Annotated in this window: 206 protein-coding genes and 1 riboswitch (2 of these 207 cut by a window edge); of the genes, 128 read left to right on the top strand and 78 right to left on the bottom strand. The window is 67.3% G+C overall.

The window, feature by feature from the left end:
• Positions 1-940: the 3' portion of an AraC-like transcriptional regulator QhpR gene (qhpR, locus tag JQX08_RS19825; protein ID WP_205350148.1), read on the top strand. 71 nt of this gene lie to the left of the window's left edge; 940 of the gene's 1,011 nt are visible here — the last part of the coding sequence; its start codon lies beyond the left edge, outside the window; the stop codon is at positions 938-940.
• A gap of 41 nt (positions 941-981) precedes the next feature.
• Here the strand turns inward: qhpR and JQX08_RS19820 are convergent, their stop codons facing one another.
• Both JQX08_RS19820 and JQX08_RS19815 read right to left on the bottom strand, forming a co-directional pair.
• Positions 982-2,442 (bottom strand): flavin monoamine oxidase family protein, encoded by a 1,461-nt coding sequence (locus JQX08_RS19820; protein WP_205350147.1) that lies wholly within the window; start codon positions 2,440-2,442, stop codon positions 982-984.
• 141 nt (positions 2,443-2,583) lie between these two features.
• A complete protein-coding gene (locus tag JQX08_RS19815) occupies positions 2,584-3,231 on the bottom strand; it encodes a TetR/AcrR family transcriptional regulator (protein WP_205350146.1) in 648 nt (215 codons plus the stop codon).
• A 190-nt stretch (positions 3,232-3,421) separates the two neighbouring features.
• On the opposite strand from JQX08_RS19815, the gene JQX08_RS19810 reads away from it, so the two are divergent.
• From JQX08_RS19810 to yghX, 6 genes are all read left to right on the top strand, one after another.
• Complete coding sequence (locus tag JQX08_RS19810) at positions 3,422-4,615, top strand: acyl-CoA dehydrogenase family protein (protein WP_205350145.1); 1,194 nt, start codon at positions 3,422-3,424, stop codon at positions 4,613-4,615.
• 14 nt (positions 4,616-4,629) lie between these two features.
• Positions 4,630-5,580 carry an NAD(P)H-dependent flavin oxidoreductase gene (locus JQX08_RS19805; protein WP_205350144.1) on the top strand — a complete coding sequence of 317 codons (951 nt, stop codon included), beginning with the start codon at positions 4,630-4,632 and terminating at the stop codon, positions 5,578-5,580.
• 1 nt (position 5,581) lies between these two features.
• Positions 5,582-6,145, top strand: coding sequence for an NADPH-dependent FMN reductase (locus JQX08_RS19800; protein ID WP_205350143.1), 564 nt, complete (start codon positions 5,582-5,584; stop codon positions 6,143-6,145).
• 116 nt (positions 6,146-6,261) lie between these two features.
• Positions 6,262-6,900, top strand: a complete 639-nt coding sequence (locus JQX08_RS19795; protein WP_205350142.1) for a glutathione S-transferase family protein — start codon at positions 6,262-6,264, stop codon at positions 6,898-6,900.
• Between the two features lie 127 nt (positions 6,901-7,027).
• Positions 7,028-8,251 (top strand): OmpP1/FadL family transporter, encoded by a 1,224-nt coding sequence (locus JQX08_RS19790; protein ID WP_205350141.1) that lies wholly within the window; start codon positions 7,028-7,030, stop codon positions 8,249-8,251.
• Positions 8,252-8,293: 42 nt separating this feature from the next.
• On the top strand, positions 8,294-9,181 hold the full coding sequence (gene yghX, locus JQX08_RS19785) for a YghX family hydrolase (protein ID WP_205350140.1): 888 nt from the start codon (positions 8,294-8,296) through the stop codon (positions 9,179-9,181).
• Positions 9,182-9,249: 68 nt separating this feature from the next.
• Here the strand turns inward: yghX and JQX08_RS19780 are convergent, their stop codons facing one another.
• The 4 genes from JQX08_RS19780 to JQX08_RS19765 form a co-directional block, all read right to left on the bottom strand.
• Positions 9,250-10,629, bottom strand: coding sequence for a putative bifunctional diguanylate cyclase/phosphodiesterase (locus JQX08_RS19780; protein WP_205350139.1), 1,380 nt, complete (start codon positions 10,627-10,629; stop codon positions 9,250-9,252).
• A gap of 78 nt (positions 10,630-10,707) precedes the next feature.
• Positions 10,708-11,052 carry a hypothetical protein gene (locus tag JQX08_RS19775; RefSeq protein ID WP_205350138.1) on the bottom strand — a complete coding sequence of 115 codons (345 nt, stop codon included), beginning with the start codon at positions 11,050-11,052 and terminating at the stop codon, positions 10,708-10,710.
• A 31-nt stretch (positions 11,053-11,083) separates the two neighbouring features.
• On the bottom strand, positions 11,084-12,043 hold the full coding sequence (locus tag JQX08_RS19770; RefSeq protein ID WP_205350137.1) for an HlyD family secretion protein: 960 nt from the start codon (positions 12,041-12,043) through the stop codon (positions 11,084-11,086).
• A 3-nt stretch (positions 12,044-12,046) separates the two neighbouring features.
• The gene (locus tag JQX08_RS19765) at positions 12,047-12,445 is read right to left on the bottom strand and encodes a DUF3302 domain-containing protein (RefSeq protein WP_205350136.1); all 399 of its coding nucleotides are present in this window, start codon (positions 12,443-12,445) and stop codon (positions 12,047-12,049) included.
• A 154-nt stretch (positions 12,446-12,599) separates the two neighbouring features.
• On the opposite strand from JQX08_RS19765, the gene JQX08_RS19760 reads away from it, so the two are divergent.
• From JQX08_RS19760 to JQX08_RS19675, 18 genes are all read left to right on the top strand, one after another.
• Entirely contained in the window at positions 12,600-15,239 is a 2,640-nt protein-coding gene (locus tag JQX08_RS19760; protein WP_205350135.1) for a winged helix-turn-helix domain-containing protein, read from the top strand.
• A 307-nt stretch (positions 15,240-15,546) separates the two neighbouring features.
• On the top strand, positions 15,547-17,349 hold the full coding sequence (locus JQX08_RS19755; protein WP_205350134.1) for an acyl-CoA dehydrogenase: 1,803 nt from the start codon (positions 15,547-15,549) through the stop codon (positions 17,347-17,349).
• A 103-nt stretch (positions 17,350-17,452) separates the two neighbouring features.
• Complete coding sequence (locus JQX08_RS19750) at positions 17,453-19,567, top strand: 3-hydroxyacyl-CoA dehydrogenase NAD-binding domain-containing protein (protein ID WP_205350133.1); 2,115 nt, start codon at positions 17,453-17,455, stop codon at positions 19,565-19,567.
• A gap of 123 nt (positions 19,568-19,690) precedes the next feature.
• Positions 19,691-20,875, top strand: coding sequence for an acetyl-CoA C-acyltransferase (locus tag JQX08_RS19745; protein ID WP_205350132.1), 1,185 nt, complete (start codon positions 19,691-19,693; stop codon positions 20,873-20,875).
• Positions 20,875-21,651 (top strand): SDR family NAD(P)-dependent oxidoreductase, encoded by a 777-nt coding sequence (locus JQX08_RS19740; protein WP_205350131.1) that lies wholly within the window; start codon positions 20,875-20,877, stop codon positions 21,649-21,651. The genes JQX08_RS19745 and JQX08_RS19740 overlap by 1 nt, the downstream gene beginning before the upstream one ends.
• 249 nt (positions 21,652-21,900) lie before the next feature.
• Positions 21,901-22,923 (top strand): LacI family DNA-binding transcriptional regulator, encoded by a 1,023-nt coding sequence (locus tag JQX08_RS19735; protein ID WP_205350130.1) that lies wholly within the window; start codon positions 21,901-21,903, stop codon positions 22,921-22,923.
• A gap of 47 nt (positions 22,924-22,970) precedes the next feature.
• Positions 22,971-24,275, top strand: coding sequence for an MFS transporter (locus JQX08_RS19730; protein WP_205350129.1), 1,305 nt, complete (start codon positions 22,971-22,973; stop codon positions 24,273-24,275).
• Between the two features lie 29 nt (positions 24,276-24,304).
• The gene (gene hisD / locus JQX08_RS19725; protein WP_205350128.1) at positions 24,305-25,588 is read left to right on the top strand and encodes a histidinol dehydrogenase; all 1,284 of its coding nucleotides are present in this window, start codon (positions 24,305-24,307) and stop codon (positions 25,586-25,588) included.
• A 3-nt stretch (positions 25,589-25,591) separates the two neighbouring features.
• On the top strand, positions 25,592-26,032 hold the full coding sequence (locus JQX08_RS19720; RefSeq protein ID WP_205350127.1) for an acyl-CoA thioesterase: 441 nt from the start codon (positions 25,592-25,594) through the stop codon (positions 26,030-26,032).
• On the top strand, positions 26,029-26,931 hold the full coding sequence (locus JQX08_RS19715) for an SDR family oxidoreductase (RefSeq protein ID WP_205350126.1): 903 nt from the start codon (positions 26,029-26,031) through the stop codon (positions 26,929-26,931). Before JQX08_RS19720 ends, JQX08_RS19715 begins: the two co-directional genes overlap by 4 nt.
• A gap of 46 nt (positions 26,932-26,977) precedes the next feature.
• Positions 26,978-28,561 carry an arylsulfatase gene (locus JQX08_RS19710; protein WP_205350125.1) on the top strand — a complete coding sequence of 528 codons (1,584 nt, stop codon included), beginning with the start codon at positions 26,978-26,980 and terminating at the stop codon, positions 28,559-28,561.
• Between the two features lie 198 nt (positions 28,562-28,759).
• Entirely contained in the window at positions 28,760-30,100 is a 1,341-nt protein-coding gene (locus JQX08_RS19705; RefSeq protein WP_205350124.1) for an alginate export family protein, read from the top strand.
• 264 nt (positions 30,101-30,364) lie between these two features.
• Positions 30,365-32,509, top strand: coding sequence for a methyl-accepting chemotaxis protein (locus JQX08_RS19700; protein ID WP_205350123.1), 2,145 nt, complete (start codon positions 30,365-30,367; stop codon positions 32,507-32,509).
• A 461-nt stretch (positions 32,510-32,970) separates the two neighbouring features.
• The gene (locus tag JQX08_RS19695; protein WP_205350122.1) at positions 32,971-34,125 is read left to right on the top strand and encodes an amine dehydrogenase large subunit; all 1,155 of its coding nucleotides are present in this window, start codon (positions 32,971-32,973) and stop codon (positions 34,123-34,125) included.
• A 13-nt stretch (positions 34,126-34,138) separates the two neighbouring features.
• Positions 34,139-34,678: a MauE/DoxX family redox-associated membrane protein gene (locus JQX08_RS19690; protein ID WP_205350121.1), complete on the top strand. Its 540-nt coding sequence runs from the start codon at positions 34,139-34,141 to the stop codon at positions 34,676-34,678.
• A gap of 3 nt (positions 34,679-34,681) precedes the next feature.
• The gene (gene mauD / locus JQX08_RS19685; RefSeq protein ID WP_205350120.1) at positions 34,682-35,317 is read left to right on the top strand and encodes a methylamine dehydrogenase accessory protein MauD; all 636 of its coding nucleotides are present in this window, start codon (positions 34,682-34,684) and stop codon (positions 35,315-35,317) included.
• 21 nt (positions 35,318-35,338) lie between these two features.
• Complete coding sequence (locus tag JQX08_RS19680; RefSeq protein ID WP_205350119.1) at positions 35,339-35,860, top strand: methylamine dehydrogenase light chain; 522 nt, start codon at positions 35,339-35,341, stop codon at positions 35,858-35,860.
• A gap of 10 nt (positions 35,861-35,870) precedes the next feature.
• Positions 35,871-36,392 carry a cytochrome C gene (locus JQX08_RS19675; RefSeq protein ID WP_205350118.1) on the top strand — a complete coding sequence of 174 codons (522 nt, stop codon included), beginning with the start codon at positions 35,871-35,873 and terminating at the stop codon, positions 36,390-36,392.
• Between the two features lie 316 nt (positions 36,393-36,708).
• Here JQX08_RS19675 and JQX08_RS19670 read toward each other — a convergent pair whose 3' ends face one another.
• From JQX08_RS19670 to paaN, 7 genes are all read right to left on the bottom strand, one after another.
• Positions 36,709-36,897 (bottom strand): hypothetical protein, encoded by a 189-nt coding sequence (locus JQX08_RS19670; RefSeq protein ID WP_205350117.1) that lies wholly within the window; start codon positions 36,895-36,897, stop codon positions 36,709-36,711.
• A gap of 146 nt (positions 36,898-37,043) precedes the next feature.
• A complete protein-coding gene (locus JQX08_RS19665; RefSeq protein WP_205350116.1) occupies positions 37,044-38,531 on the bottom strand; it encodes an aldehyde dehydrogenase family protein in 1,488 nt (495 codons plus the stop codon).
• Positions 38,532-38,609: 78 nt separating this feature from the next.
• Positions 38,610-39,002 carry a c-type cytochrome gene (locus JQX08_RS19660; protein WP_205350115.1) on the bottom strand — a complete coding sequence of 131 codons (393 nt, stop codon included), beginning with the start codon at positions 39,000-39,002 and terminating at the stop codon, positions 38,610-38,612.
• Positions 39,003-39,480: 478 nt separating this feature from the next.
• Positions 39,481-40,398, bottom strand: coding sequence for a transcriptional regulator FeaR (gene feaR, locus JQX08_RS19655; RefSeq protein ID WP_205350114.1), 918 nt, complete (start codon positions 40,396-40,398; stop codon positions 39,481-39,483).
• A gap of 162 nt (positions 40,399-40,560) precedes the next feature.
• Complete coding sequence (gene paaX, locus JQX08_RS19650; RefSeq protein WP_205350113.1) at positions 40,561-41,484, bottom strand: phenylacetic acid degradation operon negative regulatory protein PaaX; 924 nt, start codon at positions 41,482-41,484, stop codon at positions 40,561-40,563.
• 91 nt (positions 41,485-41,575) lie between these two features.
• On the bottom strand, positions 41,576-42,172 hold the full coding sequence (paaY, locus tag JQX08_RS19645; protein ID WP_205350112.1) for a phenylacetic acid degradation protein PaaY: 597 nt from the start codon (positions 42,170-42,172) through the stop codon (positions 41,576-41,578).
• A 10-nt stretch (positions 42,173-42,182) separates the two neighbouring features.
• Complete coding sequence (gene paaN, locus JQX08_RS19640; RefSeq protein ID WP_205350111.1) at positions 42,183-43,868, bottom strand: phenylacetic acid degradation protein PaaN; 1,686 nt, start codon at positions 43,866-43,868, stop codon at positions 42,183-42,185.
• Positions 43,869-44,262: 394 nt separating this feature from the next.
• On the opposite strand from paaN, the gene paaF reads away from it, so the two are divergent.
• From paaF to JQX08_RS19550, 18 genes are all read left to right on the top strand, one after another.
• Entirely contained in the window at positions 44,263-45,036 is a 774-nt protein-coding gene (gene paaF, locus JQX08_RS19635; protein WP_205350110.1) for a 2,3-dehydroadipyl-CoA hydratase PaaF, read from the top strand.
• Between the two features lie 42 nt (positions 45,037-45,078).
• Positions 45,079-45,870: a 2-(1,2-epoxy-1,2-dihydrophenyl)acetyl-CoA isomerase PaaG gene (gene paaG, locus JQX08_RS19630; RefSeq protein WP_205350109.1), complete on the top strand. Its 792-nt coding sequence runs from the start codon at positions 45,079-45,081 to the stop codon at positions 45,868-45,870.
• 3 nt (positions 45,871-45,873) lie between these two features.
• On the top strand, positions 45,874-47,391 hold the full coding sequence (gene paaH, locus JQX08_RS19625; protein WP_205350108.1) for a 3-hydroxyacyl-CoA dehydrogenase PaaH: 1,518 nt from the start codon (positions 45,874-45,876) through the stop codon (positions 47,389-47,391).
• A complete protein-coding gene (paaI, locus tag JQX08_RS19620) occupies positions 47,384-47,827 on the top strand; it encodes a hydroxyphenylacetyl-CoA thioesterase PaaI (RefSeq protein WP_205350107.1) in 444 nt (147 codons plus the stop codon). The genes paaH and paaI overlap by 8 nt, the downstream gene beginning before the upstream one ends.
• Entirely contained in the window at positions 47,820-49,025 is a 1,206-nt protein-coding gene (pcaF, locus tag JQX08_RS19615) for a 3-oxoadipyl-CoA thiolase (protein ID WP_205350106.1), read from the top strand. The genes paaI and pcaF overlap by 8 nt, the downstream gene beginning before the upstream one ends.
• Positions 49,026-49,102: 77 nt before the next feature.
• Positions 49,103-50,416 (top strand): phenylacetate--CoA ligase PaaK, encoded by a 1,314-nt coding sequence (gene paaK, locus JQX08_RS19610; protein ID WP_205350105.1) that lies wholly within the window; start codon positions 49,103-49,105, stop codon positions 50,414-50,416.
• A gap of 155 nt (positions 50,417-50,571) precedes the next feature.
• Complete coding sequence (locus JQX08_RS19605) at positions 50,572-50,928, top strand: DUF1428 domain-containing protein (protein WP_205350104.1); 357 nt, start codon at positions 50,572-50,574, stop codon at positions 50,926-50,928.
• 460 nt (positions 50,929-51,388) lie between these two features.
• Positions 51,389-52,381 carry a 1,2-phenylacetyl-CoA epoxidase subunit PaaA gene (gene paaA / locus JQX08_RS19600; protein WP_205350103.1) on the top strand — a complete coding sequence of 331 codons (993 nt, stop codon included), beginning with the start codon at positions 51,389-51,391 and terminating at the stop codon, positions 52,379-52,381.
• Between the two features lie 27 nt (positions 52,382-52,408).
• Positions 52,409-52,690 carry a 1,2-phenylacetyl-CoA epoxidase subunit PaaB gene (gene paaB / locus JQX08_RS19595; RefSeq protein ID WP_205350102.1) on the top strand — a complete coding sequence of 94 codons (282 nt, stop codon included), beginning with the start codon at positions 52,409-52,411 and terminating at the stop codon, positions 52,688-52,690.
• Between the two features lie 8 nt (positions 52,691-52,698).
• On the top strand, positions 52,699-53,460 hold the full coding sequence (gene paaC, locus JQX08_RS19590; RefSeq protein WP_205350101.1) for a 1,2-phenylacetyl-CoA epoxidase subunit PaaC: 762 nt from the start codon (positions 52,699-52,701) through the stop codon (positions 53,458-53,460).
• A complete protein-coding gene (paaD, locus tag JQX08_RS19585) occupies positions 53,447-53,980 on the top strand; it encodes a 1,2-phenylacetyl-CoA epoxidase subunit PaaD (RefSeq protein ID WP_205350100.1) in 534 nt (177 codons plus the stop codon). Before paaC ends, paaD begins: the two co-directional genes overlap by 14 nt.
• Positions 53,981-54,148: 168 nt before the next feature.
• Positions 54,149-55,225: a 1,2-phenylacetyl-CoA epoxidase subunit PaaE gene (gene paaE / locus JQX08_RS19580; protein ID WP_205350099.1), complete on the top strand. Its 1,077-nt coding sequence runs from the start codon at positions 54,149-54,151 to the stop codon at positions 55,223-55,225.
• Between the two features lie 306 nt (positions 55,226-55,531).
• Complete coding sequence (gene paaZ, locus JQX08_RS19575) at positions 55,532-57,583, top strand: phenylacetic acid degradation bifunctional protein PaaZ (protein WP_205350098.1); 2,052 nt, start codon at positions 55,532-55,534, stop codon at positions 57,581-57,583.
• Between the two features lie 413 nt (positions 57,584-57,996).
• Entirely contained in the window at positions 57,997-59,319 is a 1,323-nt protein-coding gene (locus tag JQX08_RS19570) for an amino acid permease (protein ID WP_205350097.1), read from the top strand.
• Entirely contained in the window at positions 59,312-60,592 is a 1,281-nt protein-coding gene (locus tag JQX08_RS19565; protein WP_205350096.1) for an aspartate aminotransferase family protein, read from the top strand. Before JQX08_RS19570 ends, JQX08_RS19565 begins: the two co-directional genes overlap by 8 nt.
• 9 nt (positions 60,593-60,601) lie before the next feature.
• Entirely contained in the window at positions 60,602-61,624 is a 1,023-nt protein-coding gene (locus JQX08_RS19560; protein ID WP_205350095.1) for a phosphotransferase enzyme family protein, read from the top strand.
• A 356-nt stretch (positions 61,625-61,980) separates the two neighbouring features.
• Positions 61,981-65,919 carry a trifunctional transcriptional regulator/proline dehydrogenase/L-glutamate gamma-semialdehyde dehydrogenase gene (putA, locus tag JQX08_RS19555; RefSeq protein WP_205350094.1) on the top strand — a complete coding sequence of 1,313 codons (3,939 nt, stop codon included), beginning with the start codon at positions 61,981-61,983 and terminating at the stop codon, positions 65,917-65,919.
• Between the two features lie 368 nt (positions 65,920-66,287).
• Complete coding sequence (locus tag JQX08_RS19550) at positions 66,288-67,226, top strand: class I SAM-dependent methyltransferase (RefSeq protein WP_205350093.1); 939 nt, start codon at positions 66,288-66,290, stop codon at positions 67,224-67,226.
• 3 nt (positions 67,227-67,229) lie between these two features.
• Here JQX08_RS19550 and JQX08_RS19545 read toward each other — a convergent pair whose 3' ends face one another.
• A complete protein-coding gene (locus tag JQX08_RS19545) occupies positions 67,230-67,955 on the bottom strand; it encodes a dienelactone hydrolase family protein (protein ID WP_205350092.1) in 726 nt (241 codons plus the stop codon).
• Between the two features lie 240 nt (positions 67,956-68,195).
• Between JQX08_RS19545 and tauA the strand changes: the two genes are divergently transcribed.
• The 4 genes from tauA (at position 68,196) to tauD (ending at position 72,189) form a co-directional block, all read left to right on the top strand.
• Positions 68,196-69,176, top strand: a complete 981-nt coding sequence (gene tauA, locus JQX08_RS19540) for a taurine ABC transporter substrate-binding protein (protein WP_205350091.1) — start codon at positions 68,196-68,198, stop codon at positions 69,174-69,176.
• Between the two features lie 373 nt (positions 69,177-69,549).
• Positions 69,550-70,332 (top strand): taurine ABC transporter ATP-binding subunit, encoded by a 783-nt coding sequence (gene tauB, locus JQX08_RS19535; protein ID WP_205350090.1) that lies wholly within the window; start codon positions 69,550-69,552, stop codon positions 70,330-70,332.
• Positions 70,329-71,156 (top strand): taurine ABC transporter permease TauC, encoded by an 828-nt coding sequence (gene tauC, locus JQX08_RS19530; protein ID WP_205350089.1) that lies wholly within the window; start codon positions 70,329-70,331, stop codon positions 71,154-71,156. Before tauB ends, tauC begins: the two co-directional genes overlap by 4 nt.
• Before the next feature lie 199 nt (positions 71,157-71,355).
• A complete protein-coding gene (gene tauD, locus JQX08_RS19525) occupies positions 71,356-72,189 on the top strand; it encodes a taurine dioxygenase (RefSeq protein WP_205350088.1) in 834 nt (277 codons plus the stop codon).
• Between the two features lie 164 nt (positions 72,190-72,353).
• On the opposite strand, the gene ycaC is transcribed toward tauD, so the two are convergent.
• On the bottom strand, positions 72,354-72,977 hold the full coding sequence (gene ycaC, locus JQX08_RS19520) for an isochorismate family cysteine hydrolase YcaC (protein WP_205350087.1): 624 nt from the start codon (positions 72,975-72,977) through the stop codon (positions 72,354-72,356).
• Positions 72,978-73,181: 204 nt separating this feature from the next.
• On the bottom strand, positions 73,182-74,048 hold the full coding sequence (locus tag JQX08_RS19515) for a pirin family protein (RefSeq protein ID WP_205350086.1): 867 nt from the start codon (positions 74,046-74,048) through the stop codon (positions 73,182-73,184).
• A 96-nt stretch (positions 74,049-74,144) separates the two neighbouring features.
• Between JQX08_RS19515 and JQX08_RS19510 the strand changes: the two genes are divergently transcribed.
• The 3 genes from JQX08_RS19510 to JQX08_RS19500 all read left to right on the top strand — a co-directional run bounded on the left by JQX08_RS19510 (position 74,145) and on the right by JQX08_RS19500 (position 76,478).
• Positions 74,145-75,053 carry a LysR family transcriptional regulator gene (locus tag JQX08_RS19510; RefSeq protein ID WP_205350326.1) on the top strand — a complete coding sequence of 303 codons (909 nt, stop codon included), beginning with the start codon at positions 74,145-74,147 and terminating at the stop codon, positions 75,051-75,053.
• Positions 75,054-75,150: 97 nt separating this feature from the next.
• On the top strand, positions 75,151-76,215 hold the full coding sequence (gene ada, locus JQX08_RS19505) for a bifunctional DNA-binding transcriptional regulator/O6-methylguanine-DNA methyltransferase Ada (protein ID WP_205350085.1): 1,065 nt from the start codon (positions 75,151-75,153) through the stop codon (positions 76,213-76,215).
• Positions 76,212-76,478 carry an Ada metal-binding domain-containing protein gene (locus JQX08_RS19500; RefSeq protein WP_205350084.1) on the top strand — a complete coding sequence of 89 codons (267 nt, stop codon included), beginning with the start codon at positions 76,212-76,214 and terminating at the stop codon, positions 76,476-76,478. Before ada ends, JQX08_RS19500 begins: the two co-directional genes overlap by 4 nt.
• Positions 76,479-76,711: 233 nt before the next feature.
• On the opposite strand, the gene JQX08_RS19495 is transcribed toward JQX08_RS19500, so the two are convergent.
• From JQX08_RS19495 to JQX08_RS19480, 4 genes are all read right to left on the bottom strand, one after another.
• Positions 76,712-77,779 (bottom strand): NAD(P)H-dependent flavin oxidoreductase, encoded by a 1,068-nt coding sequence (locus JQX08_RS19495; RefSeq protein WP_205350083.1) that lies wholly within the window; start codon positions 77,777-77,779, stop codon positions 76,712-76,714.
• A gap of 75 nt (positions 77,780-77,854) precedes the next feature.
• Complete coding sequence (locus tag JQX08_RS19490; RefSeq protein WP_205350082.1) at positions 77,855-78,670, bottom strand: crotonase/enoyl-CoA hydratase family protein; 816 nt, start codon at positions 78,668-78,670, stop codon at positions 77,855-77,857.
• 112 nt (positions 78,671-78,782) lie between these two features.
• A complete protein-coding gene (locus JQX08_RS19485) occupies positions 78,783-80,219 on the bottom strand; it encodes a mechanosensitive ion channel domain-containing protein (RefSeq protein ID WP_205350081.1) in 1,437 nt (478 codons plus the stop codon).
• 74 nt (positions 80,220-80,293) lie between these two features.
• Positions 80,294-81,697 carry a sodium:proton antiporter gene (locus tag JQX08_RS19480; RefSeq protein ID WP_205350080.1) on the bottom strand — a complete coding sequence of 468 codons (1,404 nt, stop codon included), beginning with the start codon at positions 81,695-81,697 and terminating at the stop codon, positions 80,294-80,296.
• Positions 81,698-82,080: 383 nt separating this feature from the next.
• Here JQX08_RS19480 and JQX08_RS19475 point away from each other — a divergent pair, with 383 nt between their 5' ends.
• Positions 82,081-82,878: an outer membrane protein OmpK gene (locus JQX08_RS19475; protein ID WP_205350079.1), complete on the top strand. Its 798-nt coding sequence runs from the start codon at positions 82,081-82,083 to the stop codon at positions 82,876-82,878.
• Positions 82,879-83,119: 241 nt separating this feature from the next.
• Here the strand turns inward: JQX08_RS19475 and JQX08_RS19470 are convergent, their stop codons facing one another.
• Entirely contained in the window at positions 83,120-84,568 is a 1,449-nt protein-coding gene (locus JQX08_RS19470; RefSeq protein ID WP_205350078.1) for a high affinity choline transporter 1, read from the bottom strand.
• Positions 84,569-85,016: 448 nt separating this feature from the next.
• Between JQX08_RS19470 and JQX08_RS19465 the strand changes: the two genes are divergently transcribed.
• The 5 genes from JQX08_RS19465 to JQX08_RS19445 all read left to right on the top strand — a co-directional run bounded on the left by JQX08_RS19465 (position 85,017) and on the right by JQX08_RS19445 (position 88,108).
• Positions 85,017-85,574 (top strand): hypothetical protein, encoded by a 558-nt coding sequence (locus JQX08_RS19465; RefSeq protein WP_205350077.1) that lies wholly within the window; start codon positions 85,017-85,019, stop codon positions 85,572-85,574.
• 104 nt (positions 85,575-85,678) lie between these two features.
• Positions 85,679-86,440, top strand: a complete 762-nt coding sequence (locus JQX08_RS19460; RefSeq protein ID WP_205350076.1) for a phytanoyl-CoA dioxygenase family protein — start codon at positions 85,679-85,681, stop codon at positions 86,438-86,440.
• Positions 86,441-86,504: 64 nt separating this feature from the next.
• Entirely contained in the window at positions 86,505-86,984 is a 480-nt protein-coding gene (locus JQX08_RS19455; RefSeq protein ID WP_205350075.1) for an LEA/WHy family protein, read from the top strand.
• Between the two features lie 68 nt (positions 86,985-87,052).
• On the top strand, positions 87,053-87,664 hold the full coding sequence (gene gstA / locus JQX08_RS19450; protein WP_205350074.1) for a glutathione transferase GstA: 612 nt from the start codon (positions 87,053-87,055) through the stop codon (positions 87,662-87,664).
• 102 nt (positions 87,665-87,766) lie between these two features.
• Entirely contained in the window at positions 87,767-88,108 is a 342-nt protein-coding gene (locus tag JQX08_RS19445; RefSeq protein ID WP_205350073.1) for a zinc ribbon domain-containing protein YjdM, read from the top strand.
• A gap of 60 nt (positions 88,109-88,168) precedes the next feature.
• On the opposite strand, the gene JQX08_RS19440 is transcribed toward JQX08_RS19445, so the two are convergent.
• Positions 88,169-88,984, bottom strand: coding sequence for a gamma-glutamyl-gamma-aminobutyrate hydrolase family protein (locus tag JQX08_RS19440; RefSeq protein ID WP_205350072.1), 816 nt, complete (start codon positions 88,982-88,984; stop codon positions 88,169-88,171).
• Between the two features lie 463 nt (positions 88,985-89,447).
• On the opposite strand from JQX08_RS19440, the gene JQX08_RS19435 reads away from it, so the two are divergent.
• The 6 genes from JQX08_RS19435 to JQX08_RS19410 all read left to right on the top strand — a co-directional run bounded on the left by JQX08_RS19435 (position 89,448) and on the right by JQX08_RS19410 (position 94,561).
• Positions 89,448-89,813 (top strand): nuclear transport factor 2 family protein, encoded by a 366-nt coding sequence (locus JQX08_RS19435; protein ID WP_205350071.1) that lies wholly within the window; start codon positions 89,448-89,450, stop codon positions 89,811-89,813.
• A 182-nt stretch (positions 89,814-89,995) separates the two neighbouring features.
• On the top strand, positions 89,996-90,982 hold the full coding sequence (locus JQX08_RS19430; RefSeq protein ID WP_239482268.1) for a hypothetical protein: 987 nt from the start codon (positions 89,996-89,998) through the stop codon (positions 90,980-90,982).
• A 201-nt stretch (positions 90,983-91,183) separates the two neighbouring features.
• Complete coding sequence (locus tag JQX08_RS19425; RefSeq protein WP_205350070.1) at positions 91,184-91,996, top strand: NYN domain-containing protein; 813 nt, start codon at positions 91,184-91,186, stop codon at positions 91,994-91,996.
• A 217-nt stretch (positions 91,997-92,213) separates the two neighbouring features.
• Positions 92,214-93,428, top strand: coding sequence for an enoyl-ACP reductase FabV (gene fabV / locus JQX08_RS19420; protein WP_239482267.1), 1,215 nt, complete (start codon positions 92,214-92,216; stop codon positions 93,426-93,428).
• Between the two features lie 188 nt (positions 93,429-93,616).
• Positions 93,617-94,057 carry a hypothetical protein gene (locus JQX08_RS19415; RefSeq protein WP_205350068.1) on the top strand — a complete coding sequence of 147 codons (441 nt, stop codon included), beginning with the start codon at positions 93,617-93,619 and terminating at the stop codon, positions 94,055-94,057.
• Positions 94,058-94,252: 195 nt separating this feature from the next.
• On the top strand, positions 94,253-94,561 hold the full coding sequence (locus JQX08_RS19410) for a DUF2845 domain-containing protein (protein ID WP_205350067.1): 309 nt from the start codon (positions 94,253-94,255) through the stop codon (positions 94,559-94,561).
• Positions 94,562-94,680: 119 nt separating this feature from the next.
• Here JQX08_RS19410 and JQX08_RS19405 read toward each other — a convergent pair whose 3' ends face one another.
• Positions 94,681-96,177, bottom strand: coding sequence for a CoA-acylating methylmalonate-semialdehyde dehydrogenase (locus JQX08_RS19405; protein ID WP_205350066.1), 1,497 nt, complete (start codon positions 96,175-96,177; stop codon positions 94,681-94,683).
• A 154-nt stretch (positions 96,178-96,331) separates the two neighbouring features.
• Positions 96,332-97,678, bottom strand: a complete 1,347-nt coding sequence (gene aptA / locus JQX08_RS19400; protein ID WP_205350065.1) for an omega-aminotransferase AptA — start codon at positions 97,676-97,678, stop codon at positions 96,332-96,334.
• Positions 97,679-97,852: 174 nt separating this feature from the next.
• On the opposite strand from aptA, the gene JQX08_RS19395 reads away from it, so the two are divergent.
• The 14 genes from JQX08_RS19395 to JQX08_RS19330 all read left to right on the top strand — a co-directional run bounded on the left by JQX08_RS19395 (position 97,853) and on the right by JQX08_RS19330 (position 113,268).
• A complete protein-coding gene (locus JQX08_RS19395) occupies positions 97,853-98,773 on the top strand; it encodes a LysR family transcriptional regulator (RefSeq protein WP_205350064.1) in 921 nt (306 codons plus the stop codon).
• Positions 98,774-99,034: 261 nt separating this feature from the next.
• Complete coding sequence (locus tag JQX08_RS19390) at positions 99,035-99,955, top strand: aldo/keto reductase (RefSeq protein WP_205350063.1); 921 nt, start codon at positions 99,035-99,037, stop codon at positions 99,953-99,955.
• Positions 99,956-100,066: 111 nt separating this feature from the next.
• Positions 100,067-101,371, top strand: coding sequence for an NTP/NDP exchange transporter (locus JQX08_RS19385; protein ID WP_430472557.1), 1,305 nt, complete (start codon positions 100,067-100,069; stop codon positions 101,369-101,371).
• A 151-nt stretch (positions 101,372-101,522) separates the two neighbouring features.
• Positions 101,523-102,191 (top strand): TetR/AcrR family transcriptional regulator, encoded by a 669-nt coding sequence (locus JQX08_RS19380; RefSeq protein WP_205350061.1) that lies wholly within the window; start codon positions 101,523-101,525, stop codon positions 102,189-102,191.
• Entirely contained in the window at positions 102,191-102,790 is a 600-nt protein-coding gene (locus tag JQX08_RS19375) for an IMPACT family protein (RefSeq protein WP_205350060.1), read from the top strand. Before JQX08_RS19380 ends, JQX08_RS19375 begins: the two co-directional genes overlap by 1 nt.
• Positions 102,787-103,725: a LysR family transcriptional regulator gene (locus JQX08_RS19370; protein ID WP_205350059.1), complete on the top strand. Its 939-nt coding sequence runs from the start codon at positions 102,787-102,789 to the stop codon at positions 103,723-103,725. Before JQX08_RS19375 ends, JQX08_RS19370 begins: the two co-directional genes overlap by 4 nt.
• Positions 103,726-103,980: 255 nt before the next feature.
• Entirely contained in the window at positions 103,981-104,814 is an 834-nt protein-coding gene (locus JQX08_RS19365) for a nucleoside-binding protein (protein ID WP_205350058.1), read from the top strand.
• Positions 104,815-105,133: 319 nt separating this feature from the next.
• The gene (locus JQX08_RS19360) at positions 105,134-106,693 is read left to right on the top strand and encodes an ABC transporter ATP-binding protein (protein ID WP_205350057.1); all 1,560 of its coding nucleotides are present in this window, start codon (positions 105,134-105,136) and stop codon (positions 106,691-106,693) included.
• Between the two features lie 11 nt (positions 106,694-106,704).
• Positions 106,705-107,808 (top strand): ABC transporter permease, encoded by a 1,104-nt coding sequence (locus JQX08_RS19355; protein WP_205350056.1) that lies wholly within the window; start codon positions 106,705-106,707, stop codon positions 107,806-107,808.
• Positions 107,808-108,734: an ABC transporter permease gene (locus tag JQX08_RS19350; RefSeq protein WP_205350055.1), complete on the top strand. Its 927-nt coding sequence runs from the start codon at positions 107,808-107,810 to the stop codon at positions 108,732-108,734. The genes JQX08_RS19355 and JQX08_RS19350 overlap by 1 nt, the downstream gene beginning before the upstream one ends.
• Positions 108,735-108,891: 157 nt before the next feature.
• Complete coding sequence (locus tag JQX08_RS19345; RefSeq protein WP_205350054.1) at positions 108,892-109,569, top strand: SDR family oxidoreductase; 678 nt, start codon at positions 108,892-108,894, stop codon at positions 109,567-109,569.
• A gap of 336 nt (positions 109,570-109,905) precedes the next feature.
• On the top strand, positions 109,906-110,988 hold the full coding sequence (locus JQX08_RS19340) for a BMP family ABC transporter substrate-binding protein (protein ID WP_205350053.1): 1,083 nt from the start codon (positions 109,906-109,908) through the stop codon (positions 110,986-110,988).
• A gap of 165 nt (positions 110,989-111,153) precedes the next feature.
• Positions 111,154-112,119 carry a 2-oxoglutarate and iron-dependent oxygenase domain-containing protein gene (locus tag JQX08_RS19335; protein ID WP_205350052.1) on the top strand — a complete coding sequence of 322 codons (966 nt, stop codon included), beginning with the start codon at positions 111,154-111,156 and terminating at the stop codon, positions 112,117-112,119.
• A gap of 198 nt (positions 112,120-112,317) precedes the next feature.
• Positions 112,318-113,268 (top strand): adenosine deaminase, encoded by a 951-nt coding sequence (locus JQX08_RS19330; protein WP_205350051.1) that lies wholly within the window; start codon positions 112,318-112,320, stop codon positions 113,266-113,268.
• A gap of 67 nt (positions 113,269-113,335) precedes the next feature.
• Here the strand turns inward: JQX08_RS19330 and JQX08_RS19325 are convergent, their stop codons facing one another.
• The 9 genes from JQX08_RS19325 to JQX08_RS19285 form a co-directional block, all read right to left on the bottom strand.
• A complete protein-coding gene (locus JQX08_RS19325) occupies positions 113,336-113,791 on the bottom strand; it encodes an REP-associated tyrosine transposase (RefSeq protein ID WP_205350050.1) in 456 nt (151 codons plus the stop codon).
• A 90-nt stretch (positions 113,792-113,881) separates the two neighbouring features.
• Complete coding sequence (locus JQX08_RS19320) at positions 113,882-114,421, bottom strand: cytochrome b/b6 domain-containing protein (protein ID WP_205350049.1); 540 nt, start codon at positions 114,419-114,421, stop codon at positions 113,882-113,884.
• Positions 114,422-114,691 carry a PepSY domain-containing protein gene (locus JQX08_RS19315; protein ID WP_205350048.1) on the bottom strand — a complete coding sequence of 90 codons (270 nt, stop codon included), beginning with the start codon at positions 114,689-114,691 and terminating at the stop codon, positions 114,422-114,424.
• A 76-nt stretch (positions 114,692-114,767) separates the two neighbouring features.
• Positions 114,768-116,147 carry a PepSY-associated TM helix domain-containing protein gene (locus JQX08_RS19310; RefSeq protein ID WP_205350047.1) on the bottom strand — a complete coding sequence of 460 codons (1,380 nt, stop codon included), beginning with the start codon at positions 116,145-116,147 and terminating at the stop codon, positions 114,768-114,770.
• 63 nt (positions 116,148-116,210) lie between these two features.
• A complete protein-coding gene (locus tag JQX08_RS19305; RefSeq protein ID WP_205350046.1) occupies positions 116,211-116,705 on the bottom strand; it encodes a copper chaperone PCu(A)C in 495 nt (164 codons plus the stop codon).
• A gap of 62 nt (positions 116,706-116,767) precedes the next feature.
• Entirely contained in the window at positions 116,768-118,807 is a 2,040-nt protein-coding gene (locus JQX08_RS19300; RefSeq protein ID WP_205350045.1) for a TonB-dependent receptor family protein, read from the bottom strand.
• Between the two features lie 109 nt (positions 118,808-118,916).
• Entirely contained in the window at positions 118,917-119,312 is a 396-nt protein-coding gene (locus JQX08_RS19295; protein WP_205350044.1) for a DUF2946 domain-containing protein, read from the bottom strand.
• 69 nt (positions 119,313-119,381) lie between these two features.
• Positions 119,382-121,559: a putative bifunctional diguanylate cyclase/phosphodiesterase gene (locus tag JQX08_RS19290; protein WP_205350043.1), complete on the bottom strand. Its 2,178-nt coding sequence runs from the start codon at positions 121,557-121,559 to the stop codon at positions 119,382-119,384.
• Positions 121,560-121,653: 94 nt separating this feature from the next.
• Positions 121,654-122,568, bottom strand: coding sequence for a LysR family transcriptional regulator (locus JQX08_RS19285; protein ID WP_205350042.1), 915 nt, complete (start codon positions 122,566-122,568; stop codon positions 121,654-121,656).
• Positions 122,569-122,788: 220 nt separating this feature from the next.
• Here JQX08_RS19285 and JQX08_RS19280 point away from each other — a divergent pair, with 220 nt between their 5' ends.
• Both JQX08_RS19280 and JQX08_RS19275 read left to right on the top strand, forming a co-directional pair.
• Positions 122,789-123,805 (top strand): zinc-binding alcohol dehydrogenase family protein, encoded by a 1,017-nt coding sequence (locus JQX08_RS19280; RefSeq protein WP_205350041.1) that lies wholly within the window; start codon positions 122,789-122,791, stop codon positions 123,803-123,805.
• 145 nt (positions 123,806-123,950) lie between these two features.
• Positions 123,951-124,130 carry a hypothetical protein gene (locus tag JQX08_RS19275; RefSeq protein ID WP_205350040.1) on the top strand — a complete coding sequence of 60 codons (180 nt, stop codon included), beginning with the start codon at positions 123,951-123,953 and terminating at the stop codon, positions 124,128-124,130.
• Here the strand turns inward: JQX08_RS19275 and JQX08_RS19270 are convergent.
• From JQX08_RS19270 to JQX08_RS19260, 3 genes are all read right to left on the bottom strand, one after another.
• Positions 124,115-125,299 carry a multidrug effflux MFS transporter gene (locus tag JQX08_RS19270; RefSeq protein ID WP_205350039.1) on the bottom strand — a complete coding sequence of 395 codons (1,185 nt, stop codon included), beginning with the start codon at positions 125,297-125,299 and terminating at the stop codon, positions 124,115-124,117. The two genes, JQX08_RS19275 and JQX08_RS19270, sit on opposite strands and share 16 nt — an antisense overlap.
• 158 nt (positions 125,300-125,457) lie before the next feature.
• Positions 125,458-128,604, bottom strand: a complete 3,147-nt coding sequence (locus JQX08_RS19265; RefSeq protein ID WP_346727611.1) for an efflux RND transporter permease subunit — start codon at positions 128,602-128,604, stop codon at positions 125,458-125,460.
• Between the two features lie 11 nt (positions 128,605-128,615).
• Positions 128,616-129,794 carry an efflux RND transporter periplasmic adaptor subunit gene (locus JQX08_RS19260; protein ID WP_205350038.1) on the bottom strand — a complete coding sequence of 393 codons (1,179 nt, stop codon included), beginning with the start codon at positions 129,792-129,794 and terminating at the stop codon, positions 128,616-128,618.
• Positions 129,795-129,942: 148 nt separating this feature from the next.
• Between JQX08_RS19260 and JQX08_RS19255 the strand changes: the two genes are divergently transcribed.
• A complete protein-coding gene (locus tag JQX08_RS19255) occupies positions 129,943-130,572 on the top strand; it encodes a TetR family transcriptional regulator (protein WP_205350037.1) in 630 nt (209 codons plus the stop codon).
• Position 130,573: 1 nt separating this feature from the next.
• Here the strand turns inward: JQX08_RS19255 and JQX08_RS19250 are convergent, their stop codons facing one another.
• Positions 130,574-130,771, bottom strand: a complete 198-nt coding sequence (locus tag JQX08_RS19250; RefSeq protein WP_205350036.1) for a heavy-metal-associated domain-containing protein — start codon at positions 130,769-130,771, stop codon at positions 130,574-130,576.
• Between the two features lie 128 nt (positions 130,772-130,899).
• Between JQX08_RS19250 and JQX08_RS19245 the strand changes: the two genes are divergently transcribed.
• From JQX08_RS19245 to JQX08_RS19215, 7 genes are all read left to right on the top strand, one after another.
• Positions 130,900-131,286 (top strand): hypothetical protein, encoded by a 387-nt coding sequence (locus JQX08_RS19245; RefSeq protein WP_205350035.1) that lies wholly within the window; start codon positions 130,900-130,902, stop codon positions 131,284-131,286.
• Positions 131,287-131,355: 69 nt separating this feature from the next.
• On the top strand, positions 131,356-133,773 hold the full coding sequence (locus JQX08_RS19240; protein WP_205350034.1) for a heavy metal translocating P-type ATPase: 2,418 nt from the start codon (positions 131,356-131,358) through the stop codon (positions 133,771-133,773).
• On the top strand, positions 133,773-134,195 hold the full coding sequence (gene cueR / locus JQX08_RS19235; protein ID WP_205350033.1) for a Cu(I)-responsive transcriptional regulator: 423 nt from the start codon (positions 133,773-133,775) through the stop codon (positions 134,193-134,195). The genes JQX08_RS19240 and cueR overlap by 1 nt, the downstream gene beginning before the upstream one ends.
• A 169-nt stretch (positions 134,196-134,364) precedes the next feature.
• On the top strand, positions 134,365-136,545 hold the full coding sequence (locus JQX08_RS19230) for a TonB-dependent siderophore receptor (protein WP_205350032.1): 2,181 nt from the start codon (positions 134,365-134,367) through the stop codon (positions 136,543-136,545).
• Positions 136,546-136,593: 48 nt separating this feature from the next.
• Complete coding sequence (locus JQX08_RS19225; RefSeq protein ID WP_205350031.1) at positions 136,594-137,091, top strand: RNA polymerase sigma factor; 498 nt, start codon at positions 136,594-136,596, stop codon at positions 137,089-137,091.
• Complete coding sequence (locus JQX08_RS19220) at positions 137,088-138,047, top strand: FecR family protein (protein WP_205350030.1); 960 nt, start codon at positions 137,088-137,090, stop codon at positions 138,045-138,047. The genes JQX08_RS19225 and JQX08_RS19220 overlap by 4 nt, the downstream gene beginning before the upstream one ends.
• Before the next feature lie 81 nt (positions 138,048-138,128).
• Complete coding sequence (locus JQX08_RS19215) at positions 138,129-140,534, top strand: TonB-dependent siderophore receptor (RefSeq protein WP_205350029.1); 2,406 nt, start codon at positions 138,129-138,131, stop codon at positions 140,532-140,534.
• On the opposite strand, the gene JQX08_RS19210 is transcribed toward JQX08_RS19215, so the two are convergent.
• Both JQX08_RS19210 and JQX08_RS19205 read right to left on the bottom strand, forming a co-directional pair.
• Positions 140,531-141,451 carry an EamA family transporter gene (locus tag JQX08_RS19210; RefSeq protein WP_205350028.1) on the bottom strand — a complete coding sequence of 307 codons (921 nt, stop codon included), beginning with the start codon at positions 141,449-141,451 and terminating at the stop codon, positions 140,531-140,533. The two genes, JQX08_RS19215 and JQX08_RS19210, sit on opposite strands and share 4 nt — an antisense overlap.
• Before the next feature lie 84 nt (positions 141,452-141,535).
• Entirely contained in the window at positions 141,536-142,294 is a 759-nt protein-coding gene (locus JQX08_RS19205; protein WP_205350027.1) for an SDR family NAD(P)-dependent oxidoreductase, read from the bottom strand.
• A 114-nt stretch (positions 142,295-142,408) separates the two neighbouring features.
• On the opposite strand from JQX08_RS19205, the gene JQX08_RS19200 reads away from it, so the two are divergent.
• Entirely contained in the window at positions 142,409-143,308 is a 900-nt protein-coding gene (locus JQX08_RS19200) for a LysR family transcriptional regulator (protein ID WP_205350026.1), read from the top strand.
• Here the strand turns inward: JQX08_RS19200 and JQX08_RS19195 are convergent.
• A complete protein-coding gene (locus JQX08_RS19195) occupies positions 143,305-144,198 on the bottom strand; it encodes a LysR family transcriptional regulator (protein ID WP_205350025.1) in 894 nt (297 codons plus the stop codon). The two genes, JQX08_RS19200 and JQX08_RS19195, sit on opposite strands and share 4 nt — an antisense overlap.
• Positions 144,199-144,297: 99 nt before the next feature.
• On the opposite strand from JQX08_RS19195, the gene JQX08_RS19190 reads away from it, so the two are divergent.
• Positions 144,298-144,939 (top strand): NAD(P)-dependent oxidoreductase, encoded by a 642-nt coding sequence (locus tag JQX08_RS19190; protein ID WP_205350024.1) that lies wholly within the window; start codon positions 144,298-144,300, stop codon positions 144,937-144,939.
• 50 nt (positions 144,940-144,989) lie between these two features.
• A complete protein-coding gene (locus tag JQX08_RS19185) occupies positions 144,990-145,271 on the top strand; it encodes a DUF2218 domain-containing protein (protein ID WP_205350023.1) in 282 nt (93 codons plus the stop codon).
• A 124-nt stretch (positions 145,272-145,395) separates the two neighbouring features.
• Here the strand turns inward: JQX08_RS19185 and JQX08_RS19180 are convergent, their stop codons facing one another.
• The 3 genes from JQX08_RS19180 to JQX08_RS19170 all read right to left on the bottom strand — a co-directional run bounded on the left by JQX08_RS19180 (position 145,396) and on the right by JQX08_RS19170 (position 150,699).
• Positions 145,396-146,286: a PA4780 family RIO1-like protein kinase gene (locus tag JQX08_RS19180; protein WP_205350022.1), complete on the bottom strand. Its 891-nt coding sequence runs from the start codon at positions 146,284-146,286 to the stop codon at positions 145,396-145,398.
• An 89-nt stretch (positions 146,287-146,375) separates the two neighbouring features.
• The gene (locus JQX08_RS19175) at positions 146,376-147,569 is read right to left on the bottom strand and encodes a response regulator (protein WP_205350021.1); all 1,194 of its coding nucleotides are present in this window, start codon (positions 147,567-147,569) and stop codon (positions 146,376-146,378) included.
• Between the two features lie 67 nt (positions 147,570-147,636).
• Entirely contained in the window at positions 147,637-150,699 is a 3,063-nt protein-coding gene (locus tag JQX08_RS19170) for an ATP-binding protein (protein ID WP_205350020.1), read from the bottom strand.
• A 132-nt stretch (positions 150,700-150,831) separates the two neighbouring features.
• Here JQX08_RS19170 and JQX08_RS19165 point away from each other — a divergent pair, with 132 nt between their 5' ends.
• Positions 150,832-153,501 (top strand): bifunctional diguanylate cyclase/phosphodiesterase, encoded by a 2,670-nt coding sequence (locus JQX08_RS19165; RefSeq protein WP_205350019.1) that lies wholly within the window; start codon positions 150,832-150,834, stop codon positions 153,499-153,501.
• Between the two features lie 126 nt (positions 153,502-153,627).
• A complete protein-coding gene (locus JQX08_RS19160) occupies positions 153,628-154,086 on the top strand; it encodes a GNAT family N-acetyltransferase (RefSeq protein ID WP_205350018.1) in 459 nt (152 codons plus the stop codon).
• 9 nt (positions 154,087-154,095) lie between these two features.
• On the opposite strand, the gene JQX08_RS19155 is transcribed toward JQX08_RS19160, so the two are convergent.
• Complete coding sequence (locus JQX08_RS19155) at positions 154,096-155,646, bottom strand: protein kinase family protein (RefSeq protein WP_205350017.1); 1,551 nt, start codon at positions 155,644-155,646, stop codon at positions 154,096-154,098.
• Positions 155,647-155,844: 198 nt separating this feature from the next.
• Between JQX08_RS19155 and JQX08_RS19150 the strand changes: the two genes are divergently transcribed.
• The 8 genes from JQX08_RS19150 to JQX08_RS19115 all read left to right on the top strand — a co-directional run bounded on the left by JQX08_RS19150 (position 155,845) and on the right by JQX08_RS19115 (position 166,036).
• The gene (locus JQX08_RS19150) at positions 155,845-156,504 is read left to right on the top strand and encodes a DedA family protein (protein ID WP_205350016.1); all 660 of its coding nucleotides are present in this window, start codon (positions 155,845-155,847) and stop codon (positions 156,502-156,504) included.
• A gap of 6 nt (positions 156,505-156,510) precedes the next feature.
• Positions 156,511-157,329: a M90 family metallopeptidase gene (locus JQX08_RS19145; RefSeq protein WP_205350015.1), complete on the top strand. Its 819-nt coding sequence runs from the start codon at positions 156,511-156,513 to the stop codon at positions 157,327-157,329.
• Between the two features lie 76 nt (positions 157,330-157,405).
• A complete protein-coding gene (gene ppa, locus JQX08_RS19140; protein WP_205350014.1) occupies positions 157,406-157,933 on the top strand; it encodes an inorganic diphosphatase in 528 nt (175 codons plus the stop codon).
• Positions 157,934-158,463: 530 nt separating this feature from the next.
• On the top strand, positions 158,464-158,838 hold the full coding sequence (locus JQX08_RS19135) for a hypothetical protein (RefSeq protein WP_205350013.1): 375 nt from the start codon (positions 158,464-158,466) through the stop codon (positions 158,836-158,838).
• Entirely contained in the window at positions 158,835-161,327 is a 2,493-nt protein-coding gene (locus tag JQX08_RS19130; RefSeq protein WP_205350012.1) for an Hsp70 family protein, read from the top strand. Before JQX08_RS19135 ends, JQX08_RS19130 begins: the two co-directional genes overlap by 4 nt.
• A gap of 3 nt (positions 161,328-161,330) precedes the next feature.
• Complete coding sequence (locus tag JQX08_RS19125; protein WP_205350011.1) at positions 161,331-162,770, top strand: ATP-binding protein; 1,440 nt, start codon at positions 161,331-161,333, stop codon at positions 162,768-162,770.
• A gap of 9 nt (positions 162,771-162,779) precedes the next feature.
• Positions 162,780-164,345 carry a peptidoglycan-binding protein gene (locus JQX08_RS19120; RefSeq protein WP_205350010.1) on the top strand — a complete coding sequence of 522 codons (1,566 nt, stop codon included), beginning with the start codon at positions 162,780-162,782 and terminating at the stop codon, positions 164,343-164,345.
• A gap of 224 nt (positions 164,346-164,569) precedes the next feature.
• Positions 164,570-166,036, top strand: coding sequence for a hypothetical protein (locus JQX08_RS19115; protein ID WP_239482266.1), 1,467 nt, complete (start codon positions 164,570-164,572; stop codon positions 166,034-166,036).
• Positions 166,037-166,185: 149 nt separating this feature from the next.
• Here JQX08_RS19115 and JQX08_RS22265 read toward each other — a convergent pair whose 3' ends face one another.
• From JQX08_RS22265 to JQX08_RS19080, 7 genes are all read right to left on the bottom strand, one after another.
• On the bottom strand, positions 166,186-166,782 hold the full coding sequence (locus JQX08_RS22265) for a hypothetical protein (RefSeq protein ID WP_239482265.1): 597 nt from the start codon (positions 166,780-166,782) through the stop codon (positions 166,186-166,188).
• Entirely contained in the window at positions 166,779-168,524 is a 1,746-nt protein-coding gene (locus JQX08_RS19105) for an AAA family ATPase (protein WP_205350009.1), read from the bottom strand. The genes JQX08_RS22265 and JQX08_RS19105 overlap by 4 nt, the downstream gene beginning before the upstream one ends.
• Positions 168,525-168,671: 147 nt before the next feature.
• The gene (locus tag JQX08_RS19100; protein WP_205350008.1) at positions 168,672-169,019 is read right to left on the bottom strand and encodes a hypothetical protein; all 348 of its coding nucleotides are present in this window, start codon (positions 169,017-169,019) and stop codon (positions 168,672-168,674) included.
• Complete coding sequence (locus JQX08_RS19095; protein WP_205350007.1) at positions 169,016-169,225, bottom strand: AlpA family phage regulatory protein; 210 nt, start codon at positions 169,223-169,225, stop codon at positions 169,016-169,018. Before JQX08_RS19095 ends, JQX08_RS19100 begins: the two co-directional genes overlap by 4 nt.
• A 95-nt stretch (positions 169,226-169,320) precedes the next feature.
• Positions 169,321-169,872 (bottom strand): hypothetical protein, encoded by a 552-nt coding sequence (locus tag JQX08_RS19090; RefSeq protein ID WP_205350006.1) that lies wholly within the window; start codon positions 169,870-169,872, stop codon positions 169,321-169,323.
• A 15-nt stretch (positions 169,873-169,887) separates the two neighbouring features.
• On the bottom strand, positions 169,888-171,123 hold the full coding sequence (locus JQX08_RS19085; protein ID WP_205350005.1) for a phage integrase central domain-containing protein: 1,236 nt from the start codon (positions 171,121-171,123) through the stop codon (positions 169,888-169,890).
• Between the two features lie 212 nt (positions 171,124-171,335).
• Positions 171,336-172,235, bottom strand: coding sequence for a LysR family transcriptional regulator (locus tag JQX08_RS19080; RefSeq protein ID WP_205350004.1), 900 nt, complete (start codon positions 172,233-172,235; stop codon positions 171,336-171,338).
• Positions 172,236-172,382: 147 nt separating this feature from the next.
• On the opposite strand from JQX08_RS19080, the gene JQX08_RS19075 reads away from it, so the two are divergent.
• From JQX08_RS19075 to JQX08_RS19055, 5 genes are all read left to right on the top strand, one after another.
• Positions 172,383-173,894, top strand: coding sequence for a CoA-acylating methylmalonate-semialdehyde dehydrogenase (locus JQX08_RS19075; protein ID WP_205350003.1), 1,512 nt, complete (start codon positions 172,383-172,385; stop codon positions 173,892-173,894).
• A 75-nt stretch (positions 173,895-173,969) separates the two neighbouring features.
• Positions 173,970-174,743: an enoyl-CoA hydratase gene (locus tag JQX08_RS19070; RefSeq protein ID WP_205350002.1), complete on the top strand. Its 774-nt coding sequence runs from the start codon at positions 173,970-173,972 to the stop codon at positions 174,741-174,743.
• An 86-nt stretch (positions 174,744-174,829) separates the two neighbouring features.
• On the top strand, positions 174,830-175,723 hold the full coding sequence (mmsB, locus tag JQX08_RS19065) for a 3-hydroxyisobutyrate dehydrogenase (RefSeq protein ID WP_205350001.1): 894 nt from the start codon (positions 174,830-174,832) through the stop codon (positions 175,721-175,723).
• Positions 175,723-176,814, top strand: coding sequence for an enoyl-CoA hydratase/isomerase family protein (locus JQX08_RS19060; RefSeq protein ID WP_205350000.1), 1,092 nt, complete (start codon positions 175,723-175,725; stop codon positions 176,812-176,814). Before mmsB ends, JQX08_RS19060 begins: the two co-directional genes overlap by 1 nt.
• A 12-nt stretch (positions 176,815-176,826) precedes the next feature.
• A complete protein-coding gene (locus tag JQX08_RS19055) occupies positions 176,827-177,978 on the top strand; it encodes an acyl-CoA dehydrogenase family protein (RefSeq protein WP_205349999.1) in 1,152 nt (383 codons plus the stop codon).
• 179 nt (positions 177,979-178,157) lie between these two features.
• Here the strand turns inward: JQX08_RS19055 and JQX08_RS19050 are convergent, their stop codons facing one another.
• On the bottom strand, positions 178,158-178,571 hold the full coding sequence (locus tag JQX08_RS19050; RefSeq protein ID WP_205349998.1) for a hotdog domain-containing protein: 414 nt from the start codon (positions 178,569-178,571) through the stop codon (positions 178,158-178,160).
• Positions 178,572-178,742: 171 nt separating this feature from the next.
• Here JQX08_RS19050 and JQX08_RS19045 point away from each other — a divergent pair, with 171 nt between their 5' ends.
• On the top strand, positions 178,743-179,066 hold the full coding sequence (locus JQX08_RS19045; protein WP_205349997.1) for a hypothetical protein: 324 nt from the start codon (positions 178,743-178,745) through the stop codon (positions 179,064-179,066).
• A 257-nt stretch (positions 179,067-179,323) separates the two neighbouring features.
• Here the strand turns inward: JQX08_RS19045 and JQX08_RS19040 are convergent, their stop codons facing one another.
• Together JQX08_RS19040 and JQX08_RS19035 are read right to left on the bottom strand one after the other, a co-directional pair.
• Positions 179,324-180,448 carry a DUF1615 domain-containing protein gene (locus JQX08_RS19040; protein ID WP_430472552.1) on the bottom strand — a complete coding sequence of 375 codons (1,125 nt, stop codon included), beginning with the start codon at positions 180,446-180,448 and terminating at the stop codon, positions 179,324-179,326.
• Positions 180,449-180,566: 118 nt separating this feature from the next.
• Positions 180,567-181,115 carry a cysteine hydrolase family protein gene (locus JQX08_RS19035; RefSeq protein WP_205349996.1) on the bottom strand — a complete coding sequence of 183 codons (549 nt, stop codon included), beginning with the start codon at positions 181,113-181,115 and terminating at the stop codon, positions 180,567-180,569.
• A gap of 93 nt (positions 181,116-181,208) precedes the next feature.
• Here JQX08_RS19035 and JQX08_RS19030 point away from each other — a divergent pair, with 93 nt between their 5' ends.
• Together JQX08_RS19030 and JQX08_RS19025 are read left to right on the top strand one after the other, a co-directional pair.
• The gene (locus JQX08_RS19030) at positions 181,209-182,210 is read left to right on the top strand and encodes a GlxA family transcriptional regulator (protein ID WP_205349995.1); all 1,002 of its coding nucleotides are present in this window, start codon (positions 181,209-181,211) and stop codon (positions 182,208-182,210) included.
• A 185-nt stretch (positions 182,211-182,395) separates the two neighbouring features.
• Positions 182,396-183,403, top strand: a complete 1,008-nt coding sequence (locus JQX08_RS19025; protein WP_205349994.1) for an alpha/beta hydrolase — start codon at positions 182,396-182,398, stop codon at positions 183,401-183,403.
• Positions 183,404-183,433: 30 nt separating this feature from the next.
• Here JQX08_RS19025 and JQX08_RS19020 read toward each other — a convergent pair whose 3' ends face one another.
• Complete coding sequence (locus JQX08_RS19020; protein ID WP_205349993.1) at positions 183,434-184,216, bottom strand: IclR family transcriptional regulator; 783 nt, start codon at positions 184,214-184,216, stop codon at positions 183,434-183,436.
• Between the two features lie 106 nt (positions 184,217-184,322).
• On the opposite strand from JQX08_RS19020, the gene hmgA reads away from it, so the two are divergent.
• Both hmgA and fahA read left to right on the top strand, forming a co-directional pair.
• The gene (hmgA, locus tag JQX08_RS19015; RefSeq protein WP_205349992.1) at positions 184,323-185,618 is read left to right on the top strand and encodes a homogentisate 1,2-dioxygenase; all 1,296 of its coding nucleotides are present in this window, start codon (positions 184,323-184,325) and stop codon (positions 185,616-185,618) included.
• A complete protein-coding gene (fahA, locus tag JQX08_RS19010) occupies positions 185,615-186,925 on the top strand; it encodes a fumarylacetoacetase (RefSeq protein ID WP_205349991.1) in 1,311 nt (436 codons plus the stop codon). Before hmgA ends, fahA begins: the two co-directional genes overlap by 4 nt.
• A 171-nt stretch (positions 186,926-187,096) precedes the next feature.
• Here the strand turns inward: fahA and catA are convergent, their stop codons facing one another.
• The 4 genes from catA to hpaC all read right to left on the bottom strand — a co-directional run bounded on the left by catA (position 187,097) and on the right by hpaC (position 190,106).
• A complete protein-coding gene (gene catA / locus JQX08_RS19005) occupies positions 187,097-188,026 on the bottom strand; it encodes a catechol 1,2-dioxygenase (RefSeq protein WP_205349990.1) in 930 nt (309 codons plus the stop codon).
• A gap of 48 nt (positions 188,027-188,074) precedes the next feature.
• Entirely contained in the window at positions 188,075-188,365 is a 291-nt protein-coding gene (gene catC, locus JQX08_RS19000) for a muconolactone Delta-isomerase (RefSeq protein WP_205349989.1), read from the bottom strand.
• Positions 188,366-188,389: 24 nt separating this feature from the next.
• Complete coding sequence (locus JQX08_RS18995) at positions 188,390-189,511, bottom strand: muconate cycloisomerase family protein (RefSeq protein WP_205349988.1); 1,122 nt, start codon at positions 189,509-189,511, stop codon at positions 188,390-188,392.
• 73 nt (positions 189,512-189,584) lie between these two features.
• On the bottom strand, positions 189,585-190,106 hold the full coding sequence (gene hpaC, locus JQX08_RS18990; protein ID WP_205349987.1) for a 4-hydroxyphenylacetate 3-monooxygenase, reductase component: 522 nt from the start codon (positions 190,104-190,106) through the stop codon (positions 189,585-189,587).
• A gap of 286 nt (positions 190,107-190,392) precedes the next feature.
• On the opposite strand from hpaC, the gene JQX08_RS18985 reads away from it, so the two are divergent.
• Both JQX08_RS18985 and JQX08_RS18980 read left to right on the top strand, forming a co-directional pair.
• Complete coding sequence (locus tag JQX08_RS18985) at positions 190,393-191,049, top strand: response regulator transcription factor (protein WP_346727610.1); 657 nt, start codon at positions 190,393-190,395, stop codon at positions 191,047-191,049.
• Positions 191,050-191,145: 96 nt separating this feature from the next.
• Positions 191,146-191,493, top strand: coding sequence for a NirD/YgiW/YdeI family stress tolerance protein (locus tag JQX08_RS18980; RefSeq protein ID WP_205349986.1), 348 nt, complete (start codon positions 191,146-191,148; stop codon positions 191,491-191,493).
• A 59-nt stretch (positions 191,494-191,552) separates the two neighbouring features.
• On the opposite strand, the gene JQX08_RS18975 is transcribed toward JQX08_RS18980, so the two are convergent.
• From JQX08_RS18975 to JQX08_RS18930, 10 genes are all read right to left on the bottom strand, one after another.
• Positions 191,553-191,936 carry a cytochrome c3 family protein gene (locus JQX08_RS18975; RefSeq protein ID WP_205349985.1) on the bottom strand — a complete coding sequence of 128 codons (384 nt, stop codon included), beginning with the start codon at positions 191,934-191,936 and terminating at the stop codon, positions 191,553-191,555.
• Positions 191,933-192,643 (bottom strand): ferric reductase-like transmembrane domain-containing protein, encoded by a 711-nt coding sequence (locus JQX08_RS18970; RefSeq protein WP_205349984.1) that lies wholly within the window; start codon positions 192,641-192,643, stop codon positions 191,933-191,935. Before JQX08_RS18970 ends, JQX08_RS18975 begins: the two co-directional genes overlap by 4 nt.
• 115 nt (positions 192,644-192,758) lie before the next feature.
• Positions 192,759-193,712, bottom strand: coding sequence for a PDR/VanB family oxidoreductase (locus JQX08_RS18965; RefSeq protein ID WP_205349983.1), 954 nt, complete (start codon positions 193,710-193,712; stop codon positions 192,759-192,761).
• 167 nt (positions 193,713-193,879) lie between these two features.
• A complete protein-coding gene (locus JQX08_RS18960) occupies positions 193,880-194,620 on the bottom strand; it encodes an SDR family NAD(P)-dependent oxidoreductase (protein ID WP_205349982.1) in 741 nt (246 codons plus the stop codon).
• Positions 194,621-194,630: 10 nt separating this feature from the next.
• Positions 194,631-195,131 carry an aromatic-ring-hydroxylating dioxygenase subunit beta gene (locus JQX08_RS18955; protein WP_205349981.1) on the bottom strand — a complete coding sequence of 167 codons (501 nt, stop codon included), beginning with the start codon at positions 195,129-195,131 and terminating at the stop codon, positions 194,631-194,633.
• Positions 195,128-196,411, bottom strand: a complete 1,284-nt coding sequence (locus JQX08_RS18950; RefSeq protein WP_205349980.1) for an aromatic ring-hydroxylating oxygenase subunit alpha — start codon at positions 196,409-196,411, stop codon at positions 195,128-195,130. Before JQX08_RS18950 ends, JQX08_RS18955 begins: the two co-directional genes overlap by 4 nt.
• 10 nt (positions 196,412-196,421) lie before the next feature.
• The gene (locus tag JQX08_RS18945; protein WP_205349979.1) at positions 196,422-197,570 is read right to left on the bottom strand and encodes an amidase; all 1,149 of its coding nucleotides are present in this window, start codon (positions 197,568-197,570) and stop codon (positions 196,422-196,424) included.
• Positions 197,567-198,055 (bottom strand): nuclear transport factor 2 family protein, encoded by a 489-nt coding sequence (locus tag JQX08_RS18940; RefSeq protein ID WP_205349978.1) that lies wholly within the window; start codon positions 198,053-198,055, stop codon positions 197,567-197,569. The genes JQX08_RS18945 and JQX08_RS18940 overlap by 4 nt, the downstream gene beginning before the upstream one ends.
• 3 nt (positions 198,056-198,058) lie before the next feature.
• Positions 198,059-198,424: a hypothetical protein gene (locus JQX08_RS18935; RefSeq protein ID WP_205349977.1), complete on the bottom strand. Its 366-nt coding sequence runs from the start codon at positions 198,422-198,424 to the stop codon at positions 198,059-198,061.
• Between the two features lie 64 nt (positions 198,425-198,488).
• A complete protein-coding gene (locus JQX08_RS18930) occupies positions 198,489-199,664 on the bottom strand; it encodes an acyl-CoA dehydrogenase family protein (RefSeq protein ID WP_205349976.1) in 1,176 nt (391 codons plus the stop codon).
• 253 nt (positions 199,665-199,917) lie between these two features.
• Between JQX08_RS18930 and JQX08_RS18925 the strand changes: the two genes are divergently transcribed.
• Positions 199,918-201,408: an ATP-binding protein gene (locus JQX08_RS18925; RefSeq protein ID WP_205349975.1), complete on the top strand. Its 1,491-nt coding sequence runs from the start codon at positions 199,918-199,920 to the stop codon at positions 201,406-201,408.
• A gap of 9 nt (positions 201,409-201,417) precedes the next feature.
• On the opposite strand, the gene JQX08_RS18920 is transcribed toward JQX08_RS18925, so the two are convergent.
• Positions 201,418-202,365, bottom strand: a complete 948-nt coding sequence (locus JQX08_RS18920; RefSeq protein ID WP_205349974.1) for a LysR family transcriptional regulator — start codon at positions 202,363-202,365, stop codon at positions 201,418-201,420.
• Between the two features lie 154 nt (positions 202,366-202,519).
• On the opposite strand from JQX08_RS18920, the gene JQX08_RS18915 reads away from it, so the two are divergent.
• The 5 genes from JQX08_RS18915 to JQX08_RS18895 all read left to right on the top strand — a co-directional run bounded on the left by JQX08_RS18915 (position 202,520) and on the right by JQX08_RS18895 (position 207,743).
• The gene (locus JQX08_RS18915) at positions 202,520-204,016 is read left to right on the top strand and encodes an efflux transporter outer membrane subunit (protein WP_205349973.1); all 1,497 of its coding nucleotides are present in this window, start codon (positions 202,520-202,522) and stop codon (positions 204,014-204,016) included.
• 8 nt (positions 204,017-204,024) lie between these two features.
• Positions 204,025-206,187 (top strand): FUSC family protein, encoded by a 2,163-nt coding sequence (locus tag JQX08_RS18910; RefSeq protein WP_205349972.1) that lies wholly within the window; start codon positions 204,025-204,027, stop codon positions 206,185-206,187.
• Entirely contained in the window at positions 206,177-206,377 is a 201-nt protein-coding gene (locus JQX08_RS18905) for a DUF1656 domain-containing protein (RefSeq protein WP_205349971.1), read from the top strand. The genes JQX08_RS18910 and JQX08_RS18905 overlap by 11 nt, the downstream gene beginning before the upstream one ends.
• A gap of 8 nt (positions 206,378-206,385) precedes the next feature.
• Positions 206,386-207,297, top strand: a complete 912-nt coding sequence (locus tag JQX08_RS18900; RefSeq protein WP_205349970.1) for an efflux RND transporter periplasmic adaptor subunit — start codon at positions 206,386-206,388, stop codon at positions 207,295-207,297.
• Positions 207,298-207,476: 179 nt separating this feature from the next.
• Positions 207,477-207,743 (top strand): DUF2790 domain-containing protein, encoded by a 267-nt coding sequence (locus JQX08_RS18895; protein ID WP_205349969.1) that lies wholly within the window; start codon positions 207,477-207,479, stop codon positions 207,741-207,743.
• A 143-nt stretch (positions 207,744-207,886) separates the two neighbouring features.
• On the opposite strand, the gene JQX08_RS18890 is transcribed toward JQX08_RS18895, so the two are convergent.
• Positions 207,887-208,075, bottom strand: coding sequence for a hypothetical protein (locus JQX08_RS18890; protein ID WP_205349968.1), 189 nt, complete (start codon positions 208,073-208,075; stop codon positions 207,887-207,889).
• Between the two features lie 174 nt (positions 208,076-208,249).
• Here JQX08_RS18890 and JQX08_RS18885 point away from each other — a divergent pair, with 174 nt between their 5' ends.
• Both JQX08_RS18885 and ispA read left to right on the top strand, forming a co-directional pair.
• Positions 208,250-208,492 (top strand): exodeoxyribonuclease VII small subunit, encoded by a 243-nt coding sequence (locus JQX08_RS18885; RefSeq protein WP_205349967.1) that lies wholly within the window; start codon positions 208,250-208,252, stop codon positions 208,490-208,492.
• Entirely contained in the window at positions 208,489-209,376 is an 888-nt protein-coding gene (gene ispA / locus JQX08_RS18880; RefSeq protein ID WP_205349966.1) for a (2E,6E)-farnesyl diphosphate synthase, read from the top strand. The genes JQX08_RS18885 and ispA overlap by 4 nt, the downstream gene beginning before the upstream one ends.
• A 67-nt stretch (positions 209,377-209,443) precedes the next feature.
• On the opposite strand, the gene JQX08_RS18875 is transcribed toward ispA, so the two are convergent.
• Positions 209,444-210,358 (bottom strand): phosphatase PAP2 family protein, encoded by a 915-nt coding sequence (locus tag JQX08_RS18875; protein WP_205349965.1) that lies wholly within the window; start codon positions 210,356-210,358, stop codon positions 209,444-209,446.
• 233 nt (positions 210,359-210,591) lie between these two features.
• Between JQX08_RS18875 and JQX08_RS18870 the strand changes: the two genes are divergently transcribed.
• The 4 genes from JQX08_RS18870 to JQX08_RS18855 all read left to right on the top strand — a co-directional run bounded on the left by JQX08_RS18870 (position 210,592) and on the right by JQX08_RS18855 (position 219,165).
• On the top strand, positions 210,592-213,870 hold the full coding sequence (locus tag JQX08_RS18870; protein ID WP_205349964.1) for a carboxyl transferase domain-containing protein: 3,279 nt from the start codon (positions 210,592-210,594) through the stop codon (positions 213,868-213,870).
• Positions 213,871-213,882: 12 nt separating this feature from the next.
• Entirely contained in the window at positions 213,883-214,833 is a 951-nt protein-coding gene (locus JQX08_RS18865) for an alpha/beta fold hydrolase (RefSeq protein ID WP_205349963.1), read from the top strand.
• A 97-nt stretch (positions 214,834-214,930) separates the two neighbouring features.
• Positions 214,931-216,838 carry a 1-deoxy-D-xylulose-5-phosphate synthase gene (gene dxs / locus JQX08_RS18860; RefSeq protein WP_205349962.1) on the top strand — a complete coding sequence of 636 codons (1,908 nt, stop codon included), beginning with the start codon at positions 214,931-214,933 and terminating at the stop codon, positions 216,836-216,838.
• Between the two features lie 142 nt (positions 216,839-216,980).
• Positions 216,981-217,179: riboswitch (cobalamin riboswitch) on the top strand.
• A gap of 102 nt (positions 217,180-217,281) precedes the next feature.
• Positions 217,282-219,165: a TonB-dependent receptor plug domain-containing protein gene (locus JQX08_RS18855; RefSeq protein ID WP_205349961.1), complete on the top strand. Its 1,884-nt coding sequence runs from the start codon at positions 217,282-217,284 to the stop codon at positions 219,163-219,165.
• 10 nt (positions 219,166-219,175) lie between these two features.
• Here the strand turns inward: JQX08_RS18855 and JQX08_RS18850 are convergent, their stop codons facing one another.
• Genes JQX08_RS18850 through ribA form a run of 3 tightly spaced genes read right to left on the bottom strand, consistent with a single transcriptional unit; the run spans position 219,176 to position 221,009 of the window.
• Positions 219,176-219,976 carry a cobalamin-binding protein gene (locus tag JQX08_RS18850; protein WP_205349960.1) on the bottom strand — a complete coding sequence of 267 codons (801 nt, stop codon included), beginning with the start codon at positions 219,974-219,976 and terminating at the stop codon, positions 219,176-219,178.
• Positions 219,976-220,392, bottom strand: coding sequence for an MFS transporter (locus tag JQX08_RS18845; protein WP_205349959.1), 417 nt, complete (start codon positions 220,390-220,392; stop codon positions 219,976-219,978). Before JQX08_RS18845 ends, JQX08_RS18850 begins: the two co-directional genes overlap by 1 nt.
• The gene (ribA, locus tag JQX08_RS18840; RefSeq protein ID WP_205349958.1) at positions 220,389-221,009 is read right to left on the bottom strand and encodes a GTP cyclohydrolase II; all 621 of its coding nucleotides are present in this window, start codon (positions 221,007-221,009) and stop codon (positions 220,389-220,391) included. The genes JQX08_RS18845 and ribA overlap by 4 nt, the downstream gene beginning before the upstream one ends.
• Before the next feature lie 286 nt (positions 221,010-221,295).
• Here ribA and JQX08_RS18835 point away from each other — a divergent pair, with 286 nt between their 5' ends.
• The 5 genes from JQX08_RS18835 to JQX08_RS18815 are packed head-to-tail and all read left to right on the top strand — an operon-like array spanning position 221,296 to position 225,287.
• Positions 221,296-221,721 (top strand): type IV pilin protein, encoded by a 426-nt coding sequence (locus JQX08_RS18835; protein WP_205349957.1) that lies wholly within the window; start codon positions 221,296-221,298, stop codon positions 221,719-221,721.
• Entirely contained in the window at positions 221,718-222,185 is a 468-nt protein-coding gene (locus JQX08_RS18830; RefSeq protein ID WP_205349956.1) for a pilus assembly FimT family protein, read from the top strand. Before JQX08_RS18835 ends, JQX08_RS18830 begins: the two co-directional genes overlap by 4 nt.
• Positions 222,163-222,576, top strand: a complete 414-nt coding sequence (locus JQX08_RS18825) for a type IV pilus modification PilV family protein (RefSeq protein WP_205349955.1) — start codon at positions 222,163-222,165, stop codon at positions 222,574-222,576. The genes JQX08_RS18830 and JQX08_RS18825 overlap by 23 nt, the downstream gene beginning before the upstream one ends.
• On the top strand, positions 222,573-223,232 hold the full coding sequence (locus tag JQX08_RS18820; protein WP_205349954.1) for a PilW family protein: 660 nt from the start codon (positions 222,573-222,575) through the stop codon (positions 223,230-223,232). The genes JQX08_RS18825 and JQX08_RS18820 overlap by 4 nt, the downstream gene beginning before the upstream one ends.
• A gap of 6 nt (positions 223,233-223,238) precedes the next feature.
• Positions 223,239-225,287: a hypothetical protein gene (locus tag JQX08_RS18815; protein WP_205349953.1), complete on the top strand. Its 2,049-nt coding sequence runs from the start codon at positions 223,239-223,241 to the stop codon at positions 225,285-225,287.
• A gap of 49 nt (positions 225,288-225,336) precedes the next feature.
• Here the strand turns inward: JQX08_RS18815 and JQX08_RS18810 are convergent, their stop codons facing one another.
• The 3 genes in view from JQX08_RS18810 to JQX08_RS18800 are tightly spaced (at most 25 nt apart) and all read right to left on the bottom strand, a layout consistent with a single transcriptional unit that may run on beyond the window.
• Complete coding sequence (locus JQX08_RS18810) at positions 225,337-225,990, bottom strand: retropepsin-like aspartic protease family protein (protein ID WP_205349952.1); 654 nt, start codon at positions 225,988-225,990, stop codon at positions 225,337-225,339.
• Entirely contained in the window at positions 225,974-226,729 is a 756-nt protein-coding gene (locus tag JQX08_RS18805; protein ID WP_205349951.1) for a substrate-binding periplasmic protein, read from the bottom strand. The genes JQX08_RS18810 and JQX08_RS18805 overlap by 17 nt, the downstream gene beginning before the upstream one ends.
• Positions 226,730-226,754: 25 nt before the next feature.
• Positions 226,755-227,259 carry the 3' portion of a phosphatidylglycerophosphatase A family protein gene (locus JQX08_RS18800; RefSeq protein WP_205349950.1) on the bottom strand. The gene runs 14 nt beyond the window's last position, so the window shows 505 of its 519 coding nt (coding positions 15-519); the start codon falls outside the window, past its right edge — the gene reads right to left on this strand; its stop codon occupies positions 226,755-226,757.

Here is a 227,259-nt window from a genome sequence, read left to right as displayed (position 1 = left end):
CCTCGCTGCGGTCGGTCTCGACGAGAGCGTGCTCGAGCGTGCGGACACCAAGATCCCGCTGAGCCAGTACACCGCCCTGCTGGAGACTGCCGCCGCGCACAACGACCCCAGCCTTGGCCTGCGCATGGGCCTCGGCCTGCTCGGCGCGCGCGCCCAGAACAGCCTGATGGGCGGCATCGGCCATGTCGCGCGCAGCGCCCCGGACGTGCGCGCCCTGCTCGACTGCGCCGGCCGTTACATCGTGGTGCACGCGCAGGCCAACGAACTGAGCTGGCGCCTGCAGGCCGGCCGCCTGGAGATCAGTTACCGGATCACCGACCCGAGCGTCGGTCAGTGTCGCCAGGACGCCGAGTTCGCGCTCGGCAACCTGTACGCCCTGCTTCGCGAAGTCACCGGCGAACGCTTCGCGCCGCTGCGCGTGGATTTCGCCCACCCGCAGCCGGCCGACATCAGCCTGCACCGCGAGGTGTTCCAGTGTCCGCTGCGCTTCGATCAGCCGGCCAACAGCATGGCCTGGCCCACCGAGATGCTCGACGCGCCGCTGCTGAGCGCCGACCCGCGGCTGCACCAGGCGCTGCTACCGGGCCTCGAAGAAGAACGCCGGCGACGCCTGGCCGATACCGACCTGACCACCCGCATCGGCCTGGTCATCGAAGCCAACCTGAGCAACGGCAAGGTCGGCATCGACGAGGTGGCCCGTCACCTGTGCATGAGCAAGCGCACCCTGCAACGGCGGTTGCAGGAGCTCGAGTTGGAATTCGCCGAATTGGTCGAGGAGATACGCCAGGCCCTGGCCATCGATCTGGTGCGCCAGTCGTCGCACAGCCTGACCGAGATCGCCCAGCAGCTGGGCTACAACGAGGCCAGCTCGTTCACCCGCGCGTTCCGCCGCTGGACCGGGGTGACGCCGCGCGAGTATCGCCAGCAGAAGCAGGCGTAAAAAAGCCGGCAGGCACCCAAGGTGCCGCCGGCAAGGAGCAATCAGCCCAGCAGCTTCCGCGTGCGCAGTGCAGCCTGGCTGCCAGCGCTAATCGCGCCGTCGATGAAGCCGCGCCAGCCTTCGCCGTGGTCGCCCTGGCCGAACACCACGCGGCCACGGTCCTTCTGGAAGTGGTCGTAGTACTTGCCCAGCCAGTTCGGCTTGTAGCTGCAGTAGGTGCCCTTGGCATACGGATCGAGGGTCCACTCGTAGCCGTAGCACTCCTCGACCTCGAGATCCGGGTAGAAGGAACGGACCACCGCCTGCACGGCGTCACGGTCCTGGATGTCGAGCTTGTCCGGATCGGCGCCGAAGCCGACAAAGATGGTGTGATCCTCGGCCTTGGCGTAGGTCACCAGCAGGTTGAGCGGATGGCTGGAACCGGCCACGCCGAGACGCTTGCCACCACCCGGCAGCTTGCCCTTGGTGCGCATGAATACCTTGATGCCGCTGCCGCTGTGCTTTTCCTTGGCCGCTTCGACCAGCGCCGGGTCCAGCGCCGGAGTGAAGGCGATGCGCGGCAGCACGTTCATCGGCACCGCAACGATCACCGCGGCGGCGCGGATGGTTTCGCCGCCCTGGGTGGTGATCAGCACCCGATTGCCCTGCTCCTCGACCTTGGCCACCGGGGTGGACAGGCGCACTTCCGGCTTGCCTTCGTCGAGCATCGCATTGATCAGGCTGATGGTGCCGTCCTTGAAGCTGTAGCGGCCGGCGGCGTCGACGAACGCGGTCATGTTCCAGCCCGGCAGCGACCACCAGCGCGCCACGTCGGCGTAGGAGGCACGGTCGCTGGTGGTGTGCGCGACACCGGCGACGTAGGCATCGACGAAGGAGCGCTGCAGCGGCGTTAGCTTCAGCTGGTTGAGGCGATCGGCACCGCTCATGCTGTCGACGGCGAGCAGCTCGTTCCAGGTGTGCTTGGCGTCATAGGGACGTTCCCAGAGTTTTGGGGCGTCGCCGAAGTACTCTTTGACCGCCTTGGAGATGCCGATCAGGTCCTCGAGCTGGGGCTCGATGGACTGGCCTTCGTGGACGATGCGGACGGTCTGCTGCTCTTCCACGAACGGCTCGGGGGTCTCTTTCAGCTTCAGCCCGTAGCGCTGCACTTCGGCCCACACGAAGGGCTGCGTCCAGTGAATCCAGGTGCCGCCGAGTTCGACCTTGTGGCCGGCGAACTCGCTGCTGAAGGTGCGCCCGCCAAGGCGGTTGCGCGCCTCGAGAACCAGCGTCTTGTAGCCGTTCTTCATGCTGTCGCGCGCCGCGGTCACGCCGGCGAAGCCGCCGCCGATGACCACCACGTCGTAGTCGCAATCGACGTTCTTGGCACCGCGCTTCTCACCAGCCACCGCCGTGCCGAGCGACACCGCTCCAGCGGCTACCGCCGCACCTGCCGCGCCGACCACGCCGGCGCTCTGGATAAATTTGCGGCGGCTGACGCCGTCACTCTGCTGGTTGTTCATGCCCACACCTTTCAACGTTGTCTGATGCCTTCCGGCAGTTACCGGAAACATGCCAGAACGTGGGCAGGGGCAATTGTCAGGGGGTGCCAACGATTTGCCATTGAACGCCAGGCTTGCTCAGCGGCCGGGCCGCCTGCGGGCTCAGCGGCGTGGCGGCAGGCCGGCAACGCTGAAGATCAGGCGCTCGATGGCGGGCAGGAACACGCGCTGCTCGAAGTCCTTGCGCGGCAGCGACAGCTGGGCGATGACCAGGCCGCCGATGGCGTGCAGCACGAAGGCGAAGTCGGCGTCCGGGTCTTGCGAGCCAAGCTTGAGGAAGGCTTCGCGGCAGATGCCGGCGTGGATGCGCCCCCACTTCGACAGTGCGGGACGCAGCGAGGCGTCGTGGGCGCCGGCCAGGTTCAGTTCGTAGACGGCGATACCCATGCTGCGGTCGTCGATCAGCAGACGGGTGTTGTACTGGGCGATAAGCGCGGCGAACTGCAGCGGATCGCCGGCGCTGGCCTCGAGGTCCGGGGCGATCGCGCTGAAGCTGCTGGCGATCTGCTCGCAGGCATGGTCGATAGCCGCCGACATCAGCGCGCCCTTCGAGCCGAAGTAGTAGGCCACCGAGCCGTGACTGCACTCGGCTTCCTTGGCCACGCTGCGCAGGCTGAGGCTGTGATGGCCGTCGCGCACGATCAGGCGCAGCGCCGCGGCGATCAGCGACTGGCGACGCTGCTCGCCCTTGGCGGAGAGGCCTTCGTCAGCACGCGGGGCAAGGGTTTTCTTCGATTGCGGTTCGCTCATGGCGCGACCTTAGAGACAACCTCCCGAGCCTGTCAATTTGCCCGGCGCGCGCAACCATGCGCGATGACGGGCTTGGCAGCGCTGCGTTGACAAAATTATCCATGTGGATAAAAGTTAAATTACTCCACTCGGAGTACTTTATCGGCGAGCCCGTTTCGCCAGCCCTTTGCCAGGACGCAGGAGAACAACAATGCATACCGTCGCTGTCCCCGATCCCCAGCGCGAAGCGCTGCTCGCCGCCGCCGACGAGCTCGGTCGCCGTTTCGCCGGCCGTCTGCCCGAGATCGAGGCCAACCGCTGCCTGCCCCAGGACATGGCCGAGGAACTGGCCGGCGCCGGGCTCTATCGCATGCTCACGCCGCAGGCCTACGGCGGCCTGGAAGTCAGCGTGGCGACCTTCGTCGAAGTGGTCGAACGCCTGGCCCGCCACGAGGCCTCCGCGGCCTGGTGCACCTTCATCACCTGCACCGCCTCGATCCTCGCCGCCTATCTGCCCGAAGACGGCGCGCGCAGCCTGTTCGCGGACCCGCAGCTCAAGGCGGCCGGCGTGTTCGCCCCGCGCGGCAAGGCGGTGCGGGCGGTGCAGGACGGCGTCGCCGGCTATCGCGTCAGCGGCCGCTGGGCCTGGGGCTCGGCGAGCAAGAACGCCGACGTCATCCTCGGCGGCTGCGTGATCCTCACCGACCAGGGCAAGCCGGAAACCCTGGCCGACGGCTCGGTGCGCATCCAGGCCATGGTGTTCCGCCGCGACCAGGTGCGCTGGCTGGACAACTGGGACACCTTCGGCCTGCTCGGCAGTGGCAGTGGCGAGTTCGAGGTGCAGGAGGTGTTCGTCGCCGCGCAGCACAGCGCCTCGCTGATCGCCGACCAGCCGCTGCCGCGCACGCTGTACCGTTTCCCGGCCTTCGGCCTGCTCGGCATCGGCGTCGGCGCGGTGGCGCTGGGCATCGCCCGGCATGCGCTGGACAGCCTGGTCGAGTTGGCGCAGGTGCGCACCCCGCAGTTCAGCGGCAAGACCCTCGACCAGCGCCCGGCCGCCCAGCAAGCCGTGGCCAGGGCCGAGGCCGACCTGCGCGCGGCGCGCGCTTTCGTCATGGAGGCGGTCGCGCAGGCCTGGCAGGAAGCCGAGCAGCGCGGCGTGATCCCGGTGGCGCAGCGCCGCGATATCCGTCTGGCGACCACCCATGCCGTGGACGTCGCCCGCGAGATCGTCGGCAGCATGTACCAGATGGGCGGCGGCGCGGCGCTGTTCGCCAACTCGCCGCTGCAGCAATGCCTGCGCGACATCCATGTGGTCAGCCAGCACTTCATGGTCAGCGAATCCACCTACGAGTTGGTCGGGCGCCTGTTCCTCGGCCTCGACACCAACGTCTCCATGCTCTGACCCGAGGAACTTCCATGAGCCTCCCTGCTGAATGGCGTGCGCGCCTGAAACTGCCGCTGATCGCGGCGCCGATGTTCCTGATTTCCGGCCCGCAGATGGTCATCGAATGCTGCCGCAACGGCGTGATCGGCAGCTTCCCGGCGCCCAACGCGCGCACCCCGGCGATCCTCGAGGAGTGGCTGCAGCAGATCAGCCAGTCGCTCACCGACGCGGACGCGCCCTGGGCGGTCAACCTGGTGGTGCACCGCACCAATGACCGCCTGCCACTGGACCTGGAACTGGTGGAAAAGTACCGCCCGCCGCTGGTGATCACCGCACTGGGCAGCCCCAAGGCGGTGATCGAGCGCGTGCAGGCCTACGGCGGCCGGGTGCTGGCCGACGTCAACTCGCTGAAGTACGCCCGCGAGGCGGCCAAGGCCGGCGTCGACGGGCTGATCCTGGTCAGCGCCGGCGCCGGCGGGCATACCGGGCAGATGAACGGCTTCGCCATGGTCAGCGCGGTGCGCGAGTTCTTCGACGGCACCCTGGTGCTCGGCGGCGGCTTGATGAGCGGTGCGTCGATCCGCTCCGCCGAGCTGCTCGGCGCCGACCTGGCGTCGATGGGCACGCGCTTCATCCCCTGCCTGGAAAGCCAGGCCGATGCGCGCTACCGCGAGATGCTGGTGACCTCGGGCTTCGAGGACCTGGTGCTGAGCAACCGCATCACCGGCGTGCCGGCCAACTGGCTGCGACCGAGCCTGGAACTGGCCGGCATCGGCGCCGAGGACCTCGCCCAGGAAACCCCCATCGACTTCACCGACCCGAAAGGCGCGGCGCGGCGCTGGACCCAGGTGTGGTCGGCGGGCCACGGCGTCGGTGCGATCCAGCGTTCGGAGCCGGCGCGCGAACTGATCGCCGGGCTCGCCGAGGACTACTGGCGGGCAGTGCGCCGGCCGGCGTTCAACAGTGCGCCGGAGGCCGATTGAGATGGCCACCCGACCGCCCTACATCCTCGCCATCGGCGGCACCACCCGCCCCGGCTCGATGACCGAACGGGTGCTGCGCAACGCCCTCGGCCATGCCCGGGCGCGTGGCGCGCAGGTCCAACTGCTCGGCGGCGACAGCCTACAGCTGCCGCTGTACGGCACCGCCGCGCCCGACCATCCGCTGGTGCAGACGCTGCTCAGCGAGGTGCGCCGTGCCGACGGGGTGATTCTCGCCTCGCCGGGCTACCACGGCGCGCTGTCGGGGCTGATGAAGAACGCCCTCGACTACCTGGAGGAAGCCCGCAGCGACGCGCAGCCCTACCTGAGTCGCCGTGCGGTCGGCTGCGTCGGCCTGGCCGCCGGCTGGCAGGCCGGCGCGGCCACTCTCGGCGGCTTGCGCGGCATCGTGCATGCCTTGCGCGGTTGGCCGACGCCGATGGGCGTGGTGATCAACTCGACACACACCCGCTTCGATGCCGACGGCGCGTGTGACGACGCGCAGGTCGATCAGCAGCTGCAGACCATGGCCCATCAGGTGCTGGAGTTCTGCCAACTGCACCACTAAGGCCGGCGCCGCTGACGGTGGGCACCGGCAAGTGGCCGCAGTCAGCCGGTCGGGCAATGCGTGGCCCACCTATCCAGAGGCCTATAGTTAGCCGAGCCGACGACTGGAGGCGCGCCATGACCGACCTGGTACTCACCACCTTCGACTGGGTTCCCGAGCTGCCGCGCGGCTATGTCCGCGATCTGCGCGTGCGTTGGGCACTGGAGGAAGCGGCATTGCCCTATCGCGTGGCGAGCGTGCCGTTTCGCAATCGGGGTGCCGAGCACTTCCGGCATCAGCCGTTCGGGCAGGTGCCCTGGCTGACCGATGGCGACCTCTCGATCTTCGAGACCGGCGCGATCCTGCTGCATCTCGGCGAGCGTAGCGAGGGGCTGCTACCCAGCGCGCCCGAGGCTCGCTCAGCAGCGATCCAGTGGCTGTTCGCGGCGCTCAATTCCGTCGAGATGGCGACCCTGCCCTGGGCGCTGTTCCTGTTCGCCGGGGACAGCGCCGAAACACCGGGGCGCAAACACCTCGACAGCTTCGTCGAGGCGCGGCTGCGGCACATGGACGGGCTGTTGGCCGGCCGCGAATGGCTGGCCGGGTCGTTCTCGGTGGCCGACATCCTCATGGCGGACGTGCTGCGCCTGGTCGATCGCTTCGACGGGCTGACGCCGTTTGCCGCCTGTCGCGACTACATGGCGCGCGCCACCGCCCGCCCCGCCTTCGTCAAGGCGCACGCCGACCAGCTCGCGCACTTTGCGGCGGCGGACTGAGCGCGCCTGGGCCCCAGTCTTGCGCAAAGCGGCCTGCGCCTGGCACGCCGGGTTCAGCGTCTATGATCAGTCTGGACATCACGCATTGGGCGGAGCGCCGCGGCGTGGCCCGCCAGGGGGAGTTTCCATGCGAATCACAGCGCTAGGGGTAGTGGCTGGCGTACTGGCCTGCCTGGACACGCCAGCCGTGCTGGCCGGCTCGGCGGGCTTCTCGGGGATTGCCGCCAGCGCCGACAGCGCGGAAACCGCCAGCGACAATCCGGCCGGCATGTCCCGGCTGCCGGAGGCGACCTCGACCGTCAGCGTGATGGCGGCGGCCGGCTTTGGCAGTTTCGAGGTCGACCAGGGGCAAACCACCACCAGCGGCGGCGACCCGGATAACGACTTCAGCCCGGTGCTGGTGCCGCAGGCCTACTACGTCCAGCCGCTTAGCGACTCTCTTCATGCCGGCATCTCGCTGACCATTCCCTCGGGGTTTGGCTCGGAGTACGGCTCCGACTGGGCCGGTCGCTACTACACCGACAGCTACTCGCTGGTCTATGTCGCCCTCACGCCGGCGCTGTCCTGGCGCCTCAACGAGCAGTGGTCGTTTGGTGTCGCGGTGGGCATCAACTACATCGCTTCCGAGTCGGAAGCGGCGATCAACACCCTGGTGCCGGGCACCCCGGACGGCCGCCTGGAGGCCGATCTGGATGGCGTCGGGACCAATTTCAGCCTGTCGCTGCTATGGGAGATGACCGCGAAAACCCGCTTCGGCCTGGTCTACACCAGCGAGTCCAGAACCGATATCGACGGCAAGCTCAAGTTCCGCAACGCGGGCCCGGTGCTCGGCGAGTTGCTGGAGCGCGGCGTCATCGGCGACAAGATCGAAGTCGAGCAGGTCATGCCGCAACGCATCATCGGCGGCGTGTACCACGAACTGGACTCCGGGGCCTTCGTCACCGCCGACCTCGCCTGGGTGGAATTCTCCAAATTCGGCGCGGCCTCGGTATCGCTGGACCGCGAGACGATCGACGTGGACGACGGCACCTACAACAACCTGTGGGCCGGCACCCTGGGTTACGGCTTCCCGGCCAGCAACGGCCTGCGCTACACGCTCGACGCCTTCTACGTGCAGGCCCCGGTGGATGACAGCAAACGCACGCTGGCGTTGACCCTCGACCGCATGTGGGGGATCGGCGGCGGTGTGCAGATCGACCACGGCAACGGCAAATCCGTCGACCTCAACCTGCACCTGGTCGACTTCGGCGAGGCGCCGGTGGATACCGGACCGTCCATCGAGCGCGGTCGGGTGGTCGGCGAAACCGAACATCCCTATGCCCTGATTCTGTCCGGGGCTTACCACTTCTAACCCGCCGTCGCCGCGGCGGCGCTGATTCGGAGGGAGATGCCCATGCACCGCCTGAGCGCGAAAGACTTCGCCCCTGAACTGCTCGAACTCTACGACTTCTATGCCCACGGCAGGATCAGCCGCCGCGAGTTTCTCGATGGCGCGGCGGCGTTCGCGGTCTGCGGGCTGACCGGCAGCGCGCTGCTGACGGCGCTGAGCCCGAACTACGCGCTGGCCCAACAGGTCGAGTTCACCGATCCGGAAATTGTCCCCGAGTACATCACCTACCCCTCGCCGAAGGGCCACGGCAGCGTGCGCGCCTACCGGGTGCGCCCGGCCAAGGCCGGCGCCAAGACGCCCGCGGTGGTAGTGGTCCACGAGAACCGCGGCCTCAACCCCTATATCGAGGATGTCGCGCGGCGGGTGGCGAAGGCCGGATTCCTCGCCCTGGCGCCGGACGGCCTGAGCTCAGTGGGCGGCTACCCGGGCAACGACGACAAGGGCCGCGAGCTGCAGCAGCAGGTCAACCCGGAGAAGCTGATGAACGACTTCTTCGCCGCCGTCGAGTGGCTGATGAGCCATCCGAGCAGCACCGGCAAGGTCGGCATCACCGGCTTCTGCTACGGCGGCGGGGTGGCTAACGCCGCGGCGGTGGCCTTTCCCGACCTGGCGGCGGCGGCGCCGTTCTACGGTCGCCAAGCGGCCGCGGCCGACGTGCCGAAGATCCGCGCGCCGCTGCTGCTTCACTACGGCGAACTGGACACCCGCATCAACGAGGGCTGGCCCGCCTATGAACAGGCGCTGAAGGCGGCCGGCAAGGTCTACGAGGCGTACATCTACCCGGGCGCCAACCACGGTTTCCACAACGACTCCACGCCGCGCTACGACAAGGCCGCCGCCGAGCTGGCCTGGCAACGGACCCTGGACTGGTTCCGGCGCTATCTGGTGTAGCTGGCCACCAGCGGTTCGCCGAGCTGCGCACTACGCCGCGCGCCAATTGCCGGTGGCCACATCCGGGGTCAGGCGACGGCGCCGCGGGCCTGCACGGTGTTGCCGATAAAGGTCATGAACGCCGGCAACGGCAGGGGTTTGCTGAACAGGTAGCCCTGGAATTGCGTGCAGCCATGGTCGACCAGGAAACGGTGCTGCGCCTCGGTCTCGACGCCCTCGGCGATCACCGTCATGCCCATGCTCTGGCCCAGCGCGATCACCGTGCGCACGATGGTTTCGCTGCTGCTGTCCGCCGGCAGGTCGCAGATGAACGAGCGGTCGATCTTCAGCGTGCTGAGCGGCAGGCGCTTGAGGTGGCTGAGCGAGGAGAAGCCAGTGCCGAAGTCGTCGAGGGAGAAGCTCACCCCGCGCTCGACCAGCTTGGCCATCTTGCGCGTCAGGTCATCGACGTCCTGCACGATCAGGGTTTCGGTCAGCTCCAGCTCCAGGCACCGCGCATCGATGCCGTACTCCTCGATCATCGCCAGCACCTCGGGCACGAAGCTGCTCTGGCGCAACTGGTTCTGGCTGATGTTCACCGCCAGGCGCAGGTCGCGGCAGGCCGGGTGATCCTGCCAGGCGCGCAACTGCGCGCAGGTCTGGCGCAGCACCCAGCGGCCGATGGGGATGATCAGCCCGGTCTTTTCCGCCCGGCCGATGAACTCCGCGGGCGACACCAGGCCGCGCTGCGGGTGCTGCCAACGGATCAGCACCTCGGCGCCCACCACTTGGCCGTTGCTGTCCAGTTGCGGCTGGTAATGCAGGGCGAACTGCTCCTCGCGCAGGGCGCTGCGCAGGTCGCTGTCCAGCTCCGAGCGCTCGGCGGCATCGGTCTGCAGGATGTGCAGCAGCATGAACATCATCGCCACGGCCGCCACGCCCTGCAGCCAGGAGCCGATGATCCGCACCTCGTCCGGCAGTCCGTAGCCGCTGACCGGCGCCCAGTTCGACGCCGCCAGGCCGGTGAACAGCAGCAGGCACAGCGAGGCCACGCCGTAGCGCAGCCACAGGCGTTCGTCGCGAAACGCCATCAGCGCGGCGACGGCCAGCGGTAGCAGGTACAGGTGGGTGGCGCGCGGCGCGGCCACGCTGGGGACATCCAGCACCAGCGTGGTGGCGACGATGATGACGATCAGCGTGCCGAACAGCAGCAGGTTGGCGCGGCGGCTCTCGCCCCGCAGGGTCAGGACGAACACCCCGAGCCCGCAGAGGATCAGCGCCGCATCCATCAGCACGATGCCCCACGCACCGCGCAGCGCAAAGAAGCATCCCCACGCAGCGCCCAGGACTAGCATGAGCAGGCTGGCCAACAGGCGCATGCGCCGCTCGCGGCGCTGACTGACCAAGGCCAGCTCGGACGATTGCCACAGCTGGCGAACACGCTTGAGGAACATTGCGGATGTGATCATGGCTGTTTCCCTACCAACAACTTGACTCCAGAGGCAGAGTGCCATCATACAGCCTTGTATAGCCGGTCAGCGCCACCGTTAGGCGGCCCGGTAGCTCCAGACGATCTCCACCACGCGCAACGCAACGATCAGATAGAGCAGAAACAGCAGGACCTGCAGCGCCGTGTGGTAGCGCAGCTTGGCCAGCCGGTGCAGGCCATCGCTCATGTTCAACGCCAGCAGCAATGCCGACACGGCGATCACCCCCCACCCGGTCAGGTTGGAAACGAACAGGCCGAGGAAGATCCGGTGATCGCCGTGCAGCGATTCGGCGCCGGCGGCGAACAGCAGGGCGATCACCAGCAGGTTCTTCAGGTTGTCGAATATCTTCGCGCTCAGTTCAGCGTCCAGCAGCTCCAGGTATTTCCGCCATAGCTTGAGCATGATTGGCACCTGCGCTCGTCACCGCGTGGACTCAGTGGAACGGGAAGATGTAGTTCATCCAGGCCGCCATGCGCAGGAGGATCTTGCGCATTATCGCTACGTGGTGGAAATGCTTGCTGTACAGCGCCGCCTGGCCGTAGGCCCCGCCCGGCATGCGCTTGCTGTAGGCCTCATAGGCCGGGTCGGTGATCTGGATGATCACCGGCACCCGCCCGGCCGGCGGCGAGCCGGTGAAGCTGAGCAGCGTGCCGGACGGTTGAATCTGGCCTTCGCCGATCACCGCGATCACCTGGTGCACCTTACCAGCAAACACCTTGCCGGGAATGCCGTCGAAGGCCACCTCGGCCTCGTCGCCGACTTCCAGGCGCAGCTGGCTGTTCTGCCGCATCCAGGCGGCGAAGTAGTGGCCCTCGTCGGGGATGAACACCATCGACGGGCGCAGCGGCAGCTTGGTCGCCATCATCCCCGGGCGCAGCGAGACGTGGGTGACGAAGCCCTTGCTCGGCGCACGCACCACAGTGTGGTCCAGTTCGTACTGGGCGATGTTGAGTTGCGCCTGCAGATCGTCGACCCGCGCCGTGGCGACATCCAGGTCGCGCTTGGTGCCGAAATTGCGCTTGAGCAGTTCGCTGATCCGGCCGAGGTCGCCACGCGCCTGGGTGAGCTGGGCGTTGAGCGATTTCACGCGGTTCTCGAACGGCGTCGGGTCGATGCGAAACAGCACGTCGCCCTTCTCCAGCAGCTCGTTGCCGGTCACCGGCACTTCGATCACCTGGCCGGTGACCACCGGGATCACCGGGGTCGAGACGAAATAGCTGCGCGCCACCTCGGAATACGGGTGGTTGTAGTTCATCAGGAAGATCAGCGTGCCGATCAGCACCACCCCGCCGAGGGCGGCGGTCGGCACCGTCCACTTGTTCAGCGGGATACGGAAGATCTTGAAGATGGCAATGCAGATCGCGGTGTAGGTGAGGATCAGTAGCAGGTCCATGGCTTAGATCCCCTCTCCAGGTGCTGGCGTGCTGGGCGGCTGCGGCGCTGGCACCGGCTCCGGTGAGGCTTGCGGCAGCGTGCGCGGCGCCTCCAGGCGCTCCAGGCGCTGCTGCAGTTCGGCGATCTGCTGTTCCAGGTGCTGCACATGGTTGCGCGGCGACTTGCCGTCGCTAAAGCCCCAGCCGCGGTCCTCGCGGTACAACATCGCCCAGATCCACAGGAACGGCCACAGCGCATGCAGGGTGAACAGACTGACCCAGCCAGTGGCATGGATCGCATCCTGATGCGGATGGTTGCGGTGCACGGCAATCTCGTAGGGGATGTCATGCATCACGATGATCCCGTAGAACAACACCAAGCCAACGAAGATCAGTATGCCGAGAGCAAAATAATCGAGCATGGAGTCCCTACCCTTCTCAATCAGTGGAGTGCCTTGCTGAAATCTAGTCCAGTTACCCCGGGCTCGCTGCCGGCGCCGACGCGCTAGCCTTGGCAGGGCGCCTCGCTATAGCATCCGCGCCACGGCTGTTCACGCCGGCGTACCGGAAACCGAGATGAGCCAACCGCCGATCAACCCGAGCAAACTGCGCCCGCCGATGCCGCCGGTGGCTGCCATCGCCCGCCCTGCGCTGCTGCAGCGCTTGCACGACGGCGCGGCGCGTGGCTGCCTGCTGAGCCTGCTCAGCGCGCCGCTCGGCTACGGCAAGAGCACCCTGCTCGCCCAGTACGCCGCCAGCCTGGGCAGCCCCTGGGCCTGGCTACGCTGCGACGCCGGCGACAACCAGCCGCTGCGCCTACTCACTCATCTGCTGCAGGCCCTGCAGCTGCCGATCCCGGACCGCAAGTTAAGCCCAGCTGACGAACCGCAACTGTGGGCGCGCATCCTCGCCGACCTGGAGCAGCACCGTGACGGCCTGACCCTGTTCCTCGACGACCTGCACCTGCTGCGCGCCCGCCCGGCGTGTCGCTACCTCGACGAACTGCTGCACTTCGCCCCGCCCGGCCTGCACCTGGTCGCCGCCGGCCGTGGTCTGCCGGCGCTGGCCTTCAGTCACCTGCGCCGCGACCAGCGCCTGCAACTGCTGGAAGCCGCCGACCTGGCCCTGGACAACGCGCAGATCAACGAACTGGCCGCCGCCCGCGGCCTGAGCCTGGACAGCGACACCGTCTACCTGCTGCGCGCCGGCAGCGAGGGCTGGATCAGCGGCGTGCTGTTCGGGCTGGCCGCCTACGCCGAACAGCAGCCCAACCTGCGCGCCATCGCGCGACAGGCCTCCACCTACATCGCCGACTTCCTCACCGAGGAAGTGCTGCGCGGCCTGTCGCCGGCGCTGCTGACCTTCCTCGAACGCACGTCGGTGGTGCGCTCCTTCGCCCCCGAGCTGGCCGCGCTGCTTGGCGGCCAGGGCGAGACCCTGGAGCTGCTGCGCCGCCTGCAGCGCGACGACCTGTTCCTCCAGCACAGCGGCGATCAGCGCCTCGGCTACCGCTATCACCCGGCGCTGCGCCGCGCCTGCTACCACCGCCTGCGCCAGCGCGACCCGGACGGCCTGCTGCGCCTGCACCGCCAGGCCGCCGACTGGCTGCTGGAGCAGCGCTGCTACTCGGAAGCGATCTACCAGCTCGGCCGCGCGCGCGACTACAACGCGCTGCTGGCAGCGGTCGACCAGCACAGCTTCGACCTGCTGCGCGAGGGCCGGGTCGATGCGCTGGTGGAGTTCCTCGGCGACATCCCCGGACAGAGCGCCGACCACTTCACCCTGGCGATCACCGAAGCCAGCACGGTGATAGCCACCAACGACATCCAGAGCGCCCGCGCCTGCCTGTTGCGCCTGCAGCGCCTGCTGCGCCAGCAGGAAGCGCCGCTGCACCGCCCGGAGCGCGCGCACCAGACCCTGGCCTTCCTGCGCAGCCGCCTGGCGGTGCTGGGCGGCAACCTCGGCCACGGCATCCAGCTGGTCGGCAACGCGCTGCAGCGCTTCCCGCAACGCAACGCGGCGAGCGCCGTGCTGCTGTTCAACCGGGCCAGCTGCCAGTTCGCCCTCGGCCGCCTGGGCGAGGCCTGGCACGACGCCAATTTGGCCCTCGGTGAGCTGGAAGCCCTGAACTTTCGCGGCTACACCAACAGCGTGCATCTGCTGCTCGGGCAGATCGAGCTGGCCCGCGGCCAGGCGCCACAGGCGGCGCAGCGCTTCCTGGCGCTCGACCAGGCGCTGCCGTCGAACGCGCCGCGCAGCTTCTACGACCTCTACCAGCACCTCGGCATCGGCCTCGCCCTGCAGCAGCAGAATCGCCTCGAGCAGGCCGCGCAGCGCTTCGGCCAGGCCGAGGTGATCGCCCTCGACGTGATCCACTGCGCCGCCCTGCCCTGGGTGTTCCACCACCAGGCCTGCCTGCTCGCCGCGCGCGACGAACTGCCCGCGGCGCGCGCCGCCTGGGACGAGGCGCGCCGCCTCGCGCGGCAGTTCCAGCTGTTCGCCCTGTATCGCCTGGCCGGCGCCTGGCGCGCCCGTCTGGCGGTGCGCGAGCACGACGAGGACTTCATCCTCGCCTGGCTGCAGGAATGGCACTGGTGCCGCCGGCACTACGGCGTCGAGCTGCAGCCGGAAGAGTGGCTGGCCTACGCCTGGGTACAGCGCCACCTCGGCCAGCACGCCATCGCCGCGCGCATCGTCGCCAACCTGCACGGCCTAGCCGACAGCGAGGACAACCACCTGCTGCAGCTCGACCTGCACCTGCTCGACGCCACCCTGCAGCAGGACCAGGGCGCCCGCGACGGCCTGCGCGACAGCCTCGAGCAGGCGCTGCAGCTGGCCATCGCCCACGGCCTCAGCCAGCTACTGCACCACGAGGGCCGCGCCCTGCACGAGGCGCTGCGCCAGCTGGTCGACCCGCAGCAGCGCCGCCAGCACAACCTGCCGCCGCTGCCGCCGCGCGAACAACTGCAACCGCTGCTGCGCGAGCTGTTCGGCGCGGCCGGCGAACCGCAGCCGCTGCTCGAAGCGCTGACCCGCCGCGAGCAGGACGTACTGCGCCGCATGGCCCGCGGGCAAAGCAACCAGCAGATCGCCGAGGGTCTGTTCATCAGCCTGAGCACGGTGAAGACGCACATCAACAACCTGTTCCGCAAGCTCGACGTCAGCGACCGCGAGGCCGCCCTGCAAGCCGCGCGCGCCCTCAAGCTGCTGGACTGATCACAACGCCCTCTGCGGCGAACGGCGAGCGCGAGCCGCGCAGGTCGAGCCACGCGATACCCATCAGGCGGCGATGGGTATCGCTGCGCTCGACCCATCCTACGGGCTCCCCCTCTCCCTCCGGGAGAGGGCTGGGGTGAGGGACTGAGCCAATGCAACGGCCCCTCCACCCCCCTCCACCCGCGTTTCCACCTGCAAATCCACCCGCGGTTGGACGCGCGCGTTCGGCGCGCTTGCTACAACGTCGTTCTGCCAGGACCCGGCACCGCCCGGGCCCGCCCGCGAATTCAGAACCGACGAGACCGCCATGACCGACAAGCTGCTCAACGAACGCGAACTGAGCTTCCAGCTCTACGAGATGCTCGACACCGAAGCCCTGCTCGAGCGTCCACGCTACGCCGAGCACGACCGCGCCGTGTTCGATGCGACCCTGGAGACCGCGCGTGCCATTGCCGTCGAGTACCTGGCGCCGCACAACCAGAAGGCCGATGCCAACGAGCCGACCTTCGACGGTGAGAAGGTCAGCCTGATCCCGGAAACCAAGGCCGCCTGGGACGCCCTCGCCGCCGCCGGCTTCCACGCCGCCCACCACGACGCCGAAGACGGCGGCCTGCAGCTGCCGGAAGTGGTGCTGCGCGCCTGCATGGCCTATTTCAATGCCGCCAACATCGCCACCGCCGCCTACTCGTTCCTGACCATCGGTTCCGCCAACCTGGTCAAGAGCTTCGCCAGCGAGACCCTGCGCCAGCGCTACCTGCCGTCGATGCTCGACGGCCGCTACAGCGGCACCATGGCGCTCACCGAACCGGGCCAGGGCTCGGCGCTCGGCGACATCCGCACCACCGCGCGCCCGGCCGCCGACGGCACCTACCGGGTGTTCGGCCAGAAGATGTTCATCTCCGGCGGCGACCATGAGCTGACCGACAACATCGTGCACATGGTGCTGGCGCGCATCGACGGCGCACCGGCCGGGGTCAAGGGCATTTCGCTGTTCCTCGTGCCGAAGTTCGTGGTTAACGAGGACGGCAGCCTCGGCGCGCGCAACGACGTGGCGCTGGCCGGCCTACTGCACAAGTTCGGCTACCGCAACACCACCTCCACCGTGCTCAGCTTCGGCGAGAAGGACGGCGCGCTCGGTTACCTGGTCGGCGAGGCCAACAAGGGCCTCTCCTACATGTTCCAGATGATGAACGAGGCGCGCATCGGCGTGGCCCTCGGCGCTTCGGCGCTGGCCTACCAGAGCTACATCCACGCCCTTGACTACGCCCGCGAACGCCCGCAAGGCCGCCTGCCGGGCAGCAAGGACCCGCTGGCGCCGCAGGTGCGCATCGTCGAGCACGCCGACGTGCGACGCATGCTGCTGCAGCAGAAGGCCTACGCCGAGGGCAGCCTGTCGCTGTGCCTGTACGGCAGCCAGCTGTTCGAGGACGCGCACACCGCGCCCGAGCAGGCCGACCGCGAGAATGCCGCGGAACTGCTCGATCTGCTGATCCCGATGATCAAGTCCTACCCGTCGAAATACGGGGTGATCGCGTCCGACATCGGCATCCAGGTCCTCGGCGGCTCCGGCTACATCCGCGAGTACCCGCTGGAGCAGTTCTACCGCGACAACCGCCTCAACCCGATCCACGAAGGCACCGAGGGCATCCACGGCCTCGACCTGCTCGGCCGCAAGGTCGGTCAGCGCGGTGGCAAGGGCTACCAGCTGTTCCTCGCCGAAGTCCGCGCCAGCCTGACCCAGGCCGCTGCCGACAGCGCCTGCGCGCCAATGGCCGCCGCGCTGGCCGATGCGCTGGGCATCCTCGACAAGGTCACCGCCGAGCTGCAGGCGCAGGTCGCCGCCGACGCCAACCTCGGCCTGTCCAACGCCACCGCCTACCTCGACCTGTTCGGTCGGGTGGTGGTCGGCTGGATCTGGCTGCGCCAGGCACTGGTCGCCAATCACGCGCTGAACGCCGGCGCCAACGGCAGCGAAGCCGACTTCTACCAGGGCAAGCTGCACGCCGCGCGCTACTTCATGGACTGGGAGCTGGCCGGCCTGGAAGCCCAGGCGCGCCTGCTCGGCGCCGGCAATCGCCTGAGCTACGACATGCAGGACAACTGGTTCTAACGCCGCTGTTTTCCCCCTCCAGGCGGGGTGGGTGATGCGCAGCGTCGTTGTCGATACTGCACACCCCGCCCCGGCCCCTTATCTGCCTCAGAAGGACACCGCCATGAGCGACCTGATCCACTACCGCCTCGAAGACGGCCTGGCCCTGATCGGCCTGGCTCGCCCGCCGGTCAACTCCCTCGGCCAGCCGCTGCGCGCCGCGATTCTCGACGCCTGCGAACGCGCCGCCGCCGACGCCAGCGTGAAAGCCATCATCCTGCACGGCGAGAGCGGCGTGTTCTGCGCCGGCGCCGACATCACCGAATTCGGCAGCAGCGCCTCGCACGCCACGCCGTCGCTGCCCGAGGTGCTGCTGCGTCTGACCAGCATCGACAAGCCGCTGATCGCCGCGATCGGCACCTTCGCCCTCGGCGGCGGCCTGGAGCTGGCGCTGGCCTGCGGTTACCGCGTCGGCGAGCCGAAAGCACGCCTCGGCCTGCCGGAAATCAACCTCGGCCTGCTGCCGGGCGCCGGCGGCACCCAGCGCCTGCCACGCCTGATCGGCGTCGAGCCGGCGCTGGACCTGATGATCTCCGGTCAGCCGCTGAACGCCGCGCGTGCCCTCGAAGTGGGCCTGCTCGACCGCCTGGCCGGCAGCCCCGAGGCACTGCTCGACAGCGCCCGTGAACTGGCCCGCGAGCTGATCGCGCAGAACGCCCCGGCACGCCGCAGCACGCCGTTCGCCAACCCGGGCGAGAGCATCGCCGCAGACTTCTTCAGCCAGTTCCTCGCCGCCAACGCCTCGCGCTGGAAGAGCCGCCAGGCGCCGCGGCGCGTGGTCGCCGCGGTCGAGGCCAGCTGCCGCCTGCCGCTCACTGAAGGGCTCGCCGAAGAGCGCGCGCTGTTCAAGCAGGCCGAAGCCTCCGCCGAGTCGCGCGCGCTGCGCCACGTGTTCTTCGCCGAGCGCGAAGCCGGGCGGATTCCGGGCATCGGCAGTGACACCCCGCTGCGCAAGATCGACAAGGTTGCGGTGATCGGCGCCGGCACCATGGGCGGCGGCATCGCCATGAACTTCGCCAACGCCGGCATCGCGGTGAAGCTGCTGGAGGTCAAGGGCGAAGCGCTGGATCGCGGCCTGGCGCAGATCCGCAAGAACTACGAGATCAGCGTCAAGCGCGGCAAGCTCAGCGACGCCCAGCTGGAACAGCGCATGGCGCTGCTGCAGGGCACCCTCGACTACGCCGACCTGGCCGACGCCGACCTGGTGATCGAGGCGGTGTTCGAGAAGATGGAGATCAAGGAAGCGGTGTTCCGCCGTCTCGACGAAGTGTGCAAGCCGGGCGCGATCCTCGCCTCCAACACCTCGTCGCTGGACGTCGACGTCATCGCCTCGTTCACCAAGCGCCCGCAGGACGTGATCGGCCTGCACTTCTTCAGCCCGGCCAACGTCATGCGCCTGCTGGAAGTGGTACGCGGCCGCGAGACCGCGCCGGACGTGCTGGCCACCACCATGAAAGTCGCCAAGCAGATCGGCAAGCTGGCGGTGGTCTCCGGGGTGTGCTTCGGCTTCATCGGCAATCGCATGCTCGAACCCTACTCGCGCGAGGCGCACCGACTGGTCCTCGAAGGCGCCACCCCGGCGCAGGTGGACAACGTGCTCACCGGCCTCGACCTGAACATGGGCGTGCTGACCATGCTCGACCTGGCCGGCGTCGACGTGAACTTCCTGGTGCGCCAATCCAACCTGGCCGCCAGCAGCCACGACGCGAGCTACCACATCGTCGGCGACGAGCTGTACAAGCTCGGCCGCTACGGCCAGAAAACCGGCCGTGGCTTCTATGTGTACGAAGGCCGTGACCGCAAGGACGACCCGGAAGTCCCGGAAATCGCCGCACGCGTCGCCGCCGAGCTGGGCGTTGCTCGTCGTGACAATATCTCCAACGAAGAAATCCACGACCGCTGCCTGTTCATGCTGATCAACGAAGGCATCCAGCTGCTCGACGAGGGCATCGCCCTGCGCGCCAGCGACATCGACCTGGTGTGGATCAACGGCTACGGCTTCCCAGCGCACGTCGGCGGCCCGATGCACTACGCGGAAACCGTTGGCCTGGACAAGGTACTGGCCGGCATCCAGCGCTACCGCAAGGAACTCGGCGCCTACGGCGAAATGTGGTTCCAGCCGGCGTCGCTGCTGGAGCGCCTGGTCGCCGCCGGCAAGACCCGCATCGAGAAGATCTGAGCTGAGCCAACCCAGCCTTCTCCCCTGACGACTCCCCTCTCCCTCTGGGAGAGGGGATAAAAAGCACACCGAGGACTCCGCCACACCGCAGCGCGGAGCACACCCCAACAAGGAACCACTTCAATGAAAGACGCCGTCATCCTCTCCACCGCTCGCACGCCGATCGCCAAAGCCTTCCGCGGCGCGTTCAACAACCTCAAGTCGCCGAGCATGGCCAGCTACGCGATCCGCGCCGCAGTCGAGCGCGCCGGCATCGAAGCTGGCGAAATCGAAGACCTGGTGATGGGCACCGCGATGCCCGGCGGCACCGCTGGCTGGAACCTCGGGCGCATGGCCGCGCTGGCCTCCGGCCTGCCGCTGTCGGTCAGTGGCCAGACCCTCGACCGCCAGTGCGCGTCGGGCCTGATGGCGATCGCCACCGCCGCCAAGCAGATCATGATCGACGGCATGGCCGTGACCATCGGCGCCGGCCAGGAACACATCAGCCTGGTGCAGAACAAGAACATGGAATGGGCGATGGCCGAGCGCGACGAACTGGTGATGCGCAACGCCGAACACGCCTACATGCCGATGCTGCAGACCGCCGAGCTGGTCGCCAAGCGCTACGGCATCAGCCGCGAGGCGCAGGACGCCTACTCGCTGCAGTCGCAGCAGCGCACCGCCGCCGCCCAGGCCGCCGGCCTGTTCGCCAATGAAATCGTGCCGGTCACCGCCACCAAGCAGGTGGTCGACAAGGCCACTGGCGCGGTGAGCTTCGAGGAAGTCACGCTCAGCCTCGACGAAGGCAACCGTCCGCAGACCGTGCTGGAAGACCTGAGCAAGCTCAAGCCGGTGATCGACGGTGGCTGCATCACCGCCGGCAACGCCAGCCAGCTGTCCGACGGCGCCAGCGCCTGCGTGCTGATGGATGGCAGCCTGGCTGCGCAGCGCAACCTGCAACCGCTGGGTCTGTATCGCGGCATCGCGGTGGCCGGCCTGGCCCCGGAAGAGATGGGCATCGGCCCGGTGCTGGCGGTGCCGAAACTGCTCAAGCAGCACGGCCTGAGCGTCGACGACATCGGCCTGTGGGAGCTCAACGAAGCGTTCGCCTGCCAGGTGCTGTACTGCGCCGAGAAGCTCGGGATCGACCCGGCCAAGCTGAACGTCAACGGTGGCGCCATCGCCATCGGCCACCCGTACGGCATGAGCGGTGCGCGGATGGTCGGCCATGCGCTACTGGAAGGTAAGCGCCGCGGCGTGAAGTACGTGGTGATCACCATGTGCGTCGGCGGTGGCATGGGCGCCGCCGGCCTGTTCGAGGTGCTCTGATGAGCGCCTTCGATAGCTTCGCCCTGAACGGCAAGGTGGTGCTGGTCACCGGCGCCTCCAGCGGCATCGGTGCGCACCTGGCACGCGTCGCCGCACGGGCCGGCGCCCGCGTGGTGCTCGCCGCACGGCGCGTCGAGCGCCTCGCCGAAGTGCAGCGCGACATCGAGTTCGAGAACGGCGAAGCGCTCAGCGTGGCGCTCGACGTCACCGACCGCGCCAGCGTCGAGGCGGCGTTCGACGCCGCCGAGGCACGCTTCGGCGTGGTCGACGTGGTGCTCAACAACGCCGGCATCGGCAACGGTCAGCGCGTGCTGGAGATCAGCGAGGAAGACTGGCGCGCCATGCTGTCGACCAACCTGGATGGCGTCTGGCGCGTCGCCCAGGTGGCCGCCCAGCGCCTGAGCACAGCCAAGCGGCCGGGCAGCATCGTCAACATCGCCTCGATCCTCGGCCTGCGCGTCGGTACCGGCTACAGCCACTACTGCGCGGCCAAGGCCGGCGTGGTGCAGCTGACCAAGTCGCTGGCGCTGGAGCTGGCGCGCTACAACATTCGCGTCAACGGCATCGCGCCGGGCTACTTCAAGACCGAGATGAACGACGCCTACTTCGACAGCGAGAAAGGCCAGGCTTACATCCGTGACATCGTGCCGATGCGCCGCCTGGGCAACCTGCAGGAGCTGGAAGGTCCGTTCCTGCTGCTCGCCAGCGACGCCGGTGCGTTCATGACCGGCAGCGTGCTGGCGGTCGACGGCGGCCACCTGGTCGGCAGCCTGTAAGCCTCTGAGCCCTGGCGCCAGCCAGGGCCCTGCGTTACCCGCCCCAACGACGGTCTGGCCCCGCGCCAGGCCGTCGCCCCTCCCTGCTTGCCTCCTCCGCCGGCCGCCACTCAGCGCGCCGCGCCCTCGCGCTCACCCGCCCGCCTACCCACGCAGCCCCCTCTCCACGAGTGGGTAACCAAACGCACGCAACTCGGCACCATGTAGCGCATCTGTGCAAACGATTGCACAACCCTCGAGAGCTTCGGCATGGTGCGCAATCTTTCCCCCTCCGAGACACCCCAGCGGATCACCGCCAAGGCGCTCGCCGAACGTCTCGGCGTGGCGACTTCGACCGTCACCCGGGCGTTCGACAAGCAGTCGCGCATCTCCGCCGAGGTGCGTCAGCGCATCCTCGCCATGGCCGACGAGGTGGGCTACCGGCCCAATGCGATCGCCCGCTCGCTGAACCGTCGGCGTACCGGCATCGTCGCGCTGGTGGTCGGCGACATGGCCAACCCCTTCTACGCCGCCGCCATCGAAGAGTTCTCCCTGCGCCTGCAGCGCACCGGCCGCCAGCTGCTGCTGTTCGTGGTGCCGCCGGGTGGCGACGCCGACGAACTGATGCCGCAACTGCTGCAGTACCAGGTCGATGCCATCGTGGTCACCGCGGCCAAGCTGTCGTCGCACATGTCCGACCTGTGCGGCCGCCAGGGTGTGCCGGTGGTGTTCATGAACCGCCGCGTCGAGGACCCGACGGTCTGGTCGGTGTGCTGCGACAACGAGCGCATGGGCGCGGCGGTGGCCGAGTACCTGGTGAGCCAGGGGCGGCGCGCCTGCGCCTTCGTCTCCGGCGACCCGCACATCTCGACCACCGCGGACCGTCTGCGCGGCTTCGAGCACGGCCTGGCGGTGCACGGCCAGCGCCTGGTGGCCTGCGCGCAAGGTAACTACAGCTACGACGGCGCGCGCGACGCCGCGGCCCAGTTGTTTGCTGCCGGCCAGCCGGCCATCGACGCCGTGTTCTGCGCCAACGACGTGATGGCCCTCGGCGTACTCAGCCACCTGCGCCAGCACACCACCCTGCGCGTGCCCGAGGACGTGGCGGTGGTCGGCTTCGACGACATCCGCGCCGCCGCCTACGCGGAGCACGCGCTGACCACCGTGCAGCAGCCGCTCAACGAGATGATCGATTGCGTCATGCACCTGCTCGACCAGGGCCGGCCGAACGGCAGCGTGGCCGAAGCGCTGCGCGAAGTACCCGGGCGCCTGGTGATTCGCGCCTCCGCCTAGCCGCGCAGCGGTCAACCCAACACAACAACAAGAACCAGGAGACAGGCATGAACCCGACCGAATCCGCGGATGACCGCGCGATGTATCGCAAGATCAGCTGGCGCATCATGCCGCTGCTGATGGTCGCCTACGTGGTGGCGTTCCTCGACCGCATCAACGTCGGCTACGCGCAGCTGCAGATGAAGGAGACGCTGGCCTTCAGCGACGCCGTGTATGCCCTCGGCGCCGGGATCTTCTTCATCGGCTACCTGCTGTTCGAGGTGCCGAGCAACCTGATGCTGGAGAAAATCGGCGTGCGCAAGACGCTGCTGCGCATCATGGTCTGCTGGGGCGTGGTCGCCATGGCCATGATGTTCGTGCAGACACCGACGCAGTTCTACGTGCTGCGCTTCCTGCTCGGCGTGTTCGAAGCCGGCTTCGCCCCCGGCGCCCTGCTCTACCTGACCTACTGGTACCCGCCGGCACGCCGCGCGCGGATGATCGCCGTGTTCCTGCTCGGCGCCATCATCGCCAGCCTGATCGCCGGGCCGCTGTCGGGCGCCATCATGAAGTTCCTCGACGGCCTGAACGGCTGGCACGGTTGGCAATGGCTGTTCCTGGTACAGGGCCTGCCCGCCCCGCTGCTCGGCGTGCTGGCCTGGTTCGTGCTGGTCGATCGCCCCGAGCAGGCACCCTGGCTGAGTGCCGAAGAGAAGGCCCGCCTGCGCCAGCAGTTCGACGCCGAGAGCCAGTCGACCGGCAAGGCCAGCCACGGCTCGCTGCGCGACCTGCTGGGCGACCCCAAGGTCTGGGCGCTGTCGCTGGTCTATGTGCTGATGGTCGCCGGCACCTACTTCATCGCGTTCTCGACGCCGACCCTGATCAAGAGCTGGGGCGTCGCCGACGTGCTGCAGATCGGCCTCTACGCCACCGTGCCGCAGCTGTTCGCCATCGCCGGGGTGCTCCTGCTCGGGCGCAGCTCCGACCGCCACGGCGAGCGCCGCTGGCATTTCACCGCCGGCGCGCTGACCGCCGCCAGCGGCATGGCGCTGATCGCCCTGGCCGAGGGTCAGCTGGGTCTCTCGCTGGCTGGCCTGTGCCTGGCGGTGCTCGGCCTCACCTCGATCACCCCGGTGTTCTTCGCCCTGACCTCCGACTACCTGCCGCGCGCCTCGGTGGCGGCCGGCATCGCCCTGGTCAGCAGCCTCGGCAACCTGGGTGGCGCGATCAGCCCGTCGCTGACCAGCGCCCTCAACGCCGCCAGCGGCGGTACCAGTTACAGCCTGTACCTGGTGATGAGCCTGTACCTGCTGGCCGCCTTCATCATTCTGACGGTCGCCCGGCCGCCAGCCCCCGTTCTCCAAGCCGCCTGATGCGGCGTTTCCATCCGTAGGTAATAGCCATGATCCAACAGCTGAAGAAGGGCCAGTCGGCCCAGGCCAAGGCCAGCAACCAGGCGCAGGTACGCGCCACCGTCGAAGGCATCCTCGCCGACATCGAAGCGCGCGGCGACGCCGCGGTGCGTGAGTATTCGGCGAAGTTCGACAACTGGGCGCCGGAAACCTTCCGCCTCAGCCCGGCGCAGATCGACGCCTGCATCGCCAGTCTGTCGCAGCAGACCCTCGACGACATCCGCTTCGCCCAGACGCAGATCCGCCGCTTCGCGCAGATCCAGAAGGACTCGATGCACGACGTCGAAGTCGAAACCCTGCCGGGCGTGGTGCTCGGCCACCGCAACATCCCGGTCAACTCGGTGGGCTGCTACATCCCCGGCGGCAAGTACCCGCTGATCGCCAGCGCGCACATGAGCGTGCTCACCGCCAAGGTCGCCGGGGTCAAGCGGGTGATCGCCGCCGCGCCGCCGTTCGACGGCCAGCCCTGCCCGGAAATCGTCGCCGCCATGCACCTGGCCGGCGCCGATGAAATCTACTGCCTCGGCGGCGTGCAGGCGGTGGCGGCGATGGCCATCGGTACCGAGAGCATCGCCGGCGTCGACATGATCGTCGGCCCGGGCAACGCCTTCGTCGCCGAAGCCAAGCGCCAGCTGTATGGCCGCGTCGGCATCGACCTGTTCGCCGGCCCGACCGAGACCATGGTGATCTGCGATGACACGGTGGACGCCGAACTGGTCGCCGTCGACCTGCTCGGTCAGGCCGAACACGGCCCGACCTCGCCGGCCTATTGCGTGACCACCAGCAAGAAGATCGCCGAGGAGCTGCCGGCCGCCATCGAACTGGTGCTCTCGCGCCTGGACACCGCGCCGGTGGCCAGCGTCGCCTGGCGCGACTTCGGCGAAATCTACCTGTGCGACAGCGACGAGGAAGCCCTGGAGGTCTCCGAGCGCCTGTGCTCCGAGCACGTGCAGGTGATGACCCAGGACCCGGATTGGTACCTGCAGCGCATGACCAGCTACGGCGGCCTGTTCCTCGGCCACCGCACCAACGTCAGTTACGGCGACAAAGTGATCGGCACCAACCACACCCTGCCAACCATGGGCGCCGGGCGTTACACCGGCGGGCTGTGGGTCGGCAAGTTCATCAAGACCCACACCTACCAGCGTGTGCTGACCGACGCCGCCAGCGTGATGGTCGGCGAGTACTGCTCGCGCCTGTGCGGCTACGAGCATATGTCCGGACACAAAGAGCAGGCGGATATCCGCGTGCGTCGCCTGAAGCAGGAGGCCTGAGCCATGAGCAAACCCGTAGCGCATAACCGCAGCGAATACCGCTACTTCCGCGACATCACCACCCGCTGGATGGACAACGACGTGTATGCCCACGTCAACAACGTCATCTACTACAGCTGGTTCGACACCGTGGTAAACGGCTGGCTGCTGGAGCAGAACGTCCTGGACTTCACCGACAGCCCGGCCGTCGGCCTGGTGGTGGAAACCCACTGCAGCTACTTCTCGTCGATCGCCTTCCCCGACCTGGTGCGCGCCGGCCTGCGCGTCACCCGTCTGGGCACCTCGAGCGTGCGCTACGAGGTGGGCCTGTACGCCAACGACAATACCGAAGCCTCGGCGCAGGGCCACTTCGTGCACGTCTACGTCGACCGCGTGACGCGTCGCCCGGTGCCGCTGCCAGACGATCTGCGCCGCGCGCTGGAGACTATCGAGGTGGCCGAATGAAGGACTTCCATGGTCGCGTAGCGGTGATCACGGGCGCCGCCTCCGGCTTCGGCAAGGCCTTTGCCGAACAGGCCGCCGGCCTTGGCATGCAGCTGGTACTGGCCGATATCCAGGCCGAGGCGCTCGAGGCCACCGTGGCGGAACTGCGCGCCCGTGGCGCGGCGGTGATCGGCCTACGCACCGACGTCTCGCAGGCCGAGCAGATCCAGGCGCTGGCCGATGCGGCCATCGCCGAATTCGGCGCGGTGCACCTGCTGTTCAACAACGCCGGCGTGCTCGCCGGCGGCCTGGTCTGGGAGAACAGCGAGAAGGACTGGGACTGGGTGCTGGGCGTCAACGTGCGCAGCGTGATCCACGGGGTGCGCATCTTCACCCCGCTGATGCTCGCCGCCGCCGCGGCCGATCCGGAGTACGAGGGGCACATCGTCAGCACCGCGTCGATGGCCGGCCTGCTCAACGCGCCGACCCTGGGCGCCTACAGCCTCAGCAAGCAGGCCGTGGTGTCGCTCAGCGAGTCGCTGTACCACGACCTCGCCCTGGTTTCCGCGCAGGTGCATTGCTCGGTGCTCTGCCCGTACTTCGTACCCACCGGCATCAGCCAGTCGGCGCGCAATCGTCCAGAGCAGCTGGCCAATGCCGCGGGCCTGACCCGCTCACAAGCGATGGCTCTGGCGCAAAACCAGAAGGCCACCGGTTCGGCCAAGGTCAGCGCCGAGCAAATCGCCGAGCAGACCTTCGCGGCGATCCGCCAGGGCACGTTCTACATCTACTCGCATCCCCACGCCATGGGCTCGGTGCGCGAGCGCTTCGAGGCGATCGTCGAGCAGCGCAACCCGCCCGATCCCTATGCCGAACGACCAGAGCTACGCGAGCAGCTGGTTCAGGCGCTGCGTAGCTAAACCTCCCAGCTATAGGCATTCACGTTCAACGATGAGGAAAGCGTTCATGCTCAAACACATCAAGCGTCTGGCCCTGGCCGGCGCCTTGCTCGCCGCGCCGCTGGCACAAGCCGCGGACCAACCCAACATCCTGGTGATCTGGGGCGACGACATCGGCTGGCAGAACGTGAGTGCCTACGGCATGGGCACCATGGGCTACACCACGCCGAACATCGACAGCATCGGCATGCAGGGCATCCGCTTCACCGACCACTACGGCCAGCCCTCCTGCACCGCCGGGCGCGCGGCGTTCATCACCGGCCAGTACCCGATCCGCTCGGGGCTGACCACCGTCGGCCAGCCGGGCGACAAGCTCGGCCTGCAGGCCGCCTCGCCAAGCCTCGCCGAAGTGCTCAAGCAGGCCGGCTACCGCACCGGCCAGTTCGGCAAGAACCACCTGGGCGACAACAACCCCAACCTGCCAACGGTGCACGGTTTCGACGAGTTCTACGGCAACCTCTACCACCTCAACACCGAAGAGCAGAACGAGTACGCCGACTATCAGAGCTACGCGAAGAACTACCCGGGCGGCCCTGAGGCGTTCGCCAAGAAGTTCGCCACCCGCGGCGTGCTGCACAGCTTCGCCAGTGATAAGGACGATCCGACCGTCGACCCACGCTTCGGCCGCGTCGGCAAGCAGACCATCGAGGACACCGGCCCGCTGACCACCCAGCGCATGGAAGACTTCGACGGCGCCGAAGTGATTCCGCATGCGCTGGACTTCATGCGCGCCGCGAAGAAGCAGGACAAGCCGTTCTTCGTCTGGCTCAACACCAGTCGCATGCACCTCTACACCCACCTCAACAAGAAGTGGGAGCACGCCGCCGCGCCCTACACCCACGAGGACGACATGCAGGGCAGCGGCATGCTGCAGCACGACCACGACATCGGCCAGGTGCTGGATTTTCTCAAGGCCAACGGCCTGGATGACAACACCATCGTCTGGTACTCCACCGACAACGGCCCGGAACATTCCTCCTGGCCGCACGGCGCGACCACGCCGTTCCGTGGCGAGAAGATGACCACCTACGAAGGCGGCGTGCGCGTGCCGTCGATGCTGCGCTGGCCGGGCAAAGTGCAGCCGGGACAGATCAAGAACGGCATCCAGGCGCACCAGGACATGTTCACCACCCTGGCCGCCGCGGCCGGTGTGCCGGACGTCGTCGAGCGCATGAAGAGCGAGAAGAAGCAGTACATCGACGGCATCAACAACCTCGACTACTGGACCGGCAAGGCGCCGGAGAGCGCGCGCAGCAGCCTGCTCTACTACATCGAGGGCAAGCTCACCGCGGTGCGCATGGGCCCGTGGAAGATGCACTTCTCGACCAAGGAGGACTACTACGCCGCCATCCAGCCGCGCTTCGCGCCGCTGATGTTCAACCTGCGCAGCGACCCGTTCGAGAGCTACGACAGCAACGACGCCTACGGCCACCTGATCCAGAAGAACTCGTGGATCTCCGGGCCGATGGGCGAGCTGATCGGCGCACACCTGAAAACCCTGGCCGAGTACCCACCGGTGCAGGCGGCCAAGTCGTTCGACCGCTCGAACCTGGTGCAGGATTTCCTGCAGGGCCAGAAGAAGGCGCCCTGACACCCCACTGAACACCCAGCCCGCGCCGTTCGGGCTGGGTGTTTTTGCTGTGTGCTTCCTGTCAGGTACGGGGCAAATCTGGCAGGCATACGCAAACGGATGGCAAGCAGGCAAAAAGCCAGCGCCGGGCGGCGACTTAGTATCGGGTCAACCTCCATCGAGTTACTTGTCGACACCTATAACAACGGAATCCCCTCCATGAACAAGTCGCCCCTTCGTCTTTCCCTCCTTGCGCTGCTGGTCGGTGCCGCCAGCCAGGTCGGCGCCTACGAGCTGTACGCCGATGACGACACGCACCTGAACGCCAACCTGGAAGCGGTGTTCGGCTTCTTCCACAGCCAGGAGAACTACGCGCCGTCGGGTCGCCTGGAAGAGGGCTCGTCGTCCTGGCGCGAGGGTTATGCTAAGTACGGCATCAGCGCCGACCAGGGTCTGGGCGGTGTCGGCACTGCCTACGGGGCGTTCTCCCTGCTCAGCTCCGGCAGCTGGGGTGATGGCGACGCGGCCGGTTTCAGCGACGGTTCCGAGCGCACCACCAAGATCGAAGACGCCTACGCCGGCTGGCGTTCGGGCAACCTGTTTGAAGCACTCGGCGAAGACGGCGTGGACGTCTCCTTCGGCCGGCAGAACATTACCGTGGGCGATGGCTTCCTGATTCAGGGCGATGCCCTCAACCTCGGCAAGGGCGTGGCCGACGGCGAGTTCAACCGTGGCGGCGCCTACTACTTGGCGGCACGCAAGAACTTCGACAAGACCGCGGTGCTGCGCCTGGGCGGCAAGGAAGGCTGGCGCAGCGACCTGATGTGGCTGGAATCCGACAACCGCGCGCAGGCCAAGACCGAGATGTACGTGGCCACCCTGGAGCACGTCGCCGAAGCCGGCACCGTCGGCCTGACCTACATCGACACCACTGACGTCGACGAGCAGTACGCCTCGCCGTTCCAGCTCGAGCGCGACGGCATGAAGACTTACAGCGTGCGCGCCGCCGGCAACGCCGGGGTGGAGAACCTGTTCCTCTCCGGCGAATACGCCACCCAGGACAAGCAGGACACCGAGTTCAACGAGGACGCCGGCAACGAAGACGCCTGGTACCTGGAAGCCGGCTGGACCTTCTCCGACGTGGCCTGGACGCCGAGCGCCAGCTACCGCTACAGCCGCTTCTCGGAAGGCTACGACACGCTGTTCTACGGCTTCAGCCGCGGCTACGGCACCTGGTTCCAGGGTGAAGTGGCGGGCAACTACGCCGGCCCGTTCAACAGCAACTCGCGCATCCAGCAGGTCAGCTTCAAGGTCAGCCCGCTAGAGAACCTCAACTTCGGCGCGATGTACTTCAACTTCGACACCATCGACCGCGACCTCGGCAACACCGACGGCCACGAGATCGACCTGTACGCCGAGTGGGGTGCTACCGAGAACCTGATGATCATGCCGGTGATCGGCATCTACGAACCGAAGAAGAGCGCCGAGGAAGGCGGTACCCAACTGGGCAACAACGACCGCAACGTCTACACCCAGCTGGTGTTCGCCACCATGTTCTAAGCCCCTGCCTACGCTCTCGCGGGCCAGCGCCAAACCGGGCGAAAGCGCAGTTTGGCCGACGCGCGGCAGATCGTAGACAGGTTCTTAGTCGTCGCACCCACGCCGCCTACATCCTTTCGGAGCCAGGCGGCGTTCGTGTGTCAGCAGCACCCTCAGCTTGCACAGACCGGAGCCGGCCGGAAGCGCCGGCGGGCGAGGCCTCCGCCTCGCCACCGTCCTTCGCCACCCGCGAAGGCCCTTCAGCCCGCGAACCAAGGCCCTGCCATGCACAGCCGACTCCTCACCATCCAAAGCAAGATCACCCTGCTGGCCAGCGGTTGCCTGATCCTGGTCGTCGCCCTGCTGATCGGTCTGTCGCTGTACCAGACCCGCGAGAGCACCGAACAGGTCAAGCAGTCCAGCAGCCGCATGCTGGCCAGCGCCGCCGAAGCGCACATGCAGGCGCTCGGCAAGGTGCAGGCGCTGGAGGTGCAGCGCACCTTCATGCAGACCCACGAGTACGGCCAGGGGCTGTCGCGCTACCTGATGTACCTGCGCCAGCGCGCCAGCCACGGCGAACTCAGCGCCCAGGCGCTGCGCCAGGCGCTCACCGAACAACTGCGCCAGGCGCTGGCCGACAAGCCGGAACTGCTCGGCCTCTACGTGATCTTCGAGAGCAACGCGCTGGACGGCGCCGACGCCAGCTTCGCCAACCAGGCCGAGCTGGGCAGCAACGAAGCCGGGCGCTTCGCGCTTTACTGGGTGCAGGGCAAACCCGGCGAACTGCAGCCGGTGATCGGCGACGAGAAGCTGCTTGCCGACACCTCGCCCGGCCCCAGCGGCAGCCCCTACAACGCCTTCTACACCTGCGCCCGCGACAGCCGTCAGGCCTGCGTGCTGGAGCCGTATTTCGACGATGCCTCGGGCACCCGCCGACTGGTCACCAGCGTGGCCTTCCCACTGCTGGAAGACGGCAAGGTGATCGCCGTGATCGGCCTCGACCTCAACCTCAACGCCCTGCAGCAGAACAGCCAGGGCAGCGCCCGCGCGCTGTTCGACGGCAACGGCCGGGTGAGCATCGTCAGCCCGCGCGGCGTGCTCGCCGCGCACAGCCAGGACGCCGCGCAACTCGGCCAGCGCCTCGACCAGGCGCTGCCGGACGACGCCGGCGCGGTGCTCGCCAGCCTCGGCCAGGCGCAGCCCAAGGTGTTCGTCGACGCCGAGCAGATCAAGGTGCTCGAACCCTTCGCACCGATCGCTGGCGCCGCGCCCTGGGGCGTGCTGGTCGGCGTGCCGCAGCAGGTCCTGCTGGCCCCGGCCGAAGCGTTGCAGCAGGAGCTGGACGCCGCGCGGGTGCGCAGCTCGTGGCTGGAGTTCATCCTCGGTGGCGGCGCCGCGCTGCTCGGCGTGCTGCTGATCTGGCTGGCCGCGCTGGGCATCACCCGCCCGCTGCAGAGCTTGACGCAGATGCTCGAGGACATCGCCGAGGGCGAAGGCGACCTGACTCGCCGCCTGCAGGTGCAGTCGCGCGACGAGCTCGGCCAGCTGGCCAGCGCCTTCAACCGCTTCGTCGAACGCATCCACGGCTCGATCCGCGAAGTGGCCTCGGCGAGCCGCCAGGTCAACCAGGTCGCCAAGCAGGTGCTCAGCGCGTCGAACTCGTCGATGAGCAACTCCGGCGAACAGGCCAATCGCACCAACAGCGTCGCCGCGGCGATCAACGAACTCGGCGCCGCCGCCCAGGAGATCGCCCGCAACGCCGCCGACGCTTCGCACCAGGCCTCCGACGCGCGCCAGCAGTCCGGCGACGGCCGTCAGGTGGTCGAGCGCACCATCCAGGCGATGAGCGAGCTGTCGACCAAGATCAGCGCCTCGTGCGCCAACATCGAGGTGCTCAACAGCAAGACGGTGAACATCGGCCAGATCCTCGAAGTGATCAAAGGCATCTCCGAGCAGACCAACCTGCTGGCCCTCAACGCGGCGATCGAGGCGGCGCGCGCCGGCGAGGCCGGACGTGGCTTCGCGGTGGTCGCCGACGAGGTGCGCAGCCTGGCGCACCGCACCCAGCAGTCGACCCAGGAAATCCAGCAGATGATCGAGGAGCTGCAACGCGGCGCGCGCGAGGCGGTCAGCACCATGACCGAGAGCCAGCGGCACAGCGAGGACAGCGTGGCGATCGCCAACCTGGCCGGCGAACGGCTGAGCAGCGTGACCCACCGGATCGGCGAGATCGATGGCATGAACCAGTCGGTGGCCACCGCCACCGAGGAACAGACCGCGGTGGTCGAGGCGCTCAACGTCGACATCATCGAGATCAACACGCTCAACCAGGAAGGCGTGGAAAACCTGCAGGCCACCCTGCGCGCCTGCGCCGAACTGGAACAGCAGGCCGGACGGCTGGAGCAGTTGGTCGGCAGTTTCCGGATTTGAAACGCTGAAGACTGCGGGCTGCCGCCGGTAGCCCGCAGCCTGACGAAACACCGCCCCTCACCCTACGCGGGCCGCCCCTACCCCTCTCCCGGAGGGCGAGGGGTGCAGAGCAGTCCGCGGCGCGGCCCTCAGCACACGGCGCCTGTCGCCGCTCAGAGCAATCCCCTCTCCCTCCGGGAGAGGGCTAGGGAGAGGGACGGACTTTCGGAGCTCACGCTGCTCCCACCCCCACCTCACAAACAGCAGCGCCACGCCATCCCGCCGCCCCACCCACTACACTCAACCGAGCCCGCCGCGCGCCCGCCGCGCCTGGCAGGCCCGGCAATCGGGGCTGGCACAGGCAGACAACGGGTTGGCAGCCAGAACAATTCGCCTGCCGCGACCGCAGGGCAGACTTGGGCTGCAGAATACTGCCAATGCCTTCGCGATCCGCCAGTCCAATAATTAAGGGAGACCCCCTGATGCGAATAACCAGGATCATTGCCCAAACCACGCTGGCTCTTGGCGTGTCGCTCGCCGGCGTGCACCCAGCCCTCGCCGACCTGCCCGCCGACACGGGCATCGGCCAGACCGTCTTGCCATCGCCGCCGTCGCCGCACCGCGCCTACATGATCGATGTCGAGTTCGACAGCTTCGTCGCCGGTCGCGTGCTGGTCCTCGACCCGGACCAGAAGAAACTGCTCGGCATGGTCAGCACCGGCTTCGCCGCGCCCTCGACCCTGAGCCGCGATGGCAAGTACCTGTTCAGCGCCGACCTGTTCTATTCGCGCGGCACCCGCGGCACCCGCACCGACGTGCTGACCGCCTGGAACACCTCGACCCTGTCGCCGGACTGGGAAGTGGTAATCCCGTCCAAGCGCGCCGAGTCGCTGACCCAGCGCTTCGGCCTGAGCACCAGCGCCGACGACCGCTTCGTCTACGTCTACAACTTCACCCCGTCCACCTCGATCACCGTGGTCGACGTGCAGGCCAAGGCCGTGGCCGGCGAGATCGCCATCCCCGGTTGCGTGCTCAGCTACCCGGTCGGCAAGCGCCGCATCGCCTCGCTGTGCGGTGACGGCAGCATCCAGCTGCTGACCATCGGCGACGACGGCAAGGAAACCGCGCGCAGCCAGACCAAGTTCTTCGAGCCGAACGCGGAGAAACTGGTCGAGCGTGCAGTGAACGTCGGCGATACCTTCTACTTCACCACCACCACCGGCACCGTGCGCGCCCTCGACCTGTCCGGCAAGGAACCGAAAATCCTGCCGAGCTGGGAACTGGTCAGCGCCGAAGAGAAGAAAGCCGGCTGGGCCCCGGGTGGTTGGCAGCTGATGGCCGTGGCGCCGAAGCTCAACCGTCTGTACGTGCTGATGCACGACGCCCACGAAGCGATGAAGTGGGAAGACCCGAGCAACACCATCTGGGCATTCGACCTGAAGACCCAGAAGAAGATCGGCACCATGAGCACCGAAGGCGCGCCGATCTGGAGCCTGCAGGCCACCAGCGACGACAACCCGCTGCTGCTCGGCATCAACGTTGGCGGCGGCATGGACATCTTCGACCTGAAGGCCGGCAAGTACACCGGCACCATGGAAAAGCTGCATAAAACCGCCACGCAGATTCTCAGCCACTGAGCGAGGTGAGCCCATGCACACCGATCCGATCCTCATCATTGCCAGCGCGATCACCATTGCGGTGATCCTGGCCAGCGCCGCGACCCACAAGGTTCGCGCGCCGGCCCGCTTCGCCAAGCAGCTGGAGGATTATCAGCTGCTACCGCAGGCGCTGCTCAAGCTGGTCGCCCGCGGTCTGCCGCTGCTGGAAATCGGCGTGGCCTTCGCCCTGCTGGTCCCGGCCAGCCGGCCGACCGCGGCGCTCGCCGCCGCGGCGCTGCTGGCGCTGTACGCGGCCGCCATCGGCATCAACCTGTGGCGCGGCCGCGCCGACATCGACTGCGGCTGCTCCGGCCCCGACCAGGCGCAACCGCTGCGCCCGGTGCTGCTGGCCCGCAACGGCGTGCTGGTGGCGCTGGCGCTGGCCGCCGGCATCGCCCCGCAGGCCCGCGACCTCGGCTTCTTCGACGGCTTCGTGGTGATCGCCGCAAGCGCCGTCGCCCTGCTCGTCTACGCCGCTGCCGAGGGCCTGCTGGCCAACGGCCCTCGTCTGTTCAAACTTATTGGAAGGTGAAATATGGAAGGCTTAATCGTCTCCAACATCCTGCTCTGGGCGCTGCTGATCGCCCTGTCCTTCGCCGTCATGGGTCTGGTTCGTCAGATCGGCGTGCTGCACTCGCGTCTGGCCCCGGCCGGTGCGCTGATGGTCGACAAGGGCGTCGCGGTCAACGAGCCGGCGCCGCAAGTCACCGCCGCCGACCGTAACGGCCGTCCGGTCAACTTCGGCTACGCCGGTGAGAAAGCCCAGCTGCTGTTCTTCCTCTCGCCGACCTGCCCGATCTGCAAATCGCTGCTGCCGGCGATCAAGTCGATCGCCAAGGACCAGGCCAACCGCCTCGACGTGGTGTTCGTCAGCGACGGCGACATGGACGCGCAAGCCAAGCTGATCGCCGAACACAAGCTGGAAGACGCCACCTACGTGGTCGGCCCGGAAGTCGGCATGACCTACCAGATCGGCAAGCTGCCCTACGCGGCGCTGATCGACAACGCCGGCGTGCTGCGCGCCAAGGGCCTGGTCAACTCGCGCGAACACCTCGACAGCCTGTTCGAGGCCGAGCACCTGGGCAGCGCCACCCTGCAGCAGTACCTGCACGGCAACGCCCATGCGCATGACCACGCGCACGACCACAACACGCCGCACTCCCACGCATAACGATAACGAAAGGAGATCCCCATGAAATTCCTCGACCTCCTGTTCGAGCGCTCCACCCGCCACGTCGCCGACACCACCTCGCGACGCAAACTGCTCGGCCGCATCGGTTCGCTGATGGTTGCCGGCGCCGCGCTGCCGGTGCTGCTGCCGATCGACCGCACCAGCAAGGCGCTGGCCGCCGACAAGCCGATGGCCGGCGACCCGGGTGACCCGAACAGCTGCGACTACTGGCGCTACTGCTCGGTGGACGGCTTTCTGTGCTCCTGCTGCGGCGGTAGCGTCAACTCCTGCCCGCCCGGCACCGAAGCCTCCCAGGTGACCTGGATCGGCACCTGCCGCAACCCGGCGGACGGCAAGGACTACATCATTTCCTACAACGACTGCTGCGGTAAGCACAGCTGCAACCAGTGCGCCTGTACCCGCAACGACAGCGAGGAACCGGCCTACCGTCCGTTCAACAACAACGACGTCAACTGGTGCCTGGCGGCCAAGTCGCACATCTACCACTGCACCGTGTCGATCATCCGCGGCGTCGCGGTCTGAGGCGGCGATCATGCGCTCTCTGCTGATCGCCGGTCTGGCGTGTGCCCTGGCAGCTCCGGCTGCCCTGGCCCGCGCCATCCCCAACCCGAACCAGACGCACGCCCCGGGCAACGAGTCGCCGCAAACGCCGATCGCCCAGGCCGGCTACAGCACCGCGGTGAACTACCAGCTGCAGTGCGCCGGCTGCCACCTCGGCGACGGCGTCGGCTCGAAAGCCAACGACGTGCCGCGCATGAAGGATTTCGTCGGTAACTTCCTCAAGGTCGACGGCGGCCGGCAGTTCCTCGTGCGCGTACCGGGCATGGCCCAGTCCGCGCTCAACGACGCGCAACTGGCCGACCTGCTCAACTGGCTGATGCGCGAAGACGGCATGGCCGGCAAGAGCGTGCCCGCGCACTACCAGCCGTACACCGCCGAAGAGATCAGCGCGACCCGCCACGACACCCTGCTCAACCTCCCCGGCACCCGCGCCGAACTCATCGCCAAGATGCGTGCGCAAGGGATCAAGATCGAGGATGGGATGGATTACTGAGTGGTCCACGCACTCAACGAGCCCGCCGATTGGCGGGCTTTTTTTCGGCCATCGCCCAGCCATAGATTCCCAGACGAAGATTCCCAGACGAGAAACCTATCCGTAGCCCTCTGGCCTGCTGGCTTGCCCAGCACCCTGCTGGATTCCCGCCTGCGCGGGAATGACGAGAAATGGGCCGCTGCAACGAGCCGCTACAGACTCGACCTGTAAGACCCGTCATTCCCGCGCAGGCGGGAATCCAGACGCATTTGTCAGCGCGAAAGGGGCTGATCAGACAACGACAGAACGGAACAGCTCTGCGCGATCCCGACCAAGGTCAGCCAGTATTACCCGGCATCTCCTGGCCACCGCCGGGGATCGACGGTGGGTGATTGCGCGTGTCGGGGTCGTCTGGGGGCAGGCGGGAGTCTTTTGGCGACTCCTTGGGGCCCTGGGGTAGCGGTTTCTGTTCGAGACCCTGCTCTTCCGGGGTGCTCGGTTCGCTGTCGTGGGAATCGCTGTTCATGCCGTGCTCCGCTCAATCGGTGGTGCCTAGAGCTTGGAGCGGTGCGACGCCGGCGGCGTTCGGCGCATTTCGTCAGCCCGGTCGCCGGGCAAATCGCGGGCAAAAAAATGGCAGGCTTGCGCCTGCCCCAAAGGAACGAGAAACGGTCAGTGAGCGATGCACACCGATTTGATTTCGGTGTAGGCCTCGACCACCGCACGGCCGAACTCGCGGCCCATGCCGGATTGCTTGACCCCGCCAAACGGCATGTTCGGGTCGAGCAGCACGTGGGCGTTGACCCAAACGGTGCCGGCTTCGATGCGCGGCACCAGGTTCATCGCCTTGGTCAGGTCGTTGGTCCACAGGCTGGCGGCCAGGCCGTATTCGCTGTCGTTGGCCATGGCGATGGCCTGCTCTTCGTCGTCGAACGGAATCACCGAGAGCACCGGGCCGAATACTTCGGCACGGGATACGGCCATGTCGTGGGTCACGTCGGCCAGCACGGTCGGTTTGACGTAGAAGCCGGCGCTGTCGACCAGCTCGCCGCCGGTGACCACCCGAGCGCCTTCCTGCTTGGCGGTTTCGATGTGCTTGAGCACGCTCTGCTGCTGCTTGCGCGAGACCAGCGGGTTGATCGCGGCCTCGGTGTCCATGCCCTCGCCGAGCGGCATGCCGGACACCGCCGCGGCCAGGCCGGCAACGAAGTCGTCATAGCGCGAGCGGTGCACGTAGAAGCGCGAGGCGGCGGCGCAGACCTGGCCGTTGTTCAGCAGGCCGCCGAGCAGAGCGCCCTGCACGGCTTTGTCGATGTCGGCATCGGCGAGGATGATCATCGGGTTCTTGCCGCCCAGTTCGAGGGCAAAACGGGTCATGTTCTGCACGGCCACGCCGCCGACGATCTTGCCCACCGCGGTGGAGCCGGTGAACGAGACCTTGTCGATTTTCGGGCTCGACGCCAGTGCCTGACCGACGTTGCCGCCGCCGGTGACCAGGTTGAACACGCCGGCCGGGATGCCCGCCTCGATGGCCAGCTCGACCAGGCGCAGGGCGGTCAGCGGGGTTTCCGGCGACGGCTTGATCACCACGGTGCAGCCGCAGGCCAGCGCCGGCATCAGTTTCCAGGTGGTGATCATCAGCGGGAAGTTCCACGGCACGATGCCGGCGACCACGCCGACCGGCTCGCGACGGGCGAAGGCGGTGTAGCGCGCGCCTTCGGGCATCGGGATCGACACGTCGAGGGCCTGGCCTTCGATCTTGGTCGCCCAGCCGGACATGTAGCGCATGAACTCGACCGTGGCGTTGACGTCGAGCATCCGCGCCATGTTGATCGACTTGCCCTGGCACAGGGTTTCCAGCTGCGCCAGCTCATCGCCGTGCTCTTCGACCAGGGCGGTGAAGCGCATCAGGATGCGTTCGCGGTCGGCCGGACGCAGGCCGGACCAGACCCGCGACTCGTGCGCCTTGCGCGACGACGCGATGGCGCGCTCGACCAGCTCCGGGCTGGCGTCGGCGACCTGGGCGATGGTATCGCCGGTGGCCGGGTTGAGCACCGGCGACGCGGCGCCCTCGCCGACCACCCACTGACCATCGATAAAGCTGCCGTGGCGACGCTGGAGGAATGCCGCGACCTGCGGCAGCACATCAACCTTGCTCATGGTGACACCTCGTATTCGTTGAACCGGCGACTGCCGATACGGCAGCCGCGTGAGAATTGGCGGCGCGTAATGCGCGGCTTACTGCTGGCTGAGGAAGCAGGCCACCGCATCGCGGCTGGCGGCGTCGGCCATACCGGCGTAAGGCATGTAGGTGCCGGGCACAGCGGCCTGCGGCTGTTCGATGAAGGCGGCGATGCTCTGCGCATCCCAGGCCTGCGCCTTGCTCTTCATCGCCTGCGAGTAGCTGAAGCCCGGCAGGCTGCCGGAGGTGCGGCCGATCACGCCGCCGAGGCTCGGGCCCATCATGCCGGGGGTGTCTTTGACCGCGTGGCACACCGCGCAATCGCTGGCGAACGCGGCCGAACCTTTTTCCACGGCGGCCGGGGCGCAGGCCGGGGCGGCCTGCAGGGCCTGGCTCAGCAGCAGCACGGCGAGGCCGGCGAAGCTCAGGCGGAGATTCTTGTTATGCATGGATCGAAAACCTTCTGACCTGGGCGTCCCGCTGCCCGGCATCGCTCCCTGGTGGGGAAAACACCTCCGCCCGCGGCCCCTGCACGGGAGGCTCGACGCGGTACGGAGACGACTGTCAGTTGGATTCTTGCCATTCGCGCTTGGCCAGGTATTTCCCTGCATGCCAGTTATGTTGGCAGCGCTGCCAAGCTGGGCGGACGGTCGCTGGCCGCGTAGGCGCGAATTCATTCGCGATCAGGTGCGGGCATCGCGACGCATCCCTGCCTACCCAGAGTTATAGGCCAAAAGCACGCCGGCCCGCGCAAGGCGGACCGGTGGTGTGGATACGCCCGCGCGACTCAGCCCGTAGGATGGGTTGAGCCTGCGATACCCATCGCAGCGGATTGATGGGTATTGCTGCGCTCGACCCATCCTACGCATGACCCCGCCCGAAACGACCGAGCCCGCGCAATGGCGGGCCCGGAGCGTGGAGCGCGACTCAGTGCTGGTAGCGCTTGCGGTACTCGCCCGGCGACACGCCGAAGCGCGCCTTGAACGCGGTGGAGAAGTAGCTGGAGTCGGAGAAGCCCCAGGAGTAGCCGAGCGCGGAGAGCTTCTGCTCGGCGCTGTTGAGGCGCAGCGATTCGGCGCAGAAGTCCAGGCGGCGGTTCTTGATGTACTGCGCGACCACCAGACCCTTCTTGGAGAACATCCGGTACAGGCCGCGCACCGACACGCCGACTTCGCGGGCCAGCAGTTCCGGGCACAGCTCTTCCGAGCGGATGTGCTCGTCGATGAACGACAGGGTCTTGCGGAACAGCCGCTCGTGCACGTCGACGTCGCCGTCGCAGTTGCTGATCGCCGGGCGCAGCAGGCTGACGATGGCCTCCAGGGTGGCTTCGCTTTCGTGCTGGCTGAGGCTGTTCTGCCGCGTCGCCTCGAGGATCAGGCGATTGGTCAGCACGGCGATCGGCGAGCTGGCGGAGATCTTCTGCGCGCAGCGCACGTGGCCGTAGCGTTGGCTCTGCTCGACCAGGTGGCGCGGCAGGATCAGCGACAGCTGGCGCGAGTTGTCGCTGTAGGTGAAATCGCTGGGCAGCGTGGCATCGATCAAGGTGATGTCGCCGGGCGCCAGGCTGACGCGATTGCCGGCCTGTTCCATGCTGGCGTGGCCCTGCAACTGGAAGGCCGCGAAGAAGTGCTTGCCCTCGCTCTGCTCGACCTCGCGGCCGGTGCGGTACAGGCGCGCCTGAGCGACGTCGACGAAGCTCAGCTTGATCGCGCCGGACTTGTGCTCGCGCACCGCGCCGGAAAACTCGGAGCCGAGGGTGGAGGCGCAGAAGCGCCCGCAGACTTGATTGATCCGCTGCAGCCATTCGTCGAAACGATCGGCGCGCAGTGCATTTGCAGTGGCCATGGCTTTGTGAGCCTCACGCATCTTTTTATTGTGGTTATGGCCGACGGTTGGCGGCCACCCGGTCACTCTCTTCCTCCAGCGCCATCCTTGCAACCCGCCTCCGACGGGCAATCTCCGCGTTCAAGCCGACGCTTCTGGGTGGAAGCGCGCGGCGCAGACGCTCTAGTTGAGCCCGCCGAACCTTCGGTAGTAGCTCTCGCCGACTTCCGGCAACGGACCGTCGGCGGTCTCCAGCGAGCGGTTCAGCCATTCCTCGGCTTTGGCATGGATCAGGCGATAGATATTGCGGCACAGCTGCCGCGCCGCACGCCCTTCCCAATCACCGGGCAGCAACTCGTCAGGGAGTTGCGGGTCGCGCAGCAACAGCTTGCGGTATTCGTGAATTAGCAGGGTTCGTGCCAGGAAACAGTCGGCCGGCTGCAGGTTGTCCTGCTCGCGCAGTACCTGCCACAGCGGGCGGAACAGCTGGATGAATTCGCTGTAGTGGGCGGCCAGTTCTTCGATGTTCCAGCTCTCGCGCACCTGCATGCGCAGGGCCTTGGAGGCCAGCACGTCCTGCGCGGAGGTGTCGAAGAGGATGGTGTCCTCGAGCACCTCGAGGTCCTGCAGGGTGGCGGTGACATCGACCCGCTCACAGCGCGGGCAGGCCAGCACCACCGGCGAAATCGCACCAAAACCTTGCCACTCGAGTTCCTCGCGCACCTGTTTGCGCTTGTCCTGCGGCAGCTGGGTGAGCAGCGCCAGGGTCCAGGAACCGTCCCAGGCCGGCAGCGCGGAGCTGTACACACGCTTGAAGGCCTTCTCGAAACGCCGCCGGCCGGTGCCGGTCAGGCTGTAATAGCTGCGGCGGCCGACCTTCTCGGCGGTCAGCCAGCCTTCCTTGGTCAGGCGGAAGATCGAGGTGCGGATCAGCCGCTCGTTGATGCCGATCGGCTCGAGCAACTGGATCAGGCTACCCAGCCAGACCGTGCCGCCGTGCGGCTCGATGGCATCGCCATAGAGGGTGATGATCAGCGAACTGGCGCGGACCGGGGTCTGCTGCTGGAAGCGGGTGATCAACTGGCTGAGGGGGGCGAGGGACGTCATGGGCGTTCCGGGCATGAAAGTGCAGCGGAATATACCCGCCGGGCGCCAGGCCTGGCCATTGGGGAAACCTTCAGACCACCCGTCGGCCGGCTCATTGCGCCTCGCCCTTCGGTCGGAAGCTGCTTGCGCTGATCCGCGGACGCCCGGCCTCGACTGCGCTAAGCGGCTCGCAGGCGACCAGGCTCTGGGCGCAGCGCTGGGCGAGCAACTGGTACTCGCGAGTACCGGCCTGCTTCCAGGCGATCTCCTCGTCGCTCATGCGGCGCTTGACCGCCGCCGGCGAGCCGAGCACCAGCGATTGCTCGTCGCACTGGAAGCCGGCCTTGACGAAGGTTGTGGCGGCGACGAACGAGCGCGCGCCGATCTGCGCCTTGTCCATCACCACCGCATTCATGCCGACCAGCACGTCGTCGCCAATGCGGCAGCCGTGCAGCACCGCGCCATGACCGATGTGGCCGTTGCGGCCGACCACCGTGTCGCTGTCCGGGAAGCCGTGCATCACGCAGGTGTCCTGAATATTGGCGCCCTCCTCCAGCACGATGCGCCCGAAGTCGCCGCGCAGGCTGGCCAGCGGGCCGACGTAGCAACCGGCGCCGATGATCACGTCACCGATCAACACCGCCGTGGGGTGCACGTAGGCGGTGGGATGCACCACCGGGGTCAGGCCGTCGAGGCTGTAGCAGGTCATGGCCGGTTGCTCACTGCGCCGCGTGCCGGCGGCTCTGCACGGTGACGAAACGCCGGCTGACGAACGCGCCGTCGCTGATCGAGGCATTCGCCGCCGGGTTGCCGCCGGTGGCGTGGAAGTCGCTGAAGGCTGCCGACTGGTTGACGAACACGCCGCCGTCGAGGTTCACCGACAGCGCCACCGCGACGTCCTGGGCCAGCGCTTCGGCCTGGTCGAGGAAGGCTTCGTCGGTGGAATACACGCCGAGGGTCATCGCGCCCTTGGCGGCGATTACCTCGCGGGCCACCTGCAGGCTGTGTGCGCTGTCGTCGGTGGCGATCAGAAAAGCGATCGGGCCGAAACGCTCTTCCGCGTAGGCGGCGCGCTCGCTGGCGTCGACCTTGAGCAGCAGCGGCGTGCGCACCCGCGCGCCGGGGAATTGCGGGTGCTCGCGCACCTCGCTGTCGAGCAGCACTTCGCCGAGCGCGCGGCAGGCGTCGATGCGCGCCGCGGTGGCCTCGGACTGGATGGCGCCGAGCACCGCGCAGGCACGCTCGTTTTCGGCGAGGAAACCTTTGACCGCCCCTGCGAGGGTCTCAGCGACCTGTTCAAAGCTGAGCTGTTCGTCACCGTTGCGAATGCCGCCGCGCGGCACATAGATGGCCTGGGTGGTGGTGCACATCTGCCCGGAATACAGGCTGAGGGAGAACGCCAGGTTCTTCGCCACCGCCTTGAGGTCCGCGGTGCTGTCGATGATCACCGTGTTGATGCCGGCCTTCTCGGTGAACACCTGGGCCTGCAGCGCGTGCTGCTCCAGCCATTCGCCGAAGGCGTTGGAGCCGGTGAAGTCGACCAGTTTGACGCGCGGATCGAGGGCCAGCTGCTGGGCCACCGGCGACTCGGGGGTGTCGACCACCAGGCTGACCAGCGCCGGGTCGAAGCCCAACTCGGCGAGCACGTCCTGGGCGACCTTGACGCTCATCGCCACCGGCAGGATCGCTCCCGGATGCGCCTTGACCAGCACCGGGTTGCCGGTGGCCAGGCTGGCGAACAGGCCCGGGTAGGTGTTCCAGGTCGGGAAGGTCGAGCAGGCGACCACCAGCGACAGGCCGCGCGGCACGATGTGCCAGCGCTTGTCGAGTTGCAGCGGCTCGCCCTTGCCCTGCGGCTTGACCCAGCGCGCCGCCTGCGGCACTTCGGCCATCGCTCGCCAGGCGTAGGCCACGGCTTCCAGGCCGCGGTCCTGGGCATGCGCGCCGCCGGCCTGGAAGGCCATCATGAAAGCCTGGCCGGTGGTGTGCATCACCGCGTGGGCCAGCGTCGGGCTCAGCGCATTGAGGCGCTGGAGGATTTCCAGGCAGGCGCCGACCCGCGCCTGCGGACCGGCATCGCGCCAGGCCGGCAGCGCCTGCTGCTGGCGGGCGAGCAACTGCTCGGCGTCGTACTGGTCGTAGCTGACCCCGAGGTCGAAGCCATACGGCGAACGCTCGGCGCCAGCGCGGCCGACCGGCGCCGGACCGTGCAGTTTGAAATGCTGATTGAGCAGCGCCTCGAAGACCGCCTGCGCGCCCTGCACCGCCGCTTCCGGATACTGCTTGAGCTGCTCGCTGTAGGGCGACCAGTAGCCACGCTCGGCGATGGCCTGCACTGCGCGGTCGAGCGTGGCGCGGTGGTGGTCGAACAGTTCCAGGGCGGCGCGAGTGGCGGCGGACGGCATAGCGGGATTCCTCGAAAACACGGCGAACGGGACAAAGCTGCAGAAAGCGATGCACCGAAGTGGATTTTCTGTATCACAACGCTTTTTTATCGAGAAGTAAAGCAGTGCGTATCGGAATAGCTAGCCAGATGAGCGCTACAGCATGGCTAACACCGCGCACAATCCGCTCAAGCACGCACCCTGCAAGGCCTGAGAACACTATTAGGCAGAGCCATAGCGCACCCTTCGAGCGAATTATAGGACACATAAATTACAATTTAATCTTGTTGTTCTGTATCGCTTTGTGGCTATACTCGAAAAAACACGGCCTGACACCCACTCTAAACGGGTGCCCTGCCGCGACGACCCATAATGAGCCGGCCACCCAAGCCGCGTGCAGCCTGAGGAGCGTTCGATGCCTCGCACCCTTACCGTTCTTGCCCCCGAAGCGGGCGTGCGCCTGATCACCCTGCAGCGACCGGAAGCGCTGAACGCCCTGACCAGCGAACTGCTCGGCGAGCTGGCGGCCGAACTGGAGCTCGCCGAACGCGACCCGGAGACCCGCGCCGTGGTGCTCACCGGCAGCCGCAAGGCGTTCGCCGCCGGCGCCGACATCAAGGAGATGGCCGAGCGCGACCTGGTCGGCATCCTCAATGACCCGCGCGTCGTCCACTGGCAGCGCATCGCCGCCTTCTCCAAGCCGCTGATCGCCGCAGTCAACGGCTTCTGCCTGGGCGGTGGCTGCGAGCTGGCAATGCACGCCGACATCCTTATTGCCGGTGAAGACGCGCGCTTCGGCCAGCCGGAAATCAACCTCGGCATCATGCCCGGCGCCGGCGGCACGCAACGCCTGCTGCGCGCGGTCGGCAAGTCGCTGGCCATGCAGATGGTGCTCACCGGCGAGGCCATCGACGCGCGCTTCGCCCAGCGCGCCGGACTGGTCAGCGAAGTCACCCAACCGGAATTCACCGTCGAGCGCGCCACCGCGATCGCCCGCCTGATCGCCCAGAAGGCGCCGCTGGCGGTGCGCCTGGCCAAGGAAGCGCTGCTCAAGGCGCAGGACACCGACCTGGCCAGCGGCCTGCGCTTCGAGCGCCACGCGTTCACCGTGTTGGCCGGCACCGCCGACCGCCAGGAGGGCATCGCCGCCTTCCAGGCCAAGCGCCGCCCCGTATTCACCGGCCAGTAAGCCTGGCCACCTATTCCGTCGTTATCCATAGAGCGCCCTGCCATGAATTACGAGCACATCCTGTTTGTCATCGAGGACGGCGTCGCCACCCTCAGCCTCAACCGCCCCGAGCAACTCAACAGCTTCAACGCCGCGATGCACGGCGAAGTGCGCGACGCGCTCAAGCAGGTACGCCAGAACCCCGAGGTGCGCGTGCTGTTGCTCACCGGCGAGGGCCGCGGCTTCTGCGCCGGCCAGGACCTCGGTGACCGCAACGTCGCTCCGGGCGCCGCCGCACCGGACCTCGGCGAGTCCATCGAACAGTTCTACAACCCGCTGATCCGCGCCCTGCGCGACCTGCCGCTGCCGGTGATCTGCGCGGTCAACGGCGTCGCCGCCGGCGCCGGGGCGAACATCCCGCTGGCCTGCGACCTGGTCCTCGCCGCGCGTTCGGCGAGCTTCATCCAGGCGTTCTGCAAGCTCGGCCTGATCCCCGATTCCGGCGGCACCTGGACCCTGCCACGCCTGGTCGGCAGCGCCCGCGCCAAGGCGCTGATGCTGCTCGGCGAGCGCCTGAGCGCCGAACAGGCCGAACAGTGGGGCCTGATCTACCGGGTGGTCGACGACGCCGAGTTGCGCAACGAAGCGCTCAAGCTGGCCCGTCACCTGGCCACCCAGCCGACCTACGGCCTGGCACTGATCAAGCGCAGCCTGAACGCCAGCCTGAGCAACAGCTTCGACGAGCAACTCGACCTCGAGCGCGACCTGCAGCGCCTGGCCGGGCGCAGCGAGGACTACCGCGAGGGCGTCAGCGCCTTCATGGAAAAACGCACCCCGACCTACAAGGGACGCTGAGCGATGAGCGCACTCGACCGCAGCACCGTCGTCGCCGTGATCGGCGCTGGCGCCATGGGCGCCGGCATCGCCCAGGTGGCGGCGCAGGCCGGCCATCCGGTGAAGCTGCACGACACCCGCCCGGGCGCCGCCGCCCAGGCCATCGACGGTATCGACCGGCAGCTCGGCAAGCTGGTGGAAAAGGGCAAGCTCAGCGCCGAGGCGCGTGCTGCCACGGTCGCGCGCCTGCAGCCGGCCGACGCCATCGAGGCACTGGCCGATGCCGGCCTGGTAATCGAGGCGATCGTCGAGAACCTCGAGGTCAAGCGCGGCCTGCTGCGCCAGCTGGAAGCGCTGTGCAGCGCCGAGTGCATCCTCGCCAGCAACACCTCGTCGCTGTCGATCACCAGCCTGGCCGCCGGCCTCGCCCACCCCGAGCGGGTGATCGGCATGCACTTCTTCAACCCGGCGCCGCTGATGGCGCTGGTCGAAATCGTCTCTGGCCTCGCCACTCCGCGCGCGCTGGCCGAGCGGCTGTACGCCACGGCGAGCGCCTGGGGCAAGCAGCCGGTGCACACCAAATCCACCCCCGGTTTCATCGTCAACCGCGTGGCCCGGCCGTTCTACGCCGAGAGCCTGCGCCTGCTGCAGGAAGGCGCCGCCGACTGCGCGACCCTCGACGCGCTGCTGCGCGACGCTGGCGGCTTCCGCATGGGCGCCTTCGAGCTCACTGACCTGATCGGCCACGACGTCAACTACGCGGTGACCTGCTCGGTGTTCGCCGCCTACTACGGCGACTTCCGCTTCCAGCCTTCGCTGATCCAGAAGGAGCTGGTCGACGCCGGCCGCCTCGGACGCAAGAGCGGTCACGGCTTCTATAGCTATGCCGAGGGTGCCGAACGCCCGCAACCGGCCGAACTGAGCAGCGCCGCGACCATCGACAGCTGCGTGGTGGAAGGCAGCCTCGGCATTGCCGAGCCGCTGATCCAGCGCCTGGCGGATGCTGGCGTCAAGGTCGTGCGCCGTGATGGCTGCGGCCTGCTGCGCGTCGGCGATGCGGTGCTGGCGCTGTCCGACGGTCGCCTGGCCAGCCAGCGCGCCCAGGACGACGGCCTACGCAATCTGGTGCTGCTCGACCTGGCGCTCGACTACGCCAAGGCCGGCCGCCTGGCCATCGCCTGCGCCGCCGACACCAGCGCCGCCGCCCGCGACCAGGCCGTCGCCTTGCTGCAGCGCGCCGGGCTGAAGGTCAGCGCGCTCGCCGACCTGCCCGGCCTGGCCGTGCTGCGCACCGTGGCGATGCTCGCCAACGAAGGCGCCGACGCGGTGCTGCAGGGCGTCGGCAGCGCCGCCGACATCGACCTGGCGATGCGCGCCGGGGTCAATTATCCGCAGGGCCCGCTGGCCTGGGCCGATGCCATCGGCCTGCCGGCGGTGGTCAGCGCGCTCGCCAACCTGCAGGCGGCCTACGGCGAAGAGCGCTACCGCCCGTCGCTGCTGCTGCGCCGCCTGGTCGCCGAAGGACGCAACTGCCATGACTGATCCGCAGAACCTCGCCAGCGCCTGCGCCGAGGCCATGTTCGCCCGCGACCAGGCCAGCCAGCGCATGGGCATGCGCCTGCTCGGCGCCGGCCCGGGCCGCGCGCAGGTGGCCATGCAGGTCCGCGAGGAAATGATCCAGGGCCACGGCACCTGCCACGGCGGCTACCTGTTCGCCCTCGCCGACTCGGCGTTCGCCTTCGCCTGCAACAGCTACAACGACGCCTGCGTGGCGATCGGCTGCAGCATCGATTACGTCGCCCCGGCGCGCCTCGGCGACACCCTCACCGCGCACGCCAGCGAGCAGAGCCGCAGTGGCCGCACCGGCAACTACGACGTGCGCATCGACAACCAGGACGGCCAGCTGATCGCCCTGTTCCGCGGCAAATCCTACAAAGTGCGCGGCACCGTGCTGGCGCAGGAGACCCCGAATGAATGACGCCCTGATCATCGACGCCATCCGCACGCCCATCGGTCGTTACGCCGGCGCCCTCTCCAGCGTGCGCGCCGACGACCTTAGCGCCATCCCGCTGAAGGCCCTGCGCGAGCGCCACCCGCAGCTGGACTGGAGCGCCATCGACGACGTGATCTACGGCTGCGCCAACCAGGCCGGCGAAGACAACCGCAACGTCGCGCACATGGCTTCGCTGCTCGCCGGCCTGCCGGTCAGCGTGCCGGGCACCACCCTGAACCGCCTGTGCGGCTCCGGGCTGGACGCGGTCGGCAGCGCGGCGCGGGCGATCCGCTGCGGCGAGGCCGGGCTGATGATCGCCGGCGGCGTCGAATCGATGTCGCGCGCGCCCTTCGTGATGGGCAAGTCCGAGCAGGCCTTCGGCCGCAGCGCGGAGATCTTCGACACCACCATCGGCTGGCGCTTCGTCAACCCGGCGATGCAGGCGCAGTTCGGCATCGACTCGATGCCGGAGACTGCCGAGAACGTCGCCGCGCAGTTCAACATCGCGCGCGCCGACCAAGACGCCTTCGCCCTGCGCAGCCAGCACAAGGCCGCCGCCGCGCAGGCCAGCGGTCGCCTGGCCAAGGAAATCGTCCCGGTGGAAATTCCCCAGCGCAAAGGCCCGGCGAAACTCGTCGAGCACGACGAGCACCCGCGCGGCGACACCACCCTGGAGCAGCTGGCCAAGCTCGGCACGCCGTTCCGCAAGGACGGTAGCGTCACCGCCGGCAACGCCTCGGGCGTAAACGACGGCGCCTGTGCGCTGCTGCTGGCCAGCCCGGCGGCCGCCCAGCGCCACGGCCTGAAGGCGCGCGGCCGGGTGGTCGGCATGGCTACCGCCGGTTGCGAGCCGCGCATCATGGGCATCGGCCCGGTGCCGGCGACCCGCAAGGTGCTGGAGCTGACCGGCCTCAGCCTGGCCGACATGGACGTCATCGAACTCAACGAAGCCTTCGCCGCCCAGGGCCTCGCTGTGCTGCGCGAGCTCGGCCTGAGCGACGACGACGCGCGGGTCAACCCGAACGGCGGCGCCATCGCCCTTGGCCACCCGCTGGGCATGAGCGGCGCGCGCCTGGTCACCACCGCGCTGCACGAACTGGAAGAACGCCAGGGCCGCTACGCGCTGTGCACCATGTGCATCGGCGTCGGCCAAGGCATTGCCCTGGTCATCGAACGGATCTGACGACCCCAAGCACGAGGGGTATGCTGCCCCTCACACTCACCGCCTGCGGGCGGCACAAGAACAATTCGAGTGAAGCCATGAATATGCCGATTACCACCACCCAGCTCGATCCGATGGAAACCGCCAGCATCGATCAGCTCCGCCAGCACCAACTCGAGCGCCTGCGCTGGAGCCTCAAGCATGCCTACGCCAACGTGCCGCTGTACAAGCAGCGCTTCGACGCGCTGGGCGTGCACCCGGACGACCTGAAAAGCCTGGATGACCTGGCCAAGTTCCCCTTCACCGGCAAGAACGACCTGCGCGACAACTACCCCTACGGCATGTTCGCCGTGCCGATGCACGACATCGTGCGCCTGCACGCCTCGAGCGGCACCACCGGCAAGCCGACGGTGGTCGGCTACACGCAGAACGACATCGACACCTGGGCCAACGTGGTGGCCCGCTCGATCCGCGCGGCCGGCGGCCGGCGTGGCGACAAGGTGCACATCTCCTACGGCTACGGGCTGTTCACCGGCGGTCTCGGCGCGCACTACGGTGCCGAGCGCCTGGGCTGCACGGTGATCCCGATGTCCGGCGGGCAGACCGAGAAGCAGGTCCAACTGATCCGCGACTTCCAGCCGGACATCATCATGGTCACCCCCTCGTACATGCTCAACATCGCCGACGAGATCGAGCGCCAGGGCCTCGACCCACACAAGCTGGCGCTGCGCCTGGGCATCTTCGGTGCCGAGCCGTGGACCGCCGAGCTGCGCCACGCGGTCGAGGAGCGCATGGGCATCACCGCGCTGGACATCTACGGCCTGTCGGAAATCATGGGCCCGGGCGTGGCCATGGAATGCGCCGAGACCAAGGACGGCCCGACCGTCTGGGAAGACCACTTCTACCCGGAGATCATCGACCCGGTGACCGGCGAAGTGCTGCCCGACGGCGAGCTGGGTGAGCTGGTGTTCACCTCGCTGTCCAAGGAGGCGCTGCCGATGATCCGCTACCGCACCCGCGACCTGACCCGCCTGCTGCCAGGCACCGCACGGCCGATGCGGCGCATCGACAAGATCACCGGGCGCAGCGACGACATGCTGATCATCCGCGGCGTCAATGTGTTCCCCACGCAGATCGAGGAGCAGGTGCTGAAGATCAAGGAGCTCGCCGAGGTCTATGAACTGCACCTGCAGCGCACCGGCAACCTCGATAGCATCGAGGTGCACGTCGAGCTCAAGCACGGCCTGGAGCACCTCGACGAGGATCAGCAGAAACTGATCGGCAACGAGCTGGGCAAGCAGATCAAGACCCACATCGGCATCAGCGCGCGCGTGCTGATCCAGCCCTTCCACGCCCTCAAGCGCTCGGAAGGCAAGGCCTGCCACGTGTTCGACAAGCGTCCCAAGGCCTAAGTCCCACGCTGCACGGCCCCGCTTCGGCGGGGCTTTTTTTTGCCTGCGCGCGGCAAGCGCAGCGGCCGCTGGTCGGCGCGCGACGCCGCGGCTGTCGATCTGCGCTGCACTGGATCGACTGCTAGACAGCCCCCCACCCGCAGGAGACTCCCCCCATGAACTACATCGACGGCTTTGTGCTCGCGGTGCCCACCGCCAAGCGCGAGCAATACACCGAACTGGCCCGCACGATGGCCGTGCTGTTCAAGGAGCACGGCGCGCTCAGCGTGGTCGAGTGCTGGGGCGACGATGTGCCGGAGGGCAAGGTGACCTCCTTCCCGATGGCGGTGAAACGCCAGGATGATGAAACCGTGGTGTTCTCCTGGATCACCTGGCCGTCACGCCAGGTGCGCGACAGCGGGATGAAGAAGGTCATGGAGGACCCACGGATGAAACCGGACGCCAATCAGGCGATGCCCTTCGACGGCCAGCGCATGATCTTCGGCGGCTTCCAGGTGATCGTCGACGCGTGAGCCGCCCGGCAGCGTCGCCGATGCGGCGCTGCCGACTCATAAGACACGCATATAGCGATACATAACATTCTTTGTATCGTATTTCGCGACACCTGAGCGCACCGGCGCATCCCCGCAACCGCCCTGCCCCAGCCCCCGCTCGCCATGCACCGGCGCCGCTCAGCCGCCCTGCCATTCTCCCGCTATTACCTGCCAGCCAAACGCCTAAACGCAGGCAAATAGCGGCCTGCAGACAGCATTCCACGCGCACCACCACCGCCTGCCAGCCGCCCTTTCGCGCCCGGCACGGCCATCCCGCGAACGGTGCTTATAGCCGTGCCATCGAGCAAGCCCGTTGCGATGCGATACAAAAACAATAACCGACACACTATTTAGTGTTTGATATTTGTTTTTGTATCATTTAAAAATACAGCCATGGCCAAGGCCTCCCGAAGAACCTATGCAAGGCTGGAGACGCAGCATGTACGCACAACTGGTTGAGACCGGCGTTAAGCGGGTCAAGGCGCTGGACGAGATGTCCCCCGAGGAGCGCGCCTTCCAAGAGAAGATCGACGCCGAGATCAAGATCGAAGCGAAGAACTGGATGCCGGACGCCTACCGGCAGACCCTGATCCGCCAGATCTCCCAGCACGCCCACTCCGAGATCGTCGGCATGCTGCCGGAAGGCAACTGGGTGACCCGCGCGCCGAGCCTCAAGCGCAAGCTGCAGCTGATGGCCAAGATCCAGGACGAGGCCGGCCACGGCCTGTACCTGTACAGCGCGATGGAAACCCTCGGCGCCGACCGCGACGAAGAAATCGCCAAACTGCACAGCGGCAAGGCCAAGTACTCGAGCATCTTCAACTACCCGACCCTCAGCTGGGCCGACATGGGCGCGGTCGGCTGGCTGGTCGACGGCGCGGCGATCGTCAACCAGGTGGTGCTGCAGCGCACCTCCTACGGCCCCTACTCGCGGGCGATGATCCGCATCTGCAAGGAAGAGTCCTTCCACCAGCGTCAGGGCTACCAGCTGCTGCTGACCATGATGAAAGAAGGCACCGCGGCGCAGCAGGAGATGGTCCAGGACGCGATCAACCGCCTGTGGTGGCCGGCACTGATGATGTTCGGCCCGAGCGACGCCGACTCGCCGAACAGCGCGCAGTCGATGGCCTGGAAGATCAAGCGGCAGAGCAACGACGAACTGCGCCAACGCTTCGTCGACCAGACCGTGCCGCAACTCGAGCTGCTCGGCTGCACCGCGCCGGACCCGCACCTGAAGTGGAACGCAGAGCGCGGCCACTACGACTTCGGCGAGATCCAGTGGGAAGAATTCTACGAAGTGCTCAAGGGCAACGGCCCGTGCAACGTCGAGCGCGTCGCCACCCGCCGCAAGGCCATCGAGGACGGCGCCTGGGTCCGCGAAGCCGCGGTCGCCTACGCCCGCAAACAACAAGCCAAGCGCGACGCCGCTTGATACGCCCCTGATCTGGAGAGTCCCGCCATGTCCGAATGGACCCTGTTCGAAGTCTTCGTGCGCAGCAAGCACGGCCTCAACCACAAGCATGTCGGCAGCGTGCACGCCGCCGATGCGCCGATGGCCATCGAGAACGCCCGCGAGCTGTACACCCGCCGCAACGAAGGCGTGAGCCTGTGGGTGGTGCCCTCGGCGCTGATCACCGCCTCCTCGCCGGACGAGAAGGACCCGCTGTTCGTGCCCTCGGAAGACAAGGTCTACCGCCACGCCAGCTTCTACGAGCTGCCGGCCGAAGTCGGCCACATGTGAGGCCCGTGATGAATCCGAATTCCGATCTGATCGAATACCTGCTGCGCCTCGGCGACAGCGCCCTGATCCAGGGCCAGCGTCTGTGCGAATGGTGCGGCAAGGCCCCGGCCCTGGAAGAAGAGCTGGCGCTGATGAACGTCGGCCTCGACCTGGTCGGCCAGGCGCGCAACTGGCTGGACTACGCCGCCGAGCTGCTCGCCGACGGCCGCGACGCCGACCACCTGGCGTTCCGCCGCGACGAGCGCGCCTACCGCAACCTGTTGCTGGTCGAGCAACCGAACGGCGACTACGCGGTGACCATCGTCAAACAGTTCCTCTTCGACGCCTGGCACTTCCAGGTGCTGCACGCGCTGAGCGACTCCAGCGACGCGCGCATCGCCGGCATCGCCGCCAAGGCGCTGAAGGAAGTCACCTACCACCTGCGCCGCTCCGGCGAGTGGGTCGAGCGCCTCGGCGACGGCACCGAGGAAAGCCACCGGCGCATGCTGGCGGCGATCGAGCAGGTATGGCGCTTCACCGTCGAACTGGCGGCGGGCGACGAGCTCGAGCAGCGCCTGGCCGACGCCGGTGTCGCCGCGCAACCGGAAGCGATCGCCAGCGCCTGGCGCGCCAAGGTCGCCGACACCTTCGCCCGCGCCACCCTGCCAGTGCCGGCACCGGCCAGCCACTTCTACCTGAGCGGCCGCCGCGGCGTGCACAGCGAGCACCTCGGCGCCCTGCTGGCCGAAATGCAGTTCCTGCCGCGAGCCTACCCCGATGCGACCTGGTGAGCTGATCGCCAGCGACCGTGGCGCGCGCCCGCTGCAGAGCGGCGACCTGGCGCAGGCCTGGGCGGTGCTCGGCGCGGTGATGGACCCGGAAGTGCCGGTGGTCAGCGTGGTCGACCTCGGCATCGTCCGTGGCCTCGACTGGCAAGCCGGGCACCTGCACGTGGTGGTCACCCCGACCTACTCCGGTTGCCCGGCCACCGAGGTGATCGAGCAGGACATCGCCGAAGCGCTGGAGCAGGCCGGCTTCGCCGCGCCGCAGCTGGAGCGCCGGCTGACCCCGGCGTGGACCACCGACTGGATCAGCGCCGACGGCCGCGAAGCCCTGCGCGCCTACGGCATCGCCCCGCCGGCCGGCAGCACCAGCAAGCGCAGCCTGCTCGGCGAGCCCGCCGAGGTGTGCTGCCCGCAATGCGGCAGCGCGCACACCGAGCGCCTCAGCGAATTCGGCTCGACCGCCTGCAAGGCGCTGTATCGCTGCGTCGAGTGCCGTGAACCTTTCGACTACTTCAAGTGCATCTAGGAGGACGAAAACAAACTACTGCGCTCGGCCATGCGTCGTTGGAAGCGGCCTCGGAATGCTCATTTACAACTCGTAAACTGCGCTTCCTCGGCCCCTTCCGCCTAGCCTGACCTTCGCTCGCTACGTTTGTGTTCGCCCTCCACGCGGTTAAACCGCCGGAGAACAACAATGAGCAAGTTCCATAGCCTGAAGATCAAAGAAGTGCGCCCGGAGACCCGCGACGCGGTGTCGATCGCCTTCGACGTGCCGGCCGAGCTGGCCACCGATTTCCGTTTCACCCAGGGCCAGCACCTGGTGATGCGCACCCAACTGAACGGCGAGGAAGTGCGCCGCTCCTACTCGATCTGCACCGGGGTCAACGACGGCGAACTGCGCGTGGCGATCAAGCGCGTCGCCGGCGGGCAGTTCTCCGCCTATGCCAACGACAGCCTCAAGGCCGGGCAGAGCCTGGAAGTGATGCCGCCGTCCGGGCACTTCTTCGTGCCTCTGGATGCCGCGCGCCACGGTCGCTACCTGGCGGTCGCTGCCGGCAGCGGCATCACGCCGATCCTGTCGATCATCAAGACCACCCTGGAAAGCGAGCCGCACAGCAGCTTCGCCCTGCTCTACGGCAACCGCTCGAGCAACGCCGCGCTGTTCCGCGAGCAGCTCGAGGACCTGAAGAACCGCTACCTGCAGCGCCTCAACCTGATCTTCGTGTTCAGCCGCGAGCAGCAGGACGTCGACCTCTACAACGGTCGCATCGACGCCGACAAATGCGCCCAGCTGTTCGGCCGCTGGCTCGACGTGCAGGCGCTCGACGCCGCCTTCATCTGCGGCCCGCAGGCGATGACCGAGACGGTGCGTGACCAGCTCAAGGCCAACGGCATGCCGGCCGAGCGCATCCACTTCGAACTGTTCGCCGCCGCCGGCAGCAGCGAGAAGCGCGAAGCGCGCCAGGCCGCCGCGCAGATCGACAGCGCGAAGAGCCAGATCACCGTGATCAGCGACGGCCGCGAGCTGAGCTTCGAGCTGGCGCGCAACAGCGTCAGCGTGCTCGACGCCGGCAACGAACACGGCGCCGAACTGCCCTACTCGTGCAAGGCCGGGGTGTGCTCGACCTGCAAGTGCAAGGTGGTGTCCGGCGAGGTGGAGATGGACAGCAACTTCGCCCTCGAGGACTACGAAGTGGCGGCCGGCTACGTGCTGTCCTGCCAGGCGTACCCGATCAGCGACAAGGTGGTCCTCGACTTCGACCAGCTGTAAGCGCACGGCCCGCGCCAGACGCCCCCTCTCCCTCCGGGAGAGGGCTGGGGTGAGGGGAGTCCGCCGCCAAGTACACCGCTCCACCCTGTTTACGGTTCGGCACCCCTCAGCCCGGCCCACCCGGCCGCCGCTGCCGCCGCACCACCCGGCGCTCCGCGCCAGCCGCGTACGGCCTTGCGCCGTGCGCACCGCCCGGGTTCACGAGACCGGGGCGGCGCTCTTTTCGACCGGGTTTGGCGGCAGCGCCAGGCCCTTGATCGCAGCGCCCCAGACGACTGGAGCGCGCCCCTTTTTCGGAGACCCGTCATGGCTCAACCCACCCTGCAAAGTTTCATCGGCGGCCGCTGGATCGGTCAGCACGGCGCCCAGACCCTGCGCAGCGCACTCAACGGCCAGCCCCTGGCACGCACCCACGAGGAAGCCCTGGACTTCGCCGAGGCGGTGGCCCATGCCCGCCAGCGCGGCATCGCCGAACTGATGGCGATGGACTTCCAGCAGCGCGCCGCGCGCCTCAAGGCACTCGGCAAATACCTGACCGAACGCAAGGAACAGCTCTACGCGCTGTCCCACCACAGCGGCGCGACCCGTGCCGACAGCTGGATCGACATCGAAGGCGGCGCCGGCACCCTGTTCGCCTACGCCAGCCTGGGCAGCCGCGAGCTGCCGTCCGGCAACCTGGTCCACGAAGGCCCGGCGATCCCGCTGGGCAAGACCGGCAAGTTCGCCGGCAGCCACATCCTGGTGCCGCGCGGCGGCGTCGCCGTGCACATCAACGCCTTCAACTTCCCGATCTGGGGCATGCTCGAGAAGTTCGCGCCGAGCTTCCTCGCCGGCATGCCGTGCATCGTCAAACCGGCCACCGCAACCAGCTACCTGACCGAAGCCGCGGTGCGCCTGATGGACGAATCCGGCCTGCTGCCGGCCGGCAGCCTGCAGCTGATCATCGGCGGCACCGGCGACCTGCTCGACCGCCTGCAGGGCCAGGACGTGGTGACCTTCACCGGGTCGGCCGACACCGCCGCCAAGCTGCGGGTCAACGCCAACCTGGTGCGCAACTCGATTCCGTTCAACGCCGAAGCCGACTCGCTGAACTGCGCGATCCTCGCCCCGGAGATCACCCCGGACGACGAGGAGTTCGACCTGTTCGTCAAGGAAGTGGCCCGCGAGATGACCACCAAGGCCGGCCAGAAGTGCACGGCGATCCGCCGCGCCATCGTCCCGACCAAGCACATCGACGCCGTGGCCGAACGCCTGCGTGACCGCCTGGCCAAAGTCGTGGTCGGTGATCCATCTGTAGAAGGTGTGAAGATGGGCGCCCTGGCCTCGCACGCCCAGCAGGCCGACGTCGCCGAGCGCGTCGAGGCGCTGCTGCAATCCAGCGAACTGCTGTTCGGCGCGAAGGACGGCTTCGCCCCGCGCGGCGAGGGGGTCAATGACGGTGCGTTCTTCGCCCCGACCCTGCTGCGCAGCCGCGACCCGCACGCCGAGGGCGGCGCCCACGACATCGAGGCGTTCGGTCCGGTCAGCACCTTGATGGGCTACGACGACCTCGACGAAGCCATCGCCCTGGCCGCCCGCGGCAAGGGCAGCCTGGTCGCCAGCCTGGTCACCAAGGACCCGCGCGTCGCCGCCAAGGTGGTGCCGGCCGCTGCCGCGCTGCACGGCCGCCTGCACATCCTCGACCGCGAATCGGCGGCCGAATCCACCGGCCACGGCTCGCCGCTGCCGCAACTCAAGCACGGCGGCCCGGGCCGCGCCGGCGGTGGCGAGGAGCTCGGCGGCCTGCGCGCGGTCAAGCACTACCTGCAGCGCACCGCGGTGCAGGGATCGCCGAGCATGCTGATGGCGGTCACCGGCGAGTACGTGCGCGGCGCCAAGGTCATCGAGACCGAGGTGCACCCGTTCCGCCGCCACTTCGAGGACCTGCAGATCGGCGAGTCGCTGCTCACCCACCGACGCACCGTCACCGAGTCCGACTTGGTCAACTTCGGCTGCCTGTCCGGCGACCACTTCTATATGCACTTCGACGAGATCGCCGCCAAGGACTCGCAGTTCGGCAAGCGCATCGCCCACGGCTACTTCGTGCTGTCGGCCGCCGCCGGGCTGTTCGTCTCCCCCGGCGTCGGCCCGGTGCTGGCCAACTACGGCCTGGACACCCTGCGCTTCATCACCCCGGTAGGCATCGGCGACACCATCCAGGCGCGCCTGACCTGCAAGCGCAAGATCGACCAGGGCAAGATCAGCCCAAAAGGCGAGCCGCAAGGCGTGGTGGCCTGGGACGTCGAGGTGACCAACCAGAACGGCGAGCTGTGCGCCAGCTACGACATCCTCACCCTGGTGGTGAAGCGCAACGCCTAAACCGCTTCAAGCGTGTCCCTTGCGACCGGCCCCAGGGCCGGTCTTTTTTTTGCCTGCCGGGTGCGCGGCAGTGGGCGATAAACGCACAACTGGCAAGCACAGCCAAGCATTTGGCAAGCAGGCAAAAGGCCCGAGCCAGAGCCTGCGCCTAGTATCGAGCACAACGGCAGACGACCGCTGGTCGCCTGCCCCGTCACCGCGTTTCGCCCCAAGCACCGCTCTGGAGGTTTGAACCATGCCGGCCCCCTTCGCTCACCGCGCCGCGTCCTGCGTCGCCCCGCCCCGCCACTCGCGCCGGGCCACCCGAACACCGCTGCTGCCCGGCTAGGCGTCCCGCCGGCCTGCGCAGCGCTGCACGCTAAGACACACCGACGAACAACAATAAATCGGCCCTCGGGCCGCGGGAGATGCTTGTGCTGAAGAAAAGTACGTTGGGCTGGGCCCAGGTGGCCGGCCTCGGAGTCGCGCTGGTGGTAGCTGGACAGTTTTCCGGCTGGAACTACGGCCTGGCCGCCGGCGGCTGGCTGAACATGCTGGTCGCCACGCTGCTGATGGCCCTGCTGTGCGGCGGTCTGGCGCTGTGCGTGGCCGAGCTGTCGACCGCCATGCCCAGCGCCGGCGGGGTGTTCTCCTACGCGCAGACGGCATTCGGGCCCTTCGTCGGCTACCTGGTCGGGGTCGCCTGCGCGCTGGCCCTGACCATCGGCACCGGCGCCGCGGCGACCTTCATCTGCGCCTACAGCGAGTCGATCTTCGGCCTCGGTGGCTGGCCGGTGAAGCTCGCCCTGTTCGCGGTGATCATCGGCATCCACATGCGTGGCGTCGGCGAGGCGATGGGCCTGACCCTGATCGCCGGGCTGGTCGCGGTGGTCGCCCTGCTGGTGTTCGGCGCGGCGATGGCGCCGCACGTGCAGCTGGCCAACCTGCTCGTCATGCCCGCCGACGCCGGTGCGGCGCTGAGCCTGGGCGGCGTCTTCGCCTGCGTGCCGTTCGCCATCTGGCTGTTCATCACCGTCGAGCAGAGCGGTTCGGCCGCCGAGGAAGCCAGTGATCCGGGGCGCACCATGCCGCGCGGCATCCTCGCTGCGGTCGCCACCCTGGTGGTCACCGCGCTGGTGGTGCTGGTCTGCGCGCCGGGCGCCGGCGGTGTGGCGCTGGTCGGTGCAGCGGGCGATCCGCTGTACGCGGCAATGAGCAGCAACAACGTCTACGGCGAGTCGTCGTGGCTGGCCAAGGTGATCGGCTGCGGGGCGATCTTCGGCCTGATCGCGACCTTCTTCTCGCTGGTCTACGCCGCGTCCCGGCAGCTGTTCGCCATGGCCCGCGACGGCCTGTTCCCGCAGTGGCTGGCGAAGACCGGCGAGCGCGGCACGCCCTACCCGGCGCTGCTGCTGATCGGCGCCATCGGCCTGCCGCTGTCGGTGGTCGACCCGGCCACCGTGATGCTCGCCGTGGTGCTGCTGCTCAACGTCGGCTACCTGTTCATCTTCGCCGCCTACCTGCACATCCGCCGCAGCCAGCCCGACCTGGCGCGGCCGTTCCGCCTGCCCGGCGGCCAGCTGATCGCCGGTTTCGGCCTGCTGCTGACCCTGGCGGTGATCGCCGCCTGCTTCCAGCTCGACATGCTGATGCTGATCGGCCTCGGCGTCACCCTGGTGCTCTGCATCGCCAACTTCCTTGTGCGCAGCCAACTGTCCGGCCGCGCCGCTGTCCTCGAGAGTCCCGACCATGCCTGAACTCAGTCTCCTGCAACGCCGCCAACGCGTGCTCGGCAGCCAGTCCCCGCTGTTCTACGACAAGCCCCTGCACCTGGTACGCGGTGAAGGTGTGTGGCTGTACGACGCCGACGGGCGCCGCTACCTCGACGTCTACAACAACGTGCCGTGCGTCGGTCACTGCCACCCGCACGTGGTCGCCGCGATGCACCGCCAGGCGGCGACCCTGAACATCCACACGCGCTACCTCGACGAGCACATCGTGCGCTACGCCGAGCGGCTCACCGCGACCTTCGATGCGCCGCTCGACACGGTGATGTTCACCTGCACCGGCAGCGAGGCCAACGAGCTGGCGCTACGCCTGGCGCGCTTCGCCAGCGGCGGCACCGGGATCATCGTCAGCAGCTACAACTACCACGGCAACTCGGCCTCGCTGGCCGAGGTGACCACCGCGCTGCCGTCGCCCGAACCGTTCGCCGCGCATGCCCGCGCGGTGCCGATTCCGTGCCTGTACCAGGCAGCGCCCGGCACCAGCGAGGAGCAGCTGGCCGAGCAGTACGCGGCCAAGGTCGCCGAGGCGATTGCCTCGCTCAAGGCCCAGGGCCTCCGCCCGGCGGCGCTGCTGATCGACACCCTGTTCGCCAATGAGGGCCTGCCGCGCGTGCCGGCCGGCTTCGTCAACAAGGCCGTGGCGCTGATCCGCGAGGCCGGCGGGCTGTTCATTGCCGACGAGGTGCAATCCGGCTTCGCGCGTACCGGCGAGCACCTGTGGGGGCACCAGGCGCACGCCGTGGTGCCGGACATCGTTACCCTCGGCAAGCCGATGGGTAACGGCTACCCGCTGGCCGGGCTGGTGACCCGCAACGAGCTGGTCGAGGCGTTCGGCCGCAGCGCGCTGTACTTCAACACCTTCGGCGGTTCGCCGGTGGCCGCCGAGGTGGGCATGGCGGTGCTCGACGTAATCGAGAACGAGCAGTTGCTGGCCAACGCGCGCAACGTCGGCGCCTACGTGCAGCAGGGTCTCGAACGCCTGGCCGCCAAGCACGCGCTGATCGGCGACGTGCGCGGCAAGGGGCTGTTCTTCGCCGCCGAACTGGTCCGCGACCGGCAGACCAAGGAGCCGGCCGGCCTCGAGGCGCGCCGGGTGGTCAACGACATGCGCGAGCGCGGCGTGCTGATCAGCAAGATCGGCGCCGGCGACAACATCCTCAAGCTGCGCCCTCCGCTGGTGTTCGGCCGCGAGCACGCCGAGCTGTTCATCGACACCCTGGACGCCGCGCTCAGCGCGCTGTGAGGAAGGCCCATGAGCGAATTCCACAGCCTCAGCCACGACCAGCAAGTCGCCAAACTGCATGAGCTGGCGCAGCGCGCCCTGCAACACTGGGACGGCGAGTTCCAGACCGTGGAACTGGTCAAGTACCGCGAGAACGCGGTGTTCTCCGCCTGGCGCGCCGACGGCCAGCGCGTCGCCCTGCGCATCCACCGCAACGGCTACCACTCCGAGGCCGCGCTGCGCTCCGAGCTGCAGTGGATGGAGGCGCTCGGCGCGCACGGCATCACCGTGCCGCAGCTGATCCGCGCCCGCGACGACCGGCACCTGATCGAAGTGCTCCACGAGGACATCGGCGAGCCGCGCCACATCGACATGCTCGCCTGGCTGCCGGGCGCCACCGCCGGCACTTCCGAGCACGGCGTGCAGGCCGACGCGGCGATCGATTTCCTATTCGCCGAGGCCGGCGCGCTGGCCGCACGCATCCACCGCCACGCATCGCAGTGGCAGCAGCCCGACGAATTCGTCCGCCACGCCTGGGACGAGGACGGGCTGATCGGCGCCGAGCCGTTCTGGGGGCGCTTCTGGGAACTCGAAGGGCTCAGCGACGCACAACGCAACCTGCTGCTGCGCGCGCGCCGCACGGCGCGCAGCGACCTGCGCCGCTACGGCCGCACGCTGGACAACTTCGGCATGATCCACGCCGACCTGGTGCCGGAGAACCTGCTGATCGAAGGCGCGCGGCTGCGGCTGATCGACTTCGACGACGCCGGCTTCGGCTGGCACATGTTCGAGCTGGCCACCGCGCTGTACTTCTGCCTCGACGACCCGCGCTACGCACAGATCGAACAGGCGCTGCTCGACGGCTACCACGCGGTCAAACCGCTGAGCGCCGCCGACCGCGCCGCCCTGCCGCTGTTCCTGATGCTACGCGGCACCACCTACCTGGGCTGGATCCATACCCGCCAGGGCACCCAGACCGCCCGCGAGATGGCGCCGATGCTGATCGAGCGCGCCTGCCAGCTGGCCGAGGCCTACCTGCACCACCAGGCCTGAGCCACGGCGCGCCGGCCTGCGGGCCGGCGCACCCTGCCCCCTTAGCCACCCGCCCGCCCGACGACTGCCGCCGGGCGGGCGGCGTGCGCGTCTATGCTTTCCCCAGCGCTGCTTGCCCGCCGTTGCGCGACATCGCCGACCGCGGGTTGCACCTGCTCGCCGCGCGGCTAGCGCCTGCCTGCCGCCGCAGCGCGTGGCGGCGGCCCGGCGCTGCGCCAGGCGTCCGGCGAGCCTGTTAGCGCATACAGGTTGCAACCCTTCGTCCGAGCACAGGTTGCACCTAGTTGCACCCGATACTTTTCCGGGTTTACTCTCCGCCGGCTTTTGCGCGCACCACCACCGACAGGACAACGACAATGGCCACCACCACCCTCGGCGTAAAACTCGACGACGCCACCCGCGACCGCCTCAAGCAAGCGGCGCAGACCCTCGATCGCACCCCGCACTGGTTGATCAAGCAGGCGATCTTCAGTTACCTCGAGCAGGTCGAGGGTGGTCTGACCCCGGCGGAGCATTCCGGTCTGGCGGCCGTCGCCGGTGAGGAAGCGGTCGACGCGCTGAGCGAGCAGGGTCTGCAGGTGTTCCTCGACTTCGCCGAAAGCATCCTGCCGCAGTCAGTGCTGCGCGCGGCCATCACCGGCGCCTACCGCCGCCCGGAAACCGAGGCGCTGCCGATGCTCCTCGAGCAGGCGCGACTGCCCAAGGCGCAGGCCGAGGCAACCCAGCAGATGGCCCTCGGCATCGCCGAGAAGCTGCGCAACCAGAAGACCGCCAGCGGCCGCCAGGGCCTGGTGCAGGGCCTGCTGCAGGAGTTCTCGCTGTCCTCGCAGGAAGGCGTGGCGCTGATGTGTCTGGCCGAGGCGCTGCTGCGCATTCCGGACAAGGCCACCCGCGATGCGCTGATCCGCGACAAGATCGCCAACGGCAACTGGAGCCAGCACCTCGGCCAGAGCCCGTCGATGTTCGTCAACGCCGCCAGCTGGGGTCTGCTGATCACCGGCAAGCTGGTCGCCACCCACAACGAGGCCGGCCTGTCCTCGTCGCTCAACCGCCTGATCGGTAAGAGCGGCGAGCCGGTGATCCGCAAGGGCGTGGACATGGCCATGCGCCTGATGGGCGAGCAGTTCGTCACCGGTGAAACCATCGGCGAAGCGCTGGCCAACGCCTCGACCATGGAGAGCAAGGGCTTCCGCTACTCCTACGACATGCTCGGCGAAGCGGCGCTGACCGAAGACGACGCCAAGCGCTACCTGGCCTCCTACGAGCAGGCCATCCACGCCATCGGCAAGGCCTCGCACGGGCGCGGCATCTACGAAGGCCCGGGCATCTCGATCAAGCTCTCGGCACTGCACCCGCGCTACAGCCGCGCGCAGTACGAGCGGGTGATGGACGAGCTGTACCCGATCCTGCTCGGTCTGACCAAGCTGGCCAAGCAGTACGACATCGGCCTGAACATCGACGCCGAGGAAGCCGACCGCCTGGAAATCTCCCTCGACCTGCTCGAGCGCCTGTGCTTCGACCCGGCACTGGCCGGCTGGAACGGCATCGGCTTCGTCATCCAGGCCTACCAGAAGCGCTGCCCGTACGTGATCGACTACGTCATCGACCTGGCCAAGCGCAGCCGCCACCGCCTGATGATCCGCCTGGTCAAGGGCGCCTACTGGGACAGCGAGATCAAGCTGGCCCAGGTCAACGGCCTGGAAGGCTACCCGGTGTACACCCGCAAGCCGTACACCGACATTTCCTACATCGCCTGCGCGCGCAAGCTACTCGCCGTGCCGGAAGCCATCTACCCGCAGTTCGCCACCCACAACGCCCACTCGCTGTCGGCCATCTATCAGCTCGCCGGGCAGAACTACTACCCCGGCCAGTACGAGTTCCAGTGCCTGCACGGCATGGGCGAGCCGCTCTACGAGCAGGTGGTCGGCAAGGTCGCCGACGGCAAGTTCAACCGCCCGTGCCGCATCTACGCACCGGTCGGCAGCCATGAAACGCTGCTTGCCTACCTGGTCCGTCGCCTGCTGGAAAACGGCGCCAACACCTCGTTCGTCAACCGCATCGCCGACCACAGCATCTCGCTCAAGGAGCTGGTCCTCGACCCGGTGCTGCAGGTCGAGCAGATGGCCGCCCAGGAAGGCGGGGTCGGCCTGCCGCACCCGCGCATCCCGCTGCCGCGCCACCTGTACGGCTGCGCGCGGGTCAACTCGAGCGGCATCGACTTGGCCAACGAACACCGCCTCGGTTCGCTTTCCTCGGCGCTGCTGTCGTCCACCAACACCGACTATGTGGCGCTGCCGATGCTCGGCGGCGACACCCCGGCGCCCGGCCCGGCCGAGCCGCTGCGCAACCCCGCCGACCACCGCGATCTGGTCGGCCACGTGCATGAAGCCAGCGCCGCCGACGTGCAGAACGCGATCCTCTGCGCCCAGGCCAGCGGGCAGATCTGGCGTTCGACCCTGCCGGGCGAGCGCGCCGCGGTGCTGGAGCGCGCCGCCGACCAGATGGAGGCGGAAATCCAGCAACTAATGGGCCTGCTGGTCCGCGAGTCGGGCAAGACCTTCGCCAACGCCATCGCCGAAGTGCGCGAGGCGGTGGACTTCCTGCGCTACTACGCGGCGCAGGCACGCGATCACTTCAGCAACGACAGCCACCGCCCGCTGGGCCCGGTGGTGTGCATCAGCCCGTGGAACTTCCCGCTGGCGATCTTCAGCGGCCAGGTTGCCGCCGCGCTGGCCGCCGGCAACACCGTGCTGGCCAAGCCGGCCGAGCAGACCCCGCTGATCGCCGCCCAGGCGGTGCGCATCCTCCGCGACGCCGGCGTGCCGGCCGGTGCCGTGCAGCTGCTGCCGGGCCGCGGCGAAACCGTCGGCGCCCAGCTGGTCGGTGACGAGCGCGTGCGCGGGGTGATGTTCACCGGTTCCACCGAAGTCGCCGGCCTGCTGCAGCGCAACATCGCCGGGCGCCTCGACGCCCAGGGCCGCACCATCCCGCTGATCGCCGAAACCGGCGGCCTCAACGCGATGATCGTCGACTCCTCGGCGCTCGCCGAGCAGGTGGTGATCGACGTGGTCAACTCCGCCTTCGACAGCGCCGGCCAGCGCTGCTCGGCGCTGCGCGTGCTGTGCGTGCAGGCCGACGTCGCCGAGCGGGTCACCGAGATGCTCAAGGGCGCCATGGCCGAATACACCATGGGTTCGCCGGAGCGCCTCAACGTGGACATCGGCCCGGTGATCGACAGCGAAGCCAAGGGCAACATCGAACGCCACATCCAGGCAATGCGCGACAAGGGCCGCAAGGTCTTCCAGCAGGTGCGCAGCAGCGCCGACGAGATCAAGCGCGGCACCTTCGTGCCGCCGACCCTGATCGAGCTGGACAGCTTCGACGAGCTCAAGCGCGAGATCTTCGGCCCGGTGCTGCACCTGGTGCGCTACCAGCGCGCCGAGCTGGACAACCTGCTGCAGCAGATCAACGACAGCGGCTACGGCCTGACCCTCGGCGTGCACACGCGCATCGACGAGACCATCGCCCAGGTGGTGGACAGCGCCAACGTCGGCAACCTCTACGTCAACCGCAACATCGTCGGCGCGGTGGTCGGCGTGCAGCCGTTCGGCGGTGAATGCCTGTCCGGCACCGGCCCGAAAGCCGGCGGCCCGCTGTACCTCTACCGCCTGCTGGCGACCCGCCCGAACCACGCGGTGGCCGAGCAGCTGCGCGGCGAGCAGGTGCACGTCCTGGAGCGCCCGGCCGAGCTGGAGAAGGCGCGCAGTGCCCTGGCCAGCTGGGCCGGCAAGCACGAGCCGGCGCTGGTCGCCCTCGGCGAGCAGTACGGCGCGCTGTCGCAGAGCTACACCAGCCACGTGCTGAACGGCCCGACCGGCGAGCGCAACACCTACACCCTGCTGCCGCGCGAACGCGTGCTGGGGCTCGCCGAGGAGCGCAGCGACCTGCTCGTGCAGCTCACCGCGATCCTCGCCGTGGGCGGCCGCGCGCTATGGCTGGAGAGCCAGCGCGAGCTGTTCGCCAGCCTGCCCAAGGACGTGCAGAAGCGCATCGACCTGGTCGCCGACTGGGCGAGCAGCGAGCTGGCCTTCGACGCCATCCTCCACCACGGCGACTCCGACCAGCTGCGCGCGGTATGCCAGCAGGCCGCCCAGCGCCCCGGAGCGATCGTCGGCGTGCACGGCCTCAACAAAGGCGAGACCGACATCCCGCTGGAACGCCTGCTGATCGAGCACGCGCTGAGCGTCAACACCGCCGCGGCCGGCGGCAACGCCAGCCTGATGACCATCGGCTGAACCCGCGCGCACCACGTTCCGCCGCCTGCCGGCGGAGCGCGGTGCGCCGCGGTTAACTGAGCACCCGCCGCCGTCGCCTTACTCAGGAGACGCGGTACACCAAGCGGCCTTGGCCGCTGCACCCGACGCGCGAGACGGCCCTGCCGCCCCGCCGCCGGCGTCGCACACCGGCTTCCGGGGGCTTACCAGCCCGGTGCGGCAAATCCTCCCTCCGGCACTTGCTGCCAGGCGCCAACCTACCCGGCCAGCGCGGAAACGGGGCTACCCGCCCCGTTCCACCTTTTCCCCGCCAACCATCGCCGCCACGCGGCACGCCGGCGGCTTCGCGTTTAGAATGCGCGGCTTCGCGCCCTGCCTGACTCCGACCCATGACTCCCGACGCCATTGCCACCCTGCAGCACGAACTGCTCGCCGCCCTTGCCACCGTTCCCGCGGAAACCCGTCGCCTGTTCCACGGCCGCGGCCGCAACTGGCCGGGCCTCGAGCAGATCACCGTCGACTGGCTGCAGGGCGTGCTGCTGGTCTCGCTGTTCCGCGAACCGGGTGAAGCCGAGCTGGAGGCGCTGAAAGCCATGCTGCTGAGCCTCGGCGACTCGCCGGCCTGGCAGCACAGCCAGGCGCACAGCCTGCTGCTGCAGCATCGCTACCTGCTCGACAGCCGCATGGAATGGCTGCGCGGCGAGCCCTGCGAGGAATGGCTGATCGACGAGAACGGCCTGCGCTACAAGCTCGACCTCGGCCGCAAGCAGAACAATGGACTGTTCCTCGACATGCGCTACGGCCGCCAGTGGGTGCAGACGCACGCCGCCGGCCAGCGCGTGCTCAACCTGTTCGCCTACACCTGCGGCTTCTCGGTGGCGGCGATCGCCGGCGGCGCCGCCCAGGTGGTCAACCTCGACATGGCCAGCGCCGCGCTGAGCCGTGGCCGCGACAACCACCGGCTGAACGGCCATGACCTCGGCAAGGTCAACTTCCTAGGCCACGACCTGTTCAAGTCCTGGGGCAAGGTCGCGCGCCTCGGCCCCTATGACCTGGTGATCATCGATCCGCCATCGTTCCAGAAAGGCAGCTTCGCGCTGAGCAAGGACTACCAGCGCATCCTGCGGCGTCTGCCCGAGCTGCTCAGCGCCAACGGTACGGTGCTGGCCTGCGTCAACGACCCGGCCGTCGGCCCGGATTTCCTGATCGACGAAATGGCCCGCGAGGCGCCGCAACTGCACTTCGTCGAGCGCCTCGACAACCCGCCGGAATTCGCCGACATCCACAGCGACAGTGGGCTCAAGGCGCTGGTGTTCCGCCTAGGCTGAGCGCTATTTCAGCTGGCGCTCGAACAGCGCCAGGGTCCGCGCATTGGCCTGCTTGGCCGCCGCCTCGTCGTAGTGCACGCCGTGGTTGCGGGCGAAGGCGTGCTGGCAGCCGGGGTAGCTGTACACGCTGATCAGCGGATGGCTGCCGAGCGCGGCGGCGATCTCTTGCTGCGCCGCCTTGGAGATGAACTCATCGTCTTCGCCGAGGTGCAGGATCAGGCTGTGGCGCACCTGGCCCGCCTCGCCCAAGTACTTGTCGATGCCGCCGCCGTAGTAGGAGGCGGTCGCGTCGACGTCGGTGCGCGCCGCACTGAGGAACGCCAGCAGGCCGCCCAGGCAATAGCCGACCGCGCCGACCTTGCCCGAGGCACTCGGCAGGTGGCGTATCGCGGCGATCGTCGCGGCGATGTCGCGCACCCCGGCATCGATGTCGAAGCCCTGGTACAGGGCGAACGCCTGCGCCCATTCCGCCTGGCTCTTGTCGGTCAGACTGACCCCCGGCTGCTGGCGCCAGAACAGGTCGGGGCACACCGCGATGAAGCCCTGCGCGGAGTAGCGCCGGCAGGTTTCGCGCAGGTCGGCGTTGATGCCGAAGATTTCCTGGATCACCACCACGGCCGGCGCCGGCAGCACTGCCGGCAGGGCGATGAAGGCGGCGAAATCGCCGTCGGCGGTGTGCACCACCAGGGCATTGCCATTGGCGTCGCGGGCGGACTCGGGAATGTTCATGGTGGCGCTCCTTGGCTCATTCGGGCGGGCGGTGCTTGGAAACTGTAGCGCTGTCTCGCTCGGCTGCGCGGCGCTCAGCGCCGATGCTCATATCCATATTCTTAAATATCATTTATTACGCGTTTCTTAGATCGTTTAGCTTTGCTTCACCGGACCACCGGACCCGCCTCACATAACACCAACGTCCCGTGCTCCGGCCCTCTTCGCAATCGGCCGGCCGATTTGTCGAGGAGACCTGCCATGACCCCCTTTACGTTCCCGCGTCGCCTGCTCGCCGCCCTGACCCTCGGCGGCCTCGCATTCACCACCCAGGCGGCCGATTTCACCGTGGCCTACCAGACCACCGTCGACCCGGCGAAAGTCGCCCAGGCCGACGGCGCCTATGAGAAGGCCAGCAAGAGCCAGATCGACTGGCGCAAATTCGACAGCGGCGCCGAGGTGATCACCGCGGTGGCCTCCGGCGACGTGCAGATCGGCTATGTCGGCTCCAGCCCACTGGCCGCCGCGGCGACCCGCCAACTGCCGATCCAGACCTTCCTGATCGCCACCCAGATCGGCGCCGCCGAGGCCCTGGTGGCGCGCGACGGCAGCGGCATCGCCAAGCCGGCCGACCTGGTCGGCAAGAAGATCGCCGTACCCTTCGTCTCCACCGGCCACTACAGCCTGCTCGCCGCGCTCAAGCACTGGCAGATCGACCCGGCCAAGGTGCAGATCCTCAACCTCGCGCCGCCGGCGATCATCGCCGCCTGGCAGCGCGGCGACATCGATGCCACCTACGTGTGGGACCCGGCGCTCGGCGTGGCCAGGCAGAACGGCAAGGTGCTGATCACCTCCGGCGAACTGGGCAAGCTCGGCGCGCCGACCTTCGACGCCTGGATCGTGCGCAAGGACTTCGCCGCCAAGCATCCGGACGTGGTGCGTGCCTTCGCCAAGGTCACCCTCGACGCCTACGCCGCCTACCGCAAAGACCCGCAAGCCTGGCTGGCCGACCAGGACAACGTCGCCAAACTGGTCAAGCTGTCCGGCGCCAAGGCCGAAGACATCCCGCTGCTGCTGCAGGGCAACGTCTACCCGCTGGCCGCCGACCAGGCCGCCGCACTCGGCGCCCCGACCACCCAGGCAATCACCGACACCGCCAGCTTCCTCAAGGAGCAGGGCAAGGTCGAAGCGGTGCTGCCGGACTACGCGCCGTACGTGAGCAACCAGTTCATCACCAACTAACGCGGCGCGATCGATTGGATCCCCGCCTGCGCGGGGATGACGGGGACAGGAGGCTCCGTCGTTCCCCTGCGCGGGCCGCCGCGCAGGCGGGAAGCCAGTTCAGTCCGCCACATCCGAGCATCGGGCCCTCGTCCCCAGGGACGCGGTGGATAACGGAGCAGGGACGCTCCGCCTTCCTCACCCTTTCTTGTAGGAGCGAATTCATTCGCGATCCACGCCACCACCGATCGCGAATGAATTCGCTCCTACATAGCCGTTCGTAGGATGGGTGGAGAAGCGCAGCGGCGATACCCATCGAACCCAAGCCGATGGGTATCGCTGCGCTCAACCCATCCTACGGACTACAACCGTCCCCCCCCACACCGAGACCACCATGGCCTTACTCGAACTGGAGCGCATCAGCGCACAGTACCCCGGCACGGCCGAGCCGGTACTGCGCGACATCTCCCTCAGCCTCGGCGCCGAGCAACTGCTGGTCGCCCTCGGCCCATCCGGCAGCGGCAAGACCACCCTGCTCAACCTGATCGCCGGCTTCGTCGCGCCCAGCGCCGGCAGCATCCGCCTCGACGGCGTGGCGGTCGAAGGCCCCAGCGCCGAGCGCGGCGTGGTGTTCCAGGACGACGCCCTGCTGCCCTGGCAGGACGTGCTCGGCAACGTCGCCTTCGGCCTCGAGCTAGCCGGCGTGCCGCGTCCGCTGCGCGAGGCCAAGGCCCGCGAGCTGCTCGCCCTGGTCGACCTGGCCGGCTTCGACAAGCGGCGCATCTGGGAACTCTCCGGCGGGCAGAAACAGCGCGTCGGCCTGGCCCGCGCGCTGGCCGCCGACCCGCGCGTGCTGCTGATGGACGAGCCGTTCGGCGCGCTCGACGCCTTCACCCGCGAGCAGATGCAGGAGCTGCTCCTGCAGGTCTGGCAGCGAGCGCGCAAGCCGGTGCTGCTGATCACCCACGACATCGAGGAAGCGGTGTTCCTCGCCACCGAACTGATCCTCCTCGCCCCCAATCCGGGACGCATCGCCGAGCGCCTGCGTCTCGACTTCGGCCGCCGCTACGCCGCCGGCGAGAGCGCGCGGGCGATCAAGTCCGACCCGCGCTTCATCGAAACCCGCGAGCACGTACTCGCCCAGGTGTTCGCCGAACGCCAACGGAGGCACGCATGAGCACCCTCGACCTGCCGCTGGCCAAACCGGCGGAAGCACCGCGCAAGGCGCGTCGCGAACTCAGCCTGGTCGCCCTCGGCGGCCTCACCCTGACCAGCCTGTTGATGCTCTGGTGGGCGGTGACGAGCGCCGGGCTGATCGAACCGCTGTTCCTGCCCAGCCCGCAGGCGGTGCTGGGCCGCGCCTGGCGCCTGCTCGGCGAGGGCTACATGGACGCCAGCCTGGCCCAGCACCTCGGCGCCAGCCTCGGGCGCATCGGCCTGGCGCTGCTCGCCGCAGTGTTCACGGCGATTCCGCTGGGCATCGCCATCGGCCGCAACCGCGTGGTGCGCGGCATCTTCGACCCGCTGATCGAGTTCTACCGGCCGATCCCGCCGCTCGCCTACCTGCCGCTTATCGTCATCTGGTGCGGCATCGGCGAGCTGTCCAAGGTGTTGCTGATCTACCTGGCGATCTTCGCCCCGCTGGCCATCGCCACCGCCACCGGGGTGCGCAGCGTCGACCCGACCAAGCTGCGCGCCGCCCAGTCGCTCGGCGCCACGCCGGCGCAGCTGGTGCGCCACGTGATCCTGCCCAGCGCGCTGCCGGAGATCCTCACAGGGCTACGCATCGGCCTCGGCGTCGGCTGGTCGACGCTGGTCGCCGCCGAACTGATCGCCGCCCAGCGCGGTCTCGGTTTCATGGTCCAGTCGGCGGCGCAGTTCCTGGTCACCGACGTGGTGATCGCCGGCATCCTGATCATCGCCCTGATCGCCTTCGCCCTCGAACTGGGCCTGCGTGCGCTGCAGCGCAAGCTGGTGCCCTGGTATGGCCAGGCGCATTGAGCGAGGAATGAACTGAACGATACGCCGCCCCTCACCCTACGCGGGCCGCCCTAACCCTCTCCCGAGAGGAGAGGGGAATGAGCGAGGTCGCCGGTCAACTCAGCGCTTCCCAGGCACACCGAACAACCCCCTCTCCCGCTGGGAGAGGGCTGGGGTGAGGGCCGGACCCTCCCCACCACCGCAGACGACGAGACAAGCCATGCCCCTGCACATCACTCCCCTCAGCCCCGCCCTCGGTGCCGTCGTCAGCGGCGTCGAACTGCGTGACGCGCTCAGCGACAGCACCCAGCAAGCCATCGCCCAGGCGCTGCTCGATCACCAGGTGCTGTTCTTCCGTGACCAGCCGCTGACCCCGCAGCAGCAGGCGCGTTTCGCCGCGCGCTTCGGCGACCTGCACATCCATCCGATCTACCCCAACGTGCCCGAGCAGCCCGAGGTACTGGTGCTCGACACGGCGATCACCGACGTCGCCGACAACGCCATCTGGCACACCGATGTGACCTTCCTGCCGACCCCGGCGCTCGGCGCGGTGCTGGCCGCCAAGCAGTTGCCGGCGTTCGGCGGCGACACCCTGTGGGCGAGCAGCAGTGCCGCCTATGAGGCGCTGTCGGCGCCGCTGCAACAGCTGCTCGACGGCCTCACCGCCACCCACGACTTCACCCGTTCGTTCCCGCTGGAGCGTTTCGGCACCAGCGCCGATGCGCTGGAGCGCTACCACCAGGTGCAGCGCCAGCATCCGCCGCTGTCGCACCCGGTGGTGCGCACCCACCCGGTCAGCGGGCGCAAGGGACTGTTCGTCAACGAAGGCTTCACCGCGCGGATCAACGAGCTGGCGCCGGCGGAAAGCGACGCGCTGCTGCGCTTCCTGTTCGCCCACGCGACGCGCCCGGAATTCACCATCCGCTGGCGCTGGCAGGCCAACGACGTGGCGTTCTGGGACAACCGCATCACCCAGCACTACGCGGTCGACGACTACCGGCCGGCGCGGCGGGTTATGCACCGCGCGACCATCCTCGGCGACGTGCCGGTTTAAGCCGCAGGTGCGCCTTCCGTACGGCCGGTGGCCGGTGCGTGTCGCCTTGTTCCGGTAGGTGGGTGAGCGCGAAGACGGTCAGGAAAGCGGCGCTGCAAGGGAAACAGCCCAAAAGCAATGAAGGCCGGCCCGGAGCGATCCGGGCCGGCCTTCGGCTATCCGCGTTACTTGGCGGTGAGGGTGTTGTAGGCGTTGATCAGGTTGCGATAGTCAGGGATGTGGTTGGAGAACAGCGTGGCCAGCCCCTCGACGTCGTTGCGCCAGTCGCGGTGCAGCTCGCAGGCGGCGCCGAACCAGGTCATCAGCTGCACGCCGGCGGCGGTCATGCGCTCCCAGGCAGCGTTGCGGGTCATCTCGTTGAAGGTCCCCGAGGCGTCGGTGATGACGAACACGTCGAAACCTTCCTCGATCGCCGACAGCGCCGGAAACGCCACGCACACCTCGGTGACCACCCCGGCGATGATCAGCTGCTTCTTGCCGGTGGCCTTGACCGCCTTGACGAAGTCCTCGTTGTCCCAGGCGTTGATGTTGCCGGGCCGGGCGATGTACGGCGCGTTGGGGAACTGGGCCTTGAGCTCGGGGACCAGCGGACCGTTGGGACCGCTCTCGAAGCTGGTGGTGAGGATGGTCGGCAGTTTGAAGTACTCGGCCATGTCGGCGAGCGCCAGCACGTTGTTCTTGAACTTGTCCGGATCGATGTCGCGCACCAGCGACAGCAGCCCGGTCTGATGGTCGACCAGCAGGACGGCCGCATCGTTCTTGTCGAGACGCTTGTAGGGAATTGCCATGGGTGGATCTCCTTACTAGGGCTGGACGCCACGCCACCACAACGGTGCGCGGCGAGAGGGTGATGACTGCAGCAAGGCGGGCCGCGGGTGCTCCTTGCTGACCTGCTGCGCCTTAGCGTAGCTGTCGTGCAACAGGTCGTAGCGGCGCTTCCTTGCGCCGGCGATAGCCCAGACTAGGCGGCTGCCGGGTCCGGAAGATGACGCTCAACCAGGCATCGCGCCGAATGCGCCGGACTGAAAATCGGCGATCGCCTGGCTGATCTCCGCCTGGCTGTTCATCACGAACGGCCCGTAGCCGACCACCGGTTCGTCGAGCGGCGCGCCGCTGAGCAGCAACAGGCTGGTGTCGTTGTTGGCCTCCAGCAGCAGCTCGCTACCGGCGCGTTCAAACAGCACCAGATGGCCTTCGCGGGCCAGTTCGCCGCCATTGATCTGCAGGGTGCCGCGCAGGACCACCAGCGCGGTGCTCCAACCCTCGTGCAGCGGCAGGCTGACGCGCTTGCCCTGCTGCAGACGCAGGTCCCAGACGTCCATCGGCGTGAAGGTCTGCGCCGGGCCGTGTTGGCCGGCGTAGCTGCCGGCGATCAGGCGCAGGCTGCCGGCCGCCTCGGGCAATTCGAGGTTAGGGATGTCGGCGTTGAGCAGCGTCTGGTAGCCGGGCGCGGCAAGCTTGTCGCGGGCCGGCAGGTTGACCCACAGCTGGACCATTTCCAGGGTGCCGCCACGCCGGGTGAAGGCCTCGGAATGGAACTCCTCGTGGAGGATGCCGGACGCCGCGGTCATCCATTGCACGTCGCCGGGGCCGATGGTGCCGCCGCTGCCGGTCGAGTCGCGGTGCTCCAGCTCGCCCTGGTAGACGATGGTCACCGTCTCGAAGCCGCGGTGCGGGTGCTGGCCGACGCCGCGCGGGGTGGCCGCCGGGGCGAATTGCGCCGGGCCGGCGTAGTCGAGCAGCAGGAACGGGCTGATGTGCTGACCGAGCTGGTCGTAGGAAAACAGCGTGCGCACCGGGAAGCCGTCGCCGACCCAGTGCGGGCGCGGGCTGCTGTAGATGGCCTGGATGTGTTTCATGGTGTGCCTCCGCAAGTGGATGAAGCACACGATAGAAGTGCAACGATCAGCCCGGTAGATGGGATAAATTGCCATCAGAGTTCTATTTGGAGAACACTGGTGGACGACCTCAACGACCTCTACTACTTCGCCCGGGTGGTCGAGCACGGCGGCTTCGCGCCGGCCGGGCGCGCCCTGGACATGCCCAAGTCCAAGCTCAGCCGGCGCATCGCCCAGCTCGAGGAACGCCTCGGCGTGCGCCTGCTGCAGCGCTCGACGCGGCACTTCTCGGTCACCGAGATCGGCCAGGCCTACTACCGCCATTGCCTGGCCATGCTGGTCGAGGCGGAAAGCGCCGCCGAGCTGATCGAGCGGCAGCGCGCCGAACCGCAGGGCGTGGTGCGCCTGAGTTGCCCGACTTCGCTGCTGCACTTCTGGGTCGGGCCGATGCTGGCGCGCTTCATGGTCGAGTGTCCGCTGGTCGAGCTGCAGGTGGAGAGCACCAACCGCCACGTCGACCTGATCCAGGAAGGCATCGACATCGCCCTGCGCGTGCGCTTTCCGCCGCTGGAGAGCAGCGACCTGGTGATGAAGGTGCTGGCCAACAGCACCCAGTGCCTGGTCGGGGCGCCCGCGCTGGTCGCCGCGCTGCCGGCGCCGCGCCGGCCCACCGACCTCGCCGCGCTGCCCACCCTGCACTGGGGTTCGCCACTGCGCGATTACGCCTGGCAACTCGACGGCCCGGACGGCGCGCACGCCGCGGTGCGCTACCGGCCGCGACTGGTCACCGACGACCTGATGGCGCTGCGCCAGGCGGCGGTGGCCGGGGTCGGCGTGGTGCATCTGCCCAGCGTGGTGGTGCGCGACGACCTGCGCAGCGGGCAACTACTCGACCTGGTGCCGGACTGGCGACCGCGCACCGGGCTGGTCCATGCGGTGTTCCCCTCGCGCCGCGGCCTGCTGCCCTCGGTGCGCGCGCTGATCGACTTCCTCGCCGACGAGTTCAGCCGCAGCGACATGGAGTAAGCGCCGCCCAGCGAGTTTGAGCGCAAGACTCGGAGTGCGCCGGGCTGGCCAGCGCCCTAACCTTGCGGCAACCTGAACCATCGCCAGGGTGATCCGCATGAAACCAGCCACCGCCACTGCCACCGAACGCGACCCGCGCTGGGCCGCGGTGCTGCGCCGCGACCCGGCGGCCGACGCGCAGTTCGTCTATGCGGTGAAGACCACCGGGGTGTACTGCCGGCCGAGCAGCCCGTCGCGCCGCCCGCGCCCGGAGAACGTCGAGTTCTTCGCCAGCGCCGCCGAGGCCGAAGCGGCCGGCTACCGGCCGAGCAAGCGCGCCGGCGCCGACCTCGGCCAGCTCGCCGCGCAACACGCGGCACTGGTCGCCGAGGCCTGCCGGCAGATCGAAAGCGCTGCCACGCCGCCCAACCTGCAGGCCCTGGCCGCCGCCGTCGGGCTCAGCGCGCACCACTTCCACCGGGTGTTCAAGGCGATTACCGGACTAACGCCCAAGGGCTACGCCGTAGCCCATCGCGGCCGCCAGGTGCGCGCGCGCCTCGGCCGGGCCAGCAGCGTCACCGAGGCGCTGTACGACGCCGGCTTCAATTCCAACAGCCGCTTCTACGAGGCCGCCGACCAGTTGCTGGGCATGAAGCCGACCAGCTACCGCGCCGGCGGCGTCGACACCGACATCCGCTTCGCCCTCGGCCAGTGTTCGCTCGGCGCCATTCTCGTCGCGCAGAGCGCGCGCGGGGTCTGCGCGATCCTCCTCGGCGACGACCCGGAGCAGCTGCTCCACGACCTGCAGGACCAGTTCCCGCGCGCCAACCTGCTCGGCGGCGAACCGGCCTTCGAGCAGCTGGTGGCGCAGGTGGTCGGCCTGATCGAAGCGCCGGCGCTGGGCCTCGACCTGCCGCTCGACGTGCGAGGCACGGCGTTCCAGCAGCGCGTCTGGCAGGCGTTGCGCGACATTCCGCCGGGCAACACGGCGAGTTACGCGGAGATCGCCACGCGCATCGGCCAACCCACTGCGGTGCGCGCGGTGGCCCAGGCCTGCGCGGCGAACAGCCTGGCGGTGGCGATTCCCTGCCACCGCGTGGTGCGCAGCGACGGCGCGCTGTCCGGCTACCGCTGGGGCGTGGCGCGCAAGCAGGCGCTGCTCGAGCGCGAAGCGCAGCCGTGAGCTGGACGCTGCTCGGTGCCGACGGCCGGCCCTACTGCAGCGAGCAGCCGGGCACGCTCGGCGGCCATCGGCGCAGCCGCATCTACGGCCGCCTGGACTGCCCGGTGGCGCTGCGCCTGATCGCCAAGGGCCACGACCTGCGCCGCAACCGGGTGTTCTTCCTCGACGCCGCCAGCGCCCGCGCCGCCGGCTACCGGCCCTGCGCGCGCTGCCTGCCCGAGGCCTATCGGCGCTGGAAGGCGGGTCTCGAAGCCGTGGATTAGTTGGGGCGCTGGCGCGCGGTGGCTGATGCCGGCGTCGCCAGCCGGACGTCTGCCACTCGCCCAAAGAGAGATGGGATAGGAAACCAGGCCACTGCGGCTTGACTGACCTCGCCCTCTGCCGGCGACCTGTAGGAGCGGATTTATCCGCGATCAGGGCTGCCCTCCGCGGGGCCGCATCGCGAATGAATTCGCTCCTACGGCAAGCGCGCGCCGCTCAGAGAAAAGGCTGCGCCTCAGCGGCCTGCCTGGCTCTGCCGCCACTCCTCGACCAGCACCTCGACCAGCTGCGCCGCCGGCAGCGCGCGGGCCAGCGGCGCGCCCTGGCCGGCCCAGAAGGCGGCGAAGTCCTGGTTGCCTTGGGCGCTGGCGGCGGCGTGCAGCGCCTTGCCGGCGTCGTAGGCGATCGGGTAGTCGGGCAGCGCCGGTGCGCCGTCAGCGACCTCGCGGTACATGCGGTTGACCAGGCCGCGCGCCGGGCGCCCGGAGATCGCCGCGGTGATTGCGGTGTGCTGCGCCTGCGGGCTTTGCAGGGCGGCGCGGTAGGCGGGGTTGGCCGAGGATTCCGGGCACAACACGAAGGCCGTGCCGAGCTGCGCGGCGCCGGCGCCGAGCGCCTGCACCGCGGCGATGCCGGCGCCGTCCATGATGCCGCCGGCGGCGATCAGCGGTAGCTGGATCTGCGCGGCGAACAGCCGGGTCAGCGCCAGGGTGCCGATCCCCGCGTCGCCCTGCGCCGGCTCGAACAGGCCGCGATGGCCGCCGGCCTCGACGCCCTGGGCGATCAGCCCGTCCAGCCCGGCCTGCTCGATCTGTCGCGCCTCGTCGAGGTTGGTGGCGCTGGCCAACAGCACGCAGCCGGCCTGCTGCAAGGCGCGCAGGGTCGCCGCCGGCGGCAGGCCGAAGTGGAAGCTGACCACCGTCGGACGCTCGGCGAGCAGCAGTTCGAGCATCGCCGGATCGGCGAGGAAACTCGGATAGGGTTCGCGCAGGCTGGCCGGTGGCGTGGCGCCGAATTCGCCGAACCGCGGGCGCAGGTGCTCCAGCCAGGCCGCCTCACGCGCCGCGTCGGGCTGCGCCGGGCGGTGGCAGAACAGGTTGAGGTTGAACGGCCGGTCGGTCAGCGCGCGGGTCTCGGCGATCAGGCTGCGCACCTGCGCCACCGAACTGGCGCCGATGCCCAGCGAGCCGAGCCCGCCGGCGTTGGACACCGCCGCCGCCAGCTGCGGGGTGGACACGCCGGCCATCGGCGCCTGGATGATCGGATGCTGGATGCCGAGCAAACGGCAGACGGGGGTGCTCATCGCGGTGCTCCTTACGACGCGGGGAGCGGCACTATCGCAAATGCGCCGCGCCGCCACCATGCGCCGAAAGCCGCATCAGCCCTCCGGGAGCAGCTCGCCGAATCGCGGCGCGCGCTTCTGCAGGCCGGCGGCCGCCGCCTCGCGCTGGTTCGGGCTGCCGATCAGGCGATCCTGCTCAAGCGACTCGCGCTGCAGCAGCTCGGCTTCGCTGGCATCGCTGACCTGGTTGAGCAGGCGTTTGGCGGCGCGCACGGCGTCCGGGCTGCTCTGCGCGATCTGCCGCGCCAGCTCGCGAGCGCGGGCCAGCGGATCGGCGCCGACCCAGCTGGCCAGACCGAGCTGCACTGCCTCGCCACCGTCGAGCACGCGCGCGGTGTAGACCAGCTCGCGCAGTACATCGCCACGCAGCAACTCGCGCAGCAGCGGGAAGCCGGCCATGTCCGGCACCAGCCCCCACTTCATCTCCAGCACCGACAGCCGCGCGTCGCTGGCGACGCAGCGCAGGTCGGCGCCGAGCGCCACCTGCAGGCCACCGCCGAAGGCCACCCCGTGGATCGCGGCGATCACCGGCACCGGCAACTCGCGCCAGCCCCAGGCGACCTGCTGCGGATTGTTGGCGATGCCCTGGGTGCGCTCGGCAAGCAGGTGGTCGCGGCCGCTGCTGCCCTGCGCCATGTGCTGCATGCGGCCCATGTCCAGGCCAGCGCAGAACGCCCGCCCGGCGCCCCGCAGCACCACCGCGCGCAGCCCCTGCTCATCGCGCAACCGCGCCTGGGCAGCAAGGATGCCGTCGAACATTTCCGCGTCGAGGGCGTTCATCTTGTCGGCGCGGTTCAGGCAGACGTCCGCCACGCCGTCGTCGTCGATCTCGATCAGTACCCGCTCGTTCATCGTCTCGCTCCTGGTGGATTCAGCGCGCCGCCAGCCGAGTTGGCGACGCAGTCCAGCGAAGGTAACCAGCCGCGCGGCCGCGTGCATGAATCGAACGAACTAAACCGCCGCGTCAGGACACCCGCCGCCCCGGCGCATGGCGGCGCAACCAGCCAAACAGGCCGGGCTTGGCGACCACCGTTGGAGGCTCAGCGAGCAGGCTTTCGCTGCGTTGCTGGCGGTAGCTGGAGAGCCGCGCCATGGCATCGGCGATCTCGCGACGCGCCTCCAAACATGGCTCAAGGTATTCACGCTCGACGCGGTACAACACACAGGGCGTCAGCGCACTGAACTCGGTCGCCGAACCCAGCATCCCGGCGAGACCAAAGACCTCGCCTGGCCCCATCCGCCCCGCCTCGATGCGACCGGCGTCGCCGTGGACATTGGCGGCCACCACGCCAGCCGAGATGATCAGCAGATGCTGCGCCAACTCGTCGCGGGACAGGATCGCGTCTCCGGCCGCCACTTCCAAGCGGGTCATGTGCTCGCTGATCGCCTGCTTCTCGTCGGCGCTGAGCGAGGCGAACAGGCTGACGCTGTCGAGCAGGCCGCGCGCCGGCGAGCTGCCCGGCTCGCCGGAGAGCAGCACGCCGGACGCCGACAGGTGCCGGTAGGCCAGGTCATACAGCTGGTTGCGCACCGCGCCCTTGTGCGCCATCACCGCGACGTAGCCGCTGGCCTCGTACTCCAGGGTGCCGTTGACGGTCTTCTTGATGCTCACCCCCGGCTTGGGCTGGGCGAGCAGTTCGCGGCAACCCTGCAAGGCGCGCTCCAGCGCGTCGGTGATCAGCTTGGGGCGCACCTGGGCGGGGAACTCCAGGCTGATCGCCACCCCGTGCAGTTCGCTCGGCCGGCTGAAGTTCAGCACCTTGGCCTTGGCCGCCACTGAGTTGGGGATCACCGCCAGGGTGCCCTGGCTGGTCAGCAGGTGGGTGGCGCGCCAGTCAATTTCCACCACCCGCCCTTCGGTGCCGTCGATGGCGATCAGGTCATCCAGCTGATACGGCTTGGTGGTGTTCAGCACGATGCCGGAGAACACGTCGCCGAGGGTGCTCTGCAACGCCAGGCCGACGATGATCGCCAGGGCGCCGGAGGTGGCCAGCAGGCCCTTGACCGGCAGCTGCATGACGTAGGCGGCGGCGGCGACGATGGCCACCAGGAAGATGATCGCGCCGAGCACGTCCTGCAGCAGGCGCCCGGTGTGCCCACCGCTGCGCTGGATCAGCACCGCGCCGATGAGGATGGTCAGGGTCCGCGCGCAGAACAGCCACCAGGCGATCAGCAGCACGGTGGCGGTCAGGTGTTCCGGCAGCTGCTCGGCCCATGGCGCGGCCTGCAGCGGGCTGAGTCCGCTGTTGAACAGCAGCATGCTGTAGAGCAGGAAGAAGCTGACCCGCGCCAGCACCTTCCAGGCGTGGCGACTGGGTGGCAGCAGCTGCCAGACCAGCAGGTCGAGGACGAGCAGCGCGCCGGCGCTGGCCAGCGGGTGGAGCAGCAACCATGACAGCATCGAACGCGTTCCTTCCTAGAGCCTCAGCGGCCGGTCGGCCGCGTGCCGCTGAGTCTAGGCCAGGCGCGTCACGGCTAGAAGAACAACAGGGTCAGCAGGCCGAACAGCGGCAGGAGGATCAGCACCGACCACAGCAGGTAACCGAAGAAACTCGGCATGGCCACGCCGCGCTGCTCGGCGATGGCCTTGACCATGAAGTTCGGCGCGTTGCCGATGTAGGTCATCGCGCCCATGAACACCGAGCCCATGGAGATCGCCAGCAGCGTGCCGGGCAGATCGTGCATCAGGTGCTGCGCGTCGCCGGCGGCCAGGTTGAAGAACACCAGGTAGGTCGGCGCGTTGTCGAGGAAACCGGAGAGAATCCCGCTCATCCAGAAGTACATGGCGTCGATCGGCGCGCCGTTGGCGTCGGAGACCAGCGCCACCAGCCCGGCCAGGTGGCCTTCGCTGCCGGCGCGCAGAATGGCGATGGCCGGGGCGATGGTGATGAATATGCCGGCGAACAGCTTGCCGACCTCGGCCATCGGCCCCCAGTTGAACTCGTTGCCGGCGCGTACCTGCTTGGGGGTGATCGCCAGCGAGACCAGCGCCAGGCCGATCAGCAGGCCATCGCGGACCAGGCTCTGCAGGTCTACCGGAGTACCCATCACCGAGAAGGCGATACCCGGCTTCCACAGCCCGGACAGCAGCACCGCGCCGACCACGCCAAGCAGCAGCAGGAAGTTCCACTTGCCGTACAGCTTGAGCGGCGAATCCGGGGTCGGGTCACGCGCCAGCAACTCGTCTTCCTTGCTGTAGAAGAAGCGATCGAGGACATAGAAGATCGCCAGCAGCGCCGCCGACAGCACCGCCACTGGCACGGCCATGTGCTCGACGGTCCAGAGGAAATCCACGCCCTTGAGGAAGCCGAGGAACAGCGGCGGATCGCCCAGCGGGGTCAGGCCGCCACCGACGTTGGCGACCAGGAAGATGAAGAACACCACCACGTGCACCTTGTGCTTGCGGTTGTCGTTGGCGCGCAGCAGCGGGCGGATCAGCAGCATCGCCGCGCCGGTGGTGCCCATCAGCGAGGCGAGCAGCGCGCCAAGGGCGAGCAGCCCGGTGTTCAGCGCCGGCGAGCCGTGCAGGTTGCCCCACAGCAGGATGCCGCCGGAGATGGTGTAGAGGGCGAACAGCAGGAGGATGAACGGGATGTACTCGGCGAGCAGCGCGTGCACCACCAGCGCGCCACTGTCGTGCAGGCCGAAGCTGTAGGTGAACGGCACCAGGAAGGCCAGGGTCCACAGCGCGGTGATCTTGCCGAAGTGGTGGTGCCAGAGGCTCGGCGCGAAGATCGGGAACAACGCGATCGACAGCAGCACACCGACGAAAGGAATCGCCCACAGCAGGCTCAGGGTCGCGCCATCCAGCTCGGCCGCCTGGGCCAGGGAAGGCAACAGTAACAGGGCGGGCAGCAGGCCCTTCAGCAGTGGCTTCATCGAAACTCCAAGCATGAGATATCCAATTGCGGCGCGTATTTTAATACAGGCCGGCTATCAAGGCCGCCTTTTGCCGTATCCGTTCGTTACGAGCAGGATGGTCGCTCCCCGGCCGAATGCCACCGCCTGCCCCAACTTGAGGCAAAGTTGTCCGCGCGATCAGAAATCCAGCCCTGCTTTGGACGGGCGTACCGCCCGCCGGGCGCTGTGGAGAACCGCCCGTCCCCGGCATCTCCATAAAAAAACAACGGGTTATGCGCTTCGGCTAGAATCCCGCGCGCTTCGCAAAGGTCTTGGCTTCGTTCTTGCTAACAAGGGGAAAGCCTGACCAAGCAGACAGGTTTGAAACTAAAAGAACGATACCCATTAGGAGCCAACACTTGATGAACCGTGCACTCAAATCCCTCGCGCTGGCAGGCAGCCTGCTGATCGGCGGCCAGGCCTCGGCCGGCGACGCGCTGCTGTGGCAGGACAACAGCCTGAGCTTCCTGTGGGGCAAAGACTTCCAGGTCAACCCGCCGACCCAGCAGACCTGGACCTTCGAGCACGCCAGCGGCTGGACCTGGGGCGACCTGTTCATCTTCGTCGACCAGATCAACTACCAGGGCGAACACGACTTCCTCGCCGGCAGCGACACCTACTACGGCGAAATCTCGCCGCGCCTGTCGTTCGGCAAGGTGTTCGACCAGAAGCTGGAATTCGGCCCGATCAAGGACGTGCTGCTCGCCGCCACCTACGAGCGTGGCGAGAACGACACCCAGAACTACCTGCTCGGCCCAGGCTTCGACCTGGCCATCCCGGGCTTCGACTACTTCCAGCTGAACTTCTACTACCGCAAGCCGGACGGCATCAGCGGCCAGCCGAAGGGCCAGTGGCAGGTCACCCCGGTGTGGTCCTACACCGTTCCGGTCGGCAACTCCGATCTGGTGATCGACGGCTTCATCGACTACGTGTGGAACAACAAGGACGGCAGCGGCAACGAGTCCGACCTGCACGCCAACCTGCACGTCAACCCGCAGATCAAGTACGACCTGGGCAAGGCCATGGGCTGGAATGCGGTGAAGAAGTTCTACGTCGGCGTCGAATACGACTACTGGTCGGACAAGTACGCCATCGAAGACAGCCAAGCGTTCCGCACCGATCAGAGCGCACTGAGCTTCCTGGCCAAAGTGCACTTCTAAGCGGCCATCCGGCAGCCACAAAAAGCCCCGCCTCGGCGGGGCTTTTTGTTGCCCGACGAAACGCCAAAGGGCCGTTCGACCACTCCAGCACTCGCCAACTACACAATGGGCAGTGCGGACTGCCGGGCCCAACGCCAGCACCGGCTGGCGGGTGACAGCTCCGGCGCATGGTGTGGCGGGTAGATCGGCGGGCACAAAAAAGGGCGACCGTAGTCGCCCTTTTTATCGATCGCCAGCTGAATCAGGCGGCCTGGGCGACGCCCGGCTCCAGGCTCGACTGGCGATGGGCGACGAACTGCGGCAGCAGCGAGCCGATCAGCATGCCAGCCAGGCTGAACAGCAGACCGGCCAGTTGCGGCGGCCAGAACGCGGCGTCGTTCAGGGTGTACTCCAGGTAGACCCAGGACACCAGGCCGAAGGCGATGGCCAGCAGTGCGCCCTGGGTGGTGGCGCGCTTCCAGAACAGCCCGGCGAACAGCGGCACCACGGCGGCAACCAGCGTCACCTTGTAGGCGTTGCCGACCATCTCGTAGATGCTCGCGTCGGAGTACAGGGCGAACAGGCAAGTGGCGATGGCGCAGGCGACGATGGTCAGGCGCATGGCGAACAGGAACTGCTTGTCGTCCATGTGCGGACGGAAGCGCTTGAGCACGTTCTCGGTGAAGGTCACCGACGGCGCCAGAAGGGTGCCCGAGGCCGTCGACATGATCGCCGAGAGCAGCGCGCCGAAGAACATGATCTGGGCGAACAGCGGAGTGCGTTCCATGATCAGGTGCGGCAGGATCATCTGCGAATCCTCGGCCAGCCAGTGCTTGACCATTTCCGGGTCGATCATCGAGGCGGCGTAGGTGAGGAAGATCGGCAGCATGCAGAAGCTCAGGTAGAACGCGGCGCCGGCCATCGAGGCGCGCGCGGCGATGTTCTCGGTCTTCGCCGACATCACCCGGGCATACACGTCCTGCTGCGGGATCGAGCCGAGCATCATGGTCACCGCGGCGCCGATGAAGGCGACGATGTCCTTCGGCTCGAAGCTGTGCATGAAGCTGAACTTGCCCTCCTGAGCCGCGTGAGCGATCACCACGTCGGCGCCGCCGGCCATGCCGCCGATCAGCCAGGTCAGGTAGATCAGGCCGCCGACGATGATCAGCATCTGGAAGAAGTCGGTCAGCGCCACCGACCACATGCCGCCGAACAGGGTGTAGAGCAGCACGATGGCGGTGCCGATCAGCATGCCCTGGGTGGTGCTGATGGCGCCGTCGGAGAGCACGTTGAACACCACGCCGAGGGCGGTCAGCTGCGCGGCGATCCAGCCCAGGTAGGACAGGATGATCACTAGGCTGATGATCAGCTCGACGTTGGGGCCGAAGCGCTTCTTGAAGTAGTCGCCGATGGTCAGCAGGTTCATGCGGTACAGCGGGCGGGCGATGATCAGGCCGACCAGCATCAGGCAGCCGAACGAGCCGAACGGGTCTTCGATGATGCCGGCGAAGCCCTCCTCGATGAAGGTTGCGGGAATGCCCAGCACCGCCTCGGAGCCGAACCAGGTGGCGAACACCATGGCGGCGACGATGGGGAAGCCCATGCTGCGGCCACCCGCGGCGAAGTCACGGGAGTTCTTGACGCGGGTAGAAGCGTAGAAACCGATACCCACCGTGACCATCAGATAGGCCGCAACAAACCAGATAAGCATTCGTTCTGTTCCCAGTGCACGCCCGCCGGCGGCCCCTGCCCTGGCTGATGCCACGGCCGCCGCGAAGGGCAGAATTTGTTGTTGTTGGCTGCAAAGCACCTGCCGGATCGTGGGCGCGCCCGAAGGCTCCCTCGCGCTGTCGCGATCCGCTTCTCAGCTGGTCGGGCAGTCTGCCAAATGCGTCAAATATGTCAAACGGTTGTAAAGGGAAATAATCATAAAAAAGGCGAACGGCGCCTAACACGCCTTGTTACATCCAGGCAAGGCCATGAAATCAGGCACTTTTCAGCCAAGATCAAAAAATCGCCAGTTGGTTATTTTTTACATTGCGAGGGGAGCTGCGTTTTACATCATGCACACCGTCACGAGACCGTCATTTGTCGGTCATCGGCGTGTCATCGGCATGCGGCATTTTCCGCCCCAACTCATACCCTGGAGGGGGAATCCCATGCACTACGTCAAACTGCTGTCCGTGTCCCTGCTGGTCGCCAGCCTCGCCGCCTGCAGCAGCACCGCGCCGAGCGCGCCGGTGGCCGCCGCCAAGCCGGCACCGACCCTGAACAACGAAGACTGGTATCAGGTGCGCACCGAGACCCAGCTGTTCGTCTTCGACGACTACCAGGTGTTCCGCGACTTCGTCGCCTCCGGCAAGGCGCCGGTGATCAAGGACACCGAGCTGAAGGACGCCAAGTCCGGCCTGCCGATCTCCGTCGCCCTGCGCGCCGAGGACCAGGCCAAGCCGCTGGCGCAGACCGCCGCCTACCAGTTCCTGACCATCAGCCTGACCCCGGCCGAGAAGTTCTACGGCGAGATTCGCCAGGACGGGCGCATCTACGTGTTCAGCCGCTACGGCGACATGGTCGACATGAACAAGCTCGGCGAGCCGACCTTCAGCTACAACGACATCGGCGGCGGCCCACAGGGCGAGCGCGTGGTCTACGTGCTGGCCAAGGAAGAGCCGCGTCCGGACGCACAGATCGCCGGTTTCAAGAAGAAGTACCACTAAGCCGCACCCTACCCGCGCCCCACGCCGACCCGGTGTGAGGCCCCGGTAGGCAGCGCCGCCAACAGCTGCCAGCATGAGCAGAGCCACCCGCCGGAGGGCCTGCCATGCCCCACCTCGCCTCGCTCACCGCGCAACGCCTGCAGGCCCTGCACAGGGACGGCTTCACGCTGCTGCCCGGCGTGCTGGATCACCACCAGATCGGCGAACTTCGCCAGGCAATCGATGCCCTTACTCCCAGTCACTGGGACTACCAGGGGCTCCTCGATCACTACAAATGCGTGTTCAACCGCGACCCGCTGTGGCTGCCCTACCTCGACCTGCCCGGGGTCATCGAGCTGGCCGAAGCGGCGCTCGGCAGCGACTGCCACGTCATCGGCCAGACCGCCTGGCGCTGCCACCCCGGCTTCGTCGGCGCCGAACTGCACCAGGACTACCAGGCCATCGCCCTGCCGGAACAGCTGCTCGAGGACCCGCGCTTCGAGCTGCCGATGCAGATCTGCACCGCACACCTGTACCTCGACGACATCGACGCCGAGCTCTGCCCGACCCTGGTGATTGCCGGCAGCCACCGCGCCGGCCGCCCACCGCGGCCCGGCGAGAAGCGCTGGCGCGGCCGGCAAGCCGAGCCGGTGCTGTGCCGCGCCGGCGACGTACTGCTGTTTCGCAGCGAGCTGTGGCATGCCGGCAGCCGCAATCGCAGCACCGCGCGTAGCCGCTACCTGATGCAGGTGCATTACGGGCGGCGCATGGTCGCGCAGAAGTTCTCGCCCTACCTGGCGTTCCAGTTCAATCCCGCCGTGCTGGCCGCCTGCACGCCGCGCCAGCGCCGCCTGCTCGGCGACCACACCGAAGCCGAGTACGACTGAGCGGCACCGCGGCGGGCGCGGCGCGGTCCACTATGCTGACTGAACGCCTCCAGGGAAGCCCGCCATGTCCAGCCTGCGTCACCTGTTGCTCTGCTGCCTGCTGCTGCTCGGCCTCAGCGCCTGCGCCAGCTTCACCGAACGCGATCCGCTGCGCATCGACCTCGCCGGCCTTGAGCCGTTGCCCGGCCAGGGCATGGAGATGCGCTTCCTGCTCAAGCTGCGCGTGCAGAACCCCAACGACGAGGTGATCAGCTACAACGGCGTGGCCCTCGACCTGACCGTCAATGGCCAGCCGCTGGCCAGCGGGGTCAGCGACCAGCGCGGCGAGGTGCCGCGCTTCGGCGAAAGCCTGATCGAGGTGCCGCTGACCATCTCGGCGTTTTCCGCGTTCCGCCAGGCCTGGGGCCTCAGCTCGCGGCCGCCGCTGGAGGGTCTACCCTATGTGCTCAGCGGCAAACTCGGTGGCGGCCTATGGGGCACCCGGCGCTTCAATGACAGTGGCACCCTCAACCTGCCGGCCCCGCTGAGCCAGCCGCGCACCTGAAGCACCCGCATTCCCGGCCGCCGGCACGTCGCCCGCGCGGCCTTCCACCCCCGCACAGAGAGAACGCCATGAAGCTCTACTACTCCCCCGGCGCCTGCTCGTTGTCGCCGCACATCGTCCTCAGCGAACTGGGCCTGCCGCATGACCTGGTCAAGGTCGACCTCAAGGCCCACCAGACTGCCGACGGCGCCGACTTCTACGGCATCAACCCGAAGGGCTACGTGCCGGCCCTGCAACTGGACAACGGCCAGGTGCTCACCGAGGGGCCGGCCATCGTGCAGTACCTCGCCGACCAGAAACCCGACGCTGGACTGCTGCCCGCCGCCGGCACCCTGGAGCGCGCCCGCGTGCAGGAGTGGCTGAACTTCATCGGCACCGAGCTGCACAAGGGCTTCTCGCCGCTGTTCCGCCCGGACACCCCGGAGGAGGTGAAGATCGCTGCACGCACGCAGCTCGGCAAACGCTTCGGCTATGTCGACAAGGCGCTGACCGGCAAGGACTACCTGACCGGCGACCAGTTCAGCGTGGCCGACGCCTACCTGTACACCATCGCCAACTGGACCTTCCCGATGAGCATCGACCTCAGCCCCTATGCCAACGTCGGCGCCTTCCACAAACGCGTCAGCGCACGCCCGGCGGTGCAGGCGGCAATGAAGGCCGAAGGCCTGCTCAAGGGCTAGTCCCACGCAGAGGCCGGCGTCGTCGCCGGCCTCTGCCACGCCATTCGGCGCTAAATCCCTATACAATGCGCGGCTTTCCGTTTTCCCAGATCGAGACCTGCCATGAGCACCCTGCCGCCCTGCCCGAAATGCAACTCCGAGTACACCTACGAAGACGGCAGCCAGCTGGTCTGCCCGGAATGCGCCCATGAGTGGTCGGCCAACGCCAGCGAGGCAGGCGGCGACGAAGCCAAGGTGATCAAGGACGCGGTCGGCAACCTGCTGCAGGACGGCGACACCGTCAGCGTGATCAAGGACCTCAAGGTCAAGGGCTCGTCGCTGGTGGTCAAGGTCGGCACCAAGGTGAAGAACATCCGCCTGGTCGACGGCGACCACGACATCGACTGCAAGATCGACGGCATCGGCGCGATGAAGCTGAAGTCGGAGTTCGTGAAGAAGGTCTGAGTCGCGCAGCCACAAAAAAGCCCGGCCTAGGCCGGGCTTTTTCATATGCGCCTACCTCGCTTACGCGGCGTGGTGCAGGTCGTGCGGGGTGGTCTTGTTGCGCACCTGCTGACGGCAGGCGTCGCCGAAGGCCTGGAAGATCTTGATCGAGTCAGGATTCTTCGCCGCCTGCCACTCCGGGTGCCACTGCACGGCGAACAGGAACGGCGACAGGCTCGGCGCATGGATCGCCTCGACCAGCCCGTCCTCGGCATGCGCCAGTGCCTCGATGCCCTTGCCGAGGGTTTTCAGGCCCTGGCCATGCAGCGAGTTGACGCGGATTTCGTCGCTCTGCAGCAGCTTGTGCAGCCAGCTGTTCGGCACCAGACGCACGCCGTGTACGGCGCTGTACTGCACGTCGACCGGATCGTCGGAGTTCTCGCGGTGGTCGTTGAAGCCCGGCTCGGCATAGAGCTTCTGGTACATATCGCCGCCGAGCGCCACGTTGATTTCCTGCAGGCCACGGCAGATGCCGAAGATCGGCAGGCCACGGGCCAGCGCCGCCTTGATCAGCGGCAGGTCGAACAGGTCGCGGTTGCGGTCCTGCGCCTTGCCGGGGGTCTGGTTGTCCTGGCCATACAGCGACGGGTCGATGTTGCTGCCGGCACCGGTCAGGTACACGCCGTCGGCCATATCCAGGTACTGCTCGAGGTCTTCGGTGCCACAGCAGGTCGGCACCAGCACCGGGACGCAGCCAGCGTGCTCGACCAGCGGCACGATGTACTTGTGGGTCATCACCTGATAGTCATGGCCCTTGCGTTCTTGAACGCCCATGGACATGAGGACGACGGGTTTGCGGGGGGAGGATTTCTTATTGCCAATGTTGCTGTTGGACATATGTCACCTTGGGACAGGCGCGGCCTGTCATTGTTGTGCAGGCGCGCGGCTCGGGCCGGCTACCTGAGGCTTCGAGCACTGCCGCGAGTCATCGGCCAAACAGCCTGCTCACGGTCGAAACCTACCCACCAGCCTGCCAGAGCCGTTAAATATGTCAAACGAATTCGCCGCTAACCGTTTTAAATAACGACCGAATTTGTTAGCCGAATTCGCTATAAACCTTTGATGCAAAAGCTTTTATTTGAGAGTCGCCACACGGCGGAAAGTCCATTATTTTGGACACCCGCACGCATCGCTTGAACACCCCCGCTTTCATCTGACAACCGCCCAACGGTCGGCCATCCCGGCCCGGCGTGACTATCTTTGTCGATCTACCGGCGTGCGCGGCGCAGGCAATCCGGCTCGATGGCGACACGGGGAACACAGCCGCTGACCCCACCGACGGCAACCGCGGAGGCAGACCATGACCACTCGCGACCTGAGCAGCATCAGCGCCACCGTCCACGAATACTTCGAGGGCATGTACCACGGCGACACCACCCGCCTGCGCCACGCGTTTCACCCGCAGGCCTACCTGTTCGGTTATTTCCACGGCGCGCTGTGCCACGACTCGCTGGAAAACTGGATGGAGGAAGTCGACGGCACGCCGGTGCCGGCCAAGCACGGCGAACCGTTCGACATGCGCATCGTCAGCGTCGACGTGACCCCGCCGGTGGCCGTCGCCAAGGTCGACGTGCTGTACCTCGGCCTGCGCTTCACCGACTACCTGTCGCTGCTGCAGATCGACGACCGCTGGCAGATCGTCAACAAGATCTACCGCCACGCCTGAACCGCCCGCCCCTCGCCCTCCCCGAACGCCGTGCGGGGAGCGCGCCGCCCTGCGCGCCCCGCCCGTAACGATTGTTGGAACAAACCGCCGACCCCATCGCTCCACCGTATGCCGCCAGCGCAGATGCCGCGCGGTGCCGGCCCAGGTCAGCGGGTCTCCCATCAGTCGAAGGAGAGGTGCTCATGATCAACCCCAACGAGTCGACCCTGGTCACCGAGACCTGGGTCAGCCAAACCGCCCCGCCGGACGGTGAGCGCGCGGCCAGCGCGGTGTCCTGGGGCGCGGTGATCGCCGGTGCGGTGGCCGCCGCGTCGTTGTCGCTGGTCCTGCTGATTCTCGGCACCGGCCTCGGGCTGTCCTCGGTCTCGCCGTGGAGCCACGCCGGGGTCAGCGCCGGCACGCTCGGCATGTCGACCATCGTCTGGATCACCCTCACCCAACTGCTCGCCGCCGGCGCCGGCGGCTACCTGGCCGGGCGCCTGCGCACCCGCTGGGTCGCGGTGCACGGTGACGAGGTGTACTTCCGCGACACCGCCCACGGTTTCCTCGCCTGGGGTCTGGCCACCCTGCTGACCGCCACCCTGCTCGCCTCGGCGGTCGGCGCCGTGCTCAGTGCCGGCGCCCAGGCAGGTGGCGCCATCGCCGGCGGGACGGGCACCGCGGCGCTTGCCGCCGGTGGTGGAGTCGCCGCCAGCGCCGCCGGCAAGCAGACGGATGACGCGCAGGGCAGCGGCCAGCCGCTCGCCTACTTCGTCGACTCGCTGTTCCGCCGCACCCCGGAAGCACCGCCACTGGCCCCGCCGATGTCGCCGATCCCGCCGGCCAGTACTCCGGAGCAGGCCGATGCGCGCACCCTCACCGAGGTCACCCGCATCTACGCCAACAGCCTTGGCAGCGGCACGTTGCCGCCGGAGGACGTGAAGTACCTCGGCCAGCTGGTGGCGCAGCGCACCGGGCTGTCGCAGCAGGACGCCGAGAAGCGCGTCGCCGACAACTACCTGGCCCTGCAGACCAAGCTGCAGCAAGCCGAAACCGCCGCCCGCGACGCCGCCGACAAGGCCCGCAAGGCCAGCGCCTACACCGCGTTGTGGCTGGTGGTCTCGCTGCTGGTCGGCGCCTTCATCGCCAGCTTCGCCGCCACCCTCGGCGGTCGCCAGCGCGATGCCTAACCCAGGAGAAACCCCATGCGCTCACTTCTGCTGTTCTTCCTCGGCGTGCCCATCCCGATCATCATCCTGATCGCTCTGTTCACCTGACCTTGCCACCGCCACGCCCGAGCCGCTCCCCGCGGTTCGGGCGTGGTCGCAGCGGCGCTGGCGCGCGCTCCCCACCCGCAGTAAGGTCGGGACATCCCCACGCAAGGACGAACCATGGCCAGCAAGCCGCAACCCGCCCGCCAGCAGAAGCACCTCGCGGTGCTGATCGACGCCGACAACGCCCCCGCCGCCATCGTCGAAGGGCTGTTCGAGGAAATCGCCAAGTACGGCATCGCCAGCGTCAAACGCATCTACGGCGACTGGACCCAGCCCAACCTCGGCGGCTGGAAGAAGGTGCTGCTCGACCACTCGATTCAGCCGATGCAGCAGTTCGCCTACACCAAGGGCAAGAACGCCACGGACAGCTCGCTGATCATCGACGCCATGGACCTGCTCTACACCCGGCGTTTCGACGGCTTCTGCCTGGTCTCCAGCGACAGCGACTTCACCCGCCTGGCCGTGCGCCTGCGCGAGGAAGGCCTGACCGTGTACGGCTTCGGCGAGCAGAAGACGCCCAAGCCGTTCGTTTCCGCCTGCGACAAGTTCGTCTACACGGAAATCCTCCGCGCCGACGCGGTCGAGCCGGCCGCCGAAGCGAGCAGCGCGCCAGCCGCAGCCGGCAGCAGCGACGCCAAAGCCAGCGACAAGCCGGCGGCGGAACCGGTGAAGGCGCAGAAGGTGCCGCTCGACTTCATCGCCAAGGTGCTCGACGACATCGCCGACGACGAAGACGACTGGGTGCAGCTCGGCGCAGTCGGCTCGACCATCGGCAAGCTGCGCCCGGAATTCGACCCGCGCCTGTACGGTTTCAAGAAGCTCAGCGACCTGATCAAGGCCCACCCCAAGCGCTTCGAACTGGAACCGCGCGGCAGCAACACCACCGGCGGCAAGGACCTCTACGTGCGTAACCGCAAGGCGCGCAAGTAGCCGTCCTGCGATTCGCGCGACGAGAACACCAGCAATACGTGTCCGATCGGCGTCGACCTGCGTCCATTCACCGATGCGACGGCGAATGCCGCCTGCACTGGACCGTAAACCCGACGCCTTGCATTACACTCGGGTACCCTTTCGCGACACCGCCGGTGGCGTCTGCGTGGCCTGGCCGCCAGACACCACGGGCGCACTCCCAGACGAGGTAGACAAGTTGATCATCCATCCCAAAGTCCGCGGCTTCATCTGCACCACCACGCATCCGCAGGGTTGCGAGCTCAACGTCCGTGACCAGATCGAAGCGACCCGCGCCCGCGGCGTGCGCACCGACGGACCGAAGAAGGTCCTGGTGATCGGCGCCTCCAGCGGCTACGGCCTGGCCGCGCGGATCACCGCCGCATTCGGCTTCGGTGCCGACACCCTCGGCGTGTTCTTCGAGAAGCCGGGCACCGAGACCAAGCCGGGCACCGCCGGCTACTACAATGCCGCCGCGTTCGACAAATTCGCCAAACAAGCGGGCCTGTACAGCCGCTCGATCAACGGCGACGCCTTCTCCGACGAAGCCCGCGCCCAGGCCATCGAGCTGATCAAGAACGAAATGGGCGGCCAGGTCGACCTGGTGGTCTATTCGCTGGCCTCGCCGGTGCGCAAGCTGCCGAGCACCGGTGAAGTGAAGCGTTCGGCGCTCAAGCCGATCGGCGAGCCGTACACCTCCACCGCCATCGACACCAACAAGGACACCATCATCCAGGCGTCGATCGAGCCGGCCAGCGAGCAGGAAGTCGAAGACACCGTCACCGTGATGGGCGGCCAGGACTGGGAACTGTGGATCGACGCCCTGGAGCAAGCCGGCGTGCTGGCCCCAGCCGCGCGCACCGTGGCGTTCAGCTACATCGGCACCGCCATCACCTGGCCGATCTACTGGCACGGCGCCCTCGGCCAGGCCAAGGTCGACCTCGACAACACCGCCCAGCGTCTCGATGCGCGCCTGAAAAAACTCAATGGCGGCGGCGCCAACGTGGCGGTGCTGAAATCGGTGGTCACCCAGGCCAGCGCGGCCATTCCGGTGATGCCGCTGTACCTGTCCATGGTCTTCAAGATCATGAAGGACAAGGGCCTGCACGAAGGCACCATCGAGCAGCTCAACCGCCTGTTCCGCGACGCCCTGTACCGCGAAGACGGGCAGCCGGCTGTCACCGACGAAGAGCAGCGCCTGCGCTTCGACGACTGGGAACTGCGCGATGAAGTCCAGGACGCCTGCAAGGCCCTGTGGCCGCAAGTGACCACCGAGAACCTGTTCCAGCTCACCGACTACGCCGGCTACAAGCACGAGTTCCTCAAGCTGTTCGGCTTCGAGCGCAAGGACGTCGACTACGACGCAGACGTCTCGCCGGCGGTGCAGTTCGACGTGATCGAGCTGCAAGGCTGATCCCAGCCGCGCCACTGCTCCACGAAAAAGGCCAGTCTCGCGACTGGCCTTTTTTTATGCGGGCGGAGCGTGGCGCAGCACTGGCTGGCACCCCACGCGGCGATCAGCCGACCACCGGCGCGCCAGCCTCTGGCGGCCCGGGTACAGAGGGGTAAGCTAGGCCTGTCACCCCCTGCCGGAGTGCCGCGATGAACGCCAAGACCTGCCTGCTGCTCCTGCTCGCCGGGATGTCCGGCGCGCCCACCGTCGTTGTCGCCAACGACACCGTGCTCCTGCCACTGACCGCCAGCCGCGCCAACGCCGGCGAAATCGCCCAGGCCAGCCTCAGCGCCTACGGCCAGCAGACCAGCCTGGTGATCACCGTAGGCGGCGTACCCGCCACCGTCAGCCAGCCGGTGCACCTGTACACCTACCTGTATCCCGGCAGCTGCGCACAACCCGGCGCCAAACCGGCCTTCGCCCTCAACGAGGTGGTGCTACCCCGCCAACAAACACGCCTCGGCCCCTGGATTCTCTCCAAGCAGATTCCTCTGCCACTCAACGAACTGCGCGCCCGCAACTACGCTCTGGTGCTGCGCACCGCCCCAGCCGACGGCAACCAGACCATCTTCTGCGGCGTGCTGGGCTGAGTAGAGGACAGCCGTAGGGTGGAAAACCGCGAAGCGTTTTCCACCAGATGGCGCTCCGCAGGATGGCCAGCATGGAAGGAGTTGGTGGACGTAAAAAGCGACATCCACCCTACTCGCTCCCGGCACGCAGGATTTTCCAGGAGCATCGCTGATGCATTACGCTCTGAACTCATCGCCAGGAAGGGAACCCACGGCATGCGTAAACCTACTCACCACCTGTTAATCCTCTTGCTAGTTACCATCACTAGCCTCGGCGCCCAGGCCAGTACCCTGCGCTGTGGTTCAAAGCTCGTCAGCGAGGGTGATCTCAGCGCTGATGTACTGCGTAAGTGTGGTGAGCCCGACGAGCACCAAGTTATCCCACCCAGTGTTCGGCCGACGGTGAACTCACCCGGACAGGCGGTCACAGTGGAGAACTGGATCTATGGCCCGAGCGGTGGCGCATACCGTTATTTGCGCTTCCTCGATGGACGTCTAACGGAAATCCGCATCCAGCGCGATTAAGTCAGTATCCGGCACGATACGTAGGATGGGTCGAGCGCAGCGATACCCCTCACCCCCTGCAAAAGCAAAAAGGCCAGTCTCCCGACTGGCCTTTTTATTTCCCGCTTTAACTTTCTACATCAACCATTACTCGGGAACGCAAACTGCGCCGCCTCGTGCGTGGCGCGTTGCGGCCAGCGTTGGGTGATGGCCTTGCGGCGGGTGTAGAAGCGTACGCCGTCCGGGCCGTAGGCGTGCAGGTCGCCGAACAGTGAGCGTTTCCAGCCGCCGAAGCTGTGGTAGGCGACCGGTACCGGCAGCGGTACGTTAATGCCGACCATGCCGACTTCGATTTCGTCGCAGAACAGCCGCGCCGCTTCGCCGTCGCGGGTGAACAAGCAGGTGCCGTTGCCGTATTCGTGATCGTTGATCAGCTGCATGGCGGCTTCCAGGCTGTTGACGCGCACCACGCAGAGCACCGGGCCGAAGATTTCTTCTTGGTAGATGCGCATGTCCGGGGTGACCTTGTCGAACAGCGTGCCGCCGACGAAGAAGCCGTCCTCGTGCCCGGCGACGCGCAGGTTGCGACCGTCGACCACCAGTTCGGCGCCGGCCTTGAGGCCGTCGTCGATGTAGCCGACCACGCGGTCGCGCGCCGCGGCGGTGACCAGCGGGCCCATGTCGAGGCCGCAACTGGTGCCGGCGCCGACTTTCAGCGCCTGGATCTGCGGCACCAGCTTGGCGATCAGCGCATCGGCGACCTGGTCACCGACTGCCACCACCACCGAGATGGCCATGCAACGCTCGCCGCAGGAACCGTAGGCGGCGCCCATCAGCGCGCTGACCGCGTTGTCGAGGTCGGCGTCGCCGAGCACCACGGCGTGGTTCTTGGCGCCGCCCAGGGCCTGCACGCGCTTACCGCGCTTGGCGCCTTCGCTGTAGATGTATTCGGCGATCGGTGTGGAGCCGACGAAGCTGATGGCCTTGACCGCTGGCGCCTCGATCAACGCGTCGACCGCGCCCTTGTCGCCGTGCACCACGTTGAGCACGCCCTTGGGCAGGCCGGCTTCGTGGAACAGCTCGGCGATCAGCAGGGTCGAGCTGGGGTCGCGCTCCGAAGGCTTGAGGATGAAGCAGTTGCCGCAGGCGATGGCCAGCGGGTACATCCACAGCGGCACCATGGCCGGGAAGTTGAACGGGGTGATGCCGGCGACCACGCCGAGCGGCTGTTGGTCGCTCCAGGCGTCGATGTTCGGGCCGACGTTGCGGCTGTATTCGCCCTTCAGCACTTCCGGGGCGCCACAGGCGTATTCGATGTTCTCGATGCCACGCTGCAGTTCGCCGGCGGCGTCTTCGACGGTCTTGCCGTGCTCCTCGCTGATCAGCTGGCAGATGCGGTCCTTGTTCTGCTCGAGCAGCTGCTTGAAGCGGTACAGCACCTGGGCGCGCTTGGCCGGCGGGGTGTTGCGCCAGGCCGGGAAGGCGGCCTTGGCGGCGTCGATGGCGAGTTGCACGGTGGCGTCATCGGCCAGCGGCACCTGGCGGATCGCCTCACCGGTGGACGGGTTGTAGACGGCGGCGCTGCGGCCTTGGCCGGTGACGTGTTCGCCGTTGATCAGGTGCGGGATGTGGCTCATGGGGTGGTCCTTATTCTCGATTCGCGGTTGGCCGCGGAGGCGATCCGCCGGCTCTGTCCCTCACCCCGGCCCTCTCCCGAGGGGAGAGGGGGAACGGCGGCGCGGGCGGTGTAGTCGTCCCCTCTCCCGCCAGCGGCAGAGGGGAGGTAGTGCATCAGGCGACCTGGTTGATCGCTTCGCCGACCGCGTCGAACAGGCGATCCAGTTCGGCCGGTTTGGCGTTGAAGGTTGGCCCAAACTGCAGGCAGTCGCCGCCGAAGCGCACGTAGAAGCCGGCCTTCCACAGCGCCATGCCGATCTCGAACGGCCGCACGATGGCGTCGCCGTCGCGCGGGGCGAGCTGGATGGCGCCGGCCAGGCCGCAGTTGCGGATGTCGACCACGTGCTTGCTGCCGCGCAGGCCATGAATCGCCTGCTCGAAGTGCGGCGCCAGTTCGGCGGATTGCTGGATCAGGTTTTCCTTGGCCAGCAGGTCCAGCGCGGCGATACCGGCGGCGCAGGCGACCGGGTGCGCCGAGTAGGTGTAGCCGTGGGTGAATTCCACCGCGTACTCGGGCGTGGCCTGGTTCATGAAGGTGCGGTAGATCTCGCTGGAGGCGATCACCGCGCCGAGCGGAATGGCGCCGTTGGTGACCTGCTTGGCGACGTTCATGATGTCCGGGGTGACGCCGAAGTACTCGGCGCCGGTGGCCTTGCCCATGCGGCCGAAGGCGGTGATCACTTCGTCGAAGATCAGCAGGATGTTGTTGGCGTCGCAGATTTCGCGCAGGCGCTGCAGGTAGCCCTGCGGCGGCACGATGACGCCGGCGGAGCCGGCCATCGGCTCGACGATCACCGCGGCGATGTTCGACGCGTCATGCAGTTCGATCAGCTTGAGCAGCTCGTTGGCCAGCTCCACGCCGCCGGTCTCGGCCTGGCCCTTGGTGAATGCCAGGTGCGACTGCAGGGTGTGCGGCAGGTGGTCGACGTCCATCAGCTGGCCGAACATCTTGCGGTTGCCGCCGATGCCGCCCAGCGCGGTGCCGGCGATGTTCACCCCGTGGTAGCCACGCGCACGGCCGATCAGCTTGGTCTTCGCCGGCTGGCCTTTCAGGCGCCAGTAGGCGCGCGCCATCTTCACCGCGGTGTCGGCGCACTCGGAGCCGGAGCCGGTGAAGAACACATGGTTGAGGTCGCCCGGCAGCAGGTCGGCGATCTTCTCGGCGAGCTGGAAGGACAGCGGGTGGCCGTACTGGAAGCCCGGCGAGTAGTCGAGGGTGCCGAGTTGCTTGGCCACCGCTTCCTGGATTTCCTTGCGCGAATGGCCGGCGCCGCAGGTCCACAGGCCGGACAGGCTGTCGTAGAGCTTCCGCCCGTGCTCATCGACCAGCCAGCTGCCTTCGGCGGCCACGATGATCCGTGGGTCGCGCTGGAAGTTGCGGTTGGCGGTGAACGGCATCCAGTGCGCATCCAGCTTGAGCTGGCTGGCGATGGACGGGGTGGCGGTTTGCGGCATGTTCATGTCGGGCCTCGCGGGCTGATGTTGTTCTTTTTGTAGGAGCGAATTCATTCGCGATCTGCTGGATCGGTCATCGCGAATGAATTCGCTCCTACAGCTGTTGCTACCGACGATGCCACGGGCCTAAAGTCAGGAAAATCCAGATTTTCCAATCTTTAGGTTAGAGCCAACTAAACAATGAGTACGCATCGGCAGGACCCGCTCGCCCAGGTCAGCGACTTCGATATCCGCCTGCTGCGCCTGTTCCGCAGCGTGGTCGAGTGTGGCGGCTTCTCCGCCGCGGAAAGCGCGCTGGGCATCGGCCGCTCGGCGATCAGCCAGCAGATGAGCGACCTCGAGCAACGCCTCGGCCTGCGCCTTTGCCAGCGCGGCCGCGCCGGCTTCGCGCTGACCGAGGAAGGCCGCGAGGTCTACCACTCGTCGCTGCAGCTGCTCGGCGCACTGGAGAGCTTCCGCACCGAGGTCAACGGCCTGCACCGCCACCTGCGCGGCGAGCTGAACATCGGCCTCACCGACAACCTGGTGACGATCGCCCACATGCGCATCACCAACGCCCTGTCGCGCCTCAAGGAGCGCGGCCCGGACGTACGCATCAACATCCGCATGACGCCGCCCAGCGAAGTCGAACAAGGCGTGCTCGACGGGCGCATCCACGTCGGGGTGGTGCCGCAGAGCGGCGCGCTGTCCGGCCTTGAATACCAGCCGCTGTATGACGAGCGCTCGCTGCTGTACTGCGCGGTCGGCCATCCGCTGTTCTATGCCGACGATGCGCAGCTGGATGACCAGCGCCTGAACAGCCAGGACGCCATCGCGCCGACCTTCCGCCTGCCCGGCGAGGTGCAGGCGCACTACCAGGCACTGCATTGCACGGCCAGCGCCTCGGACCGCGAAGGCATGGCCTTCCTGATCCTCACCGGGCGCTACATCGGCTACCTGCCCGACCACTATGCGGCGTTCTGGGTGCAGCAGGGCCGCCTGCGCGCACTGAAGCCGGCCAGCCGCTTCTACGACCTCAGCCTGGCCTCGGTGACCCGCAAGGGCCGCCGTCCGCATCTGGTGCTGGAGAGTTTTCTCGAGGCGCTGGCGGCAACCGCGTAGAGCGGTGAGCTGAGCCAGAGAGGCCCGATCTACGACAGGCACCACACTGTAGGAGCGAATGTATTCGCGATGGCGCTTTCTTCGCGGCCGGTGATCGCGAATGAATTCGCTCCTACAACAGCACCTCTCGCGCAGGTTGCACCGTAGGGCGAGACACAACTCGCAACGCCCTGCGCAGACCATGAGGTGCTAAGGGTCTATCCTCGAACGGTGCCCCTGCGGGGCGCTTATCCGCTCACTTGTGCGCCACGGAGGCCCTCCATGCCCAGCCGTCGTCACTTTCTCCTGAGCGGCGCAAGTCTCGCTGTCTGCGCCACCCTCCTGCCCTGGCTGCCCCGCGACGCCTGGGCCGCCACCGAATCGCTGCTGCAGCGCAAGATTCCCAGCAGCGGCGAAAACCTGCCGGTGATCGGCCTGGGCACCTCGCGGGTGTTCAACGTCAACACCGACAGCAGCGACATGGCGGCGCTGCAGGAAGTCATCAGTGCCTTCTTCGCCGGCGGCGCCCGACTGATCGACACCGCGCCGAGCTATGGCGCCGCCGAACAGGTCACCGGCGTGCTGCTCGACCGGGCCGGCGAGAGCAAGGCGTTCCTCGCCACCAAGCTGTCGTCTACCGGCCGCGAGCGCGGTCTGGAGCAGTTCAAGCTCAGCCAAGAAGCGCTCAAGCGCGACAAGATCGACCTGGTGCAGGTGCACAACCTGCAGGACACCGCGACCCAGCTGGCGCTGCTGCGCGAGCTCAAGCAGGACGGTCTGGTGCGCTACATCGGCATCACCCACTACGTCGAATCGGCGCACGACGACCTGATCGCCACCCTCGAGCGCGAGAAGGACATCGACTTCGTGCAGTTCAACTACTCGGTCGGCGAGCGTGGCGCGGAACAGCGCCTGCTGCCGTACTGCGCCGACCACGGCCTGGCGACCCTGATCAACCGGCCGTTCCAGCGCGCCGCGCTGCTCAGCAAGGTCAAGGACCAGCCGCTGCCGGACTGGGCCAGCGAGCTCAAGGCCGGCTCCTGGGCGCAGCTGCTGCTGAAGTTCATCCTCGCCCAACCGGCGGTGACCGTGGCCATCCCCGCCACCTCCAACCCGCGCTACATGGTCGACAACCTCGCCGCCGGCCGCGACCCGCTGCCGGACGCGGCGCTGCGCGCGAAGATCGTGGCGGCGTTTGCCTAGGCACCGGGGTGTAGGCGCGAATTCATTCGCGATAGCGGGCAGCTCGACGTTGCTACGAATCTCGAATGAATTCGCTCCTACAGGTTCTGCCAGGCGGGCACCGGCATGTCGATGAGCCAACGCCTCAGCGTTGCGATCAACGCCCGAGCGGGCGAGCTGGCCGCCGCGCTGGCCGGCTTCGCGCTGTTCTTCTGCCTGTTCGCCGGCTACTTCATGCTGCGGCCGATCCGCGAGGCGATGGGCATTCTCGGTGGCGTCGACAACCTGCAGTGGCTGTTCAGCGCCACCTTCGTGGTCATGCTGCTCGCCGTGCCGCTGTTCGCCTGGCTCAACTCGAAGGTCGCGCGGCGCCGCTACATCGACTGGGTGTACGGCTTCTTCGCCGCCAACCTGCTGCTGTTCGCCCTGTGGTTCCAGGCCGGCGAGTCGGTGTGGGGTGGGCGGGTGTTCTACGTGTGGATCTCGGTCTACAACCTGTTCGTCATCTCGGTGGCCTGGAGCCTGATGGCCGACGTGTTCGACCCGACCCAGGCGCGCCGCCTGTTCGCCTTCATCGCCGCCGGCGCCAGCTGCGGCGGGCTGGCCGGCCCGGCGCTCGGCGCGCTGCTGATCGACGCGCTCGGGCAAAGCGGCCTGACCCTGCTGGCAGCCGCCCTGCTGCTCGCCACGTTGCCGCTCAAGCAGTTGCTGATGCACTGGCGCGCGGAACATGGCGCCGGCCGTCCCGGTGCGCCGCCCAGCGAAGACCCGCGCCGACCGGTGAGCGGCAACCCGTTCAGCGGCATTGGCCGGGTGTGCAGCTCGCCCTACCTGCTGGGCATCAGCGCCTTCGTGATCCTGCTCGCCACGGTGACCACCTTCCTCTATTTCGAGCAGGCCCGCCTGGTCGCCGAGCGTTTCCCCGAGCGCGCCGCGCAGATTCGTGTGTTCAGCCTGATCGACTTCAGCGTGCAGGCGCTGTCGCTGCTCGCCCAGCTGTTCATCGCCGGGCGCCTGGCCGAACGCTACGGCCCGCGCCTGCTGCTCGCCGGCGTGCCGCTGCTGGTCGCCCTGGGCTTCCTCGGTCTGGCACTGGCGCCGACCTTCGCGGTGCTCGCCACGCTGATGATTGTGCGCCGGGTCGGCGAATACGCCTTTATCCGTCCCGGCCGGGAAATGCTCTTCGCCCCGCTGGATGCGCAGAGCAAATACAAGGCGAAGAACTTCATCGACACCGTGGTCTACCGCGCCGGTGACGCGGTCAGCGCCTGGGCCAAGACCCTGCTCGACGCGCTCGGCCACGGCGTGCTGCTGGTCGCCCTGGTCGGCGCGGTGCTGGCGGCACTGTGGGGTGCGCTGGGTTGGTATCTGGGCGGACGCACCGTCGCGATCCCGGGCGACGCAACGCCAGGCGAAAACGAGCCTGAGCGCCTCTGAATTGCGCCTGCCGGCGGTGCATAGCGGCGCAAAATTGCCCCAGATGGGTGCCTGCTGAAAAAACCTGACCGTTACGCTGGCTTTACCCTTGTCGGAACCTCGGCCGTGGGGTATCAGTTCACCCAATCGCCCGCTGACCTCTGGATCGCCCATGACCGTTCTGGTGCCCGCGCACAGCCCCAACGCTTCCGGCAAACCCGCCGGCCGCATTCGTCAGAAGAATGAAGAAGCCATCATCAGTGCCGCCGAGGAGGAGTTCGCCCGCCACGGTTTCAAAGGCACCAGCATGAACGCCATCGCCCAACGCGCCGGGCTGCCCAAGGCCAACCTGCACTACTACTTCAGCAACAAGCTGGGGCTGTACGTGGCGGTGCTGAGCAACATCCTCGACCTGTGGGACAGCACCTTCAACACGCTGACCGTCGACGACGACCCGGCCGAGGCGCTGAGCCGCTACATCCGCGCCAAGCTGGAGTTCTCGCGGCGCCAGCCGCTGGCCTCGAAGATCTTCGCCATGGAAGTGATCAGCGGCGGCGCCTGCCTGCAGGAGCACTTCAACCAGGACTACCTGGCCTGGTTCCGCGGCCGCGCGGCGGTGTTCGAGGCGTGGAGCGCGGCCGGCAAGATGGACCCGGTGGACCCGGTGCACCTGATCTTCCTGCTGTGGGGCAGCACCCAGCACTACGCCGATTTCAGTTCGCAGATCTGCCGGGTCAGCGGGCGCAAGCAGCTGACCAAGGACGACTTTGCCACCGCCACGCAGACCCTCACCCACATCATCCTCAAGGGCTGCGGCCTGACGCCGCCGGCCGCGCGCTGATGCCGTTCACCCTGGATGCGCCTTGCGAGTACCGCGAGGAGATTCGCAAGAGCCGCTTCCACGCCCTCGCCGCCCCGGTCGCCAGCGCCGCCGAGGCGCAGGCATTCCTCGCCGCGCACAGCGACGCCGCCGCCTCGCACAACTGCTGGGCGTGGAAGGTCGGCAAGCAGTACCGTTTCAGCGACGACGGTGAGCCGGGCGGCACCGCCGGCCGACCGATCCTCGCCGCCATCGAGGGCCAGGACTGCGACCAGGTCGCGGTGCTGGTGATCCGCTGGTACGGCGGCATCCAGCTCGGCACCGGCGGCCTGGCCCGCGCCTATGGCGGCAGCGCGGCGAAGTGCCTGCAGGCCGGCGCGCGGCGGCCGCTGCTGCAGCTGCAACAGGCTCGCTGCCACCTGGAGTTCGCCGTGCTGCCGCTGTTCAAGGCGCGCCTCGAGGAGTTCGGCGCACGCCTCGACGAGGAGCGCTTCGACGCCAGCGGCGCCGAGCTGCAGCTGGCCCTGCCGGCCGAGCAGCGCGAGGCGTTGCAACGCCTGCTCGCCGACCTCAGCCGCGGCCGCAGCCAACTGCAGTCAGTCGAGGACGACCCGGCATGAGCAGCAAACTGCGCATCCATTCGCCGGCCATCCACTACTTCGACATGGTCCGCCGCTGCCACTCGATCCGCGAGGCGGCGCGGCGCCTCAACGTCGCCTCGTCGGCGGTCAACCGGCAGATTCTCAAGCTCGAGGACGAGATCGGCGCGCCGCTGTTCGACCGCCTGCCCGGCGGCCTGCGCCTGACCGCCGCCGGCGAGATCTTCGCCCGCCACGTCACCGTGGTGCTGCAGGACGTCGAGCGGGTGCGCTCCGAGCTGGACGCCCTGCAGGGCCTGCGCACCGGCCACGTGGAAATCGCCACGGTCGAGGCGGTCACCGCCGACCTGCTGCCGCGGGTGCTCAAGGACATGCGCGAGCGCTATCCGCAGGTCACCGTCGGCGTCACCCTGCTCGGCTCCAAGTCGATTCCCGAGGCGGTGCTGGCCGGCGACGTCGACCTCGGCCTGGCCTTCGCCCTGCCGCGCAGCGCCGAGCTGGAGCAGCTCAGCGTCGGCCACTTCAGCCTCGGCGCGATCGTCGTCCCGGAGCACCCGCTGGCCTCGAGGCCGGCGGCGAGCTTCGCCCAGTGCGCCGAGCACGGGCTGATCCTGGCCAAGAGCGAACTGTCCATCCACCACCTGCTCGCTCCGCTGCGCGAGCGCCTGCGCCAGCCGGTGCAGGCGATCCTGGAAAGCAGCTCGCTGGAGCTGTCCCGGCAACTGGCGCGGCGCGGCCTCGGCGTGGCGTTCCAGACCCGCATCGGCATCGAGGCCGATCTCGCCGCCGACACGCTCAAGCACATCCCGCTCAACGACGGCGGCGGCGTGCACAGCGATCTCGGCCTCTACGTGCGCCGCGGCCGCCATCTGCCGCCGGCGGTCGAAGCGCTGGCGCGCCAGCTCGACGCGGAAATCCGCCTGCGCGAGCGCCAGGAGCGCGAACAACTCGCCTGACCCGCACGCCTGGTAGGAGCGAATTTATTCGCGATCAGAGCCAGGCCGCTCAGCCGATCGCGAATGAATTCGCTGCCACACGGCCACAAGCAGCGAGGCAGACAAGCCGCCGAGACTCCTGACCTTTCGGTCAATCAACTGCTGCCGAATCGGCATCACTGCGCTCGATATTCTGTTCTTTGGTGATCATGCGCGCTGTGCCGATACTGCGCCCAGGCACCCTCGGCACGTCCAATAACAAGAGAACACCGCCGTATGAACAACACCCTCAAAAGCACCGCCCTGCTCACCCTCCTCGCCGCCGGCGGCGATGCGATGGCGCTGGAATGGATGAACAACAGCGTGGGCTTCCGCTACGGCAAGGAGTTCACCAACCCGAACAACCCCAACGACATCGCCAAGCGCATCTACAGCTTCACCCACGCCAGCGGCTACCAGTACGGCAGCAACTACTTCAACCTCGACGTGTTCCTTTCCGACAGCAACGACCCGCGCAAGGGCACCGACCACGGCGGCAGCGAGGTCTACGGCGTGTACCGCCACCAGCTGTTCGCCTCGCGGGTGTTCGACCGCAAGTTCGATAACGCGCTGGTCAAGGACTACGCGCTGACCCTCGGCTTCGACGCCAACCGCAACAACAACCTGGCTTCGGCGAAGAAGCGCGCGCTGGTGTTCGGCCCGACCCTGAAGCTCAACACTGCCGGTTTTACCGATTTCAGCGTGCTCTACTACAAAGAGAAGAACCATTCGGGCATCCCCAACGCCAAGCACCCGGACCACACCTTCGACGCCACCTACATGCTCAGCCTGGCGTGGATGCGGCCGTTCGAGATCGGCGGGCATGCCGCCAAGTTCCAGGGTTTCGTCAACCACGTCGGCGACAAGGGCGAGGACTACAACGACAAGGACACCGCCCCGGAAACCCTGATGCGCGCTGCGCTGATGGTCGCCGCGCGGCCGGGCAAGAACGTCAAGCCGAACCTGTATTTCGGCGTCGGCTACGAGTACTGGCACAACAAGTTCGGCGTCGACGGTGGACGCGGCAGTCGCACCTCGACCCCGACGGTGAACCTCGAGCTGACGTTCTGAGCGGAGGCGGCTCCGCCCGCCCCCTCACCGCAACCCTCTCCCCGCCGGGGAGAGGGAGCAACTAGCACTCCGCACTCAACCGCTCGCCGAGCGCCACGACCGGCCGGTCGTCCGCCTCCGGCGATAATCGTCCGCCCGCCCCCTCACCCTCCGCCCCGTCGCTGCGCTACGATTCGCCACCACGCCCCAATTACGTGCACGCCCGTACCGACCCATCGGTGCGGATCGGCGAGCCAGGCCACCCGCGGGATTTTCTGACCAGCTGGCCAGCTTTTTGCTTTTGTTGGGGACACGCGGCCTCCCTGAGTTAAAAGCACCCATGACGACACCCACTTCCCCGCCCCGTCTCGCGCTGCGCGGCATCACCAAACGCTACCCCGGCACCCTGGCCAACGACCGCATCGATCTCTCCATCGAGCCGGGCGAAATCCATGCGCTGCTCGGCGAGAACGGCGCCGGCAAGAGCACGCTGATGAAGATCATCTACGGCGTGGTGCAGGCCGACGCCGGCGAGCTGCTCTGGGAAGGCCAGCCACTGACCATGCGCGACCCGGCGATGGCGCGCAGCCACGGAATCGGCATGGTGTTCCAGCATTTCTCGCTGTTCGAGACCCTCACCGTGGCGGAGAACATCGCCCTGGCCATGGGCCGCGAGGCCGGCACGCCGAAGCAGCTCGAGCCGCAGATCCGCGAGGTCTCGCAGCGCTACGGCATGGCCCTGGAACCGCAGCGCCTGGTGCACAGCCTGTCCATCGGCGAACGCCAGCGGGTCGAGATCATTCGTTGCCTGATGCAGGACATCAAACTGCTGATCCTCGACGAGCCGACCTCGGTGCTCACCCCGCAGGAGGCTGACGAGCTGTTCGCCACCCTGCGCCGCCTGGCGGCCGAGGGCTGCAGCATCCTGTTTATCAGCCACAAGCTCGGCGAGGTGCGCGCGCTCTGCCAGCGCGCCACGGTGCTGCGCGGCGGCCGGGTGTCCGGGCATTGCGTGCCAGCCGAGTGCTCCGACCTGGAGCTGGCGCGGCTGATGGTCGGCGAGGCGGAAGGCCTGGAAGCCAGCTACCCGAAGGTCGAGGGCGGCGCGCCGTTCCTGGTCCTCGACGGTTTGTCCTGGCACAACCCCGACCCGTTCGGCACCTCGCTCAAGGACATCGCCCTGCAGGTGCGCAGCGGCGAGATCGTCGGCATCGCTGGGGTCGCCGGCAATGGCCAGGACGAGCTGCTCGCCCTACTCTCCGGCGAACAGCGGCTCAGCGCCGAGCCGGCACGCATCCGCTTCAATGGCCAGGCGGTCGCCCACCTGCGCCCCGATGCGCGGCGCGCCCAGGGCCTGGCCTTCGTCCCCGCCGAGCGCCTCGGCCACGGCGCGGTGCCGGACCTGTCGCTGGCCGACAACGGCCTGCTCACCGCCTTCCAGCGCGGCCTGGTGAGTCGTGGGCTGATCCAGCGCGGCAAGGTGCAGGCGTTCGCCGAGGAGATCATCCGCCGCTTCGCGGTGAAGACGCCGGGCGCACAGACCGCCGCGCGCAGCCTGTCCGGCGGCAACCTGCAGAAATTCATCCTCGGTCGCGAGATTCTCCAGCAGCCGAAACTGCTGGTCGCCGCGCACCCGACCTGGGGCGTCGACGTCGGCGCCGCGGCGGCCATCCACCGCGCGCTGATCGCCCTGCGCGATGCCGGCGCGGCGATCCTGGTGATCTCCGAAGACCTCGACGAGCTGTTCCAGATCAGCGACCGCCTGGCCGCACTGAGCAGCGGCCGGCTGTCGGCGCTGAAACCGACCGCCGAGACCGACACCAGTGAAGTCGGACGCTGGATGGCCGGCGAATTCCTCACTTCCCCCGATTCCGCGGCGGCCTCCGCCGCCCTGAGCTGACGGAGCTTTCGATGCTGCTTTCCCTCGAACCGCGCGGCCAGCAGTCGCGCGCCATGCTCTGGTTGTCGCCGGCGCTCGCCGCGGTGCTCACCCTGCTCTGCGGCTCGCTGCTGTTCATCGCCCTCGGCCATGACCCGTTGGAGACCCTCAAGGTGCTGCTGATCGACCCGATCAGCGACTTCTACGGGGTCTCCGAACTGCTGGTCAAAGCCCTGCCGATCCTGCTCTGCGCCTTCGGCCTGGCGGTCGCCTACCAGGCGCGCATCTGGAACATCGGCGCCGAAGGCCAGCTGCTGGTCGGCGCGCTGGCCGGCAGCGCGGTGGCGGTACACATCATCGGCTGGGACAGCCGCTGGGCGCTGGCCCTGGTGCTGGCCGCCGGCACGCTCGCCGGGGCGGCCTGGGCCGGGCTCACCGCCTGGCTGCGCACGCAGTTCAACGCCAACGAAATCCTCACCAGCATCATGCTCAACTACATCGCGCTGAACCTCCTGCTGTTCTGCGTGCACGGCCCGCTGAAGGACCCGGCCGGCTTCAACTTCCCCGAGTCGGCGATGTTCGGCGACGCCAGCCGCCTGCCGGCGATCTTCGAGGACGGCCGCGTGCACGCCGGCCTGTACTTCGCCATCGCCGCGCTGGTGGCGGTCTGGGTGCTGCTGCAGAAGAGCTTCCTCGGCTTCCAGATCAAGGTGCTCGGCCTCGACCAGCGCGCCGCCGGCTTCGTCGGTTTCCGCGAGAAGAAGCTGGTGTGGATCGCCCTGCTGATCAGCGGCGCGCTGGCTGGCCTGGCCGGGGTCGGCGAGGTCACCGGGCCGATCGGCCAGCTGGTCCCGCAGGTCTCGCCGGGCTACGGCTACGCGGCCATCACCGTAGCCTTCCTCGGCCGCCTCAATCCGCTCGGCATCCTGTTCGCCGGTCTGCTGATGGCGCTGCTGTATCTCGGTGGCGAGAACGCGCAGATGAACGCCAACCTGCCGCAGGCGATCACCCAACTGTTCCAGGGCATGATGCTGTTCTTCCTACTGGCCTGTGACGTGCTGATTCTCTACCGCCCGCGCCTCAGTCTGCGCTGGGCCCGTCGCGCGGCGCCGAGCGCCGCCGTGGGAGCCATCTGATGGATATCGATCTGCTAACCAACATCTTCTACGCCATGGTCCGCTGTGGCACGCCGCTGCTGCTGGTGGCGCTCGGCGAGCTGGTCTGCGAGAAGAGCGGCGTGCTCAACCTCGGTCAGGAAGGCATGATGCTGTTCGGCGCGGTGGTCGGCTTCATCGCCGCCTTCGCCACCGGCAACCTGTGGCTCGGCGTGTTGCTGGCGATGCTCGCCGGCATGCTGCTGTCGTCGCTGTTCGCCCTGGTCGCACTCGGCTTCAACGCCAACCAGGTGGCCACCGGCCTGGCCCTGACCATCTTCGGCATCGGCCTGTCGACCTTCGTCGGCGCGGCCTGGGTCGGCAAGCCGCTGACCGGTTTCGAGCCGATCGCCATTCCACTGCTCAGCGAGATTCCGCTGATCGGCCGCATGCTGTTCGCCCAGGACCTACTGGTCTACCTGTCCTTCGCGCTGTTCGCCCTGATCGCCTGGGTGCTGCTGAAGAGCCGCGTCGGCCTGATCATCCAGGCGGTCGGCGAGAACCCCGACGCGGCCAGCGCCATGGGCCTGCCGGTGCTGCGCGTGCGCACCCTGGCGGTGCTGTTCGGCGGCGCCATGGCCGGCATGGCCGGCGCCTACCTGTCGCTGGCCTACACGCCGATGTGGGCGGAGAACATGACCGCCGGGCGTGGCTGGATCGCCCTGGCGCTGGTGGTGTTCGCCAGCTGGCGGGTGTTCCGCCTGCTGCTCGGCGCCTACCTGTTCGGCCTGGCCAGCATTCTCCACCTGGTGGCTCAGGGCATCGGCCTGAGCATCCCAGCCAACCTGCTGGCGATGCTGCCCTACGTGGCGACCATCGTGGTGCTGGTGCTGCTGTCGCGCGATGCGCTGCGCACCCGCCTGTTCGCCCCGGTGTCGCTCGGCCAGCCGTGGCAGCCGGGCCACTGAGGCTGGATTGTTGGGTCCCCGCTTGCGCGGGGACGACGGCACGGGGACAACGCGCAACTGGGTCACCACACCGCGTCGTCATCCCCGCGCAGGCGGGGATTCGATCGACAAACCGCTATGCTGTAGCTCCTTCCCCCATCCCCAAGGAGCCCCGGTCATGGCCAAATCCATCCTGCTTATCGGCGCCTCGCGCGGCCTCGGCCTCGGTCTGGCCAAACAGCTGCACGCCGACGGCTGGCAGATCACTGCGACGGTGCGCGACCCGGCCCGCGCCGAGGCGCTGCGCGCGCTGAGCGGCGTGCACATCGAGCAACTCGACATCGACGACGCCGAGGCCCAGGCCGGTCTGCAGCAGCGCCTGCGCGGCGAGTTGTTCGACGTGCTGTTCGTCAACGCCGGAATCGCCGGGCCGCAGCACCAGTCGGCCAGCGCCGCGACCCAGGCCGAACTCGGCCAGCTGTTCATGACCAACGCGGTGGCCCCGGTGGCGCTTGCCGAGCGTTTCGCCGAGCAGGTCCGCGAGGGCGGCACGGTGGCGTTCATGAGTTCGATCCTCGGCAGCATCGAGCTCAACGACAGCAGCTACCTGGCGCTGTACAAGGCCAGCAAGGCGGCGCTGAACTGCCTCGGCCGCGGCTTCCACGCCGAGCAGGGCGAGCGCCGGCTGACCGTGCTGCAGCTGCATCCGGGTTGGGTGCGCACCGACATGGGCGGCCAGGACGCACCACTGGACATCCCCACCAGCTGCGCCGGCCTGGCCGCGCAACTCGCCGCTCACGTGGGCAGCGGCAAGCACCTGTACATCGACTACGCGGGCGAAACGCTGCCCTGGTAACAGCGTTCCCGAATTTCATCGGAGCCAACCTCTGTAGGAGCGGCCCATGGCCGCGATCAGGGCGCTTCGCGGCCATGGGCCGCTCCTACAAGCTGGGCCCAAGCCCGTAGCATGGGTTGAGCGAAGCGATACCCATCGGCAATGCCCGCGAGTACATCGCAACGCACCAGATCGTGGCAAATCCCGGCACAATTGCACCAGTGCAGGCCTCGCCTTGCCGGCCACCGCGTGCGATCACTCGACAACACGGCTTTTTGTCCAGTTGGTCAATTTTTTGCTATGCCTATGAGAGCCCGTCGAGGCCACATACCAAGACCCCTAGGAGCCCCACCCGTCATGCCGAAGAAAATGAAGAACAACCTCCTGCGCGGCCTCGCCGTCGCCATCGGTTTCAGCAGCGCCCTCAGCGCTTCCGCCGCCGACCCGCTGAAAGTCGGCTTCGTCTATGTCGGGCCGATCGGCGACCACGGCTGGACCTACCAGCACGAGCTGGGCCGCCAGGCGGTGGAGAAGCAGTTCGGCGACAAGGTGAAGACCACCTTCGTCGAGAACGTCGCCGAGGGCGCCGACGCCGAGCGGGTGATCCGCAACATGGCCAAGGGCAACTACGACCTGATCTTCACCACCTCGTTCGGCTTCATGAACCCCACCGCCAAGGTCGCCAAGCAGTTCCCCAAGGTCACCTTCGAGCACGCCACCGGCTACAAGCAGGACAAGAACCTCGGCACCTATCTGTCGCGCTCCTATGAAGGCCGTTACGTCGGCGGTTTCCTTGCCGCGAAAATGACCAAGACGCACAAGATCGGCTACATCGCCTCCTTCCCGATTCCCGAGGTGATCCGCGACATCAACGCCATCCAGCTGGCGCTGAACAAGTACGACCCGACCGCCGAGATCAAGGTGGTGTGGGTCAACTCCTGGTTCGATCCGGGCAAGGAATCCGATGCCGCCAACGCGCTGATCGACCAGGGCGTCGACGTGGTGTTCCAGCACACCGACAGCCCGGCACCGATCCAGACCGCCGAGCGTCGCGGCGTCTACTCGGTCGGCTACGCCTCGGACATGGCCCACTTCGGCCCGAAAGCGGTGCTCACCTCGATCGTCAACGACTGGGGCCCGCACTACATCCAGGCCACCCAGGGCGTCATGGACGGCACCTGGAAGTCGCAGGACTACTGGGGCGGCCTGGCCGAAGGGACCATCAAGCTGCCGATCAGCGACCTGGTGCCGGCTGACGTGAAGAGCGAAGCGCAAGCCATCATCGACAGCATCAAGGCCGGCACCTTCCACCCGTTCACCGGGCCGATCAAGGACCAGAGCGGTGCGGTCAAGATCGCCGCCGGCGCCACCGCCAGCAACGCCGATCTGGCCGGCATGAACTACTACGTCGAAGGCCTCAAGGCCGAGCTGCCGAAGTAACTGGCCGACAACCTGCCGTGGAGGCCACGCGCCTCCGCGGTAGAATGCGGTCCGCGCCGTCCCTCCCCCGCTCGCGGGGAGAACCGCGCCAAGGGGGCGAGTCCTTCGCCCTCGTTCGCTGCCCTGGGTACGAGAAGACTCGCAGCACTCCCCCCTGGAGCCCACATGAATAGCCTGCCCATCATCGATATCGCCCCGCTGTACACCGCCGACGAGGCCGCCTGGCTGCGCGTCGCCAAACAGATCGACGCGGCCTGCCGCGAATGGGGTTTCTTCTACATCAAGGGTCACCCGATCAGCGCGTCACGCATCGCCGAGCTGAAGGCGGCGGCCGAAGACTTCTTCGCCCTTCCGGCGGAGGAAAAGCTGCGCATCGACATCACCAAGAGCGCCCACCACCGCGGCTATGGCGCAATCGCCACCGAGCAGCTCGACCCGAGCAAGCCGAGCGATCTCAAGGAAACCTTCGACATGGGTTTCCACATGCCCGCCGAGCACCCCGACGTGCTGGCCGGCAAGCCGCTGCGCGGGCCCAACTGGCACCCGCAGGTCGCCGGCTGGGAAGCCTTGCTGCAGCAGCACTACGAGGACATGCACGAACTGTCGAAGACCCTGCTGCGCGCCATCGCGCTGGCTCTGGGCATCGACAGGGACTTCTTCGACCAGCGCTTCGAGCAGCCGATCAGCGTGTTCCGCATGATCCACTACCCACCGCGCCACACCGCCAGCAGCGCCGAGCAGCAAGGCGCCGGCGCGCACACCGATTACGGCTGCGTGACCCTGCTCTATCAGGACAACGCCGGCGGTCTGCAGGTACAGAACGTGCGCGGCGAATGGATCGATGCGCCGCCGATCGACGGCACCTACGTGGTCAACATCGGCGACATGATGGCGCGCTGGAGCAACGACCTGTACAAGTCCACGCCGCACCGGGTGGTCAGCCCGCTGGGCGTCGACCGCTACTCCATGCCGTTCTTCGCCGAGCCGCACCCGGACACCGAGATCAGCTGCCTGGACGGCTGCCACGATGCCGAGCACCCGCCGAAGTACCCGGCGGTGTCGTGCAGCGACTACATGCTGTCGCGCTTCGCCGAGACCTATGCGTACCGCCGCGAAGAGGCGAATGCCTAGGTTGACGTGATCGTCGAACGTCCGCCGCTCACCCTAGCCCTCTCCCTGGGGCGAGGGGACTGGATGGAGCCGCTCGCTAGCACGGCGCTCGACCGATGCACGGAAAGACGTCCTCTCCCTCCGGGAGAGGGTTGGGGTGAGGGAAAGGCCTCTCCCCCAACTAAACTGCCCCGCACAGCCTGATAACGAGAATTCACCATGTACGACTGGCTCAATAGCCTGCCCAAGGCCGAACTGCACATGCACCTCGAAGGTTCGCTGGAGCCCGAGCTGCTGTTCGCCCTGGCCGAGCGAAACAAGATCGCCCTGCCCTGGGCCGACGTCGAGACCCTGCGCACCGCCTACGCCTTCAACAACCTGCAGGAATTCCTCGACCTCTACTACGCCGGCGCCGACGTGCTGCGCAGCGAGCAGGACTTCTACGACCTGACCTGGGCCTACCTGCAGAAATGCAAGGAACAGAACGTCATCCACACCGAGCCGTTCTTCGACCCGCAGACCCACACCGACCGCGGTGTGCCGTTCGACGTGGTGCTCAACGGCATCCAGCAGGCGCTCAAGGACGGCCGCACGCAACTCGGCATCAGCAGCGGGCTGATCTTGAGCTTCCTCCGCCACCTGCCCGAAGAAGCGGCGTTCCAAACCCTCGAGCAGGCCATGCCCTACCGCGATGCGTTCATTGCCGTCGGTCTGGACAGCTCGGAGAAGGGTTTCCCGCCGCGCCTGTTCGAGCGGGTGTTCGCCAAGGCCCGCAGCGAAGGGCTGATCGCCGTGGCGCACGCCGGTGAGGAAGGCCCGCCCGAGTACGTCTGGGAAGCGCTCGACCTGCTCAAGGTGGCGCGCATCGACCACGGCGTGCGCGCCGCGGAAGACCCCAGGCTGATCCAGCGGATCATCGACGAGCAGATCCCGCTGACCGTCTGCCCGCTGTCCAACACCAAGCTCTGCGTGTTCGACCACATGCGCGAACACAACATCCTCGACCTGCTCGAACAAGGTGTGAAGGTCACAGTGAACTCGGACGACCCGGCCTACTTCGGCGGCTACGTCACCGAGAACTTCGCCGCCCTGCACGAACACCTGGGCATGAGCGAGGCACAGGCCAAGCGCCTGGCGCAGAACAGCCTGGACGCGCGGCTGGCGCGATGAGGCTTGGTAGGAGCGAATTCATTCGCGATAGATCGGCAGCGAAACAGCATCGCGAATGAAATCGCTCCTACAGCCAGCAGGCGTCCCAGTGCGGATAATCTCCGAGGCGACCGACCAACCCGGCACGCAGCGGATTTGCCACCACGTAGCGGGCAACTGCTCGAACATCTTCCTCCCGCCGCAGCGCACGGTCATGAAACCCTGCTTGCCACAGCTGCCCGCGAGTACCGCGCTCGCGGTTAATGACCAAGCTGCTCCGCGCCTTGAGCCTCTTCATCAGCGAGCCCAGGTCGCTCCGCTCGAGCGCCAGCAACCAATGCACATGATCGGGCATCACCACCCAGGCCAGCGATGCGGCTAGCGTCTCATCGACACACCGGCGCATCTCGCCGATAAACAGGCGGGCGCAGACACAGTCATCGAAAACTGGTTGTCGCCCCGCAACAACCGTAGTGACGAGATAGATTCGCCCCAACTCCGAATAGCGCCCGCGGCGCAAATGCTTGCCATGGTGCATGGACATTCCCTTGTCCTCTGACTGAAACGCACGATTGTAGGAGCGAATTCATTCGCGATAGCCGACCGCGCAAAAGCATCGCGAATGAATTCGCTCCTACAGGCGCTTGCGCCAGCCGGTGATCATCGACAGCGGCAGGTTTTCCTTCAGCCGCCAGCTCTCGAACAGCGCGGCGGCGACGTGCAGGCAGGCGAGGACCAGCAGGCCGTCGGCCAGCCACACATGGATGTCGCGCGGCAGGTCCTCACCCCAGAAGTAGTCGACTTCCTCGAGCAGAAAGCCGCTGATGCCCAGGCTGAGCATCAGCAGCATCATCAGGATCATCACCAGCGCGCCGAGCGGTGAGTGGCCAAGCTGATGTGCCGGCTCGCCGCGCAGCAGCGCGCGCAGGTGCCAGGCGAGGCGTGCCGGGGTCGGCCAGAACGATGCCCAGCGCGCCGCCGGCGGACCGACGAAGCCCCACACCAGGCGCACCACCAGCCAAGCCACCGCGTAGTAGCCGAGCCAGCGGTGCCAGAACTTCGAGCCGAACGGTGAGGCGCCGGTGAACCAGTAGTTGGCGATGAACGCGAGCACCAGCGACCAGTGGAACAACCGCACCAGCGGGTCCCAGAGGCGCACGCGTTCGTCGTTCACTCACTCGTCCTCGACTTCCTGCTCGACGATGTTGCCGCTGACCGGATCGAAGTAGATTTCGACTTTGCGCTTGTCCTTGTCCCAGCCGTAGATCTCGTAGCAGTTGGTGCTGGTCACCTTGAACTTCTTGATGTCGTAGCCCTGGCTCTTGAGGTTGTCCTGGAACTTGGTCTGATCCTGCCAGGTGGCCTTGTCCGCGGTGGTGCATTGCGGATCGGCGAAGGTGAGCGGGCTGGCGGCAACCAGACCGAGCAACAGTAGTGTGCGCATAGTGGAAACTCTCCCGGTGATATGAATCCCATAAACAGCGGATGGACTGCGCAACTCGCCCGCTCTGCCAACAAGCCTAGCCGCTGACGGCCGGCCGACCAGCGATTCGCAGCGCCAGCAACAGCCGATCGAGCAGCCACACCGCCAGCAGCGAACCGCCGACCAGCGGAAAGGCCACGCCGAGCAGCAGCATCACCAGCACCGCGCCCTTCCACAGCGGCAGATCATGGCGCAGCGGCGGCACACCAAAACTGCCCTGCGGGCGGCGCTTCCACCACATCACCAGGCCGCTGACCGCACTGAGCAGCACCAGCAGGCAGACGCCGGCCATCGCCAACTGGTTGGCCAGGCCGAACAGCTTGCCCTCGTGCAGGGCGATGCCCAGGCTGACGCCGCGCGCCACCGTGCCGTACTGCGCCCAGCGCACCGCAGCCAGCGGCTCCCCGCTGTACTGGTCGAGGTGCAGGGTGACCTCCTGGCTGGGGTCGTCGGCGCCGAGCGCCACGGTGTACACGCCGGTCGGGCCCTTCGGCAGGGTCACGCTGAAACCGGGCGGCACGCCTTGCGCGGCGGCGATCTCGACCACACGCTGCAGACCGATCACCGGTGCGTCTGGCGCGGCCATGTTCGCCATGTCGTGGCCCTGGTGCGCGGCATGCGGGTCGGAGACCGGCATGGGCGCGGTCTCCGCCGCCCACGGCACGGTCTGCCGGTGCGCCTCGTTGAGGCTGCCGGTGGGCAGCGGGGACTTCGGCACGGCGCGGAACTGCTCGGCGGGGAAGTGGTTCCACACCGCGGCGAACTGCGTGCCCCAGAAGCCGGTCCAGGTCATCCCGGTGAGCAGCATGAACAGCAGCAGCGCGGCGCCCCAGAAGCCGGTCACCGCGTGCAGGTCGCGCCACAGCAGGCGCCCGCGCGCGCTCAGGCGCGGCCACAGCACCCCGGCACCGCCACTTCCGCGCGGCCACCAGAGGTACAGGCCGGAGACCACCAGGACGATGGCCCAGCCGGCCGCCAGTTCGATCAGCCGATCGCCCAGCGTGCCGATCAGCAGCGTGCCGTGCAGGCTGCGGGCGATCGCCTGCAGGTTGTCGTGGGCGTCCTGGCTACCCAGCAGCGTGCCGCGATAGGGGTCGACGAACAGGTTCAGCTCGCGGCCATTCTGGTTGACCACGAACTGCGCGCTGGCGCTCGCGCTGGCCGGCGGCAGGTACTTGAGCAGCTGCGCCTGCGGATGCGCCTGGCTGACCCGCGCACGCAGCTGGTCGGCGTCCAGCGCCTGGGCGGCCGGACTGACCTGCAGCAGCTCGGGGTACATCAGCTGGTCGAGCTGCGGCTTGAACAGGTAGAGCATGCCGGTCAGCGACAGCATGACCAGAAACGGAATGACGAACAGGCCGGCGTAGAAATGCCAACGCCAGGCGAGCTGGTAGAACGACGGAGTGGGCTGGTTCATGGTGATCGGCCTCCCAAGACCGCAACGACCGCGCGGCGCCAGTAGCGCCGCGGCGGCTCGGCACTATTGCGCGTGTTCGTGCGCGGCATGCGTGGAGTGATCGGCCTGCTCGGCCGGCGCGTCTTTCTGCACCACCACTTCGACTTGCACGTCGCCGGTCTTCTCGAAGTGCAGGGTCAGCGGGAAGCGCTGGCCGTCGCGGTACTGCTGTTTCAGGCCGAACAGCATCACGTGGTAGCCGCCGGGGGCGAAGGTCGCCCCGCCGCCGGCCGGCAGGTCCACACCGGGCACCTGCTGCATCTTCATCATGCCGTTGCTCTCCACGTGCTCGTGGATCTCGGCCTTGGCCGCCGCCGGGGTGTCGACGCCAAGCAGGCGGTCGGCGGCCGCGCCCTTGTTGTGGAGGACGAAGTAGGCCGCGGCGGTTGGCGCGCTCGGCGGCATCTCGCGCGACCAGGGGTGCTCGATGTGCAGGTCGCCGGCGTTGTACTCGTGGGCGGTGACGTACCAGGCTGGCGTCAGCAAGGCGGCGAGCAGCAGGGCTTTGGTCAGTTTCATGGTGAGACTCCCGAGGAAAGAACGTGGGGACTGCGGTAACGGGTGTAAAAACGCTGGGCTGTTCATTGCCGCCACTCCAGGCCGACGTACAGGGCGCGGCCGTCGCCCGGCATAAATTGCGCGCTGTCCTGGCCGTTGGCATTGGCAATCACGCCGGTGGTGGCGACATAGGTCTTGTCGGAGAGGTTGCGGCCTTCGACGAAGAAGCCCACCCCCTCGCCCGGCCGGTAGCCGCCCTTCAGGCCCCAGATCGCATAGCCCTCGGCGTACAGGGTTTCTGCCTGGTCGACGTTGTAGTGGTTGGGCACCCACTCGACGGTCGGCCCGGCGTACCAGCCGTCCTGCTGCCAGAGCGCTTCGCCCTTGAGGAAATGCCGCGGCACGCCGGCCAGGCGGTTGTCGCCGTAGACGTCGTCGTTGTCGAAGCGGAAGTCGTTGAACAGGTACTGGCCGCGCAAGGTGATCTGACCGAGGGTCCAGGCGCCACCGAGTTCGACGCCCTGGTGCAGGGTGCGGTCGGCGTTGACCGTGCCGAGCGGCTGGCCATTGGCGTCGTTGAGGGCCAGCAGCTCGTCGCGGATCTCGCTGCGGTACACCGCCAGGTCGACGTCCAGGCTGTCGCGCGCCCAGCGCAGGCCGGCTTCCCAGGTGTTGGCCTTCTGCGCGTCGTTCTGCGTGGTGATCTGCCCGCCGGTGAGCTCGCTGAAGGTCGGCGGCTCGTAGCTCTGACTGAAGTTGGCGAACAGCTGCACACCCTCGGCCAGGTCATGGCGCACGCCGATGCGGCCGAGGCGGCCCAGGTAGCTGCCATCGAACGACTCGTCCTGCGGCACGCAGACCGCGGTGACGAAGGCGTTGCACTTGAAGCGGTCATCGACGTTGCGCTCCTGGTGCAACCACGCCGCGCCGCCGATCAGCGCCCAGCGCTCGGCCAGCGGCACTTCCAGCTCGCCGAAGGCGTTCAGATTGCGCGCGGTCTGGTGCAGCTCGTTGACCTTGCGCCCCTTGCGGCCACTGACATTCACATAGCGCGAGTCCCAGTTGCGCCCTTGGCTGGCCTCCACGCCGCCGCGCCAACGCCAGCCGCTGTCGCTCTCCCAGAGGTGCGAGAGGCGCATGCCGTAGTCTTCGCTGTTGATGTCGAGCACCTGGAAGATCGGGTGGAACAGTGCCTTCTCGCTGTAGAAGCTGGCCAGCTCCAGGCTGTGCCCGCCGTCCAGCTGCAGGGTGGTGATGTTGCCGACGCGATTGAGGTTGAAGTCGCGGTGCTGGTCGCCTCGCAGCGCGTCAGCCGAGGCTTGCTCCGGATCGCGGCGCATCTGCGCCTTGGTCAGGTTGCCGGGCAGCTCCGAATCGGTTTCCACGTGGGTCAGGTAGACGCGGGTGGCCAGGCGCTCGTTGATGCGCCCGCCGATATTGGCGAAGTAGCGCTGGTTGTCCTGCTTGGAGTGGTCGCGAAAGCCGTCCTGCGCGTAGTCGTTGATGCTCAGGTAGGCGTCGGCGTCGCCGAAATCCTGCGCCACCGCGCCGAACAGGCGGTGGTAGCCGAAGCTGCCGCCTTCATAGCGCAGGTCCAACGGTGCGGCGCTCTTGCCGGTCGGCGAGACGAAGTTGATCCCGCCGCCGAGCGTGGTCGCCCCGTAGCGCCAGGCATTGGCGCCACGCAGCACCTCGATGTGGTCGGTGGCCAGCGGCTCGATGGTCTGGAAGTCGAAGCTGCCATCGGCCAGGTTGACCGGCGCGCCGTCCTGCATCAGCAGCAGGCCGCGACCGTGGAAGGTGCGCTGCAGGCCGGAGCCGCGAATCGACAGGCGCGCTTCCTCGGCGCCGAAGCGCGGCTGGATGAACACCCCGGTGGCCATGCCCAGGGCATCCTGCAGTGTGCTGCTGCGCCCGCTCTTGTAAGTCTCCGCATCGACGACGGTGGCGCCGCCGGGAATGTGAGAGAACTCGGCTTTCTTCTCGGCAATGCTCGGCGCGGTGGGATCGCGTTGCTGCTCGGCGTTGATGGCGGTTTCCGCCAGCTCCACATGGTCGGCCTGCGCCGGAGACAGCCACACGCTGCTCACCGCACACAGGCCGAGGATGGTTTTGCGACACATGGTCGTACCCTCGAAGTCTTCTGGTTCTGCCGCTCGCCAAGGCGAACGGATTGCACGCGCCGGACACACGCGACCAAGGGCCGCATGCATCGGGCAGAACGCTCAGCAATCAGAAGGGCGAAGCGCGAGGGTTGGCGGAAGGCCAGGAATAACGCGGGGGAAGCTTGCTGCGCAGCTCACGGCGCAACAGCGGGACGGCGGCGGCAATGCGCGGCCAGAACAGGCCGAACAGCAGCGCCATGGCCAGCACCACGGAGCCGCACAGCGGGCAACTGAAGGTGCCGGACAGCTGGCTGTCGCTCTGGCCGGTGCCGGCCAGCTTGCTGCCACTCAGGTCGAAGGACGGCTGCGCCTTGTTGTCGATCGAGCAGAACTGCCCACCGACCCCGTTGAGCTGCAGACCGAGCATCTGCCCATGACCCAAACCGCAGGCGAGCACGCTGAACAGGACGCTGAAGTACAGCATCCAGGCGGTCAGCGAGTGGCGGCGGCGGTCGATGTTCATGAGTTGACTCTAGATGAGGGCGGCGAATTTAGCAGCGCAGACGCCGCGAGAAAACTGCTGATTGCATCCTCAGCACGCCGCCAGTGCCTGCACCGAGGCATCCGGGCCGGCGAGGAAGTCCGCGAGCTGCTCCAGCGGCAGCGGCCGGCTGAACAGGTAGCCCTGGATGAAATCGCAACCCAGGCCGCGCAGGAACGCCAGCTGCTCGGCACTCTCCACCCCCTCGGCGACCACCTGCAGGCGCAGGATGTGCGCCATGCCGATGATCGCATGGACGATCTCGCCGTCAGCCTCGCTGCCGGGGATGTCGAACAGGAACGAGCGGTCGATCTTCAGGGTGTCGAGCGGCAGGCGCTTGAGGTAGGCCAGCGACGAATAGCCGGTGCCGAAGTCGTCGATGGAGATGCTCACGCCCAGCTCGCGGATGCGCTGCAGCAGGCCAAGCGCCTGGTTGACGCTGCTCATAAGGGCGTTCTCGGTGACTTCCAGTTCGAGGTTCTGCGGACGCAGGCCGGCGCCCTCCAGCGCGGTGGCGACGATGCTCGGCAGGTCGTCGTGGCTGAGGTCGAGGGCCGAGCAGTTCACCGCCACGCGCAGCTCGGCATGCCCCTGGGCAACCAGCCCGGCCAAGTCGGCACAGGCGCGGCGCAGCACCCAGGCGTCCAGCTCGGTGATGAAGCCGTTGGCTTCGGCGATGCCGAGGAAGCGGTCGGGGCTTAGCAGGCCGAGGCGCGGGTGCTGCCAGCGCAGCAGCGCTTCGAGCTTGGTCACGTCACCGCTGCGCAAGTCGAGAATCGGCTGGTAGTGCAGCAACAGGCCGCCGTCGCTGATCAGCGCCTGGCGCAACTCCTCTTCCAGCTGCAACTCGAGGGTGACCTTGTGCTTGAGGTGGTGGTTGAAGAACTGCAGCGCGTTACGGCCGCAGTTCTTCGCCTGGTACAGCGCCAGGTCGGCGTGCTTGAGCAGCTCCTCGCAGCTGTCGCCGTCCTCCGGGAACAGGCTGATACCGATGCTGGCGCTCATCACCATGCTGCGCCCGTTGATCAGGATCGGCTCCTTCATGCCCTGCAGGATGCGCTCGGCGAGCTGCCGCGCCTCGTCGGGGGTGTGCAGGCTGATCAGGATGCAGAACTCGTCGCCGCCGAAGCGGGCGATCACGTCCTGCTCGCGCAGCGTGGCGCGAATCCGCGCGGCCACCTCATGCAGCAGATGATCGCCGGCATCATGGCCGAGGCTGTCGTTGACCCGTTTGAAGTGGTCGACGTCGAGGAACATCACCGCCAGCGCACGGCCGGTCGCCGCGTGGCTGAGCAGCCACTCGCCGAACAGTTCGGTGAACGCCCGACGGTTGAGCAGGTTGGTCAGCGCGTCGTACTGCGCGGCCTGCTGCAGCAGCGCCCGGGCGCGGTCGAGGTCGCTGACCAGGCGGTTGACCCGACTGAGATCGCTCTCCTTGCTCTGCAGCTTGCGGTCGGCCGCTGCGGCGGCGAGGCCACAGCCGATGGCGAACACGCTGATCACGCCAATGCCCACGCCGAGCTGGGTCGCATCGTTGTCGTTCTGCAGGCTCAGCGCGGTGCCCAGCGGCACCACCAGGGACAGCGCCCACATGCCGGTGAAGTGCATGGAAACGATGGCGCCGCCCATCAGCAGGCTGGCCAGCGCTTTGAGCAACTGGTGATGGCGCTCGTTGAGGTCGCGCCAGTGCAGCGCCAGCCACAGCGCGGCGAAGCTGGCGACCACCGCGATCAGCACCGACAGGGCGAACAGCCAGGGGTCGTAGTACAGCGTGGCGCTGGAGCGAATCGCCGCCATGCCGCTGTAGTGCATCAGCACGATGCCGGCGCCGATGCACAGCGCCGCCTGCACGCACTGGCGCAGCGTGGGGTGCAGTTGCTCCATCGAGCGCATTGCCAGCAAGGCGGCGATGCACACCACCAGCAGCGACAGCAGGGTGGTCGGCAGGTCGTACTGGATGGCGATGGGCACGCGGAAGGCGAGCATGGCGATGAAGTGCATCGCCCACACGCCGCCACCGAGAAACAGCGCACCGGCCCAGCGCCAGGCGCGCCGCACGCGGGCACGCGCGGCATAGGCCAGGCGGTCGGCAATGCTCAGGGTGGCGTAGCTGGCGGCGCAGGCCACCACATAGGCGAGCAGCACCAGGCCGATGGCGTGGCTGCAGGTGAGGAGCAGTTGACCACCGCTGGGGTAGCCGACGAGGAAGCGCAAATCCAGCCATTCCATAGCGCGAAATCCGTTCAGGCCAACGACAGGAAGGACATCTGCAGCCGAGCGACAGCAGTATAGCCACGCATATCAATTCGCCACCAGCCACCCCTCAAGCCCACGGCGCGCGGGCCAGCAGCTCGTCGCAGCGGGTCTGCAGGAACTCGCGGAGCAGGCGCACCGGGCGGGTCAGCTGGGCGCGGTGGGTGCAGATCAGGTTGAGCGGCGTGGCCTCGCCGAGGTAGTCGCTGAGTGCCAGCTGCAAGCGCCCGGCCTGCACGTCGGCGGCGACGTCCAGCCAGGACTTATAGGTCAGCCCCTGCCCGGCCACCGCCCAGCGCCGCACCACGTCGGCGTCGTCGCTGACCCGGTCGCCGCGCACGCTGACGTTCAGCGCGCGCTTGCCCTGGGTGAAGCTCCAGCGGTCGTGCACCCGCTCGCCAAGCATGTACAGCAGGCAGTTGTGCTCGCGCAGCGCCTCCACCTCCTGCGGCACGCCGTGGCGCGCCCAGTAGTCCGGCGCGGCACACAGCACGCGGCGGTTGCCGGCGGCCAGCGGCAGGGCGAGCAGGCTGGAATCCTCGGGAATGCCGTAGCGCAGGGCGATGTCCACCGGCTGGCGATACAGGTCGCTGACCCGGTCGCCGAGCAGCAGGCGCACGCTGAGTTGCGGATGTTCGCGCTGGAAGGCATCGAGCCAGGGCAGCAGCACGTTGCGGCCGAAATCCGAGGGCGCCGAAAGGCGCAGCTCGCCGCTGATCGCCGCCTTGCCGCCGGCCAGTTGCTGGCGCCCGGCGCTGAGGCTGAGCAGCGCCGCCCGCGCATGAACGAGGAACTGCTCGCCCTCCGGGGTCAGCCGCAGGCTGCGCGTCGAGCGCACCAGCAGGCGCACGTCGAGTTCCTGCTCGAGGCGCTTGAGCGCGGCGCTGGCCACCGCCGGCGACACATCGAGCGCCCGCGCGGCGGCGGACAGGCTGCCGGCATCGGCGGTGCGGACGAACAGGCTAAGGTCATCAAAGCGCAGCATGGCGGGCTCTATTTTCAAAATTGCTTTGAAAGAGACTCTATTCGCAGTGGGTTTTTCATTCCAGGCGAATAGCCGAGGATAACTGGCCTGAGTCACGGGCGCGCCGCTCGCGCACCCCGGTCCGTTGGATTCCCGCCTTCGCGGGAATGACGGTGCCGCACGAATCAATCGTCGTCCCCGCGCAGGCGGGGACCCAGTCACCCGCCACCCAGGAGCACGCATGAAAGCCATTGCCTACTACCAGTCGTTGCCGATCGACCACCCCGATGCCCTGCAGGACGTCGAACTGCCGGCGCCGACGCCCGGCCCGCGCGACCTGTTGGTCGAGGTGCGGGCCATCTCGGTCAATCCGGTGGACACCAAGATTCGCCGCAACGTCGCCCCCGAGGCCGGCCAGGCCAAGGTGCTCGGCTGGGACGTGGCCGGCGTGGTGCGCGCAGTGGGCAGCGCGGCCAGCCTGTTCCAGCCCGGCGACGAGGTGTTCTACGCCGGCGCGCTGGATCGCCCCGGCGCCAACAGCGAGCTGCACGTGGTCGACGAGCGGCTGGTCGGCCACAAGCCGCGCAGCCTGGACTTCGCCCAGGCCGCCGCACTGCCGCTGACCGCGATCACCGCCTGGGAGCTGCTGTTCGAGCGCCTGGGCATCGCCGAAGGGGCGGCCAGCGCCGGCCAGCGCCTGCTGATCGTCGGTGCCGCCGGCGGGGTCGGCTCGATCCTCACCCAATTGGCCCGCCAGCTCACCGGCCTGACCGTGATCGGCAGCGCCTCGCGGGCCGACACCCAGGCCTGGGTGCGCGCCCTCGGCGCGCAGCACGTGGTCGACCATGGCCGGCCGCTGGCCGAGGAAATCCGCGGCCTCGGAATCGGCCCGGTGACCCATGTGGCCAGCCTGACCAACACTGATCAGCACCTCGATCAGTTGGTCGAAGCCCTGGCGCCGCAAGGCAAGCTCGGCCTGATCGACGACCCGGAAGCGCTCGACGTGCGCAAGCTCAAGCGCAAGAGCCTGTCGTTGCACTGGGAGTTCATGTACACCCGTTCGCTGTTCCAGACCGACGACATGCTCGAGCAGCACAAACTGCTCGAGCGGGTCAGCCAGCTGATCGATCAGGGCGTGCTGAAAACCACCCTGGGCGAGCATTTCGGGCGCATCGACGCGGCCAACCTGCGTCGCGCCCACGCCCTGCTGGAAAGCGGCAAGGCCAAGGGCAAGATCGTCCTCGAAGGCTTCGCCTGAGCGCCACACGCGGCGGCCGGCGGCCCTGTGGCAGGCGCGAAAGATCCTGAAACAGAGCGCTCGCCGCCATCCGTCGCAGCTGCGTGCTGGACCCGGGCGGGGCGCTAAACTGCAATCTCCGCCCACATGGCCGGGGAGCGTTGCGATGAAGATTCTCGTCAGTCCGACCGCAGGTCCGCAGGGCCGCCGCAGCTGGCAAGTACGCCTCGATCAGCACTGCATCAGTTTCCGTAGCGAGGCCGAGGCCCGGCAGTTCGTCGCCACACTGGAGGCGCGTCTGCGCGCCCCCCATCACTTACCCGAAGCAGTTCAGCGCAGCGCCTGACGCCGTTCCAGACGCCAGGTCAGCAGGGTCAGGGTCACCGCACCGATTCCACACAGGCTGATGGCCTCGGCCATCGGCATGGCCGTGCCGTCGTGCAGCACGCCGACCAGCGCCGAGGCGCCCGCGGCGATGCAGAACTGCAGCGAACCGAGCAGCCCGGAAGCGCTGCCGGCCTGTACGCCGTGGCCGGCCATCGCGCAGGCCGAGGCGTTCGGCAGGATGCCGCCAAGGCTGGCGATGCAGATGAACAGCGGGATCAGCAACGGCCACAGCGCGCTCGGCTGCAGCGCGGAGACGGTCAGCAAGGTCAGCCCGGCGGCCAGGTAGATCCACACCGCGCGGCGCAGCCAGAACGCCGGGCCGCGCCAGCGCAGCAGGCGCGCGTTGATCTGCCCGGCGATGATGAAGCCCGCCGCGTTGCTGCCGAACAGCCAGCCGTAGTGCTCGGCCGGCACGTCATACAGCTCGATGAACACGTACGGCGAGCCGGAGATGTAGGCGAACATGCCGCCCATCACCAGGCCGCCGGTCAGCGCGTAGCCGAGGAACACGCCGTCGCCCAACAGCCCGCGATAGCGCTGCAATGCGCCACTCAGCGGCAGGCGCGGCATTTCGCGTGACAGCGATTCGGGCAGCCACAGTGCCACCGCGGTACCACACAGCGCGCTGAACAGGGTCAGGCAGTAGAAGATCGAGCGCCAGCCGGAGAACTGCAGCAGCCAGCCGCCGAACAGCGGGGCGAGGATCGGCGCCAGGCCCATCACCAGCATCAGTTGGGAAAACGCCTTGGCCGAGGCGACCGGGTCGCACAGGTCACGCACCACCGCGCGGGAGATCACCATGCCGGCGCAGCCGCCGAGCGCCTGCACGAAGCGCGCAGCGATCAGCCATTCGAGGCTCGGCGCCAGGCTGCAGACCAACGACGCCAGGGTGAACAGCGACACCCCGATCAGCAGCGGCAGGCGCCGGCCGAAGCGGTCGGCCAGCGGGCCGTAGAGCAGTTGGCCGATCGCCAGGCCGGCGAAGTACACCGCCAGGCTGAGCTGCACGTGCTCGATGTCGGTGGCGAACACCGCGGCAAGGGTCGGGAAGGTCGGCAGGTAGAAGTCGATGGCCAGCGGGCCGAAGGCGCTGAGGGCGCCGAGGATCAGCAGGATGCGTAGGTTCATGAAGGGTCCGGCAGGCATCGCGGTCAAAACGGCCGCAGCAAAGCGGCAGGATAGCCGGGCCGCGGCAGCAGCCCAAGGCTGAACTGCACAACAGTGCGTTCGCCGCAGCGCGCGCCGGGGCAATCGTGGTGAGCGATTGCCCCGGCGCGCGCTCAGGCCTATTCGGCCGCAGCCGGCGCGGCGGTCTTGTCCTTGTCTTTACCGCCGAGCTTGGCGGCAGCCGACTCGACCAGCAGGTAGAACATCGGGATCAGAAAGGTCGCCAGCAGCGTTGCCGCGAGCATGCCGCCGATCACCCCGGTGCCGATCGAGTGGCGACTGGCCGAACCGGCGCCGCTGCTGATCGCCAACGGTACGCACCCGAGGATGAACGCCAGCGAGGTCATCACGATCGGCCGGAAGCGCAGCTTGGCGGCTTCCAGCGCCGACTCGAAGATGCCCATGCCCTGCTCTTCGCGGCACAGCACGGCGAACTCGATGATCAGGATGGCGTTCTTCGCTGCCAGGCCAATCAGAGTCACCAGGCCGACCTGGAAGTACACGTCGTTGGACAGCCCACGCAGCCAGATCGCCAGAATCGCGCCGAACACCGCGAACGGCACGGCGGTGACCACCGCAATCGGCAGGGTCCAGCGCTCGTACTGGGCGGCGAGGATCAGGAACACCAGAATCAGGCCGAAGATGAACGCGGTGCTACCGGAGCCCTGGGTCGCCAGCTCCTGGTAGGCCGAGCCGATCCACGCCAGGGTGTAGTCCTCGCCGAGCACCTCGTCGGCCACCGCCTGCATCGCCGCCAGCGACTGCCCGGAGCTATAGCCCGGCGCCGGCCCGCCGAGCACCTTGGCGGCCGGGTAGACGTTGAAGCGCGCATAGGAGTCCGGGCCGAGGATGCGCTCGACACTCACCAGCGAGGACAGCGGCACCAGGTCGTTGGTCGACGAGCGCACGAACACCTGGGTCAGGTCTTCCGGCTTGCGGCGGAAGTCCGCCTCGGACTGCAGGCTGACCTGCCATGTACGGCCGTACAGGGTGAAGTCGTTGACGTAGTAGCTGCCGAAGGTCGACTGCATGGCGGTGAATACGTCATTGATCGCCACTCCCAGGGCACGCGCCTTGGTGCGGTCGAGGTTGATGAAGTACTGCGGCACGTCGGCGTTGAAGGTGGTGTTGACGCCGACCAGTTCAGGGCGCTTGGCCGCCGCGGCCATGAACTTGTGCACCACGTCCTCGAACTGGGCGATCGAGCCGCCGCTGCGATCCTGGATGTACGCCTCGAAACCGCCGGTGGTACTCATGCCGGTGATCGGCGGCGGGTTGAAGGTCATCACCACCGCATCCTTCTGCTGGGCGCCCATGGCCATGAACGGGCCTGGCAGGTTGCGTGCATCCAGCTCCTTGGTGGTGCGCTCCTTCCAGTCCTTGAGCGGCACGAACGACACCCCGACGTTGCTGCGCACGCCGGAGGTGAGGATGTCGTAACCGGCGAAGGTCACCACGTCACGCACCGCGGGGTGCTTCATCAGCTGCTCGGTGACCGCGCCGGTGACCTGTTCGGTGCGCCCCAGCGAGGCCGCCGGCGGCAGGATGTAGGCGTTGATCACGTAGCCCTGGTCCTCGTCTGGCACCAGCGAGCCGGGCACCCGGCCGAACAGCACGACCAGCAGGGCGATCATCCCGCCGAACACCAGCAGGCCGATCAGCGAGCGCTTGAGGAAGAACTGCACACCGGCGGTATAGCCGTTGGTGAAGCGCTCGAAGGCGTTGTTGAACCAGCGGAACGGTGCCGCCGGTTCCTTGTGCTCGGGCTTGAGCAGCAGCGCGCAGAGCGCCGGCGACAGGGTCAGGGCGACGATGCCGGAGATCACCACCGACACCGCGATGGTGATAGCGAACTGTTTGTACATCTGTCCCGCCAGGCCGCCGAGGAAGCCCACCGGAACAAATACCGCGCAGAGCACCAGGACGATGGCGACGATCGGCCCGGTCACCTCCTCCATGGCCTTGATCGCCGCCTCACGCGGGCTGAGCTTCTCGGTGCGCATCACCCGCTCGACGTTCTCCAGCACCACGATGGCGTCGTCGACCACGATGCCGATCGCCAGCACCATGCCGAACAGGGTCAGCAGGTTGATCGAGAAGCCCAGCATGTACATGCCGGCGAAGGTGCCGATCAGCGACACCGGGATCGCCAGCACCGGGATCAGCGTGGCGCGCCAGTTCTGCAGGAAGATGAACACCACCAGCATCACCAGCACCAGCGCCTCGAAGAAGGTGTGGATCACCTCCTCGATGGAGACTTTGACGAAGGTGGTGGTGTCGTAGGGGATCTTGTAGGCGATGCCCTGCGGGAAGCGCTTGGCCAGCCGCTCCATGGTTTTGCTCACCGCGTCGGCGGTGTCCAGAGCGTTCGCCCCGGGCTGCAGGAAGATACCGAAAGCGGCGTTCTGCTGGCCGTTGAGGGTGGTCACCAGCGAGTAGTCGAGGGCGCCCAGCTCGACCCGTGCGACGTCCTTGAGCAGCAGGCTGGCACCGGTGGCATCGGTGCGCAGGATGACGCTCTCGAACTCCTTGGGATCGGTGAAGCGCCCCTGGGTGCTCACCGTGTAGGTGAACGCCTGCGGGTCGTTCATCGGCTCCTTGCCGAAGTTGCCGGCGGCGAACTGCGAGTTCTGCTCGCGGATCGCGTTGACCACGTCGGTGGGCGTCAGGTTGTACTGCGCCAGCTTGTCCGGGCGCAGCCAGATGCGCATGGAGTAGTCCTTCGAGCCGAACTGGCTGGCATCGCCGACCCCGGGAATACGCTTGAGCTCGTCGATCACGTTGATCAGCGCGTAGTTGCTGATGAAGATCGGGTCGCGCGAGTTGTCCGGCGAGAACAGGGTCACCACCTGGAGGATGTCGGAGGATTTCTTCTCCACCTTCACACCCTGGCGGCGTACGTCTTCCGGCAGCTTGGCGAGCGCCGCCTGGACCCTGTTGTTGACGTCGATGGTCGCCTGGTCCGCATCGGTGCCGACCGCGAAGTACACGGACAGGCTCATCGAGCCGTTACTGTCGGAGTTCGAAAGCTGGTAGATCATGCCCTCGACGCCGTTGATTTCCTGCTCGAGCGGCGCCGCCACGGTTTCCGCGATGACCTGCGAGCTGGCGCCCGGGTAGGTGGCGGTGACGGCCACTTCGGGCGGGAGGATTTCCGGGTACTGGGCAATCGGCAGCGCGCGCATGGCCGCCAGGCCGGACAGAATGATGACGATGGAAATGACCACCGCGAAGATCGGTCGATCGATAAAGAAGCGTGAGATCACGGCGACGCTCCTTAGGATTGCTTGGCAGACGAATCAGCAGGCTTGCTCGCGGCATCGACCGCTTTCACCGGGCTGTCCGGGCGCACCCGCAGCAGTCCCTCGACGATCACCCGTTCGCCGATCTTCAGCCCCGACTCGATCACCCAGCGGCCGCCGGAGGTCTCGCCGGTGGTGACTTCGCGCATGCGCGCCACGCCACCGTCATCGACCACGTAGACGAAGGTGCCCTTCTGCGCTTGCGCCAGTGCTTGCTCGGGCACGGTGATGGCGTTCGGCCGGGTGAAGCCCTTGATCAGCACGCGGACGAACTGGCCCGGCAGCAAGCGATGCTCCGGGTTGGGCACCACCGCGCGGGCGCTGATGGTGCCGGTGCCGGTGTCGACGAAGCTGTCGGTGAAGTCCACCCGGCCTTCCAGAGGATAGGTCGAGCCATCGCCGAACTTGATCACCGCATTCAGCTTGCCGTTGGCCGGCATGGTCAGCGCGCCGCTCTGCACGCCGTCGCGTACCCGGGCGCCCTCGGTATCGGAATAGGCGAAGTTGACGTACAGCGGGTCGAGCTGGGTGAGGCGGGTGAGCAGGCTGGAATTGGGGTCGTTGGCCGCCACCAGGCTGCCCTCGGACACGGTTTCCTTGCTGGTGATGCCGCTGATCGGCGCCTTCACCGTGGTGTAGTCGAGGTCGATCTGCTTGGCCTGCACGTTGGCCTTGGCTGCCTCGATGTTGGCCTTGGATTGTTCGAAGTTGGAGATGTAGCGGTCCAGTTCGCTCTCGCTGGCGAAGCCCTTCTTCTGCAGCTCGCGAATCCGCTTGAGGTCGCGGTCGGCCTGGCGGTAGCGCGCCTGCTCCTGGGCCAGCGCCCCCTTGGCCTGGGACAGCGCCGCCTGGTACAGGCGCGGATCGATGCGGAACAGCACCTGATCCTTGGTCACCGTGGCGCCTTCCTGATAGGTGCGCTGCTGGAGGATGCCGCTGACCTGGGCGCGCACTTCCACCTCGCGGTAGCCGGCGGTGCGCCCGGCGTATTCCAGCACCAGCGGCAGCGGCGCGCTGCTGACGGTTTCCACCAACACTTCCGGTGCCGGCGGTGCCGCGGCGGCGGGCTTATCGTCGGCCAGCACCTGGCTGGCGAGCAGGCCGCTGAGGAGGGCACAGGAAAGGGCACGGGGGACGTGAACAGCAAACGACATAGGTGTCTCCATGACAGACGCGAAAGGCAAAAGCGCGACGGCAGCCCCTTCCCCGTCGGCGGGCGACGAGCACGGGGCATAACCAAAGGACGTAAAGCCGGTAGACTCTACTTAAAAAGAGAGACTAGTCAGTAAACCGCGAGCCGCCATGCGCCGTACCAAAGAAGATGCCGAGAAGACCCGCCAGGCCATATTGCAGGCTGCCGAACTGCTGTTCCTGGAAAAGGGGGTGGCCCATACCAGCCTGGAAACCATCGCGCGCCATGTCGGGGTAACCCGCGGCGCGGTTTACTGGCATTTCCAGAACAAGGCCCACCTGTTCCACGAAATGCTCAACCAGGTGCGCCTGCCGCCGGAACACATGGCCGCCTTGCTGGGGGGCGAGGATTCCTGCGCCTCGCTGCTGGCGCTGCGCAACTTGTGCATCGACACCGTCGAGGACCTGGCGCGCGACGAGCAGAAACGACGCATCTTCACCATCCTCCTCTACCGCTGCGAGTTCACCGAGGAACTGCGCGAGGCCGAGGAGCGCCACAACGCCTTCATCAACCAGTTCATCGACCTCAGCGAAAAACTGTTCATTCAGGCGCAGGCGCGCAACCACCTGGAGCCCGGCCACAGCCCGAAGCTCGCCGCACGCGCACTGCATGCGCTGCTGCTCGGGCTGTTCTGCGACTGGCTGCGCGACCCCAACCTGTTCGATCCGCTGCGCGACACCCGGCCGCTGATCGACGGCTTCTTCCGCGGAGTGATGCGCGACTGGTGCGCGCCGGACTGACTCAGGCCGTTTCGGCCAGATAACCCTCGGCGCGGATCGCCGCGAGCACTTCCTCCTCGCTCAGCGCGCCGGCCACCCGCACCTCGCCGGCCCCCAGGTCGACCTCGACCACCGCCTGTGCATCGCGCGCCTGCAGCGCCCGGGTAATGGCCCGCACGCAATGCCCGCAACTCATGCCTTGCACCTTGTAGCTGCACATTTTTCGCACCTCCGTTGATTGGCTCTGCGGCAAGCGTCCACCTTGCCACAGGGGCAAGGTCAAGCGTCGACTTGCCGAGCCCGGCCGCCTCGCCCACCATGAAGCTGTCCATCTGGGGGAGAGCCGCCATGCGTCGTCTGATCCTGACCGCCCTGCTCGGCCTGGTGCCGCTCGCCGAGGCCGCCCCGTACGGCACGCCGACCGCCCAGGCGCAGGGCTACGGCATGCTGATCGTCTCTCGCGAGCGCCTGGAAGTGGCCAGCCCCTGCGACATCGGCCTGTACCTGCACGACGAACTGGCCGCGCGCCTGTACCAGGGCCAGTCGGTGGCGTTCAACCTGCCACCCGGCGAAGTGCCGCTGCGCCTGGCGCTGATCGGTCCCGGCACCTGCACGCCGGGGATCATCCAGCCGGACAGCCAGCCGGTGCGCATCCACGCCGGCGAGGTGCGCAAGTACCGTATCGCGCTCGGCAAGCAGGGCTTCGAGCTGATTCCCGCCCCGCTCAACTATTGATCCAGATCGCCGCTTGACCTTGCCCATGTGGCAAGGTTGATCCTGTGCGCAACGCTCAGGAGATCCGACATGACGTCTATCGACCTACCCATCGCCGGCATGACCTGCGCCAGTTGCGCCGGCCGCGTCGAACGCGCGCTCACTCAGGTGCCCGGCGTGCGCAGCGCCAGCGTCAACCTGGCCAGCGAGCGCGCCCACCTGGAACTCGCCGACACGCCGTTCGAGCAGCTGCTGCAAGCGGTGCAGAACGCCGGCTACCAAGTGCCCAGCGACGAACTGGAGCTGGCCATCGACGGCATGACCTGCGCCAGCTGCGTCGGCCGCGTCGAGCGCGCCCTGGGCAAGGTCGCCGGGGTGCTCAGCGTGACCGTCAACCTGGCCAGCGAACGCGCCCACCTGCGCCTGCTCGCCGGCGTCGACCCGGCCAGCCTGCTACAGGCCGTGCAGGCCGCCGGCTACCAGGGACGCCTGCTCGACGCCGAACAGCCGAGCGCGGACAGCGGCGAACAACGCCTGCGCCGCGAGCGCTGGGCGGTGCTGCTCGGCCTGGCCCTGGCCCTGCCGCTGATGGCGCCGATGCTGGTCGACTGGTTCGGCGGCCACTGGATGCTGCCGGCCTGGGTGCAATTCCTGCTCGCCACGCCGGCGCAGTTCGTCCTCGGCGCACGCTTCTACCGCGCAGCCTGGCGCGCGCTGCGGGCGCGCACCGGCAACATGGACCTGCTGGTCGCCCTCGGCACCAGCGCCGCCTACGGCCTGAGCCTGTACCTGTGGTGGCAGGCGCCGAGCGGCGCCATGCCGCACCTGTACTTCGAGGCAGCGGCGGTGGTGATCGCCCTGGTGCTGCTCGGCAAGTACCTGGAAAGCCGCGCCAAGCGGCAGACCACCAGCGCCATCCGAGCCCTCGAAGCGCTGCGCCCGGAGCGCGCGACGCGGCTGCGTGACGGCCAGGAACAGGACGTGGCAATCGCCGAACTGCAGCTCGGCGACCTGCTGGTGGTGAAGCCCGGCGAACGCTTCCCGGTCGACGGCGAAGTGCTCGAGGGACAGAGCCACGCCGACGAAGCGCTGATCAGCGGCGAGAGCCTGCCGGTGGCGAAAGCCCCCGGCGCGCCGGTCACCGCCGGGGCGATCAATGGCGAGGGGCGGCTGCTGGTGCGCACCAGCGCGCTCGGCGGCGAGACCGTGCTGGCGCGGATCATCCGCCTGGTGGAAGACGCCCAAGCGGCCAAGGCGCCGATCCAGAAGCTGGTCGACAAGGTCAGCGCGCTGTTCGTCCCGGCGGTGCTGGCCATCGCCCTGCTCACCCTGCTGGTCTGGCTGACGCTCGGCGCCGGCCTGGAAACCGCGCTGCTGAATGCCGTCGCCGTGCTGGTGATCGCCTGCCCCTGCGCGCTGGGCCTGGCCACGCCGACGGCGATCATGGCCGGCACCGGGGTGGCGGCCAAGCACGGCATCCTGATCAAGGATGCCGAAGCTCTGGAGGTCGCCCATGCGGTGAGCGCGGTGGCCTTCGACAAGACCGGCACGCTGACCTCCGGCAGTCCGCGTATCGCCCATCTGCAGGCGCTGGACGGTGACGAAGCGCAGTTGCTGCAACTCGCCGGTGCCCTGCAGCGCGGCAGCGAACACCCCCTGTCCAAAGCCGTGCTGGCGGCCTGTGCGGAGCGCGGCCTGGTGCTCGCCGAGGTGCGCGACAGCCAGGCGCTGGCCGGTCGCGGCATCGCCGGCACGTTGGCCGGGCGTCGCCTGGCCCTCGGCAACCGCCGCCTGCTGGACGACAACGGCCTGCAGCCGGGTGAGCTGACGGCGCGCGCTCAGGCCTGGGAAGCCGAAGGGCGCACCCTGTCCTGGCTGCTCGAACAACAGCCGCAGCCGCGCGTGCTCGGCCTGTTCGCCTTCGGCGACACGCTCAAGCCGGGCGCCGCCGCGGCCATCGCCGAATTGGACGCGCGCGGCGTCAGCACCCACCTGATCAGCGGCGACAACCGCGGCAGCGCACAAGCCGTGGCCAGCGTGCTGGGCATCGCCGACGTGCACGCCGAAGTGCTGCCGGCCGACAAGGCCGCCACGGTCGCCGCGCTGAAGGCCGGTGGCGCGGTGGTGGCGATGGTTGGTGACGGCATCAACGACGCCCCGGCGCTGGCCGCCGCCGACGTCGGCATCGCCATGGGCGGTGGCACCGACGTGGCCATGCACGCCGCCGGCATCACCCTGATGCGCGGCGATCCGCGCCTGGTGCCGGCCGCGCTGGAGATCAGCCGGCGCACCTACGCGAAGATCCGCCAGAACCTGTTCTGGGCCTTCATCTACAACCTGGTGGGCATCCCGCTGGCCGCCTGCGGCCTGCTCGACCCGATGTTCGCCGGCGCGGCGATGGCCTTTTCCAGCGTCAGCGTGGTCAGCAACGCGCTGCTGCTCAAGCGCTGGAAGCCGCACGCCAATGCGGACTCCGCAGCCCAGTCAGAGACACGAGGAGCGATGTGATGAACATTGGCCAAGCCGCGCAACGCAGCGGCCTCAGCGCGAAGATGATCCGCTACTACGAATCGATCGGCCTGCTGCCCGCCGCCGGGCGCAGCGACAGCGGCTACCGCCAGTTCAGCGCCCAGGACCTGCACACCCTGGCGTTCATCAAGCGCTCGCGCGACCTCGGCTTTTCCCTTGAGGAAGTCGGCAAGCTGCTCACCCTCTGGCAAGACCGCGGCCGCGCCAGCGCCGACGTCAAGGCGCTGGCCAGCGGGCACATCGACGCACTGAACCGCAAGATCGCCGAACTCAGCGGCCTGCGCGACACCCTGCAGGAACTGGTCGAGCACTGCCACGGCGACCACCGGCCGGACTGCCCGATCCTCAAGGACCTGGAGTCGGGCTGCTGCAGCAGCCATTCAGCAACAAATATCAAATAGCAACAAAATACAAATAGCAAATATTCCTATTTACTACTGAACGGGTATCTCCTACACTCGCGCCGCATATCCACCCCAAAGCACATCGATCGCCCTTCGGAACGCGTGACGGGATGGGTCTTCCTGCAACTTCGCAGCGCGCAAGAATCCTCTGAGAGAACCCGTCGCCATGAACCGTCATCACCTGTCGCCGTTAGCAGCCGCTATCGCCATCAGCTTGTGGGTCGCCCAGCCTGCCAACGCTGAAACTGCCACTAACGCTAGCACTGAAGAATCGAAAGGCACGGTGGATCTGCAGGTGACTCAGGTCGATGCGCAAGGCCTGCAAGGTCAGGAAACCACCGAAGGCACCCAGTCCTACACCACGGGCGCGATGAGCACAGGCACCAAGCTGCCGCTGTCGATCCGCGAGACTCCGCAGGCGGTGACGGTAATTACTCGCCAGCGGATGGACGATCAGAACATGACCAGCATCAACGATGTGGTCAAGGCCACCCCCGGCCTGTTCCTCAGCCAGGCTGACGGCCCGGGTCGTCAGGGCTACAAAGCGCGCGGCTTCGACATCGACAACATCATGTATGACGGCCTGCCCGCCTCCTATACGGGCTGGACGATGGGCGTACAACCCAACCTGGCGATGTTCGACCGCGTCGAAATCGTTCGCGGCGCCACCGGCCTGGTGACTGGCGCCGGCAACCCTTCCGCCGCCATCAACATGGTGCGCAAGCGCCCCACGACCACGCCGCAGGTGAGCCTCACCGGCGCGGCCGGCAGTTGGGATGATTACCGTAGTGAGCTGGATGCCTCCGGCGCGCTCAACGACAGCGGCACCCTACGCGGTCGCGTAGTGGGCTCCTACCAGGATGCCAATGACTTCCGCGATGGCGTGGAAAGCGACCACGGCCTGTTCTATGCCATTGGCGAAGCCGATCTGGGCGAAAACACCACGGCGACCCTGGGCTTCTCCCGCCAGGAAGACCAGACCAACTTCTTCTGGGGCGGCCTGCCGATTGGCACCGATGGCCGCCACTTGGACTTCTCCCGCTCCACCAACCCCGGGTCCGACTGGGAAAACAAGGATCTACGGATCGACACCGTGTTCGGCGAAGTGGAGCACCGCCTCGTCAACGACTGGAAACTGCAACTGCGCGGCTCGGCCTCGACGCTGGACGGCCAGTTCCGGGGCTCCTACCAGTCGCGCTACACCCCCCCGTACACGACGCTCGAGCGCACCGTATGGCAATCGGGTCACGACGAGGATCAGAAAGCGCTCGACCTGTTCGCCACTGGTCCAGTCGAAGCCTTTGGTCGTACTCACGAGGTCGTGGTTGGCACCAGCAAACGCATTTACGACAAAACCGACACGGGCTACAGCCCTTACGTCACCGATTGGCCGCTCGACGGCGGCAAGCCAAACTTCGTGCGTGACAGCGTGTTTGACGGACACAGCGTAACGACCCAGGACTCGGCCTACCTAACCACCCGCCTGAGCCTGGCCGATCCGCTCAAACTGATCCTCGGCGGACGCCTCGACTGGTATGACTACGATGATCGCCTGGGCGACGGCGACTACAAGGTCACCCGTAATGTCACCCGCTACGCTGGTCTGATCTACGACCTCGACGAGCATCACTCGGTCTACGCCAGCTACACCGACATCTTCCAGCCGCAAACCGAGAAGGATGTATCGCTCGACGTGCTGGAGCCGATTGTTGGCGAAAACTACGAAGTCGGCATTAAGGGCGAATACTTCGATGGCGCGCTGAACGCCAGCGTGGCGGTATTCCAGATCGATCAGTTGAACCGCGCCGCGGTCGACACCAGCGTGGGCCCGATCTGCAATGGCGCCACCTGCTACGTCGCGGCCGGCAAAGTCCGCAGCCAAGGCATTGACCTGGAGCTTCAAGGCGCGCTGACCGAAAACTGGCAGGTGGGTGCGGGCTATAGCTACACCCGCACGCATTACATCCATGATCAGGACCCGGCCAACGAAAACCAGCGTTTCGACACCGCGACCCCTGAAGACCTGTTCAAGCTAACGACCACCTACCGCTTCCAGGGCCCGCTGGAAAAACTCCGCGTCGGCGGCAGTGTTTACTGGCAGAGCCGCATGTACAACGATGTACCGCTGGTTGATGGCAGTAACTATCGCATCGAGCAAGGCAGCTATGCGATCGCCGATCTGATGGCTGGCTACCAGGTCAACGAGAACCTGGACCTGCAGGTGAACGCCAACAACATCTTCGATCGCAAGTATTACTCGTCGATTGGTTATGACGTGATCTGGGGGTCTACCGACACCTATGGCGATCCACGCAGCTACATGCTGACGGCGAAGTGGTCTCTGTAATCAACATCAACAAAGACCGGCGCAAGCCGGTCTTTGCGTGAGCAGCTTATGAACTGGGAAGGCATCGATCTGCGCTGGGCCTACGGCGACCTGCTGCTCAGCCTCAGTCGCCAGACCCGGTGCGTGCAGCGTGCCTACGACGTGCTGCACGACGCGCTGCTGCGCTTCGCCCTGGCGCGCCACGCGCAGCCACTCGAGCAACCCAACGCCTACCTGCGACGGGTCGCCCACTCGGTGCTGATCGACCATTTCCGCCGTGACGCACGCTTCCAGCCGCTGCCGGAATTCCACGAGGAAGGCGCCGACGACTACGGCGCGCCATCAGCCGAGCACCTGCTGGACATTCAGCAACGCCTGGTCGCCCTGCAGCGCATCCTCGACTGCCTGCCGCCGCGCTGCCGCGAAGTGTTCTGGCTGGCGCGCATCGAAGGCTGCAGCCAGCGCGAGATCGCCGAACAATTGAACATCAGCCAGAACATGGTCGAGCGCCACATCGCCCGCGCGCTGCTCGACCTGCGCGCCGCCCGCGAGCTGCTCTACCCATGAGCAGCCCCCGCGAACAGGCCGCGCTGTGGTTCGCTCGCATGCAGAACGCCGCCGACGATCATCCGCAACGCGCGCAGTTCGAAGCCTGGCTGGCCGCCCATCCGCAGCATGCCGTCGAATACCAGGCGTTCTGCGAGCTGTGGGGGGACTTCTCCTCGACCCGGCGCAGCGAAGCGCTGGCCCAGGCCATGGAGCAACGCCAGCGGCGCCGGCAGTTCCTGCACAGCGGCCTGTGCGCCCTGCTGCTCGCGCTGGGCGGCACCTTCGGCTGGCATGGCTACCGGCAGAGCAGCTTCGAGCTGGACCTCGCCACCACGATCGGCACGCAGCAGGAAACCCGGCTGCGCGACGGCAGCCAGCTCACCCTGAACGCCGACACCCGCCTGCACCTGCACTTTGACCGCGCGCTGCGTCAGGTCGAACTGCTGCGCGGCGAGGCGATCTTCGACGTGGCGCGCAACCCGCAGCGGCCGTTCGTGATCGACGGCGGCGTGGCCAAGGTGCGCGTGCTCGGCACCCGTTTCGTGGTCAATCGCCTCGATCAGCGCCTGCGGGTCAGCGTCGAGCGCGGCCTGGTGCAGGTCGACAGCCTCGCCAAACCTGGAGAGAGCCTGCAGGTGCGCGCCGGCGAGGTGCTCGAAGTCGATCGCCATGGCCACCTGCGGCGCCTGCCACTGGCGGCCAGCAACGCCTTCGCCTTCCAGCGCGGCAGCCTGGTGTTCGAGCAGGCCGACCTGACCGAAATCGCCGCCAGCCTGTCGCGCTACCGCCAGCAGCCGGTGCAGGCCGAGCTCGGCACGGCGCGCAGCCCGCGGATCAGCGCGGTGGTGCAACTGGCTGACGTCGAAGGCTTCCTCCAGGCGCTCCCCGCCATCGCCCCGGTGCACCTGCAGCAGGGCGGCAAGGCGACCGTGTTGCAGCCGCAGAAGACGACCGCTCGTCGGCGTCGAGAATAATTCACAAATAAGACATCAGGCTTTTTACGGCATGCCGCGTCAGGGGTGCATCTGCCCACACTTTATATAGGACGCTTCACCATGCCGATGCACCCTACCCTGCGCGCGCTCGCGACTGCCGTGGCCTTGAGCCTGGCCAGTCAGGCGTTCGCCGCGCCACTCGACCTCAACTTGCCGGCGCAGCCGCTCTCGGTGTCGCTGCGTCAGCTGGGTGAGGCCGCCGGCCTGACCATCGCCGTCGACAGCAGCTTGACCCAGGGCCTGCAGGCCCCGGCCATCAACGGCCACCTCGAGCCGCTCGACGCGCTCGCCCGACTGCTCGCCGGCAGCGGCCTGAACTACCAGCAGGCCGGCAACACGCTGATCATCAGCAAGCCAAGCGGCGACGCCCTGGAACTCGGTGCCACCAGCATCAACGGCGTCGGCCTCGGCGCCACCACCGAAGGCACCGGTTCCTACACCACCGGCTCGACCAGCACCGCCACCGGCCTGCCGCTGTCGATCCGCGAAACCCCGCAATCGGTCAGCGTGATCACCAGCCAGCGCATGCAGGACCAGGGTCTGACCCAGCTCACCGACGTGGTGCGCCAGACCCCCGGCCTGACCCTCAGCCAGAGTGCCGGCAACGGCGGGGACAACAGCAACATCTACTCGCGTGGCTTCGAGGTGCAGAACTACCAGATCGACGGCGTGCAGCTGCTCGACAGCAACTACGGCAGCCCTGCGCAGAGCAACGACATGGTCCTGTACGACCGCGTCGAGGTGATCCGTGGCGCCACCGGCCTGACCAATGGCGTGGGTACTCCCGGTGCCACCCTGAACATGATCCGCAAGCGTCCGACGGCCGAGTTTCGCAGTTCGATCAAGCAGGAAGTCGGCAGCTGGGACTACCAGCGCACCGAGGCCGACGTCAGCGGCGCGCTGACCGAGAGCGGCAATGTGCGTGGGCGCCTGGTGGGCGCCTATCAGGAAAACGATTCCTACGTCGACCGCCTCAGCGAGCGCAAGAAAGTGTTCTACGGGGTGATCGAGGCCGACCTGACCCCCGACACCCTGCTGACCTTCGGCATGGATTCGCAGTCCGACAACTATGACGGCCATGCTCGCAGTGGTCTGCCGCTGTTCAACAACGATGGCACCCGGGCTGACCATGACGATTCGGATTCCGCCGCCGCCAAGTGGGCCTATTCCGAGCGCGGCGCGGTCTCCGGTTTCGCGATTCTTGAGCACAACCTGAGCGAGCGCTGGAAGGCCAAGTTGAGCCTCGACCAGCGCCGCAGTGAATACGACGAACTCAGTGCCTATGCCGGTGGCAACAACTTCGCGGCGGGAGCCGATCCGGCCTCGCGAGTGTTCTATGTCAACCGCTGGAAAGCCAAGCCGGTGCAGCGCAGCTTCGACCTGAACCTGGCGGGCAACTTCGATCTGTTCGGCCTGGAACACGATGCCATCGTCGGTTACAGCCAACAGAAGACCGATTACAACACCCCGACCTACTCCTGGTGGCGTGATCCGGTGACTGGCGGGTTCCCAGTGATCGACAACATCTACACCTGGGATGGCAAGACGCCCGCCAAGCCGAATCTGGAGGCCTATGGCCGGATGGACTTCAGCGAAGAGCAGAAAGCCGCCTACGCCAGCACCCGCCTGCGGGCCAGCGAGGACCTGTCGTTCATCCTTGGGGCGCGGGTCATCGACTGGAGCAACACGATCAAGAACGAGTACTTCGACGGCACGCCCAGCGACGGCAGCGATCGCAGCGAGACCGGCGTGGTAACCCCGTTTGCCGGCGTGGTGTATGACCTCAACGATATCTGGTCGGTGTACGGCAGCTACACCAGCATCTTCAAGCCGCAGAGCAACAAGACCCTGACCGGCGCCTATATCGACCCGCTGGAAGGGGTCGGCTATGAAATCGGCACCAAGGGCGCCTTCTTCGAAGATCGCCTGAACCTCGGCATCGCCCTGTACCAAATCGAGCAGGACAACCTGGCCGTGTCGCTGGGCGCCAACCAGTTGGCCCCGGACGGCAGCCAGGCTTATCGCGCCGAATCCGGCACCAAGACCCGCGGCTTCGAGGTGGAGCTCACCGGCGAGCTGGCGCCGCACTGGCAGGGCACAGCGAGCTTCAGCCGCAATCTGGTGCAAGACTCCGATGGCAACGAGCTGAATACCAACGTCCCGCAAAACACCTTCAAGCTGTTCACCACCTACGACTTGGTCCAGGTCGGCAATGGCCTGACCATCGGCGGCGGCATCAACTGGCAGAGCGAGATGTACAGCGACGACGTAGGCCCGTTGGGCGTGCGTTTCGCCCAGGACAGCTATGCCGTGGTCGACGCGATGGCCCGTTACCCGCTGACCAAGCAGCTGACCGCCACCCTCAACCTGAACAACCTGACGGACGAGGAGTACTACACCAGTACGTCGTCGAGTTACTTCGGCGCGCCACGCAACGCCACGCTCGGCCTGAAGTACGACTTCTAACCGCGCGGTTCGCGGATGTCGCCAGCCTTGGCGGTGTCCGCAGGCGCCGGCCGCCGGCGCCACAGCGACGCCGGCACCACGGTGATCGCCAGGCCGACGAACACCAGTACGCAGGCCAGCCAACTCAACGCGCTGAGCTGCTCGTCGAGCAGCCACCAGCCCGCCAGCAGCCCGGAGATCGGCACCGCCAGGGCGAACGGCGTCACCTGACTGGCCGGATAGCGGCGCAGCAGGAAACTCCAGATCCCGAAGCCCACCGTCGTCGCCAGGAAGGCGATGTACAGCAGCGCGCCGACGCCACGCCAGCTGAGGTGTTCGAGCGCCGCGCCGATGGCCTGCGGCCCCTCGAACCACCAGGACAGCGCCAGCAATGGCAGTGGCGGAATCAGACTGACCCAGCTGATCAGCCGCAGCATGTCGCTGGCTCCCGAGCGCTTGGTGGCGATATTGGCGAAGGCCCAGGCCAGCGCCGCCGCCACCACCAGCAGGAAGGCCAGCAAGGTGCCGCCGAGCGGCCGTTGCCAACCGATCAACAACAACCCGCCGACCGCCAGCAGCAGCCCTACCAGCGCCCGCGCACTGGGTCGTTCGCCGAGGAAGAGCGCGGCGATCAGCAGGGTGAAGAACACCTGGCTCTGCAGCACCAGCGACGACAGCCCGGCCGGCATGCCGAGGTGCATGCCGACGAACAGCAGGCCGAACTTGATCACCCCGAGCAACAGGCCGATCTGCACGATGCGCCACAGCGGCGCCGGCAGCGGGCCACGCAGGATCAGCAACGGCAAGGCCGCCAGGGCAAAGCGCAGGGCGCAGAACAGCAGCGGCGGGAAGTCCTGCAGGCCGACCTTGATCACCACGAAGTTGACGCCCCAGATCAAGGTCACCAGCAGGGCGAGGGCGATGTGCAGCGGGCTCATGCCGAGGCTCCGAGGAAAAACCCTACGCTAGCAGCTCGCCGGCACGGCGTATGGATACAGTTGCGCGGCAACAGTCGCCGCGCCTCATACGAACATGCCGCCGGACACCTCAATGCGCTGCGCGTTGATCCAGCCGCTCTCCTCGGCGAGCAGCATGGCGATCGCCCCGCCGATGTCGTCCGGCAGGCCGACCCGGCCCAACGCGGTCTGCCCGGCGATCGCCGCGTTGAGCTGCGCGTTGTCGCGCACCGCGCCGCCGCCGAAGTCGGTCTCGATCGCCCCCGGAGCGATGACGTTGACGCGGATGCCGCGGCCACCGAGCTCCTTGGCCAGGTAGCGGGTCAGCACCTCGATGCCGCCCTTCATCGCCGCGTAGGCCGCATAGCCCGGCAGGGCGAAGCGCGCCAGGCCGGTGGAGACGTTGAGGATGCGGCCGTGGTCGGCGAGCAGCGGCAGCAGGGTCTGGGTGAGGAAGAACGGGCCCTTGAGCTGGATGTTCACCAACTGGTCGAACTGCGCCTCGCTGGTCTCGGCGAACGCCGCGTGCACGCCGATGCCGGCGTTGTTGACCAGCGCATCGAAGCTGTCGCGTTGCCAGGTTTCGCTCAGCGCCGCGCGCACCGCCTCGGCGAAAGCGTCGAAGCTGGCGCTGTCGGCGACGTTGAGCGGCAGGGCCACCGCCTGGCGACCGAGCGCCTGCAGTTCACCGACCAGCGCCTCGGCCTCGGCCTGGCCGCTGTGGTAGGTGAGGATCAGGTCGTGGCCGTGGCGCGCCAGGTGCAAGGCGGCGTTCTTGCCGAGGCCGCGACTGGCACCGGTGATCAGGACGATGTTGCTGCGCATGGGAAGACTCCGAGGCTGGTGGGGAAGACGTGTCCAGACTATTGGTTGCCGAAAAACGGATAAACCAGACGATCCTGATTAGACTGTCCAGACTCTCATAACAGTGGTGCGCCCATGGATCGCCTCCAGGCCATGCAGGCCTATGTTCGGGTCGCCGAACTGGCCAGCTTCACCCGCGCCGCGGAAAGCCTCGGCCAGCCGAAAGCCAGCGTGTCGCTGCTGGTCCAGCAGCTCGAGGCGCACCTCGGCACGCGTCTGCTGCACCGCACCACGCGCAAGGTGCAGATGACCCAGGACGGCCTGGCCTTCTACGAGCGCTGCAAGGACCTGCTGGCCGACGCCGACGAGGTCGAGTCGATGTTCCAGCGCGACGCCGGCCAGCTCAGCGGCCGCCTGCGCGTCGACATGGGTCAGGCCCTGGCGCGCGAGCTGGTGCTGCCGCGCCTCGCCGAATTCCTGCGCCTGCATCCGCGCCTGGAGCTGGAGCTGAGCTGCACCGACCGGCGCGTCGATCTGGTCCGCGAAGGCTTCGATTGCGTGGTGCGCGTCGGCCCGCTGGGCGATTCGAGCCACATCGCCCGCCCGCTCGGCCAGCTCAGCCAGGTCAACTGCGCCAGCCCGGCTTACCTCGCCGCCTATGGCACGCCACACAGCCTCGCCGACCTCGCCGCGCATCGCCTGGTGCATTACGTGCCGAGCCTGGGCATGAAGCCGAGCGGCTGGGAATGGTTCGACGGCGAGCGCAGCCACAGTCTGGCGATACCCGGCAGCCTCACGGTGAACAGCACCGACGCCTACAGCCAGGCCTGCCTGAACGGCCTCGGGCTGATCCAGGTACCGCTCAGCGGCGCCTGGCAGCACCTCGCGGCGGGTCGCCTGGTCGAGGTGCTGCCGCAGTTTCGCCCGGCGCCGCTGCCGGTGGCATTGCTCTATCCGCATCGACGCAACCTGTCCAAGCGCGTGCAGGTGTTCATGGACTGGCTGACGCAGCTGGCCGGCGATTACGTGCGCTAGGCGCCGGACAGCAGGCTGCGGCGCAGCGCCTCGATGGCATAGCGCACCTTGGCCGGTTGCGAGTCGCGCCGCGGGGTGACCAGGTAGACGCCGAACGACGGTGCCTGCCAGTGCGGCAGCAGCGGCAGCAGGCGGCCGCTGGCCAGCTCCTCGCGGATCTCCTGCTCCGGCTGCAGCGCCACGCCCATCCCGGCGAGGATGAACTGGCGCACGGCGAGGATGTTGTTGCAGCTCACCCGGTGCTCCAGGCGCAACTTCTCCACCGCCCCGTGCGGCCCGTGCAGCACCAGCGGCGCTGGCGCCGCGTCACGGTGCAGGCTCAGCCAGTCGAGGCCGAGCAGGTCGGCCGGCCGCTCGATCGGCGGATGCCGCGCCAGGTAGGCCGGCGCCGCGCAGATCACCTGGCGCATGTCGCCGATATGCCGGGCCACCAGGCTGGAGTCCTCGAGCTTGCCGACGCGGATCGCCAGGTCGATGCGCTGCTCGATCAGGTCGATCTGCTCGTCGTGGAAGAACAGGCTCAGGCGCAGGCCGCTGTGCGCGCGCAGCAGCGGCGCCAGTGCATCGCTGAGCGGCCGTCCGGAGAAGCCCACCGGCGCGGCGATGCGCAACTCGCCGACCGGTGCATCGCGCAACTCGGCCAGGCGCTGCTCGGCCTCGCGGGCCAGCTCCAGTACCTGCGCGCAGCTGCGGTAGAAGGTCGCGCCGGCCTCGGTGAGGGTCAGCTTGCGCGTGGTGCGGTGCAGCAGGCTGACCTGGGTGCCCTCCTCCAGCTTGCGAATCTGCTGGCTGACTGCCGAGGCACTCATGCCGAGCACCTCGGCGGCACCGACCATCGAGCCGCGTTCGACCACCGTGGCGAACACCGCCATGCGTTTGAGCTGTTCCATTGTTAAGTCCTGCTTAATTGTCAAAGCGGTTTTAGCCGATTTTTCCGACTTTTACCGCCTGCAATCATGGCAACACGCTTAACCAGACGAGGACAGACCATGAAGATCGCCTTGATCGGCGCCACCGGCTTCGTCGGCAGCGCGGTGCTGCAGGAAGCCCTGAACCGCGGGCATGCCGTCACCGCCATCGTCCGTCACCCGGACAAGCTGCCGCAGCACCCGGCCCTCACCGCGCAGGTCGCCAGTGCCTACCAGGCGCACCAGATCACCGCCGCGGTGGACGCGCATGACGCGGTAGTGCACGCCTTCAACCCCGGCTGGGGCGACCCGGACATCCGCGCGCACTTCATCGAGGGCACCCGCGGCATCATCGCCGGCACCAAGGCCGCCGGTGTGCGGCGCCTGCTGATCGTCGGCGGCGCCGGCAGCCTGTACGTCGCGCCCGGCCTGCAACTGCTCGACACCCCGGACTTTCCCGCCGCCTACAAGGAAGGCGCCGAGGGCGCACGCCAGGCGCTGCAGCTGATCCGCGAGGAAACCCAGCTGGACTGGACCTTTATCTCGCCGCCGGCGCTGCTCGAACCGGGCCCGCGCAGCGGCAAGTTCCGCCTTGGCGCCGACCAGTTGCTGATGGACGGCGCGGCGCCGGCGCGCATCAGCGTCGCCGACCTGGCCGTGGCCATCGTCGACGAACTGGAACAACCGCGGCACCTGCGCCGGCGCTTCACCGTCGGCTACTGATTCAGCGCGGCGCGCCCGCGTCGGGCGCCCGCCCACATTCTGGAGTTCGCATGACCTTGATCGCTTCCACTCATGTCACCACCGCCACGCCGGGCCGCTACATCGGCCGGCTGTGCAAGCACTTCGCCCACAAGCTGGAGGTGCAGCACGACGAGCAGCAGGGCCACATCGATTTCGCCTTCGGCCGCTGCCAGCTCAACGCCGAAGCCGACGGCCTGACCCTGCGCGTGGAAAGCGCCAACCGGGCTGATCTGGAGAAACTGCAGCACGTGGTTGCCAGCCATTTCGAGCGTTTCGCCTGGCAGGAAGCCTTGCAGCTGGAATGGCACTGAGCGGCGCACGACGCTCAGTCCGCCCCTTACCCGAGCCATGGCTGGGCTAAGGGGCGGTGGCGCGGTTTGATTCGAGATCGTCGCGGCCGCTGCGCCTACGTATTGGCTGGCGCGGCGCGCAACGTTACTGCAGCCAGGGCGGCGGCGGTTCGGCGGCGACGCTCGGCGTCTCCAGCTCGGCGCGGGCGGCTTCGCGGCGCTCCTGATCGAGCAGCGCGGCGGTGATCTCGCGGATCACCCCGTCGACGTCGGCCAGTTCTTCCGGCTCGTCGAACTCGCCGGTCAGCGGGCTGAGCGGGTGCAGCGTGCCCGCCTCGTACAGCGCCCACATTTCCTTGGCGTACTTGGTGGCCTTGAGCTCCGGCGCGAAGCGGCCGAAGTAGGCGGCCATGTTGCCGACGTCACGCTCGAGCATGCTGAACGCATGGTTGTTGCCGGCGGCGTCCACCGCCTGCGGCAGGTCGATGATCACCGGGCCGTCCGGATCGAGCAGCACGTTGAACTCGGACAGGTCGCCGTGCACCAGCCCAGCGCAGAGCATGCGCACGATCTGGCGGATCAGGAAACCGTGGTATTCGCGGGCCTGCTCGGCCTCCATCACCACGTCGTTGAGGCGCGGTGCGGCATCGCCGTGCTCGTCGGCGATCATCTCCATGAGCAGTACGCCGTCGTGGAAGTCGTAGGGCTTGGGCACCCGCACGCCGGCCTGGGCGAGGCGGAACAGCGCGGTCACCTCGGCGTTCTGCCAGGCGTCTTCCTGCTCCTTGCGCCCGTACTTCGAGCCCTTGGCCATGGCCCGCGCCTGACGGCTGTTGCGCACCTTGCGGCCTTCCTGGTACTCGGCGGCCTGGCGGAAGCCGCGCTTGTTGGCTTCCTTGTAGACCTTGGCGCAACGCAGCTCGTTGCCGCAGCGCACCACATACACCGCGGCTTCCTTACCACTCATCAGCGGCCGCAGGACCTCGTCGATCAGGCCGTCTTCGATCAACGGCTCAATACGTTTTGGGGGCTTCAAACTACGTGGTCCTCATCGGCAGACAGTGGGCTGAGCGACGTTATACGGCAATCCCTCGGAGGCGCCCAGCACCGTCGGCCGGTTGCGGCTCACGGGCGCAGTCCGGGCGGCTCGCTCAGCTCGATGTTCTCCGCCAGCGAGGCCTCCAGGCGCTCGAGACCGACGCCCAGCGCCTCGGCGTTGTCGGCGTAGCGTCCGGCGATTGCCGCGAAGCGCTCGGCCACCTCGAGAAACGCCAGCACCACCTGCGGATCGAAATGCGTGCCGCTGGCCGCGCTGATCTGCGCGACCGCCTCGTCCGGGGTGTACTGCGGACGGTAGGGATGCCGGCTGGTCAGCTCGTCGTAGCAGTCGGCGACCGCCATCAGCCGCGCCGACAGCGGAATCTGCTCGCCACGCAGGCCCTGCGGATAGCCGCTGCCGTCCCAGCGTTCGTGGTGGCAGTAGGCGATTTCCTTGGCCAGGGTCAGGTAGCTCACCGCGCCGCCGAGACGCCGCTCGGCGCGTTCGATGGCGTCGCGCCCGGCAATCGGGTGGGTGCGCATCAGTGCCTGGTCGGCCTCGCTGAGCGGCGCCGGGTTGAGCAGGATGCGGTCGGGAATGGTCAGCTTGCCGATGTCGTGGAGCAGCGCCGACTTGCCGAGCATGCGGATGTGTTCCTCGTTGAACATCTCGCTCAGCGCCGGCACCTGGCGGGCCAGCGCCGCCGCCAGCACGCGCATGTACAGCTCGATGCGCAGCAGGTGCTGGCCGCACGGGTTGTCGCGAGTGTCGGCGAGCTGCGCCATGGTCTCCAGGGTGGCGTCGTGCAGACGCTGGATCTCGCGGGTGCGCCGCTTGACCTCCAGCTCGAGGTACTCGCTCTTGTCGCGCAGGTAGTCGGTGGCGGCCTTCAGCTGCAGCTGCGCGCGCACCCGGGCGAGCAGGATCGGCGGGCTGATCGGCTTGGTGATGTAGTCGGCGGCGCCGAGGTCGAAGCCGTGCTGCTCGTCGGCCATCTCGCTGCGCGCGGTGAGGAAGATCACCGGAATGTTGCGGGTCACCGGGTTGGCCTTGAGCTGGCGACACACTTCATAGCCGTCCAGCTCGGGCATCATCACGTCGAGCAGGATCAGGTCCGGCTGCGGCTGGCTGGCAGCGATGCTCAGCGCCTTGGCGCCGCTGCTGGCGGCGCGCACGCGGTAACGGTCGAGCAGCAGATCGCTGAGCAGCTCGAGGTTGTCGGGCATGTCGTCGACCAGCAGGATGATTTCCTGCTCGCCGCGATCGAGAATACTGTGCATCGCCACCTCCACACCCACCACCGACGATGAGCGCCGCCCGGATTCCCGGCAGTGCTCGGACCCCGCCCTACGAGTGAATCGCCCGTCGGCGCAACAAGGCCTCATCCAGCGCCTGCCGTGCCCTGTCAAAATCATAGTCGCGCAATGCCGATTCGACGCGCCCGAACGCATCGTCGAAGGCGACGCGCAGCAACGGCGCACTGTCATCGAACAGCCGCCCGGCGCGCGGATCGTGGTCATCGATCAGCCGCGCCAGGTGCCGGCAGAGCTCCAGCAGCGCCTGCTCGTCCACCGCCAGCGGCGCCGCGCTCGGTTCCGGCGCCAGCTGCGCGTCGATCGCGCCGATCAGTTCGTCCAGGCGCGGCTGCAATTCGGCCAGCGGCGTCTCCAGCTGGAACAGCCCGGCGCCCTCGCGTAGCGCCGTCTCCACCTGGTCGGCGCGCGCCTGCAGGTCATCGGCGCCGAGGGTGCCGGCCTGCGCCTTGAGGTTGTGCGCCAGGCGTTCGGCGAGGTCCGGCTGGCCATGCAGCAGCGCCAGGCGCAGCTCGGCGACGAACTGCCGCTGGCCCTCGGCGAAGCGCCGCAGCAGGCCGGCATAGCGGTCGACCCGGCCCAGCGTGCGGCGCAGCCCGGTGGCTGTGTCCACCCCCGGCAACTGCCAGGGCGGGCCGCCGGCCGCCGCCCCGTCCAGCCACTGGCGCAGGCTGCGCCACAACGCCGGCGGCTCGATCGGCTTGCTCAGGTGATCGTTCATCCCCGCTTCCAGGCAGCGCTCGCGCTCCTCCGGCCGGGCGTTAGCGGTCATCGCCAGCACCGGCAGGTTGGCGAAGCGCGCCTCGCTACGCAGCAGGCGGGTGGCGGTCAGACCGTCCATCACCGGCATCTGCACGTCCATCAGCACCAGGGCGAAGTCGCCATCGGCGCTGGCTTGCAGGACTTCGAGGGCCTGCGCGCCGTCCTCGGCGACCTCCACCTGCAGACCGAAGCCCTGCAGCAGGCCGCACGCCACTTCCTGGCTGAGCACGCTGTCCTCGACCAGCAGCACACGCTGCCCGGCGAACGAGGAAAACGCCAGCGGCGCCGGTTCGGCAGGCTCGCCGCTGCCCAGACCGAACGGCAGGCGCACCCAGAACTCGCTGCCGTGACCAAGCCGGCTGTTGACCCCGACCTCGCCGTCCATCGCCTCCGCCAGGCGCTTGCAGATCGCCAGGCCGAGCCCGGTGCCGCCGTACTTGCGGGTGATCGAGGTGTCCGCCTGCTGGAACGACTCGAACAGCCGGCGCTGCTGCGGCTTGCTCAGGCCGATGCCGGTGTCACGCACGCCGAAGTACAGGTGCACCCGCTCGACACTGGCCTCCTCGGCGCGCACCAGCACTTCGATCTCGCCGTGTTCGGTGAATTTCAGCGCGTTGTTGGCGTAGTTGATCAGGATCTGCCCGAGGCGCAGCGGATCGCCGAGCAGCCGCCCCGGCACCTGCGGGTCGATGCTGAACAGCAGGTGCAGGCCCTTGTCGACGGCCTTGTCGCCGATCAGCCCGGCGAGGTTCTCCAGCACCTGCGGCAGGTCGAAGGCGATGCGTTCCAGACGCAGCTTGCCGGACTCGATCTTGGAGAAGTCGAGGATGTCGTTGAGCAGGCCGAGCAGGTGCTGGCTGGCCAGCTGGATCTTGTGCAGGTAGCCGCGCTGCCGCTGGTCGAGCGGGCCGTCGAGAACCAGGTGGGTCATGCCGATGATGGCGTTCATCGGCGTGCGAATTTCGTGGCTGACGTTGGCGAGGAAGTCGCCCTTGAGCTGCGCGGTGGTCTCCGCCAGGGTCTTGGCCTGCTCCAGCGCCGCCTCGAATTCCTTGCGCACGGTGATATCGCGACCCACCCCGACCAGGCCGAGCGGCTGCCCCTCGGCATCGCTGAAGCTGGCGCGGATGGTATCGTAGAGCGCCTGGCCGCCACCCGGGCGGCGCCACCAGTCCTCGCTTTCCAGCGGCGCGCCGGCCGCCAGCGCGGCGCGGTCCTGTTCGGCGCGGCGGCTGGCCAGTTCGGCGTCGAGCAGGTCTTCGTCGCGCTGGCCGACGAAGGATTCGCGCGGCAGGCCGAGCAGGTGGGCGAAGGCCTGGTTGACCCCGCCGTAGCGGCCCTCGGTGTCCTTGAACCAGATCGGGTCGGGGATCGCGTCGATCAGCGCCAGCAGGGTCAGGCGCTGCTGCTGCGCCTCCGCCTCGGCGCGCCGGCGCTCGACCACCTGCACGTGCAGGCGGCGGTTCCACCACAGCACGAAACCTAGCAGCGCCAGCACGCCGAGCCCATAGGGCCAGCCCTTGGCGAGCAGGTGGCGCCAGTCGGTGCTGTTCAGCGAGGGCATCCAGCGCGCCTCGACGGCCGCCCGTTCGCTTTCATCCAGCGAGGCCAACGCCTGGTTGAACAGGTCGACCAGGATCGGCCAGTCGCGACGCACCGCGAAGCGGATCTCGTTGCCGGCCAGGCTGCTTTCGCCGCGCATCTCCAGGTTGGCCAGGCTGTTCTTGCGGATCAGGTAGCTGGCTACCACCATGTCGCCGACATAGGCGTCGGCGCGCCCGGTGGACACCGCGCGCAGCGCCGACTCGGTGCTCAGCGCATCGACCAGGAGGACTTCCGGCACCCGGCGACGCAACAGGTCGCGCACCGCATAGCCCTGCTCCATGGCCACGCGCCGCCCGGCCAGGTCGTCGAGGCTGGTCACCGGCACGTCGTAGCGGCTGTAGATCAGGCTGTTGCTGATCAGGTAGGGCTCGCTGAACAGCATGCGCCCCTCGCGTTCGGGGGTCTGCGCCACCGAGGTGAGCACGTCGATCTGCCCGGTGCGCAACGCCTCGAGGGCCTGGTCCCAGGTGTCGAAACGCACCGGCTGGATGCTCAGGCCGAGGCGCCGACCGATCAGCTGCAGGTAATCGGCGCTGATGCCACTGTACTGGCCGTCCTCCTCGATGATGTCGAACGGCGGCCAGCCGTCGCGCTCCAGGCCGACCCGCAGCACCGGATGCGCATCGCGCCAGGCGCGTTCCTGAGCGCTCAGCGGCAGACTGCCCGGCGCCGCGCACGCCACGCCGGCGAACCACCCGAGCCACACCAAGCCCAGCACCCATCTGATCATCGCGCCTCCTTTGTTCGCCTGCGCCCGTTACAGCGTAGCCAGCCGCACCGATCAGCGGAGCGAACGGGGCTAGTAACGGCAAAGTGCCATCGCCTAAGCTGTCGCCTCCCCAGCGCCACAATCAGAACAATCATGGCCAGCGCCCTCGACGCCCTCGTCCGCAACCCCGACGCCCTGCCCCGCCGGCGCATCGGGATTGCCTTCTATAGCGCCGTGCTGGTGCTGCTGTTGCTGGCGATCGGGCTGAGCGGCTGGAACATCTACCGCGACTACCGGATGACCGGCGACCAGGTGCGGCAGAACATCTCTGCGCTGTCGCATGCCCTCGAGGGCTACATCAGCGCGGTGCTGCAGCAGAGCTACGAGAGCATCCGCGTCACCGCCCAGGAGCTCAGCCTGGCGCGCAGCACGCCGCTCGACGAGACCGGCACCTATGCGGTACTCAGCGACGCGATGCGCTACGACCCGGTGTCCTCCTACCTGTTCGCCCGCCGCGAGGGCCGCCTGTATGCGGTCGACGCCGTGGGCCAGCCGGTGGTCGCCGAGCCGATCCTGCGCAAGCTGGAAAGCATCGGCCTGCAGCCCGGCGGCACGCCGCTGTTCTACCCACCGTTGCAACTGCCCGGGCGCAGCGAGTTCATGCTGCCGCTGATGATCGAGGTGCGCACTTCGCAGGGCCCGTCCGCGCAGATCGGCGCCCTGGTCTCCACCGAACGCTTCGGCCAGCTGATGCAGCGCCTCGGCCTGGGCGCCGACATGAACGCCGGGATGGTCGACGACAGCGGCACAGTGCTGTATCGCACGCCGCAGGCCGAGCAGTACGTCGGCAAGCCGCTGCCGGCCGACTCGCCGATGCGCCCGCTGCTCAGCCAGCAACATTTCCAGGTCGTCGAGGGCGCGAGCATCGACGGCCAGCCGACGCTGTTCGCGATTTCCCCGTCGCAGCGCTTCCCGGTGCATGCGGTGGCCGGCGAAACCACCGCCAGCTACCAGCTGCCGTGGCTGCGCCGCAGCCTGTCGAACCTCGCTCTGCTGGCCCTCAGCCTGCTGTTCATGGGCCTGGTGGCCTGGCAGCTGCGCCGCCTGATCGGCCAGATCAGCCAGAGCGAGCAGTTCTACCGGCGCCTGTTCACCGACATCAGCGACGGTGTTCTGCTGCTCGACAGCGACGGCCGGGTGCAGGCCGCCAACCCGCGCGCCGCCGAACTGTTCGGCGTGGAACGCACCGAGCAGCTGTTCGGCCAGCGGCCCTCGGACCTGTCGCCGGAGCACCAGCCCGACGGCCGCCTGTCGCGCAGCAGCAGCCTCGCCTCGCTGCACCAGCTGATCCACGGACTGACCAACGAAGTGGCGCGCGAATGGCGCTTCCGCCGCAGTGACAATCAGCAAGAGTTCGACTGCGACCTGCGCGCCACGGTGTTCCACTGGCAGCAGCGCAGCCTGCTGCTGCTGGTGTTCAACGACATCACCGAGCACAAGCGCTACGTCGCCGAGCAGGAGTACTTGGCCAGCCATGACCAGCTGACCCGCCTACCCAACCGCTACTGGCTGGTGAGGCACATCGAACAGCGCGTGGCGCGCGCGCCGCAGGGCCTGTTCGCCGTGCTGCTGCTGGACATGAACCGCTTCAAGGAGGTCAACGACACGCTTGGCCACCAGCACGGCGACGAAGTGCTGCAGGAACTCGGCCGGCGCCTGGGCGACTGGCTCGTCGCGCACGACGCGGTGATCGCCCGCCTCGGCGGCGACGAGATGGCCATCGTTTCCACCGACATGCGCGACGAGATCGCCGTCGGCCAGCTGTGCCAGGGGGTCAGCGAGGTGCTGCGCCAGCCGCTGTCGGTCGGCGGCATCCAGCTGGAGCTGTCGGCGAGCATCGGCGTGGCCTGCTACCCGGAGCACGCCGACAACGCCGGCGACCTGCTGCGCTGCGCCGACATCGCCATGTACCAGGCCAAGCACGGCCGCCGCGACTACCTGCTGTACCACCGCAGCGGCGACAACTACACCCCGGAACGCCTGGCGCTGCACACCCAGCTCGGCCGGGCGATCCGCGAGGGCGGGCTGTTCCTGCACTACCAGCCGAAGGTGCGCCTGGCCGACGAGCAAGTGGTAGGCTTCGAAGCGCTGCTGCGCTGGCAGCACCCGGAGAAAGGCCTGATCTCACCGGCCGAGTTCATTCCGCTGGCGGAAAGCACCGAGCTGATCCATCCGCTGACCCATTGGGTGCTCGACGAGGCGCTGCGCCAGTCGCGCGAATGGAGCGAGCGCGGCCTGGGCACCCGCCTGGCGATCAACATCAGCGCCAACAACCTGCGCAACCCGCACTTCGTCGGCGAGCTGCAGAGCCTGCTCAGCCAGCACCAGGTGGCCGCCGAGCTGATCGAGCTGGAAGTCACCGAGGGCACCCTGCTGGTCGACCCGGAGCAGGCGCTGCGCAGCCTGCAGGCGATCCGCGACCTCGGCGTGACGCTGTCGATCGACGACTTCGGCACCGGCTATTCGTCGCTGGCCTACCTCAAGCGCCTGCCGGTGCAGGTGCTGAAGATCGACCGCACCTTCGTCTCGGCGATGATCCACAACCAGTCCGACGCGATGATCGTGCAATCCACCGTAGCGCTCGGCCACAACTTCGCCATGCAGGTGGTCGCCGAAGGGGTCGAGGACGCCGAGACCGCCGCGGCGCTGGTGCGCCTCGGTTGCGACATCGCCCAGGGCTACCATTTCGGCCGGCCGATGCCCGCCGAACAGGTGATCAGCTGGCGCCTGCAGCGGCAGATGGCCCACCTCGACCTCGAATAGCCGCAAGCAACCAATCAAACGCTCGCTTGGATTGCGCTTTCCAATCAGCTTGGGCAGCATCCAGCAGGGTGCTGGCATAGCACCTGCATTGCTCGAGCAGTCCCACCCATGAAGTCGAGGCCCGCCATGCGCATCATCCAAGCCAGTTCGGAACACCTGGATCTGCTGACCCCGCTGTTCGTCAGATACCGCGAGTTCTATGGCGAATTGGCATTTCCCGAAGCATCCCGCCGCTTCCTCGAGAAGCGCCTGCGGCGCAAGGAGTCGGTGATCTACCTGGCCCTGCCGGATGACGACGACCACAAGCTGCTGGGTTTCTGCCAGCTCTACCCGAGCTACTCGTCGCTGTCGCTGAAGCGCGTGTGGATCCTCAACGACATCTTCGTCGCCGAAGACGCCCGCCGTCAGTTGGTCGCCGACCGCCTGCTGCAGGCCGCGAAGAAGATGGCCAAGGAGACCAACGCCGTGCGCATGCGCGTGTCGACCAAGATCGACAACGACGTGGCCCACAAGGTCTACGAGTCGATCGGCTTCCACGAAGACAGCGAATTCAAGAGCTACGTGCTGCCGATCAACAGCGACTGACTCCGGCGCCTAGCCGCGCCGCCACCAGCGCTGCCACAGCGCGCACAGCCAGGCGCCGGCGCGCGGCGCAGGGCGGCGCTGCAGCGGCTGCTCGAGGGCCTGCTGCAATTCGGAGAGCGCCTCGTAGCGCATCGCCGGCAGCGGCGCCAGGGCGCGCGCCAGCACGCCGTCCCAGCCCGCCGGCAGGTCGCCCAGGCGCTCGCCGAGCGGCGCGTAGTGGCTGAGCGCCGGCGCACCGGGCAACGCCACCTCGGGCCAGCGCCCACCCAGCATCCAGTAGAGCAGCGCCGCCAGGGCGAACTGGTCGGCGCGCCCGTCGACCGCCTCGCCACGCCGCAGCTCCGGCGCCAGCGGCACCGCCTCGGCATCCAGCGCCTGCAGGGTCACGCCGGGGAGAATCGCCGCCTGCTCGGGCAGCAACAGCAGTTGGCCGCGCTCATCGCGAAGAATTTGCCGCGGACTCAGCCACAAGCCCTGCATGCCGCGGCGCTGCAGGGCGCGCACGGCGGCGAGCAACTGCACCAGCAAGGCCAGCGCCTCCACCGCCGGCAGTGCGCCGCGTGCCGCGCACCAATCCTCCAGGCTGCGCGCGCCGGCGCCCGGCAAGGCGAATAGCAGAAAGGCATGGCGGCGCACCTCGCGCGCCGACAGCACCTGCGGCAGGCTGCGCACCGGGCTGCGGCGCAGCACCCATTCGCGCTGCCAGAACGCCTCGTCGGCCGCCGCGTCCGCCAGCCACAACAAAGCGCCGCGCCCGTCCGCCGCGACCGCACGGAACAAGCGGCCGGGCGGCCCGTAGCGGCAGCGCTCGAGCAGCGTCCAGCCGTCGACCTGCATGCCCACCTCGGCCGCGGCCACCGCCGGCCAGTGCTGCGCGGGCGCGACCGGCGGCGCCTGATCGGTCGCCCCGGGGCGCAGCAGCACGGCGGCGCCGGGCGCCTGCAGCCAGGGTTCGAGCAACTGCTCGGCGGCGAGCGGCGCGCTGGCGCCGCACTGGCCACGCCAGGCGTCGAGGTCGGCAACCTCGAACAGCGGTTGCGGCGCCAGCAGCAGGGTCTCGCCGGCGTCCAGGCTGAGGCCGTGCTGCACCAGCGCCAGCTCGGCCTGCCCACCCAGGCTCTGCTCCTCGCGCCCGGCCAGCACTTGCAGGCCGGCCTCGCGGGAGCGCAGCAGGCCGATCGCGCCGGCCTGGAGAAACTGCCCCTGGTCGCCGCACAACAGCAGCAGGCCGACGTCGAGCTGGGCAATCGCCGTGCCCTCGCGGCGTGCGCGGAACAGCTTGAGGTTCAGCGCGGCGAGCACCTGCCGCGCCGCCTGCGCCTCGCTCCAGCCTTCCGGGGTGCAGGCGTAGTCGGCGAACAGTTCATCGAGCAATACGCCGAGGGTGTGCACCGGATTGGGGCAACGGCGCCCCCAGATCAGCGCCACCAGCAGCAACGGCGCCCGTCCCTGCCGCCCCGCCACCCAGGCGGCGCGGGCGCGGGCCGCCTGCTGCGGCAGGTCGAGACCGTGGCCGAGCGCCAGGCTGACCGCTGGGTGTTGCACGCACTGCACGGACATCGGCAGACTCCTCGCTTCGCCGGGCTGCGCAATTCCCTGCAGCCTTTATGCCCGCTGCCGTGGCGACACAAGCTGCGACAAACTGAAGCCGCGCCCCCGGCATCTCGTTTTATACTCCGCTCCATCCGCTGCGCGGTTGCCCCTTCCCCTCGGCAGCCCGCTCCCTCCCGGCCAGCGTTTCGGCCCGAAAGGCGACTCATGGAATTCAACCCGATCGATCTGCTGCTCCACCTCGACACCTACCTGAACTTGTTGGTCGCCAACTACGGCGCATGGATCTACGCCATCCTGTTCCTGGTGATCTTCTGTGAAACCGGCCTGGTGGTGATGCCGTTCCTGCCCGGCGACTCGCTGCTGTTTATTGCCGGCGCGCTGTGCGCCACCGGCAGCATGGACCCGGTGCTGCTCGGTGGGCTGCTGATGGTCGCGGCGATCAGTGGCGACAGCACCAACTACGTGATCGGCCGAACGACCGGGGAAAAGCTGTTCCGCAATCCGCGCTCGAAGATCTTCCGCCGCGACTACCTGCAGCGCACCCACGAGTTCTACGACCGGCATGGCGGCAAGACCGTGACCCTGGCGCGCTTCCTGCCTATCGTGCGGACCTTCGCCCCGTTCGTCGCCGGGGTCGGCAAGATGCCCTACCCGCGCTTCCTGGCCTTCAGCGTGCTCGGCACCCTGGCCTGGGTCGGCGGCCTGGTCACCCTCGGCTACTTCTTCGGCAATGTGCCGTTCATCAAGCAGAACCTGTCGCTGCTGGTGGTGGCGATCATCGGTCTGTCGCTGCTGCCGATGTTCATCAGCCTGATCCATCACCGCCTGAGCCGCACGCCGGGCGACGCCGAACAGGTCGGCTGAACGTCGATGTGGTCACTGCGCCGCTGGCGCCACCGCCGCATCCTCGCCCGCCACCCGATCGACCCGCAGCTGTGGGCCGGCGTGCGCGCCCAGCTGCCGATCCTCGACGGCCTCGGCGCCGACGAGGAGCAGCGCCTGCTGCAGCGCGCCGTGCTGTTCCTGCACAGCAAGACCCTCACCGCGCTGCCCGGCGTGCCGCTCGACGCCGCCGCGCGCCTGCTGCTCGCCGTGCAGGCGCAGCTGCCGCTGCTGCACCTCGCCGACCTCAACTGGTACGGCGGCTTCCACGAAATCATTCTCTACCCCGACGACTTCGTCAGCCCACAGCGCCACCGCGACGCCAGCGGCGTCGAGCACGAATACGACGACGAGCGCAGCGGCGAGGCCTGGCAACGCGGCCCGGTGATCCTCGCCTGGCCCGGGGTGCAGAGCAGCGGCGGCTGGGAAGGCTACAACCTGGTGATCCACGAGCTGGCGCACAAGCTGGACATGCTCAACGGCGACGCCAACGGCCTGCCACCGCTGCATCGCGACATGCGCATCAGCGACTGGGCGGCGGCCATGCAGGGCGCCTACGACGACCTCAACGCGCGGCTGGATCGCGACGAACACGCCGAGACGCCGATCGACCCCTACGCCGCAGAGAACCCGGCGGAGTTCTTCGCCGTCGCCAGCGAATACTTCTTCACCGCGCCGGACCTGCTCGCCGAGGCCTACCCGTCGGTCTATGCGCAACTGCGCGCGTTCTACCGCCAGGACCCGCTGGCCCGGCTGCTGCGTCTGCAGAGCGAGCACCCCGATTACCGTCCGGTCGATCAAGACTAAAGGCGACGTAGTAACGCCCGGCGAATGTGCCTATAATCGCGCCCACTTTTTCAGGCCCACCCTTTGGGAGTCGCCCATGAGCTACAGCAAGATCCCGGCCGGCAAAGACCTGCCGAACGACATCTACGTCGCCATCGAGATCCCGGCCAACCACGCGCCGATCAAGTACGAAATCGACAAGGACAGCGACTGCCTGTTCGTCGACCGTTTCATGGCCACCCCGATGTTCTACCCGGCCAACTACGGCTACATCCCCAACACCCTGGCCGACGACGGTGACCCGCTCGACGTGCTGGTAGTGACCCCGTATCCGGTCGCTCCGGGTGCCGTGATCCGCGCCCGTCCGGTCGGCGTGCTGAACATGACCGACGAAGCCGGCGGTGACGCCAAGCTGATCGCCGTACCGCACGACAAGCTGAGCGTGCTGTACAAAGACGTGCAGGAATACACCGACCTGCCGGCCCTGCTGCTCGAGCAGATCAAGCACTTCTTCGAGAACTACAAGGATCTCGAGAAGGGCAAGTGGGTCAAGGTCGAAGGCTGGGGCAACGCCGACGCAGCCCGCGCAGAAATTTTGAAGGCGGTAGCGGCTTATCAAAAATAAGCCCGAACCACCCCCGAAAAGCCGGCCACAAGCCGGCTTTTTTATGCCCGCAAGGTGCGAAAATGCGGCACGCCCATCTTCTATTCGATTTGTTCCCCCACTTATCCCCCCACTCCGACGCCGCGTGAACGCTCGCCCGTTAATTCAGCTTAGATTTGCGTCGACAGATGATCGACCCACCAGGGGCAGAGCCAAGCAATTGGGCTGAGGACTACACCGGCGACCTGTCTAGAAGTGCTGGGACTATTCAGTATGCGCATACTGACAGTGGTCGAAGACTTCACCTGGAAATGCCTGAGCGCCTCCTAGTTCTTGTCGCTCGACGATGCCAGGCGCAAAATCGAAGCAGGGCGCGAGTTCCATAACCGGGGATTTCCCCACTCTGCGCTGCATTGGATGAGACCCGCCGAACTCGCCCACCAGTTCGGGCCTGGGGCGGGGTCCTCTACGACCGAAACGCCAAAAATTCCCAATATGTGCCGGCCCTGAAACTGGGTCGACCTCAGGATGCTGTTAATAGGGGGAAACGAATGGCACATGAGCAGGGCTATACCACTGACCAGTTGGAGCATTCTCTGATCGACATAGCCGTCGAAAGCTGGCGTTTTTCACGCCTTTTTTCGCGCGTCGTAAATAAGCTGGATGCAGGGGAAGCTGGCCGATATGTCAACCAACTCCGCTACTTTCAAAAGAAAGTCGCAGAGAGCCTTGATGCCAGCGGGCTGAAGCTTGTGAACGTTGAAGGCCAGCTATTCGACCCAGGAATGGCTGCCTCCGCCCTAAACATTGGTGATTTTGGTCCTGATGATCAGCTGCTGGTCGATCAAATGGTGGAGCCCATCATCATGGGGCCTGAGGGCTTACGGAAACAGGGCACGGTGATGCTTAGGAAGGTGCACGAATGAAATACGTCGGAATCGATCTCGGCACAACGAACAGTGCAATTTGCTCTTACGACGGGGAATCGGTGCGCCTTTACAAGAGCCCTGATCAAAATGATGTCACACCATCCGCTATTTTCATTGATAGGCGAGGCAACAAGTACTTGGGAAAGCGCGCATACGATAGCGCCGCCAAGAACCCTGATAACGCTGCCACAAAATTCAAGCGGATGATGGGAACAAGCACACCGGTAAAGCTGGCGGCAGTCTCCATTACGATGACTCCGGAGGAGTGTTCAGCGGAGATTCTCAAGCTGTGCTTCGGCTATCTCCCAGAGGAAATCAGGAATGGCGGAGACACGGGGACTGTGATTACGGTACCTGCTGCCTTCAATCAGATGCAAAAGGACGCAACGCTGGCTGCAGCTGAAATGGCTGGCCTGGGCAGCGTTGCGTTGATGCAAGAGCCAGTTGCGGCTGTCATGTGTGTCATGAAGCAGCGGAAAGGTGATGGCGTTTTTCTGGTGTTTGATCTCGGTGGCGGAACGTTGGATATTGCCATCGCAGAAAGTATCAGTGGTCGGGTTAGCCTGCTGGCCCACGGCGGCGTCGCGATGTGCGGTGGCACAGACTTCGATCGCTCTATTCTCGATAACGTAGTCAAGCCGTGGCTTATTTCGAGCTTTGATCTCCCTGAAGATTTCAGTGCGAGCCAAAAGTACAAATCACTGCTGAGAATGTGTCTTTGGGCCTCAGAGAAGGCGAAGATCGAGCTTTCCGCCAAGGAAGATTCCGTAATCAGCCTTACAGAATCTGATCTTGGTGTTAGTGATGAGTCCGGCTCGGAAATATATGTCGACATCCCTTTCACTAGAAAGCTTCTCGATGAGTTGATTGCCAGCAAGGTGAATGAGTCGATTCTATCCGCTCGGGAAACTCTTGAGAAAGCTGGTCTAAGTCCTCACGACGTTGAACGCGTCGTGTTTGTCGGTGGGCCCACGCAGTACAAGCCCCTGCGTGACCGAGTTGCGTTTGAACTGGGTATAGCGCCATCTACAGACGTGAATCCCATGACGGCTGTGGCAGAAGGTGCGGCCGTCTTTGCCGAATCTATTGACTGGGGCTCGCAAAGCCGCGGCCGGAAGAGTGCCAGGGGAGCGCTCAGCACGGGAGGGGCTCTAGATATCGCTTTCAACTACATCGCGCGGACACCGGACTCGAAAGCGAAAGTCGTAGCCAAGCTTGGCGGGAATGCTGCGGCTGGCGTTGAGTTTCAGATTGACAGCTTGGACACAGGTTGGTCTTCAGGTCGGATGGCTCTCAAAGACGGAGCCGCAGTCGAGCTCAATCTTGCGAAGCCAGGGGAAAACACATTCAAGGTTTTCGTATTTGACTCGAAGGGTGGGCCAATCGTACTTCGAGATGACAAGATCGTTATCTCGCGAACAGCAGCCAGCATCGATGCGATTCCCGCCTCCCACTCGATTGGCGTTGAGGCGCGCGACAAGCTCGGCGGGCGACTTGTCCTCGATTACTTGGTTCGCGAAGGGGATCAATTGCCCAAAAAGGGCAAGAAGATTTTCAAAACCGAGGAGTCGCTAAAGGCAGGCAGTACCGGGTCAATCAAGTTCAAGCTGTGGGAAGGTGAGATCTCCGACCCGGTTAATGACAATCGATTTATCGGGATGTTCGAGATCGGCGGATCTGACTTTGATGATGGCGTCATCGCAGCAGGCGCTGAAATGATCTGTGAGTACGAAGTACTCGACTCCGGGAACATCATGATGGAAGTTTCTGTACCTTCGATCGGTGGTTCGTTCCATAGCAGTCGCAATTTCTACTCCCGCCAAGACGGCCAAATCGACTACACAAAGGCATCAAAACTCGTGGAGGAGCAGTCGAAGCATGCGCTTCAGCGCCTTGAGCAGATGGCTTCAAAAATTGACGATCCACGATTGGATCAAGCACGAGAGAAGCTAAAGCAAGCTGAGTCGATTAAGGCCGGTGAATCAGACCCCGAAACGGCGAAGCAGGCAATGGATAACGTTCAGGAGGCCAAGCGGCTATTGGCTATCGCTCGCAAGGAACACTTGAGGGATATTCGCCAGCTTGAACTGGATAAGACTGTCGAACTCTTCGATCACGCAGTGCGTGAGCATGCTCGCCCTACAGAGGCCAATGCTTTCGACAACCTAGTTAAGACCGCTCAGCGAGCGGTAGATAACAACAGTGGTGACTTTGAATCTCACCTGGATGATCTGCGCGGAAAGGGCTTCACAATTCTTTGGCGTCAGGACTGGTTTGTAATCGATCGATTCAATTGGCTTGCGCAGGATGAGTACCTGTTCCCGGATGCGAGAGAGCATGCGCAGTTAGTCGCTGCCGGTGCCGAAGCGCTCAAGGCGAACGATTTCGACAAGCTGCGCGCGGTAGTCGAACATCTCGACTCGGTGCGTATCTGCTCAGCTGGCGACGATGAAATGATGGCTGGCGCGAATATCGTTCGGAGTTGACCTATGGCCCTCGATGCTTGGCTCCCAGTTGGGCACACATTACCGGATGGTGCGAAGACGCGTATCGCGGTATCCCGGGGGGCAAACTGGCAAATTTTAGAGACCCAAGGAGATGGGCGAGCGCTGGTTGCGCATGACGAACTCGCCCATCGTTGGATAGACGCTGGATTGATTGAGGCAGGTCTCTTCAGCTCATTCGACTTTGGGAACCATCGCCTTTGGGCGATTTCTTGTGGATCAAGCCAGATTCTTTGCTCTGTCACCGAAGGGGGCTCTCCTGATACGAAGGTCGAGGCTCTGTCGTTTGCATTGGCTCTGAAGGCAACGCGTGACATCGATCCGGAGTCGCCATTGCAAGACGCCTTGTACGTCGAAAAGATCAGCCGTCTTCTACCAACCTACAGCATCAGTTCCAGAACTGACGATGATGCTGTCCTCGGTTACTGGCTTACTGGTGGTGCCAGCGTCTCTGCGAAATCATTTCGTAGACTTCACCAGACGATGAGTTGGCTCGGCGCAGGCCACCTCAAGGAGGTGATCCAAGCCGCAGGATTTGAAGTCGCGGAGGTAATTCTGGCTGACAGGGCTCTCGTTTCGTCTTCGCGGCCAAACACTGAACCAGCAGAGCATGCGGACGGAAAGGACTCAAAGGCTAATAAGGAGCCTGCGGCCACAGTCTTTGAATTAGCTGGGCGTCCTGACCTCGCTGCTTTCTTTAATGAACACATTGTCGACATCGTCCAGAACCGTGACCGCTACAAGGCCTTGGGTATCGACTTTCCATCTGCCGTGGTTTTGCATGGGCCACCTGGGTGCGGCAAAACCTTTGCGGTTGATCAACTGATCGACTTTCTTGGTTGGCCGAGCTTCCAGATCGATGCTTCGAGCGTCGCGAGTCCCTACATCCATGAAACCAGTAAGAAGGTGGCGGAAGTTTTCGATAAAGCAATCCAGAACGCACCGTCTGTCCTCGTGATCGATGAGATGGAGGCATTTCTTGCTGATCGCGAGATGGGGGCCGGACACCATCGTATCGAGGAGGTCGCAGAGTTTTTGCGCCGCATTCCGGAGGCTGCAAAGAACGAAGTGCTTATTGTCGGGATGACAAACCGGATCGATATCATTGATCCGGCCATTTTGCGTAGAGGGCGCTTCGATCACATTGTCAAAGTTGATTTTGCTAGCGAGGTCGAAGTTCTGTCGTTGCTAGAGAAGCTCCTATTGACCTTGCCGAAGGAAGAAGGCGTCGATCCGAGTTTTTTTGTTAGGGAGCTGGCGGGAAGACCCTTGTCAGATGTGGCGTTTGTTGTACGAGAGGGAGCAAGGCTTGCGGCGCGCTCTGGGAAGGACAAGCTAGACCAAGGTAGTCTCGTGCTCGCGATGCATGCGTCACCCGCCAGGGAGCGTGAAGGCAGCTCGCGCCGTCGGATAGGCTTTATTTGAGAGAAGTTCGTGGCATCTGAAAACGATCATAAAAAGCAAGAAGAGGGCAAGGGCTTTGCAGGCCTCTCGTCGATGGTTTCGGATGTTGAGGCTGAAGTCGCCAACTCCCTGAAACGGGCGAATTCCGTGCCTTCACCCGCTTCTCAGGGATCAACGCGAACAGGCGACCAGATTCTTGAGGGGCAGCCCCAACCGAAGCCGCAGACCCATCGACCAGCCGCTCAATCGTCGGGTAGCCCATCAATTGGCATTTGGCTGTTTGGGGTTGCCGCGGTCATTGGCGTCATCTGGTTTGCGTGGTTTGCGGCCCAATCGGGCAATCATAAGTCCTCTGGCCCGGCGTATTCTCCTGGATCATCCTCGACGTCTGTGGCCCCTGCTCCGGCCAGGAAACCGAGGACCGAGCAGCCTCAAGTGCCGAGTCGGCCAACAGAGGACAAACCTTCTGTCGGTCGTAACAATGTGCTTGCGACTGCCCAGATCCGCTACTGTTTGGCTGAAAAAATTCGACTGGACGCTGCGAAATCCGTGATCAACAACTACGTCGGCTCCGACGTTGATCTGTTCAATGCCCATGTCAACGACTACAACAGCCGCTGTGGTGAGTTCCGCTACCGACAAAACACACTCGAAAGTGCGCGAAGAGACATTGAACCATATCGTAGTCAGTTGCAGGCTGAGGGTCGTAGCAGGTTCGTTAGCAGCCCGTCTGCAGCAACGAGATCAAAGGCACCTTCGCAAGTTCGCCCCACGCCAGATGCGACGGTTCAAGCCATTCAGCACCGGTTGAATGAGTTTGGCTATAACGCGGGGAGCGCAGATGGTTTTTTTGGAAGCAGCACGCGTTCGGCAATATTAGCTTTTCAAAATGATACCGGGCTCCCTTCCGACGGAGTTGCGAGCAGCGCTTTGCTTGCGCGATTAAATGCCACTACACGGAGACCTATTCCTTCGCCTGATCGCGAATCAATGCGAGGAGCGAATGGGGGGCAGACTGTTATCAGTCAGCCGCGAGTCACTTATTCAAATGAAGCAAGCATAGACAAGGACAATTACAAAAAGTGTATTGATGGGCGGTATCCGTCACTGTGTGACCATACATTACTGACTCAGTCAGAAGCAGCTCGTGTTGACGCTGCGGAGCGTAAAGCGAACTTCGGCAAATGCATTGATGGGCGGTATCCGTCGCTGTGTGACCATACATTACTGACTCAGTCAGAAGCAGCTCGTGTTGACGCTGCGGAGCGTAAAGCGAACTTCGGCAAATGCATTGATGGGCGGTATCCGTCACTGTGTGACCATACATTACTGACTCAGTCAGAAGCAGCTCGTGTTGACGCTGCGGAGCGTAAAGCGAACTTCGACAAATGCATTGATGGGCGGTATCCGTCACTGTGTGACCATACATTACTGACTCAGTCAGAAGCAGCTCGTGTTGACGCTGCGGAGCGTAAAGCGAACTTCGACAAATGTATTGACGGGCGGTATCCGTCGCTATGCGATCATGCCATGTTGACCTCTCAAGAGGCGGTGTTGGTGCGCGATGCCGAGAGACGCGCGGGGCGCGGTTATTAGGCCGCTGAAGTCTTGAAGAGTGGATAAGATAAATGGAACGTCAGCGAAGTCCCCAGAGATCACATTTTCAGCAAAATCCATTTGCGTTGCTCGGCGCTACCACTAGGGATGACCGAAGGCGCATCGTTGAACTAGCAGAGGAGAAGTCGCTGGAGCTCGATCATGACGCATGCCAAAAGGCGCGATCTGAGCTAACCAGCCCCAGAACGAGGTTAAGCGCTGAAATGGCCTGGCTGCCGGGCGTCTCACCGAAGAAGGCCATGCAATTTGTCTCTGCGCTGCATTCTGACCCGATGTCAATTCGCGAGGAGTCAGGCCTGCCAACACTCGCGCACCTGAATCTGCTCGCTGCGGCTTTTGAGGCAGTGGATGGCAACGATTCGGCAGACGATGTCGCCGAGTTTATCCAGGAAATGGCGCACTTGGTTGATGACCTATCGGCGGAACAAGTGCTACGCGACGTCAACGAAGATCGCTCGGTATCGGGTTTTCCTGAAGTTAAGGGTATTGATCTAGTCGAGTCTGAGTTGTCGGAGCGGAAGCGCTACTACCGCAATGCCATCAAAGATGCCTTGAATAGACTTCCGGCCGCATCACTTGTTGAAGCTATGACCTTGGCAGTTGACGGCATTACCTGCGGCGGACAGGATCATGCGCCAGAACTGATAGACGATCTCGTGGATAGCTACGCAGTCGAAACGCAGGGATTTCTCCACAAAGAGGCAGAGAATGCCCAGAAGCTCATCAAAGCTGCTAGAGACTCAGCGGAGTCAGGCGAGAGCATCGTAAAATCGATTGTGGACAAGCTCGAGGCGGTTGCTCGCAATTGGGATAAGGTCGCACAACCTATCCAGTTGAGTGCTAAAGCGAGGGGGATAGATCACGAACCTAGCCACGAGATTGCGTACTCCATTCGCAGTCTTGCGATTGATCTGTTTAACGAGCACGACATGCTTATCCAGTCGCAGAGACTCACTGGGCTGATACAAGAGCTATTTGCCGAATTGCCAGAAGTTTCTGAGCGTGTCGAGCAGGATGCAGAGGCGCTCGCAGATATCTTTGAGAACCGAAAGAAGACTGAAGCGCAGAAAAATGAGTGGGCTCGCGAGATCACGTATCAGGCTGAAGTTGGCTTGATGTTCAAAGACACTTTAAGTATCTCGCCGGATGGGCTTGCCTGGAACAATCAACGCTTTCCGCTCGACACCGTTACGCGCGTGCGCTGGGGCGCTGTCCGTCGCTCTATAAACGGCATTCCAACCGGCACGACTTATACCCTTGCGTTCGGGGATAATCGCTCAGAAGCAGTTATTGAGCTAAAGAAGGAGTCAACATATTCCACCTTCCTTGAAAAGCTGTGGCGAGCAGTCGTCATTCGATTGCTGACGGAGTTACTTGAGACCTTACAGGCCGGAAACGAAGTCCGCTTCGGCGAGGCAACGCTTAGAGACGATGGAATCACGTTGATCAAGCATAAATTTCTGGGAGCAAACGAGCCGGTTCGTTGCTCTTGGGGGCAGGTGCATGTATGGACTGCAGATGGCGCGTTTTTCATCGGAGCCAAGGATGACAAAAAGACCTATGTTGGCTTTTCGTACATCCACGCGGCGAATACCCATGTCCTGGAGCAGGCGATTCGTATGGCTTTTAAAAAACCAGGTATGCGAAGGCTAAGCGACGTGCTTCAGTGAGGGCCTTTTCCGAGTAAACCTAGAGTAACTCCTGCTCCACAAATTCACGACGGCGCTTATCCTGCTCCCGCAAACGCAGCGTGAGGTCTCGCATTAGAGGCCTCAGCCCACCCTTCCAGGCGTTACGTGATGCCACGGCTATCCCTTCTCTACTTCGCGGCCCGGTACTTTTTTCCCACGGTCTCCATCTCCGAATCAACGCTGCCTGTCGCGCCTTTCGCCCTGGTGTCCAGCCGTTGCTCATGCCCAACCTCCAATAGTTCGTTTTGCGCTCTTTTGGTTTTCCGCGCGCACGCGGGCTGCTTCTGAGTACCGTTATTGACCTGAATCTGGTTGCCGACATTCGCTTGCTTCACAAAGGCTATTTGCTTCGGAGTCTTGAGATCCGCGAGGGTCTGCAAGGTGGCCCGGCTCTGGTTCTGCGCCTTAAGCGCCAGCCGCAAAAATCTATCCATATTCTCCAAGTGTTTTTGTTCCATAGCCCTACAGGCCAGGGTGGCAAAAAGCCCATCTAAGGCATGTGCCTGGGCCAATAGCATGCTCTCTGCACGAGTCATGTCGCCGCTACTGACAGCAGTGGTCTGTCGAGTCAGTTCCTGCGCAACTTCAGTGACGGGTGTGTCGCCAAAATTTTTGCATTTAACCAGTACGATCGCGCTCAGACACTCAGGGGTCAGCCCTATGCGGGCCAATTCCTGTGACTGCGTTTCATCGCTGCGCTGGGATATTTTTAGTGATTCGCTCATTGCGTCGACTCCATCGATGCAGGGGACCGCTCCGGTAGGGCAACCTTCTCTTGCGCGTCCTCCCTTGCGCTGATCGCGCCGATGGTGTTCGGCGCTGCGCCGTTCAGGTTTGGCGCACCGGCGCAAGCATCCCCATGCGCTGCGCCGATGTGCTGGGGGGTTATAGGGGGGTGGCGCGGCGCACTTTCGGACCAGGAGGTCAGCGCGTTTTCAACCTGTTCGCTGGTCACTTCTCTCAGCTCGACTAGCTCCAGGCGCTCGCGCGTTTTGCGCTGGGGAGTCTTGTATTCGACGCGCCGAATGCGCCTGTTGCGGATCAGCGCGGTAATGGCGCGTGCGGCGCGCTGCCCTCCCACCTTACCCCGGAAGGCCTGCCCGTACTCTGGCAGCGACTCCAGCGCCTTCATGGCTGAATGGGCACCAGGGGCGGTACTAGAAGGCACGCTGATACCTGCATCATGGGCAGCCTTCATTGCCCGGATGAGCTCGGCTTGGTCAAAGTCTTCGGCGGTCAGCCCCTCACCCTGGACACCAACTTCGGGCAAGGGCACGCCATCCACGAACGTAACGGGCACAGGCTCGGCGCGTGCGCTCAGATTGGCCTTCTCGTGCGCCAACAGAATCCGTCCATTTTCCTCCAGCAGCGCCAGGCGCGAACGGGCGCTGTTGTGCCAAGCGGTGCTCCCGCTGTAACTATTACCACTGGCGTTGCCCCTGGCGGCGGCTTTGTCGATATGCGCCAGTAGCACCACGGCGGCATCGTGCTTGCGTGCGATATCGACCAAGCCGCGAACAAAAGCGCGTACCGTGCGGCGGCTGTTTTCGTTGGCATCGAAGGCGTCGGAAGCGTTGTCGATAACAATCAGCCCAGCTCCTCCGACATGGTCCGACATCTCGCGGAAAGCTGGAGTGAAGATCGGCTCCGCGTTGAAGCCATCGCCCTCGGTCATCAAGGCGGCAAAGGTTTGGGTTCCGTCTAGCAGGCGCAGACCTGCCAGCACCTGCGCAGCCGGCAGCCGGTATGCTTCAATAATCCGACGAAGGCGAAGCCGCACAATGCTCGCCTCATCCTCCAGGCTCACGAACAGGACGGGCGATTGCTCGACTTCAAGGCCGGCGAACGGCAGGCCGCACGCAACATGCGCTCCGATGGCAAGAGCCAGGCTCGATTTGCCGATCCCGCCATGCCCACCGAATAGAGTTACATGCCGGCGCGGCATCCACGGATTTACAGCATGGCGCGCAGGCTGAAGATTCGTGCTCATTACGTCGCCTAGAGCCACTTCGACCAACATCGGATGACACGGTTCTGGCTGGCTACTCAGCCGTGCTAGCTGGCCCTCTATCTGATCGGTTCGCTCTTTAGCCAGAGCAAGCCGAGCAGCGCTTTGGTCGCTCAGGGTGCCGACCTTAGCTTCCCCCTTCGCGGCCTCGACAATCAGCCGCTCGAAGCGGAGTTCAGCTTCCAACTTGGCGCGCCGGTACTGCTGACGCTGCTCTTGGCTCAGGTTCTCCGGGAACAGGTCGCGCATCTCCAGGCCGACAGCGGCCATAACGTCGCGGAGTTCGCAGCCGGCGTAGCAGTGAACCAGGGCGCGACCATCATCGCCTCGTGAGAGGCTCAGGGATGGGGACTTGTCCTGATGCGCTGGACATTTAGCCACGTACCGCTCGCCGTGCCGCTTCGCGCCTTCCAGACGCGATAGCAGCAGGTCAAGCGGGCCGCCTTGGTAGTGGGCCATCACCGCCACGCCTCCAAGGTAATCAAGCCGACTACAGCGGCCAGCGCCAGGAACTCGCATGCCAGCGAATGACGATAAAGCCAGACAGCGACTTTCAGAAGGCAAGCCGGGGCCGGCCCGACCAGGGGGGAAATAGTCGGCATGAAATCATTCCTCACTGGCAGAACGGGAGGGCCGACTCAGGCGGTCCAGCACCTTGCGCGCCTTGTCCTGCTCGCTGGCCGGCAAGCTATAGCGGGTGACAAGGCAAGGCTGCCCCCAGCGGTTCGGGACGCGCTCAGACTGGCGCCCGAAGGTCAGTCCGTGACGATTAGCCAGTATGGCAATGGTGCTATTCAGGCAGTGGTCGCCTAAGCCTTCGGCCTCGAAGCGGTTGGTGCTCGCGCCGGTCAGTAGGTGCGCCAGAATGCGGGCGATCTTGGTCGCAGCTTCGGTACTAGAATTGCCGTGCGCGCGGCTGCTTTCGTCTTTCGAGATGGGGTGGCCGTTTTTCATTTCACGACCTCCCCCATCTGCTCAGCAATCCACACCTCAATTTCCCCCGAATCCCAGCCGACCGCACGGGCGCCAGCAATACGGCGGGACTTCGGAAAGCGACCCTCCTTCATCAAGTCATAGATTTTGGTTCGCCCTAGCCCGGTCGCTGCTTTCACGGTAGGCAGACGCAGAATGCGGCGGGTAGGTTGTGCTGTTGCGAGCATCGTCATGGTTCCTTACGGCTTGCCGCGTCAGGCGGCGGACGATGTGCAATCTATGCGGGAAAACTGTCACAACGCGCTGTGACAGTTTTGCTTTTTCAGGCGGACTCCTTCCGCTTGTTATGCCTAGAGACGTCATGCTTGCAAAGCGCCCTTTGTACGGTCCTGCAACCCTTACCCGAAAGGGACATCAGCCTTTGGATCAGTTCTTTTTTTGCTGAACTGTTGGCGTAACCCATTCTGCGCGCAGCCTCAGCTATCTCGGCACAGGACCACTTTTGGCCGTCCGAGCTACTCCTATCGCCCCTTGGCTGCTTGCCGAGCTGGCTGTGATGCTCCGAAACAACGATGTCTTTAAATTCAATGAGAGCCAGCAAAGCCAGCCTCTGCGTGAGATGCTTCTCAGGATTTCGCGAGTAGTCTTCGACTCTCCGCCATGCCAAGTCGTAACGTTCCCGATAAGGCAAAAGAAGGTCCTCGAATCGAGCCAGGCCCCAACGCATCGGCTGGCGACTGTAATCTGCCAAGAAGGCAAACAATGCTTCTCTAGCAGCATTGAGATCCTCCTCAAGAAAAGGAGGAAGTTCCGGTAGCGCCGCCAGCTTCTGGCGCGCCGGCCTCGCCATTTCCATACGAATTCGCTTAGCCATTGTGCAATCCTTTGCTCACGCTCGTTTGAAGTCGCCCTGGATGACGTTCGCCGCTGACGGCGTGGTGATGAACAAAGCCCAGTCGGCCATCAGGGCGCGACGCTTTTCAAAAAAGTCCGACCGGGAATAGGCGGCCTCAGTCTGGCCGCGCTCATCATGGGCTAGCGCTAGCTCGCACACTTCACGCGAGTAATGGGTTCGCTCATTTGCCCAGTCACGGAAGCTCGACCGGAAGCCATGCCGGGTTACGTCGCCATGTCCCAGGCCATGCAACAAATTACGAATGGCGTTGGCGTGCATAACCCCAGTTTTGCCCTGGCCAGGGAATAGGTATGGGCTGCCCTCGATGCGGGGCAACCCTTGCAGCAGCTCCACGACTTCGGGCGCTAGGGGAATATCGAAGGCTTGGCGCATCTTCATTCGCTCAGCCGGCAGCGACCAGATGCCAGCCACTAGGTCAAACTCATCCCACGCCGCAAACCTGACCATCTGCGCACGGGCGCCGGCAAGGATCAGCAGCCGGGCAGCCACAGCAGTGCGAGACTCATGCACGGCAAGCGTCGTCATCAGCCCCGGCACGTCTTGCCAGCTCATTGCCGAGAAGTGTTGGCGCTTGCGGGCCTTCTTCTTTTCGGCCTTGCTTAGCAGGTTTTCCAAATGGCCACGCCAGCGAGCCGGATTGTCGCCGTCGCGCAGCCTGCGCGCCTTGGCTGCGTCTAGCACCTGCTCGATTTGCCCACGCACTTCGTCAGCGGTACGGGTCTTCGCCGCCCAGATCGGCTGCAACACGCGCAGAACGCGCTCTGTGTCGATTTCACTGACCGCCAACTTGCCGATAACCGGGAAAACATACAGCTCCAGCTTGCGAAGCCAGCCAGTACGCCACTTTTCCGACCAGCTCCCTCCATGAGCGCCCCGGTACTCGGTCGCCATCACTTCGAAAGTGATTCGCTTCGATTCCTTGATGCGCTGCGCCTCACGCTGGCGCTCGCGCTCGGCGTCACGGGCGACCATAGGATCTACACCAGTCGCCAGCAGCGCGCGTTGAGCGGCGACTGCCAGGCGGACGGCCTTTAGACCCATCTCGGGATAGCCGCCCATACCCATCTCTCGGCGCCTGCCGGCGAGTTGGAAGCGGAACACCCACGATTTGCGCCCGGTGGTCTTCACGACAAGACGCAACCCGTCGCCGTCCTCGTACGTGCCTGGCTCCGTTAGATTCTCGACTTGCTTGGGATTGAGCTTGCCCACGACTGCCTCCGCGATGGGGGAACATAAACAGTTCCCCCACTTATCCCCCCATTTTCTCGCGGAAATGGGCAGGGTTTAGCGAACAACTGCGGACGGATATTAGGCTGAAAGCCTCACACAATCTAGGACCTCCGGAAAAAACCGAAAACCTACGAACAAATAAAACGCCGGCCACAAGCCGGCTTTTTTATTGCCCGCGAAAAACTCGCCGACTAGCCGTTGCCACGCCCCATCAGCACCGCCTGGCTGGCCGCCGCCTGTTCGCGGAGGAAGCTCCAGGTGGTCTTCATCCGCGCGATGTCCTTCAGCTCGATCGGCATCAGCATCCAGAACGTGCGGGTGAAGGCGATCTCCTCGCCGAGTACGCACTGCAGGCGCGGGTCGGCGTCGGCGGCGAAGGCCGGCAGGATGGCGATCCCCGCGCCGGCCGCGGTGGCCTGCTGCTGGGCGAGGATGCTGGTGCTGCGCAGGGCGATGTGACGCGGCTTGCCGATCTCGTCGAGGTAGAACAGCTCCTTGCTGTACAGCAGATCGTCGATGTAGCTGACGAAACTGTGCCCGCGCAGGTCGTCCTTGCTCTGGATCGCCGGCTGGCGCTGCAGGTAGTCCGGCGCGGCGTACAGCTTGAGCACGTAGTCGCTGAGCTTGGTGATGATGTACGGCCCGCGCTCCGGGCGCTCCAGGGTGACCACGATGTCCGCCTCGCGGCGCGACAGCTGCACGGTGCGCGGCACGGCGAGCAGGTCGATGCCCAGGTTGGGGTGCTTACGGGTCAGCGCGGCCAGCTGTGGGGCGAGCATCAGCGAGCCGTAGCCTTCAGTGGCGCCGATCCGCACGTGCCCGGACAGGCTGCCGTGCGAGTCCTCGCTGGCGCGGTCGATGGCGGTGTAGGCGCTCTCCATCGCCTCGACCTGCGGCAGCAGGTTGCGCCCCGCCTCGGTCAGGCTGTAGCCGCTGCTGCCGCGCAGGAACAGCGGCGTGCCGAGGCTCTTCTCCAGCGCCTGCAGGCGCCGCGACACCGTAGTGTGATCGACCGCCAGCTGGCGCGCCGCGGTGGTCAGCTTGCGCGTGCGGGCCAGGGCGAGGAAATAGCGCAGGTTGTCCCAATCCATGGCGGTACTCGGCATTTCTGTGCAAAAACGCAGAATAGCAGTGCACGAAAGCCAATTGATACCAGCAAAAATGCACTGCTAGGATCATTGCATGCCGTCCCTGCCTTTTCCTCTGCATCTGCCGCCCCGGCTGGAGTAACCACCACCATGCAAACCAAGCCCGCAATTCCGACCGTCAAACTGCTGATCGATGGCCAACTGGTCGAGTCGCAAACCACCGAGTGGCGCGACGTGGTCAACCCGGCGACCCAGGAAGTGCTCGCCCGCGTCCCCTTCGCCACCCAGGCGGAGCTGAACGCCGCGGTGGCCAGCGCCAATACCGCATTCAAGACCTGGCGCAAGACGCCGATCGGTGCGCGCGCCCGCATCTTCCTCAAGTACCAGCAACTGATCCGCGAGAACATGAAGGAGCTGGCGGCGATCCTCACCGCCGAGCAGGGCAAGACCCTGGCCGATGCCGAGGGTGACGTGTTCCGCGGCCTGGAAGTGGTCGAGCACGCCGCCGGGATCGGCAACCTGCAGCTCGGCGAGCTGGCCAACAACGTCGCCGGCGGCGTCGACACCTACACCCTGCAGCAGCCGCTCGGTGTGTGCGCCGGCATCACCCCATTCAACTTCCCGGCGATGATCCCGCTGTGGATGTTCCCGATGGCCATCGCCACCGGCAACACCTTCGTCCTCAAGCCGTCCGAGCAGGACCCGATGGTGACCATGCGCCTCGCCGAACTGGCCCTCGAGGCCGGCGTGCCGGCCGGGGTGCTCAACGTGGTGCACGGCGGTGCCGACGCGGTGAACCTGATCTGCGATCACCCGGACATCAAGGCGGTGTCCTTCGTCGGTTCGACCAAGGTCGGCACCCACGTCTACAACCGCGCCAGCCAGGCCGGCAAGCGCGTGCAGTGCATGATGGGCGCGAAGAACCACGCGATCATCCTGCCCGACGCGCACAAGCAGCAGACCCTCAACAACCTGCTCGGCGCGGCCTTCGGCGCTGCTGGCCAGCGCTGCATGGCACTGTCGGTGGCGGTGCTGGTCGGCGAAGCGCAGAACTGGCTGCCGGACCTGGTCGCGAAGGCCCAGACCCTCAAGGTCAACGCCGGCGTCGAGCCGGGCACCGATGTCGGTCCGCTGGTTTCCTGTGCGGCCCTCGACCGGGTCAGCAGCCTGATCGAACGCGGCGTCGCCGAAGGCGCCAGCCTCGACCTGGATGGCCGCAACCCGAGCGTCGCCGATTACGCGCAGGGCAACTTCGTCGGCCCGACCATCTTCTCCGGCGTCACCCCGGAGATGAGCATCTACAAGGAAGAAATCTTCGGCCCGGTGCTCTGCGTGGTGCACGCGGCGACCCTCGACGACGCCATCAAGCTGATCAACGCCAACCCGAACGGCAACGGCACGGCGATCTTCACCCGTTCCGGCGCCGCCGCACGGCACTTCCAGGAAGAGATCGACGTCGGCCAGGTCGGCATCAACGTGCCGATCCCGGTGCCGGTGCCGATGTTCTCCTTCACCGGCTCGCGTGCCTCCAAGCTCGGCGACCTGGGCCCGTACGGCAAGCAGGTGGTGCAGTTCTACACCCAGACCAAGACCGTCACCGAACGCTGGTTCGACGAAGACGATGTCGGTGGCGCGGTGAACACCACCATCACCCTCAAGTAAGCCGTCTACCCCCTCGCCCTCACCCTCTCCCGCAGCCGGGAGAGGGTTGACCCTGAGCCGACCGGAGCGCTCTGCATGTCCTACGAAACCCTGCTGCTGGAGATCCGCGAGCGTGTCGCGCTGATCACCCTCAACCGGCCCAAGGCGCTCAACGCGCTGAACAGCCAGCTGATCGCCGAACTCAACCAGGCACTGGATCGCCTGGAGGCCGATCCGGCGATCGGCTGCATCGTCCTCACCGGTTCGCCGAAGGCCTTCGCCGCCGGCGCCGACATCAAGGAAATGGCCGAGCTGAGTTTTCCGCAGATCTACCTGGACGACTTCTTCGCCGCCGCCGACCGCATCGCCAACCGGCGCAAGCCGATCATCGCCGCGGTGGCCGGCTACGCGCTGGGCGGCGGTTGCGAGCTGGCGCTGATGTGCGACTTCATCTACGCCGCCGACAACGCGCGCTTCGGCCTGCCGGAGATCACCCTCGGCGTGCTGCCGGCGATCGGCGGCACCCAGCGCCTGACCCACGCACTGGGCAAGGCCAAGGCCATGGAGCTGTGCCTCACCGGCCGCCAGTTGACCGCCGAGGAAGCCGAGCGCGCCGGCCTGGTGGCGCGCGTGTTCGCTGCAGAGCAGTTGCTCGAAGAGACCCTCAAGGTCGCTGAAGGCATCGCCGCAAAATCGCTGACCGCCACCATGATGATCAAGGAAAGCGTCAACCGCGCCTTCGAGGGCAGCCTCAGTGAAGGCCTGCGCTTCGAGCGGCGGATCTTCCACGCGGTGTTCGCCACCGCCGACCAGAAGGAAGGCATGGCGGCCTTCGTCGAGAAGCGCCCGCCGCAGTTCACGCATCGCTGAGGAACGCCTCTCTCCCCCGGCGGGAGAGGCAGCACCGCCAATGCCTTCACGCGCGGCCATCTAACAAGAAGCAAAGGACTCTCCCCATGCATATCGGTTTTCTCGGTCTCGGCAACATGGGCGCGCCCATGGCCCGTAACCTGCTCAAGGCCGGTCATAGCCTGACCGTCTTCGACCTCTCCGCTAGCGCTGTCGCCGGCTTGGTGGAAGCCGGCGCCCAAGCCGCCGACTCTCCGGCGCTGCTTGCTTCGGCGGATGTCGAAGTGATCATCACCATGCTGCCGGCCGCCGCCCATGTGAAAGGCGTGTACCTCGGCGAGGACGGCCTGCTCGCCCATGTGCGCGCCGGCGTGCGCCTGATCGACTCGTCGACCATCGACCCGCACAGCGCCCGCGAAGTGGCCAAGGCCGCCGCCGCGCACGGCAACCCGATGCTCGATGCGCCTGTGTCCGGCGGCACCGGCGGCGCGGCGGCCGGCACCCTGACCTTCATGGTCGGCGGCGAGGCGGCCGACTTCGCCTACGCCCAGCCGATTCTCGCCGCGATGGGCAAGAACATCGTGCATTGCGGCGGCGCCGGCAACGGCCAAGTGGCCAAGGTCGCCAACAACATGCTGCTGGGCATCTCGATGATCGGCGTCGCCGAGGCCATGGCCCTCGGCGTAGCGCTGGGCATGGACGCCAGTGTGCTGGCCGGGGTGATCAACACCTCCAGCGGCCGCTGCTGGAGCTCGGACACCTACAACCCGTTCCCCGGGGTGATGGACAACGTGCCGGCGGCGCGCGGCTACAGTGGCGGCTTCGGCGCCGACCTGATGCTCAAGGACCTCGGCCTGGCCACCGAGGCGGCCCGCCAGGCGAAGCAGCCGGTGCTGCTCGGCGCCGCCGCGCAGCAGCTGTACCAGAGCTTCAGCCAGCAAGGGCACGGCGCGCTGGACTTCTCGGCGATCATCAACCTGTACCGTGCGGAGCACGAGTGATGAACGAAGTCCTCAGCGCGGTGCGCAACCGCATCGGCCACCTGACCCTGAACCGCCCGAGCGGCCTCAACGCCCTCAACCTGCCGATGATCCGCAGCCTGTGGCAGCAGCTGCAGGCCTGGCAGGACGACCCGCAGATTCTCGCCGTGGTGCTGCGCGGCAGCGGCGAAAAGGCCTTCTGCGCCGGCGGCGACATCCGCTCGCTGTACGACAGCTACCGCGCCGGCGACGACCTGCACCAGGTGTTCTTCGAGGAGGAATACGCCCTCGACGAATACCTCTACCACTACCCGAAACCGCTCCTCGCGCTGATGGACGGCTTCGTTCTCGGCGGCGGCATGGGCCTGGTGCAGGGCGCCGCGCTGCGGGTGGTCAGCGAGCGGGTGAAGATGGGCATGCCGGAAACCGGCATCGGCTACTTCCCCGACGTCGGCGGCAGCTACTTCCTGTCGCGCCTGGACGGCGAGCTGGGCATCTACCTGGGCCTCACCGGCGCCCATGTGCGCGCCGCCGATGCGCTGTACACGCGCCTCGCCGACTGGTGCCTGCCGGCCAGCCAGTTCGCTGAACTGGACCGTTGCCTGGACCAGATGGAGTGGACCGGTCACCCGCAGGAAGCGTTGCGCAGCCTGCTCGCCACGCTGGCCAGCAACAAGCTCGCCGGTGCCGAACTGCGCGCGCTGCGCCCGGCCATCGACGAGCACTTCTGCCACGCCGACCTGACGGCGATCCGCGCCTCGCTGGCCAGCGAGCAGCGTGGCGAATACCGTGACTGGGCCGAGGAAACCCTCAAGCTGCTCGACAGCCGTTCGCCGCTGGCGCTGGCCGTGACCCTCGAACAGCTGCGCCGCGGGCGCAGCCTGAGCCTGGCAGAATGCTTCGAACTGGAGCTGCACCTCGACCGCCAATGGTTCGCCAAGGGCGACATCATGGAAGGCGTGCGCGCGCTGATCGTCGACAAGGACAAGACGCCGCGCTGGAATCCGCCGAGCCTGGCGGAACTGCACCCGGCGCGGGTGCAGGATTTCTTCGCCGGCTTCAAGCCCGGCAAACCGGCCAAGCGCCCCGCGCGCCTGGCCGCCGAACACTGAGAGAACCGTCCGATGCATGACCTCGAACTGAGCGAAGAACAACGCATGATCCGCGACCTGGCGCGCGACTTCGCCCGTCGCGAGATCGCCCCGAAGGCCCAGGCCATGGAGAAGGCCGGCTGGATCGACGACGCGCTGGTGGCGCAGATGGGCGAGCTGGGCCTGCTCGGCATGGTGGTGCCCGAGCAATGGGGCGGCTCGTACATCGACTTCGTCGCCTACGCCCTGGCAGTGGAGGAAATCTCTGCCGGCGACGGCGCCACCGGCGCGCTGATGAGCATCCACAACTCGGTCGGTTGCGCGCCGCTGCTGCGCTACGGCAACCCGGCGCAACAGCAGGAATGGCTACCGGCGCTGGCCAGCGGCCAGGCGATCGGTTGCTTCTGCCTGACCGAGCCGCAGGCCGGCTCGGAGGCGCACAACCTGCGCACCCGCGCCGAGCTGGTGGACGGCCAGTGGGTGCTCAACGGCGCCAAGCAGTTCGTCAGCAACGGCAAGCGCGCCAAGCTGGCGATCGTCTTCGCGGTGAGCGACCCGGAACTCGGCAAGAAAGGCCTGTCGGCGTTCCTGGTGCCGACCGACACGCCCGGCTTCGTGGTCGACCGCAGCGAGCACAAGATGGGCATCAAGGCCTCCGACACCTGCGCGGTGACCCTGAGCAACTGCCGCATTCCCGAAGCCAACCTGCTCGGCGAGCGCGGCAAGGGCCTGGCCATCGCCCTGTCGAATCTCGAAGGCGGGCGCATCGGCATCGCCGCCCAGGCGCTCGGCATCGCCCGCGCGGCGTTCGAGGCGGCGCTGGTCTACGCCCGCGAGCGCATCCAGTTCGGCAAGCCGATCATCGAACACCAGAGCGTCGCCAACCTGCTCGCCGACATGCACACCCAGCTCAATGCCACGCGTCTGCTGGTGCTGCACGCCGCGCGGCTGAAGAGCGCCGGCCAGGCGTGCCTGTCGGAGGCCTCGCAGGCCAAGCTGTTCGCCTCGGAGATGGCCGAGAAGGTCTGCTCCAGCGCCGTGCAGATCCACGGTGGCTACGGTTACCTGGAGGACTACCCGGTGGAGAAGTACTACCGCGACGCGCGCATCACGCAGATCTACGAAGGCACCAGCGAAGTGCAACGCCTGCTGATCGCCCGCGAACTGGCCCACTACGGCCTGTGAGACCGCCGCCGGTCTGACAGCGGGCGGCGTGCTGAACGGGGTTCTGCACGAAAAGTCGCCGAGCGAAGGTCAGGCAAGGCAAAAACAGGCGAGGACGCGGAGTTTACGAGTTGTAAATGAGCAGTCCGAGCCTGTTTTTAACGCAGCCTCACCGAGCGCAGGCAGTTTTGGTGCAGAACCTAGCGCAGGTGCTGCGGCGGGATGGCATAGGTGCCGACGACGTGCGCCACCGGCTCGTCGTTGCCCGCCGAGTACAGCGACACCTCGCCGATCGCCAGGCTCTTGCCGACCTTCATCAGCTGGCACTCGCCGCGCAGGCGCTGGCCGGCCGCCGGGCGGCGCAGGAAGTTGATGGTCAGGTTGGTGGTCACCGCCAGCGGCACGATGCCGATCTCACCCAGTACCGCGACATACAGCGCGACATCCGCCAGCGCCATCATGGTCGGCCCGGACACCGTACCGCCGGGGCGCAGGTCGCTGTCGTCGACGTCCAGCGACACCGTGGCGGCGCGCTGCCCCACCGAGTCGATGACCACCCGGGTCTGCGGGAACTCGGTGCGGATGAATTGCGCGAGCGTTTCTTTGTCTACCACGTGGAAACTCCTGAAAGACCGCGGCCGGCAACGGCCCGAGCGCTGAGGGTACCTGCCAAGGCGACCCGCAACAATTTGCAAATAAGCCCCTGCGCAGCGGCGCGCGCGGCTTCTTACTATCTATCCCGGCCGCGCGCCGCGCGTTCCTGTTCCCGTTTGAGGTAGCCCCGCATGTTCACCCCCGCCCCGTTCCTCGCTCCGCTGCGCATCGCCGGCCTCGCCGTGCTGCTGACCCTGGCCGGCTGCGACGCCGCTGAAAACGCCGCGCAGAAGCTCGCCGACGAGGCCAAGCAGCAGGTCGAGCAGGCGGCCCGCGAGGTCATCAACGACACCACCAAGCAGCTCAACGAGAAGATCGACCAGGCGCAGAAGTCCACCGAGGACTGGCTCGACCAGGCGCCGCCGGCCGAACGGGACAAGGCCGAAGGTGACGGCGAGGCGCCGGCGCCGAAGCGCCAGCCCGAGCGCGACAGCGCCGATCAGCACAGCGCCTAAGCCCCTGTTGCGGCAGGATGGCGGAGATCGCCAGCAGCGCTGCGCTTCCCCACCACCGCCCCCCCACCAGCCCGTCATACCGGCGCAGGCCGGTATCCAGCTGCCCGCTACGAGTGGCCTGCCCGCCTTCTGGGCCCCCGCCTGCGCGGGGGCGACGGAGGTGGAGGTCTCGAGCCAAGCAAGGCAACGCAGTGACCGAGCGATCGGCCAGCAGCCCCAGTGTTCCACATAGGTCCTTCAGCAGACCCTCACCCGTATCAACCCTGGGCGGCGCGCTTCAGGCAGCGCTGGTAGCGTTCGTCGACCCGCTCGGCGAACCAGGCAGTGGTCAGCTGGCGGGTGATCTTCGGGCTTTCCAGACGGATGCCCGGCAGCACCGCGCGTGGCAACGGCTTGGCCTGCAGCGCGTCAGCCAAAGCGAAGACCCGCGCATACACCTCAGTGTCGGCGAACTCGGCCAGCTCGCCCTGTTTCAGCTCGCGGCGGATGGCCGCCTCGCTCATCTCCAGGCGCGGGCGTAACGCGCGCACCGCCAGCTCGGTCTGCCCCGGCGCACTGGAGCCGGGGCGCACCAGGTCGCCGTCCAGCGCCAGGGGAATCCCCGAGGCGCGACTCACCGCCTGCTGGAACGCCGCGTTGCGGCTGGCGTACCAGCCGGCGTTGAAGTCGGCGAAGCGGTAGCGCATCTGCGGGTAGTCCGCCGGGTAGCCGAGCAGGTGGGCGATGCCGAAGTACAGGCCGCCACGCCGACTGAACACCTCGTGACGAATCGAGCCGTCGACCGGATAGGGATAGTCGCGCGCATGGGCCTCGGCGAAGGCGATGCTGACCTGCATCGGCCCGCCGGTGTGCACCGGGTTGAGGCCGCCGAACAGCTGGCGGCCGAGCGGCACCATGCCGATGAAGTCCTCGAACAGCAGGCTCAGCTGGCGCTCGCTGCGCACGCTGGCCAGGCGCGCCTTGTAACTCTTGCCGTTCGGCGAGGTGATGCCCAGCGCGGCATCGACCAGAAAGCCCGGCACATGCAGGGCGGCGGCACGGCGGTTGATTTCCTGGCGGGCGATGCGCGGCAGCCCGGCCACCGGCGGGTCGGCCTGGAAGGTCGACTCCTGCTCGGTCACCGCCAGCACCGCGCAGAGATTGGCATCCGTGGTGGCGATGCGCTGCGCGGCGAATGCCGCGTAGATGTCGGTGGCCCAGCCCTGGCGATCGGCGGTGCTGGCCGGCAGCAGGCGCACCAGCTGCGCGCGCACCGCATCCGGGTGGCGTTCCGCCGGCGCCTGGCTGCGCGGCGAGGCACAGCCGGCGAGGGCCAGCAGCAGCGCCAGGCCGAGCCAGGTGGGCATACGGGCAGACAGCACGGCGGGGGCAAACGGGATCATCGGCGGCACTCGGCGCAACGGGGATGCTCTATTGACCAGCAAAGCCGCCGCAAACGCCAGCCCGCGCACAGCAAAACGCCCCGCCCCGCACCAGCGGGACGGGGCGTCGGCGCGGGGCTCAGGCGCTCAGGTAGTCGTCGGTGGAGATCACCTTGGCGTAGCCGAACGCCAGTGCGGCCATGAACGCCGCGTGGACCTGCGCGGCCGGCACCTCGACGCCGTCGAACTCCAGGTCGCGCGAGGCGCAGGCGTCGTGGATCACCGTGGTCGGGTAGCCGAAGTCCACCGCCGCGCGGGTGATGCCGTCGACGCACATGTGGCTCATGTTGCCGACCACCACCAGCTCGCCGATGCTGTGGCGGTCGAGGATCGCCTTCAGCTCGGTGTCGCGGAACGAGTTGATGTAGTGCTTGAGCACCACCGGCTCGTTGCCCTGGTTGAGCACCTTGGCGTGCAACTGCGCGCCGGGCGTGCCGGGGGCGAAGAACGGTGCATCGGGACGGGTGAATTCGTGGCGGATGTGCACCACCAGACGGCCCGCGGCGCGGAATGCCCGGATCAGCCGGGCGGCGTTGTCGGCGGCAGCTTCGACGCCGACCAGCGGCCATTTGCCGGCCGGGAAGTAGTCGTTCTGGATATCAACTACGATAAGCGCTTGCTGAGTCATGGCGGTGTCCTCGGGGTGGGTTGGATGTGGCTTCAGTATTGGCCGCCCGCCGCCACCTGAGGATGATCGGGAACGACAATAGCGGCGGGTAAAATGACAACGCGCACGCCCAATCCAATCGTCGAGATCGGCCTGCTGGTCTACCCCGGCGCGCAGACCTCCGCCGTCGGCGGCCTGGTCGACCTGTTCGAGGTGGCCAACCGCATCGCCGGCGAACAAGCCTCCAGCCAGTTGCCGGTGCTGCGCGTCAGCCAGTGGCGGTTCAACCCGGACAGCCAGCGCGCCGAACGCAGCACCGACAGTCACGCCGAGGCCGACAGCCGGCTGGTCGCCGTGCTGGTGCCGCCGTCGCTGGCCGGCCTGCCCAGCAGCGCCGAGCTGCAGCCGCTGGCCGGCTGGATTCGCGAGCAGCACGCCGCCGGCGCGACGGTCGGCGCGGTGTGCCTGGGAGCGTTCTTCCTCGCCGAAACCGGGCTGCTCGACGGGCGCACGGTGACCACCCACTGGACCCACGCCAAGGCGCTCGCCGAGCGCTACCCGCGGCTCAAGGTGGAGGCCGACAAACCGATCGTCGACGACGGCGACGTGATCACCACCGCCGGCCTGATGGCCTGGGCCGAACTCGGCCTGCGCCTGGTCGACCGGCTGATGGGGCCGAGCATCGCCACCCACACCGCGCGTTTCCTGATGGTCGAGCACAGCGACAGCGCGCAGGCCTGCGGCAGCAACTTCGCGCCGATCCTCAGCCACGGCGATGCCGCGGTGCTGCGCGTGCAGCACTGGCTGCAGGCCGGCGGCGCGGTGGACGTCTCGCTGGCGGCGATGGCCGAGCGCGCCGGCCTCGAGGAGCGTACCTTCCTGCGCCGCTTCCGCAGCGCCACCGGACTGAAGCCCACCGAGTACTGCCAGCACGTGCGGGTCGGCCGTGCCCGCGAGCTGCTCGAATTCACCAACGGCACGGTCGACCACATCGCCTGGACCGTCGGTTACCAGGACCCCGGCGCCTTCCGCAGCACCTTCAAGAAGATCACCGGCCTGTCACCCAGCGACTACCGCCGGCGCTTCGGCGTCAGCGCCCCCGCCCAACCGGCCTGAACGCCTCGCGCGCGGGCTTTAGTGCGCCGCGCGGGGCTGTCATTTTCGCCCGCGTTATCGTCGATCCGTCCCATCCCCGCCGCTCCGCCGCCGCCGAATACTGAGCCCACGCCAGCCACCGACCTCCCGGACGGTAGCGACGGCCACATGCGTCTCGACCGACCTCACCTTGCGGAGCACTCACCATGACCCACCTGACTCGCACCTTCGCCGCCGGCCTGCTCGGCGCCTCGCTCAACCTCGCCGTCGCCGCCCCGGGCGTCGAGCACCAGACCCAAGCCTTCCTCGATGTGCTCAACGCCGGCAGCGGCAAACCGCTCGAGCAACTGCCGCCGGCCGACGCCCGCGCCGTGCTGGTCGGCGCCCAGGCCGGGGTCAAGCTGCCGCCCGCCGAGGTCAGCCAGACCAGCATCGAGGTCGACGGCCAGCCGCTCAAGCTCACCGTGGTGCGCCCGGTCGGCGCCAGCGGCACGCTGCCAGCGTTCATGTTCTTCCACGGTGGCGGCTGGGTGCTCGGCGACTACCCGACCCACGAGCGGCTGATCCGCGATCTGGTGATCGGCTCCGGCGCCGCCGCGGTGTACGTCGACTACAGCCGCTCGCCCGAGGCGCGCTACCCGGTGGCGGTCAACCAGGCCTACGCGGCGACCCAATGGGTGGCCAGCCACGGTCAGCAGATCGGTGTCGACGGCAGCCGCCTGGCGGTGGCCGGCAACAGCGCCGGCGGCAACCTGGCCGCGGTGGTAGCGCTGATGGCCAAGGACAAGGGCACGCCGAAGCTGGCCTTCCAGCTGCTGCTATGGCCGGTCACCGACGCCAACCTGGAGACCGGCTCCTACCAACAGTTCGCCGACAAGCACTTCCTGACCCGCAACATGATGCGCTGGTTCTGGGACAGCTATATCCCCGACGCCAGCCAGCGCCGCCAGCCCTATGCCGCGCCGCTGCAGGCGAGCACCGCGCAGCTGGCCGGGCTGCCGCCGGCGCTGATCCAGACCGCCGAGTTCGATGTGCTGCGGGACGAAGGCGAGGCCTACGCGCGCAAGCTGGATGCCGCCGGGGTGACGGTCACCGCGGTACGCTACAACGGCATGATCCACGACTACGGCCTGCTCAACCCGCTGAGCACGATCCCCGCAGTGCGCTCGGCGCTGCAACAGGCCGCCGCGGAGCTGCAGCGTCACCTGCATTGACCCGCTGGAGTGGCGCCCGCCCGGGCGCCGCTAGAACGCCCCGCCCATCCGTTCGCTGATCGCCCGCGCCGCCGCCTGCAACTGGCGCGCGGCCGGGCCCTGCGGCTCGGCGGCGAAGCCGCTCGCCGCACCGACCACCGTCAGCACCCCGACCAGTTGCCCACCGATGCCGAACAGCGGCGCCGACAGCGCATTGACCCCAGGCAGCAGCAAGCCATGCACATCCAGCACGCCGTCGCGCTGCAGCTGCGCGGCCTGCGCCTGCAGCTGTTCAACCGACGGCGCACCCGGCGCCTGCTGTTCCACGGCGCGCAGCGCGGCGGTCTCGGCCGCACCGAGGCAGGCCTGGAACACCAGCCCGGTGGACGAGCCGAGCAGCGGCAGCACCGAGCCGACCTGGGTCACCAGGGTCACCGCGCGGCGCGGCTGCTCGACATGCACCACGGTCGGCCCATGGTTGGCCCACACGGCGAGGAAACAGGTCTCGTTGAGCGCGTCGCGCAGCGCCGCCAGCTGCGGCACGGCGACCCGCACCACGTCCAACCGACCAATGGCGGCCAGTCCGACATACAGCGCCTGCGGGCCGAGGCCATAGTGATTGGTCGAGGCATCCTGCTCGGCAAAGCCGCTGGCCAGCAACGCCTGCAGGTAGCGGTGGACCTTGGCCGCCGGCATGCCGACATGCTCGGCCAGGCGCGCCAGCGAGGTGCTCGGCGCCAGCGCGGCGAGGCCCTTGAGGATCTCCGTGCCGACCTCGGCGGATTGCACTTTCTGGCGGCGCGGCGCGGCGGAATCGGGAGTGTCGGTGCTCATGGCCATTGGTCTGCGAAGTCGGACGAGGCGGCTGTTATAGCTTGACGCGCCGCCAGCCTCAAATTACGTTTTGCGTAACCGTATTACAAATAAAAGAGCGATCACCATGGCCACTGCCCCGCTCGCCTACCAGTCCGGCTTCGCCAACCAGTTCAGCAGCGAGGCGCTGCCCGGCGCCCTGCCGCTCGGGCAGAACTCGCCACAGCAGGCGCCCTATGGCCTGTATGCCGAGCAGCTGTCCGGTACCGCGTTCACCGTGGCGCGCAGCGAGGCGCGGCGCAGCTGGCTGTACCGCATCCACCCGTCCGCCGCGCACGGCAAGTTCCAGCGTTTGGCGCGCCAGCTGGCCGGCGGCGGGCTCGGCCCGGTCGAGCCGAACCGCTTGCGCTGGAACCCGCCGGCGCTGCCGGCCATGCCCACCGATTTCCTCGACGGCCTGCACCTGATGGCGGCCACCGCCGCTGCCGACCAGGTCAGCGGCGTCAGCGTCTACCAGTACACCGCCACCGCCTCGATGCAGCGGGTGTTCTACAACGCCGACGGCGAGCTGCTGCTGGTCCCCGAGGCCGGCCGCCTGCGCCTGCACACCGAGCTCGGCGTGCTGGAGGTCGAGCCGCTGGAGATCGCCGTGCTGCCGCGCGGCATGAAGTTCCGCGTCGAGCTGTGCGAGCCGAGCGCGCGCGGCTACGTCGCCGAGAACCACGGCTGCGCGCTGCGCCTGCCCGACCTCGGGCCGATCGGCAGCAACGGCCTGGCCAACCCGCGCGACTTCCTGGTGCCGGTGGCGCACTACGAGGACCTCGAACAGCCCACCGAACTGGTGCAGAAATTCCTCGGCGAACTGTGGGGCACCCGCCTCGCCCACTCGCCGCTCGACGTGGTCGCCTGGCACGGTAACCACGTGCCCTACAAATACGACCTGCGCCACTTCAACACCCTCGGCACGGTCAGCTACGACCACCCCGACCCGTCGATCTTCACCGTGCTCACCGCGCCGAGCACGGTGCCTGGGCAGGCCAACATCGACTTCGTGATCTTCCCGCCGCGCTGGATGGTGGCCGAGCGCACCTTCCGCCCGCCGTGGTTCCACCGCAACGTGATGAACGAGTTCATGGGCCTGATCCACGGCGTGTACGACGCCAAGGCCGACGGCTTCGCCCCCGGCGGCTGCTCGCTGCACAACTGCATGAGCGCCCATGGCCCGGACAACGCCACCACCCGCCAGGCCATCGCCGCCGAGCTGACCCCGCACAAGCTCGAGCAGACGATGGCCTTCATGTTCGAAACCGGCGCCGTGCTGCGCCCCAGCCACTACGCGCTGACCTGCCCGCAGCTGCAGGCCGACTACGACGCGTGCTGGGCCGGCATGGCCAAGACCTTCACAGGTGAGAGACAAGCATGAGCCAGGACATCCACCGCCGCAGCTGGGTCGCCTCGGCCAACGGCCACCCGGACTTCCCCCTGCACAACCTGCCGCTGGGCATCTTCAGCCCGCCTGGCGCCTCGCCGCGCGGTGGCGTGGCGATCGGCGAGGCGATCTTCGACCTCAAGGCCGCCTGCGCCGCCGGGCTGTTCAGCGGCGCCGCCGCCGACGCCGCGCAGGCCGCCAGCGGCGACAGCCTCAACGCGCTGTTCGCCCTCGGCGCCGGGCCGCGTCGCGCGCTGCGCGAGCAGTTGCAAGAACTGCTCGGCGAAGGCGCCAGCGCGCAGCCGCGCCTCGAAGCCATGGGCCAGGCACTGCTGCCGTCGCTGGCCAGTTGCACCTTGCACCTGCCGGCGCGGGTCGGCGACTACACCGACTTCTACGTCGGCATCCACCACGCCAACAACGTCGGCAAGCTGTTCCGCCCGGACAACCCGCTGCTGCCCAACTACAAGCACGTGCCGATCGGCTACCACGGCCGCGCCTCGACGGTGGTCGCCTCCGGCACCGCGGTGCGCCGGCCCAACGGCCAGACCCTGCCGCCGGGCGCCGAGGCGCCGAGTTTCGGGCCGAGCAAGCGCCTCGACTACGAGCTCGAGCTGGGCGTGTGGATCGGCCCGGGCAACACCATGGGCGAACCGATCGGCATTGCCCAGGCCAGCGAGCACATCGCCGGCTTCTGCCTGCTCAACGACTGGTCGGCGCGCGACGTGCAGGCCTGGGAGTACCAGCCGCTCGGCCCGTTCCTGGCGAAGAACTTCGCCACCAGCGTGTCGCCCTGGGTGGTCAGCGCCGAGGCCCTGGCGCCGTTCCGCACCGCGCAACCGGCGCGCCCGGCCGGCGACCCGCAGCCGCTGGCCTACCTGTTCGACGAGCAGGACCAGGCTGCTGGCGCCCTGGACATCGAGCTGGAAGTGCTGCTGCAGAGCGCGACCATGCGCGCCCTGCACCTGCCACCGCTGCGCATCGGCCTGAGCAACACGCTGAACATGTACTGGACGGTGGCGCAGCTGGTCGCCCATCACAGCGTCGGCGGCTGCAAGCTGCAGGCCGGCGATCTTTTCGGCACCGGCACGCTGTCCGGCGAACACGCGGAAGCCTACGGCAGCCTGCTCGAGCTGACCGGCGGCGGCAAACAGCCGATCCCACTACCGAGCGGTGAGCAGCGCAGCTTCCTGGAAGACGGCGACGAGCTGATCCTCCGCGCGCGCTGCCAGCGCGACGGTCTGTCGATCGGATTCGGCGAGTGTCGCGGACTGATCCTGCCGGCACCCAGCGCCGGTTGAAGGCCACAAAGAAAAGACCGCACCCCGCCACCTTGTGGGTGACCGGGCGCGGCTGAGGACGCCCCAAATGGGGCGCTGGCAGGTAACAGCTCGAAGAGATGGCGCGGACCGCGACGGTCCGGCCGCGCGCCTGGCCTCGTGAGCCAGGCGCGGGGTACAGCTAGGGGCGAATCAGGCCTGCAGGGCGCGCGGGCGCTGGCTGCGTTGCTCGGCGGTGGGCGCCTTGGCCTGCTGAAGCTGGAAGTCGAACTCGACTTCGGCGAAGCGGCCGTTGAGGCCACGCGCCTGGGCCGCCGCAGCATCCTCGATGAATTTCACTTCACCGATCAGACCGTCGCGGGTGGCGTAGGCGAAGTCGTCCCACAGGTACTTGTCGCCGGACAGGTTGATCTGCGTGGTCAGGTGGCGATGGCCCGGTGCGGAGATGAAGAAGTGGATGTGCGCCGGGCGCTGGCCATGACGGCCGAGCTGGTTGAGCACTTCCTGGGTGGTGCCGCTCGGCGGGCAGCCGTAGCCGCTCGGCACGATGCTGCGCGCGCGGTAGCGACCTTCGGCATCGGTGACGATGCGGCGGCGCAGGTTGTACTCCGACTGGCTGCCGTCGAAGTAGGAGTAGGTGCCGTTGGTGTTGGCGTGCCACAGATCGACCACCGCACCAGCCAGCGGCTGACCGGCGGCATCCAGCACACGCCCGTGGAGGAACATCTGGGTGCCCGGGTCGGTGCCGTCATCCATCCGCGCTTCGCCTTCGGACAGCGGTGCGCCAGCCACGTACAGCGGGCCTTCGATGGTCCGCGGGGTGCCGCCGGTGAGGCCGAGCTGCTCGTCCTTGGCGTCCTGCAGCAGGTCGAGGAAATGCTCGACGCCGAGGCCGGCGACCAGCAGGCCGGCTTCCTGGCCGCTGCCCATGCGATTCAGGTAATCGACCGCCTTCCAGAATTCGTCGTCGCTGATCTGCAGGTCTTCGATCAGCTTGGCGGTGTCCTGCAGGATGCGCAGCACGATCTGCTTGAAGCGTGGGTTGCCCTGGTCGTTGCCGAAGCCGGCGGCTTCCTTGAAGAAGTTCTGGATCTCGGCAGTCTGGGAGATGGTCACGGTCATGGGGGATTTCCTCGAATTGTTGTTATCGCGGATCAATGGCTCAAGGGTTCAACGGTCGTCGGCATGGATCGACGAGGGATGGCGGCACAGCCCGTCGATCTCGATGTCCATGTAGGGGAACAGCGGCAATTGCAGCAGGGTGTCGTGCAGCGCCTCGACGCTCGGCAGGTCGAACACGCTGTAGTTGGCGTAGTGCCCGGCGATGCGCCACAGGTGGCGCCACTTGCCTTCCTGTTGCAGACGCTGGGCCAGTTCCTTCTCGTCGGCCTTGAGCTGCGCGGCCTTGGCCGGGTCCATGTCGAGCGGCAATTTCACGGTCATCTTCACGTGGAACAGCATGGGGAATTCCTCTTCGGTTCTCGGTTAGTGGCGGGCGAAACGCGCCAGGCGCTCTTCGTCGAGGCTCAGGCCGAGGCCCGGGGTGCGCGGCACGTGTAGCGCGAAGTCGCGATAGACCGGCGGCTCGGTAACGATTTCCTCGGTGAGCAGCAGCGGGCCGAACAGCTCGGTGGCCCAGGTCAGCTGCTTGAGGGTGATGAAGGCGTGCGCCGAGGCCAGGGTGCCGATCGCGCCTTCGAGCATGGTCCCGCCGTACAGCGCGATACCGGCCGCCTCGGCGATCTGCGCGGTGCGCAGCACGGCACGCGGGCCGCCGTTCTTGGCAATCTTCAGGGCGAAGATCGACGCCGCGCCGTCGGCGGCCAGGCTGAAGGCGTCCTCCACCGACTCGATGGATTCGTCGGCCATGATCGGCGCCGGGCTGCGCTGGTTGAGGCGCACCTGCCCCGCGCGGTTGATCCGCGAAATCGGCTGCTCGACTAGGTCGATGCCGTTCTCGCCGAGCACCTGGCAGGCGCGCAGCGCCTGGGATTCGTCCCAGTACTGGTTGACGTCGACACGCACGCTGGCGCGTTCGCCGAGGGCTTTCTTGATCGCGATGACGTGCTTGAGATCGTGGTCGACCGGGTTGGCGCCGATCTTCAGCTTGAAGATGCGGTGGCGACGGATGTCGAGCATCTGTTCGGCTTCGGCGATGTCCCGCGCGGTGTCGCCGGAGGCCAGGGTCCAGGCCACTTCCAGACTGTCGCGCACGCGGCCGCCGAGCAGCTCGCTGACCGGCAGGCCGAGGCGCTTGCCCTGGGCGTCGAGCAGCGCGCTCTCGACCCCGGACTTGGCGAAGGTGTTGCCCTTGATCACCTTGTCCAGGCGCAGCATGGCGGCGTTGATGTTGGCCGCATCCTGGCCGACCAGCAGCGGCGCGAAGTGCGCGTCGAGGTTGGTCTTGATGCTCTCCGGGCTCTCGTTGCCGTAGGCCAGGCCGCCGATAGTGGTGGCCTCGCCGATGCCTTCGACGCCGTCCGAGCAGCGCACACGGATGATCACCAGGGTCTGCTGCTGCATGGTGTGCATCGCCAGCTTGTGCGGGCGGATGGTCGGCAGGTCGACGATGGTCGCCGACAGGCTTTCGATCAGGACTTGGCTCATTGGGTTCTTCCAGTTGTTCAGTAGCGCCCCGCTCTGGCCAGTGGCAGAGGGGACGATCAGGCGTTGCTCAGCGTCAGCGCGTGCAGGGCAGCGCGGCGGCACGCTCGACGCGGTGGAACAGGCGATTGAAGTACACCAGGCTGTCGCCCTGCTCTCGGGTGGCGACACGGTCCAGTTCGACGAACATCACCGAATGCGAACCGACTTCCTTGCACTCGGTGATGCGCCCTTCGAGGCTCACCAGCGCGCTGCCGAGCACCGGCAGTTCGTGTTCGGCGGAGCTCCAGACGTCCCAGCCGAAGCGCTCTTCCATCGGCACCTTGGTCATCCCGGCAAAATGCTTGGCCAGCTCTTCCTGCTCGCTGCACAGCACGTTGACGCACAGCTGGCCGTTGCCGCGGAACACGTCGTGCATCGCGCTGTTGCGGTTGATGCAGACCAGTACGGTGGGTGGCGAATCGGTGACCGAGCACACCGCGCTGGCGGTGATCCCGCAGCGTCCGGCCGGGCCGTTGGTGGTGATGATGTTCACCGCCGCCGGCAGCTGCGCCATGGCATTGCGGAAGTCGATTTGCGTCTGGTTCAGAGTGCCCATCACGTCGCCCTTTGTTGTTGTGGACCGACTGTGTGGAGGCTGGGCGGCGGGCGCCGGCAGCTGGGCCATGACAGGCGGGTCCTTGCGTGGTGGAGCCAGCGTAGGGCAGCCTCCGGCGCCGAACTATCCAGACGAGCCCCATGACGCAGGGGGCTCGCCGCTAGTCATCTAGGTGGTTTCTTTATCGTCAGGTCAGCTGGCAGTGAGTAAGCTGCTGGAAACGCCGCACGCGCACAGCGCCCGCGCCTTCCCGCGTGGCAGACGGCAGCCGTACGAGAGCCGAACCGTGACCGATACCCCGACCGAACCGCGCAAGCCCGTGGTGTACATCGTCGACGACGACCAGGACCTGCGCACCTCGCTGGCCTGGCTGCTGGAGTCGGTGAGCATCGAATCGCAGTGCTTCGCCGGCGCCGACGAATTCCTCCGCCGCTACGACCCCAAGCTGCCGGCCTGCCTGGTGCTGGACGTGCGCATGCCGGAAACCAGCGGCTTCCAGCTGCAGGACATGCTCAACGAGCGCGGCATCGCCCTGCCGACCATCTTCGTCTCGGCGCATGGCGACATCCCCATGTCGGTCAAGGCGATGAAGAACGGCGCCATCGATTTCGTCGAGAAGCCCTACAACCCGCAGCAGATGCTCGAGCGCATCCAGGCCGCGCTGAAGAGCGCAGTGCAGGTGCACGCCGGCATGGAGCAGCGCCAGCAGCTGCAGAGCAAGCTCGGCCTGCTCACCGGCCGCGAGCGGGAAATCCTGATGATGGTGGTAGACGGCAAGGCCAGCAAAGTCATCGCCCGCGAGCTGAACATCAGCGTCAAGACCGTCGATGTGCACCGCACCAAGATCAAGGACAAGATGGGCGTGAGCAGCATCGCCATGCTGGTCCGCGAGGTGCTCAACGTGCCGGCCGACGACGCCGGCGAGCGCAGCGGGCGCACCTGAGCGGCGCCGTTAAGCCTGGCTTAAGCCGCGATTAAGCCTGGCTTAAGCGGGCCTGGCTAAGCTGATTCCATCAACTCATCACACGGAATCAGACCTATGAAACGCCATGCCCTTGCCCTCCTCGTCCTGCCGCTGCTGTCCACCGCCGCCCTGGCCGCCAACTACACCGGCCCCGGCAGCACCCCGGCAATCACCACCGCGGCCGCTGCACTGACCGCCGCCGACGACACCCCGGTGGTGCTCAGCGGGCAGATCGTCAAACGCCTGCAGGGCGACAAGTACGAATTCAAGGACGCCAGCGGCACCATCCAGGTCGAGATCGACCACGACGACTGGCCGGCACAAAGCGTGTCGGAGACCGCCAAGGTCAAGCTCAGCGGTGAAGTCGAACACGAGCACGGCGGCCACGAAGTGGATGTCGACCGCGTCGAACTGCTCAACTAAGCACGACCACGACAAAGCCGGCTGCCCCCCAGGGCCGCCGGCTTTTTTGCGTCCGCGCGCTAGGGCGGCGCCGCGCCCGCCGTCGGCGGCGGCAGCACGTGGCACTGCTGGCAGGGGCGCAGCGGCCCGCTGGGCTGCAGGCTCTGGTTGCGCTGCAGGTGGCAACCGCGGCACAGCTGGTGGAAGTCGCCTTCGATCTGCGTGGCCAGCGCCGGGGTCAGCTTGTGGCAGAGGATGCAGGTCGGCGCATCGCCCGGGGTCTGCGCCTTCTGCGCGTAGTCGTGGTGGCAGGTCAGGCAGTTGACGCTGCCATGCGGGCGGTGATCGAAGTTCAGCGGCAGCAACGGCCGCTGGCGTACCTGGGCAGCGTGCTGGGCGAAGCCGGCATAGCCCAGCGCAGCGAACAGGCCGAGCAGCAGCAATGCGAGCAGGGCGCGCTTCATAGCGGCAGGTCGCTGTTGGCGAGCACGGCGAACAGCCCGGCGCACAGCAGCGCGCCGAGTGCCACCGCGAGGCTCAGGCGCGTGGCCAGCGGCGCGGTGGTGCGCCGGCGCCGCTCGCTGCTGCGCTCCAGGCTGTCGCGCGGCAGGCGTGGCCAGATCAGCAGGGCGACGCTGAGCAGCCCCCACAGGGCAATCTTCCAGGTGCTGTGCAGGTAGAAGCCGGCGCCGAGCACATGCCAGGCCAGCAGGCCGATCAGCAGCAGGCTGGCTGCGTAGTGCCAGCGCTTGAAGTGGCGGTGGTCGCGCCACAGCTTGCGGCGCACGCGTATCAGGCTGAGCGGCGCGATGAGCAGCAGCAACAGCGTGGCGCCGAGCCCGGCGAGCATGTAGCCCGGCGCGGACGGCAGCAGGTAATCGAGGGTCAGCGGCTCGTCGTAGAGCAGCACGCCGATGTGCACGGCGAGCAAGACGATGGCGGCGAAGCCGAGGTCGCGGTGCAGCACCTGGAAGAACTTGCCGTCATGGTGCGGACGGCGCAGTGGCCGGCCGGTGAGGACGAACAGCAGGAGCATCAGCAGCGCGGCGAGCAGCCCGGCGGCGTTAGCGAAATCCCACGCCAGGGCCACGCCGGGCACCGCGTCGAGCAGCAGCAGCACGGCGAAGGGCAGCAGGCAGAACAGCGCGATGCGCAGACTCAGGACGACCATGCAGGTTCCGTCAGCAAGGACAGTCCCCCCATTGTGGCGGCGCGCCGGCCGATCCGCTTGTCGCCATCTGCCAAGCGGTTTGCGCGGCGTGCCTAGCGCACGCCGCGCACCGCCGTTACAGGTCGAGCACCAGCCGCGCGCTCTTGGCCCGCGAGACGCAGGCGCAGATCTGCTTGTTCGCGGCCTTTTCCTTGTTCGACAGGCAGTTGTCGCGATGGTCCGGCTCGCCATCGAGCACCTCGACGATGCAGGTGCCGCAGATGCCTTCGCGACACTCGGTGTCGATGTCGCAACCATGCGCCTGCAGCACGTCGACCAGGCTGCTGTCGGCCGGCACATGCAGCACCACCCCGGAACTGGCCAGTTCGACCTCGAAGCCGCCGCTCGGGCCACTCTGCGCGGCCGGGTCGGCGGCGAAGTGTTCCAGATGCACGTTGTCCGCCGGCCGCGTGCGGCTGGCGACTTCCACCACCTTGTTCATGAACGGCGCCGGGCCGCAGGTGTAGACGTGCGCTTCGCCGCTGGCACTGGCCAGACAGGCGCTCAGCGCGGCATCCAGCTCGGCCGGCTCGACGCCGTAGTGGAACTCGACATTGCCGGCGAACGGCGCACGCTCGAGCAGCGCGGTGAACGCCGCATATTCCGGCGAGCGGGCGAAGTAGTGCAGGCGGAAGCTCTGCCCGGTGGCGACCAGCCGGTAGGCCATCGACAGCAGCGGCGTGACGCCGATACCGGCGGCCACCAGCACATGCTCGCGGGCTTCCGGAGCAAGGCGGAACAGGTTGCGCGGCGCGCCGATGTCCAGCTCCTCGCCTTCCTTTACCAGGTCGTGCAGGGCCTGCGAGCCGCCGCGCGACTGCGCTTCCTTCTTCACCGCGACCAGGTAGGCGGCGCCGTCGTCCGGCGGGCTGCACAGCGAGTACTGGCGGGTTACCCCGGTCGGTCCGGTGACGTCCACGTGGGCGCCCGGCTCGTAGGCCTCGAAGGGTTGGCCGTCGAGACGCACCAGGCGGAAGGAGCGAATGTCCTGCGCTTCCTCGACGATTTTTTCGATCCGGACTTTCATCATTGCAGCACCTGGCGAAGTTGATTCGTGAATCGGGTGAAGGAAAGGCCCCTCACCCCAGCCCTCTCCCGACGGGAGAGGGGGTTGGACCGCGCCACGCGGGCCCGATCCGGCACATGAACGCCCCTCTCCCGTCCTTCTTTTATGAAGAGAAGGAGAGGGATAAAGCATCAACGCATAAACAAGCCGCCGTTGATGTCCCAGCAGGCGCCGGTCACCGAGGCGGCGTGGTCGGCGGCGAGCAGCAGCACGCTGTCGGCGATGTAGTCGGCCGAACCGAGGGTGCCGACCGGCACCATCTGCTTGATCTGCGCGATACGCTCGGGGGCCACGGTCTCGTACACCACCGGCAGGTCCAGCGGACCCGGCGAGATGCTGTTGACCGTCACGCCACGGCTGGCCAGCTCGCGGGCGAACACCTTGGTCAGGGTCGCCACGCCGCCCTTGGCCGCCGCGTAGTGCGCGCCAGTGGCGGTGCCGCCGTTCTGCCCGGCCAGCGAGCCGATGTTGATGATCCGCCCGAAGCCGCGCTCGGCGAAGTGCGCGCCGAACACCTGGCAGGCGACGAAAGTGCCGCGCAGGTTGATGGCGACGATCTCGTCGAACTCTTCCGGGCTGATCTCCATCAGCGCAGCGACCTTGGATTTGCCGGCGTTGTTGACCAGCACATCGGTGCCGCCCCAGCGCGCGACGAGCAGGTCACGTGCCGCTTCGAACGCGGCCTTGTCGCGCACGTCGAGCTGCAGCGCCACGGCGCTCTGCCCGGACGGGTCGAGCTGATCGGCGAGCTGCTGCACGGCGTCCAGCTGCACATCGGCCAGCGCCACGCGGTAACCGGCGCCGTGCAGTGCACGGGCAATGCATTCGCCAAGGCCGCGCGCGGCGCCGGTAATCAGGGCTACTCGGGACATCGGGTTCACCTCAGAGCAGATAACCGAGCGCGGTCAGGTTGTCTTGGGAGTTGATCAGGCGCACTACCTTCAGCTCGAGGCGGCCGACGCCGTTCTCGAAGCGGATGCGGTGGGTCAGATCCGCGGCCACCGGGGTGTGCACGCCACGCTTGTAGGCGAACAGCAGCTGAGCGGAACGCACCTCGACGACGTTGCCGGCCGCTTCCACCAGGGTGAAGCGCGACACGCTGCGCACGGTGCGCGCGGCGTCCACCGCCGACGGCGCGAAGCCGCTGGTCAGGCGCTCGATGCGCAGGTCACGCATGCGCGCGTCGTCGTAGACGTAGTTCAGGCTGGCGGCGAAGTCGGTGGTGTCCGGGTCGATCGGGATCACGTAGATACCCTCCTCGCTCCACAGCTCGGACCAGGCCGCGTAGTTCTTGCTGTCGAGCAGCTCGGCTTCGCGCCAGATGAACTCGATGGCCTGCGCCAGCGGTGCGGACAGGCCGCTCAGATTGTCTTGATTGCTCATTGGCTCATCATCCTTTTCCACATGGCATAGGCTTCGCGCATGCCGCCTTCGTCGGTGGCGTGGGAGACCTTGTCGCCGTTTTCAGCAACGACTTCGCGATTGAGGCCGCGGTTTACCAGGATCGGCAGCTGCGGGCCGCCATAGGAGCCGCGCTGCACGCGTTCCCAGGCCTCGGCGTCATCGGTGGTGCCGAAGCCGAACGGGCCCTGGAAGTGTTCGTGGACACGCATGCGCTCGCGGTTGGCGATTTCCGGGCCGCCGTCCATGCCGAGGGCAACGTGGCGGATCTCGGTCTCGGTGACCGACAGCGGGTTGAGCACGCGGAAGAACGACATCGACATGGCGACGTTGGGGAACAGGTTGAGGTTGAAGCCGGCGCCGTGCAGCGAACGCACGATGCGGCGCACCTGGGCCGGTTCCATGGTCTTCGACAGTTCCTCGGTGACGTGGGCGAAGCGCTCCTGGAGCTGCTCGGTGCCGTCGTCGTGGTCGAGGTCGACGTGCTCGGGGACCATCACCATCACGCTGTGGCCGTTGCCGAGGGCGTGGGTGACAGCCTTCTCGTCGTGCATGAAGGAGAGCATTTCTTCGGTTTCTTCATCCACCGAGGACATGAACGACTTGTGCACGATCGGGAAGTGGTAGCCGTCGGTGGTGTTTTCCAGCTGGATCTTCCAGTTGCCGCCGAACTTGAACTTGTGTTCGCCCTGCACCTTGATCGGGTAGCCGGCGCCCTGCTTCATGAACAGGTCCATCCAGTGCTTGGCACCGCCGAGGAAGTCTTCCAGCGGCTCCACGTCCGGGTTGAAGCTGGCGAAGATCATCCCCGCGTAAGTACCGACCTTCAGGCTGTTGAGCGGCAGCTCGGACTTGTCGAGGATGTCCTCGTAACCGTCCGGATAGGGCAGCGCGCGCAGCTTGCCGTCGAGGGCGTAGGACCAGCTGTGGTACGGGCAGGTGAAGCCAGTGGCGTTGCCCTTGTGCTTCTCGCACACGGTGGCGCCACGGTGGCGGCAGCGGTTCTCGAGGACGTTGATGCCGCCCTTCTTGTCGCGCACCACGATCACCGGACGACGGGCGATGCTGGTGGTGCGGAAGTCGCCGGCGTTGCGGATTTCGCTCTCGTGACCGACCCACACCCAGGTGCGGTAGAAGATCTTTTCCAGCTCGACTTCGTAGAGCTCCGGATCGTAGTACAGGGATACGTCGACGCGGTCCGACTGGATCAGCTCCTCGACGCTGCGGGTCTTGGCAATCAGACCATTCTCAGGGGCGCTCATGGGGTTCTCCTCAGGCGTAGTTCTTGTTCGTAGGCCGCACGGCAGCCAGGGCGTGTTCCAGTTGCGCGCCATAGGCGCAGACGCGTTCGTCCTCGCCTTTGCGGCCGACGATCTGCAGGCCGATCTTCAGCCCGCCATCGCCGAGCGGCACCGGCACCGACAGCGCAGGGTGGCCGCTGAGGTTGAACGGCCGCGCCAGCGGGGTCATGCCGCCGACCGCGCGACCCTGGCGGGCCTCGCTGAGCAGCGGCGGCAGCTCCGGCAGGGTCGGCAGCAGCAGTACGTCGTGGGTGGCCAGGGCGGCGTCGACCGCCTGACTGAAGCGCGCGCGCACCAGCTCGGCGTGGGCCAGGGCGACCGCATCGGTGCGGCTGGCGGCGAGCAGGCGCTGCTCGACGTCAGCGCCGATCAGGCCCTGCCCGGTGAGGTGGCCGAAGGCCGCCCAGGTTTCGTGATTGATGACCGTCAGGCCGGCTTCGAAGGCATCGGTGAAGCCCTCCAGCGCGTGGTCGCGGCGCTGCCAGCCGACGAAGTCGATGACCCGTTCCAGGCAGGCCTGGATCAGCGGGTCGCAGGCCACTTCGAGCAGCGCCACGCGCGGCGCGCCGGGCTGCAGGGTGAACGGTTGGAAGCCCGGGCAGATCGCCTGCATCGCCGCACTCAGGTGGGCCATGCTGGCCGCGAACGGGCCGACGCAATCGAGGGTGGTGAAGGCCGGGTGCACGCCGGCACGGCTGACCCGGGCGAAGCTCGGCTTGAGGCCGAACACCCCGCAGCAGGCCGCCGGCACGCGCACCGAGCCACCGGTGTCGGTGCCCAGGGCGACGTCGGCGAGGCCGGCGGCGACCGCCACCGCGGAGCCACTCGACGAACCGCCGGGGACCCGCTCGGGGGCCTGCGGATTGACCGGCGTGCCGGTCCAGTCGTTGATCCCGGTGACGCCGAACGCCAGCTCGTGCATGTTGGTCTTGCCGACGATGTGCCAGCCGGCGTCGAGCAGTGCATCGACCACCGCGGCGTTGCGCGTCGCCGGTGCGGCATTGGCCAGCGCGCGGCTGCCGGCGCAGGTCGGCTGGCCGGCGATGTCGATCGAATCCTTGATGGCGACGCGCAGGCCGCCGGGTTCGCCGAGGGCGATCTGGTTGACGAACACGCTCATGGGCGAACCTCTCCCAGGGGGCTGTTGAACAGGCGCTGGGTGCGGAAATGGGCGATCAGCCACTGACCGTCGACACAGCGAAAATCGAGATTGAGGCGCGCGCTGATCAGCTCGGAGCGGCCGTCTTCGTAGGTGGAAATCTGCTGCATGATCCATTGCCCGCGGGCGCTGTCGCCGTCGACCTGGATCGCCTCGCTGGTGAGGAAATGCAGATTCACCGCGAAGTGCGGCGACGGCGGCAGGTAGGCGGCGACGAACGCCGCCACCGCGTCACGGCCCTGCTGACGGCCGAACTTCTCGACGTACTGCGCGCCGATGCCTTCCCAGATCGCGTCCTCGGTGAACAGCGCGGCCAGCTCGGCCACGGCGACCGGTGCATGCGGCACGTCGCAGAGGTCCATGTAGCGCGCCACCACGCGGCGCACCGCGCTCTCCCCCTCAAGGGTGACGAGGCGCTGGAGCAGATCGGTCAGGGCAACGGACATGACTTAGCGCGCCGCTTCGGGAATGGTCAGCGGGCGGCCGATACGCGCTTCGATCTTGGCGTACTTCCACAGGCTGAACTCGTTCACCGGGGTGGTGCGGAACAGGTTGCAGGCGTCGATCACCGTCTGGTGGCAGTCGACGTCGGCCATGATGTACACGGTCCACGGCGAGGTGGTGGAGGCACCGACCATCAGCCGGTCGTCATCCATCGCGCCGAGCACGGTCACCCCCGGCAGCGCGCCGAGCGAGCCCATCATGGCGCTGAAGCCTTTCCACACGGCGAGGCCTTCGCCGGTGGGCAGGTCGAAAAAGTTCTGCGTGATGCCGATGCAGAAGACGACGCGGAGGGGTTCTTGGGTCTGCGACATGGATCAATCCTCGAATCTGGGAAAACGAATCTGTGAATGAGAGCTAGCGAGCGGCGCGAGCCACTCAGAGGAAACCGGGGATCGGCGGCACGCCTAGCATCACCGCGCCGGCGCCGTCGTACATGCCATCGCCGAGGAAGGCGTGCTGGGTCACCACCATGGCGTCGCGCAGGTAACGCTGCAGCGGGTTCTGGTCGTAGATGGCGGCGATACCGGCGAGGGTGTAGGCACGCTGCACGACGCTGGCGCCGACCCGCGCCACATGCACGGCGGCCAGGCGCAGCTGGGCGACCTGCTCGTCGGTGACCGGGTGGCCGTCGAGGATCGACTGCCAGACCTGCTCGGTGGCTTCGTAGAAGAACGCCCGCGCGGAACACAGATCGGCTTCGGCCTTGGCTGCGTCAATGCGGAAGTAGGCGCGGTCGGCCAGCTTCGGTGCGCCAGTGGCGCCGGTGCGGCCGCCGGACATGCGGTTGATTTCGTCCAGCGCGGCACGCGCCAGACCGAGGTTGACCACCGCCAGAACCTGGGCGGCGTAGGCCACCGTCGGGTAGCGGTACAGCGGCTCGTCGATGCTCGGCTCACCGCCGCGAATAAAGGTCCAGTCGTCGCTGATGAAACCGTCCTTGACGCGCAGGTCGTGGCTGCCGGTGCCCTTGAGGCCCATCACCTTCCAGTTCTCGACGATTTCCACCTGGTCGGCCGGGAACAGCGCGGTGCGCGGCTTGCCGCCGGGACCGCTGGCGCCGATACCGACCCCGAGCACATCGGCGCCCTTGCAGCCGCTGGCGAATTTCCAGGTGCCATTGACCTTCCAGCCGCCGCCCTCGACCGGCTCGGCCGGCTGAATCGGGAACAGGCCACCGGCAAAGACGATATCGGGACCGTTGGCGTACAGCTTGGCCAGGCTCGCCTTGGGCAGCGCGGCGAGGTACACGCTGGCGCTGCCGAAGCTGGCTACCCAGCCGGCCGAGCCGTCGGCTTCGGAAATGCGTTCGATCATGTGCAGGAACCGCGCGGGCGGCAGCGCATCGCCACCGAAGCACTGCGGCGTGGCGGCGCGGTAGATGCCGACGGCCTTGAACTTGGCGATCATGTCGACCGGCACGTGGGCCTTGGCGTCGAACTCGTCGCGGCGGGCGCGCACTTCGTCGACCACGGCCTGGAAGCCGGGGGCGTCGACACCGGTGCCGATCGATTCGCGGGTGGCATTCTTCTCGGCCGCAGCTGAGCTCAGCATGGCGTCTTCTCCGTTTTATTCTGGATGCCGGCCAAGGACTCCGCGGAGGAGTGCTGACCCTGTGTGGCCAGTCTATGAATCGCCGTCGAGGCCGCTCAATTGGGGGCTTCGGCCGGCGCTTAGTGGAGACACCGGGCGTGTCTAAAGGAATTACCTAGACGCTGACGGGTTACTTCTGAGCGCCCGACCGATAGGCTGAGGGTATAAAGCAGTGGGGCCGCACGACGGCTCGGCAACCGGCAGAGGCGCAGCGATGTTCACGCCGCAGGACAGTGACTTTCACCGGCTCATCGAGGCGATGCCGTTGTGCATCATCCTGCATGACGCCAAGACCAAGGAGATCCTCTGGGCCAACGCCGCGGCGCTCGGCGTGCTGGGTTTCAGCCTCGAGGAACTGGTGCCGCTGAAGGCGCCGGACATGACCAATCCGGACCCCAAGTACCGCCGTTCGGTCGGCCTGCGCTGGCTGGCCGGCGCGGCGCGCACCGGCCAGCGCGCCATCGAGTGGTGCTACCGCTCCAAGCAGGGCGTGGACATCCTCTCCGAGGCGATCGCCACCCTGGTGCACCTCGCCGAGCGCGACGTGCTGATGGTGCAGTTCCGCGACATTTCCAAGGAAGAACAGGTCAAGCGCGACCTCAAGCGCTTCGAGAGCCGCCTCAAGGCATTCATGCAGGACCTCGCCGAGGGCGTCGCGGTGCTGGCGGCCGACGGCACCCTGCAGTTCCTCAGCGAGTCCGGCGAGCGCCTGCTCGGTGCCGACGGCCAGCCGCTGGTCGGGCAGAGCTTCGTCGCCCGCTGCGACGAGCCGTCACGCCGTCGCCTGCTCGCCAACCTGCAGCGCAAGCGGCCGGGCCGCGGCGCCTACAGCGTGCACTACCGCATCCAGCACCAGGATCAGAGCTGGCACTGGCACCATGCGACCTGCCGCTACATCGAGCTGGAGGACGATCTCAAGGGCCACCTGCTGCTGTTCCGCGACGTCAGCGAGCAGGTCAACGCCGAGGAAGCGCGGCGTGCCAGCGAGCAGAAGCTCGAGTACCTGGCGCGGCATAACGCGATGGGCGAGATGGCCGCGGCGATCTCCCACGAGCTGAGCCAGCCGCTGGCGGCCACGCGCAACTTCATCGAGGGCGCGCTGATCCGCCTCGAGCACAGCGACGCGCCCAATCAGGGCGTGGCCTGGGGCCTGCAGAGCGCGGTGCGGCAGATCGAGCACGCCTCGCTGATCATCAAGAGCGTGCGCGGCTACCTGGTCAAGCTCGAGCAAACCGAGCAACTGGTCGACCTCAACGAGATCCTCGCCGAGACCCGGTACTTCATCAGCCTCAAGGGCCAGCCCAGTTCGGTGCAGATCGAGGTGGTACCCAGCCAGGTGCCGCTGTGGGTCAGCTGCGAGCGAGTGCTGATCGGCCAGGTGATTCTCAACCTGGCGTTCAACGCCATCGAGGAACTCATGGACCTGCCGCTGCCGCAGCGCGTGCTGCGCATCTACACCTCGCTGAGCCGCGACTCGGCGGTGCTGTGCGTCGAGGACCGCGGCCGCGGCATCGACGCCGGGCACCAGGAGAAGCTGTTCGACGGCTTCTTCTCCTCCAAGGTCAGCGGCAACGGCATCGGCCTGGCGCTGTGCAAGAACATCATCTCGCGGCACCGCGGCGACATCTGGGCGCAGAACGTCACGCCCAGCGGGGCGATGTTCTGCTTCTCGCTGCCACGCGCGAAGGGGCCGACACCGGCCTAAGAAGCTGTTCTAGCGACCGAGGCGCAGGCTCAGCGCGGCCACGCCCTGCTCGTCGGCGCGCACCTGCTCGGGGATGAACTCGCGGAGGAACTCGACCCAGGTGCGGATCTTCGCGTCGAGGAACTGCCGCGACGGGTACAGCGCGAAGATGCCCAGCGGAAACAGGCTGTGGTTGGGCAGCACGCGCACCAGGCTGCCGTCCTGCAGGCCGCCGATCGCCGAGTACAGCGGCAGCGCGCCGATACCCATGCCGGCGCGCACCGCCTCGGTCATCGCGTCGCCGGTGTTGACCTGGAACGGCGTGCGCTCGACGGTGACCAGCTCCTTGCCATCGGGGCCGTCGAGCAGCCAGCGGTCCAGCGACATCACATTGTTGACCAGGCGCAGGCAGCGGTGCTGGCCCAGTTCGCCCGGCAGACGCGGCGTGCCGTGCTTCTCCAGGTAGGCCGGGGCGGCGCACAGCACGCTGTAGGTGCTGCCGAGCTGCTTGTAGATGAAGCCCGAATCGGGCAACTCCTGGGCGATCACCACCGAGATGTCGTAGCCCTCGTCGAGGATGTCGGTGGTGCGGTTGGCCAGGGTCAGGTCGAAGCTAACCTCGGGGTACTTCTCGCTGTATTCGGCGATCGCCTGGATCAGGTAATGCTGGCCGATGCCGGTCATCGCGTGCACCTTGAGGTTGCCGGCCGGCCGCGCATGCGCCTCGCCGGCTTCCGCCTCGGCCTCGGCCAGGTAGCCGAGGATCTGCTCGCAGCGCAGCAGGTAGCGCTGGCCCGCCTCGGTCAGCGCGATGCGCCGCGTGGTGCGGTGCAGCAGGCGGGTCTGCAGGTGGCTTTCCAGGCTGGCGATGGTGCGTGACACGTAGGAGGTGGTCAGGTCGAGGCGCTGCGCGGCGGCGGTGAAGCTGCCGGTTTCCGCGACACAGACGAAAGTGCGCATGTTGAAGACGATGTCCATCGACGACTCCTGCCGCGAAAGGCGAATTCTGGCACGAAGCCGGCCAGGGATTATTGTTGTTTTAGTACACAATCCTTCTCCTTTTGGGCCGCTTATCCGCCCCGCGCGCGCCTCGTAGAATCGCCGCCGACAGTGCCCATCAGGACGTGCCGCAGTGCTCCGCCTTCTCCGGCCCGGGTTCGCCCGCGCCAGTTTGTTCCTCGTTGTCTCCCTGCTTTCCGCGTGCATCGACAGCCACGGCATCGTCCCGCAAAGCCAGCGCCTAGCGGCGCAGCAGCTCGCCCTCGGTGGCGCCATCGCCGGTGCCCGGCAGGCCGCCGGCTGGCCGCAAGCCGCCTGGTGGCAGGCCTTCGGCGACCCGCAGCTGGACGCCTGGATGGCCACCGCGCTGGCCGACAGCCCGAGTCTGGCCAGTGCCACGGCGCGCCTGCGCCAGGCCCGCGCGCAGGCCGGGGTGGTCGAGGCGGCGGAGGCGCCGCAGCTCGACGCGGCGCTCAGCATGCAGCGCAAGCGCTGGCCGGACGACCCCTTCTACGGCCCCGGCGACCTGGCGCGCAGCAGCAGTTGGAACAACACCAGCCAGCTGGGCTTGCGCTACGACCTTGACCTGTGGGGTCGCGAACGCAGCCGCAGCGCGCAGGCGCTGAGCCAGGCCCAGGTGGCGGTGGCCGAAGAGCAGGCGGCGCGCCTGGAACTGCAGGGCAACCTGCTGCGCAGCTACATCGGCCTGGCCCTGCAGTTCGCTGAACAGGACATCCTGCGTGCCGAGCTGCACCAGCAGGAACAGTTGCTGCAGCTCGCCGAACGGCGCCGCCGCGACGGCATCGGTACCGGCCTGGAAGTCAGCCGCGCCGAGGCGGCGCTACCGGAGACCGAGCGCCAGCTCGACGCGCTGGGCGAAGCCATCGCCCTCAGCCGCCACCAACTGGCCGCCCTCGCCGGTCTGGGGCCGGGCGCCGGCGCGGCCCTGCAGCGCCCGCGCCTCAACCTGCAGCAGCCGCTCGGCCTGCCCGCGCACCTGCCGCTGGCGCTGCTCGGCCAGCGTCCCGACCTGGTCGCCAGCCGCTGGCAGGTGGCCGCCGCGGCGCGCGGCATCGAAGTGGCCAAGGCCGACTTCTACCCGAACATCGACCTGCTCGGCGGGCTCGGCTCGGCGGCGGTTCAGGGCGGCAGTCTGGACTTCCTGCGCTACGACAAGCTGACCTACGGCCTCGGCCCGGCGCTCAGCCTGCCGCTGTTCGACGGCGGCCGGCGGCGCGGCGCGTTGGGCGCGGCGAGCGCCGACTACGACCTGGCCGTCGCCCACTACAACCAGACCCTGCTGCAGGCTGTGCGCGGCGTCGCCGATGCGCTGGTGCGCCTGCACTCGCTGGAGCAGCAGGCGCAGCTGGCCGCCCGCGCGCTGGATAAGGCGCAGCGCAGTTGCGAGCTCGCCCTGCTCGCCCAGCGCCGCGGCCTCAGCGACTTCGACGCGGTGCTCGCCAGCCAGCCGCTGCTGTTCCAGCGCCAGCGCCAGCAACAGCGCGTGCGCGCCGCCCAGCTGCGCGCCCAGACCGACCTGCTGCTGGCCCTCGGCGGGGGCGCACAGCCCAGCGCCGGCCCGGCGCCCGCCGCGCTCACCCCGGTCGAGCCGACCCTGCGCCTGCCCTGAGGATTGTCATGCCGCTCACGTTTTCCCGCGCGCTGGCCGACTGGGCCGGCAGCCAAGGCGTCACCTGGCTGTTCGTCGGCAAGGCGCTGCTCAGCGCCTTCCTCGCCCTGTGGCTGGCCTACCGCCTGCAACTGCCGCAGCCGAGCACCGTGCTGGTCACCGTGTTCATCGTCATGCAGCCGCAGAGCGGCCAGGTGCTGGCGAAGAGTTTCTACCGCATCGTCGGCACCCTGCTCGGCCTCAGCGTGATGGTCGCGCTGATCGCCCTGTTCAATCAGCAGCGCCTGCCGTTCCTGCTCAGCGTGGCGCTGTGGATCGGCCTGTGCACCGCCGGCGCGGCGCGCTACCGCGATTTCCGCGGCTACGCCTGCCTGCTCGCTGGCTACACCGCGGTGATGATCGGCCTGCCGGCCACCCAGCACCCGGAAGGCGCGTTCATGCAGGCGCTGTGGCGGGTGCTGGAGATCAGCCTGGGCATCCTCAGCACCGGCCTGGTCAACGGCCTGCTGCTGCCGCAGACCGCCCGCGCCGACCTGCACCGCACCCTGCACGCGCGCTTTCGCGACTTCGCCGGCCTGGCCTGCAGCGGTCTGGCCGGCGAGCTCGAGCCGGCGCGCTTCGAGGCGCTCAACGCGCGCTTCGCCGCCACCGCGGTGAGCCTGGAAAACCTGCGCAGCGCGACCACCTTCGAGGACCCGCAGATGCGCCTGCGCAGCGGCCGGCTGGCGCGCCTGAACACCGAGTTCATGGTCCTCTCGACGCGCTTCCACGCCCTCCACCAGCTGCTCCGCCGCCTCGCCGGTGAAGCCGGTGCGCCGGTGCGCGAGGCGCTGGCCGCGAGCCTCGCGGAACTCGTCAGCGTGCTCGCGCCGCTGCGCGAACGGCTCTGCGACGAGGCCGAGGCGGCGCACTTCGCGCAGCGTCTGGCGGCCTGCAAGGACGAGCTGATGGGCCTGCTGCGTGACGGCCGCGCGCGCCTGGCCATCCAGCAACCCAGCGAAGCACAGGCGCTCGACTACGAGACCGCCGCCGAGCTGCTCTATCGCCTGGCCGACGACCTGCACAGCTACGCGCAGACCCACGCCTCGCTGCGCGACGACCACCACGCCCGCGAGCAGTGGCCGGACAGTTTCCGGCCGCGCGCCAACGCCGCCGGCGCGGCGGTCGCCGGGTTGCGCAGCAGCCTGCTGATCCTCGCCCTCAGCCTGTTCTGGCTGGCCACCGCCTGGCCCAGCGGCGGCACCTTCGCGATGACCGTGGGGATGATCTCGGCGCTCACCTCGAGCGCCGCCAGCCCGCGTCGCATGGCCCTGCAACTGAGCCTCGGCGCGCTGGGCGGAGCGCTGCTCGGCAGCTTCCTGACCCTCGTCGTGCTGCCCTGGCTGGACGGCTTCGCCCTGCTCTGCTGCGCCCTGGCGCCGGTGTTCGCGCTCGGCGCGCTGCTGCTCTCGCGCAGCCAGTGGAGCGGCTACGGGGTCGGCCTGCTGGTGTGGTTCTGCATGATCGCCCTGCCGGCCAACCTGACCAGCTACGACCCCGGCCGGCTGTTCAACGAGTACCTCGCCTCGCTGCTGTCGATGGCCCTGGCCACCGTCGGCGCCGCGGTGATCCTGCCGCCCAACCGGCCCTGGCTGTGGCGGCGCCTGGAGCAGGACCTGCGCCTGTGCGTGGTGCGCGCGGTGGGCGGACGCCTCAAGGGCCTGGTCTCGGATTTCGAGAGCGGCACCCGCGACCTGCTCAACCAGGCCTACGCCTCCTCGGCCGGGCGCGCCGACGTGCAGCGCCAGCTGCTGCGCTGGATGTTCCTGGTCCAGGAAGTCGGCCACGCGGTGATCGAGCTGCGCCTCGAGCAGGCGCGCCTGCCGGCGCTGCCCTGCTACGCCGAGGCGATGGCCTGGCGTCAGGCGATCCGGGCCATGGGCCGCACCCTGGTGCGGCTGTTCATCCAGCCCGACGACGGCAATCGCCAGCGCGCCCTGCACGCCGTCGAGCAGGCCATCGCCGCGGTGCGCGCCACGGCCGAACCGTGCGCGCCGCAGTTCGACAGCTCGCCGCTGCGCCGCGTGCTCAGCTACCTGCACTTCATCCGCACCTCGCTGCTCGATCCGCAGGCACCGCTGCGCGCCAGCGCGGCGCCCAGCCGTCTCAGCGGAGTCGCCCTTGCCGCGTGAAATCCCCCTGCACGGCGTCTACCTGCCGAGCCTGACCCTGCTGTTCCTCGTCGTCCTGCTGCTGGCCTGGGGCCTCGACCGCCTGCTCGCCCGCGCCGGCCTGTACCGCCACGCCTGGCACCCGACCCTGCTGCGCGTGGGCCTGTTCACCTGCCTGTACGCCGCCCTCGCCCTGGCCATCTACCGTTGAGAACCCGCATGTCCCGCAAAACCCTGATCAGCGTGCTCGCCACCTTGCTGGTGCTCGTCGCCGCCCTGTTGCTGGTGCGCACCCTGTGGCGGCACTACATGGATTCGCCCTGGACCCGCGACGGCCGGGTGCGTGCCGACGTGATCAACATTGCCCCGGACGTTGCCGGGCTGGTCACTGAAGTGGCGGTGCGCGACAACCAGGCGGTGCAGGCCGGCGACCTGCTGCTGCGCATCGACGCCAGCCACTACCGGCTGGCGGTCGAGCAGGCCGAGGCGCAGCTCGCCGCGCGCAAGGCGGCGCTGGACATGCGCCGGGTCAACGCCGCGCGGCGCGCCGAGATGGACGACCTGGTGGTATCGCGCGAGAACCGCGAGGACGCCGGGCACATCGCCGCCACCGCGCTGGCCGAGTACCGCGCCGCCCAGGTGGCACTGGACATCGCCCGCCTCGACCTGGCACGCACCGAAGTGCGCGCGCCGGTGGCCGGCTACGTGACCAACCTCAACGTCTACCCCGGCGATTTCGCCCAGCGCGGCGAGGCCAGCCTGGCGCTGGTCGACGGCCAGTCGTTCTACGTCAACGGCTACTTCGAGGAGACCCGCCTGCCGGGCATCCGCGTCGGCGATCGCGCCGAGCTGCGCATGATGAGCGGCGAGCGGGTGATCGGCCACGTCGACAGCATTGCCCGCGGCATCTACGACCGCGACAACCCGCAGAGCCGCGAGCTGACCGCCGACGTCAATCCGACCTTCAACTGGGTGCGCCTGGCCCAGCGCGTGCCGGTGCGCATCCACCTCGACGAGCTGCCTGCCGGCCTGCTGCTGTCCGCCGGGATGACCTGCACGGTGGTGATCGGCGATGCCGCGCACACCGCTGCGGCCAGTCGCGGCTTGAGCGGATTGTTGATTGAGCAGTAACAGTCCTTGTGGTGGTTGAATCTATATCGGCAACTGCCCGGCCCATAAAATAGTCCCGCCTCCCACGCGAGGCACTTCGGTTAGGCGCTGTACCCCTTCGACCGGTTCGTGGAGAGCCGGTCGAGGGGCCTGAGAGCAGCGCGACGAAGCTCCCCCTTCAGAGCCATCGGGACACCCACATGAAAGTCTTTGCGTTGCTGGCACTCGCCGGCGTGTCTTCGCTCGCCCTCGCTTCCGGTCAGGACGAGCAGAGCACTGCCCAGCAAGAGCTGCCACTGGAGCAGTACACCTACGACATGGACCTCGATATCGACCACGTAATTTCCGTCGGCGCAACCCCGAACGTCTGCGCCGTCGCCCCCGTGGAAATGGTCTACGAAGACCACCAGGGCAAGCGCCACCGCCTGCAGTACCAGGTGTTCGGCAACGGCTGCGACAACGGCTGACAGTTGCATCGAACGCCGCCCGGGGGAGGGTTTGCCCAGGCGGCGTTTTTTCTATTTCCCCACGGCACCGCCGGGGGACCTGTAGGAGCGAATTCATTCGCGATGGGGCGGGCGCCGATCGCGAAAGAATTCGCTCCTACACGCTACGGCCGCGGCGACTGTTTCCTCGGCGGTGGGGAATCAACACCTGGCGCCCGTTGCGGCAGCGGGTTGCCGGGGTCGCGCGGGCTGTTGGGATCGACCGGTTCTTCCGGGTCGACGATGCGTTCGAGGTTCTCCTCGTCGTCCAGCGGCGGGTTGATCAGGTCGGGGTTGCGCGGGTCCGGGCTCATGGCACACCTCTGCGAATGTCGGGCTCTCTTCCGATTCGAGATGCGCCGGGGCCGTCGCGTTCACGCTAAAATGCCCGCCCACGCCCGCAACAAGATGGGCGGTGCCTGGGCTTTTGCCCAGCCGCGCACCGCTCTGCTAGTGTCGCGCCACTGATTTTCGCCGAGATAGCTGCCATGGCCCGCAAGAAAAGCGCCCCCGATTTCGAGCAGTCGCTCGCCGAACTGCAAACCCTGGTCGAGCGCCTGGAAAGCGGCGAGCTGTCGCTGGAAGATTCGCTGACCGCCTTCGAGCAGGGCATCCGCCTGACCCGCGAATGCCAGGACGCCCTGGCCCAGGCCGAACAGAAGGTGCAGATCCTCCTCGAACGCGACGGTGAACTGCAGGAAGCGCCGTTCGACACGGACGAGCCGGCATGATCGGCGCCTACCAGCAGCGCTGCCAGCAGCGCGTCGACGCCGCGCTCGATACGCTGTTCCAGGCGCCGCTGCCGCAGCTCGAGCGCCTCTACCAGGCGATGCGCTACAGCGTGATGAACGGCGGCAAGCGCGTCCGTCCGCTGCTCGCCTACGCCGCCTGCGAAGCGCTCGGCGGCCAGGCCGAACAAGCCGACGCCGCCGCCTGTGCGGTGGAGCTGATCCACGCCTACTCGCTGGTCCACGACGACCTGCCGGCAATGGACGACGACGACCTGCGCCGCGGCCAGCCGACCACCCACAAGGCCTTCGACGAAGCCTGCGCGATCCTCGCCGGCGACGGCCTGCAGAGCCTAGCCTTCGAGGTGCTCAGCGACCCGGCGCGCAACCCGCACGACGCCGAGCTGCGCCTGGCCATGCTCACCGCGCTGAGCCGCGCCGCCGGCCCGGCGGGCATGGTCGGCGGTCAGGCGATCGACCTCGGCTCGGTCGGCCAGCGCCTCGACCAGGCCGCGCTGGAGGTCATGCACCGGCACAAGACCGGCGCGCTGATCGAAGCCAGCGTGCGCCTCGGCGCCCTGGCCAGCGGTCGCGCCGAGCCGCGCAACCTGCAGGCGCTGCACAGCTACGCGCAGGCGGTCGGCCTGGCGTTCCAGGTGCAGGACGACATCCTCGACGTGGAGAGCGACACCGCCACGCTCGGCAAGACCCAGGGCAAGGACCAGGCCCACGACAAACCGACCTACCCGGCGCTGCTCGGCCTCGACGCGGCCAAGGCCTATGCCCTGGAGTTGCGCGACCAGGCGCTGCACGCGCTGCGCGGTTTGGGCGAGTCCGCCGAACCGCTGCGCGAGCTGGCCCGCTACATCGTCGAACGGCGCAGCTAAGCCGCCGCCAGACAGCAAAACGCCGGGCAATGCCCGGCGTTTTCATTGCTGCGCAGTGCGCTACGGCTCAGGCGCCGACCACCTCGCCGGCGGCCACTGCCGGGGTGCGGCGTGCCACCAGCAGGCGCGCCTTGACCAGCAGCCAGGGCATCGCCAGGGTGACGAACAGACCCATCAGCAAGCCACGCAGGCCTTGCCAGTACTCCGCCGGCAGGCCGAGCTGGGCCTCGACGACCTTGAGCACTTTCTGCAGCAGGATGAAGCCCAGCGCACCGAGCAGCGCGGCGAGCACGCGACGCCAGACCTGCGGCGCAGCGCCGAAGTCGAGCAGCCGGCCTTCCACGCGCCAGCCGAGCGCGGCACCGATCAGCAGGCCGACAAACAGCGGCACGTAGTCCGGCGCCTCGAGCGCCGGCCACAGCGCCAGGCTGCCGCCACCGATCACCAGGATGCTCAGCACGTGCCAGCCGACATGCGCCTCGCGCCACCAGGCCAGGTCCTTGACGCGTGCGGCGATCACCAGGGTGACGCCGCCGAGCAGCGCACCGACCAGCACGTCCTCGATGTCATGGGCGGCGAGGTACAGGCGACTCAGGCACACGCCCAGGCAGATCAGCGCGCAGGCCACCCAGCACCACAGGCGGCGCACTTCGTAGGCCAGCCACAGCCAAAGCACCACGGCCAGTTGCGCATGGCCGCTGGGCAGCCCGTAGCTGTCGCCGACGCGGTCGTCGAGGCGCAGCTCCAGCGGCGGCCGCGGATCCTGGAAAATGTCCTTGAACAGCGCGTTGAGCCAGGCGGAAATACCGATCAGCAGCAGCAGGCGGAAGAAGGTGTGCTTGTTCCAGCCCCAGAAGCCAATCGGCACGGCAAACAGCAGGAAGGTCCCGTAGCCGAGCCAGGTGAAGGCGTTGGCCAGTTGGGTCAGCTCGGGCGTGCGCAGCGGCAGCACCCAAGTCATGTCGTGCAGCAGTTCGATCATTCGTATCCCCGGATGATTCTTGTTATGGAGCGGCGTTGATACTGCATCGGCGGCGCGCACGGCAATCCCGCGCGCGTGCCGATGCTCACAGTTGGCCGGGAAGACCTTCGCGGAAGTCGCGCCAGCCATCACCCAGCGTTGGGTCCTGGTATTCGGCCCACTAGAGTTGGTTTCTGCGCGGCACGGCGGCGGCGCATCATTCATTCCATCAATACAAGAACAGGATCGTCCCCATGACCCCGCCCCTGCGCGCCCTGCTGATCGCCAACCGTGGCGAGATCGCCATCCGCATCGCCCGCGCCGCCGCCGAACTGGGCCTGCGCAGCGTCGCGGTGTATGCCGATGACGACGCCCATTCGCTGCATGTGCGCCAGGCCGACCAGGCGGTGGCGCTCGGCGCGCGCGGCGTGGCGGCCTACCTGGACAGCGCGCGACTGATCGCCATCGCCCTGGCCGAGGGCTGCGACGCGGTGCACCCGGGCTATGGCTTCCTCGCCGAGAACCCCGACTTCGCGCGGCGCTGCGCCGAGGCCGGGCTGCGCTTCGTCGGCCCGGCGCCGGAGGTCCTCGAGCTGTTCGGCGACAAGGCCCAGGCGCGCGCGCTGGCTGAGCGTTGCGGGGTGCCTCTGGTGGCCGGGATCAACCACGCGGTGAGTCTCGAGCAGGCGCGCGCGTTCCAGGCCGAGCACGGCGCGGTGATGCTCAAGGCGCTGGCCGGCGGCGGCGGGCGTGGCATGCGCGCGATCAGCCGGGCCGACGAACTGGAGGCGGCGTTTGCCCGCTGCCAGTCGGAGGCGCGCGCCGCGTTCGGCCGCGACGAGCTGTACATCGAGCAGCTGGTGCGCCCGGCGCGGCACATCGAGGTGCAGGTGCTCGGCGATGGCGAAACCGTCAGCCACCTGTGGGAGCGCGACTGCAGCCTGCAGCGCCGCCACCAGAAGCTGGTCGAGATCGCCCCCAGCCCGGACCTGCCGACCGCCACCCGCGACGCGCTGATCGCCGCCGCGCTGCAGCTGGCCGGCGCGGTGCGCTACCAGGGCATCGGCACCTTCGAGTTCCTCGTCGACGGCGAGCAGCCCGAGCGCTTCTATTTCATGGAGGCCAACCCGCGCATCCAGGTCGAGCACACGGTCACCGAGCAGGTCACCGGCGTCGACCTGCTGCACTGTCAGCTGCGCCTGGCCGCCGGCGCCACGCTCGGCGAGCTGGGCGTGCTACCGCCGCCACCGCCGCGCGGGCATGCCGTGCAGCTGCGCATCAATCTGGAAACCCTGCAGGCCGATGGCAGCGCGCACCCGGCCGCCGGCACGCTGAGCGCCTACGAGCCGCCGAGCGGCCCCGGCCTGCGCGTCGACGGCTACGGCTACGCCGGCTATGCGGTGAGCCCCAGCTACGACTCGCTGCTGGCCAAGCTGATCGCCCACGGCCACGACTACCCGGCCGCCCTGCAGCGCGCCTACCGCGCGCTCAGCGAGTTCCGCCTGGAGGGCGTGGCGAACAACCGCCACCTGCTGCAGAACCTGCTGCGCCGCGAGGAAGTCACCGCGCACCGGGTCGACACCGGCTTCGTCGAACGGCACCTCGGCGAGCTGCTCGGCGCCCAGCCGCAGGCCCACCCGCACCGCTACTTCAGCGCCAGCAGCGCGGTCGCCGAAACGCAGCAGGCTGCGGTCGACGCGCCGCCCGGCAGCCTGCCGCTGCCCACGCCGAGCACCGGCGTGGTGGTCAGCCTGGAGGTCGCGGTCGGCAGCGCGGTGGCGGCCGGGCAGACGGTCGCGGTGCTCGAAGCGATGAAGATGGAATTCGAGGTCAAGGCGCCCAGCGGCGGCATCGTCCGCGCCCTCGCCGCCCAGCCCGGGCAGGCCCTCAACGAAGGCCAGCCACTGCTGTTCATCGAACCGGCCGAGGTCGCCGGCCGCGGCGCGCAGAGCGAGGAACAGGTCGACCTGGCGCACATCCGCGCCGACCTCGCTGAGGTGCTCGAGCGCCACGCCATCACCCATGACGCACGGCGTCCGCAGGCGGTCGCCAAACGGCGCAAGACCGGCCAGCGCACCACCCGCGAGAACCTCGCCGACCTGCTCGATGGCGGCAGCTTCAGCGAATACGGCGCCCTCGCCCTGGCCGCCCAGCGGCGTCGGCGCACGCCCGAGGAGCTGCTCGAACTGAGCCCGGCCGACGGCCTGGTCGCCGGCACCGGCACGGTCAACGCCGCCGAGTTCGGCGACGCCGCGGCGCGCTGCATGGCGATCGCCTACGACTACACGGTGTTCGCCGGCACCCAGGGGATGATGAACCACAAGAAAACCGACCGCATGCTGCAGCTCGCCGAGCAGTGGCGGCTGCCGCTGGTGCTGTTCGCCGAGGGCGGTGGCGGACGGCCGGGGGATACCGATTTCGTCGGCGTGGCCGGTCTCGACTGCCACACCTTCGTCGGCATGGCCAAGCTGTCCGGCCTGGTGCCGTTGGTCGGCGTGGTCTCCGGGCGCTGCTTCGCCGGCAACGCCGCGCTGCTCGGCTGCTGCGATGTGATCATCGCCGCACAGGACGCCAGCATCGGCATGGCCGGCCCGGCGATGATCGAAGGCGGCGGCCTCGGCAGCTACACCCCGGAGCAGGTCGGGCCGAGCAGCGTGCAGGGCCCCAACGGAGTGATCGACGTGCTGGTTGCCGACGAGGCCGAGGCGGTGCGGGTGGCCAAGCAGTACCTCGGCTACTTCCAGGGCCGCACCCGCGACTGGCAGTGCGCGGACCAGCGCGAGCTGCGCCAGGTGATCCCGGAGAACCGCCTGCGCGTCTACGACATCCGCCGGGTCATCGAGCTGCTCGCCGACCAGGGCAGCGTGCTGGAGCTGCGTCGCCAGTTCGCCCCCGGGCTGATCACCGCGCTGGTGCGCGTCGAAGGCCGACCGTTCGGCCTGCTCGCCAACAACCCCGGGCACCTCGGTGGCGCCATCGACGCGCTGGCCGGCGACAAGGCCGCGCGCTTCATGCAGCTGTGCGACGCCTTCGACCTGCCGATCATCTCGCTGTGCGACACCCCCGGCTTCATGGTCGGCCCGGAGGCCGAGAAGCAGGCCACGGTGCGCCACGTGTCGCGCATGTTCGTCGCCGCCGCCAGCCTGTCGGTGCCGTTCTTCACCGTGGTGCTGCGCAAGGGCTACGGCCTCGGCGCCCAGGCGATGGCTGCCGGCAGCTTCCATTCGCCGCTGTTCACCATCGCCTGGCCGAGCGCCGAGTTCGGTGCCATGGGCCTGGAGGGCGCGGTGCGCCTGGGCTTCGCCAAGGAACTGGCGGCCCAGGACAGTCCCGAGGCGCGCCAGGCGCTGTTCGACAAGCTGGTGGCCAAGGCCTACCAGAACGGCAAGGCGATCAACATGGCCAGCTTCCTCGAGATCGATGCGGTGATCGACCCGCAGGACACCCGCGCCTGGTTGCTGCGCGGCCTCAACGCGGCGCCCCAGCCGCCCAAGCGCGAGGGCAAGAAACGCCCGTTCGTGGACACCTGGTAAGCGGAGCCGACCATGCCTGAACTCGACCACCAGCTACTCGCCGTCAACGGCATCACCCTCAGCCTGTACAGCGCCGGCCCGGCGGACGGCCGGCCGGTGTGGCTGCTGCACGGCTTCCCCGAATGCTGGTACTCGTGGCGCCAGCAGATCGACCCGCTGGTGCGCGCCGGCTACCGCGTGCTGGTCCCGGAAATGCGCGGCTACGGGCAGTCCAGCGCGCCGCAGGCGATCGAGGCCTACGAGCTGCTGACCCTGTGCGGCGACATCCAGGCGGCGATGGACGCGCTCGGCCAGCGCGAGGCCTGTGTGGTCGGCCACGACTGGGGCGCGCCGGTGGCCTGGCACCTCGGCCTGCTCGAGCCGCAGCGGGTCAAGGCGCTGGTCACCCTGTCGGTGCCGTTCGGCGGGCGGCCCAAGCGCCCGGCCATCGACATCATGCGCGAGGCCAATGCCGAGCGGTTCAACTACATCGTCTACTTCCAGGAACCCGGCGTCGCCGAGGCGGAGCTGGACGCCGACATCAGCCGCAGCCTGCGCCTGCTGCTGACCGGCACCGGCGAGGTGTTCCTGCAGGCCAAGCCGGCCGACGCCCGCCTGCTCGACGGCATGCCCGAACCCGGCGCGTTCCCCGCCTGGTGCAGCGAGACGGATTTCGCCGTGTACCGGCAGACCCTGGCCAACGGCTTTCGCGGCCCGCTGAACTGGTACCGCAACTTCACCCGCAACTGGCAGCGCACCGAGTTCCTCGCCGGCCGGCAGATCGAGCAGCCGACGCTGTTCCTGCTCGGCGCCGACGACCCGGTCGGCAAGCTCGAGGCCTACACCCTCAAGCGCATGGCCGAGCTGGTCCCGCAGCTCGAACAGCACCTGCTCGAGGACTGCGGCCACTGGGTGCAGAACGAGCAGGCGGAGGCGGTCAACACGCTGTTGCTGGAGTTCCTGCAGCGCCGTTATCCGGCCTGAGGACGGTCGCCGCGCTGCCCCACCCTTACGGATTGGGCAGCCTTTCGCGCATCGGGTAAACTGCCGCATCTTTTGCATGCCTATAACGACCCGCCTGATGCCGACGACTTTCCACCAGATTCCCCGCGAACGCCCCGCCACCCCGCTGCTTGACCGCGCCGCGACGCCGGCCGACCTGCGCCGGCTGGCCGAAGCCGAGCTGGAAACCCTGGCCGACGAGCTGCGCCAGGAGCTGCTGTACACGGTCGGCCAGACCGGTGGCCACTTCGGCGCCGGGCTCGGCGTGGTCGAGCTGACCATCGCCCTGCACTACATCTTCGACACCCCCGACGACCGTCTGGTGTGGGACGTCGGCCACCAGGCCTACCCGCACAAGATCCTCACCGGGCGCCGCGAACGGATGCTCAGCCTGCGTCAGAAGGACGGCATCGCCGCCTTCCCGCGCCGCGTCGAGAGCGAGTACGACACCTTCGGCGTCGGCCACTCCAGCACCTCGATCAGCGCCGCGCTGGGCATGGCCATCGCCGCCAAGCTGCAGGGCAGCAAGCGCAAGAGCGTGGCGGTGATCGGTGACGGCGCGCTGACCGCGGGGATGGCCTTCGAGGCGCTGAACCACGCCTCCGACGTCAAGGCCGACATGCTGGTGGTGCTCAACGACAACGACATGTCGATCTCGCGCAACGTCGGCGGGCTGTCCAACTACCTGGCCAAGATCCTCTCCAGCCGCACCTACGCGAGCATGCGCGAAGGCAGCAAGAAGGTGCTGTCGCGCCTGCCCGGCGCCTGGGAAATCGCCCGCAAGGCCGAGGAGCACGCCAAGGGCATGCTGGTCCCCGGCACGCTGTTCGAGGAACTCGGCTGGAACTACGTCGGCCCGATCGACGGCCACGACCTGCCGACCCTGCTCGCCACGCTGCGCAACATGCGCGGCCTGGAAGGCCCGCAGTTCCTCCACGTGATCACCAAGAAGGGCAAGGGCTTCGCCCCGGCCGAGGCCGATCCGATCGGCTACCACGCGATCACCAAGCTGGAGCCGATCAAGGCGCCAGCCGCCGAGCCGAAGAAAGCTTCCGGGCCGAAGTACTCCAACGTGTTCGGCCAGTGGCTGTGCGACATGGCCGAGGCTGACCCGCGGCTGCTGGGCATCACCCCGGCGATGAAGGAAGGCTCCGACCTGGTCGACTTCAGCGAACGCTTCCCGGCGCGCTACTTCGACGTCGCCATCGCCGAGCAGCACGCCGTGACGCTGGCCGCCGGCATGGCCTGCGAAGGCGCCAAGCCGGTGGTGGCGATCTACTCAACCTTCCTGCAGCGCGCCTACGATCAACTGATCCACGACGTCGCCGTGCAGCACCTCGACGTGCTGTTCGCCATCGACCGCGCCGGCCTGGTCGGCGAAGACGGCCCGACCCACGCCGGCAGCTTCGACCTCTCCTACCTGCGCTGCATCCCCGGCATGCTGGTGATGACGCCGAGCGACGAGAACGAGATGCGCCGCATGCTCACCACCGGCTACCTGTTCGACGGCCCGGCGGCGGTGCGCTACCCGCGCGGCAGCGGCCCGAATGCGACCATCGACCCGGCCCTGGTGCCGCTGGAAATCGGCAAGGGCGTGGTGCGTCGCCAAGGGCAGAACGACAGCGGCCGCCGGATCGCCCTGCTGGTGTTCGGCGTGCAACTCGCCGAGGCGCTGCAGGTCGGCGAGGCGCTCGACGCCACGGTGGTCGACATGCGTTTCGTCAAACCGCTCGATGAGGCGCTGCTGCGCGAGCTGGCGGCCAACCACGAGCTGCTGGTGACCATCGAGGAAAACGCCATCATGGGCGGCGCCGGCAGCGCGGTCGGCGAGTTCCTCGCCGGCGAAGGCGTGCACCAGCCGCTGCTGCACCTCGGCCTGCCGGACTATTACGTGGAACACGCCAAACCGGCGCAGATGCTCGCCGAATGCGGCCTCGACGCCGCCGGCATCGAGCGCAGCGTACGCGCGCGGCTGGAGGCGTTGTAAAAAAACGCGACCCTCACCCTAACCCTCTCCCGGAGGGAGAGGGGACTGGGCAGCGCAGAACACAGACCACGGTGCTTATCCACCGCACGGCTAACCCCCTTTCCCCTCGGGAGAGGGCCGGGGTGAGGGACACAAGCTCACCCCATGAAAGTTGTACCCAGGTCGCCCAATCAGGGCGTTAAACGGGAAGCAGGTGAAAAGCCTGCACTGCCCCCGCAACGGTAAACCGACCGCTCTCCCCGGAGAGCACGCCGTCTCGACAGCCACTGGACGCTACAGTCCGGGAAGGTGAGATGGTGAGTGTCGGCAGTCCGGAGACCGGCCTCGGTGCGTTGTGACAGGTGTTGCGGAGGGCATCACCGTCAAGCGCTGGCCGCCGTGCGCCACCCGCTTGCCCCTGCCCTCCTCAAAAGATTGCTGACCCCCTTTTGAGGATTCGTTTGATGACACTCTCCCGCCTTGCCCTCGCCATGGCCGCGCTGCCGCTGGCCCTCCAGGCCGACGAACTGCCCCTGGAGCACGCCGCGCTGCAGGTACCGGCGCTGGTGATCACCTCCGGGCGCCAGGTCGAGCCGCTGGCCAAGACCACCGCGGCGACCACGGTGTTCACCCGCCCGGACATCGAGCGCCTGCAGGTCAGCAGCGTCGCCGACTTGCTCGAGCATGTGCCGGGCGTCAGCGTGGTGCGCACCGGCGGCGCCGGCAGCCTGACCAGCGTGTTCCTGCGCGGCACCTCGACCGCGCAGACCCTGGTGCTGGTCGACGGCCAGCGCATCGCCGCGGCGTCCAGCGGCACCAGCAGCCTGGAGTTTCTCGACCCGGCGCAGATCGAGCGGGTTGAAGTGGTGCGCGGCGCGCGCTCGGCGCTGTACGGCTCGGACGCCATCGGCGGGGTCATCCAGATCTTCACCCGCCAGGGCACGGGCGACGGTCTCAAGCCTTACGCGCGCCTGGCCGCCGGCAGCCACCAGACGGTCGAGCGCAGCCTCGGCCTGTCCGGCGGCGACGCGCAGACGCGCTTCAACCTCGGCGCCGGTCTCGACGAAACCGCCGGTATCGACGCGACCCGCGACAGCTTCGGCGCCAACGGCGACGAGGACGCCTACCGCAACCGTTCGCTGAGCCTGAACCTGTCACACCGTTTCAACGACGACCTCGAAGTCGGCGTCAGCGCCCTCGACCAGCGCGGCGAAGTGGAATTCGACGATGTGTTCTTCGGCACCCTGCCGACCACCAACTTCCAGCTCAGCAGCCTCTCGGCGTTCGCCGACGCGCGCTTCAACGCGCTGTGGAGCAGCCGCCTGGAACTCGGTCACAGCGAAGACAAGCGCGACAACGGCGACGACCTGCAGGACCTCGACCCGAGCCAGTTCAACACCTACCGCGACTCGGCCAGCTGGGTGAACACCCTGGCCCTCAGCGACGCCCAGCAACTGCTGGTCGGCGCCGACTGGTACGAGGATCGCCTGCACAGCACCACCGATTTCACCGAGGAGTCGCGCTGGAACCAGGCGGCGTTCATCCAGCACCGCTACCGGGGCGAGGCGTTCGCCACCGAACTCGGCGTGCGCCACGACAAGAACCAGCAGTTCGGCAGCGAGAACAGCTGGAACGCCGCGCTGACCCTGCCGCTGAATGCCGCCAACGACCTGGTGTTCTCCTACAGCGAAGGCTTCCGCGCGCCGACCTTCAACGACCTGTATTTCCCGGACTTCTGCTTCTTCGGCAGCTGCTTCGCCAACGCCAACCCGAACCTGCGCCCGGAAACCTCGAAGAGCTACGAAGTGCAGTGGCGCAGCCGCTACCGCGACGACGGTGCGCTGGAACTTTCGCTGTACCGCACCGACCTGCAGGACGCCATCGTCCTCGACCAGGACTTCATTCCGCAGAACGTCGGCACCGCGCGGATCAACGGTTTCGAGGCGGCGCTCAAGCAGGAGCTGTTCGGCTGGCAGGGCAACCTGGCGCTCGGCCTGATCGACCCGCGCGACCGCGACAGCGGCCACACCCTGGCGCGCCGCGCCAAGCGCACCCTGACCCTCGACCTCGACCGGCGTTTCGGCTCATTCAGCGCCGGGGCCAGCTGGCGCGGGGTGAGCGGGCGTTACGACGATGCCGCCAACAATGTCGAGCTGGGCGGCTACGGCCTGGTCGACCTGCGCGGCGGCTGGCAGGCGACCCCGGAGGTGGGCCTGGAGGTGAAGCTGGAGAACCTGCTCGACAAGGACTACGCCGAGGCCAGCTACAGCACGCCGAACGGCCGTTTCGGCTACAACAGCGAAGGGCGTACCGCGCTGTTCGCGGTGACCTGGACCCCGGCGCTCTGACCGCGGCGCTCTAGCGCTGGGCCTTGGCCAGCACGGCGCAGAGCTGTTCGAGCGCACCGAGCATCTGGTAGCTGGGCCGCTCCAGACCCTTGTCCGGCACCGCCCAGATCTGCCCGCGGCGCACCGCGGCGAGTTGCGGCCAGGCCTGCCAGATGTCCAGTTCGGCGCGGGTGCCGCCGAGAATCACCTGCGGATCGCGCGCCAGCACCGCCTCGATGCTGACCTGCGGGGCCGGCTGGCGCAGGTCGGCGAACACGTTGCGCGCGCCGCACACCTCCAGCGCGTCGCTGATCACCTGGCCGCCGCCGACGGTGTACAGCGGCTTGTGCCAGACCTGATAGAACACCGGCAGCGGCGTCGCCCGCCGGTAGCGCTGGCGCAACGTGGCCAGGCCCTGGCGGAAGTCCGCAGCCAGCTGCTGACCCTGTTGCGGGCGGCCGACCAGCTCGCCGATCTGCACGAAGCTGTCGGCCAGCTGCGCCAAGTCGCGCGGCACCACCGCCTGCACATTGAACCCGAGACGCCGCAGCTGCTCCTGCTGGGCCGGCGGCACGCTGCCGGGGGCGAGGAGGATCAGGTCAGGCTTGAGGCCGAGCAGGGTTTCCACTTCCAGCTGGCCGTAGCGGCCCACCGAGGGCAGACCGGCCAGCTGCGGCGGCCGCGCGGCGCCATCGAGCACACCGACCAGGCGATCGCCGGCACCCAGCTCGAGCATGATTTCCGACAGCGAGGGGGCCAGGCTGACCACCCGCTCGGCCGCCGCCAGCGAACCGCTGAGGCACAGTACCAGGCAGGCGAGCAGGCGACGCATCAGCCGAGTTGGCGGGGAATACGGTAGAGGATCAGCAGCACCAGGCTGGACAGCGCGAGGAGCAGCTGCGGGATGGTTTCCAGGCCGGCGAACACCGCCAGCGCAGCGACCCAGGCCGGCAGCGCGGCGCCGAGCATGGCGGTGCGGCGGCTCGCCTGCAGCTGCTGCCAGGCCGACTCTTCCTCGGCGCTGTCGAGGGCGCGTTCGGTGGCGACCAGCGCCAGCTTGTAGCGGCGGAACCACAGCAGGCTGGGGAACATCGCCAGCAGGCCGGCGATGAACAGCGGCATGGCCACCGGGCCGTGACTGCGCGCGGCACCGAACAGCAGGTCGAGCACCAGCAGCGGCGCCAGCGCCAGCAGCAGGTGCAGCCACCAGCCGCGCGCCAGGCGCTGACGCCAGAGCGCGCGACTCACAGGCTTTCCTCTTCCTCGCCCTGGTGCTGATTGCCCAGCAGGTGGCCGAGCTTGCCGGCCTTGGTGGCCAGGTACTTGCGGTTGTGCGGGTTGTGGGCGATCTGCAGCGGCACGCGTTGACTGACTTGCACGCCGAGGTCGCCGAGGCCTTTGACCTTGCGCGGGTTGTTGGTCATCAGTTTGAGCGACTGGATGCCCAGGTGCTCGAGCATCGGCCGGCAGATCGAGTAGTCGCGCAGGTCGGCGCCGAAGCCCAGGCGCTCGTTGGCCTCGACGGTGTCGGCACCGCCGTCCTGCAGTTCGTAGGCGCGGATCTTGTTCAGCAGGCCGATGCCACGGCCTTCCTGACGCAGGTAGAGCAGCACGCCACGGCCCTCTTCGGCGATCGCGCGCAGCGCCGCCTCGAGCTGGAAGCCGCAGTCGCAGCGCAGGCTGAACAGCGCATCGCCGGTAAGGCACTCGGAGTGCAGGCGGCCCAGGACCGGCGCGCCATCGGCGACATCGCCGAGGGTCAGCGCCACATGTTCACGCCCAGTGGCCTCTTCGCGGAAGCCGTGCATGGTGAACACGGCGAACGGGGTGGGCAGTTGGGAGGCGGCGACGAAAACGACAGACACCGGAAGCTCCTGTCTCAAAATCGGAAAGGGGAAAAGCCCGGCATTGTAGCAGCAGCCCGGCGCCGGCAGGCAGGCGGAATAGTGGGTCATAACCATCGAAGGCTTCGAAGCGACGGCCACACGCTGGTTAAACCTTGACCCGCCCTGCGCACTCCAACGCTGAGCTGGATCAATGCAGGTGCGGCCGCAGGCGATAAAATTATGAGAAGCAGTTCACATTTCCTGGCCGGATCGCGCATCTCGCCATACGCTTAAAAATTAACCCGGAGCGATCCAAGGACCGACCATGCGCACCCCAACCGCTCGTCGCCCGCACGGATTCACCCTGATCGAACTGATGATCGCCGTGGCGATCATCGGTGTCCTCGCGGGCATCGCCCTGCCCGCCTACAACGGCTACATCGACCGGGGCCACATCAAGGCCGCCCAGGCCGACCTGGTCGGGCTCAGCCTGAACCTGGAAAACGCCTACCAGCGCACCCTGGCCTACCCGACCGCGACGCCGGCCGACACCGCCGCGACCAAGACTGCGTTTCCCGCCTGGCAACCCAGCGAGACCCGCTTCGTCTACAGCGTCAGCTCGGCCGCCACCGCGTACACCCTCAAGGCCACCGGCTCCGGCGGCAAACTCGACGGCTGCGTGATCAGCCTGACCAACAGCAACACCCGCACCATCACCAGTTGCGGGAGTTACAACGGCAACTGGCTATGAAACGCGCCGGCGGCTTTTCCCTGGTCGAGCTGATGATCACCGTGGCGCTGCTCGGTGTGCTGGTGATGATCGCCGGGCCGTTCACCGCGGCCTGGAGCAACAGCGCCCAGTTGCGTGACGCCGAAGGCCATCTCAACCAGGGCCTCGGCCGGGCCAAGGCGCACGCCCTGCGCAACCGCTACGGGATGATCGACAGCCAGCCGGCCGCGCTGCTGTGCCTCGGCCAGGACCGCCGGCTCAGCCTGCACGAGGCCGCTTCGGCCAGCACGCCGGCGAGCTGCAGCAGCCCGCAGATCTGGAGCGCGCAGATGCCCGAACGGGTCAGCGTGCAGAGCAACGGCACGGCGTTCGCGTGCCTGGCTTTCGACGCCAAGGGGCGGCCGGCCGCGCTGAGCGGCTGCAGCACCAGCCAGACCTTCGCCCTCACCGCAGGAAGTGACAATGTCTCGGTTACTTTCAACTGAACGGCAGCGCGGCGACGTGCTGATCGAAGCGCTGCTCGGCATGCTGCTGATGTCGATCGTCGGCCTCGGGCTGGTCTACGCCACTTCGCGGGTGGCGGTCAGCCAGAAGGACATGAACCTGCAGAGCCTGGCGGTCAGCCAGATGCGCGACCTGCTGCAGCGCAACGGCAGCGGCACGCTCAACCTGTGCAGCAGTGCGCCGAGCATCACCCTGCCCAACCAGCTGACCCTGGCGGTGCAGGTCAGCGGCTGCAACAGCAACCTCTCGGTGTCGGTAGGCAAGAGCAGCGACAGCGCGCGGCGCACGCTCACCGGCGTGCAGGGCCCGCTCAGCCTGTCGGTCAATGATCCGGCGCTGGGCGGCGAAGTGCGCGTCGGGAGCGGGCTATGAAACGTCAGACCGGCCTGACCCTGATCAGCCTGATGATCGGCATGCTGCTGTCGACTATGTGCATCCTCGCCATGCTCGCGCTGTACCGCAACCTGGTGCAGACCGCAGTGGTCGCCACCCAGGACGCCAACCAGGACGGCCAGCTCGCCGCCGGGCTGCTCAGCGCGCAGCTGGAAGTGCAGAGCGCCGGCTTCGGTATCGACAGCAGCGCCGCAAGCAACCTGGAGAAGAGCACCATCAGCCTCTCCGGCAGCAGCCACAGCGCCCTCCTGTGGCGCTACCTGGACGCCAGCGGCTACCAGTGCCGCGGCCTGGTCGACCGCGGCGCCAGCGATGCCAACAGCGGCAAGGCGGTGCGCCTGCTCTCGCTGTTGCAGGCCGACAGCGGCTGCAGCGCCAGCGCCAACCTCGCCGGGCTGAACTGGAGCGTGCGTCAGGACCTCGCCAAGCTGCTGGTACCCGCCGCGCAGCAGGCCGCCCCGCAGGCGGTGGTGACGTTCAGCATCGCCAAGGTCGACTGCGCGCCGTTCGGTCTCGGCGTCGCCGCCAGCCACCCACAGGTCACCCTCTCCGCGCAGAGCAGCGCCCAGCTCGCCGGCGCCAGCGGCGTCGCCCCGCTGAGCTACAGCCTCTGCCTTACCAACATTCCGGGATAGCCGATCATGGGCTTGCGTTCGTTCCGCCATGCACCCCCTGCCCGCCAGCGCGGCATGGCGACCATCTTCATCGTGCTGCTCGCCGGCATGGCGCTGACCGTCACCGCGTTCGGCGTGATGCATGCGGTGCGCGGCACCCAGGAGAAACAGGTGGCGGTGCATGCCAGCACCAACGCCCAGGCCGGCGCCTGGGCCGGCGTGGAAATCCTCCGCCAGTACTTCACCCAGCTCGACCAGACCGCGCTCGGCGCACTGGTCGCCGGCAACGACATCGCCATGCAGATCGGCGACCGCGTGCTGCACGCCAGCATCGTCGCCAATCAGGCGCCCGCCTCCGGGGCCAGCGAACAGCGCTATACGATCACCGCCAATGTGCGCAATCAGGACGACGCGGCGCGCGCCACCTCGACCCTGCAGGTGGTGTTCGCGGTGGTGCCCGGCGGCGGTGGGCAGAACAACAATTCCGGCAATCCCAACGATGTGATCAACATCTATGGCGATCTGAACATGTCCGGCGGCATCGACGTGAAGGGCGGCGACAACGCGCGCTTCAACGTGCAGGGTAACGTTACCCTGAACAGCGCCTCGGTCACCGGGATCAAGACCCTGCAGGCCACCGGCGACGTCAGCATCGGCAGCGCGATCAAGGTCGAGGAAGTGTTCGCCAACGGCAACATCAACCTCAGCGGCTCGGCGTCGGCGGTCAAGGCCTCGGCGCTCGGCAACATCATCATCAACAGCGGTGGCACCCAGGGCCTGCTCAACGCCAACGGCGACATCACCATCAACAACGGCAGCGTCGCCACCGCCAACGCGCTCGGCAAGCTCAGCGCAAGCAGCGGCGGCAGCCACGGCACCTTTACCGCCGGCAAGACCATGGCGATCAGCAACGGCACCACGGCCAGCGCCAACGCAGTGGGCAACGTCACGGTCAGCAATTTCCCCACCGTGCGGGCGATCACCAGCCAGGCCAACGTGACCTGCCCGAGCGTCAACTGGAATACCTTCGACAGCATCCGCGCCGCCGGCAGCGTCAGCGGCTGCCCGGTGGCGCCGGCCAAGATCATCGCGCCGACCCCGGTCACCGTCACCTTGATCAGCCCGTTGCTGCCGTTCACCCCGCCCAAGGTGCGCGTAGACGCCAACGAGCTGAAGGATTCGGCGAACTACCTGTTCGAATTCAGCAGCAACCTGATCCGCGTCACGGTGAACAACGTCAACGGCATCGCCAATGGCCGCTACCGGCTGGGCAAGATCCGCGTCGGTTTCAATGACCGTTTCGGCTACCTGTGCGCCGAACTGGACGGCAACGGCTACTGCCGCGACGAGTGCGCCACGGTGGTCAACGGCACCTGCACCGGCCCCGGCGTGGCCAACCTGCGCAAGATCACCCAGGGCACCTTCGACGGCGCACAGAGCATCGTGTTCGCCTCCGGCAAGTGGACCCTCACCGGGCAGACCGGCGACACCACCCCGGCGGTGGTCGCACCCGGCGTGCTGTGGTTCGCCGGCGACGTCGAACTGGCCAGCGGCACCTTCCGCAACACCATCCTGGCCACCGGCAACATCGTCACCAGCGGCAGCCACCGCACCTTCGCGGTGAACTACGCCGGCTACGCGCAGACCTGCGCCAACACCTACTACGTCGGCCTGTACCCTACCAATTTCTGCGACCTCACCACCCAGCAGCTGAAGTCCAACTCGCTGGGCAACATCGCCCTGCTCGCCGGCAGCTACAGCGGCAGCAGCTTCAGCGGCGGCAACATCAGCCTCGGCGCGTCGAGCAAGATCTATGGCAGCCTGGTCGCCGGCAATCTGCTGCAGACTGGCGGTGACACCACGGTCAACGGCTACATCACCGCCGCCCGCCAAGGCGGTGGCAGCAACAACTGGAGCGGCAGCACCACCATCGACCTGCGCAACCTGCCGCCCGGCTTCGACCCGGAAGACGTGCCGGTGTGCAGCGGCGGCGAATGCCAGAACAGCGGCGACAGCAGCGGCAGTGGCAGCGGCCAGACTGGCCAGGCCAAGCTGATGTGGAGTCGCTACCTGTAAACGCAACAGGGCGCCAAAAGGCGCCCTATTCAGTTATGGCGGTGGCGGCTCAGTGCTTGGATTCGAGCAGCAGCACACCTTGATCCTCACGCCAGCCGACCCGATTGAGGAAGCTCATGCCCAGCAGCGCCTCGCTCGGCGAGTCGCCCTCGAGCACCATGGCTTCCACGCCGAGCAGCTCCAGGGTGCCGACCTTGACGCGGTCGAGCTTGACCCGCCAGGCCTTGGCCGTGCCGCTGGCGGTGCTGACCTGCATGGGTTGGCCCTGGACGCGGAAATCCAGGCCGAGGGTACGCGCCTGGCCTTCGTTGAGCGCCACCGAGGTGGCGCCGGTGTCGACCAGGAACTGCACCGGATGGCCGTCCACCGAGCCGGCCACCCAGTAGTGGCCGCCGATGCCACGGGCGATGCTCAGCTGCTGACGTGTCGGCGCGCTGTAGCCGCCCTCGCCGTACTCGCGGCTGAGGCTGTAGCTCTGCTCCACGCCGTCGACACGCAGCACCGCGCCGCGACTGTCGGCACTCACCACCTGCACGCCGCCGGGGCCGGTCTGGCCGACCTTGACCAGCTTACGCTGGCCATCGACCTTGAGCACCGCGGCGCCCGGGAACAGGCCGACCACCTGTACCAGCGGTGCCGCATGCAGGGTGGAGACGGCGGCCAGCAGCAGGCCGGCGGCAAGCAGATCAAGGCGTCGACGCATGAGGAGCCTCTTCGAAGGGATAGGGGTAGTGCCAGCGCGCAAACAACGGCCGCAGCTCGCCGCTGCGCACCAACTGCGCCATGCGCCGATCGTACAACGCCGCCAGCGCACGACCCTTGGCGGTGTCGGCAAAACCGACATACAGCGGCAACTGGGTCAGACAGGTGACGCGGAAGGCGGCGCGATCCTCGGCGCCCTCGAGGACTTCCTCGATCTCCGGACGGGCGTCGATGAACAGGTCGGCGTGCCTGAGGCGCAGCATCGACAGGATACCGTCGCGGCGCTGGATTTCCTGGAAGTGGGTCAAGTTCGTCAGATAACGCTCGTAGCCGTAGCCGCGCATCCACGCCAGGTGGAAACGCGGCAGGCTGGCCAGGGTCACCACCGGCTGCTCGGTGAGGCCGAGGGTGCAGATCTGGTCGGCGTCGAAATGCCACTGCGGGTAGACCACGCCGTTGCGCACTTCATCCGCGTAGGAGCCGAGCCAGGCATCCGCTTCGCCGCGCTGCACCAGGCCGATCGAGCGGGTGTAGGGCACGCTCTGGGTCTTCAGTTGCACGCCAAGCGGCTCGTACACCGCGCGCAACAGGTCCCAGCCGAGGCCGCTGCCATCCCGCTCGGTGTACTGTTTCCAGACTTCGCTGGCCACCCGGATGTCCGCCGGCGGCGCGTCCTGCGCGTATCCGTGCAGCGCCCACCAGCTCAGCAGCCCGAGCAATATCCCTATTCCGCGACGCATTCCGCTGCCCTCGCCCCAACCACCGTCAAACCAGGGCCAGTTCTGCCCAGCCCCACACCAATCCCTGCATCACCAGCCAGGCGAACACGCCGGCGAGCACGTCGTCGAGCATGATGCCGACCCCGCCGTGCACATGGCGATCAACCCAGCGTATCGGCCAGGGCTTGAGAATATCCAAGATGCGGAACACCACAAAGCCCGCCAGCAGCCAGCCCCAACCCTCGGGCACCAGCCACAGGGTGATCCACATGCCAACCATCTCGTCCCAGACGATGCCTTCGTGGTCGTGCACGCGCAAGTCATCGGCGACCCGCCCGCACAGCCAGAAGCCGAACAACATGGTCAGCCCGAGCATCAGCCAGTAGCCCCAGTCCGGCAGCATCTGCCACAGCGGGATGAACGGCAGTGCCACCAGCGAGCCCCAAGTGCCCGGCGCTTTCGGCAGGGTACCGGAGCCGAAGCCGAAGGCCAGGAAGTGCCAAGGGTTGCGCCACACCGAAGGCGGCACGGGCTGGGCGGGAGCTTGGTCG

The sequence above is a fragment of the Zestomonas insulae genome, from assembly GCF_016901015.1.
In the GTDB taxonomy this organism is placed as follows: Bacteria; Pseudomonadota; Gammaproteobacteria; order Pseudomonadales; family Pseudomonadaceae; genus Aquipseudomonas; species Aquipseudomonas insulae.
Note: the sequence above shows the minus strand (reverse complement) of the source record. Positions and strands in the feature narration are given on the sequence as shown.

Bases quoted from the DNA above. Each gene is read 5' to 3' on its own strand.
- JQX08_RS19820 (WP_205350147.1), bottom strand. From the start codon at position 2,442: ATGAACAACCAGCAGAGTGACGGCGTCAGCCGCCGCAAATTTATCCAG.
- JQX08_RS19815 (WP_205350146.1), bottom strand. From the start codon at position 3,231: ATGAGCGAACCGCAATCGAAGAAAACCCTTGCCCCGCGTGCTGACGAA.
- JQX08_RS19810 (WP_205350145.1), top strand. From the start codon at position 3,422: ATGCATACCGTCGCTGTCCCCGATCCCCAGCGCGAAGCGCTGCTCGCC.
- JQX08_RS19805 (WP_205350144.1), top strand. From the start codon at position 4,630: ATGAGCCTCCCTGCTGAATGGCGTGCGCGCCTGAAACTGCCGCTGATC.
- JQX08_RS19800 (WP_205350143.1), top strand. From the start codon at position 5,582: ATGGCCACCCGACCGCCCTACATCCTCGCCATCGGCGGCACCACCCGC.
- JQX08_RS19795 (WP_205350142.1), top strand. From the start codon at position 6,262: ATGACCGACCTGGTACTCACCACCTTCGACTGGGTTCCCGAGCTGCCG.
- JQX08_RS19790 (WP_205350141.1), top strand. From the start codon at position 7,028: ATGCGAATCACAGCGCTAGGGGTAGTGGCTGGCGTACTGGCCTGCCTG.
- yghX (WP_205350140.1), top strand. From the start codon at position 8,294: ATGCACCGCCTGAGCGCGAAAGACTTCGCCCCTGAACTGCTCGAACTC.
- JQX08_RS19780 (WP_205350139.1), bottom strand. From the start codon at position 10,629: ATGATCACATCCGCAATGTTCCTCAAGCGTGTTCGCCAGCTGTGGCAA.
- JQX08_RS19775 (WP_205350138.1), bottom strand. From the start codon at position 11,052: ATGCTCAAGCTATGGCGGAAATACCTGGAGCTGCTGGACGCTGAACTG.
- JQX08_RS19770 (WP_205350137.1), bottom strand. From the start codon at position 12,043: ATGGACCTGCTACTGATCCTCACCTACACCGCGATCTGCATTGCCATC.
- JQX08_RS19765 (WP_205350136.1), bottom strand. From the start codon at position 12,445: ATGCTCGATTATTTTGCTCTCGGCATACTGATCTTCGTTGGCTTGGTG.
- JQX08_RS19760 (WP_205350135.1), top strand. From the start codon at position 12,600: ATGAGCCAACCGCCGATCAACCCGAGCAAACTGCGCCCGCCGATGCCG.
- JQX08_RS19755 (WP_205350134.1), top strand. From the start codon at position 15,547: ATGACCGACAAGCTGCTCAACGAACGCGAACTGAGCTTCCAGCTCTAC.
- JQX08_RS19750 (WP_205350133.1), top strand. From the start codon at position 17,453: ATGAGCGACCTGATCCACTACCGCCTCGAAGACGGCCTGGCCCTGATC.
- JQX08_RS19745 (WP_205350132.1), top strand. From the start codon at position 19,691: ATGAAAGACGCCGTCATCCTCTCCACCGCTCGCACGCCGATCGCCAAA.
- JQX08_RS19740 (WP_205350131.1), top strand. From the start codon at position 20,875: ATGAGCGCCTTCGATAGCTTCGCCCTGAACGGCAAGGTGGTGCTGGTC.
- JQX08_RS19735 (WP_205350130.1), top strand. From the start codon at position 21,901: ATGGTGCGCAATCTTTCCCCCTCCGAGACACCCCAGCGGATCACCGCC.
- JQX08_RS19730 (WP_205350129.1), top strand. From the start codon at position 22,971: ATGAACCCGACCGAATCCGCGGATGACCGCGCGATGTATCGCAAGATC.
- hisD (WP_205350128.1), top strand. From the start codon at position 24,305: ATGATCCAACAGCTGAAGAAGGGCCAGTCGGCCCAGGCCAAGGCCAGC.
- JQX08_RS19720 (WP_205350127.1), top strand. From the start codon at position 25,592: ATGAGCAAACCCGTAGCGCATAACCGCAGCGAATACCGCTACTTCCGC.
- JQX08_RS19715 (WP_205350126.1), top strand. From the start codon at position 26,029: ATGAAGGACTTCCATGGTCGCGTAGCGGTGATCACGGGCGCCGCCTCC.
- JQX08_RS19710 (WP_205350125.1), top strand. From the start codon at position 26,978: ATGCTCAAACACATCAAGCGTCTGGCCCTGGCCGGCGCCTTGCTCGCC.
- JQX08_RS19705 (WP_205350124.1), top strand. From the start codon at position 28,760: ATGAACAAGTCGCCCCTTCGTCTTTCCCTCCTTGCGCTGCTGGTCGGT.
- JQX08_RS19700 (WP_205350123.1), top strand. From the start codon at position 30,365: ATGCACAGCCGACTCCTCACCATCCAAAGCAAGATCACCCTGCTGGCC.
- JQX08_RS19695 (WP_205350122.1), top strand. From the start codon at position 32,971: ATGCGAATAACCAGGATCATTGCCCAAACCACGCTGGCTCTTGGCGTG.
- JQX08_RS19690 (WP_205350121.1), top strand. From the start codon at position 34,139: ATGCACACCGATCCGATCCTCATCATTGCCAGCGCGATCACCATTGCG.
- mauD (WP_205350120.1), top strand. From the start codon at position 34,682: ATGGAAGGCTTAATCGTCTCCAACATCCTGCTCTGGGCGCTGCTGATC.
- JQX08_RS19680 (WP_205350119.1), top strand. From the start codon at position 35,339: ATGAAATTCCTCGACCTCCTGTTCGAGCGCTCCACCCGCCACGTCGCC.
- JQX08_RS19675 (WP_205350118.1), top strand. From the start codon at position 35,871: ATGCGCTCTCTGCTGATCGCCGGTCTGGCGTGTGCCCTGGCAGCTCCG.
- JQX08_RS19670 (WP_205350117.1), bottom strand. From the start codon at position 36,897: ATGAACAGCGATTCCCACGACAGCGAACCGAGCACCCCGGAAGAGCAG.
- JQX08_RS19665 (WP_205350116.1), bottom strand. From the start codon at position 38,531: ATGAGCAAGGTTGATGTGCTGCCGCAGGTCGCGGCATTCCTCCAGCGT.
- JQX08_RS19660 (WP_205350115.1), bottom strand. From the start codon at position 39,002: ATGCATAACAAGAATCTCCGCCTGAGCTTCGCCGGCCTCGCCGTGCTG.
- feaR (WP_205350114.1), bottom strand. From the start codon at position 40,398: ATGGCCACTGCAAATGCACTGCGCGCCGATCGTTTCGACGAATGGCTG.
- paaX (WP_205350113.1), bottom strand. From the start codon at position 41,484: ATGACGTCCCTCGCCCCCCTCAGCCAGTTGATCACCCGCTTCCAGCAG.
- paaY (WP_205350112.1), bottom strand. From the start codon at position 42,172: ATGACCTGCTACAGCCTCGACGGCCTGACCCCGGTGGTGCATCCCACC.
- paaN (WP_205350111.1), bottom strand. From the start codon at position 43,868: ATGCCGTCCGCCGCCACTCGCGCCGCCCTGGAACTGTTCGACCACCAC.
- paaF (WP_205350110.1), top strand. From the start codon at position 44,263: ATGCCTCGCACCCTTACCGTTCTTGCCCCCGAAGCGGGCGTGCGCCTG.
- paaG (WP_205350109.1), top strand. From the start codon at position 45,079: ATGAATTACGAGCACATCCTGTTTGTCATCGAGGACGGCGTCGCCACC.
- paaH (WP_205350108.1), top strand. From the start codon at position 45,874: ATGAGCGCACTCGACCGCAGCACCGTCGTCGCCGTGATCGGCGCTGGC.
- paaI (WP_205350107.1), top strand. From the start codon at position 47,384: ATGACTGATCCGCAGAACCTCGCCAGCGCCTGCGCCGAGGCCATGTTC.
- pcaF (WP_205350106.1), top strand. From the start codon at position 47,820: ATGAATGACGCCCTGATCATCGACGCCATCCGCACGCCCATCGGTCGT.
- paaK (WP_205350105.1), top strand. From the start codon at position 49,103: ATGAATATGCCGATTACCACCACCCAGCTCGATCCGATGGAAACCGCC.
- JQX08_RS19605 (WP_205350104.1), top strand. From the start codon at position 50,572: ATGAACTACATCGACGGCTTTGTGCTCGCGGTGCCCACCGCCAAGCGC.
- paaA (WP_205350103.1), top strand. From the start codon at position 51,389: ATGTACGCACAACTGGTTGAGACCGGCGTTAAGCGGGTCAAGGCGCTG.
- paaB (WP_205350102.1), top strand. From the start codon at position 52,409: ATGTCCGAATGGACCCTGTTCGAAGTCTTCGTGCGCAGCAAGCACGGC.
- paaC (WP_205350101.1), top strand. From the start codon at position 52,699: ATGAATCCGAATTCCGATCTGATCGAATACCTGCTGCGCCTCGGCGAC.
- paaD (WP_205350100.1), top strand. From the start codon at position 53,447: ATGCGACCTGGTGAGCTGATCGCCAGCGACCGTGGCGCGCGCCCGCTG.
- paaE (WP_205350099.1), top strand. From the start codon at position 54,149: ATGAGCAAGTTCCATAGCCTGAAGATCAAAGAAGTGCGCCCGGAGACC.
- paaZ (WP_205350098.1), top strand. From the start codon at position 55,532: ATGGCTCAACCCACCCTGCAAAGTTTCATCGGCGGCCGCTGGATCGGT.
- JQX08_RS19565 (WP_205350096.1), top strand. From the start codon at position 59,312: ATGCCTGAACTCAGTCTCCTGCAACGCCGCCAACGCGTGCTCGGCAGC.
- JQX08_RS19560 (WP_205350095.1), top strand. From the start codon at position 60,602: ATGAGCGAATTCCACAGCCTCAGCCACGACCAGCAAGTCGCCAAACTG.
- putA (WP_205350094.1), top strand. From the start codon at position 61,981: ATGGCCACCACCACCCTCGGCGTAAAACTCGACGACGCCACCCGCGAC.
- JQX08_RS19550 (WP_205350093.1), top strand. From the start codon at position 66,288: ATGACTCCCGACGCCATTGCCACCCTGCAGCACGAACTGCTCGCCGCC.
- JQX08_RS19545 (WP_205350092.1), bottom strand. From the start codon at position 67,955: ATGAACATTCCCGAGTCCGCCCGCGACGCCAATGGCAATGCCCTGGTG.
- tauA (WP_205350091.1), top strand. From the start codon at position 68,196: ATGACCCCCTTTACGTTCCCGCGTCGCCTGCTCGCCGCCCTGACCCTC.
- tauB (WP_205350090.1), top strand. From the start codon at position 69,550: ATGGCCTTACTCGAACTGGAGCGCATCAGCGCACAGTACCCCGGCACG.
- tauC (WP_205350089.1), top strand. From the start codon at position 70,329: ATGAGCACCCTCGACCTGCCGCTGGCCAAACCGGCGGAAGCACCGCGC.
- tauD (WP_205350088.1), top strand. From the start codon at position 71,356: ATGCCCCTGCACATCACTCCCCTCAGCCCCGCCCTCGGTGCCGTCGTC.
- ycaC (WP_205350087.1), bottom strand. From the start codon at position 72,977: ATGGCAATTCCCTACAAGCGTCTCGACAAGAACGATGCGGCCGTCCTG.
- JQX08_RS19515 (WP_205350086.1), bottom strand. From the start codon at position 74,048: ATGAAACACATCCAGGCCATCTACAGCAGCCCGCGCCCGCACTGGGTC.
- ada (WP_205350085.1), top strand. From the start codon at position 75,151: ATGAAACCAGCCACCGCCACTGCCACCGAACGCGACCCGCGCTGGGCC.
- JQX08_RS19495 (WP_205350083.1), bottom strand. From the start codon at position 77,779: ATGAGCACCCCCGTCTGCCGTTTGCTCGGCATCCAGCATCCGATCATC.
- JQX08_RS19490 (WP_205350082.1), bottom strand. From the start codon at position 78,670: ATGAACGAGCGGGTACTGATCGAGATCGACGACGACGGCGTGGCGGAC.
- JQX08_RS19485 (WP_205350081.1), bottom strand. From the start codon at position 80,219: ATGCTGTCATGGTTGCTGCTCCACCCGCTGGCCAGCGCCGGCGCGCTG.
- JQX08_RS19480 (WP_205350080.1), bottom strand. From the start codon at position 81,697: ATGAAGCCACTGCTGAAGGGCCTGCTGCCCGCCCTGTTACTGTTGCCT.
- JQX08_RS19475 (WP_205350079.1), top strand. From the start codon at position 82,081: ATGAACCGTGCACTCAAATCCCTCGCGCTGGCAGGCAGCCTGCTGATC.
- JQX08_RS19470 (WP_205350078.1), bottom strand. From the start codon at position 84,568: ATGCTTATCTGGTTTGTTGCGGCCTATCTGATGGTCACGGTGGGTATC.
- JQX08_RS19465 (WP_205350077.1), top strand. From the start codon at position 85,017: ATGCACTACGTCAAACTGCTGTCCGTGTCCCTGCTGGTCGCCAGCCTC.
- JQX08_RS19460 (WP_205350076.1), top strand. From the start codon at position 85,679: ATGCCCCACCTCGCCTCGCTCACCGCGCAACGCCTGCAGGCCCTGCAC.
- JQX08_RS19455 (WP_205350075.1), top strand. From the start codon at position 86,505: ATGTCCAGCCTGCGTCACCTGTTGCTCTGCTGCCTGCTGCTGCTCGGC.
- gstA (WP_205350074.1), top strand. From the start codon at position 87,053: ATGAAGCTCTACTACTCCCCCGGCGCCTGCTCGTTGTCGCCGCACATC.
- JQX08_RS19445 (WP_205350073.1), top strand. From the start codon at position 87,767: ATGAGCACCCTGCCGCCCTGCCCGAAATGCAACTCCGAGTACACCTAC.
- JQX08_RS19440 (WP_205350072.1), bottom strand. From the start codon at position 88,984: ATGTCCAACAGCAACATTGGCAATAAGAAATCCTCCCCCCGCAAACCC.
- JQX08_RS19435 (WP_205350071.1), top strand. From the start codon at position 89,448: ATGACCACTCGCGACCTGAGCAGCATCAGCGCCACCGTCCACGAATAC.
- JQX08_RS19430 (WP_239482268.1), top strand. From the start codon at position 89,996: ATGATCAACCCCAACGAGTCGACCCTGGTCACCGAGACCTGGGTCAGC.
- JQX08_RS19425 (WP_205350070.1), top strand. From the start codon at position 91,184: ATGGCCAGCAAGCCGCAACCCGCCCGCCAGCAGAAGCACCTCGCGGTG.
- JQX08_RS19415 (WP_205350068.1), top strand. From the start codon at position 93,617: ATGAACGCCAAGACCTGCCTGCTGCTCCTGCTCGCCGGGATGTCCGGC.
- JQX08_RS19410 (WP_205350067.1), top strand. From the start codon at position 94,253: ATGCGTAAACCTACTCACCACCTGTTAATCCTCTTGCTAGTTACCATC.
- JQX08_RS19405 (WP_205350066.1), bottom strand. From the start codon at position 96,177: ATGAGCCACATCCCGCACCTGATCAACGGCGAACACGTCACCGGCCAA.
- aptA (WP_205350065.1), bottom strand. From the start codon at position 97,678: ATGAACATGCCGCAAACCGCCACCCCGTCCATCGCCAGCCAGCTCAAG.
- JQX08_RS19395 (WP_205350064.1), top strand. From the start codon at position 97,853: ATGAGTACGCATCGGCAGGACCCGCTCGCCCAGGTCAGCGACTTCGAT.
- JQX08_RS19390 (WP_205350063.1), top strand. From the start codon at position 99,035: ATGCCCAGCCGTCGTCACTTTCTCCTGAGCGGCGCAAGTCTCGCTGTC.
- JQX08_RS19385 (WP_430472557.1), top strand. From the start codon at position 100,067: ATGAGCCAACGCCTCAGCGTTGCGATCAACGCCCGAGCGGGCGAGCTG.
- JQX08_RS19380 (WP_205350061.1), top strand. From the start codon at position 101,523: ATGACCGTTCTGGTGCCCGCGCACAGCCCCAACGCTTCCGGCAAACCC.
- JQX08_RS19375 (WP_205350060.1), top strand. From the start codon at position 102,191: ATGCCGTTCACCCTGGATGCGCCTTGCGAGTACCGCGAGGAGATTCGC.
- JQX08_RS19370 (WP_205350059.1), top strand. From the start codon at position 102,787: ATGAGCAGCAAACTGCGCATCCATTCGCCGGCCATCCACTACTTCGAC.
- JQX08_RS19365 (WP_205350058.1), top strand. From the start codon at position 103,981: ATGAACAACACCCTCAAAAGCACCGCCCTGCTCACCCTCCTCGCCGCC.
- JQX08_RS19360 (WP_205350057.1), top strand. From the start codon at position 105,134: ATGACGACACCCACTTCCCCGCCCCGTCTCGCGCTGCGCGGCATCACC.
- JQX08_RS19355 (WP_205350056.1), top strand. From the start codon at position 106,705: ATGCTGCTTTCCCTCGAACCGCGCGGCCAGCAGTCGCGCGCCATGCTC.
- JQX08_RS19350 (WP_205350055.1), top strand. From the start codon at position 107,808: ATGGATATCGATCTGCTAACCAACATCTTCTACGCCATGGTCCGCTGT.
- JQX08_RS19345 (WP_205350054.1), top strand. From the start codon at position 108,892: ATGGCCAAATCCATCCTGCTTATCGGCGCCTCGCGCGGCCTCGGCCTC.
- JQX08_RS19340 (WP_205350053.1), top strand. From the start codon at position 109,906: ATGCCGAAGAAAATGAAGAACAACCTCCTGCGCGGCCTCGCCGTCGCC.
- JQX08_RS19335 (WP_205350052.1), top strand. From the start codon at position 111,154: ATGAATAGCCTGCCCATCATCGATATCGCCCCGCTGTACACCGCCGAC.
- JQX08_RS19330 (WP_205350051.1), top strand. From the start codon at position 112,318: ATGTACGACTGGCTCAATAGCCTGCCCAAGGCCGAACTGCACATGCAC.
- JQX08_RS19325 (WP_205350050.1), bottom strand. From the start codon at position 113,791: ATGTCCATGCACCATGGCAAGCATTTGCGCCGCGGGCGCTATTCGGAG.
- JQX08_RS19315 (WP_205350048.1), bottom strand. From the start codon at position 114,691: ATGCGCACACTACTGTTGCTCGGTCTGGTTGCCGCCAGCCCGCTCACC.
- JQX08_RS19310 (WP_205350047.1), bottom strand. From the start codon at position 116,147: ATGAACCAGCCCACTCCGTCGTTCTACCAGCTCGCCTGGCGTTGGCAT.
- JQX08_RS19305 (WP_205350046.1), bottom strand. From the start codon at position 116,705: ATGAAACTGACCAAAGCCCTGCTGCTCGCCGCCTTGCTGACGCCAGCC.
- JQX08_RS19300 (WP_205350045.1), bottom strand. From the start codon at position 118,807: ATGTGTCGCAAAACCATCCTCGGCCTGTGTGCGGTGAGCAGCGTGTGG.
- JQX08_RS19295 (WP_205350044.1), bottom strand. From the start codon at position 119,312: ATGAACATCGACCGCCGCCGCCACTCGCTGACCGCCTGGATGCTGTAC.
- JQX08_RS19290 (WP_205350043.1), bottom strand. From the start codon at position 121,559: ATGGAATGGCTGGATTTGCGCTTCCTCGTCGGCTACCCCAGCGGTGGT.
- JQX08_RS19285 (WP_205350042.1), bottom strand. From the start codon at position 122,568: ATGCTGCGCTTTGATGACCTTAGCCTGTTCGTCCGCACCGCCGATGCC.
- JQX08_RS19280 (WP_205350041.1), top strand. From the start codon at position 122,789: ATGAAAGCCATTGCCTACTACCAGTCGTTGCCGATCGACCACCCCGAT.
- JQX08_RS19275 (WP_205350040.1), top strand. From the start codon at position 123,951: ATGAAGATTCTCGTCAGTCCGACCGCAGGTCCGCAGGGCCGCCGCAGC.
- JQX08_RS19270 (WP_205350039.1), bottom strand. From the start codon at position 125,299: ATGAACCTACGCATCCTGCTGATCCTCGGCGCCCTCAGCGCCTTCGGC.
- JQX08_RS19260 (WP_205350038.1), bottom strand. From the start codon at position 129,794: ATGTCGTTTGCTGTTCACGTCCCCCGTGCCCTTTCCTGTGCCCTCCTC.
- JQX08_RS19255 (WP_205350037.1), top strand. From the start codon at position 129,943: ATGCGCCGTACCAAAGAAGATGCCGAGAAGACCCGCCAGGCCATATTG.
- JQX08_RS19250 (WP_205350036.1), bottom strand. From the start codon at position 130,771: ATGTGCAGCTACAAGGTGCAAGGCATGAGTTGCGGGCATTGCGTGCGG.
- JQX08_RS19245 (WP_205350035.1), top strand. From the start codon at position 130,900: ATGCGTCGTCTGATCCTGACCGCCCTGCTCGGCCTGGTGCCGCTCGCC.
- JQX08_RS19240 (WP_205350034.1), top strand. From the start codon at position 131,356: ATGACGTCTATCGACCTACCCATCGCCGGCATGACCTGCGCCAGTTGC.
- cueR (WP_205350033.1), top strand. From the start codon at position 133,773: ATGAACATTGGCCAAGCCGCGCAACGCAGCGGCCTCAGCGCGAAGATG.
- JQX08_RS19230 (WP_205350032.1), top strand. From the start codon at position 134,365: ATGAACCGTCATCACCTGTCGCCGTTAGCAGCCGCTATCGCCATCAGC.
- JQX08_RS19225 (WP_205350031.1), top strand. From the start codon at position 136,594: ATGAACTGGGAAGGCATCGATCTGCGCTGGGCCTACGGCGACCTGCTG.
- JQX08_RS19220 (WP_205350030.1), top strand. From the start codon at position 137,088: ATGAGCAGCCCCCGCGAACAGGCCGCGCTGTGGTTCGCTCGCATGCAG.
- JQX08_RS19215 (WP_205350029.1), top strand. From the start codon at position 138,129: ATGCCGATGCACCCTACCCTGCGCGCGCTCGCGACTGCCGTGGCCTTG.
- JQX08_RS19210 (WP_205350028.1), bottom strand. From the start codon at position 141,451: ATGAGCCCGCTGCACATCGCCCTCGCCCTGCTGGTGACCTTGATCTGG.
- JQX08_RS19205 (WP_205350027.1), bottom strand. From the start codon at position 142,294: ATGCGCAGCAACATCGTCCTGATCACCGGTGCCAGTCGCGGCCTCGGC.
- JQX08_RS19200 (WP_205350026.1), top strand. From the start codon at position 142,409: ATGGATCGCCTCCAGGCCATGCAGGCCTATGTTCGGGTCGCCGAACTG.
- JQX08_RS19195 (WP_205350025.1), bottom strand. From the start codon at position 144,198: ATGGAACAGCTCAAACGCATGGCGGTGTTCGCCACGGTGGTCGAACGC.
- JQX08_RS19190 (WP_205350024.1), top strand. From the start codon at position 144,298: ATGAAGATCGCCTTGATCGGCGCCACCGGCTTCGTCGGCAGCGCGGTG.
- JQX08_RS19185 (WP_205350023.1), top strand. From the start codon at position 144,990: ATGACCTTGATCGCTTCCACTCATGTCACCACCGCCACGCCGGGCCGC.
- JQX08_RS19175 (WP_205350021.1), bottom strand. From the start codon at position 147,569: ATGCACAGTATTCTCGATCGCGGCGAGCAGGAAATCATCCTGCTGGTC.
- JQX08_RS19170 (WP_205350020.1), bottom strand. From the start codon at position 150,699: ATGATCAGATGGGTGCTGGGCTTGGTGTGGCTCGGGTGGTTCGCCGGC.
- JQX08_RS19165 (WP_205350019.1), top strand. From the start codon at position 150,832: ATGGCCAGCGCCCTCGACGCCCTCGTCCGCAACCCCGACGCCCTGCCC.
- JQX08_RS19160 (WP_205350018.1), top strand. From the start codon at position 153,628: ATGCGCATCATCCAAGCCAGTTCGGAACACCTGGATCTGCTGACCCCG.
- JQX08_RS19155 (WP_205350017.1), bottom strand. From the start codon at position 155,646: ATGTCCGTGCAGTGCGTGCAACACCCAGCGGTCAGCCTGGCGCTCGGC.
- JQX08_RS19150 (WP_205350016.1), top strand. From the start codon at position 155,845: ATGGAATTCAACCCGATCGATCTGCTGCTCCACCTCGACACCTACCTG.
- JQX08_RS19145 (WP_205350015.1), top strand. From the start codon at position 156,511: ATGTGGTCACTGCGCCGCTGGCGCCACCGCCGCATCCTCGCCCGCCAC.
- ppa (WP_205350014.1), top strand. From the start codon at position 157,406: ATGAGCTACAGCAAGATCCCGGCCGGCAAAGACCTGCCGAACGACATC.
- JQX08_RS19135 (WP_205350013.1), top strand. From the start codon at position 158,464: ATGGCACATGAGCAGGGCTATACCACTGACCAGTTGGAGCATTCTCTG.
- JQX08_RS19130 (WP_205350012.1), top strand. From the start codon at position 158,835: ATGAAATACGTCGGAATCGATCTCGGCACAACGAACAGTGCAATTTGC.
- JQX08_RS19125 (WP_205350011.1), top strand. From the start codon at position 161,331: ATGGCCCTCGATGCTTGGCTCCCAGTTGGGCACACATTACCGGATGGT.
- JQX08_RS19115 (WP_239482266.1), top strand. From the start codon at position 164,570: ATGGCCTGGCTGCCGGGCGTCTCACCGAAGAAGGCCATGCAATTTGTC.
- JQX08_RS22265 (WP_239482265.1), bottom strand. From the start codon at position 166,782: ATGAGCGAATCACTAAAAATATCCCAGCGCAGCGATGAAACGCAGTCA.
- JQX08_RS19105 (WP_205350009.1), bottom strand. From the start codon at position 168,524: ATGGCCCACTACCAAGGCGGCCCGCTTGACCTGCTGCTATCGCGTCTG.
- JQX08_RS19100 (WP_205350008.1), bottom strand. From the start codon at position 169,019: ATGAAAAACGGCCACCCCATCTCGAAAGACGAAAGCAGCCGCGCGCAC.
- JQX08_RS19095 (WP_205350007.1), bottom strand. From the start codon at position 169,225: ATGCTCGCAACAGCACAACCTACCCGCCGCATTCTGCGTCTGCCTACC.
- JQX08_RS19090 (WP_205350006.1), bottom strand. From the start codon at position 169,872: ATGGCTAAGCGAATTCGTATGGAAATGGCGAGGCCGGCGCGCCAGAAG.
- JQX08_RS19080 (WP_205350004.1), bottom strand. From the start codon at position 172,235: ATGGATTGGGACAACCTGCGCTATTTCCTCGCCCTGGCCCGCACGCGC.
- JQX08_RS19075 (WP_205350003.1), top strand. From the start codon at position 172,383: ATGCAAACCAAGCCCGCAATTCCGACCGTCAAACTGCTGATCGATGGC.
- JQX08_RS19070 (WP_205350002.1), top strand. From the start codon at position 173,970: ATGTCCTACGAAACCCTGCTGCTGGAGATCCGCGAGCGTGTCGCGCTG.
- mmsB (WP_205350001.1), top strand. From the start codon at position 174,830: ATGCATATCGGTTTTCTCGGTCTCGGCAACATGGGCGCGCCCATGGCC.
- JQX08_RS19060 (WP_205350000.1), top strand. From the start codon at position 175,723: ATGAACGAAGTCCTCAGCGCGGTGCGCAACCGCATCGGCCACCTGACC.
- JQX08_RS19055 (WP_205349999.1), top strand. From the start codon at position 176,827: ATGCATGACCTCGAACTGAGCGAAGAACAACGCATGATCCGCGACCTG.
- JQX08_RS19045 (WP_205349997.1), top strand. From the start codon at position 178,743: ATGTTCACCCCCGCCCCGTTCCTCGCTCCGCTGCGCATCGCCGGCCTC.
- JQX08_RS19040 (WP_430472552.1), bottom strand. From the start codon at position 180,448: ATGATCCCGTTTGCCCCCGCCGTGCTGTCTGCCCGTATGCCCACCTGG.
- JQX08_RS19035 (WP_205349996.1), bottom strand. From the start codon at position 181,115: ATGACTCAGCAAGCGCTTATCGTAGTTGATATCCAGAACGACTACTTC.
- JQX08_RS19030 (WP_205349995.1), top strand. From the start codon at position 181,209: ATGACAACGCGCACGCCCAATCCAATCGTCGAGATCGGCCTGCTGGTC.
- JQX08_RS19025 (WP_205349994.1), top strand. From the start codon at position 182,396: ATGACCCACCTGACTCGCACCTTCGCCGCCGGCCTGCTCGGCGCCTCG.
- JQX08_RS19020 (WP_205349993.1), bottom strand. From the start codon at position 184,216: ATGAGCACCGACACTCCCGATTCCGCCGCGCCGCGCCGCCAGAAAGTG.
- hmgA (WP_205349992.1), top strand. From the start codon at position 184,323: ATGGCCACTGCCCCGCTCGCCTACCAGTCCGGCTTCGCCAACCAGTTC.
- fahA (WP_205349991.1), top strand. From the start codon at position 185,615: ATGAGCCAGGACATCCACCGCCGCAGCTGGGTCGCCTCGGCCAACGGC.
- catA (WP_205349990.1), bottom strand. From the start codon at position 188,026: ATGACCGTGACCATCTCCCAGACTGCCGAGATCCAGAACTTCTTCAAG.
- catC (WP_205349989.1), bottom strand. From the start codon at position 188,365: ATGCTGTTCCACGTGAAGATGACCGTGAAATTGCCGCTCGACATGGAC.
- JQX08_RS18995 (WP_205349988.1), bottom strand. From the start codon at position 189,511: ATGAGCCAAGTCCTGATCGAAAGCCTGTCGGCGACCATCGTCGACCTG.
- hpaC (WP_205349987.1), bottom strand. From the start codon at position 190,106: ATGGGCACTCTGAACCAGACGCAAATCGACTTCCGCAATGCCATGGCG.
- JQX08_RS18980 (WP_205349986.1), top strand. From the start codon at position 191,146: ATGAAACGCCATGCCCTTGCCCTCCTCGTCCTGCCGCTGCTGTCCACC.
- JQX08_RS18975 (WP_205349985.1), bottom strand. From the start codon at position 191,936: ATGAAGCGCGCCCTGCTCGCATTGCTGCTGCTCGGCCTGTTCGCTGCG.
- JQX08_RS18970 (WP_205349984.1), bottom strand. From the start codon at position 192,643: ATGGTCGTCCTGAGTCTGCGCATCGCGCTGTTCTGCCTGCTGCCCTTC.
- JQX08_RS18965 (WP_205349983.1), bottom strand. From the start codon at position 193,712: ATGATGAAAGTCCGGATCGAAAAAATCGTCGAGGAAGCGCAGGACATT.
- JQX08_RS18960 (WP_205349982.1), bottom strand. From the start codon at position 194,620: ATGTCCCGAGTAGCCCTGATTACCGGCGCCGCGCGCGGCCTTGGCGAA.
- JQX08_RS18955 (WP_205349981.1), bottom strand. From the start codon at position 195,131: ATGAGCAATCAAGACAATCTGAGCGGCCTGTCCGCACCGCTGGCGCAG.
- JQX08_RS18950 (WP_205349980.1), bottom strand. From the start codon at position 196,411: ATGAGCGCCCCTGAGAATGGTCTGATTGCCAAGACCCGCAGCGTCGAG.
- JQX08_RS18945 (WP_205349979.1), bottom strand. From the start codon at position 197,570: ATGAGCGTGTTCGTCAACCAGATCGCCCTCGGCGAACCCGGCGGCCTG.
- JQX08_RS18940 (WP_205349978.1), bottom strand. From the start codon at position 198,055: ATGTCCGTTGCCCTGACCGATCTGCTCCAGCGCCTCGTCACCCTTGAG.
- JQX08_RS18935 (WP_205349977.1), bottom strand. From the start codon at position 198,424: ATGTCGCAGACCCAAGAACCCCTCCGCGTCGTCTTCTGCATCGGCATC.
- JQX08_RS18930 (WP_205349976.1), bottom strand. From the start codon at position 199,664: ATGCTGAGCTCAGCTGCGGCCGAGAAGAATGCCACCCGCGAATCGATC.
- JQX08_RS18925 (WP_205349975.1), top strand. From the start codon at position 199,918: ATGTTCACGCCGCAGGACAGTGACTTTCACCGGCTCATCGAGGCGATG.
- JQX08_RS18920 (WP_205349974.1), bottom strand. From the start codon at position 202,365: ATGGACATCGTCTTCAACATGCGCACTTTCGTCTGTGTCGCGGAAACC.
- JQX08_RS18910 (WP_205349972.1), top strand. From the start codon at position 204,025: ATGCCGCTCACGTTTTCCCGCGCGCTGGCCGACTGGGCCGGCAGCCAA.
- JQX08_RS18900 (WP_205349970.1), top strand. From the start codon at position 206,386: ATGTCCCGCAAAACCCTGATCAGCGTGCTCGCCACCTTGCTGGTGCTC.
- JQX08_RS18895 (WP_205349969.1), top strand. From the start codon at position 207,477: ATGAAAGTCTTTGCGTTGCTGGCACTCGCCGGCGTGTCTTCGCTCGCC.
- JQX08_RS18890 (WP_205349968.1), bottom strand. From the start codon at position 208,075: ATGAGCCCGGACCCGCGCAACCCCGACCTGATCAACCCGCCGCTGGAC.
- JQX08_RS18885 (WP_205349967.1), top strand. From the start codon at position 208,250: ATGGCCCGCAAGAAAAGCGCCCCCGATTTCGAGCAGTCGCTCGCCGAA.
- ispA (WP_205349966.1), top strand. From the start codon at position 208,489: ATGATCGGCGCCTACCAGCAGCGCTGCCAGCAGCGCGTCGACGCCGCG.
- JQX08_RS18875 (WP_205349965.1), bottom strand. From the start codon at position 210,358: ATGATCGAACTGCTGCACGACATGACTTGGGTGCTGCCGCTGCGCACG.
- JQX08_RS18870 (WP_205349964.1), top strand. From the start codon at position 210,592: ATGACCCCGCCCCTGCGCGCCCTGCTGATCGCCAACCGTGGCGAGATC.
- JQX08_RS18865 (WP_205349963.1), top strand. From the start codon at position 213,883: ATGCCTGAACTCGACCACCAGCTACTCGCCGTCAACGGCATCACCCTC.
- dxs (WP_205349962.1), top strand. From the start codon at position 214,931: ATGCCGACGACTTTCCACCAGATTCCCCGCGAACGCCCCGCCACCCCG.
- JQX08_RS18855 (WP_205349961.1), top strand. From the start codon at position 217,282: ATGACACTCTCCCGCCTTGCCCTCGCCATGGCCGCGCTGCCGCTGGCC.
- JQX08_RS18850 (WP_205349960.1), bottom strand. From the start codon at position 219,976: ATGCGTCGCCTGCTCGCCTGCCTGGTACTGTGCCTCAGCGGTTCGCTG.
- JQX08_RS18835 (WP_205349957.1), top strand. From the start codon at position 221,296: ATGCGCACCCCAACCGCTCGTCGCCCGCACGGATTCACCCTGATCGAA.
- JQX08_RS18830 (WP_205349956.1), top strand. From the start codon at position 221,718: ATGAAACGCGCCGGCGGCTTTTCCCTGGTCGAGCTGATGATCACCGTG.
- JQX08_RS18825 (WP_205349955.1), top strand. From the start codon at position 222,163: ATGTCTCGGTTACTTTCAACTGAACGGCAGCGCGGCGACGTGCTGATC.
- JQX08_RS18820 (WP_205349954.1), top strand. From the start codon at position 222,573: ATGAAACGTCAGACCGGCCTGACCCTGATCAGCCTGATGATCGGCATG.
- JQX08_RS18815 (WP_205349953.1), top strand. From the start codon at position 223,239: ATGGGCTTGCGTTCGTTCCGCCATGCACCCCCTGCCCGCCAGCGCGGC.
- JQX08_RS18810 (WP_205349952.1), bottom strand. From the start codon at position 225,990: ATGCGTCGACGCCTTGATCTGCTTGCCGCCGGCCTGCTGCTGGCCGCC.
- JQX08_RS18805 (WP_205349951.1), bottom strand. From the start codon at position 226,729: ATGCGTCGCGGAATAGGGATATTGCTCGGGCTGCTGAGCTGGTGGGCG.